The sequence below is a fragment of the Syntrophotaleaceae bacterium genome (assembly GCA_041390365.1).
In the GTDB taxonomy this organism is placed as follows: domain Bacteria; phylum Desulfobacterota; class Desulfuromonadia; order Desulfuromonadales; family Syntrophotaleaceae; genus JAWKQB01.
On sequence record JAWKQB010000001.1, the window covers coordinates 745,738 to 976,423 of the forward strand.

The following is a 230,686-nucleotide window of genomic DNA, read 5'->3' on the forward strand; positions in this document are numbered from 1 at the left end:
AGCCCTGTTGGGGCAGAGCCGGGTTTTTCTGAAAATTCACACCAGTACGGAAGTGCTGGCGGGCGCTCTACTGGGGATCGCGGTCACGGCCCTGCTTTATTTCCTTTTTGGTTGAAATCAGAGGGTAAAGATAAAACGCTCGATCCAAAATTAAACAAGGAGAACCTTTTTGGACGCAGACAGTCCCAGCGATAAAAACATTTTCAAATCAAGCTTTTTTCGGCGTCTTCTATTCGGCAAACTTCGTGTGACCAGCGAGAAGGAATTGCAGGAGGTGATCAATGCCTCCGAAGAGGAAGGGATCATCAACGAAGAAGAAGGAGAGATGCTGCACTCCATCTTCGAGTTTGGTGACACGATCGTCAGGGAAATCATGGTGCCCCGTACCGATATGATCTCCTGCAGTACTCAGGCGACGGTGACCGATCTGCTGAAGGCGATCATCACCTCCGGGCATTCCCGGATTCCTATCTACGAAGGGAGCAACGACCGCATCGTCGGTCTCGTTTACGCCAAGGACCTTTTGAAATACTGGGGCTGCAGCGATGACGAGCTGAAGGTCAGCCAGGTGATGCGAGCTCCGTTTTTCGTTCCTGAAACCAAAAAAATCGAGGAACTGCTCAAAGAGTTCCGCACCCGCCGCATGCACATGGCCATCGCCATCGACGAATATGGAGGCACCAGTGGACTGGTGACCTTCGAGGACCTGCTGGAGGAGATCGTCGGGGACATTCAGGACGAGTACGACCTGGAGGAAGACTGGCTCAGTGAGGAAGAGGACGGTTCAGTGCTGGTCGATTGCCGTCTGAACATCGACGAATTCGCCGAATATTTCGATGTCCGGATTCCCCGGGACAAGTTCGATACGGTCGGCGGCTGGCTCTTCGACCTGCTGGGGCATGTCCCACTGCAGGGAGAGGAGACCGTCTACGGCAACCTGAGCATTCAGGTGACGGAGGCCGATGAGCGAAAAATCCGCCTGGTTCGGGTTCGCCGACTTGAACCTGTGAAACAGGTGGAGGAAAACGGCTGATGCAGTTGAAACGCTTTCTTCCGGATCCGGTTTCAAGCCTGGCCCTCGGCTCGGGGCTGCTGCTGGCTCTGTCCTTCCCTCGCCCGGATGTGGCGTCGCTTGCCTGGTTCGCACTGGTGCCGCTGTTCATGGTGATGAACGAGCGGCCCTTCCATACCGGCTTTCTTGCAGGGACCGGGTTTTTTGGGCTGGTGCTTTACTGGCTCAATATCGTCATGACCACCTACGGCCGGCTTCATCCCGTCCTCTCGGTGGTGGTCTATCTGCTGCTGGTTGCCTACCTTTCCCTTTTTTTCGGCGCCGCCACCTGGGCGGCCTGTTACTGCCGGGAAAAATTGGGGTTTTCCACCATCATTACCCTGCCTGTTTTCTGGGTGGCACTGGAGTTTGTGCGCTCCTTTCTTCTGACCGGGTTCCCCTGGGCCACCCTCGGATACTCCCAGCAGTCGCACCTGGCCCTGATTCAGAGCGCTGACCTGGTCGGTCCCTACGGATTGAGCTTTCTGCTGATCCTCTCCAATGCGAGTCTTGCCCGGGCCGGGTGTGAAATCCTGCAAAAGCGTTTTTCCAATCTGCCCTGGACGGCTCTGCTGGTCACGGCCTCGATGTTTGCCGCCAATCTTGAATACGGGTTCTTCCGGCTGGACCATCAAGTTGATGAAAGAAGCAAATCGGCGGAGACCCTGCTCGTTCAGGGATCCATCGATCAGTCTGTTAAATGGAACCCGGCCTATCAGGCCCGGACCATCGCTATCTATCGCGACCTCTCCATGCCGGAATCGGAGAGCCCTGCAACGGATCTCATTATCTGGCCGGAGAGCGCGGTTCCTTTCTTCTTCCAGGAGGGGGGTGCACTGGCCGAAGCCGTTCTCCAGGTCCCGGTACAGACCGGTGCCTATCTCCTTATGGGCAGCCCTGCCTACGAGGCGGGCAGCGAGGGGGAGCAATATCTGAACAGCGCCTTCCTGCTGTCTCCCGAGGGCAGGATTCTCGGTCGCAGCGACAAGGTCCATCTGGTTCCTTTCGGGGAGTATGTTCCACTCGGCCGTTTGCTGCCTTTCGTGGACAAACTGGTGGTCGGGATCGGCGATTTTTCTCCTGGCAAGGTCAGTCCCTTGCAGATGAACGGAGGCCGCATCGGGGTTCTGGTCTGTTTCGAAAGCATTTTTCCCGAATTGGCCCGCGATTATGTACGGCAGGGCAGCGACCTGCTCGTCAATATCACCAACGATGCCTGGTTCGGCCGATCCTCTGCGCCTTACCAGCATCTGGCCATGAGCCGCTTCAGGGCCGTGGAAAACCGGGTCTGGGTGGCCCGTGCGGCCAATACCGGCATTTCCGCCTTCATCTCGCCCTCCGGCGAAATCGTCGCCAAGTCCCCCCTGTTCGAACGCCTGGCCCTGAAAGGGCAGGTGGGCCTCGGCGCCCAGCCGACCATCTATACCCGTTTCGGCGATATCCTGCCGATCCTGTGCCTGATTCTTTCCGCCGGGTGGCTGGTGTACGCCCGCCTGTTCTCAGGCAAGCGGAAGTTGTAAAGTCACTCCCTGCGGTCATCGTTTTGCGGGATGACTCGGCTATATTATTGACAATCTTCCGTTTGACGCCAAAATTTAATCAAGCTGTTGCTTCTGCTCTTCTGCCGTGATGACTCTTTTCAGATGAATCGAGGTGTTATGGAAAACCTGTTTTCTCTGGCTGACGAATGGGGACCCGCGAAAATCATCCATGTCTACGAACCGGTTATCGGTCTTAAAGGCATTCTGGTGGTTGACAATGTGGCCGTCGGGCCGGCCATCGGAGGATTGCGCATCGCTCCGGATGTCAGCGTCGAGGAGTGTTTTCGGCTGGCGCGAGCCATGAGTCTGAAAAATGTCGCCGCCGGGCTGCCCCACGGCGGAGGCAAGTCGGTTCTGTTCGGCGACCCCAAAATGCCCCTGGAGCGAAAAGAGCAGCTGGTACGAGCCATGGCCTGCGCCCTGCGCGATTGCCGCGATTATATTTTCGGGCCGGACATGGGCACCAATGAGACCTGCATGGCCTGGATCCGCGACGAGATCGGGCGGGCCGTCGGACTGCCGGAGGAGTTGGGCGGAATCCCCCTCGACAAGTTCGGCGCCACCGCCTGGGGACTGGTTCATTCCATCGAAACGGCCCAGGAATACTGCGATTTCCAGTTAAAGGGTGCGCGGGTGGTCGTGCAGGGATTCGGTGCCGTAGGCCAGCATGCGGCCCGCTTTCTTGCCGAACGGGGGGCCCTGCTGGTAGCGGCCGCCGATTCCCAGGGGGCGGTTTACCATCCGGACGGTCTCGATGTTCCGGTTCTGCTGGCCTTGAAGGAGAAGGGGGGCAGTGTCCTCGATTATGAACAGGGAGAGAAGCTCGACCGGGATGCGGTGATCGATATCGAATGCGACATCTGGATCCCAGCCGCCCGGCCGGATGTCATAGACAAGGGGAACGTCCATCGTCTGAAAACCCGCCTTGTCGCCCAGGGGGCCAACATTCCCCTGACCCTTGAAGCCGAGGAGTCTCTGCACCAGCGGGGGGTGATCTGTCTGCCCGATTTCATCGCCAACGCCGGCGGGGTCATCTGCGCCGCCATGGAGTATCATGGCGCAGGCAAAATTTTTGCCTTCCAGATGATCGAGGAACGGATCCGGGCCAACACCCGGGAGATGCTGGAGCGGGCCGAAAAGAAAAAGCTCCCGCCCCGGCGGGTGGCTGAGGAGTTGGCCTTCGAACGTTTGAAAAAAGCCATGGAGACCAGACGCTGGACCTTGTTCTGATTGTTTGAGTTTAATTCTGTTCCAGGTGGGGTATGACCCAGTAGTGGGGCGTTGTGAAGCGAGGCATGCCACAGAAATTCAGGGTAAGACCTCGGCTGATGGAGTCGGATCAAACGAAACCTCTTGTTTCATGCCAAAGTCTTGATCGCCCTGCGAGCAAGACCTCTGAACGCCCCCTCTTCCTTCCTTTTTCGATTCAGGCATTTCCATTTTCCTCTTGGCAAATTCCCATCTCGCTTTCCAGCAGAAGCCGTAGATAAACAGCCTTTAAAAGGGTTGTTTACAAAGGCACCCTTTTTGCAAAATTAAAGTCGGCTTGCTCTTGGCTTGCTCCTTTCGCAAGATTATTTCGACCGGATTTTGGTAAAAAGATTTATTGAACTTCTGGGAAAAAATCATCAAGTAAGAATGTTGTAGAAAGAATTCGGCACCGCCATTGTTATGCGAATTAAGCGCCGATTTGTCGAGAATCGTCGCATGGATAGGGGAGGGGGACGTTTTGAGCTGGAAACCGGTTATTCCAGTCTTGCTGCTAGTGGGATGGCTGATGTTGGCGCCGGCGTGCGGCTGGGCGATTTCCGATGCGGATCTTCTGAAACTGAGCCTCGAGGAATTGACCAGCCTGGAGGTGACTTCGAGCGGCAGGAAGCTGCAGAAAGTCAGCGAGGCGCCGATGGCGGTTTACGTCATCCATCAGGAGGACATCCGCCGTTCGGGTGCCACCAGCATTCCGGAAGCCCTGCGCCTGGTGCCGGGTGTCAGCGTGGCCCGCATCGACGGCAGCACCTGGGCGATCGCCATTCGCGGCTTCAACGGCCGTTTCCTCAACAAGCTGCAGGTGCTGATTGACGGCCGCAGCGTCTATTCGCCCCCTTTTTCGACAGTACATTGGGATATGCAGGACACCCTCCTCGATGACATTGAGCGCATCGAGGTGGTGCGCGGCCCGGGCGGCACCCTCTGGGGAGCCAACGCGGTCAACGGCGTGATCAACATCATCACCAAAAAGGCGGGGGATACCCAGGGAACCCTGGTCAAGGCCGGTTACGGAACCGAGGAAGAGGGCTTTGCCGCCGTGCGCTACGGCGGCACGGCCGGCGAGCGGGCCGATTACCGCGCCTTCGTCAAGTATTTCAATCGAGATTCGCTAAATCCGAACGAGTATGGCTACCTCGGTCAGGGGGAAGCCCATGACGATTGGAATGCCTTTAGAGGAGGTTTTCGGCTGGATGTCACTGGGGGCAGCCGGGACGATTTTACCCTGCAGGGGGAGGCTTACAGCGGTACCGAAGGCCAGCAGGACCAGCTTTGGCCCCTTGACCCGACCCTTGCATTCAACCAGCGGGTGGTGTCTGATACCCAATTCGCCGGCGGATTTCTGCTGGGCAGCTGGCAGCATCAATTGGCCGACGGAGGGGATTTGACCCTGAAAGGCTACTACGATCGCAGCTATCGCGATGAGCAGGTATTGGGGAAGGCCGTATGGGACGTGTTCGATGTCGATTTTCAGCACCGCTTTTTCCTTGGCCAACGGCAGGAAATGCTTTGGGGCCTGGGCTACCGCCTGACCCGGGATGACGTCGAAGACGGCGACCTGGTCACCTTCGAGGACGGCTCAGCCAGCGACCAGCTCTTCAGTCTGTTCCTGCAGGACGAAATCACCCTGATACCTCAACGGCTGCGGTTGCTTCTCGGTTCCAAATTCGAACACAACGACTATACCGGCTTCGAATACCAGCCCAATGCCCGCCTGGTCTGGACCCCGAACCAACACCATACCCTCTGGGCAGCTGTTTCCAGAGCAGTACGCACTCCATCGCGCCTCGAAGACAACGGTAATATCTTCTATACCGCATTGCCGGCCGGTGCCTTTTTCCCCGGCCCTTTTCCAGTCAGAATCGACGTATATGGCAATAAAGATTTCGACTCGGAAAAAATACTCTCCTATGAATTGGGTTACCGCTTCCTGCCCCAACGCGGATTCAGTATCGACACAGCACTTTTCTACACCCGCTACAGGGATCATCGCTCGGCAGAGCCTCTTCCCCCGTCCTTCGAGACCGAGCCCATCGATCACATTCTGCTCGCATTCAATGAAGACAATAAGCTGGAGGCCGAGGCTTGGGGACTGGAGATAGCCGTGGATTGGCATGTATTCCACTGGTGGCGTCTGCAGGGCAATTACAGCCTGTTGAAGCTGAACCTGACCCAGGAAAAGGGAAGCGGCGATTTTTTCAGCCCCCTGCTCTATGAAGATTCCAGCCCCCAGCAGCAATGCTCGCTTCGCTCCTCCTTCGATCTCGGGCGCAACTGGGATCTTGACCTCTGGCTGCGCTATGTGGACTCGGTTTCGGTCTATTTTACGGATGTGAACGATTATTTTTCTCTTGATGTTCGCCTGGCGTGGCGGCCGGTTAAGGGGCTGGAACTGGCCCTGGTCGGACAGAACCTGATTGAGAACGAGCACACTGAGTTCCAGGTGGAGTTCGGGCGGGCGGCAACCGTCGTACCCCGGGGCATTTACGGCCAGGTAAAGTGGCAGTTTTGAGTAGCAGAGACCGATGAAAAAAATCAGTTTTCTACATAAAGGTTTTATTCTGCTCTGCCTGGCGCTGCTGCTGGCATTCGTTAACGTCGGCCGTGCAGGAGCCCGGGAACCGGCTTCGGAAGAGAGTGTCAAAGCGGCCATTCTCTTCAATCTGATCCGGTTCGTCGAATGGCCGGTTTCAGCGGGGGCGGACTCGTCGTCACCGCGGATCGTGGCCACTTTCGGTCAGGACGCCCTGCAGCAGCGGATGGTAGCAATGGCCTCCTCGGCGGAACTGGTTTCGCGGGTCTCCGCTCTGGAAGTCGCAGACCTTGACCAGTTGAAGGATTGCAGGGACCGCATTCAGGTTCTTTATATCGCCCGTTCGGCTCATAAATTTATCCCGCAGATTCTCGACCTTCTCGAGGGCCGGCCGGTGTTGCTTGTCGGCGATCAGGAAGGGTTCGTGATGAGGGGCGGGATGATGAATTATGTGCGGGAGAATAATCGGATCCGTTTTGACATTAATTTGGACAAGGCCGAAAAGAGCCGGTTGAAGATGAGTGCCAAACTGTTCAATTTGGCCAGGGTGATTGTCAGTGATGGAGTTGCGAGGGAAAGGCGATGATCCGTGTCCACCAGTTCATAGACAGGCTGTCCATCCGGACCAAGCTGAAGATCATTATCACCGGCATCAGCCTGATCGTACTGCTGGCCCTCTTTTCCACCTTTGTGTTGACCCAGCGCACCCTCCTGCGGGATGCCCTGAGACAGGAACTGCAGGTTCTTGCCCGAAATCTCTCCCAGAACTGTTCCGCAGCGCTGATTTTCAAGGATGTGCCTGCAGCCGAGGGAATACTGTCTTCCCTCGAAAGCAAGCCTCAGGTCCAGGCTGGGGTGATTTTCGATAAAGACGGCCGTCCATTTTCCATTTACAGGAAAAAAAACCTTGGCGGGGAACTGCATCGGCCTGACCCCTTGTTACTGGAAAAAGGATTTCTGTTCCGGGAGGGTGAACTGGAAATTGCCCAAGCGATCGTTGAGGGGGATGAGTATTTCGGAACCCTCCTGATCTGCGCCGGCCTGGCGGATATTCAACAGGTGCTGTCGCAATATATATTTTTCGGCGCCGTGGGCCTTGCCGTGGCCTTGCTCTTCGCCTGGTTTCTGGCGGCCAAACTGCAGCGGGTTATTTCCCTTCCCATCGAGCACCTCGCCGCGGTGATGCGGGCCGTTTCCGATAACAGGGATTATTCGAGGCGGGTGCGTATGGAGCGCAGTGACGAGCTCGGCATTCTGGTGGAAAATTTCAATGACATGCTCGACCAGATTCAGGCTCGCGACCTGGAACTGCAGAAAAAGCAGCAGCGGCTCAACTACCTGGCCCACCACGACCCTCTGACCGACCTGCCCAACCGGCTGCTGTTCAATGGCCGTCTGAAAAACGCCCTGGACCATGCCAGGCGCAGCAATTCCAGGTTGGCTCTGCTCTTTCTCGACCTGGACCGCTTTAAGAACATCAACGATTCCCTCGGCCACAAGGCCGGCGACGAGGTCTTACGGGCCGTGGCCGGTCGACTGACCGGAGCCGTCCTTTCCGATAAAACTCTGGCCAGGTTGGGAGGGGACGAATTTGTTGTTATTCTCGACGGGATCAGGGACTACCAGGCCGTATCGGCGGCGGCCGAAAACATTCTCAAGGTGCTGGTGCATCCTGTGAAGGTGGGGAAACAGGATCTGTTCATTTCCGGCAGCATCGGCATCAGTGTCTTTCCCGAGGACGGAGATTCCGTCGAAAGCCTGATGCAGTGCGCCGACGTGGCCATGTACCAGGCCAAGGAACTCGGCCGGAACAACTTCCAGTTTTTCACACAGGGAATGACCGAACGGGCCCAGGAAGTGCTGACCATGGAAGGCAAGCTGCGCCAGGCCGTTTCCCGGGGGGAACTGGTGATCCACTACCAGCCCCAGGTCGATCTCAGGACGGGATGCACCCTCGGCATGGAGGCCCTGCTGCGATGGCAGCATCCGGTGATGGGACTTGTGCCTCCGGGCAAGTTCATTCCCCTGGCCGAAGAAACCGGGCTGATCATTCCCATCGGCAGGTGGGTGCTGGAAACCGCCTGCAGGCAGGCGATGATTTGGCAACATGCTGGTTATCCACACTGGAAAGTGGCCGTCAATATCTCACCAAAGCAATTCTGGCAGGCGGATCTGAATGAAACTATTGCCCAGGTCCTTGGCGATTCAGGCCTCGAGCCGGAACGGCTGGAACTGGAAATCACCGAAAGTACCATCATGCTGGATGCGGAACGAGCCATCGATACCATGATGCGCCTCAGGGAGATGGGAATCAGCCTGGCCATCGACGATTTCGGCACCGGCTATTCCTCCCTGAGCTGCCTGCAGAGATTCCCTCTTTCCAAGCTGAAGATCGACAGGTCCTTTGTCAGGGACATTCTGGAGGGCGAAAAAAGGGGGGCAATAGCGCAGGGGATCATCGGCCTTGCCCACACCCTGAACCTCGAAGTCATTGCCGAGGGAATCGAGCAGAAAAGCCAGGCGGAATTTCTGCTCGATAGAGGCTGCCGTCTCGGCCAAGGCTTTTATCTCGGCCATCCAATGGAGGCCGAAGACTTCACGATTGCGGAGAGGAAATCCGGTTCGGCCGGGAAGTAGAGAGGCTCATTTCTGATTAAGTCATCCATCCGAAGCTTCAGGTGAACACCTGCTCAACAAATATTTCAAGATCATCCCGATGTGATCGATTATTTTATCTTTTCCCTTTCCCGTATTTCAACCCGCCTGATCTTGCCGCTGATGGTCTTCGGCAATTCCTTCACGAACTCGATAATGCGCGGATACTTGTAGGGCGCCGTCACCCGCTTGACGTGATCCTGCAGTTCGGTTTTGAGCTCCTCGCCCGGTTCGTATCCTTTCGCCAGTACGATGGTCGCCTTGACCACTTGCCCCCGGTCGGGGTCGGGGACGCCGGTGATGGCGCATTCCAGAACGGCAGGATGCTCGATGAGGGCGCTTTCCACCTCGAAGGGGCCGATGCGGTAACCGGAACTTTTGATCAGGTCGTCGGCCCGGCCGACGAACCAGAAATACCCGTCCTCATCGCACCAGGCCATGTCTCCGGTGCGGTAGTAGCCATCGTGCCAGACCTCGGCGGTCTTGGCATCATCGCCGAAATAGCCGGGGAACAGACCCGGCGGCCGCCCATCGGAGGTGGAGATGGCGATTTCACCTTCCTCGCCGATCTCGCAGAGACGGTCATCCCCGTTCAGAAGAACGATGTCGTAGATCGGTGCCGGCTTGCCCATGGAGCCCGGTTTCGGCTCCATCCAGGGCCAGGTGGCGATGGACACCACGGTTTCCGTCTGACCATAGCCTTCCATCAGGCGGATCCCGGTAAATTCCAGAAAGCGTTCGTAGACCTCGGGGTTGAGAGGTTCGCCTGCCACCACGCAGTATTTCAATCCTGAGAAGTCGTACCGGGAAAGGTCCTCCTTGATCAGGAAACGATAGACCGTCGGCGGCGCGCAGAAGGTTGTCACCCCGTACCGCGCGGCCATGGCGGCCATTTCGGCGGCATTGAACTTGTCGTAGTCATAGACGAAAACGGCACTGCCGCAAATCCACTGGCCGTAGATCTTGCCCCATACCACCTTGGCCCAACCGGTGTCGGCCACGGTGTAGTGCAGGCCGCCGTCGGTGTTGCCCTGCCAGTAGCGGGCGGTCAGAATGTGGGCCAGGGGGTAGGCCATGTCGTGATGAATCAGCTTGGGATAACCGGTCGTGCCGGAGGAAAAATAGGCCAGGCAGATATCGTCGTTGGCGGTCGCTTCACTGCCCGTCGGGCGGGAAAAAACGGCCGAGGCCATTTCCAGTTCCGCTTCCAGGTTCCCCCAGCCTTCGCGGATTCCGCCGAGCAGCAGCTTGTGGCGGATCATGTCGCCTGTCTGCCTCTGCCCTTCCTCGATATGGGTCAGCAGGTCGTCGCCGGCAACGCTGACGATCATCGGAATGGAGGCGGTGCGAACCCGGTAGGCGATATCCCTGGAGGTTAGCATGTGCGTGGCGGGCGTGGCGATGGCTCCGAGCTTGTGCAGGCCCAGCAGGCAGAACCAGAATTCGTACCTCCCTTTGAGAATCAGCATGACGTGATCGCCCTTGCTGATCCTGTAGCTGCGGAACAGGTTGGCGGCCTTGTCACTGAAATGCTTCATTTCAGCAAAGGTGAAGCGGCGTTCGTTGCCGTGATCATCGCACCAGACCAGAGCCTCTTTGTCCGGCTGTTCGGCGGCATAGACATCGACCACATCGTAGGCGAAATTGAAGTTTTCGGGAATCTGCAAGGAAAAATTTCCCTGAAAGTCTTCCAGAGAATCGAATTCGGTCCGGGTCAGAAAACGGTCGAGCAGGCTGGCCATTTTTATCCTCCTGTTTTTCACTTAACGGCAGCAATGCAAACGGTCAATGATCCATCTGGAAAATAATGGCCAGGAATCGTGCCGGCCGTCCGTCCAGGGCTTCCATGGCATGTTCGTGGTTGGAATCGTAGAAAATTGAATCTCCCGGTTCCAGTACGATGTCGTGGTCATGAAGGTGGATGCGCAGCCGCCCTTCCAGGACGTAATTGAACTCCTGTCCGGGATGGCTCGCTTTTATCGGCCCGTTTTCCCGGGTGTTCGGTTCCACCGTCACCAGCAGAGGTTCGATCTTCTTGTTGATGAAGTTGGCGGCCAGGCTCTGGTAGGTATACTGTTTGCGCCGCTCGACGCTGATCCCCTTGCCCTGGCGGGTCACGGTGAACACCTGCAGCCGGGGCGATTCGCCACTCAGAAGCAGGGTCGGATCCGCTTTGAGCTCACTGGCGATACGGAACAGCAGCCCTACGGGAATGTCCTCGATGCCGCTTTCGATGTTTTGATAGGCTTCCGTGGAGATGTCGAGTTTGCGGGCCATCTGGGATGCTTCAATGCCCGACAACTCGCGCAGTTCCTGGATGCGGGTCGCTATTTCTCGAATTTTCTGCTGCATGGCCGGCCTCCTTGAATCGGATTCTGCAGGGGAGTTTAGGGGCATCATAATCGCAGACGAGCGAAATGAAAAGGAGGATTGTTGGATGGACCGTGGAGCCGTGATTCGACTTGCGTGGTATGATTAATCTGAAGTCCAAGTTGAATTTCAGGATCAGGTGAACCATGGACCCGGAAACAATCCTTCAATTCTGGTTCGGAGGGGCACTCGAAAATCGGGAGGCGATGGACGAGCGCTGCAAATTGTGGTTCGGCAGCAATCCCTACTTCGACGAACAGATTCGGCAAAGATTTGGCCACTTGCCGTATCTTGCCGCAGAAGCACGCTGTCCGGCGTGGATCTCCTCGCCCCGCTCCTGTCTCGCCCTCGCTCTGATCCTGGATCAGTTTCCGCGCAATCTCTATCGTGGCCAGGGCCGGGCCTTCGCTTTCGACCGACGGGCGGTAGAGTGTGCCAGAACGGCCATCGGTTTCGGTTTCGACAGAAAAGTGCATCCTGTGGAGGCCGCCTTTTTCTACCTGCCGCTCGAGCATGCTGAAAATTCTTCCCTGCAGGATCTGTCTGTTGAAAAGTTTCGCCTTTTGCGAAAGAGGGCGCCTCGGCATCTTCTGACCATATTCAACGGATTTTACGCCTACGCCCTCGCTCATCGTGCGGTCATCCGTCGATTCGGTCGTTTTCCCCACCGCAATGCAATGCTCGGGCGAACATCCGGCCCCGAGGAAATGGAATACCTGGCCCAAGGCGGGGAGACCTTTGGTAGCGGACGCAGCGCCGGGGCCAAAGGGAAGCGGTCGGCCACGATCAATTATTGACGAAAGGTGCACGAAAATTCCAACTCTGCATCTTGCCTGCTACAACATACGACAGGGACACGGTTTGGACGGCCGTCGCGATCTCCGACGTATTGCGAGGATCATTTCGGAGATGAAAGCCGATTTTATCGGCCTTCAGGAGGTCACCAGCCGGCATTCCGGCAACGGCTCCCCGTCTCAACTGGAGATTCTGGCCGAAGAGACCGGCCTGCAAGGCGTCGGCGGGCCGACCATGATCCATCTGTTCGGGGAGTACGGCAACGGTCTTTTGACTTCATGCCCTATTCTGAATGTTCGTCGCATAGACCTCAGTTTTCGCCGGCGGGAACCCCGCGGCGCTCTGGATGTCGATCTCCGGGTGGCCGGCAGGTCGGTGCGCGTGGTGGTCACCCATCTGGGGCTCATGCCGGGCGAGCGTCGTTTTCAGGTCAAGAAATTGATAGATGCACTGGGCGTCCTGACCACCGACCTCGTCATCCTGATGGGCGATCTGAATGAATGGTTTTTCTACGGGCGACCTTTGCGCTGGCTGCATCGGCACTTCGGTCATGTTGTCACTCCTGCCACATTTCCGGCCTTTCGGCCGTTGTTGGCCCTGGACCGTATCCTGGTCAGCCCGCAACATCAGATGCTCACGCTGAAAAGGCTGGAGACGCCGGAAACCAGGGTGGCTTCCGATCATCTTCCACTGCAGGCGCTGGTCCAGATCGATTGACATTTTTTTCGGGGTCGCGGCGATCACTATTGGAGGACAGCCATGGAACAGAAGGCCTTTCAGGACATGATTCCCGACAATTACTGTTACGGCTGCGGCCCGGAAAACCCCCGCGGCCTGCATCTCAAGAGCACCTGGGACGGAGAGCAATCCGTAGCCAGTTTCTCGCCGCAAAGTCATCATGCTGCCGGGCCGCGGCATGTTTTGAACGGCGGGGTCATCGCGACCATCATCGATTGCCACTGCATCTGCACGGCGATCGCCGACGCCTATCGCCGGGAAGGGCGGGCGGTCGGAGGCGACCCGCCGATCTGGTATGCGACAGGCAGCCTGCGGGTCGATTACCTGCGTCCGACGCCGATCGACGAGGCGGTGACCCTGCGGGCGGAAGTTCTGGAAGCAGGTCCGAAAAAGACCGTGCTGGCCTGCACCCTCACGGCTGCCGGCAAGGAATGCGCCCGCGGGGAAGTGGTGGCGGTACGGGTGCCGGAAACCTGGAAAAGCGGACGGTGAAGCCCCGAAGTCCCTGAGGTCCGTGAAGTCTCTGCAGTCCTTTGCCTTTTGCAGGAGTTTCCATGCCGGAAAGAGTTGTTCTGCTCAGCGCGGTTCGCACCGCCATCGGCAGATATGGCGGAAGCCTCAGGGAGATCTCCGCGCCCCGTCTGGGAGCGCAGGTGGTGAAAGAGGCCGTCAGACGGAGCGGAATCGGCATGGAGGAAGTTGACGAGGTGATCATGGGCAACGTGTTGTCGGCGGGGCTGGGACAGAACCCCGCCCGGCAGGCGGCCCTGATGGCCGGAATGCCGGTTGGAGTCGGTGCCTTGACGGTCAATCAGGTCTGTGGCTCCGGACTGCAGGCCGTCATTCTCGCGACGCGGGCGATCAGGGCCGGCGAGGCCCGATTCGTTGTGGCCGGCGGCATGGAGAGCATGAGTGGAGCTCCTCACCTGCTCCATGGCCTGCGCTGGGGTATTCGTGCCGGAGATGCTGATCTGGTCGACGGAATGCTGCACGATGGTCTGACGGATGCCTTTCACGGCATCAAAATGGGCGAAACCGGGGAAAGGATTGCACGAAAGTACGGCGTGACCCGGCAGGAGGCGGATGCATTTGCAGTCAGAAGTCATCATTTGGCGGCCGAGGCGCAGAAATCGGGCAAATTCGATCGGGAGATCGTTGCGGTGCCTCTCGAAACGGTTTTTTTTGCAAGGGATGAGTGCCTTCGGGGCGAGACCACCATGGAGAAGTTGTGCTCTCTGCCTCCGGCTTTTCTGCCGAAGGGGATCCTGACGGCCGGTAACAGTTCCCAGATCAGCGACGGTGCCGCAGCCCTGCTGCTGACGTCCGCCTCCCTGGCCAGGGACCGCAATCTGATGCCCCTGGCGGAAATTACCCACTATGCCTCCTCCGGAACGGCGCCGGAGGATGTCATGGAATCGCCGATATTCGCCGTGCGCAGGCTGCTGGAGCGATCAGGCCTGACCCTGAAGGATATGGACCTGGTGGAGCATAACGAGGCTTTTTCCGTAGCTTCCCTGGCCGTCGCCCGCGAACTTGGAATCGATCTGGAAAAACTCAACGTTCATGGCGGAGCGGTCGCTCTGGGGCATCCCATCGGCGCCAGCGGGGCGAGAATTCTGGTGACCCTGCTGCACGCTCTGCAGGACAGGAAGCTGACAAGGGGACTGGCCACGCTGTGCATGGGCGGCGGCAACGGGCTGGCCATGACCATCGAGCGGACGGGGTGAGGGTTATGACGATCAGAAAGGTTGTGGTTGTCGGCGCAGGGGCCATGGGCACCGGTATTGCCCGGGCAGCTGCCGCAGGTGGATTCGAGGTGCTGCTGCAGGATCGCGATCAGGCCAAGGCCGAAACCGGTCGGCAGTCCATTCGAGTGAGCCTGGAGAAGCAGGTCGCCAAAGGGAGGATGGAGGAGGCCGGGAAGGAAGCCCTGCTCTCCCGTATCAGGCTCTGCAGCAGCCTCGATGAATGCGCCGGGTCCGATCTGGTGATCGAGGCTGTGGTGGAAAACGAGGATGTCAAACAGGGGATCTTTCGGTCCCTGGATGCCGTTTGCCCGCCCCACACGCTGTTCGCCAGCAACACCTCCTCCATTTCGATAACCCGCCTGGCCTCGGTCACGACCCGTCCTGAGCAGGTGATCGGCATGCATTTCATGAATCCCGCCCACGTTATGAAGCTGGTCGAAGTGATCACCGGATTGGTCACGTCTCCGGCAACCACCGAAAAGGTGTGTCAGGTGGCGGAACAGATGGGTAAAACCCCGGTCTTGGTCAACGATTGTCCCGGTTTCGTCGCCAATCGGGTGCTGATGCCGATGATCAATGATGCGATTTTTTGCCTGCAGGAGGGGGTGGCGGATAGGGACGCCATCGACGAAATCACCCGGCTGGGGGCCAACCACCCCATGGGGCCGCTGGAACTGGCCGACTTCATCGGTCTCGATGTCTGCCTGGAGATCCTCAAGGTGCTTCACCGGGAACTCGGCGAAAAATACCGCCCCTGCACGCTGCTGAGAAATATGGTCGCCGCCGGCCGGCTGGGGCGTAAATCCGGGTGCGGTTTTTACGATTATCGGGAAAGCCGAAAAAGCTGATCCAGTCCGCCATAAAACGGCTTTTTAGACATTGCTAAAGGTCTTTTAAAGTGCTATCTTTCCGAGTTCCAAGGTGACGCCCTTGGCGGTCATAGCGTGAAGGCCAGATGTTTTGAGGTTTGACGCCGACAATGCCGGCCACGATCAGTTCCATCACCGACCAGGGCCGCCACAGAACCGTGTTGGGGGAGTTTTCGGCATAGCCGTACTCTCTGGCTATCCTCGCAAAGGAATAACCCGCCTTCGCCAAGGCCGCCTTGATATCGGCCGGGTGCCAGTTCCTCGGCGCTTCATCCTGGTTTGCGGTCATATATCCTCTTTTTTTTTGGACGGAATTTTTCGAGTTCTGAAATTTTTCGGTAGAAAAATAGAATAAAATCTATTCCATAAATTTGTCAATGGAAATATGGAAGAAAGTCGCCTGAAAATTGCCAGAACAGTTTTAGGAGGCATCAGCCAGGCCAAGTTCGCCAAATCCCTCGGCGTTCCCTCCTATAAGATCCGGGACATGGAATCCGGAAAGGTCCGGACGTCCCCCGACATTGCAAGAAAAATGGAAGAACTGTTCGATTTTTCCTTCAGGTGGGTCATGACGGGAAGGGGACCGATGTTTGCGGACAGCCCCCGCACCGGTCATGAAAAGATGGAAAGTGAATGTCTGGAGGCGGAGGTCGAACCCGGCTCCGGCTGCAGACTGACGGTTCGGGAAGGGGAAACCTTCTGGCATTCGGATAACCCCGACTTGCTTGAAATCCTCAATCTGCTGCGTGAATACGGATCTCCTAAACTTCTCCGGGAGATCAAGGAGAAGTTGCTTCGAGTCAAACGCGCCGTGGAGGAGGATTGAGCTCTTCCTGCCGTCGTCACCCCTTCTTTCCTGCACAGTCTCCGTCCTTTCTGCTGTTTTCCCCTCCCAAGGCAACCTCCGATTCCCAAATCCGGCCTTTTTGACAGGGTCCTAAAGCTCTATATACTTGGTGATGCAAGTTCCGGTCTTCTCTTAATCCTGGATTATTCGGCGCAATAGTATGGATAACAGGGGGGTGACATGGATTTCGGCCTAAGCGGCGAGCAGTTGGCCTTGCAGAAAAATGTCAGGGAGTTTGCCGTCGAAGAGCTTCTGCCAGGTGTCGAACGGCGTGACAAAGAGGGGGATTTTCCCGTCAGTGCCATCCGCAAGATGGGCGAGATGGGCTTGATGGGCCTGATTTTCCCCAAAGATCTCGGCGGCGGCGGTCAAGATTTTACCAGCTATACCATTGCGGTCGAAGAGCTGGCGAGGGTGGATGCGGCGGCGGCCATTACCCTGCTGGCCCATACCCTCTGTGCGTCCCATATCTTTGTTTTTGGCAGCGAAGAGCAAAAACGGGAGTTTTTGCCTCCTCTTGCACAGGGCGAGGTTCTCGGTGCCTGGGCCCTGACAGAGCCGGGCAGCGGCAGCGATGCGGCCGCTCTCCGGACAAGGGCGGAAGCGACGGCGGACGGCTGGCGGCTCAGCGGTCACAAATACTTTATAACCAACGGGTCCCGTGCCGGGACCATGGTGGTGATGGCCAACTCCGATATGGCCCTGGGGGCCAGGGGCATATCGGCATTCATCGTCAAGGGCAATCCCGAGGGCCTGCAGCGGGGCCGGAATCTGCCCAAACTCGGTTTCCAGTCCAGCGACACGACAGCTGTCATTCTCAAGGATGTTGCGGTTCCGGCGGGCCGGCGCCTGGGGCAGGAGGGGGAAGGTTTCAGACAGGCCATGGCCATGCTCGACTCCGGCAGGATCGGACTGGCGGCGATGGCGGTCGGCATTGCCCGCGGTTGTTTCGAGGAAAGCATCCGTTATGCCCGCAAGCGCCAGACCTTCGGCAGACCGATTGCCGATTATCAGGCCATCCAGTGGATGCTCGCCGACATGGATGTGGAGATAGAGGCAGCGCGGCTGCTTCTGCAAAAGGCAGCCGCGCTCAAGGAAGCGGGCCGGCCTCATACGCGGGAAGCCGCGATAGCCAAGCTTTTCGCCTCGGAAACGGTCATGCATGCAGGCATCAAGGCGGTGCAGATACACGGCGGCCACGGCTATACCAGGGTGTACCCAGTGGAGCGCTACTTCCGCGAAGCCAAGCTCTGCGAAATCGGCGAGGGAACATCCGAAATTCAGCGGATGGTCATCGCCCGGGAATTGCTGAAAAGTCAGGTTGAGGGGTGAAAGCCGGCGCCAAGCCGTCGGATGGGACTGATCAGCCTGATCGGTCGGATCCGACGGAAAATGGCCGCCGGCAGAAAACAGAAAGGGAAAAACGATGCGGCCAGTCTACATGATTGCAGGGGGGATCACCCGCTTCGCCAAGGCGCGGCCGGAAAAGGATTTCCGGGTGATGGTCAAGGAAGCCTTCGACTATGCCATGGGGGATGTTCCCGACCTTTCCAGAGACGCCATCGACGGCAGCGTCTGTTCCTATTTTTCCGATCACTTTACCCGCCAGCTCAAGGCGGGGGCGATGGTCCAGGATTATCTCGGACTCTGCCCGAAACCTTCCCGCCGCATCGAGGGTGGTGGCGCCACCGGCGGGCTGGCTTTCCAGTCCGCCTGGGAAGCTGTGGCTTCCGGCCGGATGGAGGTCTGTCTGGCCATGGGTTTCGAGACCATGAGCCGGGTCAACACCTGGAAAGGCAACGAGTTTATTGCCCTCGCCTCCGACACCAATTTCGACTTTCCGGTAGGCGGATTCTACACCGGCTACTACGCTATGATGGTGCGGCGCCACATGCACGAATTCGGCACCAGCGTCGAGCAGATGGCGCGGGTTGCAGTGAAGAACCATGCCAACGCCCGCCATAATCCCTATGCCCAGAGCCCGGGGCTGCTGACCGTGGAACAGGTCCGTTCTTCGCCCCTGGTCGCCAGTCCGCTGACGGTTCTCGACTGCTGCCAGATGTCCGACGGTGCAGCCGTCGTGCTGCTTGCTTCGGAGGCCATGGCGCAGCGGCTGGACTGCCGGCCGGTGAGGATCACCGGCATCGGCAGCGGCACAGACGCCATGCGCATGGCCGATCGGCCCCGCGGACCGGTTCCGCTGCTGCCCCACGAAAAGGCCGGGGACTACGCCGATCTCGGATATCCGGGCGTCCACTCTTTTCGCGGCGGACGAACGGCGGCAGCACTGGCCTACAGGATGGCCAGCATCACCGATCCCGGCAAGGAGCTGAATTTCATCGAACTCCACGATGCCTATACCTCCTCGGAGATTCAGACCTATGAAGACCTCGGCCTCTGCCGTTATGGCGAGGGGGGACGTTACGTGGATTCCGGGGCGCCTTTCATGCCCCATATCGATTACGGTTTGAAATTTAACGATGAAAAGCCCTGGCCGAATCTTCCGGTCAATCCTTCCGGCGGTCTTCTGGCCTGCGGTCACCCTGTCGGCGCAACCGGTTTGATGCAGGCGGTGATGGCTTTCTGGCAGTTGCAGGAAACCGTGGGAAAACATCTGGGGGACGACACCCTGCAGCTGGACCATCCGAAACGGGGCCTGATTCACAGCCACGCCGGGACCGGAACCTATATCACCGTGTCTATCCTGGAACGGGTGTGATGTCGAAATCGTACTCGTACTCCCTCCCAAAGGGACGGTACTCGTACGAAAAACAGACCTGGATGAGAGAGTGTGCAAATGAATAAAAAAATCAAATTACCCGAGAACGAAGAAGGGACTATTCTCTTCAACCTCGACCCGATCATCGTCAAGGACCACTACGAGATCGATTATCTTCATTCCTATGCCCAGGACTCCCCCTTTTTCGCCGGTCTTGCCGCCGGGAAGCTTCTTGGGAGCCGCTGCAACGCCTGCAGCACCACTTATGCGACACCCCGCAGCCACTGCATGGAATGCGGAAAACCGACCGAGTGGGTCGAGCTTCCGCTCGAGGGAAAGGTTCACACCTTCACGACCTGTTATTTCGGGGGGGAGGCCTTTCTGAAAGAAACGCCCTTCACGTTGATTCTGGTCGAATTCGAGAGTGTCGATACCCTGTTTCTTTCGCGCCTGATCGGGGTCGAGCCGGATGAGGTGGAGATCGGGCTGCCGGTCAGGGCCCGCTTCGTGCGCAACAGCAAGTTCAAGGCGACGGATGTGTATTTTGTACCAGGTTAATCAAAACCAGCGGGCTTGTGCTGCACCATGAAAATCGCGGGTTTGCGTCCCCGCACCATCAAAACCGCGGGGTTTCGTCCCCGCACGACGACTTACTCTTTTGATGCGCGTCAAAAGAGTAAGCAGAAAAACGCGCCCCGGCTCCTTGCCCGCCTGTGGCGGGTCCCCTGCGCGGAGCAGACGTCGGGCGGGCGGAAAAAAACTCGCTCGCTTTGCTCCCTCAGACAGTTTTTCCGCCTTTTCCGCCCGCCGTCCACTCCGCTCCGGCTGCGTCACAGGGGAAAGAAAGTCAAAATCTTTTTGGACCTTGGACCTTGGACCTTGGACCTTGGACCTTGGACTTCAGCTTTTCAACTCCTCCAGATCCCGGTACAGATCCAGCGCTTCGGGATTGGCCAGGGCTTCCCGGTTTTTGACCTCTTCTCCGTGAATGACCTTTCGGACCGCCAGTTCCACCTTTTTCATATTGATGGTATACGGGATATCGGCCACGGCGATGATTTTTGCCGGGACGTGTCGAGGGGTGAGGTTTTCGCGGATGGCTGCCCGTATTTTTTCCCGCAGTTCTTCGGTCAGCGAGTTCCCTGCGGCAAGGCGGATAAAGAGGATCACCCGCTCGTCTCCTTGCCACCGCTGCCCGACGGCCAGACTGTCGGAAATCTCCGCGAGGGAATCCACCAGCCGGTAGAGTTCGGCCGTGCCGATGCGCACTCCTCCCGGATTCAGGGTGGCATCCGAACGGCCGTATATGATCATTCCGCCCGTGTCCGTCAACCGGCACCAGTCCCCGTGTGCCCATACACCGGGGAACCTCTCGAAATAGGCTTTTTCATATTTTGTACCGTCGGGGTCGTTCCAGAAATACAGCGGCATGGAAGGGAAGGCCGCGGTGCAGACCAGTTCTCCGGGCTCCTGGTTCGTGGGTCGCCCTTTTTCATCAAAGACCTCGACCCGCATTCCCAGCCCGCGGCACTGGAGTTCACCCCGATATACGGGCCCCAGGGGATTGCCCAGGGCGAAACAGCCGTTGAGGTCGGTTCCGCCGGAGATGGAGGCCAGCTGCAGATCGGGTTTGATGTTCCGGTAGACGAAATCGAATCCTTCGGGGGGCAGAGGGGATCCGGTGGACAGAAGGGTTCGCAGAGAATCCAGGCGGTATTCCCACCCGGGCCGAAAACCGCTCTGTTCCAGAGCGGTCAGGTAGCGCGCGCTGGTCCCGAAAATGGAAATCCTTTCCTCTTCGGCCAGCTCCCAGAGAGCCCGCGGATTCGGATAAAAAGGATCGCCGTCGTAAAGGACCACCGTAGCCCCGACGGCCAGGGAGCTGATCAGCCAGTTCCACATCATCCACCCGCAGGTGGTGAAATAGAAAATGCGGTCGTCCCGCTTCAGGTCGGTGTGGAGGATCAGTTCCTTGAGGTGATTGACCAGAATCCCTGCAGCGCCCTGGACCAGACATTTCGGGGGGCCGGTCGTGCCGGAGGAATACATGATGTACAGGGGATGGTCCGCGGGCAGCTGGGCAAAGCAGAGGGCGGGAGAACCCGTACGGATGAAGTCGCCGTAAAGCATTGCGTTGGGGATGTCGCTGATGCGCGGCGCCTTGTGCAGATAGGGAACCACGACAACTCTATCGATGGAGGGGATGCCGTTCGCAATTCGCCGCACCCGGTCCAGTGAGTCGTGGGTGATGCCCCGGTAGCGATAGCCGTCGGCAGTGAAAAGTATTTTCGGTGCAATCTGGCCGAAACGGTCGAGCACCCCTTGAAGACCGAAATCCGGCGAGCAGGACGACCAGGTGGCGCCCAGACTGGTTGCCGCCAGCATGGCGATGATCGTTTCCGGCAGATTGGGCATGAAACCGGCAACCCGGTCTCCCGGTGCCACCCCTGTTTCGCACAAAGCTCCTGCCACCGAGGCCACCCGATCCGCCAGTTCGGAATAGCTCATCCGCAATGCCGCATGATTCTCATCACGGAAGATGATGGCGGTCTTTTGGTCGCGAAACCGCAGCAGATTTTCGGCGAAATTGAGCCGGGCTCCTGCAAACCATCGGGGCCCCGGCAGCCGGTACGGATCATCCACCACCTGCTGATATTCTCGCGAAGCGGTGATTTCGCAAAACCTCCAGATGGCATCCCAGAAGCTGGAAATTTCGGTGACGGACCAGGTGTACAATGGTTCATAAGCGTGGAATGAGGTGCCGTGCCGTTCATTGACAAAGTCGAGAAAACGGGTCATGGAAGATCCGCAGATCCTTTTTTCGCTCGGAATCCAGATCGGTTTTTTCATGGGGGATATTCCTGGCTTTGGACATCGGGTTTTTCTTTTATTAGATTTTACCTCCTCTGGCACAAGCCGCCACCGGATCGGTTCAGGAAGATGGTACCCTGGCTCACTGTTCAAATGCACAGCCGGGTTATGATCGTATGGCGCATGTTTTTTACGGAAAGCCACGTGGCGGGAAAGGACTGCCGGGACTATATTTACAAACACAAGGACCAATCGTTACGGGTTGACGAAAAGGTCCAAACCTCCATCTTTTGGCGCGTTGCCTTTCCCTCCTGAGCAGCGCGTCTTTTTTTTGTGCATTTTCCGGTTTTTTCAGAAATACAGACAGGTCAGGCGGAACTGTCCGCACCCCCGGTTTTCACCAGGCTGATGATCGACCAGCCCACCGCCGGGGCAATTTGCCGCTCGACGGTAAACACCTGTGCCCGCCCCTTGGGATCCAGGGCGAACAGCAGCAGGGCTTTCTGCCCGGTTTTCTCCAGGAAATCGTTGAAAGTAAAGGTTTCCGTCAGTTTGGTAGTGCGGATTTCCGCTCCCTGGGCAAGCATCTCCGACAGCGCGGCATAGGTGACCTCCTTCCCGAACAGGGTAAGCCCCCGTCTCCTGGAAGTCACCTTGTATTTTTCCGATACCTTTTCATCTTCCTTTGACTGCAATACGAAGACGTTCGCCGGTCCGAATTCCATGCGAAAGTGCATCACGGCCGCGACATTGAAATTCTCTCTCGAAGTGAGGGCGAGCATGCGCCCGATGCCGACCAGATCCAGGTGCCGTTCGGCGTGCTCGGAGATCGGATTGCCGAAATAGGCGGGTAGTCCGTCCAGCTTCGCCTTGGCGATTTTGTCCCAGTCCGTATCGGTAAGAACGACGGGAAAATCATTTTGACGCAGGGCTTTTGCAATAGTCCGGGCCACCTCGTTGGCACCGATGACGAGAAAGCCTTTCGGCTCCGGTTCTGCCACGCCCAGCCATAAAGCCAGTGGACGGGCGGTGAGGCTCTGAAGCAGAACGGTGCCGATGATGACCATGAAGGTCAGGGGAATCAGCAGGGAGACTCCGGCCATTCCCATCTGCTCCAGACGCAGGGCAAACAGGGCCGAGATGGCGGCGGCGACGATGCCGCGGGGAGCGATCCATGAAAGCAGATGCCGTTCCGGCCAGGAAAGTTTCGATCCGACCGTAGAGAGCATGACGCAGGCGGGGCGGGACACGAACTGGATGGCCAGGAAAACCCAGACGGCTGCCCAGCCCAGATCCTGAAAGGCGGCGAATTCCATGCGGGCGGCGAGAACGACGAACAGCACGGAGATGAGCAGGATGCTCAGGGTATTCTTGAAATTGAGAATGCCTTCCACCTCGACCCCTTCCATGTTCGCCAGCCAGATGCCCATGACCGTGACCGTGATCAATCCCGATTCATGCTGAATCCAGTTGGACAGGGCGAAGGCACCGAAGACCAGAGACAGGACGGTGACGTTGTGAAGAAATTCCGGCAGCCAGTGATTTCTGAGAGTCAAACCGAAAAAATAGCCGCCCAGGACACCGAGGAGTGAACCGGTCAGGACGATCTGCCCGAAGACCTGAAATGTATGTCCCAGAGCCTGCTGCCCCCCTCCGGAGATGATGAATTCGTAAACCAGAACCGCCAGCGCTGCGCCGATGGGGTCGTTAAGGATCCCTTCCCACCGCAGGACTTTGGCAACCGCCGGGGTCGGCCGTACGGTCTGCAGCATGGGCATGATGACGGTGGGACCCGTGACCACCATGATCGCGCCAAAAAGAAAGGATGTGCCCCAGGGGAAGTTCAGGACATACCGCGTGGCCAGGGCGGTGGTCAGACCGGTGACCAGGATGCCCAGTGACACCAGATTTCTCACCACCGCCTCGATGCCGACGATATCCCGGAAGCGGAGGGTCAGGCCCCCTTCGAACAGGATGACGGCAACGGACAGGGAGACAAAGGGGAAGAGAAGGTTCCCCAGCAGCTGGTCTGGATTCAGCAGGCGAAAAACAGGCCCGAGCAAAATCCCCGCGGTCAGAAGAAAAATGATGGCCGGCAGCCTCGATCGCCACGCGAGCCACTGGCAAAGACTGCAAAGAACAAAAATGCCGGCCAGAAGGTAGAGGATGTTTTCGACCAAGGTCTTGCTCCGAATTTCAGGGGGCGATGATCGTCGATCGGTGTGAATAGTCAAAACCCGGGATGGGAATTACCTGCATTTATAACACTGAGTGGACTGCTTGACAGGCAAGACGGTTCTCCGAGTATGAAACTGTGGTTATGAACAGTCAAGAAATTCGTAAGTTACGCTTGCCGAATCCGTAGCAACCCGCTATACTCGCCGACCTGAAAATCGATCAAGGAGACGGGATATGTTTCGTGAAGAAAGTGAAACTCTTGAACAACTGAAGATCAAGCTCGAAGAGCTGAGGGGGTATCTTTGACGTACCAGGCAGGAAGGAGCGGATCGCCGAACTTGAGGCGGAGATCGCCCGACCCGGCTTCTGGGATCAGGGGGACAAGGCCCAGGAGTTGCTGAAGGAGCGGACCGGGGCGGAAAAAATCGTGGAAAATTGGGAGAAGGCGACCCGGGAACTCGACGACCTGCTGGTGCTGGTGGAACTGGGAGAGGAGAGTGAGGACGAGGAGACCCTTGCCGAAGTGAGGGAACTTCTGCCGGCGCTCGAACAGAAAGTGGGCAAGATGGAGTTTGCCCGCATGCTGTCCGGGGAACATGATCCGAACAATGCCATCTTCAGCATCAATGCCGGCGCGGGAGGCACCGAGGCCCAGGACTGGGCCGAAATGCTGCTCCGCATGTACCTGCGTTTCTTTGAGAAAAAAGGCTTCAAAGCGGAAATCACCGACTATCAGCCCGGCGAGGAAGCGGGCATGAAGAGCGCCACGGTGACGGTGGAGGGGGACTACGCCTACGGCTGGCTGCGTTCGGAGATCGGTATCCATCGTCTGGTACGCATCTCCCCCTTTGATTCCAATGCCAGGCGCCACACCTCCTTCTGTTCGGTTTTTGTTTTTCCCGAACTCTCAGACGAGGTCGAGGTCGAGATCAACGAAAAGGATCTCAAGGTCGATACCTACCGGTCCAGCGGCGCCGGCGGCCAGCATGTCAACAAAACCGATTCGGCGATCCGTATCACCCATATTCCCAGCGGGATTGTGGTTGCCTGCCAGAATGAACGGTCCCAGCACAAGAACCGGGCCACCGCCATGAAACAGCTCAAAGCGAGGCTCTACGAGGAGGAGCGGCTGAAGAAGGATCAGGAGGCTGCAGCCATCGCCGGCGACAAGAAGGAGATCGGTTGGGGCAGTCAGATCCGCTCCTATGTGCTCCACCCCTATCGAATGGTCAAGGACCATCGGACCGCCTTCGAGACGGGCAATACCGATGCCGTTCTCGACGGCGAGCTGGAAGGTTTCATCGAGGCCTTTCTGCTCAAGGGATCATGAGCCTGCAGGTGATGGAGAAGGACCGTCAACAAGGGGTTTGAAGGGGGCCTTTCCCCTTGACTTGCCCGGTCCCTTTGTTTAAGGTGCCTTGTTTAAAACCCAAAAGCGGATCCGGTTGCACGGGGCAAAGAAAGGCGATCAAGACATGGAAGAATTGAGTGAAATTTTGTTGCAGCGTCGGGCAAAGCTCGACGAGTTGCGTTCTCTGGGCGCCAACCCCTATGCCAACGATTTCCCCGTCACTCACAATACGGCCGATGTCAAGCAGGCTCACGGCGATCAGGACGCGGCGGAAATGGAGCATTGCGGCGAAAATTACTGCCTGGCCGGGCGCATCATGGCCCGTCGCGATTTCGGCAAGGCCGCCTTCATCCAACTGTCCGACCGCAAGGGACAGCTCCAGGTGTTCGTCAGCCGCGATGTCGTCGGCGAGGAAGGTTTCGTCCGGTTCCGCAAGCTGGACATCGGCGATATTGTAGGCATCACCGGCAGACCTTTCCGCACCAAAACCGGCGAGCTTTCGATCCGGGCCGACTCCATCCGTCTGCTGACCAAATCGCTGCAGGTTATGCCGGAAAAGTGGCACGGTCTCACCGACGTCGAAACCCGCTACCGGCAGCGTTACCTCGACCTGATCGCCAATCCCGAAGTGCGGGAGGTTTTCCAGAAACGCAGCCGTATCGTCAGTCTGATCCGTGATTTCATGGTCGCCCATGATTTCCTGGAAGTGGAAACGCCGATGATGCAGCCCGTGGCCGGGGGAGCCACCGCCAAGCCTTTCGTGACCCATCACAACACCCTGAAGATGGATCTGTTCCTGCGCATCGCCCCGGAACTCTATCTGAAGCGGCTGGTCGTGGGCGGCTTCGAGCGGGTCTTCGAAATCAACCGCAATTTTCGCAATGAAGGGATCTCCATTCAGCACAACCCCGAATTCACCATGATGGAGTTCTATCAGGCCTACGCCACTTATGAAACACTGATGGATTTCACCGAGAAGCTGATCTGTCATGTGGCTGAAAAGGTCTGCGGGGGGCTGGTGATAACCTATGGCGGGCGCGAAGTCGACCTTACTCCGCCCTGGGACAGGCTGACCCTGAAGGAATCCATCGTCAAATACGGCCGGATTCAGCCGGAGGTTCTGGATAACAGGGCACGGGCGCTGGATTACGCCCGGGATCTTGGTCTGGATCTCGACGACGGCATCGGCCACGGCAAACTGCTGACGGAAATATTCGACGAAGTGGTCGAACCGCAGCTGTGGAATCCGACCTTCATCACCCAGTACCCCACGGAAGTCAGCCCCCTTTCCAGACGGAACGAGGCGGATCCCGAGGTGGTTGACCGGTTCGAACTGTTCATCGTCGGCCGGGAACTGGCCAACGCCTTTTCGGAACTCAACGATCCCATCGACCAGAAAGAGCGTTTTTTGCAGCAGTTGGCGGAAAAAGAGGCAGGAGACGAAGAAGCCCACGCCATGGACGAAGACTATATCCGGGCGCTGGAATACGGTTTGCCTCCGACGGCGGGCGAGGGGATCGGCATCGATCGCCTGGTCATGCTGCTGACCGACTCGGCCTCGATCCGCGACGTGATCCTCTTCCCGCAATTGAGACCGGAAAGTAAGTAGAGAATTTGCTGGGGCCAGGTTCACCCCCTCACCCCTCACTCCTCACACCTTACGGGTTTATATGGGCTACGAGTGGTTCATAAGTCTGCGCTATCTGCGGGCCAAGAGGAAACAGACCTTCATTTCGGTCATCTCCTTCATCTCCATCGCCGGTGTGACCCTCGGGGTGGCCGCCCTGATTGTGGTCCTCGCGATCATGACCGGGTTTCACGACGGCGTCCGGCAGCAGATTCTGGGCAATGTCCCCCATGTGCTGGTGCAGCGCCAGGGGGGGAACATCGCCGATTATCCCGCTCTGGTGGATGACATCCGCGAAGCCTCCCCGCATGTTGTCGCCGTGACCCCCTTCGTGGCCAAGGAAGCCATGCTGCTGGCCCGAAACAACGTGGCGGCGGTCAACGTCAAGGGGGTGGAGAAGGGCAACAAGATATTCCGGCAGTCCTTCCTCACCGAAGATGGCGCCGACGTGCAGCAGGCCCTGTTCGGTGGCGGGAGCGGTCTGCCCGGTATCGTCATCGGGCTGGACACGGCCGCCACCCTGGGCGTTTCCGTCGGCGACAAGGTTAACGTCATCCCCCCCATGTTCACCATCACCCCCTTCGGGCTCATCCCCAAGATGAAACCCTTCAGGGTGGCCGGCATTCTGAATAGGCAGGGCGGGTTCCTCGATACCTTCTATGCCTATATCCCCCTTCGCTCGGCGCAGGAGTTCTTCGATGCCTCCGGTGAGGTCAGCGGCATCGAAATCGAGGTGTCCTCCTTCGATCAGGCCACAGTAGTGACCGGACAATTGCGGGAGATCCTGGGTTTTCCTCTTGTCGTGCGCTCCTGGCAGGACCTGTTCGGGTCCTTTCTGTCCGCGCTCAAACTGGAAAAACTGGGACTGTTCATCGTCCTGGGCATCATCGTGCTGGTTGCCGCCTTCAACATCGCCACCACCCTGATCATGGTGGTTATGGAAAAGCACAAGGATATAGCGATTCTCCGGTCCATGGGCGCCAAGGCCCGTAGCATCATGAAAATATTCGTTTTCGAGGGACTCGTCATCGGCACCCTCGGTACCGGGCTCGGAGCCCTGCTCGGCGTGGTGCTGGCAAAGCAGGCGGATCCCATCATCAAGGGGCTGGAGCGGATGCTGTCGATAAGGATTTTCGACCAGGCGGTCTACGGCATGGACAAATTTCCTTCCGTGGTCAACCCGGAGGACGTGATAGCCGTCGTCATTGTCGCCATGGTCATCTGCCTGTTGGCGACGATCTATCCCGCCTGGCGTGCCTCCCGCATGGACCCGGGAGAAGCATTGAGGTATGAGTGAGAAAACCTGTGCTTGTTGCTGGTCGCTCGTTGCTCGTAAAAACAGAGAGATAAACCAGTTTCTGACAGGAGTTGCTGGTTTTGCCAGCCACCAGCCACTCGCCACGATTCAGGATTTTCTATGATCGAAGTCGTCGATTTGAATAAAAGTTTCGTCAGCGGCCAGCGCCGGGTTGATGTGCTGAAGGACGTCAACCTGCAGATTGCTGCGGGAGAGCGCGTCGCCGTGGTCGGTGCTTCAGGAGCGGGCAAGACGACACTCATGCATATTCTGGGAGGTCTGGACCGGCCCGGGACCGGCAGCGTCCGTTACGATGGGCGGGATATTTTTTCACTGAAGGGCGAGGTTCTCGACAACTTCCGGAACCAGACCATCGGATTCGTCTTTCAGTTTCATCAGCTGCTGCCGGAATTCACCGCTCTGGAAAACACCATGCTGCCTGCCCTGATTGCCGGGAAATCCCAGCGGCAGGCAGCAGAGCCGGCTCGGCGGCTGCTGCAAGAAGTGGGACTGGGAGCGCGGCTTTCCCACAAGCCCGGGGAGCTGTCCGGAGGAGAACAGCAGCGGGTGGCCATCGCCCGGGCTCTGGTCATGGAGCCACAGGTTCTGCTGGCCGACGAACCCACGGGAAATCTGGACAGCGGCACTTCCGACGAAATCTACAATCTGCTGCGGGAGGTGCATGGGGCCCGCAGGCTGACCATGGTCATCGTCACCCACAGCACCACCCTGGCCGAACGCCTTGATCGCATCATTCCCATGGAGGACGGCCGGGTGGTCGAGTTCCAATCCCGAAAGGGCCTGCGGTAAAGCCGGAGCCCTGGATCACCCGTAGAATTGAGTTTACAGTACCGAAGGCTTTCCTTATAATTTCGTTTTTTCGTGCGATTGTTCTGACGGAGTGGAACAACTTATGCCCAGGTTGTTGGTGTTATTGTTTTTGCTGGTGATGCTTGTGCCGCAATCCCTTGCGGCCCGTTTCTATCAGGTGGAAAATCTCGACATCGAGGGAAACAAGCGGGTCGAAGAGGGGTATATCAAGTCCCTGTTGTCGGTTAAACCGGGGGGAGCCGTTTCCACCGAAGAGATCGACCAGGACATACGGACCCTTTTTGCCACTGGCCGGTTCGAGGATGTGGCCGCGGAAATCGTCGAACGGAACGGGCAGAACATACTGGTCTACAGGGTGGAGGAGAGACCTCTGCTGCGGGAGGTGGTATTTTCCGGCAACAGTGAAATCAAGACCGACAAGCTCGGCGAACTGATCAATGCCAAGGGCGTCAATTTTTTTCGTCCGCAGCTGCTCGACGTCTGGATCAACACCATCAAACGGGCCTATGTCGAGGAAGGCTATTATGCCACCCAGGTAGAGCCCCAGGTCGACGTCAACCAGAGAAACGAGGCCACCGTGACTCTGGCCATCGACGAAGGGGAGCAGGTCTTCGTCGAGGAGATCCGTTTCGAGGGAAATACGGTTTTTTCCGACAAGGAGATCAAGAAGGCACTTCTCACCAAGGAAAAGTGGTTCCTTTCCTTCATCACCGGCCGGGGTGCCTACAAGGAGGACATGCTGGCCGTCGATCAGGATATCATCGCCGACCTCTACTACAATCAGGGGTATATCCAGGTCAAGGTCAAAAAGCCTCTGGTCACGCTGCAGGACGATCAGGAATCGATGGATATTCTGTTCGAGATCGAGGAAGGCCGGCAGTTCCGTATCGGCGATGTCGGAATCCAGGGAGATCTGCTGCTTCCCAGGGAGGAGCTGATGACCCGCCTGACCCTGCAACCGGGAGAAGTGTTCAGTCGCAAAGAACTGCGGGAAAACATCGCCAAACTCACCGATCTCTACGCTGATGAGGGATACGCCTTCGTCAACGTGACCCCACAAACTGAAGTTCAGGAGGAAGCCCAGAGGATCGATGTCACCTTTGAGGTCGAGCAGGGCTTGCGCGTGATTATCGGGAATATCAGCATTTCGGGGAATACTCGCACCCGCGACAAGGTGCTTCGCCGGGAGATGCTGTTGGCGGAAGGCGATTTCTACAGCGCCGGAAAAATGAAGTCCAGCCGGCGCCGGATCAATAACCTCGGTTTTTTCGAGGAGGTCAATCTGACCACCAGCCGCGGGGCCAATGAACGGTTTATGGATATCGAAATCGACGTCAAGGAAAAGCCGACCGGCAGCTTCAGTGTGGGCGCCGGCTTCTCCTCCGTCGACGGCTTGATGATGCAGGGTTCCCTGTCCCAGGACAATTTCCTCGGTCGTGCCCTGCGTTTCGATCTGGCCGCCTCCCTCGGTGGCCGCAGCACCACCTATCGCCTTGGCCTGCTCGATCCCTATTTTCTTGACAAAAACCTCGGTCTGGGGGGCGATATCTACAAAACCGAACGGGAGTGGACCGATTTCGAGCGTAAAGCTACCGGTGGAGACATCAAGCTCCAGATTCCGCTCACTGAAAACCTCAAGAGCTTTTTCGTCTATCGGTACGAGGACAAGGAAATCAAGGATGTCGACGAGGATGCCTCCGAACTGATCAAAAGTGAGGAAGGAAAGAGTAGCCTGTCCTCCATCAGCGCGTCCCTGACCCGCAATACAACCGATTATCGACCGGACCCCACAACCGGGAACATTACCGAACTGTCCATCGAGTTCGCCGGGCTGGGCGGATCGGAGCGTTTCGTCAAATACATCGCCGACCACCGGTATTTCTATCCCCTGCCTTTCTGGAGTCTGGTTTTTTCCGCGCGCGGGCAGATCGGTTATATCCAGGAAATGGGCGGCAGGGACATTCCCCTCGACGAGCGGTTCTTCCTTGGTGGGCTCAGCTCTCTGCGCGGTTTCGAGTCTCGTGAAGTCGGTCCTCGTGACGATGAGACGGGTGACTTCTATGGCGGCAACAAGGAAGCTTTTCTCAATCTGGAACTGATCTTCCCCCTGGTGAAGGAGATGAATATGAAGGGGGTGGTCTTTTTCGACGCCGGCAATGCCTGGGGGACCGAGGAAGATTTTTTTGACGAATTACGTTACAGTGTCGGCGCCGGAGTTCGGTGGAACAGTCCGATGGGTCCATTGCGCTTCGAATGGGGATACAATCTCGATCCCAAGGACTACGAAGAGTCTTCCGTTTTCGATTTTTCCGTCGGAAGAATGTTCTGATCCCGGCTTTCAGCAAGCTTTGTTTCCTCGCTCTGGCGGCCCCCTGGCGGCCGAGCCCCGAAAAAACCTGATTTGAAACACCGAACAATAACATTCAAGGAGTGTGTCATGCGAAAAGTGCTTGGTTCCATCGTCGCCCTTCTGCTTCTGGTCGCGGCTCCGGTTTCCGCCGCCGAGTTGAAGATCGGTTATATCGATCTGCAAAAGGCTCTCAACCTTTCCGAGGCGGGAAAAGTTGCAAAAAGTCAGATAGCCGAAAAGGTCAAGAAATTTCAGGGGACCATCGAAAGCAGACAAAATGAGCTGAAAAAGCTCAACCAGGAGATGGAAAAACAGAAAATGGTTCTTTCGGCCGAAGCCAAGGCTGAGAAGGAGCGCGATTACCAGCAGAAGATCAAGGACTATCAGCGCTTCGCCAAGGACGCCCAGGAAGAGCTGCAGCAGGAAGATGCCCAGGCCACTCGCAGCATTCTGGAAGATCTGTTCAAGGTGGTCAAGGATATCGGCAACAAGGGGAAATACACCATGATCCTGGAAAAGACCGAAAGCTCGGTTCTGTATGCGGATGATGCCATCAACCTGACCGACGAAGTCATTGCCGCATACAACAAGGTCTACAAAAAAGGCAAATAAAGATCGGCTGGCCATCATTTTTTGGCTTCCCTTCAATAGGATCAAGAAAGGAGCGATCGTGAAAACCCTTAAGGAACTTGCCGATCTGGTCGGCGGTTCGGTGAGCGGGGACGAGAGTCTCGAGATTCACCGGGTTGCGGCCATCGACAGCGCGCAGCCCGGGGAGATCACCTTTCTCGCCAACCCCAAGTATCTGCCGCTGCTGCAGACCACCCGGGCCTCCGCCATCATCGTTCGGCCCGAGGTGGATGCATCCGGGCGAAACCTGCTGAAATGCGACAACCCCTATCTGGCTTTCGCCAAGGTTCTGACGACGCTCCACGTCCGGCCTCCCGAGGTCAGGGGGATCATGCCCGGAGCCTGTGTGGATGCCGATGCGCGGATCGCCGAGGGGGCCACTGTCTACCCAGGTTGCGTAGTCGGCAAGAATGCGGTGGTGGGAACAGGAACGACCCTGTTCCCCGGTGTCATCCTCTACGATGATGTTTCCGTGGGAGAAAACTGCCTCATTCATGCCGGAGTCGTGATCAGGGAACGGTGCCGGGTCGGCAATCGCGTCATCATTCAGCCCGGTGCCGTGATCGGTTCCGATGGATTCGGATATGCTCCCGACGGAGAAGGTTACTTCAAGATCCCCCAGGTCGGCATCGTGGTCCTGGAGGACGATGTCGAAATCGGAGCCAATACCTGTCTGGACCGTGCGGCCATGGGGGAAACCCGCATCGGTCGCGGGACCAAGGTCGATAATCTGGTCCAGCTGGCCCATGGGGTCAAAGTCGGAGAACATTCGATCCTTGTCGCCCAGGTCGGCATTGCCGGAAGCACCACTATCGGCAATCGTTGTACCCTGGGAGGGCAGGTCGGTGTTGCCGGTCACATCAAGATTGGCGATCGAACCATGATCGGCGCCCAGTCCGGGGTGGCCAACAACATCGAGGGGGGCCAGATCTATTCCGGTTCCCCCGTCATTCCTCACAAGGACTGGCTGCGGGCATCCATGACATTTGCAAAACTTCCTGAAATGCGCCGGGAGCTGACCCGTTTGCGCCGTCAGATTGAAGAATTGGAAGCGTTGGTCAAGGAGGGTTAGAGGACAATGGAGCTTTCGACGCTGGATATCATGAAAATTCTGCCCCATCGTTATCCTTTCCTGCTCGTCGACAAAATCGTGGAGCTGGAGGTGGGGACCAGGGCGGTCGGGATCAAGAACGTCACCATCAATGAGCCGTTTTTCCAGGGTCATTTCCCCGGGCATCCCATCATGCCGGGGGTGTTGATTATCGAGGCACTTGCCCAGGTCGGAGGTGTGACGGCCTCCCTGAATGAAAAGGACGCCGACGACAAAGTGACCTATTTCGTCGGTATTGACAAGGCCCGGTTCCGAAAACCTGTGGTGCCGGGCGATGTGTTGCGTCTGGAAATGAACATCATCAACTGTCGTCGGGGCATCTATTGCTTTGATGGCAAGGCCTTCGTCGGACAGAAACTGGTTGCCGAAGCCGAACTGAAGGCGACTTTTGCGCCGCGGGAACAAGCCTGATGCTTTCGCAAGAGAGAAAAAAATAGCGATGGCCGAGCAAAAAATGCCACATGCAAGGCACGCATTGCCGAGGACTGAGGCGTACTCGGGTTCGCCTTAAAGACGAGAGCACTTGCAGCAACGAAGCAGTTGGTAAGATTTTGCGAAGCCGGACAATCCTGAGGAAATATGATACATAACACAGCCATAGTTCATGAAAACGCCCGGATCGGCAAGAATGTCGAGATCGGCCCCTATGCCGTCATCGGCGAGCATGTCGTGATCGGCGATGGAACCCGCATCGGAGCCCATACGGTGATCGAGGGCTGGACCGAAATCGGACGGGACAACCGCATCTACCAGTTCGCATCGATCGGCGCCGATCCCCAGGATCTGAAGTTCAGCGGGGAAAAGTCCCACCTTAAGATCGGGGACCGCAACATGATCCGGGAATTCGTCACCCTGCATCGCGGGACCACCGAGGGCGGTGGCATGACGGTCATCGGCAGCGACAGCCTGCTCATGGCTTACTCGCATGTCGCTCACGACTGCATCCTCGGAGATCGGGTGATTCTGGCCAATGCAGCGACCCTGGCCGGTCATGTCCGCATCGATGAGTATGCCATCCTCGGTGGACTCTGCGCGGTGCACCAGTTCACCCGGGTCGGCTGTCACGTCATGGTCAGTGGCGGAGCCATGGTGACCCAGGACATCCCCCCCTACACCATCGCCCAGGGGGACCGGGCGAAGACCGTGGGAATCAACCAGGTCGGACTGAAGCGGCGAAATTTTTCAGAGGAGGCGATTCGGGACATCAAACAGGCCTATAAGCTGGTCTTCCGGTCGGGCCTGCGCATGGAAGATGCATTGGCCCAGATCGATGCGGAGATGGAGAACAGCAAGGAGGTGGCCGTTTTCACTGCATTCATTCGAGAAAGCGTGCGGGGGGTGGCGCGCTGACCGGGATGTGATTTTTTTTAAGTATGGGGTGGCTGGATGAACAAGTTTCGGGCGGCCGTCATAGGCACGGGATACCTTGGCCGGTTTCATGCTCAGAAATATGCGGCACTGGATGAGGTCGAACTCGTCGGAGCCGTCGATATCGACAGGGAGAAAGCCGCTGCAGTGGCTGCCGAAACCGGGACAACGGCCTACCGGGATTACCGCGACCTGCTCCACAGCGTGGATATGGTCTCCATCGCGGTGCCTACATCCGCCCATTTTCAAGTGGCCAGCGATTTTCTCGATGCCGGATGTCATGTGCTCCTTGAGAAGCCCATCACACCGACTTTGGATGATGCGGACAAGCTGATCGCTCTGGCCAAAAATCGGGGTCTGGTGTTGCAGGTCGGCCATCTGGAACGCTTTAATCCCGCTGTCCTCGCCCTGCAGGACGAACTGACCCGCCCGATGTTCGTGGAATCCCACCGGCTTGCGGCCTTCCGGCCCCGGGGAACGGATGTCAATGTGGTATTCGACCTGATGATTCACGACATCGACATCATTCTCACCATGGTTCACTCCCCGGTCAAACAGATCAGCGCCGTCGGGGTGCCGATTCTGTCGGATGAAGTCGATATCGCCAATGCCCGGATCGAATTCGAAAACGGCTGCGTGGCGAACGTGACGGCGAGCCGGGTCAGTCGGCAGGCGATGAGGAAGATCCGGATTTTTCAGTCCGATGCCTATTTCTCCATCGATTACGAAAAGCGGAAAATCTCCGTTTGCCGAAAGGGCGGGGCCGGGATCCCGGTTCCCGGACTGCCCGGCATTATCATCCGGGAAAAGGAATTCGGTGATGGCGACAGTCTGATGGCCGAGATTCGCTCCTTTCTTAATGCCGTCAAGAGCGGAAGCCCGCCCGTCGTCAGCGGTGAAGACGGCAAAAGGGCGCTTGAACTTGTGCTGGAAATCAGCCGAAAGCTGGGAGCCAGCCGGACTTGACCCGGAAGGCCAAGGCAATATCGGATTTCAACCTGTCCCAGGCGAGGCCATAGCCGCGCCTGTTTTTTTGAACTCAACGGGCCTGTCGCGGCTCCAAACCGGCGAGGTTTTTCATGCAGATCCCCATGGTTGACCTCAGGGAACAGTTCCTTCAGCTCCAAGATGAGATCGAATACGGTTTCAGGGACGTTTTCGATTCGATGCAATGTATTCTTGGGCCGAATGTAACAGCCCTGGAAAAGGAGATTGCCGCATTCTGCGGACGTCGCCATGCCATCGGCGTCGCCTCCGGGACCGATGCCCTGCATCTGGCTCTGCTGGCCGCTGGAATCAAGGCCGGGGATGAGGTCATCACCTCGCCCTTTTCTTTCATTGCCACTGCGGAAGCGATCTGCTATACCGGTGCGCGGCCGGTTTTCGTCGATATCGACCCGCAGACTTTCAATCTCGACCCCGATCTGGTGGAAGCGGCTGTGACCGACAGGACGAGGGCGGTGGTGCCGGTCCATCTTTTCGGACAACCGGCGGCCCTGGGGCCTCTGCTGGATATCTGCCGACGGCACGGATTGCGCATGGTGGAAGATTGCGCCCAGTCCTTCGGGGCTGAATACCGGGGCAAAAAGACCGGTGCCTGGGGAGATGCGGGGTGCTTTTCCTTTTTTCCCAGCAAGAACCTCGGCTGCTACGGGGACGGGGGAATGATCGTCACCGACGACGACGCTCTGGCGGCAAGCGTGCGCATGCTCCACAACCATGGCAGTCGCGAACGATATCATCACAGTGTGATCGGTTTCAACAGTCGGCTGGACGAGGTTCAGGCGGTTGTGCTGCGTGCCAAGCTCAAGCGGGTTGAACAGTACAATGCGGCCCGGCGCCGTCACGCCGCTTACTACACCGAGCGGCTGCAACAGGAAGGAGTCCGGACCCCGGTCGAAAAAACCGAAGGACGGCACGTCTATCATCAATACACGATACTCTGCGATCGGAGGGGAGATCTGGCCCGGGCGCTGGCGGATCAGGGCATTGCCTCGGCGGTCTATTACCCCGTGCCCCTGCACCGTCAGGAGGCTTTGAGAGAATACTGCGGATCCCAGTCCCTGCCGATAGCGGAATTGTGTGCTGACCGGGTCTTGTCCCTGCCCATGTATCCGGAATTAAAGGAAGAACAACTCGAGCGGGTCTGTCAGGCGGTTTGCAGATTTATACGGGGAGCATCGGCAGAAGCTGCGATCAATGCCGGAAAATCATTCTGCCGGGAAGAATGACGGCTCAAATGTCCGGTTGCATTCCATCCCGTCAACCGGTGGTTTCAGTATGGTGAAAAGCGGTACAGGAAAACGGACGGCCATGATCGTGACCGGGGAAGCATCCGGCGATCTGCATGGCGGAAAACTGATTGAAGCGGCCGGCAGGATCGATCCCGACCTGACATTTTTCGGGGTTGGAGGGCCGTGCATGCGACAGGCAGGATGCGAAATCGTCCTGCCGGCGGAAGACCTCGCCGTCATGGGGTTTGTCGAAGTCCTCGGCCATCTCCCGACCCTGTGGCGGGCTTTCCGAAAACTCAGAGGGTTGCTCTACGGAGACAGGCGCCCGGATGTCCTGGTCCTGGTCGACTTTCAGGAATTCAACCTGCTGCTGGCCCGGGCGGGGCGCAAAGCCGGGATACCGGTTCTGTTCTTTGTCGGCCCGACGGTCTGGGCCTGGCGAAGGGGGAGGGTGAAGCATTTCGCCCGGGCGGTGGACCGCCTGGCGGTCATCTTCCCCTTCGAGCCCGACTACTATGCCGGGGAAGACATCGAGGTCCGGTATGTCGGGCATCCCTTGCTGGACGAAGTTCAGGTAACCTGCGATAGAAACCGGTTCCTGGAGCGGATCGGCCTTGACCCGGCGCTGCCGGTGGTGGGGCTGTTCCCCGGCAGCAGAAAAAGCGAACTCAGATACAATCTGCCGACCATCCTGGAGACGGCAGCAGCGCTTCGAAACAGGTTTCCCGAAGTTCAGTTCGTGATGCCGGTGGCATCCTCTTTCAATCCCGAGGAGATCGACCACTATCTGGGGGACAACCCCCTGGCCATCCGGAACCTGCGGGAGAATGTCTACGACGTGGCCAACGCCTGCGACGCCGTCCTGACCGTTTCGGGGACGGTGACGCTCCAGGTCGCCCTGGTCGGGACCCCCATGGTCATCCTGTACCGGATGGCGCCTCTGACCTATGCTGTCGGCAGACGGGTGGTCAAGGTGCCCCACATCGGTCTGGTGAACATTGTTGCCGGCCGGGAGATCGTGCGGGAATTCGTGCAGCAGCACGCTATTGCGGCAAACCTGGCGCAGGAAATCGAAACAATTCTTCGTGACCGTCAATACAACAGTGCCATGCGCCGCAATTTGGAGCAGGTGCGGGCACTCATGGGCGAACCGGGCTGTTCCGAACGGGTAGCAAAAATGGTCATCGAACTCAGCCTGTGTCACGCAAACAAGGAGCAGCAGATTTGACCAGCAGCGTCAAGGGCCTTTATCGGCGACTCTATGATTACTCCCGCCCCTACATCTGGCGGGTGCTTCTGGCTTTGGGTGGCGCGATCATGGTGTCGGGGTCCGATGTTGCCCTGGCCAAGCTGGTCAAACCCTTCGTCGACAGGATTCTGATCGGAAACAACTGGTCCCTGGTCAACCTCGTTCCCGTTCTGGTCATCGGCCTTGCGGTGATCAAGGGCAGCGGTCGCTATATTCAGGAATATTTCATCAAGACCGCCGGGCAACTGGTCGTTCAGGATATCCGCAACGATCTTTATCGCCACTCCCTGTCCCTGTCCATGGGCTACTACTCGCGCAGTTCCACCGGCAACGTCATGTCCCGGATTCTCAACGATGTCGGGGCTTTGCAGCGGTCCGCCGCCGACGTCCTGGTCGACGGCACCCGGGAAGGCCTGACCATGGTCGGGCTGACCGTCGTCGCCTTCATGAATGACTGGCGATTGGCGCTGGTGGCGTTCGTCGTGCTTCCGGCGGCCGTACTCCCCGCCTCCATCCTCGGCCGGCGGATCAAGGTCAACACCCGCCGCAGCCAGAGCGCCATGGGGGACCTGACCCGGGCGCTGCAGGAGGCTTTGGCCGGAATCAAGGTGATCAAAGCTTTTGGCACAGAAAAGCATGAGGAAAAGCGGTTTTTCGGGGAGAACGACCGTTTTTACCATTTTCTCCGAAAAGTTCTCAAATACGATTCGGCGGCCGCCCCGGCGGTGGAGATTCTCGCTTCCCTCGGCGTTGCCGCCGTTCTCTGGTACGGCGCCCATCGAGTCCTCTCCGGCGCCATGACCGAGGGCGACCTGACCTCCTTCCTGGCGGCTGTCGTGATGATGTACACCCCGGTCAAGCGGCTGACCCGGGTCAGCAACACCATTCAACGTTCCATCGGCGCCGCCGAGAGGGTTTTTGAGTTGATGGACGAGAAACCCGAAATCGTCGATTCACCCACGGCCAGGGAACTGCCGAGATCCTCCGGCCGGATCACCTTCGACCGTGTCGAGTTCGCTTATGAAACGGATCCGGTGCTGAAGGAGTTTTCCCTCGACATCCAGCCGGGAGAAGTCGTCGCCCTGGTCGGTCCCAGCGGGGGTGGCAAGTCGACGGTCATCGGCCTTCTGAACCGTTTTTACGATCCCCAGAGAGGACGAATTCTGATTGACGGCCAGGATTTGCGCAGCCTGACCCTGGACAGTCTGAAGAACAACATCGCCCTGGTGGACCAGGAGACGTTCCTGTTCAACGACACCATCCGCAACAACATCCGCTATGGGCGCCCCGACGCGGAGGACCGGGAGGTCCTCGAAGCCGCCCGGCAAGCCTTTGCCGATGAATTTATCCGGGCGTTGCCCGGGGGGTATGATAACGTTATCGGTGATCGCGGACTGCGCCTTTCCGGTGGCCAGCGGCAGCGGATCTGCATCGCCCGGGCGATTCTTCGCGACTCTCCGGTTCTGCTGCTGGACGAAGCCACCAGTGCTTTGGATACGGAGAGTGAAGCGATGGTGCAGAAGGCGCTTGCCAATCTGATGAAAAACCGGACCACCATCGTCGTGGCCCATCGTCTGTCCACCGTCATGCATGCCGACAAAATTGTGGTCCTCGATGATGGACAGATTCGCGAAGTTGGCCGGCACGCCGAATTGCTGCGGCGTGACGGTCTGTACCGGCGACTTTACGAGATGCAGTTCAAGGACGAATCGGACGTGGCTGACCGGTCGCTTTGACCATAGGTCGGGCCGGCCGAAGGTCTGGAGGAACCAGGGTGTACCTGCTTTATAATATCCTGCTGTATCTGGTGGCATTGCCCCTTCTCCCGCTCCACATGCTCATTCTGCTCCTCAGGGGCAAGCCCCGCCAAGGGATCGGGGAAAGGTTCGGGTTTCTGCCGAAAGAGCGTTTTGCTGCACTGCAGGGAAAAAAGATTATCTGGATCCATGCCGTTTCCGTTGGCGAAACCCGGGCGGTGGTCCCTTTGCTCAAGGCCCTGAAAAAGCGCTTTCCCGACTATGCCCTGATTCTTTCCAATGTCACCGAAACCGGCAGCAGGGTTGCTGCCAGCCTGGCGGAGATCGATCTCTGCTTCTTTTTCCCCTATGATTTTCCCTTTTCGGTAAAACAGGTTCTGCGCCGGATCAAGCCGGCAATGGTCGTGGTCGTGGAGACGGAAATCTGGCCCAATTTTCTGCGTGCCGCCGGTCGTCAGGGGGTCCCGGTGGCGCTCGTCAACGGCCGGATCTCCGACCGTTCCTTTCCCCGCTATCGGAAATTGCAGTTTTTTCTCGAGCCGATTCTGCAGCAGTTCTCCCTGCTGGGCATGCAGTCCCCGCTCGATGCGGAAAGGGTTGTGGCGATGGGGGCTCCGCCGGAACGGGTGACAGTGACCCGGAACCTCAAGTTCGATATGCAGACCGGTGGTCTGGAGGAAATCCAGCCGGATGCCATCAGGGAGGAATTTCGACTTGCCCGGGACTGTCGACTCTGGGTGGCCGCCAGTACCCATGCCGGTGAGGAGGAGCAGGTCCTCGATGTTTTTCGCCGGCTTCTCGACGGCGGGTTCGATCTGCTGCTGGTCCTTGTGCCCCGTCACCCCGAACGGTGTCGGGCTGTGGCGGAACTGCTCTCCGCCCGCAGGATTCCCTTTGTCCGGCGCAGCGAGATCGAACAGACGGTCGAACCCCTCAGCGGCGGCATGGTGCTGCTGGTGGACAGCATCGGCGAGGTTCTGAAATTCTATGCGGTGGCCGACCTGGTCTTTGTCGGCGGCAGCCTGGTTCCCGTGGGTGGGCATAACGTGCTGGAAGCGTCCCTGCTGCGGAAGCCGGTTCTGTTCGGGCCGCACATGCACAATTTCAAGGAGATTTCCCGCCTTCTCATCGAGGCCGGTGGAGGGATTTCCGTGGTTGATGCTGACGAACTGCATGACCGGGCCGCCGAACTGCTTGCCGATCCTGAAGCAGGCCGAGCCTTGGGACTCAGGGGCTATAAACTGCTGGAAGAGAACCGGGGCGCGACCGATCACGCCCTGAAGGCGATGGAAGGACTTTTGGAGCAGCGATGAACCGGCTGGAGGGTTTCTATCGGCGGATGGCCGTCCGGGGACCGAAAAGCGCCCTGGAATGGGCCCTTTTTCTGCCGCTGGTGCCCTGCGGAGTCCTGTATGGCGGGCTCGTCCGGCTCCGTAACGCCCTCTACCTGCGGGGTATTCGTGCCAGGGAAAGAGCAGCCGTTCCCGTCGTCTCCGTCGGCAACCTGACCGTGGGCGGCACCGGCAAGACCCCCATGGTCGATTGGCTCATCCGCTACTTTCTCGCGAACGACCATCGGGTGGCGGTGATCAGCCGGGGGTACGGGGGGAAAAGGCGGACCGGGGTGCAGGTGGTCTGTTCGGGACAGGGTCCGGTGCTGTCTGCGGAAGACTGCGGGGATGAACCCTTTCTGCTTGCCCGCCGCAATCCCCGGGCCCTGGTCCTGGTCAGCCCCCGAAGGAAAGAAGCAGTCCGCACTGCGGTCGACACGTTGGGCGCCCAGGTGATTCTGCTGGACGACGGCTTTCAGCATCTGGCGGTCGCAAGAGATTTCGACATTGTTCTGCTGGATGCCCGCCGGCCCTTCGGCAACGGGCATGTTCTGCCCGCGGGTCTGCTGCGCGAGCCGAAAACGGGTCTCGCCAGAGGCCATCTGTTTGTCCTGACCCGCTGCCCGGAACACCTGTTTCCAAGCCTCCCCGTCGCCGGCACGGTCGTACGTTGCCGGCACAGACTGGAGCAGGAGGCGCAACGCATCGACGGCGGAACAGAAACGCTTGCTTCCCTTGCCGGCCGAAAAGGCGTCGCTTTTGCCGGGATTGCCGAACCCGAAGGGTTTTTCCGCTCTCTCCGTGAAGCGGGATTGAATCTTGCCGGGGAGATCGCTTTCGGAGATCACTGTTCCTATGGACCCGGGGAACTGAATCGGCTGCAGGCCGCCTGCGTGGGAGCCGATTTTTTGGTTACCACCGAAAAGGACGGTGTGAAGCTCACCGCTTCCCAATTGCCGCTGCCCTGTTTTCAGGTGCCTATGGCTCTGGAATTTTACGAGGAAGGCGTCCTGCAATCCCTTCTTCGGCCGCTGCTAGCTAAGGAGAAGCCATTATGACCCTTTCCCCTGAACTTCTGGCGATACTGGTCTGTCCCAAGTGCAAAGGTCCCCTTCTTTACCGGGAGGTGCAGGAACTGCTAATATGTGAAACCTGCCGACTGGCCTATCCGATCCGGGACGGTATTCCGGTGATGTTGATTGAAGAGGCTGTTGAAATCCCTCGGGAGGAGTGAGGTGTGAGGTGTGAGGTGGGGGGGTACCAATTCCGCATTACGTCTTACGGATTACGTTTTTTTCGGAGTTTTCGTCTTTTGAAAAAGCTCGATAAGGGAAAAATTAAAAAGATTCTAGTGCGTTCGACCAACTGGGTCGGGGATGCGGTCATGACGACTCCGGCCATGGGGGCGTTGCGCGCCACCTTTTCGGAAGCGGAAATCGTGGTGGTGGCCAATCCTCTGGTTGCCGAACTGTTTCGTCATCACCCCTACTGTGATCGGGTGATCGTTTATGATGCCAAGGGTCTGCATCAGGGGTTTGGCGGTTTATGGCGCTTTTCCAAAATACTGCGCCGTGAAAGATTCGATCTGGCCGTTCTTCTGCAGAACGCCATCGAGGCGGCCCTGATGGCTTTTCTTGCCGGAATCTCACGCCGTGCCGGTTACCGGACCGACGCCCGGGGCCCGTTGCTGACCCACTCCGTGCCGATTGGACAAGCCGAGCGGCAGCTGCATCACACCGACTATTACCGCCTGATGCTGGATCGGATCGGGGTCCAGGGCGGTGACGGACGGTTGCGTCTTGAATGTACCGCAGAAGAAATGGCCTGGGCCGATAAAACGCTTGGCGCCGGACAGTGGATTGCAGTCAATCCCGGTGCCGCCTACGGTTCCGCCAAGCGCTGGTTTCCGGAACGGTTCGCCGAAACAGCCGATCGGCTGGTCGAGGAGTACGGGGTGAACATCGTTCTTACCGGCGGACCGGGAGAGAAGGAAATCGGCCGCGACATTGCCGCAGCCATGTCCGCCCGGCCCCTCAACCTCATCGGCGAAACCACAATGCGGCAGTTGATGGCGGTGCTGGCGTCGGTCCGGCTGCTGGTGACCAATGACTCCGGTCCCATGCATGTCGGGGCCGCCTTCGGCGTACCCATCGTCGCCGTATTCGGTCCCACCGATCACACCACCACAAGTCCACTGGCGGACAATTGCCGCATCGTGCGCAAGGAAACGGATTGCGCCCCCTGCCTGCTCCGGCAATGTCCGACCGATCATCGCTGCATGAAGGCGATTGCCGCCGGGGATGTCCTGGAGGCGGCGCGGGAACTGCTTGGAGAAAAACCGTGAAAGCCCTTGTTGTCAAAACGAGCGCCCTGGGCGACGTGGTCCACGCTCTCCCTGTTCTGGCCTGGCTGAAAAGCGCCGATCCTGGTATTGAGATCGACTGGCTGGTGGAGGAAGGTTTTGCATCGCTTCTCGAAGGACATCCCCTGTTGCGGAAGGTTCACCGGCTCGGTCTGAAGCGCTGGCGGCGTCAGGGTTGGAGGGCCACGTTGGGCGGAGTTCGCGAGGTCATCGGCAACCTCCGGCGGGAGAAGTACGACCTGGTGCTTGATCTGCAGGGGAACAGCAAGAGCGCACTTTTCACGCTATTTTCCGGGGCAGCCCGGCGTTACGGCTTTGACCGGACCGGGGTGCGGGAATGGCCCAACCTGCTGGCCACCAACCATAAGGTGAAGCTGGGACCGGACGATCATCATATCAGCGAGCGATCTCTTGCGGTGGCGAGGGCGGCTTTGCCTGAAGGGAAGGGCGCTCCTCCTGCTGGGCCCATGCATGTCTCGGAAGAAGCCGGCGCTGCAGTTTCCCGTCACCTGGCGGCATTGGGTCTCGAAAACCGGCCCTTGGTCGTGCTGCAGTACGGCACCACCTGGGTCACGAAACTCTGGCCCCTGGAGTGCTGGCAGGAACTTGTCGGCAGGTTGTGTCGTGAAGGCGATCTGAGGCCGGTGCTGATATGGGGCAACGATGATGAACATGAGGCCTGCAGGGAAATCTCGAAAGCCGCACAGGGCATGGCTGTTATCTGGCCGCGGGGCAGCTTGCCCGAATTGGTGGCCCTGTTGAAAAAAGCAGATCTTGTGGTGGGCGGGGATACCGGTCCGATTCATATTGCCGCTGCCGTAGGAACCCCGACGGTTTCCCTTTTCCGGGTGACCGACGCAACCCGCAACGGTCCCCGCGGGGAGGCGCATATCCGTCTTCAGGCGCCCATGGACTGTTCTCCCTGTCTCCGCAAGCATTGCGAGCGGGATGATGAGTGCGGGCGGAGCATTGATGTGGATGCGGTCGCGGAAGGGATCTTCCGCCTTCTCAAGGGAAAGCCCAATGAGCCAGTTTGTTGAAATGGGCGATATCCTGGTCGCTTCTGAGTTTTGGCCTGTGCTGCAGAAAGCGGGGCTGACAAGCTTCGAGGCGTTTATGGATTTTTCCGGGGGGCAACGTATCGTTCATAAACGGGGACGCTCGGTTTTTCGCTTTGAGATCGGGGAAAGGGCTTTTTACCTCAAACGGAATTTTGTTCATCCCGTCGAGTTGTGGAAGAAGCTCTCACGAGGCAAGCTCCCTCCTCGCGGTGCTCTTGAGGAGTGGAAGAACATCCTTGCCGTAGCAAGCGCCGGAGTCCCCACCGTTCGTCCGGTCGTCTTTGGCGAGCGCACCTTCCTGGGAATGGAACGGATCTCTTTTACGGTCACGGAAGAACTCTATGGTGCCCGTCCGCTGGATGAAATTGTCCGCGACAGATTCCGCAATTCCGGCCAATTTATGGAAAAGCGGACTCTCATTGCAAAGATGGCCGAACTTGCCCGATGTCTCCACCATGCAGGAATGAATCACCAGGATTTTTACCTGAATCATTTCTTTCTTGGACAGGGAGGTGAACTCTACCTGCTCGACCTGCAAAGGGTACAGCGGCGTTCCAGGGTGCCGGGTCGCTATAAGGTCAAAGACCTGGGGCAGCTTAACTATTCCGCTCTATACTATGGCGGCTTTACCCGAACCGATCGTCTGCGTTTTCTGCTGAGGTATCTGGATCGAAAATTCCTGTCTCGCGAGGATAAACGCCTTGCTCGGCAGATTATCGACAAAACGGCCCGGATTGCCCGCCACGATGTCAAACTGACCGCACGTCGGCGAAAGAGGGGGGAATTGCCCCCGGCCGCACAATGACGAGATAATAAGGAATCCTGCCATGCAGTGGTCTGTCGTTATTCCCACCTACAATTACGGTCGGTTTATTGAACGGTGTCTGAATTCGGTTCTTTCCCAGCCCGGCGACAGTTATGAAATCATCGTCGTCGACGATGGTTCCAAGGACGATACCGGAGAGCGCATTGCAGCTCTCGCAAAGGCTGTTCCTGCAGGGCGATTGCGTTACTTCTATCAGGCAAACCAGGGTCCTTCCGCAGCCCGGAACATGGGGATAAGCCAGGCCGCAGGCGAGTTTATCTGGTTTCTGGATTCCGATGATCGTCTCACCGCCGACGCCTTCGGTCATATGCAGCGAGCGGTAGAGTTGAACGTGCGGGGAGAACTGTTTTTCGGCGGATATCGGTCGGTTGCCGAAGACGGCACGGGAACCGACAAGTTGCCGGGGGATTTGGGATCAAACCGGACCGAGAATTTTCGAAGATATCTCCTCAAAAGCCTTAAAACCGTAACGACCGGAGCCGTGGCGGTTCGAAAAAAGGCTCTCGGAGACTTGAGGTTCCCACAGGGGATCCATTCCAACGAGGATATTGTTTTGTTCGGCCACCTGGTGGCCAGGTGTGAAGCCGTGGCCGTGCCCAAGGTGGTGGTGGAAAAAATTCGTCATCCCGCCAGCCTGCGCGGAAATCTGACCCGAATCGAAGAAACAGGCTTGCGTTCTGTCGATTGTTTGTTTGATGTCAACGTTTTAACTGAAGAACAGATGCAGTTCCGTTCACTGTACTTCGGCAACCGTTGCCTGGAACTGTTTCGTGCCCACTATCTGCATGAAAATTATTCACAGGCTCGCAGTTATTATCGAGAGGCTCTGAAATGCTGTCCTAAATATCTTTTCAAATCATCATATTTGCTAAAATTTTTATGTTCTTTCCTCAAATGATTTACCAGTTTTAAAGGAAGATGCAGGAAATGAAACTAAATCGAAAAATTGCCAAGGCATTTGGATATGAGTTGATAAATCTTCAAAAAAATCCCACCTCCTGCTCTCATGTCATGAATTTAATAAAGCATTATGGAATAGATCTAGTCCTCGACGTAGGTGCAAATAAAGGTCAATTTGGCAAAATGCTAAGAAGTGAGGGTTATATAGGGAAAATTTATTCTTTCGAGCCAGTATCAAAAACTTTCGAAGAATTGTCCATGGCTTCTAAAGACGATGAAAACTGGGCTGTATATAAAATGGCTCTTGGTGATTCACCTGGAGAGTTGACAATAAATATAGCAGAATCATCGGATTTATCTTCATTTCTAAACCCAAATGATTTTGGAAAAGAAAAGTTCAAAAATTTCGAAATAAAAAATCAAGAAAAGGTGATTGTTGAGACAATAGATAATTTTATAAAAAAATATTTAACCGAAGAAGATGGCAAAAGAATATTTTTAAAAATGGACACACAAGGATACGATCTCAATGTTTTTAATGGAGCATTAAACTCCTTGGATCATATAATTTGCATTCTTTCGGAACTCGCCTTAATACCTATCTATTCCGGCATGCCGCATTATCTTGATGTTTTGAAAAAGTATGAGGAGGAAGGATTTGTTATCACAGGTCTATATCCAATCAGCCGTAAAGAAGATTTTTCGGTAATTGAAGTCGATTGCATGTTGCTGAATATAAAAAGGATTTGTTCATAGAGGAGAATTTGATGGAGCAGAATGGCAAAGGTGAATGCCTGAAAACCGATTGGTCCCACATCAGACTGGCCTACGTGATCTATTACTATCTGGACCAGGAGAATTCTTCCTCCCTGCTCGACCTGCTGCGGGAATATGCGGCTTATCCCAAGGAAATCATCGATTACATCCATTTTGTGGTGGTCGATGATGGCTCCCCCGTTAAGGTTTCGATTCCTGACGGCATCAATCTCAACCTGACCTTCCTGCGCATCGACCGGGACATAGCATGGAATCAGGGGGGGGCCCGCAATCTCGGCATCGTCATGGCAAAGTGCGACAAGATCTTTACGACCGACCTTGATCACAAGCTGCCCGAACCCACTCTTCGCGAACTGGTGAAGAGGAAGAATCCCGGACGGACATTTTTCAAGTTCCAGCGTCTGGACGAGGAGGGAAAGGACATCGGCTACCATTTGAACACGCTATTCTTTTCCCGGGCCCGGTACCTCCGGTTTTACGGGATAGATGAGCAGTTTTGCGGGCATTACGGTTATGAGGACGCCCTTTTCTGGCGCTGGCAGCGCTATCACGGAACCCGTTTCCTCTATCTGCCAAATCGATTCTACTGCATCAACCGGAGCAAGATCGACCTCGGCAAGGCTTACCACTCCCTGCATCGGGACTTGAACCATAATCGGCCTCTGGCCGAAAAGGCCAAAAGCGACTGGAAGACGTTCGGCGCTCAAGCCGGTCACAGCCGTCAGTTCCTCTGTTTCCCCTGGCAGTTTGTCGAGGAACGGCGAAGAGATACGGAGTTGCCGCCTCTGCAGCCTGACCGCATGTGGGCTAGAACCTGGTGGTGGCGATGGCTGGTGGGATGATGCCTGATGCCGGAGGTCGGGCAAAATTGAAGATCGCCCTCGTCAACAAGGTATTTTCCCTTTCTCATGGAGGATTGGAACGCTTTTCCGTCAATCTGGCGGTGACCTTGCAGGGAGCCGGGCATGAAGTTCATGTTTTCGGCCAGAGTTTCTCCGGGCTGCCGGAAGGCATTGTTCTCCACCTGTTGCCGGACACGGGCAAGTCTTTTTTGGGAGGATTGCTGAAATTTCACCGCCTGGCGAGCCGCGCAATAGGCAAGGGTCGATTCGATATCGTCCTTGGTCTGACCCGGTTTTATCCAATGGATGTATACCGGATGGGGGATGGGCTCCAGCGTCACTGGATGAGAATCTGTTATCCTTTTCTTCCATGGCGCTGGTTCAATTACCTGGTCAATACCGCGCATGCGGCAAATCTCTATCTGGAAAGAAAAATATTGAGTGGCGGGGTCCGGCGCATCATCACCAATTCCCGTCTGTGCAAAGAGCAGGTCTGCAAATATTACAAATTTCCTGAAGAGAATGTGGAAGTCGTCTACAACGGAGTGGATCACAGTTTGTTCCATTCGGACGCCCGCCCCGCCTGGCGCTCCACCATTCGAAAAGAGCTTGGGCTTGGAGCCGAAGATATCGCTCTGCTGCATGTTTCCAACAATTGGCAGCGGAAAGGGCTGGAAACGACTCTGAAGGCGATGGCTGCGATGGGGCAATCCGGCGAAAGAATGCACCTGATTGTCGCAGGTCGTGGAAAGGTCGAAATTTTTCGCCGCCTGGCCGGGCATCTGGGCCTGGAGAAACGGATCCATTTCATCGGTTCTTGCACGCAGATGGAGCGATACTATGCGGCAGGAGATCTGCTGGTTCTGCCGACTTTATACGATCCCTTTTCGAATGTGTGCCTTGAAGCCATGGCCTGCGGCCTGCCGGTGGTGACCACAGCCGCTAATGGTGCCTCGGAGATTTTGGTTGAGGGGGAGACCGGCTATGTTCAGAAGGATCCGAAAGATATGCAGGAACTCGCTCAAATTCTGGAAAAATGCCTGGATTCCACCGCTCTGCTGAGAATGGGAGAGGCTGCCCGCCGGGATTCAGAAGCTTTTACCCTCGGCAGAAACATGCAACAAATTCTTGAGGTTTTTGAAAAGGTTGTCGCGGAAAAGACGAGATTCTCGAGGTGAACAGGGCATGAAGACCGAAGAGGTTTCCCTGCATGGGATCAAGTGGCATTTTCTGGACCCTGCAGGAAGTCCCTTATTGGCGGTTTTGAACGAGTCTCGCCTCGACGGTGAGGTCGTCAAGAAGAATGTCAAGCGCCGGGTGTTGCGGCAGCCAGGCATCTTTGTCAAAGAGGTGCGCTATCGGGGGCTGCCGATAGTTTTCAAAACGCTATTGGGCGGAACTGCCTGTCAGGAAGGCAGGATAAATCTGGAACTGGCCAAAACAGGCATTCCCGTTCCCGAAGTTCTGGCTTTCGGAACAGAGAAGAAATTCGGATTTATCCGCAGGGATCTGCTTTTGACCCGGGAGGAATTGAGCTGCAAAACCCTGCATGCGTTCCTGTTTGGCGATTTCCCCGGAATGACGGCTAGTGAAAAGCATCGATTTGTCCAAAGTTTCGCCGGATTCATGAGAATGCTCCATGACAATGGAGTTTTCCATAATGATCTGCATATCGGCAACATTCTCAAGGTGCCGGGCGGAAGTAACGGACACGGCTTCGTCCTGCTGGATAACGATCGGATCTCCTTCAAGAAACGACCGCTTACAACAGCCGAAAAGTCAGATAATCTGGCCCAGCTTTTGAGCAACCTGTGGACATTGGCCGACAGAAGCCAGCGGTTTCGCTTTCTAAAGGCCTATGGTGTGAAGCTCGACCGGGAAGGCCGGCATTTTGTCGATGAGCTGGAGACGAAAGCTTTAAGACATTTACGGAAAATCAGTCGTAAAAAAGCCAGGCAGAGTCTGGAGAACAACCGCCGGTTCGCCAAGGAAAAACGCAAGGGATTTACCGTTTTTTACAGGAAAAAACGGGGTATGGAGGAGATCCTCGATGGGTTCCTGGACGATCCGGACCGTTTTCTGGAAAAGGGAGAGATATTCAAGGCGGGCAATACGGTGCGGGCCGCCAAGGTCGAACTGAACGGAAAATACTATTTTCTCAAGCGTTTTAACTGTAAAGGGTGGCGCTATCAGCTGAAAAATGCTTTCCGTCGATCCAGGGCGTTGAGATCATGGCTGGTTTGCTGGGGATTCCGGCTCAGGGGCATTCCTCTCCCTCAACCTCTGATGTGTCTGGAAGAGCGCCGGATGAGGTTGTTGAAACGGTCCTACATTCTGTTTGAATTCATTGACGACGGAGAGCGATTGAACGGTGTCTGGCCGGAGCTGGGTGCAGACAGAAGAAAAGGGATACTGGCCCGTCTGGGCCTTATGCTTGGTCGTTTGCACTTTTTTGGAGGGATCCATGGTGATTTGAAATGGAACAATATTCTGGTGAACAGGCGGGGTGATCTCTTCCTGACGGATTTTGACGGCAGCCGAATCGTCGCTTCTCGGAACAAACGTAGAAAAAAGAAAGATTTGGAACGTTTTCTGGTGGACCTGGAGTCAGCCCCGTCAACAAAGACGGAGCGGGAATTTTTCCTCAAATGCTGGCAGCGATGGAGTTCCTGATCCTTTTACAATAGGCGCAGAATGGCACGCTTGATGGACATGGCTGACACTGACCGAAACTGGCGAAATGTCGATTTTTCCTTGTCCTTTTTGCTGGTGCTCAGCCTGGCGCTCAAGCTTGCGCTGCTTGCAGCCGGGCATGTCGTAAATCCCGATGGAGTTCGGTATATCGATGCAGCTCGCTTGATTACCGAGGGGGATTTCATTGCAGCGGTGGGCAGAGAGAAAATGCTTTTATACCCGTTTCTCCTGGCCACCTTCAACCTTCTGATACGGGACTGGGTACTGGCTGGTCAGATCATTTCCCTTGTTTCCCTCGTGGTCACGCTGTTTCCTCTGTTCTGGTTAACGACCGGAATTTTCAACCAGAGGGTTGCCTTCTGGGCCGGCTTTGCTTTTGTCCTTTCCCCCACCTTGAACGGCCTTTCAATTGACCTGATCCGCGATCCTCTTTTTCTCTGTTTTGCGACCTGGTCTATTTATTATTTCTGGCGATCCCTGACCGGCTCCCGAATCCGCTTTTACGGCCTGACTTCCCTTTTCGCCATCCTGGCTCTGATGTGTCGCATCGAAGGACTGGGCCTGTTTGTCCTCTATCCCGCGATTTGTCTCGTTTTGGCGGCAAGGCACCCGTCGGAAAGGTCGTCCTTGTTTAAAGGAACGGCTGTTATGGCGGGCATTCCCCTGTTGCTGCTGTTTACGACGGGCGGAATGCTGCAGGGAATTGCCGGGGTGGAGATCGACTTTCTCAACCGATGGGCGGAAGTTTGGGGTCGGCTTCAGGCCATCGCGAACGGCGAATTTCTTTTCATGTACCGTTATCTTTACGACCATCTGGGCTCTCTGGATAATCCCCATGCCTACTGGTCTTCCGGTTCTTTTTATGAGACCGCCAGGCATTATCTGCCGATTATCTATCTGTTTGGTCTCGTGGAGGCACTGTTTGAAAACCTTTTCCTGTTGTTTGTCGTCCCCCTGATCGTCGGATTTGGCAAACGGCCGGTTTTCAACCGGGCACACTGGTTGCTCCTGTCAGTGGCCGGTTTTTATTTCCTGGTGGCCTATTATTGGCTTTTTATTCAAGATTTCACCAGCAAGCGTTACCTGCTTTTGCCGACTCTGATGCTTTATCCCTGGGTGGGCAGGGGGCTGGACAGGATTTGGATACGGCTTTCCGAAGTCCGACGCCCGCGAATCGCGATGCTGCTGTTCCTGTTTATTTTCTGCGGAATTCCCGCTTTTAAAACTCTGGGAGTCGTGGTCGGTCCAGACAAAAGCAGCATCTTCAAGGAGGCAGGAATCTGGCTGGCGGAGCAGAACGATCTGCGGGGTTACCTGCTGGCCGGTAACGACCCAAGGTTCCGTTTGTATTCGGCGCCGGATCTTCGTTTTGTAGAGCCTGCAGAGGAATTTTCAATTTTCCAGGATTATAATGCTTCAGAAAGAATTGCTCTGGAAAGGGAAGTCGATTTTCTGATACTCGAAATCTCCCAGAAACGGCGGGATGAATTACCCCCTTTCCAGCACTACACCATGTTAAAAGAGTTGACGGACGGGAAAAAAGTTGTGCTGGTTTTCAGAAGAATAGTTCCATAAAAAAGGGTCTCCTATGACACATGAAGATATCAAATCTCATTTCGAAAATCTCAGCAGTGTCCTGCTGACCGTTGCCGAAAAGAAGTCGGACCTCATTCTTTCAGCTTGTCGTACCATTGCCGCAGCGCTCAGTGCCGGGCACAAAGTGCTGATCATGGGTAATGGTGGCTCCGCGGCCGATGCCCAGCATTTTGCCGCTGAACTTGTGGGCCGGTTTCTGCTGGAACGGAGGCCGCTGCCGGCGATCGCTCTGACCACCGACAGCTCCATTCTGACCGCTGTCGGCAACGACTACGGCTTCGACGAAATTTTCAAGCGCCAGGTCGAAGCCATTGCTCAGCCCGGCGATGTGGTGATCGGCATCTCCACCAGCGGCAAGTCGAACAATGTGTTCCATGCCCTGACTGCGGCCAACAAGATCGGCTGCAAAACCATCGGGTTGTTGGGGCGGGATGGCGGTAACATTTCCGGCCTGGTCGACCTCGATTTGACGATTCCGGAGCAGTACACCCCCTACATCCAGGGTGCTCATGGTGCAGTCATTCATATCATCTGCGACCTTGTGGAGAAGGAGTTGTTTGGATAGCTCCGGATCTTGTGTCCTCTTCGGATTTTGATTCTCGCATGGCATTGCTGAACAGAATGGTTCCGGCAATGCTCAGTCCCGGCAAGTCCCAAGCTGCTCCCTTTTGAAACGACAGGCTGGCGAATGGTCGAGTTAAACGACATTTTGCGGAGATATTTTCCCGGGCCTGAAGCTTTTGACAGAATTCTGGGACTTCAGGGTGATATTTACCGGGAAATGGATGGGCGCCGAACCCTGAGGTTTGATCTCGGAGGTCGCAGTTACTTCGCCAAATTGCATTTCGGCGTAGGCTGGAGGGAAATTTTCAAAAATCTGTTGCAGGGTAAAAGACCCGTACTTGGAGCCAGAAACGAGAGAGAGGCCCTGCGCTGCCTGCAGCAGCTCCATTTGCCGACAATGAAGGTCGCGGGATTTGGAATACGGGGTTGCAATCCTGCCCGGCGTCAATCTTTTCTCATCACTGAAGAACTGACCGGCGCCATCAGTCTTGAGAGCCTCTGCAGGGGATGGGCAGCCGCTCCGCCACCCCCGGCCTGTAAAAGGGCTCTATTGGAAAAGGTCGCCTTCATCACCCGCAAGCTGCACGAAAACGGCATCAATCACCGCGATCTGTATATATGCCATTTTTTACTCGAACAGGCTGACTCTTTCCAGTATTCCGACTGGCCCCGCCTGCATCTGGTCGACCTTCACCGGGCCCAACTCCGGAATAAAACTCCCCGGCGATGGGCGGTCAAGGATGTCGCCGGCCTTTACTTTTCCAGTCTGGATATCGGCCTGACCCGTCGCGACCTTCTTCGTTTCATTGCCATCTATCGTGGTCGTCCTCTGCGGGAGATTCTGAAAACGGAAAAAAAATTCTGGCGCGCCGTGTCCAAACGGGCCTTCAGACTCTATCGAAAGATGTTCGGACGCAACCCGGGTCAGTCCGATTAAACGATTTCAGCCGTCGGCGCTGCTTGCGGCGACCTGCGAAAAACCTTCCCCACTCCGCCCGGTACCGGGCCGGTATTTTTACCAGCGCAAATCAAAACTATCCCTTCACTACCGCAAACCCATGGAAGCCGGCTGGAAGACTGCGCCGGAAGGGAACAGCGGGAAAATTTTTCCTGTTCGACATCGACTTGAGCGAATCGTGCAGTATACTCTTTCAATTAAATGATAAACATTAGCAAATATCCATGTCATTGTGCACCAGGGAAAAATCGCTGTTTGGAGGTTTTCTCCGAGTTTCTCCTTCCTGCGTATTCCCGGATGGCCGAATCGGGTGAGACATGAAGCTGGCTTTCTGCCTTTTCAAATATTTCCCCTTCGGCGGTCTGCAAAGGGATTTTCTGCGGATCGCGTTGGCTTGCCGTGACCGAGGGCATGAGATCGGGGTTTTTGTCATGAAATGGGAAGGTGATATCCCTGATGCCTTCAAAATCGACCTCGTACCGGTACAGAAGTTGACCAATCATGGCAATTGTGCCGCCTTTGCCCGCTCACTGAAGCAAAAGGATCTGGATAAATATGACGTGGTTGTCGGTTTCAACAAAATGCCGGGACTCGATATCTACTTTGCGGCGGACAGCTGCTATCAGACACGTTTCCAAGAGGCCCGGACCATGTTTCCGAGATTCGGTTTTCGGTTCCGGACCTATGTTTCCCTGGAAAAGGCGGTCTTTTCCCCCGTCAGTAAAACCCACATCCTGATCCTGTCCCAAAAAGTTAAAAGGAACTATGTCGATGCCTACGGCACCCCCGAGGAAAGGTTTTCTCTTCTACCTCCAGGCATCGATCTCACCGCCTTCGATTGGAGAGAGAGAATCTCCGTTCGCAAACAGGTCCGGGAGGAATTCGGACTCGGCGAGACCTTTCTGTTACTGATGGTCGGATCGGCCTTCCGGACCAAGGGAGTCGATCGTTCTATCGCGGCTGTCGCTTCCCTCCCCGCTGGGCTGCGAGGGAAAACCCGTCTTTTCGTCATTGGGCAAGGGAACCAGCGGCCGTTGATCAGAATGGCCGCAAAACTCGGCATCGAAAGCCGGATCCGATTTCTCGGCGGAAGAGAGGACGTTCCACGATTTCTGTTGGCCGCGGACCTGCTCTTGCACCCCTCCAGAAACGAAACTTACGGAATGACCCTGCTGGAAGCCATGGCGGCAGGGCTTCCGGTATTGGCAACGGACAACTGCGGCTTCGCCGGTCATGTCGAAAAAGCCGGTGCAGGTCTCCTTATACCGTCACCATTCGTTCAGAAGACAATGAACCAGATGCTGGCAGAGGCCTTGTTTTCCTCCGAGAAGAATCGGTGGCGCGAGAATGGATTGGCGTTTATCGCAAAAAGCGATATCTCCAGCCTGCCGCAAAAAGCCGCGGATATCATCGAAAATTTCACCCCCCTCGGGAGGGCAGGTATGAAACTGTTATCGAGGAATACAGCGAGGAGGATAATAGGGCTTCCTGCTTAAATTCAGCATATTTTGTAACTGCAATGCTAAAAATCAGGTAAGGCAGACTGGATTTGTTAAAAAGAGCTGGTAAAATTCCCAGTCGAAATAGGTTTTTATTTATTAATATAATGGTTAAAAAAATCAGGATCTATTTAAATTCTTATTATTTTAGTCATATAAACGGTTTTGAAGCTAAATAGTTCGATTTCTTCTCAATGAAGTCTGGTGGCAAAGGCGATGCGAATAGCTTTCATTCATGACTGGCTGGTGACCTATGGGGGCGCGGAGAGGGTGCTTGAGCAGATGCTGCATTGTTACCCCGATGCGGATCTTTTCAGCCTTGTGGATTTTTTGCCTGCCGATCAAAGAGGATTCCTTCAGAACAAGCAGGTCACAACGTCTTTTATCCAACACCTGCCCCTGGCGCGAACGAAATATCGCAGCTATCTGCCGCTGATGCCTCTGGCCGTGGAGCAGTTGGATCTGTCCGGGTATGACATTGTCATCTCCGGTTCCCACGCGGTGGCCAAAGGAGTCATCACCGGACCGGATCAGCTACATATCTGCCTGTGCTACACACCGATGCGGTATGCCTGGGATCTGCAGCATCAGTATCTCCGGGAAAGCGGCCTGGACAGCGGAATGAAGAGTTGGATGGTCCGGTGGATGCTTCATCGGATGCGTCTGTGGGATCAGCGAACGGCCGACGGGGTGGACCAATTCATCGCGATTTCAAACTTTATCGCCCGGCGGATCTGGAAAGTTTACCGGCGGGATTCGACCGTGCTCTATCCTCCTGTGAATGTCGAAGGCTACTCTTTGGGCAGTCAAAAGGAAGAGTTCTATCTGACCGCCTCCCGCCTGGTCCCCTATAAGCGGGTTGATCTGATCGTGCAGGCTTTTGCCAGGATGCCCGATAAAAAACTGATCGTCATCGGGGATGGACCCGAACTGCAACGGCTCAAGGGCCTGGCCGGTTCGAATGTCGATCTGCTTGGATACCAGCCGCAGGAGATTCTCAGGGACTACCTGCAGAAAGCCAGAGCCTTTGTTTTCGCGGCCGAGGAGGATTTCGGCATCGCTCCCTTGGAAGCACAGGCCTGCGGAACTCCCGTCATCGCTTTTGGCAAGGGCGGGGCTCTGGAAACGATTCGCGGTCTTGGAGAAAAGAACCCGACGGGGGTCTTCTTTTATCAACAAACCATTGAAGAACTGGTGGCGGGGGTTTTGGAGTTTGAGGAAAAAAAGGGAGCCATCTCCGCGAAAAGTTGCCGGCAGAATGCCCTGCGTTTTTCCGAAGAGAATTTCTGCCAGAAATTCTGCTCTCTGGTTGAAGAGCATATGGAATCCTATTTCAATATCAACGTCCGATTCAATCGAAGATTATGCAGATGATGAAAGCCCTGTGGGCCTACCGCGGGTTTATAACTGGCAGCGTCAAGCGTGAATTTCAGTTGAAGTATCGCAACTCTCTCCTTGGCGCAGCCTGGACCTTTCTGAACCCCCTGGCGATGATTTTCGTCTACACCATCATTTTTTCCCAGGTCATGAGGGCAAAGCTGCCCGGGGTCGATACGAGTTTTGCCTACAGTATCTATCTCTGTGCCGGAATCCTGACCTGGGGATTGTTTGCGGAAATTCTGGGCCGGGGCCAGAACGTTTTTCTGGAGCATGCCAATCTGATCAAAAAAATCAGTTTTCCCCGAATGTCCCTGCCGGTCATCGTCATTCTTAATGCGAGTCTCAATTTCGCCATCATCTTCGCCTTGTTCACCCTGTTTCTGCTCGCCAGCGGTAATTTCCCCGGGTGGGTCTATTTCGCTGTCTTCCCGGTACTTCTTCTTCAGATCCTGTTCGCCATCGGGCTGGGAATCATTCTGGGTGTTCTGAACGTCTTTTTTCGCGATGTAGGGCATTTTTTCAATATTCTGATCCAGTTCTGGTTCTGGCTGACCCCTATCGTCTACCCGCCGACGGTTCTGCCGGAACCGGTCAAACCGCTTCTTTTCCTCAACCCCATGGCCTCATTCATGTCCGCCTACCAGGGGATATTGGTCCGGGGAGAGGTCCCCGATTGGCCGAACTTTGTCTGGATAGGGTTGTTCAGTCTTCTGCTCTGCACGTTCGGTATGCGTCTTTTTCGCAAACGTTGCGGTGAAATGGTGGATGAGCTCTGATGGGCCGCATTTGTGTCAGCAATCTTGGTAAAGCCTATAAGCTGTATTCCAGTCACTGGTCCCGACTTCTGGAATGGGTGGTCCCTTTTCTGGGCCCAAGACATGAACAGAAGTGGGTTCTGCAAGGAATCAATTTCCTTATCAAGCCCGGGGAAGCGGTCGGCATTGTCGGCATCAACGGGGCCGGGAAGAGCACGCTCCTCAAGCTCATTACCGGGACGACCCAACCGACGACCGGGAATGTCGAAACATCCGGCAGCGTGGCCGCCATGCTCGAACTGGGCATGGGGTTCCATCCCGAATTCACGGGGCGCCAGAATGTGTTCATGGCAGCGCAGCTGCTTGGCATGCAGGTGGACGAAATATCGAAACGGCTGCCCGAGATCGAGGCCTTTGCCGAGATAGGTGACTATATCGATCGGCAGGTGCGGGTCTATTCCAGCGGTATGCAGATGCGATTGGCATTCAGTGTCGCCACGGCGAAACGGCCTGATGTTCTGATCGTGGATGAAGCCCTGTCCGTGGGAGATGCCTATTTTCAGCATAAGAGTTTCAACCGTATCCGGGAATTTCGCAAGGCGGGGACGACCCTGCTCATCGTTTCCCATGACAAGCAGGCTATCCAGAGCATTTGTGACCGGGCGATATTGCTGGATGGAGGTCAACTGGCCATGGAAGGGGAACCTGAAGCGGTTATGGACTATTACAATGCCATGCTGGCTGAGCGCGGAAGTCAGACTGTGCGACAGGAAAAGATGACGGATGGCAAGACCAAGACTGTTTCCGGCTCAGGTGGTGCGACTGTTATGGATGTCGGCCTGCTCGATGAGAAGGGAGACAAAGTCGAGGTTATAAATGTCGGACAGAGGGTCACCCTTCGCGTCATCGTGGATATTCATTCCGATCTGCCGGATCTGGTGGTCGGATATATGATCAAGGACCGCCTGGGCCAGCCCGCTTTCGGAACGAATACCTATCATCTGCGGAAAGGCCTGCAGCACCTGGGCAAGGGCGAACGGGTTGAATATGCTTTTACCTTTCTCGCCAATATCGGGGAAGGCTCCTATTCGATTTCGATCGCGCTGCACACCCAGGATACTCATCTTGCTGCGAATTACGAATGGCGAGACCTGGCGCTGGTTTTCGACGTGGTGAATCTCAATCAGGATCGTTTTGTCGGGACGGCGTGGCTGCCGCCGGATGTTCGATGCTTTCGATGATCTGCGAAGACCGGAAAGGAGAGAGCAAAAGTTTTGCGAAAAGAGAATGTCCGCTGCTCCGGATCGGGACTCATGCATGGATGATGTTTGTTTAGGTTCAGAAGAATCAGGCACAGAGAAAGAATTTTTGATGGACGAGAATTTCTATTTGCGTTTAGAGGACAGGTTTCGAGGTGATCGTTCAACGATAAAGGAGCGAATCAGGGCAGCTTATCTGCCGGTTGTCCAGCCGCTGATGGCTGTTTATCCCCAGGGGCGCATGATCGATCTCGGCTGCGGCCGGGGTGAATGGCTTGAAATCATGGCAGAAAACGGTTGGCTGGTCCAGGGGATCGATATCAGCCGGATAATGGTTGACCAGTGCCGGAAACTCGGGTTGCCGGCCGTGGAAGGAGATGCCATAGGCTATCTGCGGACTCTGGAAGAGAATTCGGTCGCTGTCGTCTCCGGTTTTCATATCGCGGAACATCTTCCGCATGAGGTCCTGTTGACACTTTTCGAAGAGGCCCAAAGGGTTCTGTTGCCGGGCGGAGTTCTCATTCTGGAGACGCCGAACCCTGAAAACATACTCGTGAAGTCCTGTACTTTTTATTTGGACCCTTCACATCGGAAGCCGCTGCCGCCCGAGCTCCTGCAATTCATGGCGGAAGACGTCGGTTTTCTATCGGTTGCGATTATGCGGCTCAATGGGCCTGACCCTCCTGAAGATGATGCCTCGCTGGCATGGCAAGCTCACTGGGCCCTGAACGCGCACCCCGACTATTCTCTGCTGGCACAAAAGTCGTCTGTCCCCGGTGTTTGTCCGGTAAACGACTGTATCGACAGATTGAAACACACCAAAGTAGACAGCCTGACCAGCTTGAACAAAATTCTGGACCGTTTCGAAGGAAAATACCGGACGTTGGAAGAGCGGCACCTTCACCTCGTCATGGAGTACAACGCGATGATGGCGAGTCTCTCCTGGCGAATAACGGCACCCTTACGTTGGGTCAACCTGTGCTTGAGAAGGATTGGGGAACGCCTAAGTCTGAAAAAACTCGAGAAAAAACTCATTCTACATCTGTCCCGTTTCCTGGAGAAACATCCGGGATTGACGCGCACTTTATTGAAACTGATCGATTCTTCACCATTGGCGAAGAAGAGTCTGAAACGGATTGTCCTGAAAGTCGATCGGATGGTGTCCGGTTCTCCTTCCCGCCAGAGTTTTCATGAATTGTCTCCCCATGCCGCGCAAATCTACAGCGACCTCAAGCGGGCCTTAAACAGGGATTAATTCAACAAATGCGAATTGTTCTGGATCTTCAGGCCTGCCAGACATCCAGCCGATTCAGGGGAATCGGGCGCTATTCCCTGTCTCTTGCCAAAGCAGTTGCAAGAAACCCGGGGCCCCATGAGGTCTGGTTGGCGTTGAACGGCTTCCTGGGCGATACGGTCATGCCTCTTAGGCAGGCCTTTGACGGCCTGGTACCGCCTGAAAGGATCCTCGTCTATTCCGTTCCCGGACCGATGGCGGAAAATGAGCCCGCCAACAGGTGGCGGGCGCGTGCGTCCGAACTGGTTCGTGAACAGGCCCTGGCCGATATCGCTCCGGATTTTGTCCATATCGCCAGCCATTTTGAAGGGTGGATTGATGACGCTGTCACTTCCATAGGCGCTCTAGATGCCGGGATGGCAACGGCAGCAACCTTTTATGACCTGATCCCGCTGAAGCACGCGGAGACCCATTTGGGGTCAGCCCCTCATAAGGAGTGGTACTTACGCAAGCTGGACTCGCTGAAAAAGGCCGAGCTTTTCCTCGCCATCTCCGATTATTCGCGTTTCGAGGCGATTTCTACCCTTGAAATACCATCGGACCGGGTCGTCAACATTTCTGCCGGCGTGGACGAAAAATTCAGAAAACTGCAGATCCCGGAAACCGAAAGGAATGAGCTGTTCAGGCGCTACGGCATTTTTCGTCCTTTTCTGCTGTATACCGGGAATCTGGATCCTCATAAAAACCTGCAAGGGGCAATCAAGGCTTTTGCGGCACTGAGCCGGGAGGTAAGGCGAGCTCACCAATTGGTCATTGTCAGCCAGATGGATGGGCGGAATCGGGGGAAACTGCAGAAGCTGGTGAAGTCACTCGGGATGGGCGAATCAGAGGTGATCCTGACCGGATTCGTTCCTGAGTCCGATCTTGTTCGGCTTTACAATCTGTGCAAGGTTTTCGTGTTTCCCTCTCTGTATGAAGGGTTCGGTTTGCCGGCTCTTGAAGCTATGGCTTGTGGAGCCCCCACCATCGGCTCGAACGCAACAAGCATCCCCGAGGTTATCGGGAGAAATGATGCCCTGTTCGATCCGACTTCTACAAAGTCTATGGCCGATGCGATGCAGCAGGTTCTTATGGATGAAGGGTTCAGGGAGTCACTGCGCGTTCATGCCTGTTCGCGAAGCTCCAGATTTTCCTGGGATGCCGTCGCTCAACGTGCCGTCGAGGCGATGGAGGATAAGGCGAAAACCGGTCTTTCATCAAAAAGATACAGTCTGCAGGTAACAGCCGATGCCCGCTATGCGGCCCTGCTGCAAAAAATCCCGCTCTTTTCGAGTGCCCTGCACCCTGCAGATTTTGATTTGAGGTCACTGGCCGCCTCGATCAGTTTGAATGACTGCAGCCAGTCGAAGAGGCAAATTCTGGTCGATGTTTCGGCATTGGCTGTCCGTGATGCCAAAACCGGCATTCAGCGGGTCGTTCGGAGTATTCTGGGGCATCTCCTTGCCGATCCCCCTCCAGGATTCATCATTGAGCCGGTTTATGGCGCTGATTGCGGATTTTACCGCTATGCTCACCGTTTCCTGCGGGGATTTCAGGGGCTTGACCACGATCTCGGCGAAGACTTTCCCGTTGATGCGAGACGCGGAGACATCTTTCTGGGACTTGATCTTTCAGCCCATCTTTTTCCCGTCTTTCGGCCGGTTCTGGAAAATTTCCAACGAGTCGGCGTCAAATCCTGTTTCCTTGTATACGACCTGATTCCGGTTTTGTATCCCCACTGGTTCCCGAAAGGAATGTCGGCAGTTTTCTCCAACTGGTTGGAGGCGGTCAGCGCCCATGCGGATAGTCTGCTCTGCATTTCCGCATCTGTGGCTGACGAGGTTCGCCAGTGGCTCCAACGGAAGCGGGTCGACCGAACTGATCTGAATATCGGCTATTTCCATCTTGGTGCCGATATTGACAACAGTGTCCCTACACGAGGTGTGCCTGACAATGCCGAGAAGGAACTCAAACGGTTAAGCGACTCTCCGACATTTCTTATGGTGGGAACAATCGAACCGCGAAAGAGTCATGCTCAGGTGGTCGCCGCCTTTGAAAAACTCTGGGCTTCGGGTGTGGAGGCCAATCTCGTCATCGTCGGTAAGGCGGGGTGGAATATGGAACCCTTTACCGAAAGTCTGCACGGCCATCCAGAGCGTGGGAAAAGACTGCATTGGATGGAAGGGATAAGTGATGAATACCTGGAAAGGGTCTATCGAATTTCTTCGGCCTTGATCGCCGCTTCGGAGGCGGAGGGTTTTGGTTTGCCCCTTATCGAGGCCGCCCAGCACAAGCTTCCCGTTATTGCCCGTGACATCCCTGTGTTTCGCGAGGTTGCCGGTGAACATGCCTTCTATTTCAATGGACGGTCTCCAGAGGAACTTGCACGAGCACTTAGAGATTGGATGGCATTGGATCAGGTCGATTCGATCCCCCGTTCGGACAGCCTGCCCTGGATGACATGGCGGCAAAGCACTCAGCAGTTGTTGGCATTTCTGTTAGATCCGATAGGGCGTCAGGATAACAAGCAGACGGATCAGGAAGATTATTGTCACCCCGGTGTTTCGAAGGTTGTTTCGTAAAGCGTTTCTGATTGGAAGGGTTTTCCATTGAAGCTGATCATTCAGATACCTTGCTATAACGAGGCCGAAACACTTGCAGTGACCCTTGCTGAGCTTCCGCGCTACGTGCCTGGGTTTGATGCTGTCGAATGGTTGATCATCGACGACGGCAGTCTCGATAATACGGTAGCGGTGGCAAGAGCCAATGGGGTCAATCATGTCATTCGTCATACCCGTAACCAGGGCCTGGCCCGTGCTTTTATGACGGGACTGGATGCCTGCATCCAGTTGGGGGCCGATGTTATCGTCAATACCGATGCCGATAATCAGTACAAAGCCGATGACATTCCCGCTCTTACCCGGCCAATTCTTCAGCAGCGCGCAGAGATTGTAGTGGGCAGCCGCCCGATCCAGGCCATCGATCATTTTTCGCCTGTCAAGAAACTGCTGCAAAAACTGGGTAGCAGGGTGGTCCGTTTCGCCAGCAAAACCGATATTCCTGACGCTCCCAGCGGCTTTCGTGCCATCAGCCGCTCAGCGGCACAACGTCTCATGGTTTTCAACGATTACACCTATACCCTGGAAACAATCATCCAGGCTGGCCAGAAAAATATGGCGATTCTGTCCGTCCCTGTGAGAGTCAATGAGGATTTAAGACCTTCACGCCTGGTCAAAAGCATCCCGTCCTATGTCAAACGCAGTATCGTCACTATTGTTCGCATTTTTGTCGTTTACCGTCCCTTTCGGTTTTTTGGAACGATCGGGTCTGTTCTGTTTTCCTTGGGCTTTGTAATCGGTCTTCGGTTTCTTTGGTACTACTTCAAAGGTGCGGGTAATGGACATGTCCAGTCGCTCATTCTTGCTGCCCTGCTCATGGGTATGGGATTCCAGACCGTTCTGATCGCTTTCATCGCTGACCTGTTGGCGGCAAACCGAAAACTGATAGAAGATATTCGTTTTCGGGTGCGTGCTGAAGAAGATGTCTGTGCAAATGAAAATCCAATGCAGGATCTGCCTGTAAGGGAAAATGCATGAAGGCGGCCAATGGTTTGAAAGAGGATGGTATCGTTGCAGGCAATAACTACAATAAATATGGATCCAGGAATCCTGTTGTAAAAACAATTATGGCAGGATTTTCACATGCCCTTATGCAGTTGGTGGACAAGTCATCACCCAAATCAATTCATGATGTGGGGTGCGGGGAAGGGTTTTGGGTTTTGGAATGGGCCAGGCAGGGGAGAAATGTCCGTGGAACCGATTTTTCCTCGGCTGTCATTGATCTGGCAAAGAAAAATGCAATTGAACATGGATTAGAAGAAATTTTATTTGAAACTCGGAGTATCTATGATCTGGATCCATCCAGGGACAGTGCTGATCTGATTGTATGCATTGAGGTGCTCGAACATTTGCATGATCCGGAAACCGCATTGGAAAGGCTTCAATCTGTTGTCGACAGGCATTTGATTGTCAGTGTGCCTCACGAGCCTGTCTGGCGTCTGTTGAATATTGTCAGAGGAAAATATCTCGACAGCATGGGCAACACGCCCGGACATGTTCAGCATTGGTCCAGAGGCGGTTTCGTGCAGATGATCTCAAAATATTTCGAGGTGGTTGAAGTTAAAAAGCCACTGCCATGGACCATGTTGTTATGCCAATCGCGGGTTTGAAACAGTGATGATAAGCCCTTCCTTCAAAAAAGGCTTCAGTTGGTTGGGCACGGCTCTGGCTTTTACCGGAGTTTTTTTCGTCGGCATCCGTTTGCAGGAATACGGGACGCAAATCGATGTTGCACATTTCAATTCTGCAAAGTGGTTGGTCATTGCTGCCTTCTGCGTGATCTACGGGTTTGCCAATCTTCTGCTCGCCTTGGCCTGGTGGAGTTTGCTGGATTGGTTTGGCCTTAGCGTTTCTCGGGGGTGGGCGATTAAAACCTACGGCATTACGCAGTTGGCAAAATACACCCCCGGCAACATTTTTCACCTGGCCGGCCGGCAAGCCATGGGGATGGCCGCCAATCTGCCCGGATGGCCCTTGGCCAAATCTGCCCTGTGGGAATTGGGTTTGATTGCCTTAGCCGCCGGACTCTTCGGCTTTCTGGCTTTGCCCGGCTTGATTCCTGTTGTGCCCGCAAACTGGGCTCCGCTTGTTTTTACCTGTGCCGTTGGAAGCGTCGCCCTTGCGGTGTGGCGATTTTGGGGTGAACAGGTCGTCAAGGCTTTTGGCCGCTATTGCGGGTTTCTCGCTGTTTCGGGTCTCTTATTCGCGGCTCTGATTGATCTGGTCAATGACAATCCGGACAATCTGCCATTGATCCATATAGCTGGAGCCTATGTCCTGGCCTGGCTGGCCGGTCTGATAACCCCGGGAGCACCTGCCGGTGCCGGGGTGCGGGAATTGGCGTTATTGTTTCTGCTGGATGGAGTTGTCAGCCAGGCGGACCTTCTGCTGGCGGTGCTGTTGAGCCGGGCGATTACTGTAACGGGTGATCTTGGATTTTTCGGTTTGGCGTCCTTGTGGAAACGGAAGGTTTCCGGTGAACTGTCTTGAAAACATGAAAAAGTCCTGGAGACTCGCGCTGACTTTTACGTCTGTGCTGGCCTTTGTGACGGTGCTGCATGGTGCGGTGCCCTTTCTTTCCGTCCCCGCTTTGGGCCAGGCTGTTTGGACCACAGGTTTTTCCCAGTCTTTCATAAATCAATCCCTGTTCAGTATCCATGCAACCAATTTTGGAGCACCTCAACCGGCCCCTATTGCTTTCGGGCTGGCCGGAGCTTATCCGGCCGGGTTGTTTATTGCTGCCGGCATGCACCCCGTGGACGCTTACTCGACCACCTTTTTTCTTTGGCTCGCTTTGGCCTTCTGGGGAGCCTGGCGTCTCGGAATTTTTATGGGACTACGCCCGGCTTTTTCGCTGTTGCCCGCGGCATTATGGATGAGCATGCCCGTGTTTTGGGCTCATTCAAGGTACTCGATGTTATCCCTGGGAATTGGCCTTCTTCCTTTTTATTTTTTGTCCTTCGCTTATGTTCTGTATGGCAAGGCCAGGACTATTAGGGCCAGAGTTTTCATAGCTGCGCTCTTTGTTGCCGCATGCCAGATAGCCGTTTTCATGGATGGTTATTCCTTCATGATGTTTTTGAGCGCGTCCTTCATTCTGGCTTGCTGGGTCTTCTGGCGTTGTCCGGACTTGCGCCGTCGAATGCTTTTCTATTCTCTCCCGGTGCTTTTGCTTGGTTTCGGGCTGGCGTACCAGATGTATACGGCCTACATCGGAACATCTCAATTCGAGCCTGTTCCATTGGATTTTTTTCGAGGATATGGAGTCGATGTTACCTTTTGGGCCATTCCAACCCGCGGTGTGCATTGGCTTTGGGATACCTTGGGTCTGAGTCTGAAACGCTCTCCCGCAGATTATTTTGGTGATGCCTCTGTCTGGATGACCACTTTCTCGCTTCCGCTAATTGTTGTCGGCTTGGCTGGATGGTTGTTTATCAGAAAAAAAAATGCTTTGGCTACCGGCTTTCTGATAGTTGCACTGGCAGGATTTTACCTGGCCCTGGGCCCCTCCCTGAAAATTAACTCCACAAGACCGTCCGAAGTGGTTTTAGCTGGGCATCTGACGCCACTCATGTCCTCCGAATATGCCCTTGGCCCCACGGGGAACGGCTGGATATCCGAAACCCTCCCTGGCTTCAAAAACATGCGCGCCGCCTATCGATGGAGCGCTTTGGGGGTATTCGGTCTCTGGGCACTTGTTGTTCTGATGCTGACGGGTTTGCAGGGGCGAGCCATTGTGTGGATGGGTTCACTTCTCCTCGTCCTGATTCTCTCCAATCTGCCGAATATGATCAAGAAATTTCAGCAGGATATGTCTTATCGATACCAGTTTATTCAACTCGATAAAAATCTGGTTGCCGATTTCCAAAATTTGATCAAAGAAAATGAAATGGTTGCTTTTCTGCCTTATAGAAATGACTTTTTAGTAAACTATTTAGCATCAAAAGCGAAAATCAGGACATATAATATTGGTGGAGATAAGAATATTTCTGCAGCCAGGAAAAACTGGCCATACACCATGCGGTCTTTTCGCGAAAATTATATAGATAACAAATTTGTCGAAAACATTCTATTTCTTCTTGCAAGACAGGAAGCAGAAATAGTAGTCATTCCATATATAAATACAATTATTTATGAAAAAGCCTGGCCGGTGTCATTGATTCACATGGAAAAAATCGAAAATGTCATTGATGAACTGAAAAAGACAGGATTAGTCGAAGTAAGAAAATCAAAATTTTTTGCCTCAGTAAAAGTAAAAAAGGATTTTCTAGGTCTCGTTGCAGCACGACAAATGGAACAACATTTAATTAATGAGGGATTCTCGGACGCATATTTTCTCAGCGTCAACAATTTTTCCCCTGACAAAATCTTCAACCAGGTTGGGGAAGTTAAAAACGGCAGGCTGTATTCCGACGGTCGCCAGGGATTTTTACACTTTGGTCCCTACAAAACCATGCCCGCCGGAAAATATCACTTTGTGGTCAGGGGTGAGGCGACCCAGGCCGACCACGCTTGGGCTGATGTCGTATCCGGCCGGGGGTCCGTGATTCATGGCAAATATAAACTGCTGAAGGTCGGTACGACGGAAAGAAATGTCCTTGTAGAAGAAACTCTGTCTCTCTCCCAGTCTGTCGAAGATCTTGAGGTACGGGTCTACGTTGCGCCTGAAGACCGAATTCGGATCGACAGTTTTGATCTGAAGCCTGTTTTTGGAAAAACAGAAATCAAGGAGGATGTTCCCTGATGTCCAAAAAAGCGTTCATTACCGGCATCACCGGTCAGGACGGTGCCTATCTGGCCGAACTGCTGTTGGAAAAGGGCTATGAAGTCTACGGCACCTACCGTCGCACCAGTTCCGTCAACTTCTGGCGTATCGAGGAACTGGGCATTTCAGGTCATCCCGACCTGCATTTGCTCGAGTTCGACATAACGGACAAATCCACCAGCACCCGTCTGATTGAAAAAGTGCATCCTGCCGAGGTCTACAATCTGGCCGCCCAAAGCTTTGTCGGTGTTTCCTTTGAGCAACCTCTGGCTACGGCCAAGATTACCGGCCTGGGAGCCGTCCATCTGCTCGAGGCGATCCGTATTGTCGATACGAAAATCCGGTTTTACCAGGCATCGACTTCGGAACTTTACGGCAAGGTGCAGGAGATTCCCCAGACAGAAAAAACCCCCTTTTATCCCCGCAGCCCTTACGGTGTGGCCAAGCTTTACGCCCACTGGATGACCATCAACTATCGCGAAGCCTACGACATCTTCGGTTGTTGCGGTATCCTTTTCAATCACGAGTCACCCTTGCGCGGCCGGGAATTCGTGACGCGCAAAATCACGGACAGTATCGCCAAAATCAAACTGGGCAAACTTGACATTCTCGAACTGGGCAATTTAAATGCGAAGCGGGACTGGGGTTACGCCAAGGACTATGTCGAAGGCATGTGGCGCATGCTCCAGGCTGAAAAACCGGATACCTACGTTCTGGCGACCAGCCGCTCCGAAACGGTCCGCGATTTTGTCGCCATGACCTGCAAGGCCGCCGGGATACGGGTGAGGTTCGAAGGGGAAGGGGAGAAGGAAAAGGGTATCGATGAGGCCACCGGCAAAACCATCGTGGCCGTCAATCCCAAATTTTATCGACCCGCCGAGGTCGACCTGTTAATGGGGAACCCGGCCAAAGCCAAGGCCGAACTTGGCTGGGAGGCGAAAACCACCCTGGAAGAGCTCTGCCTGATGATGGTTGAGGCCGATCTGCGACGCAACCGGGCCGGGTTTTCCTTTTAGGACAGAAAATGAAAACAGTATTGGTGACAGGGGCTGCCGGTTTTACCGGCCGCTTTATGACAGCGGCACTTGAGCAGAAAAATTACCATGTGATCGGGCTGGTACACAGTACGAAAGGACCGGGACAAGGCTTACCCTGCGATCTGACGGATGCGGTGGCGGTCGCCGAGGCGATGCGCGAAATAAAGCCTGACTATGTTGTCCATCTGGCGGCGCTGTCCTTTGTGGGACACCGCGACAGCGAGGCGTTCTACCGTGTCAATCTGTTCGGGACGCTGCATCTGCTCGAGGCCCTGGCGGCGCTGCCGGTCCCGCCGCGCAAGGTGCTGGTGGCCAGCAGTGCGAACGTCTACGGCACGCCGGCCGTGGAGGTGATCGATGAGTCGGTCTGTCCCGCCCCGGTCAATCATTACGCCAACAGTAAACTGGCCATGGAGCACATGGTCAGGACCTGGTTCGACAGGCTCCCCATCCTGATCACCCGTCCCTTCAATTATACCGGTCCCGGCCAGGCGCCCGTCTTTCTGGTGCCGAAGATTGTCGAACACTTCCGGCGCCGATCTCCGACAATCGAATTGGGGAACCTTGACGTAAGCCGCGATTTCTCCGACGTGCGAGATGTCGTGGCCGCCTATGCCGCCCTGCTCGAAACCGATGCGGTTTCCGAAACTGTCAACATATGCCGAGGTGAGGCAACGCCTCTGCGGGGGATCATAGACATCATGAACCGTCTGGCGGGGTATGAAATCGAGGTCAAAGTCAATCCGGCTTTTGTTCGCTCCAAGGAAATATCGAGATTGCAGGGAGACAATACCAGGCTGAAGCGTCTGGTCGGTACTGTTCCCTCCATACCTATCCAGGAGACACTGCAATGGATGCTGGACGCATCCTGAAAGGTATTCTCAGGCATCACCATGCGTATCGGATTGTCAACAACTACAATTGAGCCGGCAGTCAACGGAGGTCACCTTGACGGCATCGGAGTCTATACCACTCGCCTCGGTGAAGGTTTCTCGGGCCGCGGACATCTGGTGGAAGGGAGATCCTTTCCCAGCCTGTTGCAACCGGCTCTCAAAAACCATTTTGTCAAGGGACGGCCGTTCCCATACCCCTTTCAGGTCATGTCCGCGGTCGCTCTGCTGAGCGGTGGATGTTTCCGTTCGGCCCCTGATGTGGACGTTTTTCACGTGACCGATTACCGGGTTTTGCCGATGCGGTGCCCCCTTGTGGCCACCCTGCACGATGCCATTCCCCTGCGGCACCCGGAAATGGCCAATGCCCGGTTGCGAGGGCTCAAGAATTTCGTCCAGAAGTCGATGGCCCGATTCGCGGACCATGTGATCACGCTTTCCCAGTACACCGTTCCGGATCTCATGGAGTTTTACCGCATTCCCGAATCGCGGATTTCCGTGGTTCCCTGCGGGGTCGACAGCAAGTGGCTGGAACCTGTCGATGCCGAGGCAAAAAAAACGGTTCTGAAAAGGCGTCAACTGGAACCCGGCTATTTCCTGTTCGTCGGAACTTTTCAACCGAGAAAAAATATCGAGCGGATTCTCGCAGCCTATGGCCGTTTGCCGGCAAACCTCCGCAAGCACCGCAAACTCGTGCTGGTCGGCAGGGGAGGATGGGGGTGCGAGGCGCTGATTGAAAGCATCCGGGGATCAGCCCGAAATGGGCAGGTGGTCTGGCTGAATGACGTCAACAGTATGGAGGAACTCAGATTTTTATACAGCGGGGCAGGAATCTTCCTGTTCCCCTCTCTGTATGAAGGTTACGGCATCCCGGTGCTCGAGGCCTTCGCGAGCGCGGTTCCCGTGATAACCTCCAATACGACCTCGCTTCCGGAGGTTTCGGGAGGCGCGGCGGTGGAAATCAACCCGGAATCCCTTGACGATCTCGTTTCGGCCATGGCCTGGCTGGCCACGGATGAGGCCGAGCGGTCAAGACGCATTGCCGCCGGGGTCCGCCGAGCCAGGGGGCTGACCTGGAACCATACGGTGGAGGGCACGCTGAAGGTCTATCAAAAGCTTCTTTAAGTCAGCGAGGCCAGTCCCGGAAAACTGATCCGGTCCGAGCGGTTTGGGAATTAGAGTCAAGTCCTGCAGATGTTCTGGCATACCCGTTGTCGCGTCAAAAGGATTTGTGCCGAATGAAGAAGCCCCGACCATGGAAATGTTCCTTGACCTTCGCAGTATGGGCCGCTCTGGCAGCCAGCGTTGCCATGCTGGCTTTTGCCAAAGCGAAGGCTCCGCAGGAGAGGGTGATCTTTTCGGATCTGGCCACGCATGTCATGATCGCGTCCAGCATCTGGAACGATTTCGATCTGGACTATACCCTGCAGGATCTGGCCCGTTTCCGCTCCGATTTCCCTGCCGAGTCCGGCCCCCGGGGCTTATTCCTGAAAAAACAGGCTTCCGGGGAACTGGTTCTCGCAAAGCCCTATCTCTACGGTGCCGCCGCCTCCGTTTTTTATGGGGTCTTTGGTGTCAATGGTTTCATCGTACTGAATGCGGTCTGCCTGTTTCTGATCGGTTCGATATCCGCCCTTACCCTGTCCGGTATACTGGACGAGAGATGGGCCCTTGTTGTTTCGCTGGGCTTCGTACTGCCGGGTCCATTCACCGCATGGGTGTCGATCCCCCATCCCGATCTTTTTATCGCTGCGTTGCTGGCCGTTTCGGTCATCCTGTTGCTGAGGGAAACAGGATCTTTTGGGATGAGCCTGCTGGCTGCGCTGATGTTTGCGGCAGCCGTGCACGAGAAGCCGAGCTTCCTAGTTTTGCTGCCGTTCATTCTGCTTGCAGTCCCTGCTCGCCGGGGCCTCCGCGAAAGGGCGATCATCCTTGGCGTCGGCGTGATTGCCCTGATGGCCTTCAGTGCTCCGAATCTTGTCGGTGACGGATCCCTCTTTGCCTATCAAGGGGCCCGGTTCAACGTAAGGGGTGCCCCTTTTCCCCTTGAGAAGGGCTGGGCTCTGCCGGATACGGTCGGCTTTTCGGGTCATGTCTTCGACCCTCTGTCGGTCGGCAGGTCCCTGCTGGCCAATCTCGCACTCCTTCCAGGCAAATTCTTCGATTTCCTGTTTGGCCGTCAAACCGGGATATTGGTCTATTTTCCGGTGGCCCTCGCCCTGCTGGCGATGCGCCTTTTCTCCGGGCGTGGCGCCGGGTTTTGGCTGATAGCGGGCTTTTTCACCTACCTTGGCATCAATTGGCTTGTTTTCCCCATCAATGGGTACGGCGGGTCCGGCAGCTATGGGCCGCGTTACATGATGCAGGCTTTGCCTCTGGTTCCGCTGGCGTTCTACGGACACCGGCGGCCTGTGCAATTCATCTCCGGTCTTGCCGGCAAATGTCTCTTTTCAGGGGCAATCATTCTGGCGCTGGCATTACATGGGCGGGTCCCCTTTGCCGGAGAGGATATGGTCCGCCTTCACACCCGCTGGTTCCTGGAGCCTCCTCTGCGTGTCTTCCCCATCGAGACGTGGCTTTTGCCCTATACAGCCAGCCCATATCCGCCTCCGATCACGGAAAAATCGGATTCCTCCGACGACATTCTGTTCCATCTGGCTCAACTTGAATCCGGCTCGGGTTTCGGCCTGTTTCGGAAGGCCGGGGTGCCCAGAAAGATCCTTTTTCAATCCGGAGCGGTTCGTCCGGTCCAGGATCTGGAACTGATCAGCAGCAGCGACGCAACCGTGCTTGTCAAGCACGGGAAAACCGTTCTTTGGCAAGGTTCTCTGTTGGGCTGGCAGCCGACCCGCCTGTCTCTCGAAGCCTTGCCGGCGGATGGGGAAGCCTACGATCTGTTGAGCGGACAACCGTGGAGATGGGCCTCAATCGAACTGCATGCCACGGAAAAAGACACAGGCTTGCCGGCCCAGCCAGGCCGACAGACGCTGCGATTCGCCCGCGAGTATGCGCGTTTCGAGCATTATGACCGTCTTATCCCGACGGCTGAGCTGCCCCAGGCGGGGGTACTGCTTCATGCAGGCTGGAGCCGCATGGAACCCTGGGGGGTATGGAGTGCCGACAAAAATGCAGATCTGTTGCTGTATTTTGGAGAGGACGCAAAAACCTACGAACTCACCCTTCGCATGCATGGCTATTGCCCACCCGAAGACCCGATTCGAAAGTTACGAATCACTGCAAATGGGCGTTTTCTCGCCAGGATGGATCTTGAAGCCAGCAACGGACCATGTAACCACCCGTTTCGGTTCGACACCCGCCCGGGTGAAAAGTTTCTTCAGATCGGATTTGAAATCGACAACCCGGTTTCACCCGCCGAACTGGGACACAGTGCTGATGCGCGCCATCTGGGGGTTGGATTATCCGGATTGTCCATCAGAAGAATCGAGGAGCCGATGCGATGAATACCCTTTTGAGTTTCATCATTCCGGTCAAGGACGAAGAAGACAGCCTGGCCGAACTGGCGGACAGGATCGTGCAGACTGTTTTGACCTCCTGTCCGGATCACGGGTTCGAACTCGTCTTCGTGGACGATGGCAGTACAGATCGAAGCTGGGCGGTCATTCGAACGATTTCCCAAAGCTATCCAGGATGCGTGCAAGCCTTCCGGTTTCGAAGAAATCTCGGCAAGGCGCTTGCCTTACAGGCCGGGTTCCAATGCTGCCGCGGTGACATCGTTTTCACCATGGATGCCGACCTGCAGGATGATCCTAAAGAAATCCCGCGATTCATGGCCAAGCTGAACGATGGCTACGATCTGGTTTCTGGATGGAAGAAGACCCGCAACGATCCGCTGTCCAAAACTCTTCCGTCCCGATTGTTCAACAGTGTAACGGCAAAAGTCACCGGAGTGCGTCTCAAGGACTTCAATTGCGGATTCAAATGCTACCGCAGGGAGGTGGTCGAGAACCTCTTTCTGTACGGCGAACTGCACCGGTATATTCCGGTACTGGCCGCCGATCTTGGCTACAGGGTCGGCGAGATCTCTGTGGAACATCATCCTCGCTTATACGGCCGTTCCAAGTATGGCTGGGAGCGCTATGCGCGCGGGTTTATCGATCTGGTCACCGTTATGGCGACGACCCGCTGGGTCAATAAGCCCGGGCATCTGTTCGGTGGGGCCGGGCTGGTGCTGGGCGTAGTCGGAGGTGTGTCGCTCAGTTATCTTCTGGTGCTTTGGCTGCTGGGAGAGAGACCGATCGGAAGCAGACCCCTGCTCACCTTCGGAGTGCTCACCACGATCGCTTCGCTGCAGATGATTTCGCTGGGAATCGTGACCGAGTTCTTTATCAAACAGCAAGGCAGGGATTGCCTGGAAAAGTATGTTTCCGAGCAGCTGTCGTCAGACCAGGACGAGGCGGCCTGAATCGAAAAGAACATTTTGGGGGCGCGGTGGAAGGATGAACCGTGAATCGTACCTTCTGTATGCCGATGAGATCTCGTCCTGGCTTCATGCCGGGCGCAGGAAGTTGATCTCCCGGGTCTTGTCCTGGCATCTTCCGGCCGGTCCTGCTTCTGAACGGGAAATTCTCGAGGTAGGAGCCGGTGCCGGACAGAATGTCGACGTCCTGCGTAATTTCGGAACGGTCGACGTGATGGAAATCAACCCCGCCGGCCTCGAACGACTGCGTGCGGCGGAAGGGATCCGAACGGTCTTCGATTCCGGTATTCCAGAGGATTTGCCGGGCAGGTGGGATGTGATATGCGCCTGCGACGTTATCGAACATATAGAGGACGACGCGGCAGCCGTTCGCTGGATCTTTGATAGACTGAAGCCCGGAGGACTTTTTTTCGCAACAGTGCCCGCCTTTCCATGGCTGATGTCAGACCATGATCGCGCCCTGGGCCATTTCCGGCGTTACGATGCGGCCACCTTCGATCTTCTGCTGCCAAGGCACGCAATTCGTCTCTCCGGGAGTTACTTCAACAGCTATCTGTTTCCTTTGGGGGTCCTGTCCAGAGCCATCTGGCAGTTTTCCAATCACTGGAGAAACGCCTCCGCTCACCAGAAGCAGAGGATTCCGACGGGCGCTTTGACTGAACCCCTGTTCCGGTCGATCCTTCTGCGCGACGTGCAGGCGTTGACTCCCTCGAGTCGAAGAAAATGGGGCATGTCCTATTACCTATGCGCTGTTAATGGCTGCGCGGCGCCGGATGCGAACAGAATCTGGAACAGTTTTCCATGCTGAAACAACAGGCAAGTCTCTTCAACAAGCTCTCGATGTGGACCGATGCTTGTGTCATCTGTGTTTCACTGGTGCTGGCCTATGAAATCAGGAAACTGTTTCAGGGACAGCTTCTGCCGCTTTATTATTATCTCTGGATCCTGGTGGCCGTCCTCCCCCTTTGGCTTCATCTGTTCAAACGCAAGGGGTTCTATGCATCGATCCGGCGCTGGTCGGTTTTCGATATTTTCACCCGGCTGGTGAATGTCCATCTTTTCGGCAGCCTGCTGACCTCGTCCCTCATCTATTTCGTGGATCGTCTTCGATACAGCCGCGGCCTCCATCTGTCTTTTCTGGCGGTCTCCTTCCTGCTGCTTTTTCTGGAGAAGGTTGGCATTCGCCTGGCTCTGGGGTATTACAGGAAAAAAGGGTTCAATACCCGCAATATTCTGATCGTAGGTACTCAGGAGAAGGCCCGCAAGTTTCATAATGTCATCCAGGACCATGCGGACTGGGGGCTGGCCGTCATCGGATTTGTACAGGCGGATGAAACCGTTGCCCTTGAAATCGAGGGCCATAAGGTTTTGGGCAAACTTCCCGAACTGCTGGAGATCTGTAAAGCCCATTCCGTCGACGAGGTGGTGTTCTGCATCCCCAAAGTGCTGATCGTCGGTGTGGAGGATTTCTTGCTCGATCTCCAGGCCATGGGGATGACCGTGCGGATGGCGCTGGACTTTTACGATTCGCCCAAGTGCAAGACCGGTATCGATTTTTTCAACGGTTCATTTCCGGTGCTGACCTTTCACACCAAATCCCTGGATGCCCAGCAACTGCTGATCAAGAGAATCATCGATATCATGGGCTCTCTGTGCGGATTGACGGTCCTGGCCGTTCTTTTCCCTTTCGTCGCTCTGGCGATCAAGCTCGACTCGGCAGGGCCGATCTTTTTCGGGCAGGAGAGAGTTGGCGAGAGCGGTCGCATATTCAAGTGCTGGAAGCTTCGTTCCATGTATGCAGACGCCGAGGAGCGAAAAAAGGAACTGATGGGACAAAATGAAATGAACGGGGCCATCTTCAAGATCAGGAACGATCCGCGCGTGACCAGGGTCGGCAGGTTCCTGAGAAAAACCAGCATCGACGAACTGCCCCAATTCTGGAACGTGTTGAAAGGGGACATGAGCCTGGTCGGCACACGGCCGCCCACACCCGAGGAGGTGTCCCACTATGAAAACTGGCACCGCAGGAGGATCAGCATCAAGCCGGGGATCACCGGCATGTGGCAGGTCAGCGGCCGCAACCGGATCGAGGATTTCGACGAAATTGTTCGGCTGGATCTCTGCTATATCGACAAATGGACGATCTGGCTGGATATTCGTATTCTGATCAAAACGGCCAGGGCGGTGCTGGCCGGGTCCTGAAGTTATGGAATTGCCCCCTTCTGAAAAAACCCAACATCAGTCCAAGGCCCCTCCTTCAGCGGAATTTCTTGCATAAATTCGCTATTTATGGTACCGGAATGACGCGTTTGTTGATTCTTGTCAGTGTCCGGCTTCCCGTTTGAATCCCGTGAGGAGATTTCATCGAGGAAGTCGTCAATTTATTGGATCAGGGCGATCATGACTCGTTCAGAAGTGGAAAACTTTCTAAGTCATCTGGGGTCGATTCGGGCGCTGGTGATCGGCGATCTGATGCTTGATGAATACCTGTGGGGCAAGACCGAGCGGATCAGCCCCGAAGCACCGGTCCAGGTAGTGGACATTACCCGGGAAGACCTGCGCCTGGGAGGTGCGGGCAACGTCATCAACAATCTCGTCGCTCTTGGCTGCCAGGTTCATGTCGCCAGCGTGCTGGGCGAAGGCCGGGACGGTGAGCTGCTGCGGGAGATGCTGAACGGCATAGGGGTCGATACGACCGGGCTGCTTTGGGATGCGGGGCGTGTCACCAGCCGCAAAACCCGCATCCTGGCCAGTCATCAGCAGATGATGCGCATCGACCGGGAGAGCCGGGTTCCTATCAACACCGATCAGGAAGCGGAGTTGACAAACTGGATCCGCGAGCATGCTGGAGAGTTCGACGTCATCCTGATCTCCGACTACCTGAAGGGGGTGCTGACCGAGGGGCTGCTGCAGTCCGTCATCGCCATCGGCAAAAAGAGGAGCATCCCAGTCGTCATCGATCCCAAGGGTACAGATTACAACAAATATCGGGGAGCGACACTCCTGACCCCCAACCGCAAGGAAACGGAAGTGGCTTCCAGGGTGGCGATAACCGACGAGGAAAGCCTGCGGTTGGCCGGCCGCACGCTGCTTCATAGCCTGGATCTGGAAACACTGGTCGTGACCCGCAGCGAGGAGGGGATCAGCATCTTTTTCAGGGACGGCAAGGAGATGCATCTGCCCACCGAGGCGCGGGAGGTCTTCGATGTGACCGGCGCGGGCGATACGGTGCTTTCCCTGATCGGGGTTGGTCTGGCCAGCGGTTTGTCCATCGAAAATGCGGCCCGCATGGCGAACCTGGCTGCCGGCATTGCGGTCAGCAAGCTCGGCACTTCGACCGTAACGGTCGAGGAGATCCGCGAGGTTTTTGCCCATCAGTATTCCGACGGGGACGCCAAGATCAAGCGGCGGGATGCCCTGGCACGCATCCTCGAAACCGAGCGCCAGCGCGGCAAAACCATCGTTTTTACCAATGGCTGCTTCGATCTGCTGCATGTCGGACATGTCAAGTATCTGCAGAAGGCCCGCCTCCTGGGCGATCTGCTGGTGCTGGGACTGAATTCGGACGATTCCATCCGGCGGCTCAAGGGGCCCAATCGCCCTCTGATCAGCGAGGACGAAAGGGCGCATATTCTCAGCGCCCTGACCTGCGTCGACTACCTGGTGGTTTTCGACGAGGACACGCCTCTGGACCTGATCCGCCTGCTGCAGCCGCATATCCTGGTCAAGGGAGGGGACTACACCCCCGACACGGTGGTGGGCAGGGATCTGGTGGAAAGCTACGGCGGACGGGTGGCCCTGATCGATCTGGTGGATGGCCGCTCCACCACCAACATCATCGAGCGGATTCTTGACCGATATGAGCAAGGGTGAAACGGGCGAACCCGAAAGCGGAAAAAAGGCACGTGCGGTTTTTCTGGACCGGGACGGAACCCTCAACGTCGAGAAACATTATCTGCACCGGTTGGAGGATTTCGAATTCATCCCGGGGGCGGTCGAGGGGGTCAGTCGCCTCAAGCAGAAGGGCTTCCTGGTGTTTGTCGTCACCAACCAGTCAGGAGTCGCCCGGGGCTATTTCGGGCTCGACGACGTCGAACGGCTGCATCGCCATGTCGCTGCCCGTTTTGAAGAAAGCGGAATCCTGATAGACGGCTTCTACGTCTGTCCTCACCATCCAACAGAAGGGGATGGGGACTACGGAGTCGAATGCAACTGCCGCAAGGGTCAACCAGGTCTGTTGTTGAAGGCTGCCGAAGAGCATTCGGTCGATCTGAGCCGGTCCTTCATGATTGGCGACAAGGAAGCCGACATCGAGGCTGGGGAACGGGCGGGATGTACTTCCCTGCTGGTGTTGACCGGCTATGGCAGGGCCACCGCCGCAAAGATATCTCCCGGCCGGGCCCGGCAGTTTTCCGACCTGGCGGCAGCGGCGGATTGGATTCTTGAAACCGGTTGCTCGTAGCTGGTTGCTGCTGGCTCGTTGAAAGGCGATTTTTTTGAATCGGGACCAGCGGCTGCTGCCGGATGGGAATTACCATAACCACGAGCCACCAGCAACGAGCAACCAGCAACGACACAAAGGTTTAAATCAATGATCAAAAGCATGACTGGGTTCGGCAAAGGGCAGGCTTCGGCCGGCAATGTCAACCTCACAGTGGAAGTGAAATCGGTCAATCACCGTTACGGGGATATCACCATCAAATTGCCCCGTTCTCTGATGGCGGCAGAAGGGGAGATCCGCAAGCGGGTGGGCGAGAGACTCAAGCGCGGGCGCATCGACGTCTATGTCAATTTGGACCAGGGCGCATCCGGCGGGAAAGTTCCCGTTCTCGACGGTACCCTGGCCGAAAATTATCTGCGTCTTTTTTCCCGTATGCAGGAGGAATATGGTCTTCAGGGCGGCATCACGCTTGCTTTGCTGGCCTCCCAAAAGGATGTGATCAGCCTGCAGGAGCTGGATCCCGACACGGAGGAGGTATGGGCAAGCCTCGACACGGCGCTCGACCTGGCTGTTGATGCCGTGGAAAAAATGCGTCGAACCGAGGGGGAAGCCACCGGTCGCGACATCGTTGCCCGGCTGGAGCTGCTGGAGGACCTGCTGAACGGTATCGAACAGCGGGCGCCCCTCATCCCCAGGGAATGGCAGGGGAAACTCAAGGAGCGGTTGCAGAAGCTGGAAAACGGATTTGAAATCGATCCCCAGCGTATTGCCCAGGAGATTGCCCTGTTTGCCGATCGATGCGACATCAGCGAAGAAATTTCCCGATTCAAAAGCCATATGGAGCAGTTTCGGGCACTGCTGACCGCTCTTGAACCGGTCGGCCGGCAGCTGGATTTTCTCGTGCAGGAACTGAACCGGGAAGCCAACACCATGGGCTCCAAATCGAATGACGTGGAATTGACCCGCCATGTGGTCGCCGTCAAGGCCGAACTGGAAAAGATCCGCGAGCAGGTGCAGAATGTTGAGTGATGATGGCGAGGGCGGAAGGCAAGAGGGGTGAGGGGTGAGAGTGGAGTGAATTCTTCAGCTCGACCCTTGACCTGTTACGATTGACGTATTACGGATTACGGACTTCAGATGGACGAAAAATGGCGAGAGATCGAGCGCCGTCGGACCGGCATTTTGTTTGTCATTTCCGCGCCCTCAGGGGCCGGAAAGACATCTCTATGTCATGAAATAATTGACATTTTCCCGCGGATTCGGCACTCTGTTTCCTACACCACCCGGCCGCCAAGAGCCGGGGAGCGAAACGGGGTCGATTATCATTTTGTCGCCCCCGATATTTTTGCCCGGATGATTACCGAAGGCGCCTTTGTCGAATGGGCCGAAGTGCACGGCAATCGCTACGGTACGGCACGGGAAACCCTGGACCGGTCCCGGGAAGCCGGGTACGACGTGCTGCTGGATATCGACTGTCAGGGGGCGGCGCAGCTCAAGAAAACCTGCCCCGAGGGAGTGTTCATTTTTATCCTGCCTCCCGATTTTGCAGAGCTCGAACGGCGTCTGCGCGGGCGCAACACCGATGCCTCCGAGGCGATCGAAAAGCGGCTGCAGAACGCCAGGCGGGAAATCAGGGAAATGGTATGGTACGATTACCTGGTGATCAATGATGACTTCGACAGGGCCAGCCGGGAACTGCAGGCCATTCTCACCGCCGAGGGGTGCCGTACCGGGTTGCTGAAGGATAAGATGCTGAAGATTTTCGGCATGTAAGGTGCAGCGAATAAACGTCAACTACTGACTCAAAAGTTTTGACCACGAAGGTCACGAAGGCCACGAAGTTGTTCTTCTTGGTAAAAAAAACAGATGACGCATAATCGGATCATTCTTAACACCCGAAAAAGGAATAATTCATGGCACGTATTACCGTAGAAGATTGTCTGCAGCAGATTCCCAATCGTTTTCTTCTGGTCATGGTCGCCTCCAAAAGGACCAAGCAGCTTTACAAGGGCGCCCAGCCGCTCATCGAAAACAGGTCCAACAACAAGAAGATCGTACATTGCCTGCGGGAAATCGCGGCAGGCAAGGTCGACTACGAAATACCGGTTCGCAAAAAGTGATGAGACAGCCGGCCGCAGGAACATCTTGCCGTCCGGATGTTTAACACCTGCCTGCAGTAGAAGTTTCTCCTGAATCAATTCCGGGAGGTTGTCTCTTCGGCAACCTCCCGGTCCGGATTGTTCATGAAGACTTCCGACCCTGCGACGCGAATACTCATGAATAAACCGGATGAAAGCTCCGGGTTTTTTGACCCTTTTCCCACCATGCATTCTTCAGTACGCATAGACGATATCATTCAGCAGGTGCTCGCCTACAATCCCGGTGCGGATGTGGATGCCCTGCGCAAGGCCTATGTCTTCTGCGCCAAGGTTCATGGCGCCCGAACCCGCCGCCCCGGCGAGCCCTATCTTGCCGATGCCCTGGAAATTGCCCGGATCCTTGCCCGTTTGAAAACAGACGTGGCCACCATCATCAGCGGCATGCTGTACGATATCCTGGAACAGGAGCTCGCCCCGCCGGAGGAGTTGAAAAACCGTTTCGGTGAGGACATCGGACAGTTGATCGAGATCCTGACCAAGCTGGGCAAGATTACCTTTATCACCAGCGAGGAACAGCAGGCCGAGAATTTCCGCAAGATGCTCCTGTCCATGGCCAGGGATATCCGGGTCGTGCTGGTGTTGCTGGCGGTGCGGCTCTACAACATGCGGGTTCTCGAGTATTTTCCGGTAGGCGACCAGCGCCGTTTCGCTCAGGAAACCCTGGAAATATATGCTCCACTCGCCAATCGCCTCGGTATCAGCTGGATCAAGTGCGAACTGGAGGATCTGGCCTTCCGCTACGTTCTGCCCGAAATTTTCTTCGAGCTGAAAGAGAAGGTTGCGCAGAATGAACAGGAACGGGCCGGATACGTCGAGGAGGTCAGGGAACTCATCGGTGAAAAGCTGCGCAGGCATCAGATTCGGGGGCAATGCTACGGGCGCTACAAGCATCTCTATTCCATCTATGGAAAGATGGAGCGCCAGGGCATCGAATTCGAACAGGTCTACGATATTATCGCTTTTCGTGTGATCGTCGAGACGATTCAGGACTGCTACGCGGTGCTGGGGATCATCCATGAAGCCTGGAAACCGATTCCGGGGCGTTTCAAGGATTACATCGCCATGCCCAAGGCCAATATGTACCAGTCGCTGCACACGACCGTGGTCGGACCTTACGGCGAGCGTATGGAAGTCCAGATCCGCACCGAGGAGATGCATCGGGTGGCGGAAGAAGGGATTGCCGCACACTGGAAGTACAAGGAGGGCAAGGCGGCCGCGGCCGTCGGCAGCGAGGGGGAACGGCAGCTCGGGTGGCTGCGCCAGATGCTCGAAGCCCAGCAGGACATGTCGGATTCAAAGGATTTTTCCGGACCGCTGGAGGTGGATCTCTTTTCCGACGAGGTCTACGTCTTCACCCCCAAGGGAGAGGTCAAGGCCTTCCCCCGCGGCGCGACCACCATCGATTTTGCCTACAGCGTGCACAGCCAGGTCGGCAACCGGTGCGTCGGAGCCCGGATCAACGGCAAGCTGGTGCCGCTGAAGACCGAAATGAAAAATGGGGATATCATTGAAGTCATCACCAGCCCCCATCAGACGCCGAGCAAGGATTGGCTGAAGTTTGTCAAAACCTCACGAGCGGCGGGGCGGATCCGGCAGTGGATCAAGACGGAACAGCGGGAAAGGAATATCGAACTCGGCCGGGAACTGCTGGAAAAGCGTCTGCGCAAATACGGGTGCAGTCTGAAAAAAGTGCAGACCGGCAAGGAGATGGCCGCCGCCATGGCCGAATTGGGATACCATACCGCCGACGACCTGCTGGCGGCCATCGGGTATGGCAAACTGTCCCTGGGGCAGGTGGTGAGCAGGGTGGTTCCCGCGGAAAAGCTCAAACCCGCGCAGGAGGAAAAGGCACCCGCTGCCCAGGTTTCCGAGAAAACCGCCAAAAAGCCCTCCAGCACCATCAAGATCCAGGGGATCGATGACGTTCTGGTGCGTTTCGGCAAATGCTGCAACCCCCTGCCCGGAGACCCGATCGTCGGTTTCATTACCCGTGGACGGGGCATTACCGTGCATAACGCCGATTGCCCAGCAGTGGCGAAGACCGATCCGGACCGGCAGGTCGAAGTGGAATGGGACCTGAAGAAGAAAACTTCCCATCCAGCCAAAATCCGGGTCTCTTCAAAAGACCAGAAGGGTATACTGGCCAATATCAGCAGCGCGGTATCCAACTGCGAGGCGAATATCGTCAGCGCCCAGGTCAGCACCTCGGGGGACGGGCGAGCCGTCATCATTTTTTCCGTCGATGTGGCCGACCTCGAGCAGTTGAATCGCGTCATCAACTCGGTGCATCAGGTCAAGGGGGTTTTCAAGGTCGAGCGGATGAGGCATTAGGGGGTTCTTTGCAAGGCGTGAGGGGCGAGGTGTTAGGAGTGAGGGGTAACATCTTTGCAAGGCAAAAGCCGTTCGATACAGATACCGATTCCGATTCCGATATGGCGACTCTGAGGCACTCACTGGAGGTAGGGATATGGAGAAAATCGAAACTGATCTGGCGCCTGCCGCGATAGGGCCCTATTCGCAGGCAGTCAGGGCTGGTGATCTGGTGTTTTTTTCCGGGCAGATTCCCCTCGATCCCCAAAGCGGGGAACTGGTGGGAGACAGGATCGAGGAACAGACCGAACGGGTGATGCAGAACATTCGCGCCGTTCTGGAAGAGGCCGGCCTCGATTTTTCGGCGGTGGTCAAAACGACCATCTACCTGACCGATCTGAGACATTTTGCCGTAGTCAATGCCGTATACGGCCGGTATTTCGAAGCTATCCCTCCGGCAAGGGCGACGGTCCAGGTCGCGGCACTGCCCAGAGGCGCACTGGTGGAGATCGAAGGAATTGCCTGGACAGGCAGGGGACAGGAGTAAGGCCAATGGGGACAACCAGCCCCTGAAGTAGAAAAAGCAGGAAGCCTCCAGGCCTCCTGCTTTTTTGCAGCAGCTATCGCGAATCTGTTGTGGGAATCAAACCGCTTTGGTGACCGCTCCCGAGCGCAGGCAGCGGGTGCAGACCTTGATGGACTGAACCTTGCCCTTGTAATGGGCTCTCACTTTCTGGAGGTTCGGGTACCATACTTTTCTGGTCTTGTTCTGTGCATGGCTGACGTTGTTGCCGGCCGACGGTCTTTTCCCACATACTTCACAAACTCTGGCCATTACGAATTACCTCCTGGAAATTTAGAGCTCCTAAAACTAGCATGCTTTCAATGCGGTTGCAAACCTTTTTTCCTTTTCACCTCTTTTTTCCCATATCCCCTGTCGTGCTGCCGTTGCTCAGAGTGCCTGTTTGAGGACCGCCCGGCATGTCAGCCAGGTGGTCAGGGGAAAGTGGATGTCGAACAGGCCTTCGCCGGCAATGGAATTTGCTCCCAACAGGATGCCCGGTACCACCCGGCTCGGACCAAACCTCACAGGTGCTGCCTCTGCCCGGGAAGCGGCGGCCGGTCGCCGGCGCTTTTCCAGGCGATATTCCGAAAAGGGAAGCAGCGGTTCGAGCCGAAGACGGAGTTCATGCTCCGAGATCAGGGGCCGGGACAGACTCCCGGCCTGTTCCACAACGATTTCCCGATTCTCAACCGGACTTGGAAAAAAGTTCAGCAGCAGAGCGGGGTCACCGGCCAGCATCACATTCCGGGCCAGGAGTGAGGAAGGAACTGGCTGGATTCCCGAAAGATGCCAATATTCCCGGGTCGCGGAGAAACCCTGTATCGCCGGTTTCAGTTTATCTGCCAGGAAAACAGGATCGATGAAACGGTCGATAATGAAACGATCGGCTCCCAGCCGGGTTCCGTCCCTGAGGGAGACTTCCCAGGGGCGTTTCCCTCCACCGTGGAGGGAGGCCAATTCGCCGAACGGTCGAACCTGAATTCCTGAATCTCTCAAGCGCCGCTCTGTTGCTGCTGCCAGTGCGGGGCCGTCGAAAACCTGGGTCCGTGATGCGGCATGCCAGAAAAGGGCGGCCTCCCCTATGGTAAGGCGTTGCGGATCTGCCAGAGTCAAGCCGCAGAAGAGGGTCGACAGAAATTGTCGTGCGGACTCATCGCTTATCCCCTTCAGAACTGAGGAAAATTGATGGCCCAGCCCCTTTCCGGCCAGGCCCTTCAAAAACAGGCTGCGGGAGTAGGCCAGACGGCCCTTCAAACCGAGGGAGGGGGGCGTGCGCAGGTTCAGCAGGAGCTCTTCCAGACGGCGGCCAGTGTGTTCCAATTCCCCAAGACGGTTGAGAACTGTCCGGCCCGGATTCGGCAGTTCCCGGAGCATTTCCTCTTCAAGAGAACGGGGACCGTGGACCTCGAGACGGACATCGGGAGTGATGACCTGAAAGCTGCGAGCCGAACGCAGGCTGCTGCCCGAGGGATCGACGACGGTCGCGATCCGAGCCATTACAGGTGTAGCGGGCAGAGCGGCGGGGACCGGGGAAGCGGGGGAATCAAGGATGAGGACACGCCGATTCCCGGCTGAAAGAGCCAGTGCCAGCATCCGGCCCGCGAGCCCTGTGCCGATGATGATCAGGTCGTAGAAATGGGAACTTGTCATGGCTGCCGTCGAGATTGCAGATCCTCTTCACTGAGGATTCTTACTCCATGACGGAGGAGCAGGGCGGTGGTCACCCCCTGTCCGGACACGATCCGCTCCCCCAGATAGACCTGACGAACGCCGCAGGACGGGCTGCGTTCCTTGAACAAAGCTTCCCGGCATCCCGTCAGGCGGCAGACCTTCAAGGTCTCCTCGGCGCCTCTGACGAAAGGCACCGTGACCTCCCTGCCGTCGGCAAGGAGCAGGGAGCCCGTGCCGTCAAGGACATCCGAACCAGTTCCCGTGCAGAAAGAGCTTTGCAGTCGGGGAGTCGGCAATCCAGCCAGTTGCTCAGGACAAACGGGAATGGGGATCAGATCGTTGCTGCGGAGAAACTCCAAGCATCGGCTATTGCTTTTCGTCCCTCCGTCGTAACGTGTCGCCAGACCGAGCAGGCAGGCGCTGACCAGGATGGGACGGGGCATATCACGCTCCCGGCCGGGAATGGTTCTCGGCGGCAAGCGGTGGGGCGATGCGCACACGACGCCCCTCGATATGGAGCCGGCCCTCGGCATAAAGCTGAATGGCCTGCGGGTAGATGCGGTGCTCCTCTCGCAGAATGCGTTGGGACAAGGATTCTTCGGAGTCGCCCTCAAGAACCGGGACTGCGGCCTGCAGGACTATCGGGCCCGTATCGACGCCGGAATCGAGGAAGTGAACGGTGCAGCCGGCGACGCGCACCCCGTACTCCAGGGCCTGTCGCTGGGCTCGAATACCGGGAAATGCCGGCAGGAGGGCAGGGTGGATATTCAGAATCCGGTTGGGAAACGCCTGAAGGAACTCCTCGGACAGAAGTCTCATGTAGCCTGCCAGCACCACCAGTTCAGCCTCTGCCTGACGCAGGGAGGCGATCAGGGCCCGGTCGTAGGCAAGGCGGTCGGAGAATAGGCGATGATCGAGGCAGACCTCCGGCAGGCCGGCCTTGCGGGCCCGTTCAAGCGCCCCGGCATCAGGCTTGTTGCTGATAACCAGCACGATTTCCGCGTCCAGTTCTCCTTCCCGGCAACGATCGATTATGGCCTGAAGGTTGGTGCCTCCACCCGAGGCCAGGACCGCCAGACGCAGTTTCTTGTTCATCACTTACCTCAAAGCAGAGTCTGATCTGCCCTTGATAGTATGCTCAACCTATAAATGGAAGTTTCCGCTTTTCCAAGAAGGGTTGCGGTCCATCCCCCGTGCTTTCAGGGATGACCGGGGGTCGGGGGCGTCTGCTTAAACCAGGACGACCCCGGCTTCCCCCTCGCTCTTGGCGATGTGGCCGATCAGGAACGCCTGCTCCTTGAGGCCGCCGAGGCGCATCATGATCTCGTCCACCTCCCGTTCGGCCACGATAAGCACCATGCCGATGCCGTAGTTCATGGTGCGGTACATTTCCATTTCGTCGATATTGCCGCCCTGGCGCAACAATTCAAAGACGGCCGGCTTGGGCCAGCTGTTCTTTTCAATGATGGCCCGGCAGTTCTTCGGGAGCACCCGGGGAACGTTTTCGATGATGCCGCCTCCGGTAATGTGGGCCATTCCCTTGATCTGAAAATCGCGGACCAGATTGAGGATCGTTTTGACATAGATGCGGGTCGGGGTGAGAAGCTCCTCGCCGAGGGGTTTTTGCAGCTCCTCGGGTTGTGCGCCTACAGTGAGCCCCATCCTCTCGAAAAAGACCTTCCGGGCCAGGGAATAGCCGTTGGAGTGCAGGCCGCTGGAAGCCAGGCCGATGAGGCGGTCGCCGACGGTCACGGTAGAGCCGTCGATGATCTTGCTGTTGTCGACGATGCCGACTGTAAAACCGGCCAGATCGTATTCCCCTTCGGCATAGAAACCGGGCATCTCGGCGGTTTCTCCTCCGATGAGGGCGCAGCCCGCCTCGATACAGCCGTCAGCGATGCCCTTGACGATCTGCACTGCTTTTTCAGGGGCCAGTTTGCCGGTGGCCAGATAGTCGAGAAAAAACAGTGGCTCGGCTCCCTGAACAGCGATGTCGTTGACGCACATGGCGACAAGATCGATGCCGACGGTATCGTGTTTGTCGGCCATGAAGGCAAGTTTCAGCTTGGTTCCGACGCCGTCGGTGCTGGTGACCAGGGTCGGTTTCTGGTATTTGTCGGCATTGAGGGAGAAAAGCCCCCCAAAGCCCCCGATATCGGTCAGGACCTCAGGACGGGAGGTGGCTTTAACCAGGGGTTTGATCATCTTCACAAACTGATTCCCGGCATCGATATCGACGCCGGCATCCTTGTATGTCATTTGCTCTTTTTCGCTCACTTCCACGGTCTCCTTGTTTTTACCCGGGCGCGAGGGCAAGGGCCGGGCGGCAGGGCCACAACTTCCCCTATTTGCCGTCCAATACTCACGGATCCAGGTATAAATCCGGCCATTATTAAAACAACAGCACTAAATTTGTCAACGGCAAACTCCTGTCGGGGAAGCCAATGAGATTGGATCTTTACACACACGGGGGGCTGAATTATGATAATCCGGTTGCCTGATTTCAACCTTGATCATTTTTCCCCTGATTTTACCCTTTTTTCATCATCTGTCATAATAAATCTTCACCTTCTTTCTGTTCAACCGTCTCCTTTTGCAGGTTGGATTCAGAAATGCAAGACCGCAGGGGGAAACTGCACGTTGCCAAGCATTTGACTGGAAATAAGGCTTCGCGATGGCCTTGGAAACGGTCTCTCCATGATCGACAGAAACATCCAACCAATGAAACCCTGCGATCTGGAACAGGTGCTCGACCTCGAAAAGGTTTGCCATCGAAATCCCTGGTCGCGGCAGATCTTCGAGGAAGAACTGGCCAACGAGCTTTCCTCTATCGACCTGCTGTGGGTGGGGGGCCTGCTGGCGGGTCTGCACTGCTACTGGAGCTTCAGCGGCGAGATGCATATTCTCAACCTCGCTACGGCGCCGGTTTTCCGGCGTCAGGGTCTGGGCAGATTGCTTCTGGCAGAAGGTATCAAAAGAGAGATCGCAAAAGGGCTTGATCGCGCTTTTCTCGAAGTGCGCAAAGGTAACGAGCCGGCCATCGCCCTTTATAGATCTTTCGGCTTTGCCGTCATCGGTCACCGCAGAAAATATTACCCGGATAAAGAGGACGCTCTGGTCATGGCGCTGGAGGAGAAACGACTCGAGGAGTTCGTTCGGAGAGTTTGTCCTGAAGCATAGAAGAGAGAGACTCTTTATCCGTCCCATTGTCCATTCATTGAAAGCGAAAAGCGTCAGGGAAACCTCATGCAGAATTACAAAACAACGATTTTGTCCAACCAGGAAATCTCACCCGGCTATTACCGGATGAAGATACTCGCACCCGGCATCTCCACGCAGGCGAACCCTGGCCAGTTTGTCATGTTCCGGATCCAGGTCGGTCTCGAACCGCTCCTGCGCAGGCCTTTCGGGGTTTTCCAGACGGGGTTTCTGCCCGCCGATTGTCAAGGATTTCCGGACAAGGAATATGTGGAAATCCTTTATAAGGTGGTCGGTCACGGTACCACCCTCATGCGGGACCTGCATGAAGGGGACAGGGTCGAGCTGCTGGGACCCCTCGGGCGGGGATTCGACCTGGGAGAGCCGGGGCGTAACAAGATCCTGGTGGGGGGCGGTATAGGTCTGGTACCCTTGTACATGCTGGCAGGGAAACTGGTGGATACCGCGCCGGTGAGACTGCTGATCGGAGGCCGTTCCCGTCAGGATATCCTGGCGGTGACCGAATTCGAGCGTCTCGGCGTACAGACCTATGTTTCCACCGACGACGGAACCCTGGGGGAGGAAGGACCAGTCACCCGGGTTCTGGAGCGCAAGTTGACCCGCTTCCCCGATGCCGAAGTTTTTGCCTGCGGACCGATGGGCATGCTGCAGGCGGTCCGGGACATCTGCGCCCTGCGGAAGGTGTCTCTGCAGGTATCCCTGGAGGCTTTCATGGCCTGCGGGGTGGGCGCCTGTCTCGGCTGCGTGGTGAAAGGTGTCGGCCATTCCGAAAAGGATCCCCACTATCTGTGCAGTTGCAAGGAGGGGCCGGTTTTCCATGCCGAGGAGCTGGATTGGGGAAAAATAGAAGCCGGAGAAGGAACCAGGTCATGAGCGAGGTCAGTGAAAAAAAGAATCTTCTTTCAGCCAGGCCGGATCTTTCCGTGAAACTTTCCGGGCTTCATCTGCAGAATCCGGTCATGCCCGCCTCCGGCACTTTCGGGTACGGCGAGGAATATGCCCCCTTTATCGATCTGCAGGCGCTGGGAGCGATCGTTACCAAGGGGTTGTCCCTGATGCCGAAGGCCGGTAACCCTACGCCCCGGATCTCGGAGACCAAGGGGGGTATGCTTAACGCCATCGGTCTGCAGAATGTGGGCCTGGAAACATTCGTCCGGGACAAATTGCCCTTTCTGCGGAACCTGGCGACTCCTGTCATCGTCAATTTTTTCGGCAATACGCTGGAGGAATACGGTGAGATGGCCAGCCGTCTGGAGGAGACCGAGGGCCTGGCCGCAATCGAGATGAATATCTCCTGCCCAAACGTGAAGCAGGGAGGAATAGTCTTCGGAACCGATCCGCAAGCCGCGGCGGAGGTGGTCGGGCTGGTGCGCCGACGCTACAGCGGCCGCCTCATCGTGAAGCTGAGCCCCAACGTGACCGACATCACGGTGATCGCCAGGGCCGTCGAGGAGGCCGGTGCCGACGTCATCAGCTGCATCAATACCCTCACGGGGATGGCAGTGGATATCCGCACCCGCCGGCCCCGCCTGGCCAATGCCACCGGGGGCCTGTCCGGTCCGGCCGTGCGGCCGGTGGCGGTGAGAATGGTGCATCAGGTGGTGCGGGCGGTAAAGATCCCGGTCATCGGCATCGGCGGCATCATGCGGGCCGAGGATGCCCTGGAGTTTCTGATCGTCGGAGCCACCGCCGTGCAGGTTGGAACCGCCAATTTCGTCGATCCCGATGCCATGATCCAGATCATTGCCGGCCTGGAACGGTTCTGCCGGGAGGAAGGGATATCTCGGATACAGGATTTAATAGGCACCCTGCAAGGCTGTTAAAAAATCGAAATCGAAATCGAAATCGGAATCGAAAACTTCAGTATGAGCCAATCGTTGCCGTTGTCGTAATCGTCATCGTAATCGTTTTGAAGAGGGTATCGACTACGATTACGACAACGACAACCGTTCCGCTAAAGCTTCACTGACAACGATGAAACCAAAGGCGAACCATGGACGTCATCACCACCCACATCAACGCCGACTTCGATTGTCTTGGGTCGATGATCGCCGCCAAGAAGCTCTATCCGCAGGCGGAAATGGTCTTCGCCGGGGCCCAGGAGCGGAACCTGCGGGAGTTTTTTCTGCAGAGCGCCGATTACGCCTTTCGTTTCAAGCGGATCCGGGACATCGACCTGGAGGCGATCACCCGCCTGATTCTGGTCGACGTCTGCCAACTGGACCGGATCGGCCCCTTTGCCGACGTGGCACGCCGCAAAGGGGTCGAGGTTCACGTCTACGATCATCATCCTGTCTGCATCGGCAGCGAAAACTATTCCCTGGTGAAGATCGAACCGGTCGGTTCGACCGTCACCATCCTGACCCACCTCTTCATGGAAAAGAGCATCCGGCCTTCGCCCGAAGAAGCCACCATGATGCTGCTCGGCCTCTATGAGGATACCGGCAAGCTGCTGTTCAATTCCACCACCGTCCGCGATTACCAGGCGGCCGCCTTCCTGCTCGAGCAGGGGGCCAATCTCAATACGGTTGCCGATTTTCTCACCCAGGAGCTGACGGCCGACCAGGTTTCGCTGCTGCACGAGCTGATCGAATCCCGCGCTATTCTCAACGCCAACGGTATCGATATCGCCGTCGCCCATGCGTCTATCGATCATTTCGTAGGCGACCTGGCGGTGCTTGCCCACAAACTGAAGGATATGGAAAACCTCAACGCCCTGATCGTAGCCGTGCGGATGGGCGACCGGGTTTTCCTGGTTGGCAGATCCCGCATACCGGAGGTCCATGTCGGCGAGATTCTGGCCGAATTCGGAGGGGGCGGACACAGTTTCGCCGCCTCGGGGACCCTGCGGAACATGACCCTGGTGCAGTTCCTGGATAAGCTGCCCCAGGTCCTGAGTGACCACGTGCAGCCGCGTTGGGAGGCCCGGCATCTCATGTTCACGGCGGTGAAAACCGTGCCCGTGAATGCGACCGTCAATGAAGCCCGGGAAGTCCTCACCCGCTACAACATCAACGCTCTGCCGATCATGGACGGCAGCCGGGTTGCGGGGGTCATCACCCGGCAGGTCTTGGAAAAGGCGGCTCACCACGATCTGGCGAACGTACCGGTCAGCGAATACATGAGCTTCGATTTCGTCAGTGTCTCACCCTCAACCCCGGTTTCCGAACTCCAGGCCTTGATTGTCGATCGCGACCAGCGTTTCGTGCCGGTGGTGGAGCAGGGGAAACTGATAGGCGCCATCACCCGCACCGACCTGCTGCGTCACCTGATCTCCGGCGCCACCTCCCGGCGGATGAAGGACGCTCCGGCGCTCGCCTCCAGGGATCTGTCCCTGAAGCGGCGTTATGTGGTGCGGCTGATGAAGGATCGCCTCAGCCCCCGCATTCAGGAGATGCTTGAAGGCATGGGGCGGGTCGGCGATGACCTGCAGGTCGACGTCTTTGCCGTTGGAGGTTTTGTCCGCGATCTCCTGCTGCGGGAGGAAAACTTCGATGTCGATATCGTCGTCGAAGGGGACGGGATCGCCTTCGCCGCGGAATTCGCCAGACGTTTCGACTGCCGGATCCGCACCCATCGCAAATTCGGTACGGCGGTCGTCATCTTTCCCGACGGTTTCAAGGTCGACATCGCCTCGGCCCGCACTGAATACTATGTGGCGCCAGGGGCCCTGCCGACAGTGGAACACGCACCGATCAAACTCGATCTCTACCGGCGGGATTTCACCATCAATACCCTGGCCATCGCTCTGAACCAGCAGCAATACGGGGAGCTGTACGATTTTTTCGGAGCGCAGCGGGACCTGCAGGAAAAAGCCATCCGGGTGCTACACAATCTGAGTTTCGTCGAGGATCCGACCCGGGTTTTCCGGGCGATCCGCTTCGAGCAGCGCCTCAATTTCGAAATGGGCGGGCATACCGAACATCTGTTGCGCAGTGCCGTCAGGATGGGTTTTTTGGAAAAGGTTGGGGGACCCCGGGTTCTCAACGAACTGATCCTGATCATGAAGGAATCCGATCCGCTGCCCGCCATACTGCGCATGGCAGAATTCAAACTGCTGCAGTACATCCATCCCGATCTCAACCACACGGATCGGCTCCGCTCCCTCTTCGCCAATGCCCGCAGAGCCATCAACTGGTATGACCTGCTTTTTACCGGCGAACCCTGCCGTCGCTGGACGGTCTATTTTCTCTGCCTGCTGTCCAATCTGGACCGGGAGGGGGTGTGCGGAGTCTGCAGGCGTCTGAGTGTAACGCCTCGCCTGATCGAGCTGTTTACCGATCAACGGGAGGAGATCCATCGCCTCACCAATCAGCTTTTCCTCAGGGAAACGCGAAGGAATCCGGCGACTCCCAGCGAAGTCTCCGCCTGGTTTCAAGGGCTTGCCACCGAAGTCCTTCTGTACGGAATGGCAAGGGCCGAGAACGAACAGGTTCAGAAAACGATATCCCACTATTTCACCCATCTCCGGTCGATGGCCCCTGCTCTGTCCGGAGAGGACCTCAAACAGATGGGAATTCCTCCGGGGCCCCTCTACAAGGTCATACTTCAGGAACTGCTGGACGGACGTCTGGACGGACGGCTTCTGACCAGAAAGGATGAGAAGGAGTTTGTTCGCCGCCGTTATCCCGAAGCCTTTCGCTCCGCTGCCAAGGGAAAGGCTGAATCCTGACCGATTCATCCAATAAGGTCGGGTTTCATTGACTTATCCCGGCTCTTCTGCTATAGAACCCCGATAATGCCTGTCTGATCACCTCCTCTCTTTTTTGCCGGGCGGCCCTGGATCGGGGGCCGGCTGCGAACCGGACCGGTTTTGATCCCGACCGCAAATGCCCTCCGGGAGTCTGTCGGACTTGGGGATCCTCACGTCGAGGCAGGGTTTAATGACCTACGAAATCGAGCTAGAGAGTTTCAAGGGACCTCTGGATCTGTTGCTCCATCTCATCAAAAAGAATGAGATGGACATCTACGATATTCCCATCGCCGAAATAACCAGCCAGTATCTGGCTGCGGTCGATGCCATGCAAAGCCTGAATCTCGAGGTGGCCGGGGAATTTCTGGTCATGGCGGCGACCCTGCTGCACATCAAATCCCGTATGCTGTTGCCCAAAAACCCCGTCGAGGAGCCGGAAGAGGAGGAGGTCGACCCCCGAACCGAGCTGGTGCAACGGCTTCTGGAATACCAGAAATACAGAGATGCCGCCGAAAGTCTGGACAGACTGCCCCTGCTGGAGCGGGACGTCTTCGTCCGCAAGGGCGAGGAACTGCCCGAGGCCGCCGGGGAAGAAGAAACCGAAAACCTCGGCGCGATCGGCCTGTTTGAGCTGATGGAGGCTTTTCAGCAACTCCTGCGGGAGAAGGGTGAGCCGGCCTGCCATGAGGTGGAAATGGAATCTGTGTCCCTGGCCGACCGCATTCAGGTCATTCTCGATAGCCTGGCCCGCCGCCGGCAACTCTCTTTTCGGGAGCTTTTAACCGGAACCTTCGGCCGTGGAGAGATCGTGGTCACCTTTCTGGCCATGCTGGAACTGGTGAAATTGCGTATGCTCCGCTTGATGCAGAACAATCGCTGCGGTACCATATGGCTCTATGCCGCAGGCGCTGGTGATTCAGAAGACGTCGTGTTAAAGGACGAGGCCCTTGGATACAAGTGACAGGCGGACGATCATCGAGGGACTGGTGTTCGCCGCCGAGGGTCCGGTCCGAGCCGAACTCGTCGCCGATGTTCTGGAAATGGAAAAAGAGGAGGTTCAGGCCATCCTGTTGGAGCTGCAGGAGGAATATGCGCGGGCCGGACGCGGCTTTATCCTGCATCAGGTTGCAGGGGGCTTTCAGTTTCGCACCAGGGTCGAACTTGCACCCTGGCTGCGTCGTTTGCGGAGCAGCCGCCCATCGCGATTTTCCAGAGCCGCCCTGGAAACCCTGTCTATCATCGCCTACCGCCAGCCGGTCACCCGGGCCGACATCGATTTTCTCCGCGGTGTCGATTCCGGCGGGGTGCTGAAAACCCTTCTGGAAAAGCGGCTGGTCAAAATTCTCGGGAAGAAGGATGTCCCGGGCAAGCCCCTGATTTACGGAACCAGTCGGGAATTTCTGGAACTCTTCGGTCTCAATGACCTCGGCGGGCTGCCTTCCCTGAAGGAATTCAGCGATCTCTCGCCCGATCTGACCAAGGAACTGGACAGCAAGTTCTAAAACCGGTTGCAGGGGCTTTCTCGAAATCGAAATCGGGATCGGCCTGAAGTTTCGATTTTGGATAGATGTATGAAGGAACGCCTGCAGAAACTGATCGCAGCGGCCGGGCTGGCTTCCCGCCGGGAGGCTGAACGATGGATCGAAGCCGGCCGGGTTACCGTCAACGGCAGGCGGGCCACCCTGGGCGAAAGCGCCGAATTCGGGCAGGACCGGATTGAAGTGGACGGGCGGCCCCTGCGCTCCAAAGAAAAAAGAGCCGTTGTCCTGCTCAACAAGCCGCTCGGTTATGTGACCACCGCTCGCGACCCGGAAGGGCGCAAGGTGGTTAGCGACCTGGTTCGGGATGTTCCCGGCAGACTCTTTCCGGTTGGCCGCCTCGACATGAACACCGAGGGGCTGCTGCTGATGACCGACGACGGGGAACTGGCCGCACTGCTCAGTCATCCCCGGCATCAGGTGAGCAAAACCTATCTGGTCCGCATTCGCGGCCGCCTGAGTGAAGAGGAGCGTCGCAAGCTCGAGGAAGGTGTTCTGCTGGACGACGGACCAACGGCCCCGGCCCGGATCGATAAAGTCAGATTCTCCGGCAGCCACACCTGGTTCGAGATAACCATTCACGAGGGGCGCAACCGGCAGGTACGGCGGATGTGCGAAGTCGTCGGACACCCTGTGAGCCGGCTCAAACGGATCCGGCTGGCATTTTTGGAACTGGGAGATCTGCGGCCCGGGCAATATCGGATGCTGACTCCGGCAGAAGTCAAAGAGTTGAAAAGTAAAACCTGAATCCCCGTTTCGGCCGGGGTTCCTGCAAGCTGAACCATACCTTGACAGGCCGTGGAATCATAGTTTAGATTAAATCGCAAATCCAACATCTTACCGGATGGGTGAAGGCATTGTCGAAAAAGGAAAAATTACTCGCGGCTGCCCAGAAGAATCTGCTCAAGGGTCAGGTCGCCAAGGCCATCAAAGATTACGAAAAGGTAATCGAAAGCAACCCCAACGATGTGCGCAACCGGCAGAAACTGGGAGAGCTTTACAATCGCGTCGGCATGACTGCGGAAGCCCTGGAAGCCTACGATTGGGTGGCACGGCATTACGCCAAAAACGGCTTTTACCTGAAGGCGATCGCCGTTTACAAGCAGATGCAGAAGATCGACGGGTCCCAGGGGCAGATCTATTTCAAACTCGCAGAGCTGAATGAGAAACAGGGACTGCTGGGTAATGCCCTCGGCGAGTATCGGCAATTGATCAAGCTGCTGGCGAAGCAGGACAAACCCAAGGATCTGATCAAGGTCCAGGAGAAGATGAAGGACCTTGATCCGGACAACATTCAGCTGCGGGTCGAACTGGCTGCGGCTTATGCGGCCCAGGAGGACGGCGGCCAGCCGGCTGAGGTTCTGGGGCAGGCCCTCGAGCATCTGGCCGGGAAGAAGGATCTTGCTTGTCCGGCGGCCTTGCGGCAGGCACTGGAAAAATACTGCCCGGACAAGATCGAACTGAAGGTCGATCTGGCCCGGGTTCTGCTTGAGCGCGGCGACAACGGCGGGTGCATCGATCTGCTTCAGGAGGTTCTTGCCGTAGACCCGCAAAACAGGGATGCGGTTCTGTTGCTGGCTGACGGCTATCATGCGTGCGGAGAGTTCCCGAGGGAACAGGAAGTGTGTAGCCGGTTCCTGGAAAACAGTGCTCACGATCTCGACATCCGGGAAAAATCGGTTCGGGCCCATCTCGCCTGTGGTGACCAAGGCAGGGCCTTCGACGAACTGGAGGAATGGAAAGGCGCCTTTTTCGACGATCAGCGGCTTGCGGTGCTGAAGGATTTCTATGAGCGGTTCAGGGAATTTTTTCCGGAAAACGAGGCCGTTCATAAGACACTGCAGGCTGTCTATGAAAAAACCGGCGAAGGGAGCAAGCTGTTCGACCTGATGTCCTCGGATCGGAAGGAGGCAGAAACGGGTTCCGAGGCAGACCCTGGCCTACAGGAGGATGCCGGGCAGGAAGAGATCCTCGCCTATGGAGAATTGCCCGACGAAGAACCGGCGGTTGCGGATAAGTCCCCGGTGGAAGAACCAGAGCAGGCAGACCTGCCGGACCCTGAACCGGAATCGTTCCGAATGGACGACGATGGCGACAATCTGGAGTTTGAGATCGAACTGGAGATCAATGAGCCCGAAGTTTCTCCCGAAACCTTTGAGGCCAGCCATCTCGATTTCGGCAGTCTCGATCTGGAGGCTTCCGTGGCCGAAGAAAATGGCCTTGATCTGGATGAAATCATCGGGGGACTCGGTGAACTCGAACAGGGCAAGAAGGAGGATGCTTCTCCCTTGGATGTCAAAGGGGATCTGGAGGAAGCGGAGTTCTATCTGGAACAGGGGTTGCTCGAGGAAGCCGAAAAGAAATGTCGAAATCTTCTGGCCGCAGTTCCCGGGTGTGAGGAAGCCCGGCAACTGCTGGAGCGCATTTTACCCGCAGCCCCTGTATCCGAATCCGGGGCCCAGGGTGGAGAGGTGGCAGGCTCCGGGAACCGGTCGAAACAGGCGCCGGAAACCAGGCAGGATCGGGAAAAATCGCGCCTGGACGGCAGCCTCTCGGAGTTCAAGAAGGGCCTCGAAAATCAGATCAGCGCCGAAGATACCGAAACCCACTACAACCTGGGCATCGCCTATAAAGAGATGGGGCTGCTGGATGACGCCATCGAGCAGTTCGAAAAGGCGATGCTGGACCCGGGGAGGAGGGTCGATTGCCTGACCCTGAAAGGCGTATGCCTGGTGCAGAAAGGCGAGTTCGAAAAAGCGGTCGAGGCTTTTAAGGCGGGTCTCGCTCTGGACGATCTCAAGAATGAAGAAAGGACCTGCTTTCACTACGAACTGGGTATTCTCTATCAGTCGTGGCAGAGGCCGCTGGAGGCTCTCGAAAGTTTCCAGTGCGTAGCGGAGGCAGAACCTTTTTTCCGTGATGTGGAATCGAGAATCAAGGACCTGCGCAAGGAGCTGGGGCTGGCGGAGGATGAAGGGGCCGAAGGCTCGGGAGGAAAATCTTCCAAAAATCGCATTTCCTACATCTGATCGCATGCCTGCAAATTGCGGTGCAGAGAATGAAGGAATGATAGATGAGCTACGCCGTACATTTCGGATTTGAGAGGGAGCCGTTCTCCAACGCGCCTGATGCCCGCTTCTATTTCGACAGCGAACAGCACAGGCAGGCGCTGCTGCGCCTCATGTATGCCGTCGATTCCAATAAGGGGCTGGCGGTTCTGGTGGGCGCCATCGGCACCGGCAAGACCACCCTGGCGCGCCGGATGCTCGATTGTCTGCCCGACGACCGCTACGAATCATCGCTTCTGGTCATGGTGCACTCGGGGATCACCCCCGAATGGATTCTGACCAGAATCGCCATGCAGCTCGGGGTTCAAAGTCCGGCTGCCGACCGCCTCTCACTGCTGAAGCAACTCTACTCGCGACTGCTCGAGATCGAGGAATCGGGCAGGAAGGCTGTCGTGCTGATCGACGAAGCCCAGATGCTGCAAACCCGGGAGCTGATGGAAGAATTCCGCGGTTTGCTCAATCTTGAGATCCCCGGCAAAAAGCTGCTCAATATCGTATTCTTCGGGCTGCCCGAGGTGGAGGATTGCCTGCGGCTGGACGAACCTCTGGCCCAGCGGGTGGCTGTGAAATACCACCTGCATTCTTTTCCCGTCGAGGCCACCCAGGGATATATCCGCCATCGACTTCAGGTCGCAGGCGCGACCCGGCAGATTTTTCGGGATGAAGCCATTTCAGCCATTCATCGCTACTCGGGCGGAGTGCCAAGATTGATCAATACCCTCTGTGACAACAGCCTTTTCGAGGCCTACGTGCGTAAGCTCGACGAGGTAAGTTCGAATATTGTCCACAGCGTCGCCGGAGACTTCGGCCTGCTGGAAGAGCCCCTGAAGGATATAGCTCAGTCTGAAAAGAAAGGCGAACTGGAGGAGATCGAAAGCCTCCTCGCTTCCCTTGAACAGAAATTCTGAACCATTCGAGGATTAAGGGATTGCATCAGCGGCCGGCCTTGCCGGCCGTTGCCGTTTTCATCGGGAGGGGGGCTCCTTGGCGCAAATCATCCATATTCTGCCGGAAAGGCTGTGCAACCAGATCGCAGCAGGGGAAGTTGTCGAGCGTCCTGCTTCAGTAGTCAAGGAACTGATCGAGAATTCCCTCGATGCCGGCGCCACCAGTATCCTTGTCGAAGTGGAGCAGGGTGGCAAGCGGCTGGTTCGGGTGACGGACAACGGGGTCGGCATGAGCCGGGACGATGCCTTTCTCTGTCTGGAACGCCATGCGACCAGTAAGCTGAAAAGTGAGGATGATCTCGGTCGCCTGCTGACCCTCGGATTCCGTGGAGAAGCTCTGCCTTCCATCGCCGCCGTTTCCCGGATGCTGCTTCGTACGCGGGCCCAGGATTCCCTCGAGGCCTGGGAAATCTATCTGGAAGGCGGTCAGGTCAAACGGGCGGATGCCGCCGGAGCACCGGTCGGAACCACGATTGAGGTGCGCAATCTCTTTTACAACCTGCCCGCCCGCCGCAAATTTTTGAGAACGGATGAGACCGAGTTCGGCCATATCGCCGATATGGTGGGGCGGCTTGCGCTGGCAAGACCGCCAATCCAGTTTCAGCTGATTCACAATGGTCGCTCGGTGATCGATGTCAACCGTCAGAGCCGATTGGCGGAAAGATTTGCCGAACTGCTCGGCCCCGCCTTGCTCAGGGACATGGTTCCGGTGGACAGGGATCGCAACGGCCTCAGGCTGCACGGACTCGTCTCCGAACCGACCCTGAGCCGGCCTTCGGCCAATGCCATGTATACCTACATAAATGGCCGCCATATCAGGGATCGGGTGGTTCATCATGCGGTCCGCGAAGGATATCGCAATCTGATCATGAAGGGGCGTCACCCTGTACTGGCCCTCTTCCTCGATATGGATCCGTCCCTGGTGGATGTCAATGTCCATCCGACCAAACACGAAGTGCGTTTTCGCGATCAGGCTGCCATTCACGATTTCATTGCAGAAAGCGTCCGGGATTCCCTGGCATCCTCGAGCCGGGGGGGGCGCGAATCCATCAGGAACCAGTTAACGGTTTCGACCCGGCCGACGTCGGATGCAGCTTCTCCGGCAGCTTTTCCCGTCAATCATTCTCCTGCTGCTCCGGCACGGCAGGAACCGCTGGTCAGGGAAATCGATGCGGCGTATCGTCCCGCCCGATCCACCGCGGAACAACATGGAAATGCCCCTGTCGGGCGGAACCTGGAGCGGTTGGAAGAAGAGGGAAACAAAGGCTTTTTCGGATCATTGGAGGTGATCGGTCAGTTCCACAGCAGCTACATTCTTTGTCAGGACGGTAGCGATCTGGTCCTTGTCGACCAGCATGCGGCGCACGAACGCATCGCTTTCGAGAAGCTGAAGGAACAGTATCGGGAAGCTGGAGTCCAAGGGCAGCAACTGCTTTTTCCCCTGGTCCTCGACTTCGATCACCGGGAGGCGGCCGTCCTCGAGCAAAACATGCCCTTGCTGGAGCAGCTCGGCTTCGATCTCGAACCTTTTGGCGGACCATCCTACGCACTGAAAGGGGCGCCGGGGATCCTGGCGGACAGGGAGGGGGAGGAACTGCTGCGCAAAGTCGTCGGGGAACTGGCAGCTTACGGACGAAGCGCCCTGATGGAAGAGGTTGTCGACGGCTTGTTGATTCTGATGGCCTGCCATCGGGTGGTGCGAGCCAATCAGCTTCTGTGTCAGAGGGAGATCGAAGCTCTGTTGAACGACCTCGACCGGACCGAATTCAATGCCCAATGTCCCCACGGGCGCCCCGTCTTCAAGAGGATCACCCTCGCCGAAGTGGAGCGGATGTTCAGGAGGACCTGAGAGAGGTTGTGCCCATAAACTCGCAGAAAACATTCATGATCGTCATCTGCGGTCCCACCGCCTCCGGGAAGACCGGACTGGGGTTGCAGCTTGCCGACTATTTCGATGTCGAGATCATTTCGGCCGACTCCCGCCAGGTTTACCGGGGGATGGATATCGGAACGGCGAAACCGGAACCCGGGGAACTGAAAAAGGTAGCGCATCACCTGATCGATGTGGTCGATCCCGACGAACAGTTTACGGCCGCCGACTTCGAAAGGAGGGGGCGGGCTGCGGCGATCGGAATTACCGCACGCAACCGGCTTCCGGTGCTCCTGGGGGGAACCGGACTCTATATTCAGACACTGCTGCATGGCCTTGTCGATGCTCCCGGCGGCGATGAATCAGTGCGCTGCAGGTGGCGACAGATCGCAGATCGGGAAGGACCGGAGAGCCTTTTCCTCCGCTTGCGGGAGATCGATCCCCCTATGGCTTCGAGGCTGTCGCCGACCGATCTGACGCGCATCATTCGTGCCCTGGAAGTCCATGAACTGACGGGAAAACGCCTGTCAGACCTCCAGTCCGACCATGCCGGCGGGGTTTCCCGCTTCAGGACATTGAAAATCGGACTGGCGCCGGAGCGGCAAATCCTTTATGATCGCATCGATAAACGGGTGGAAGAGATGGTCGATCGCGGTCTCCTTGAGGAAACGCGAAGTCTGCTGGACCAGGGCTTCCATCCCGGCTTGAAGGCGATGCGGACCATCGGATATCGTGAAATGACCGAGGTGCTGCTGGGCTCCCTGACCCTGGATGAGGCTGTTTGCCTGATCCAGAGGAATACCCGACGTTACGCCAAGCGGCAAATCACCTGGTTCGGGCGGGATGAAGAAATTATTTGGCTTGATTCCTTTGCAGAGTTTGCTAAGGTATTGCAGTTGATTGAAAGATTTATAATGTCACGTTAAAGGAGTGGCCATGTCCAAGACCCCATTTAATATCCAGGATCAATACCTCAATCAGGCTCGCAAAGAGCGGGTCCGTGTAATCGTCATGATGATGTCCGGGGACAAATTGGAGGGTTTCATCAAGTCTTTCGACAGTTTCTGCGTTCTGGTCGAAAGCAACGGAGACCTTCTCCTCTACAAACATGCCATCTCCTCCATCACGTCGGCTGATGGCTCCTTCCGTCTGCATGGCAGCAGGGAATAGGATCCGCCCGTCATCCGGTCGTCAAGGAGAAAAAATATGATTCGCCCGGGCGTGCGACGATTTCTTCTTTCTGCTGACCGGACCACGAGGGAGCAGAAAGGGTATGCAGCGTCGTCGCGGGTTCGCCGTCCAGTTTCGTGAATTGCCGGGACCGCATCGGCCACGCCCTGAATCTGCCCTTTCGTGTCGACCGGCGGGACCGGCGATAACCACTCTCTGGAGCCAACAGGCTTCGGGGACGGTTATTCGCCGGACGTGGATAAAACCGGATATTGTTCGCCCATAACGAGTGCGTCCCGGTCTGAAGAAGGGGCAGGGCTTGAGATGGCATGTATTGCCGGCGGCAGCAGAAGCCGGGAGGGACTCCAGGTTCCACCCAGAACCGTGATTTATGAACATTCCCAACACGTTAACCCTCCTGCGGATCTTTCTGGTACCCCTGTTTCTCATAGCAGTGATTTACCGGGAGTTTCCTCTTGCGTTCGGGGTTTTCCTGTTCGCTTCAGCAACCGACCTTCTGGACGGCTTTCTCGCCCGTCGCCTGAATCAGGAGACCATGCTCGGGCTGTACCTCGATCCTGTTGCCGATAAACTGCTGATTATCATCGGCTACATCGTTCTGGGTTTCAACGGCCTGCTTCCATCCTGGCTTGCCGTTATTGTCTTCTTCAAAGATCTTTTCATGGTTATCGGAGTGGTGCTGCTGGCTCTGCTCGGCGCGCCGCTGAAGATATTCCCCACCGTATGGGGAAAGGTGACCACCAGTCTTCAACTTCTGACGCTGGCTGTCGTGCTTTATCACCAGGTATTTCAGCAGGCCGGCGTCCTGCTTGTGCCGCTTTTCAGCCTGACCGGTATATCGACCGCCTTTTCCGGCGGACACTACATCATCAAGCGGATGGGTCTGTTGCCCTGCCAGAATTCCGGCTGAGGCCGGGTGCAGGCTGTTATGGGAAAAGGTCGGGAAACAATGGAAAAAGAAAATTCCTTCTTGGGGCGGGGGCAAGAGGCCTTGAGGCGTAAAGATCGGCAGGCTGCGATCGGTTTCTTCCGTGAGGAGCTGAAAGTGTGCCCCGGGAACGTCGAGGCCTGCCTTCTGCTGAGCGAAACCCTTGTGGAAAATGGCCAGACCAGGGATGCTGTGGATGTTCTGCGCCAGGGAGCGGCTGCTGCGGAAGGTCATCCCGAACTTCTGTTTGCTTTAGGCGATCTCTATTTTGAAAACGGACAGCTGGAGCAGGCAATCAGCTGCTATCAAGCCGTACTGGACCGGGATCCGGAGGAAGTGGACGCTTTGGTCAGTATCGGGCTGGTCCATTTCAACCTGGGAAATCTGGATAAATCTGCCGCCTGCTATCAGCAGGCGCTGGAAAAGGATCCGGAGTACGCTTTCGCCCTGAGCTGCCTGGGTGAGGTCATGCAGGCAAGAGGAGATAAAGATCAGGCCCGGAAGTGTTACCTTGAGGCTCTGGAACTGGATCCCGAGGACGCCGGCGTTCACCTGAATCTGGCCGAAAACTACTATGAAGCCGGCGACCTCAGGGAAGCGGCCCGGGAGTGCCGCGAGGCGATCCTGCTCGATCCCGAGTTGGGCGAGGCATACCTGACCCTCGGCAACATCGCTCTCGATCTGGATGAGACGCGCGAGGCTCTGCGCCACTATGAAAAGTTCCTGGCCTGCGAACATTCCTCTGCGGCCAGGGAAATACGCGAGGAAGTGGCGGCGCTTATTCAGGGTCTGAAGGAAGAACTTTAGCCGAAAGAGCGGGCACGAAAAAGAGGGGCTGCGCCATTGGCGGCAGCCCCTTCGCAATTCCCGCAAATTGTTGATTTTTACTTCTTCTTGCCGCCCGAGGCCTTCTTGGAAGCCTTGAGGGGGTTGACCTTCGCTTCGACGCTGACGATTTCAACTTTCCGATGGGTGGCGAAGTTGCAAAGACCGGCAGCCCACTTCTTGGCGGGGGAAGGGTAAGCCGAGCAAACCTGGCCGATCGCGCTGTCGACGATGCGGGCGCAACCCTGGCATTCATCGACGACCTTCTGACAGGAGTTGCCTTCGAAAACGCAACCCTGCTTCGACCAGAAGGAACACTCGGTGCCGGGAAGAACTGTTTCACACTTCATGGGGTGATACCTCCTTAACGTTCAGATTCCCTTGCTGCTTAAAGCACGGTATTATTGTGCACGTACCGCGCGGTTGTCAATTAAATTTTGGCCTGCTTCTCATGATTTTGAAACGGATGGCAGGAGGCTGGACGGGGCAGTGAGCAGGCTGGCAAAACCGGGAAACCCGGATGCCCGAGGGTGGGAAAGATGAGAGATCTGAGGAATTGGGAAAGCATCTGCCGTCGATGCGGACGCTGCTGCTATGAAAAAATCGAATTCGAAGGAGAGATTTACTATACGGATATTCCCTGCGAAAAGCTCGATCTGGAAACCCGCATGTGCACGGTTTATCCTGAACGGGAAAAGGCTCGTCCGGGGTGTGTGGCTCTGAGCTCGGAGAATGTGCGCAGCGGCTTTCTGCCGGCCGATTGCCCTTATGTCGCCGGGCTTGAAGATTACGTGCCGCCCCATCTTTTTGATGACGACGGCGAGTAGGTGTCTAATAACGATTTCTCGATCCCGACCGGTGGCGGGAAACATGGGCGATCGAGCATGATATGATTGAGTCATATGTCCTCCGGCATCGGGAAAAAAGGAACAGTATGAAAAGACTGAACCGGCGTTTCTGGTTGATGAAGACGGAACCGGACTGTTTTTCACTGAACGATCTGAAAAGTTCCCCGGCTGGAACTGCTCCCTGGGACGGGGTACGCAATTATCAGGCCCGCAACCTGCTGCGGGATGAAATCCAGGTCGGAGATGGTGTTCTTTTCTATCACAGCAATATTCCCAGCCCGGCCATTGTCGGCCTGGCCTGCATCGTTCGCCGGGGTTATCCGGATCACACCGCCCTCGATCCCAATTCCCGACACTTCGATCCGAGGGCGACGGAGGATAATCCCATCTGGTATATGGTGGATGTGAAGTTCCTCGCGGAACTGCCTGTACCATTGACCAGGGACCTGCTCCGAGTGCATCCCTCCCTTTCGGGCATGGGAGTCCTGAAAAAAGGCAATCGCCTGTCGGTTCAACCCGTTACCGGGGAGGAATGGCAGGCGGTTCTGGACTGCGGGGGGTTGGAAGACCCCCTCTCTGATCAGTAGAGGAAAAAATGAAGCAGAAAACCAGGAAATACCTCATTATCGCTCTGGGTGTTGTCGTGCTTGCCGTTGTAGCCCTCGGGGTTCTCGCCAGAATGCTGATTACACCGGAAAGGATCAAAACGGCCCTGATCCCCAGGGTCGAAAAAGCATTGAACCGACCCGTTGAAATCGGAGAGGTGGACTTCAGCTTTTTCAGCGGCATCACCCTAAGGGATCTGACCATACGGGAGAGGGCGACAGAAGACGTATTTCTGTCCGCCGGACAGGTTTCCCTTGACTACCAGTTCTGGCCCCTGCTCAAGAAACGGATCATCGTCGACGAAGTTCTTCTCAGGCAGCCGCATATTCGCGTCGAGCGCATGGCTGACGGGACCTTTAACTTCAGTGATCTGCGGCCCGCCGCAGAAGGTTCCGAAATCGAGCCTCCGCCCGTTGAAACCGATCAGGAACAGCAGGACATCGATCTGGTCATCTCGACCGTTCTGCTCCGTGACGGCGTCGTTGAATGGGTGGATCACGCGGCCGGGGAAGACGAGTTCCGGTATCAGTTACAGGAGTTGGATCTGCAGATCTCGGACCTGTCCCTCGTGGAGGAATTCCCCTGGAGGGTGGAGGCTTTGCTTGGGGACGCTCCCCTGGCTCTTTCCGGCAATGCCAATCTTCAGGATAAATCGGTTCGTGCCCAGGTAGCCCTGGCCGGATTCGACGTTCTCCCCTTCAAGCCCTATTTCGGAGAAAAATTCCCCGGACAGCTTCAATCCCTGCTGTTGGACCTGAAGCTGACCTTGGCCGGAACCCCTGAAATCATCACCAGTGAAGGGACCATTCAACTGAAAAATATCGGCATGCAGCTTCAGGCCATGCCGGAGGCGCCGATAAAAAATGCCGAGCTGGTCCTTGGTTATGACCTCAGGCTCAACCTGCCGCAATCGATGGTCGAAATTCCTCAGGGCCGTATCTCCTTCAACGGCCTCCCGCTGACCCTGGCGGGGAGCATCACCGACCTCAAGTCCGCGGCGAAAGTGGATCTGGACCTGACCCTCCCCGATGTGGAGATTCAACAGGCGGTTGCAGCGCTTCCAGCCGGACTGGTCAAGCCCCTGGCAGGGCTCGATCCGGCAGGCACCCTGGGCGCTTCCTTTGAACTCGCCGGACCTCTTGCTGAAGGGATCTGGGAAACGCTGAAGAACGGTGAAATCCGCCTGAAAGATGTCCGGGCCGATCTTGCCGGTCAGCGTGCCGCTTTGAGCGGCTTGCTCCGACTGCAGGGAGATGATCTGACCGGCGAGAATCTGGCTGTCGCCATCGGACCGAACAGGGCAAGATTCGATCTGCAGGCCAGGGATTTTACGCAGAAGCCGATCAATATGACCACTGCACTCACCGCCGAACGGTTCAATATCGATGCCTTGCTGGCGCAGAAGGAGCCCGACGGCTCGAAAAGCGAGACAAAGGGACCGGCCAAAGCGGACACCGGGCCGGGAAAAAAACAGGAAATCGGGCCTTTCGATCTTCCGATCCGGTTGTCCGGAACGGCTGTCATCGATCAGGCCTTGTATAAAGGATTGACCATCCAGCAGCTGCGAAGCCGGTACTACCTTAGGGACAACATCCTGGTGGTGGAGGAACTAACCGGCAAAGTCGCCGGAGGGACCTTCGGTGAAACCGCCCGGATCGATCTCGGCAAGAAAGGGCTGGAATATACCGCCCGGCTGAATACGAAAAATATTCAGCTCGATCCTCTGGTTTCCGCCTTCTTTCCCAAGGGTGCCGGAACCCTGTTCGGAGGATTGAACCTGAATCTCGATCTGGCAGGCCGGGGGACAACCAAGGAAGTGATTCAACAGGCCCTAACGGCAAAAGGGGATATTTTGCTGCAGAACGGAAAACTGACCGGCACCGGCCTGGCTTCGGGACTGGCTACCTTTCTCGATCTGAGTGAGCTCCGGGAGATCAATTTTCAGCAAGCCAAGGGGCAAATAGCCTTGAATAACGGCAACATGGCCGTGGACAGCACCTTTGCCGGAAAGCAGGTGGAAATGTTCCCCAAGGGCTCCGTCGGTCTGGATGGAAACCTGGATCTTGATCTTGGTCTCCGACTTTCCCCCGAGATGTACCGGAAGGTCAGTGGAGGAGGAAAATTGCCTTCTCTGCTGAAGGATGAAAAGGGCTGGGGACGGATTCCGTTGAGTGTGGCGGGTACGCTGACCAGTCCAAAATTCGCCCTGGATAGCAGTGCCTTACAGGCGGAAGCTGAAGAAAAGGCCAAGCAAAAGCTGCAAAAAACCCTTCAGGAGAAACTTTTCGACAGGAAGAAGGGTGCCGAAAGCGAAACCGGTCAGCCGGCTGAACAGAAACCCGCTGAACCAGCCGAAGAACTTTTGGAAGGGGTGTTCAAGGGGCTGTTCGGTAACTGACCGATACGGGCTTGAAAAGTTTGCAGGAAAAATATTCGACAACAGTCCGGAACGCCATCTCCGGCACAACCAAGAGGAGGATCGGATTATGGCAATGTTCGTGATGCTGACCCGTCTGTCTCCCGATGCGTTGTCTTCCCCCGGATCATTGAAAAGCCTGGAACGCCAGACCGTCGACCAGGTGCGGAGCAAGTGCCCGAAGGTCGACTGGGTGGAAAATTTTGCCGTTCTCGGCGGCTGTGACTACCTCGATATTTTCCAGGCTCCCGACATCGAAACAGCGATGCAGGTCTCGGCCATAGTCCGCTCTTTCGGACACGCTACCACCGAGATCTGGCCGGTGACCCAATGGAGCCGCTTCAAGGAACTGATCAGGGGGCTGGAAGAGGGCTGAACCAAGTCTCATTCCCTGAAAATCGAAAACCCGGCTTCCCTATCGGGATAGCCGGGTTCTGTCTTTTCTGGTGCCGAAGGCGAGACTCGAACTCGCACGACCTGTCGGTCACCACCCCCTCAAGATGGCGTGTCTACCAGTTCCACCACTTCGGCGTCTAACGGATTGCCTTTATACTGTTTTGTGCTGCTGCTGTCAATACGAAATATTGTCCTTCTATTCTGCCTTCTCTTCAGTGGCCGGTTCGGCGGCTGCCGGTTGTTCAGCGGCGGGAACTTCGGCGGCGGGGGCAGCCTGCTTCACTTCCCGGGGCATGATGCTTTCGAAACCGGGCGTGGCATAAAAATAGGCCAGAGTGAGGCTGGTCAGCATGAAGATGATGGCGGCGCCGGCGGTGAGTTTGCCGAGGAAACTCTGCCCTCCGGTAGCGCCGAAAACGGTCTGGCTGGCTCCTGCGCCGAAGGTGGCACCGATGTCGGCGCCCTTTCCGCCCTGAAGGAGAACGATGGCGATGAGCGCCAGACAGACGATAACGTGCAGAATGATCAGCAGGGTGGTCATGATTGAAGGAACTCCTTGAATTCGTATCCGTAATTTACAACGAGGCAGGTTACCATAGAAAAAGACCTGAGAAAAGGGGGAAATCTTTGCGACTCATACCTTTTCAAACCGAACTATGCGGCTGAAGTCGCCCGCTTTGAGACTGGCGCCCCCCACCAGGGCTCCGTCGATGTTGGGCATGGCCATCAGGCCGTCGACGTTGTCGGGCTTGACGCTGCCCCCATACAGAATTCGAACTGCCTGAGCCTGATCCTGCCCGTACTGTTCAGCCAGGAACTGCCGGATGAAGCGATGAGCCTCCTCCGCCTGGTCTCCGGTCGCCGTTTTGCCGGTGCCGATCGCCCAGACCGGTTCATAGGCAAGGATCAGTCGTGGCAAGACAGAAGGGTCAATGCCCTGCAGACATCCTTTAAGCTGGGTTTCGAGCACCAGGAAGGTACGGTTCGCCTCCCGCTCTTCCAGCGTTTCACCGATGCAGAGAACAGGGTGGAGATTCGCGGTCAGTACAGCCTTGACCTTTTTGCCGATGAAGGCATCATCCTCGCCGAAAATCAGGCGCCGTTCGGAATGGCCGACAATGATATAGCGGCAGCCGACGTCTTGCAGCAGGGCAGGGGAAACCTCCCCGGTAAAGGCGCCGCCGGCTTCCGGGTAGCAGTTCTGGGCGCAAAGGTCGATGTTGCTGCCCTTCAGGGCTTCACCCACCGGAGCGAGGGCGGTGAAGACTGGAGCAAGAACGATATCCCGGTCTTCAATGCCACCCAGATCGGATTTCAGTGCATTGACCAGTTCGAGGGCTTCGCCGATCGTTTTGTGCAATTTCCAGTTGCCGGCGATCATCGGTCTGCGCATCTTTACCTCCAGAAATAACAGGTTCTCCAGGTGCCTTTATATGCCTAAGTCCTCAGTCTTAGGTCAGGACTTGTCGTCAAGGATCTCGATTCCCGGAAGTTTTTTCCCTTCCAGGAATTCCAGCGAGGCCCCACCGCCAGTGGAAATATGGGTCATGCGGTCGGCCATGCCGGATTTTTTGGCTGCCGCCGCCGAATCACCGCCGCCGATGATCGAAACGGCCTCCGATTCCGCCAGGGCTTTGGAAATGGCAAAGGTGCCGGTGGCGAAGGCGTCGAACTCGAAAACTCCCATCGGTCCGTTCCAGACCACCGTTCCCGCCTGCCGCAGCACTTCGCTGAAAATGGAAACAGTTTCCGGGCCGATATCGAGACCCATCCAGCCTTCCGGGAAATCGGTGTTGCCGCAGACCCGATGCTCTGCCTCGGCCTTGAACTCGGCAGCGGCCACATGATCCGTCGGCAACAGCATCCGGATCCCCTTGTCTTCCGCTTTCCGCAGCAATTCTCCGGCCAGCGTAACGAAGTCCTCTTCAACCAGTGAATGGCCAAGGCTGATGCCCTTCGCCTTGAGAAAGGTGTAAGCCATGCCGCCGCCAACGAGCAAACTGTCGACCTTGTCGAGGAGATGTTCGATGGCCGGGAGTTTGTCGCTGACCTTGGCGCCTCCGAGGACGGCCACGAGAGGGCGGGCCGGATTGCTGATGGCCTGGTCGAGATAGCGGAGCTCCTTTTCGATCAGGAAACCTGCCACGGCAGGGGAAAGCCTTTTGGCGACCCCTTCTGTAGAAGCGTGAGCGCGGTGCGCAGTGCCGAAGGCATCATTGACATAGATGTCGGCCAGAGAGGCCAGTTGGTCGCTGAACTGATCGTCGTTTGCCGTTTCTCCGGCATGGAAACGGACATTCTCAAGCATGAGAATCTCCCCCTCTCCAAGACGCAGGGCAAGGGACTCCGCTTCGGGACCGATACAATCCGGCGCCATGGTAACCCGTTTGTCGAGCAGCTGCGAGAGCCGTTCAGCGGCGGGGGCGAGGCTGAATTCCGGCTTGGGGGTACCTTTGGGTCTGCCCAGATGCGAAGCCAGGATCAGTTTTCCGCCCTGATCCAGGATGTAACGGATCGTCGGCAGGGCGGCGACGATACGGGTGTCGTCGGTCACCCGGCCTTCCTGGTCCAGCGGTACATTGAAATCGACCCGGCAGAACACCCGTTTGCCCTTGAGAACGACATCCTCGACGGTCATTTTATTCATGTGGAACCTCCCCGAAAAGATTCAATCGAAACAGGTATCGAAATCGTAAAAGTTTCTCTCCTGTGACCACCCGATCCGCAACAATCGTTGAGGTCATCGTAAACGCCGCAAGGGTCGACTGTAATTACGGCAAACGTTCCGCTGCAGCGTGTCTGTTATCCAACCGGCTTATAAGTCTCCGCAAGCAGTGACTTGACTAATCATACCAGAGGACGGGCTTATTTCAGTGGTCTGGAGACATGCAAGGCAAGGTCTACCACCCGGTTCGAATAACCCCACTCGTTGTCGTACCAGGCCAGTACCTTGACCATGTTTCCGCCCAAAACGTTGGTGGAGAGAGCATCCACAATGGAGGAGGCAGGATTGCCATTAAAATCAACGGAAACAAGAGGTTCCGTACAATATTCGAGAATTCCCTTGAGATATGTTTCGGCTGCTTTCCGCAGGTTGTCGTTGACTTCCGCCACGCTGGTCGGGCGCTCCGTCTCGGCGATCAGAGAAATCAGGGAGACGTTGGGGGTGGGCACCCGGACGGCGATGCCGTCGAGTTTGCCCTGCAGTTCGGGCAATACCAGACCCACGGCGCGGGCGGCGCCGGTGGTGGTGGGAATCAGGGACAGGGCGGCAGCCCGGGCGCGGCGAAGGTCGACATCCGGATAGTCGAGGATGTGCTGACCGTTGGTATAGGAGTGAACGGTGGTCATCATCCCTTTAACGATGCCGAATTTGTCCAGCAGGACCTTGGCCACGGGGGCCAGGCAGTTGGTGGTGCAGGAGGCATTGGAAACAATCCGGTGGTGCCGGGGATCGAAAGCGGCCTCGTTGATTCCCATGCAGAGAGTGATGTCTGCATCCTGTCCGGGAGCCGTAACGATCACTCTTTCGGCGCCGGCGCGGAGATGTTTTGCCGCATCCGGGCGGGCAGTGAACTTGCCGGTCGCTTCGAGAACAAGGTCGATGCCGAGTTTCCGCCAGGGGAGTTTTTCAGGGTCTGCTTCACTGAAAACGGCAATTTTCCGGTCTCCTACCATAAGTTGTCCATTGTCGACCGTAACCCGTGCATCGAAGGTGCCTCGAACGGAATCGTATTTCAACAGATGGGCGAGGGTGGAGGCCGTATTGAGATCATTGATGGCGACGATTTCAAAGCCTTCGGTATTCCATCCCGCGCGGAAAATGCTGCGCCCGATGCGTCCGAAGCCGTTGATGGCCGCTTTAACTTTCATGAAATAGGTGCTCCCTGAAAAATCCGGATGCCAAGAGAAGAGTGAAAAGTTTGTTAAATCAGATATTTATAAAATTTGAAGGCGTTTATTGCCAAGGACGGATCATAGCCAATCAATAGGAGACCGTCAACAGGTTTTCGGTTTTTCCGCCAACCCTTTCGGGGAGGAGGTGATGAAGATGCAGAGGGGGACCGGTCACCGGGAATAAGCCGGTTGTGCTTTAATGCTTGTTGTGATATGTAAGGACCGCCTTGATGAACCCGGGGCGGCAGTTGGAACAGCCTTTGTCTCGCCTGCCCGGGGGCGATGGGGATTGCGGTACGAATCAGAGCTTCAGGAGGGATCTGTTGCGGGTTTGCCTGTTGGCCAGCGGCAGCAAGGGAAATGCCATATACGTGGAAAGCGCTGAAAGCCGGGTGCTTGTCGATGCCGGCCTGTCCGCCCGGGAATTGAACCGCCGTTTGTCCTCCATTGGAGTGGATGGAGATTCCCTTCACGCCCTGCTAGTCACTCACGAGCATGCCGACCATTGCCGGGGACTTGGACCGATGGCCCGGCGTCACAAGTTGCCTGTATATATTCATCATCAGTCGAGGGACGTCCTTTCCGGTGTGGGCCGGATCGATGACTGCCGGGAATTTGCCGGAGGCGACCGCCTTTCGGTGCGCGATCTGCGCATTCAAACCGTGCCTTTGACTCATGATGCCGCTGCAACCGTGGGTTACATCATCGAATCACATGAGGGGAAAATCGGTATCGTGACCGACCTGGGGGTCGCCACCCGTCTGGTGGTGGAGCGCTTTCGGGGATGCCGGGCTCTGGTCCTGGAGTCAAATCATGATGAGGACATGTTGTGGGAGGGTCCTTACCCCTGGCCGTTAAAGCAGCGGATTCGCGGGAACCATGGCCACCTGTCGAACCGGGCCGCGGCCAGCCTGCTCCAGGACCTGCTGTGGGAAGGGATGGAGGCTGTTTTTCTGGCCCATCTCAGCGAAACCAACAACCTGCCCTGCCTCGCTGAACGCCAGGCCCTGGAGGTGCTCGAGGGACAAAACCTTTGCTGTCCCCGATTGCTGATCGGAAATCAGAGTCAGGTCAGCGCCTGTTTCATCGCCTGAGAAAGCTGGCGGGGATTCCATTCGACAACCTGATTCATCTATAATGATCGATACAAAAATTTGATCGGCATGTTTTTTCGCCGCCTCTCTTGTTGATGAGATGGGGAAGTCAGGGAGAGTCCGGGTTGTGGAATTTCCCGTTTTCCCCAGTCCTTTCCGGTGATAACATGCTGCTTAATAGAGATATTTCAGATATACCTGAGAAACAGGTTTAACTTTTACAAGAGCGCCCTGCCTGCCTGGACGCCCGGCGGTTGCCTACTGCCGGTCTCCAATCAGATTGCCGAGGAGTCAACATGACCTGGAGAATTGAAGTTGGATTGAAAGAAGGCGTCAGGGACGCCCGTGGGGAAAGGATCCGCCGCGAAATCGAGGACCATCTCGGAATCGAACTGGAGCGGGTCAGAACCATCGACGTCTACACGGTGGATGCCGATCTTTCCGCGGACCAGATCGCGAAGGCCGCCGCCGGGCCCTTCAGTGACCCGGTCATTCAGGAAACCGCCGTCAACGCCCCGCTGGCGGACGAATTCGATATGCTGATCGAGGTGGGATTCCGCCCCGGGGTTACCGACAACGTGGGGCGAACCTCCCGTGAGGCCATTCAGTATCTGATCGGACGCCCTTTGCAGGGGGGGGAAGGGGTCTACACTTCGGTGCAGTACCTGCTCAGCGGCAAGCTCGACTTGGCCGCGGCCGAGCGGATAGCCGCCGGCTGCCTCGCCAACAGTCTCATCCAGCGTTGGACCATCATTCCTGCCGCCGAATTCGGCCGCAAGCGGGGAGTTCCGGTGACGGTGCCGAAGGTGGTCAGCACCGCCGAACCTCAGGTCCTGCAGATCGACCTGGACGTGTCCGACGAGGAACTGATGCGAATCAGCCGGGAAGGGGTGCTGGCCCTCAACCTCGAGGAGATGAAGGTGATCCAGGCTTTTGCCGCCGATGCGCGAAACCGGTCGGCGCGGGCCGAAGTCGGGTTGGGAGAGCGGCTGACCGACGTGGAGCTGGAAGCCCTGGCCCAGACCTGGAGCGAACACTGCAAACACAAGATCTTCGCCGCCCGCATCGAGTACGAGGATGGCGAAGGGAGCAGGGAGGTGATCGATTCCCTGTTCAAGACCTGCATTGTCGGCGCCACCCGCACCATCAGGGACCAGATGGGTGAAAAGGACATCTGCCTGTCGGTGTTCAAGGACAATGCCGGGGTCATCCGTTTCAACAACGAATGGAGCCTGGTATTCAAGGTCGAAACCCACAATTCGCCCAGCGCTCTCGATCCCTACGGCGGCGCCCTGACCGGCATCGTCGGCGTCAATCGGGATCCTTTCGGCACCGGACTGGGAGCGCGGCTGATTTTCAATACCGATGTCTTCTGCTTCGCCTCGCCCTTCTACGACAAGCCCCTGCCGCCCCGGCTGCTTCATCCCCGCCGGATTTTCGAGGGGGTCGTGGAAGGGGTCGAGCACGGCGGCAACAAGAGCGGCATCCCCACCGTCAACGGGTCGCTCGTCTTCGACGAGCGCTTTGCCGGTAAACCCCTGGTCTACTGCGGTACGGCGGCCCTCATGCCGACGGAGGTGACCGGCCGCCCCGGACATGTGAAGAAAGCCGAAATCGGCGACCGCATCGTCATGGTCGGCGGGCGGATCGGCAAGGACGGCATCCACGGTGCAACCTTCTCCTCTGAGGAGTTGCATGAAGGTTCTCCCGTGACCGCGGTCCAGATCGGCGACCCCATCACTCAGAAAAGGATGTTCGACTTCCTGATGATCGCCCGGGACCGGGGGCTGTACAATTCCATCACCGACAACGGCGCCGGCGGCCTTTCATCCTCCGTCGGGGAGATGGCCGAAGACACGGGCGGTTTCGAGATGCATCTCGACCGGGCCCCTCTCAAGTATTCCGGCCTGCAGCCCTGGGAGATTCTCATCTCCGAGGCCCAGGAACGGATGACCGTTGCGGTTCCGCCGGAAAAAATCGAAGAATTCACCACCCTGGCCAGGCAGATGGACGTTGAAGCCACCGATCTGGGCGAGTTCACGGACTCCGGCTACTATCACTGTCTGTATCGGGGGAAGACGGTCTGCTATCTGCCGATGGAATTCGTTCATGAAGGGGTGCCGCAGCTGAAACTGAAGGCCCGTTGGGAGGATCGCGGACACCGGGAGCCCGAGTTTCCCCAGCCGGCCGACCTGACGGAGGTGTTGCGGAACCTGCTCTCCCGGCTCAACATCTGCTCGAAGGAGAGCGTGGTCCGGCGCTATGATCACGAGGTGCAGGCCGGAACGGTTCTCAAGCCCCTGGTCGGCGTGGCCAATGACGGGCCCGCCGATGCTGCCATGATCCGGCCCCTGCCCGATTCCTTCGAGGGCATCGTGGTGGCCCACGGCATCTGCCCCCGCTACAGCGACATCGACACCTTCCATATGATGGCCTGTGCCATCGACGAGGGACTGCGCAACTACGTCTCCGTAGGCGGCAGCATCGACCATGTCGCCGGTCTGGACAACTTCTGCTGGTGCGATCCGGTGCAGAGCGACAGGACGCCGGACGGTGAGTTCAAGGCGGCGCAACTGGTGCGGGCCAACAAGGCGCTGTATGACTATTGCGTGGCCTTCGGCGTCCCCCTGATCTCTGGCAAGGACTCGATGAAGAACGACTACCAGATCGGCGATACGAAGATCTCGATTCCGCCGACGGTGCTCTTCTCGGTCATCGGCAAGGTCGATGATGTGCGCAAGGGCGTGACCATGGACGTCAAGCGACCCGGCGACCTGGTTTATCTGCTCGGCAGGACCCGCGACGAGCTGGGGGCCTCCGAATACTATGACATGTTGGGCCATCTCGGGGCCAATGTGCCCCGGGTCGATGCCGCCGAAGCCCTGGCTCTGTACCGAACCGTCAACAGGGCCCAGGAGCAGGGGCTGCTCGCATCCTGCCACGACCTTTCGGATGGCGGGCTGGCAGTGGCCCTGGCCGAAAAGGCTTTCGCCGGCGGTTACGGGATGCGTATCGAGTTGAACCGGGTGCTCCGGGATGAGGGGCTACGGGAAGACGCCATCCTCTTTTCCGAATCCCAGAGCCGGCTGCTGGTTACCGTCAAGCCGGAAAACCAAAAGACCTTCGAAGAGATGTTTGCCGGCCATGCCCTCTCCCTGCTGGGGGAGGTTACCGGCGATCAGGAACTGCAGATTCTCGGTCCCGGCGGCCAGGTCCTGGTCCAGGCCGGGATCAACGATCTCAAGGAAGCCTGGCAGGCGCCTTTAAGGGAGATGTAAAGGAATGTCCAAGCAAGTGAGAGCTATTGTCATATCCGGAAACGGAACCAACTGCGAACGGGAAACCGCCCAGGCCTGCCGTTTGGCGGGCGCCGATACGGTGGACATTGTTCACCTCTCGGAACTTCTGCAGGGCAGGGTGCTGCTCGAAGACTACCACCTTCTGGTTCTGGCCGGAGGTTTTCTCGACGGGGACGACCTCGGCAGCGCCAAGGCGGGCGCCAACCGGCTGCTGCATGCACCTGTCAAGGGGGCTGGAGAGCACGTGAGCGACCACCTGCGGCGCTTCATTGATGACGGCAAACTGATCCTCGGGATCTGCAACGGGTTTCAGCTGATGGTGAAGATGGGCCTGCTGCCCGCCCTTGATGAAGACTACCGGCAGAGCGTCACCCTGACCTTCAACGACAACGGCCGTTTTCAGGACCGCTGGGTCTACCTCAAGGCCGACCCCGAATCCCCCTGTATTTTCACCCGGGGTCTCGAGGGGATCTATCTGCCGGTTCGGCACGGTGAAGGCAAGCTGGTGCCCGAATCGCAGGAGGTTCTCGAGCGGATCGAAAACGGCCATCTCGGCGCTCTCAAGTACAGCACCGCCGATTTTCAGCCGACCATGGACTTTCCGCTTAATCCCAATGGCTCCGCCGCCGCCATCGCCGGTCTGTGTAACGAAACGGGTCGCCTCTTCGGGCTCATGCCCCATCCCGAGGCCTACGTTCATCGGACCCATCATCCCCGCTGGACGCGCGAGGATGATCTGCCGGAAGAGGGCATGGGGCTGTGGCTGTTCCAGAACGCAATGAAGTTCATTCGCGAAGAGCTGCTGCCCTGAGTGCTGCCTGCCCAAGCGGAGCCTGGAGTATCTTTGCCGGAGTCCGCTGTGCTACAATGCTATTTTTAAACGGACGATTAATCGGTAAGCCAAATAAATAGATGGCATTTGAAAATGCCGGGAAAAGAGATTTATGTTTGACAAATTTCACGAGGAATGTGGCGTATTCGGAATTTTCGGTCATCCCGAAGCTGCAAACATGACCTATCTCGGACTCTATGCCTTGCAGCATCGCGGCCAGGAAGCCTGCGGTATTTCCGCCGCCGACGGCAGGAAAATCCGGACGCACGTGGGCATGGGACTGGTCGCCGATGTTTTCAAGGATAACAGTATTTTCAAAAGCCTCCCCGGAAACAGCGCTATTGGACATGTGCGGTATTCCACTGCCGGGGGGAGCGACATCAAGAACTGCCAGCCGATCGCCGTCAACTATTCCAGGGGCAGTGTTGCCGTAGCCCACAACGGCAATCTGGTCAATTCCCAGGAAGTGCGCAACCAGCTGGAGCAGAGCGGTTCCATCTTTTCCACCACCTCTGATACCGAAGTCATCATCCATCTGCTGGCGCGCTCCCAGGCAGACTCCATCGCCGATCGTATCGCCGAAGCCCTGAGTGCGGTGCGCGGGGCCTACAGCCTGGTCTTCCTGACCGAAACCCGCATGGTGGCGGTCCGCGATCCCCGGGGGTTCCGGCCCCTGGTGCTGGGCAAGGTGGACGGTGCCTATGTGGTCGCCTCGGAAACCTGTGCTCTCGATCTGATCGAGGCGGAGTTCGTGCGGGAAGTCGAACCGGGGGAGATGATCGTCATCGACAAGGAGGGACTTCAATCCTTCAAGCCCTTCGAGAGCCGGCCGCCGGCCTTCTGCATCTTTGAATTCATCTATTTCGCCCGGCCGGACAGCACCATCTACGGACATCAGGTTTACGCCATGCGCAAGGCCTTTGGCCAGCAGTTGGCCAGGGAGCACGGCGTCGAAGCCGATATCGTCATCCCTGTCCCCGATTCGGGTGTGCCGGCAGCCATCGGTTATGCCGAGGAGTCGGGGATCCCCTTCCAGATGGGATTGATCCGCAACCACTATGTCGGAAGAACCTTCATCGAACCGCAGCAGTCGATCCGCCATTTCGGCGTCAAGATCAAGCTCAACGCCATACGAGAGGTGCTGAAGGACAAACGGGTGGTGGTCGTCGACGATTCCGTGGTGCGCGGCACCACCTCCCGCAAGATCATCAAGATGATCCGCAGTGCCGGCGCCAAGGAAATTCATATGCGGGTGTCGTCCCCGCCGACCAGCTTCCCCTGTTTTTACGGTATCGACACGCCGACCCGCAATGAGCTGATTTCCTCATCCCATACCATCGACGAAATTTGTCGCTATATTACAGCCGATTCACTTGGTTATCTCTCCATTGAGGGAATGCTGAAGGTTGTCGGGATAACGGATGGAAGTTCCGGACCATTCTGCGATGCCTGCTTCAGCGGCAAATATCCCGTCAAGTTCCCCCGCCTGAAATCCGATGCCCAGCTCGGGTTGTTCTAGAGCCCGTCATCACCGGCTCTTCGCGGAAAGATCATATCTTTGCAATAGCGGCCACCCCAGGTGTCTGCCGGAAGGGGGATCTCCGGCAAGTCAGGGGGTGGCACAAACAGGGAGGCCGAGCTTTGGACAGCAATGAACTTGAAGAATTAAAACAGATTATCCGCCAGGTTTCCTACGAAGAGAGGGAAGTCACCCTGGCATCGGGACGGAAAAGCAACTTTTACTTCGACGGCAAGCAGACTGCTTTGCACCCCCGGGGAGCGGTGCTGGTGGGCAGGGCCTTTTATGCTCAGCTGCAGCACTTTCCCGGCCCCGTGCAGGGGGTGGGGGGGCTGACTCTCGGCGCCGATCCCATCGCTACTGCCATCGCCATCACCAGTTCCCTGGCCGGCAACCCCGTACCGGCCTTCATCATCCGCAAGGAGCCCAAGGGGCATGGAACCGGACAGTGGCTGGAAGGCCGCAAGAATCTTCCGGCCGGCGCCCGCGTGGTGATCGTTGAGGATGTCCTGACGACCGGCGGATCGGCTTTGAAGGCTGTCGAGCGAGCCCGGGAGGAGGGCCTGAAGGTCCTCGGGGTCATTTCCCTGGTCGATCGGGAAGAAGGGGGCCGCGAGGCGGTCGAAGCGGCCGGAATCCCCCTCCGGGCCATATTCACGAAAACGGAAGTGGCCGGAAAATAAGAAAAAAAGCCAAAAGGCATCCGTCAGGATGCCTTTTGGCTTGAAATCTCTATCATCCTCCCCGAAAAATTCTGAAACTCCCCCTAATCTTGGCCTATTTCTTGCCAATAATACAGTTCAACATCCTTCCCCGGCTATCTCCTTATCTCTCTTGACTTTAATCGGGATCGGGATCGGTATCGGTATCGGAACGAAAAGCCCTTTCGAAATAGAGCTTTTTGATATCTCGCAATCGCCATTCTAAAAACGTTTGCGTATATCCGTCCCCCGTTTCCAGTGCAGATCGTCGGTTTCCGGGTGGTCGATGTTGTAATGCAGTCCGCGGCTCTCCTTGCGCTGCTGGGCGCAGCGGACGATCAAACTGGCGACGGTGGTGATGTTGCGCAACTCGATGAGATCGGAAGTGGGATAGAAATCCCAGTAATACTCGGCGATTTCCTCCTGGATCATACGGATGCGGCGCAGCGCCCGGGCCAGCCGGCGGTCGGAGCGGACGATACCGACATAGTTCCACATGCAGGTGCGGATTTCGTCCCAGTTGTGGGTGACCACGACTTCCTCGTCGCTGTCCGTGGCGGTGCCATAATCCCAGGCGGGGACGGTGGGGAAGGGCGGGTTCTTGTCCTTCAGACGCCCAACTGAGCGGGTCGCCACCCGATCGGCGAAGACCACCCCTTCCAGCAGGCTGTTGCTGGCCAGACGGTTGGCCCCATGCAGCCCGGTGCAGGCGACCTCGCCAATGGCGAAGAGGTTTTCCAGGTCCGATTCGCCCCAGAGATCGACCTTGACCCCGCCGCATAGATAGTGGGCCGCCGGAACCACCGGAATCGGTTCCCGGGTCATGTCGATACCGTAGGACAGGCAGGTTTCGTGGATGTTGGGAAAACGGTTGCGGATGTAATCGGCATCCCGGTGGGTGATGTCGAGGAAAGCACTGTCCTCGCCGTGCACCTTCATCTCGTTGTCGATGGCCCGGGCGACCACATCGCGGGGGGCGAGGTCCTTCAGGGGGTGGTACTGGCTCATGAAGGCCGTGCCGTCCCCCCGGCGCAGGATAGCCCCTTCGCCCCTGACGGCCTCGGAAATCAGAAAGGATTTCGCCTTCGGATGGAACAGGGTGGTGGGATGGAACTGCATGAACTCCATATCGGAGATGGTGGCGCCGGCCCGGTAGGCCATGGCAACCCCGTCGCCGGTGGCAACGTCCGGATTGGTCGTGTACCGAAAGACCTTGCCGGCGCCGCCGGTGGCCAGAACGGTCATGCGGGCGCCGAAGGGGATCACCTCCCGGCCGCGAATGTCCAGAACGAAGGCCCCCAGGCAACGGCGGGGTCTTTTCAGCCGGCGGTCGACTTTCGCATCGGTGATCAGGTCGACCCCGATATGGTTTTCATACACGGTGATGTTGGGATGACTGGTGACCGCTTCCACCAGGGCTCTTTCGATTTCCCTGCCGGTAATGTCCTTGGCATGCAGAATGCGGCGGTGACTGTGCCCTCCTTCCCGCCCGAGGTCGTAGGTGTCCGCATCCTTTTTGGTGAAGCAGACCCCCCAGTTGATCAGGTCCTCGATGGCGGACGGTCCGCTCTCAACCACCAGTTTGACCACGTCCTCCCGGCAAAGCCAGGCGCCCGCGACCATGGTGTCCTTGAAATGGGAGGCGAAGGAATCCTCGGAACTCAAGACCGAGGCGATGCCCCCCTGGGCAAGGTTGGTGGCCGTTTCAGAGATTTCGCGCTTGGTGACGACGGAAACGGTGCCGTGATCGGCAACTTTCAAGGCATAGGAAAGACCGGCGATGCCGCTGCCGATAACCAGGAAATCAGAAGTGATTTTCACCCAACTGCCTCATCAATCCGGCTTTCCCCGGCAGCATCGGGGGAGAGCCTGGGATTTTCTGTGCCGAAATGCTTCGTCGGCCAGAAAAAAATTAAAGAAATAGCAGATCGGGAACGATAAATAGAAAAGAGTGTTTCCAGATCGCCGATCGATATAAAACGGCATTATCCTGCCACAGATAGCTCTTGTCAAGAATTTTGGGCCAGGGCAAATCTGTTGAAATATTGGGACTTTCAGGATATGATCAGGTTTCTCGGATATGAGTCGGGAATGTTCATGGCGCAGAAGAGATTATTTGATATGCATTGGATGGCGGTTCTCCTTTTCGGTCTAACAGCGTTTTCCTGTTGGGGGACGGTAGCCTGGGGTGACATCTACAAGTATGTGGATGCCAATGGAGTGATTCATTTCACCAACACGCCGACGGGAAACGAGTTTCGTTTTTATCTCAAGGAATCTCCCAAAGGTGGGTTGGTAAAGGAAGATGTTTCCGCGGTAATCGCCCGTTATGCCCAGACCTTCAATCTTGAAGAGGCGCTGATCAAGGCGGTCATCAAGGCGGAGAGCAATTACGATCCCAAGGCGGTCTCCCGCAAAGGGGCCCAGGGGATGATGCAGTTGATTCCGGAAACAGCCCGGCTCATGAATGTGTCCGATCCCTTCAATCCGGAAGAGAACATCCGGGGCGGAAGCCGCTATCTGCGGAAAATGCTTGACGAGTTCGACGGCAACCTGGAACTGGCCCTGGCCGCCTACAATGCCGGGCCCGGATCGGTTCGCCGACATAAAGGCATCCCTCCCTTTCAAGAGACACGGCAGTACATCGAGCGGGTGAAGAAATATCTCCATCAGTACCGTTGAAGGACAGGCAGGATCGTCTAAAGTAAAGCATAACATCCTGCCCCCTTTATCGTCCCGGACCTTTAAAACCGGTTCATTTCATTATGGTTATGCCTTTTCAGCGATCCGGGACGGAAGAATTTTTTCTGCGAATTTTTTGTTGACTTGAAAAAGGCCTTTTGCTATTAATAGGCCCGCTCGCGATGGCGAGCCCGAAATATGAGCGGGAATAACTCAGTGGTAGAGTGCAACCTTGCCAAGGTTGAAGTCGCGGGTTCGAATCCCGTTTCCCGCTCCAGAAGAAAACAAGGCCTCAGGATCAGATCCTGGGGCCTTTTTGTATTGTGCTTCGGATTGTCAAACCCTGAATTCACTGTTCCATGGACTCGATCAGAGATAGGGGGCCTGGCTGACCCGCACGAAACCGCTCTGACAGTATGCCAATCGATCACCTCGTTAATTGCCACCACCAGCTGAACTCCCTCAGGCCGATGTCACCTGACATGGTCTCCCTCACAGCGGACCAGATCCGGGCATGAAGTTCTTCCGACTTGGATATGAGTGCGCCAACTTCCTCGAGTGATCCGGCCGATTCTCCAACGATTGAATTATTTCGCCTTCAGGACCAGGAATGTATTCGGCCCGCAGATAGGCGGTCCCTATGGCATTGGCCTCGTCGATGACGGCGAGTTTGCGCATGTCCATCCGGTCGGTCTTCTGAATAAATTAGAAACAATTGACATTGGAGGTGTCTATTTTAGTGTTTGCTGTATCCCCAATGAAAACATTCCTCCTTTCTTTCTTGCGCCCCATCGCTAGAAAGAAAGACCAGGAGGAGGAGCGATGAAAAAAATCGTACTTCCGGCCTTATCCGTTGGGTCCCCTCTATTTTCGATTTGGCGTCTGAGACATGTAAATGGCTGGAAATGGCGGTTGTGAAGTGAGATTACCGGGCAGGATTGGAATATAACCTTTTCAAGCATATGGGTTTCGGTCTGGCCTATGAAAATTTCAATGTCATTGTCAATACGGACGAGGATGCCGAATTTCTTGAAATCGACGTCCCGGGGGATCTCGATTTCACCCGCCATGGGATCAAGGTTACCATCCAAAATCATTATTAAATCTTATGGCGGAATTGATGGCACGCGAGGTTAATGCCGGGCCTCGAGAAGTCATGGCCAACAACAATAGAGGAGGTTTTAAATTGACCACTCGTTCGAGTCTTGGAATCGGGACGATCGATAGCCGGCTGGGACAGCTCGGGTTCGAAGCCGGGTATCCCACGCAAGCTACCATCGAAAAGCTTTACGACGAGCTGGACTTTCAGCGGGCCGTTCAGGCCTACCTTTGGGCTCTGCCGATGGCGTCGTACGGCGCCATGGCTGACGCCCACAAGGCGCTGGGCGCAGACAGCCACACGGTGGTTATCGCCGACAAACTGGCTGAGCCACGGCAGCTGGCCCTGACCGCAAACCGCGATACGGTCTATATGTCCGGCGTGCTGGACCTGCGCGAAGGGCCGATGGTGATGGAGCTGCCGCCGGGTCTGCTGGGCACGATGAACAACATCTGGCAGCAGCCGTTGATCGACCTCGGCGGACCCTTCTCGCCGGAGCAGAACCGGGGCGGCAGGTTTCTGATCCTACCGCCCGAACATGACGGCCCGCTGCCCGCGATCCATCACCATATCGTCCGATCGGACACCAGCATCGTCGTTTTCTATCTCAGAGGCATCCCGCGGACGCAAGAGGATATCCCCGAGGTTATCGAACAGATCAAGACGTATCGGCAATACAAGCTGGAAGAGTCCGTCAATCCGCCAGAGACCCGTTTCGTTTCGCTGTCCGGTAAAGACGCCGACCTGATAACCAACGAGGGCTTCGCGTACTTCGAGAGCCTGGCCCGCTACCTCAATGAGAATCCACCCCGCGAACAGGACATGGCCATGCTCGGCGTGCTCGAGTCGCTCGGCATAGTTCACGGAAGGCCCTTCGAGCCGAACGAGCGCATGAAAAAGATCCTGACCGAAGGGGCTACCGTGGGTCGGGCGATGGCGACGACGCTCGCCTATGCGCCGCGAGTACCGAACGCCGTTGTGTATGCGTATCCCGCAGAGCGCCACTGGAAGAAGATTTTTTTTTCTGATCCCACCTTCCATGAACCGGAGTACATGGCCATCGATCTTCGCACCAAGTACACCTTCGAGGCGATCGGTACGGCGAAATCCATGGTCATGTCAGTGCCCGGCCAGGGCTCGCAATATATCGGTCTGTATCAGGATGGCGGCGGCAACTGGTTGACCGGGGATCACACCTACCGAATCCGCCTGCCCAAGGGGGTGCCGGCGAACATGTTCTGGTCGCTGACCGTCTACGACAACGAGACCCGCTCAATGATCCAGAACGAGCATGGAAGGCCGTTGGTCGGTTCGGTACACGGTGCGGTGGCAGAAGAGGACGGCTCGTTCGGTCTCTACTTCGCTCCGGAACTGCCGGCCGACGTTCCGGAAGTGAACTGGGTGCAGACGACGCCGGGCAAGGGATGGTTCGTCTACTTGCGTCTGTATGGGCCCGAACAACCCTACTTCGACAAAACATGGGTGCCCGGAGATGCGGAAAAAGTGAAATAAGCGAGCAACCAAACAGGAAGTGCGCAAGTTGAAGGCCAAAAATTCCCGCCAGGAGATCTTCATGTCTGGCGACACGCATGAACCGCGATTCTCACAACAGAGAGGGGGTCATTATGCCGCTCAAGGAATATAAGCCCGGACAAGCCTTTTCCGGAGTCGTCGGCCGTACCTTCGATGTGTCCGAGCCAGCGTGGCCGGCGCCCAATCGGGCCCGGGAGGATGCGCCCAATGTCCTGTTCATCGTTCTTGACGATACCGGCTTCGGCCAGCTGGGCTGCTACGGCAGTCCGATCAGCACTCCCAACCTGGATGCACTGGCTGCCGACGGTTTGCGTTACAACAACATGCATACCACGGCTCTCTGCTCACCGTCACGCTCATGCATCCTCACCGGCCGCAATCACCATTCAAACGGCTTGGCCTGCATCACCGAGGGATCGACCGGCTATCCCGGCGGGAACGGCTACATTCCCTTCGAAAACGGCATGCTCTCGGAAATCCTGCTGCAGCAGGGGTACAACACCTACGCTGTCGGTAAATGGCACCTCACGCCGTCCGAGGCGACGTCGGCGGCAGGGCCCTACGACCGCTGGCCCTTGGGCCGGGGCTTCGAGCGTTACTACGGATTTCTCGGCGGCGATACGAATCAGTATTACCCGGAACTGGTGCGGGACAACACCCAGATCGAGCCGGAAAATACGCCCGAGGAAGGGTATCACCTGACCCCCGACCTGGTCACGAGGGCCAAGGCGATGATCGCCGACGCCAAGCAGGTCGCTCCCGACAAGCCGTTCTTCCTCTACTTCTGCACCGGGGCCATGCATGCCCCGCATCACGTTCCAAAGGAATGGTCGGATAAATACAAGGGCAAATTCGACGGTGGATGGGAGGTGTATCGCCGGCAGGTGTTCGAAAAGCAGAAGACGATGGGCATCGTACCGCAGGACGCGAACCTGTCCCGGCCCGATCCCGACGTGCAGGACTGGGACACCCTGCCGGACGACGAGCGGCGCCTGTATGCGCGGATGATGGAGGTCTACGCCGGTTTTCTGGAGCACACCGATCATTACATCGGGGAGTTGATCGCTTTCCTCAAGGAGCTGGACGAGTACGAAAACACCCTGATCATGGTGATTTCGGACAACGGCGCCAGTGCCGAAGGCGGACCGCATGGCTCAGTCAACGAAAGCAAGTTCTTCAACAACGTGCCGGACGATCTCCAGCAGAACCTGGCAGCGATCGACGATCTCGGCGGTCCGAAATATTTCAACCACTACCCCTGGGGCTGGACTCATGCGGGCAACACGCCGTTTCGCCGTTGGAAGCGCGAGACCTACCGCGGCGGCGTCTCCGATCCCTTTATCGTCTGCTGGCCCAGGGGAATTAAGGCCCGAGGGGAGATCCGCAGTCAGTATTGCCATGCCATCGACATGGTGCCGACCGTGCTCGACGCCTTTGGCATCGAGCCCCCCGGGCAGATTCGCGGCGTGACCCAATCGCCGCTGCAGGGGCACAGTCTCAAATCCTCCTTCGATGACGCCCGGGCGCCGGCCCTGCATGTCACCCAATATTTCGAGATGTTCGGCCACCGCTCCCTCTATCATGACGGGTGGCGTGCCGTATGCCCCTGGCCCGGAACCTCCTTCACCGAGTCCGGTCTGCCTTTCGGCGCCCCGATCGACTACGACAAACTCATCGAACTCGATGCAAGAGGCTGGGAACTTTACAACATGGACGAGGATTTCACCGAAACCGTCAATCTTGCCGAAAAGGAACGGGCCAGACTGATCGCCATGATTGGCATGTGGTATGTCGAGGCCGGCAAATACGATGTGCTGCCCATCGACAGCCGGGGAACTCTGCGTTTCGCCGACCCCCGGCCGCAAATCGCGGTCGATCGGAAGCATTACGTGTATTATCCCGGAACCCAGATGGTGCCCCCCAATGCCGCCCCCCGTCTGGTGAATGTGCCTCATTCGGTGTCGGTGCATGCCGGCGTGCCCGAAGGCGGCGCGGAGGGGGTGCTGTTTTCCATGGGGGGCATTGACGGCGGGTTCTCCTTCTACGTGCAAAACGGCAAGCTCACCTACGGCTACAACTACGTCGCCGAACGGTATTTCAAGGTTCAGTCGGACGACTCTATCCCCGCGGGCGACCACATCTTCAGTTTCGAATTCATCCCGACGGGAGATCCCGACATCGCCAGGGGGAAGGGCGTCCCGGCGCAAATCAAGTTGTTCGTCGATGGCCGGCAGGTAGGGGGCGGAGAACTGCCGGTGACCATTCCATTAAATTTGGGGTTATCGGCGGGTGTCGTCATTGGTGCCGATACAGGGGCCCCGGTCATGACCGACTATCAACCGCCCTTCGCCTTTACCGGAACGGTAAAAAAGGCCCTGGTGGATGTGTCGGGTGAGCCGATCGAGGACAAGGAGGCGCAAATGAGAATGTATTTGGCCCGGCAGTAATCTCCGGTTTTGGCAACCCCGATACCTTTGGCCGCCCGGTGCATAGACCGACCATGACCCGATTGGCAGCGGGGGGATTGCCTGCAATCGTTTTCATACCGCCGCCATGTGCTCCCCGCCCCGGGCATCCCTGCTGACGGGGGGGGGGGGGGAATCATAACCATGTCGGCGCAGGTCAAATGCTCCGGCTAGGGATTTTTTGGGTCGGTCCTTAATGCGCGAACCCTCTCGATCAGCGGGGGATGAGAATAATAGAACCAGGCGTAGAAGGGATGCGGGCAGAGGTTGGCCAGATTGTTTCGGGCGAGTCGGATCAGGGCCGAAGCGAGCCTGCGGGGTTGTCCGGTCAGATCCGAAGCGAAGCGATCCGCCTGCCATTCATGTCGGCGCGACAGCCAACTGCTCAGGGGTGTGAGGAAAAACCCGACGATCGAGGCCAGAAGAGACAGGATCAGAACCTGGGCCGGAAATGAAGCCGTTTCCAGACCGACCAGACCCGGAAGTCCACCCCGGTTGAGCAGGTAGAAGGCCAGGCCGGAAGCGCCCAGGGTGAAAGCGGCGGTGCTCAGCAGATGCTTCACCAGGTGGTTATGCCGCCAATGACCCAGTTCATGCGCAAGCACGGCAACGATTTCCTCCGCATCCATCTGCTCGAGAAGGGTATCGAAGAGGACCACTCGCTTCTGACGTCCCAGTCCCGTAAAATAGGCATTGGCATGGCCACTGCGTCGCGAGGCGTCGACCTGGAAGATCCTTTCAGTCCTGACCCCGACCTTGGCGGCCATGGTTTCGATGGCCTGTTCAAGCTCAGGCCGTTCCAGGGGATTGAAGCGGTTGAAGAGCGGTTCGATAAGATGGGGGGACAGGACCAGAACGAAAAGGGAGAAAAAAACCGCAAACAGCCAGACCCACAACCACCAGCCTTCTGGGCTGGCCTGAACCAGCCAGAAACAGCCGGCAGCCAGCAGGCCGGTGAGCAGCAGGGAAAGAAGAATGGTTTTCAGGCGGTCCATCCACCACAGGGCCGGGGTCGATCTGTTGAATCCGTACCGGGTTTCCAGAATGAAGGTACGATACAAACCGAAGGGGATGGCCAGAAGCTGGTCGACGAACAGCAAGCCCAGAAAAAAGAGGGTTCCGTGGATCACGAAGGAATCCGCCGCCTGCAGGGTCAGCCGATCGTAGAGGGGCAGCCAGGGGCCGAAGACAAACAGGACCAGCAGCGCCGTTTCCGTCAGCGACTGGATCGTTGCCAGTCGAGTCTTGGCCGAAGAATAGGCCAGCGACCGTTTCAGAAGGTCTTCGTCGAATCGGCCAACGAGCTCCGGAGGAACGCTGCGGGAACAACGCTTCTGATGAGCCAGGTTGATCCAGGCGAGAGCCGAGCCGGCCAGGAAGACCAGCAGGTAACCGCTGAGAAAGATCCATTCCATCATTGTGGGTCCTCACTATCCATCCCGTTTATTCCGGTGTCGGTATATTCGCTTGCATTTTGCAAGTTGAGATGATTATACAAGGAGTGGCGGGACCGGGAAACTATGGTGAATTGTAGAGCGGGACAGAAAAGCCCATTCGAAGGAGGACCGCATGGGACATCTGGTTGGCAAGGATCTTTATCGACGGCTCGGAGAAAAAGTCGACAATCTCAGCGTGCGCGCCCCCTGGAACGATACCCTTTACGCCATCCTCAAAGAACTCTACTCGGCCGAAGAGGCCGAACTCGTGGTCAAGATGCCCTATTCGCTGACGCCGCTGGACCGCCTCGGCCGGCTCACCCGCTTGCCCGAGGATCGGCTGAGGACGCTCCTTGATGGACTGGCCGATAAAGGGCTGGTTCTCGATCTCTGGGTGGAAGACGGCTATCGCTACGTGCCCTCGCCGATGGTCGTCGGTCTTTTCGAATTCTCCATGATGCGCATCGGTCCTGACGTCGACAGCAAAAAGCTGGCCGGACTCTTCCAGCAGTATCTTTCCGAAGAGCGGGGATTCGCCAGGGACAACTTTGCCGAGGACAAGCAGGTTTCGATCCTGCGCTCCCTGCCCCACGAAGAGGCCTTTCGCGAGGGGGAATACCTGGAGGTTCTCGATTACGAAAAGGTTGATGCTCTTCTGGCGGCGGCCGAGAGATTCGCCATCGGCATCTGCAGCTGTCGTCACACCCACCTGCACACCGGCACCAAGGAATGCGACGTGCCGCTGGAAAGCTGCACAAGCTTCGATTCGGCTGCCGATTATCTCATCCGGCACAACCTGGCCAAAGAGATTTCCCGTTCGGAAATGCGCGACCATTTCGCCCGGTCCCGCGACCTGGGCCTGGTGCTTAATGCCGACAACGTGCAACGCAACATCACCTTCGTTTGCCATTGCTGTAAATGCTGCTGTCACCCCCTCAACGGCATCCGTCTCCTTGGCTATCCCCACTGCGTGATCACCTCCAACTACATCGCCGCCGTCGATGCCGACCTCTGCGTCGGCTGCGGTCTCTGCGCGGAGGCCTGCCCCATCGACGCTATCTCCATGGTTCCGGCATCCGCCGGACAACAGCAGGGCAAAACACGTCAGATCGCGCATGTCGACACCGGCATATGCCTCGGCTGCGGGGTCTGTGCCCTCAAGTGCAATCCGGGCGCCTGCCGTTTGGATAAGCGCCAGCAGCGGGTCATCCATCCCGAAACCACCTTCGAGCGCATCCTGCTGCAATGCCTCGAGAGGGGTACCCTGCAGAACCAGCTTTTCGACAACCCGGAAAGCCTCACCCATAAATTCCTGCGCGGCCTGGTCGGCGGTTTTCTGCGACTGCCAAGTGTGAAAAGGGCCTTGATGAGGGACGCCCTGCGGTCGCGTTTTCTCGACGCCATGAAGAAGGGCGCGGTTAGGCAGGGCAAGGGATGGTTGACAGAGCTGTAGTACGATTCATCGCATCCTGCGGGTAATTTCTCCGATGCTTTCCTTGGAAAAGGGCGGATCCGCTATTTTTGCGATAAGTTTTTCACCCAAACTGCCGCAGGGACGAAAGTGTTTTTTGCGGAGACCATGAGATTCAAGGGGAAAAAATGAGTCTTTTTGAAAATATACAACCTCCAGGCATTCCACCGGACTGTTTTCCCTGCGTGCTGAATCAGGCCTTGTCGGCTTGCCGATTCGCCGGGTTGAATGATGAACAGACAAGGAGAATCATCGAGGTGGCCGAGGCAGGGCTCGAGGAGTCGAGAACCACAGCCATCCTTGTCCAGCACGTAGTGCGTCGAGTGGCAGATGCTATTCTAGCGGAAAAGGGTGAGTCTTCACTTTTTGATATCTATGCCAAAGTGAAGGAAATTTCCAACCACCTGGCCCTCGATTATGTCGACACCATCCAGCAAAAAATGGAGGCCAGTCTTTCGCCTCTTGAAACCGGGCTGCAGATTGCGGCAGCCGGGAACATCATTGATTTCGGAGCCAAAGACCATGGTTCCCTGGATGTGGACAAAGAGCTTCGGTCTCTTGGTAAAGCTTCTTTTAAACGCTACGATTTTGAACCGTTCCAACAGTCCTTGAAAACGGCCTTGACGCTTCTGTATCTCTGCGATAACTGCGGCGAGATTGTTTTTGACATGCTGTTCATAAAGCAGCTGCAGCGCGATTACCCCGGCCTTCGTGTCGTGGCTGCGCTTCGCGACAAGCCCATTATCAACGACGCCACCTTGGCCGACGCCGAGGCGGTGGGACTTGATCGGATCGTCACAACCATTTCCAGCGGCAGCGTCTATCCCGGAACGATCCTTTCCGAAACCACGGAAGAATTCCAACAAATCTATGCCGATGCCGATGTGATCCTTTCAAAAGGTCAGGGTAACTTCGAGACCTTGTTGCCGCTGGCCGATGACAGGGTCTTTTTCCTGTTGCGGGTCAAGTGTGACTACATTTCTGCTTTGTCCCGGGTGGACCGAGGCAGTTTGGTGCTTATGCAGGCAGATAACAAAAACCCTGCCGTGTTATGAAGGCAAACAGGAGGAGTCAATGATATCGACCGTTCATCTTGTCTATTTTTCACCCACGGGCACGACCAGGAAAATATCCGAAGCGATTGTTCAAGGGCTGGGAGCTGAAACGATTGTCCGTTGCGATTTGACCCGGTCTGCATGCGAAAGCGTCCTGAAGGACGGCGTGGCGGTTATCGGCATACCGGTCTATGTCGGCAGGGTCCCGGAACTCTGCCTGAACCGCCTGCAGGCGATCACCGCAAAACGGATACCCGCCGTGCTTGTCGCTGTTTATGGGAACCGGGAATTCGAGGATGCCCTCGTCGAGCTGCAGGATCTAACCGTCGACAAGGGCTTCAATGTGATAGCTGCCGGGGCTTTTATCGGTGAACATTCCTTCTCCACCCCGGCCCACCCCATAGCGGCCGGCAGGCCTCATGCCGAGGATCTGAAGGGGGCGGTAGAGTTTGGAAAGCAGGTTGCGGCGAAGATCGAAAGGGGGGATTTTCGCCCCCCGGAGATCACGGGCAACCGACCTTATAAGGAGCGCCGGCATTTCGAAGTGATGACCCCGCAGACAGATAGTGAACGATGCACTCTCTGCGAGAGGTGTGCGGCAGCTTGTCCTGCAGGCGCCATTGCCGTGACCGAGTCGGTTGCGACGAAAGCCGATCATTGCATCCTGTGCTGTGCTTGCGTCAAAGCATGTGAGGCAAAGGCTCGCTTTTTCACCCATCCCTGGGTCGAGAAAGTGCGCCTGATGCTGCAGGAAAACTGCAGCACGCCGAAAACACCGGAGATCTTTATTTGATGAACCGGAATCACCCCTCCAACGAATCCGGCGGTTTGTGCCGGACGTTCATGCCCTGCGAGGGGGCGGAAGATCCCCGGGCGCAAGGAAGGCAGCGCGGAGGTGCCCGTTGCTGACCTGGGAAAGCCGGGCTTTGGTCCTAAGCGGAGGGAGCATCCGATTGTGCCCGGTACGACGATTAATCACCGCAGGCAAAAAAGGTGATGTAGGACCCGACTCGTGAAATCCCGGCCCAACCGATCCCGCCGTTCAGCATATTGGCATTGTGGCCGGAAGAACCGCGCCAGCCTTCGAACATGGCTTGCGGAGTCGAATAGCCCCAGCCGACGTTTTCGACACAGGTCCGGTAACCGGACCGGTTGTATCGGTCGTTGAATCCGTCGTGACTCATAACTCCGCTCGCCTGCATGTTTTCGCTGTGCTCCCGGGCGAGGTCGTTGAGAAGATTGTCGACCGCCAGGCGCCCGCGGCTGTTCTGCTCCCGGTAATCGTTGATCAGCGCCCGCAGACTGCTTTCGAATTCGCCTTCGCCCTCCGCGCAGATGGCGTCGGCGCCGCTGCAATCCTGGTCGGCCCCGTCGCCGCAGACATCCGCAATTTGCGGATTCACCCCATCATCATTGTCGTTGCAGTCCCCCTGATCGGGGGAAAAACCGTCCCCATCCCGATCGAGATCGGCCAGGCTGGCCCGAAAATGGGACCGCGCCTGCTCGACAGTGCACAACTCCCGGCTGTTGCCATCGGTAAAAGCACCGCTGGCGTTCAGTTCCTGCAGCAGGCCAAGCAACGCCGGGTCGGCGATAAACTCGGCGGTCGGCTGATTGAAGTCGATCGTACGGCCCTCGACGGCGAAATGAACCATCTCGGACAGGACGATGCCGTTATCCGGATTGCCGTCCTCATCCAGGGATTGCAGCAGGATGCACAGATTCGTCACCTTCGGATGGGTCTCGTCCTTGGCCCCCGGCACGATATCGAGGGGCGTCAAAACGGCATCGGCCATGGCCTCTCCCAACAGCAGGTTGTGTAAGTAAAAGGCGACTGTCTCCCCGTCGCGGTAACGAAATACCCCATTTGTTCCGGTATATCCGTCGAGGCTTTCCGTCTGGTAATAGAGCCCGGCCACCGGTGCGTCGAGGAAAACACCTTCACTGACCCCGGCCGCCGGAGCCTCTCCGGTTGATGAGGACGAACCGCCGCTTCCGCAACCAGCCAGAAGCAACAGGCAAATCACGGTAACCAGGCACCCTAAATCGTCTCTAAAAACAGACAGTCTCCGTTTCCGAATTCGCATTTCTTTCTTTCCCCCTGTGCCAAAGCGGCCATACGACCGGGATTGCCGACCCAAATGCCGAAACGAGAAAAACCCTCACGCAAACTCCCCGTTCTTAGAGCAAGATATCTGCCAGGTCATCGTAAACAGCTTATGGAATCCTTTCATGGAGAATTTTCTTCTGTTCGGGGGGTATTCGGGGGACTTCTTACTAAATGGAAATAGGCTCGGAACGAGGCCGTGGCACTCTCCCGGATCGTTTCCATGCAAGTGGCCGTCAGCGGTCGGTCGCCCATGCAGGACAAACCGGCGTTGATCCAAGTTGGATAAAAAAGAACGGCTCAAGTAAAGGTCTTATTGAGCCGCTTATCCCATTGTTCAAATTTCTCCGGAAAAATACCCCTGCCATCGGTGGGGTATTTTTGTCTGGGTATCAATCTGCCGGCTCCAGCGGCTTGTGCCAGACGTTCATGCTCTCCAGTCCGCCGAAAATGTTGGTGTTGTTGGTCAGGGTGCCGCTGTACTCATAGTCGAGCTTGGCGAAGGTGATGTTCATGCCGTAGGAGTAGGCGCGGGCGATGGTGTAGGCGGTCTTGACCCCTTTTTCGCCCAGGAAATCCTCCATTTCGGCCAGCAGGTAATTGGCCAGGCCCTGGCCCCGGTACTCGGGCAGGGTGGCGAAGTCGGTCATTTCGGCGTTCTGTCCGGCAAGGTCCATTTCGGCGGAGGAGAGGGCCACCAGCTTCCCGCCCTCCCAGATGCCAAAATAGGCGACGTTCTCCTCCATTGTCTTCTTCAGGTAGGACGGATCCCAGATGGGGAAGGGGTAGGTGGCGAAAACCTGGCGATAGACTTCGGCCATTGCCTCGACATCTTTGCTGCGGGTGGCGCGGGCCCTGAAAGAGCCCGGAAGTTGGAGGCCTTTGGATTTCCCCGCCTTGGCTTTGGCCGTGGCCAGAACCTTTTTCACCAGATCCTTCTTTTTTTCCCTGCGCCTGTCCTCCTGCAGATACTTGCCGAAAAACACCACGGCTTCCCGGCCCTGGTAAAAATTCGGAATGGAGGCCTCGGCAACATAGCCCTCGCGAGCGAAGCGCATTTTGGACGATTCCGGGACCTTGGCGAAAATCTTGCTATAGTTGCGGTTCCGCGCCAGTCTTTCCAGCCTTGGCAGCAGTTCTGGGAGATCCTTCCTGGAGAGCTTCATCAGATAGATCCGGTCATTATAGATGCCGTGCTGAATGCGGGACTGGCCGAGGGTTTCGATCACATCAGGCATTGTTGCGGCGCTCCAGTCTGTAATTGTCCTCGGGGGTCAGGGAGATGGTGTCGCAGGAATCGGACAGCAGCTTTTCTATACCGGTCGTATTCACTTCCTCGGCATCCTCCAGGTTAAGCTGGAGTTTGCAGTCTGCACATTTGCGGTTGCAGAAGATCGGCTCGTAGCTGTCCGGTTCCTTGTAGGTGGTGATGACCCCCTCGTAGTTGCGCAGAACCACCTTGTTGGTGGAGAGGGAAATCAGATAGTTCGGGTTCAAAGGTATTTTGCCGCCGCCGCCGGGTGCATCGATGACATAGGTGGGAACCGCAAATCCGCTCGTGTGGCCGATGAGGCTTTCCATGATTTCGACACCTTTGCCGACCGGGGTGCGGAAGTGGGAGAGGCCCTCGGAAAGGTCGCACTGATAGAGATAATAGGGCCGCACCCGGTTTTCCACCAGCTTGTGAACCAGGGCCCTGATGATCCGCGGACAGTCGTTGACCCCGGCCAACAGCACCGTCTGGTTGCCCAGGGGGATGCCTGCATCCGCCAGTTTGGCCAGGGCCTCCCGGGAAGAGGAGGTGATTTCCCGGGGATGGTTGAAGTGGGTGTTGAGCCACAGGGGGTGGTGCTTTTTCAGAACTTTAACCAGACTGTCGGTGATCCTGTAGGGCAGGACTACGGGCATGCGGCTGCCGATGCGGATGATCTGCAGGTGGGGGATCTTGCGCAACTCGGTCAGGATCCAGTCGATATAGTCGTCCGACAGCATCAACGGGTCGCCGCCGGATAGCAGAACGTCGCGGATCTGAGGGGTTTTCCGCAGGTAGGCGAGCCCCTGTTCGATTTCCTCCGGCCCCGGGATCGAATCCCTGTCCCCCACCTTGCGCTTGCGTGTGCAGTGGCGGCAGTACATGGAGCAGACATTGCTGATATGGAAGAGAACCCGGTCGGGGTAGCGATGGGTGATGCCGGGCACAGGACTGTCCATCTCCTCAGCGAGGGGATCGCTCATGTCCCGCCGGTCGATATGAAGTTCTGCTGGACAGGGGAAGGCCTGTTTGAAAATGGGGTCGTGGCGGAAATCGGCGGTATCGATCAGGGAAAGGTAGTAGGGTGTTATCGAAAGAGGGAACTTTTCCAGGGTGCTGCTCAAGGATTTGCGCTCTGAACCCTCGAAACGGCATCCTAAAAGCTGCTCAAAGCAATCTATAGTCTCAATAGAGTGCTGGAGTTGCCAGGACCAGTTTTTCCAGTCGTTCAGGCCGACCTTCTCAGAGGCAATTTTCTCGGCGATATTCTGCTGCTTTTGGTTGTAAATAGACATCTTTTCTCCGGGTTATGGAATTGTAGTTCAGTAGGGCGGGTACGTCCTTCCCGCCTGGGGATCCCGGGTTAAAGGGAAACGTCGTCGGAAATCCCGTTGTTGCTCGCTTTTAAAGGGGGGGGATCCCCTTTGCAATCGAAAGACTCCATCAGGTCGACCACTTTTTCGAGGGCGATGGTAATAGCCACCATTTCTTCTTCCGGCAAGCCCTTGATTGCATGGGTCAAAGATTCCTGGATCGGGGAGGGTGCCGCTGCCAGCAGCCGATGCCCCGCCTCGGTGACGGTAATGAATACCGAGCGCCGGTCGTTGCAGCTTCTGCATCGTTTTACCAGGCCCTTTTCTTCAAGTCGATCAACAATACCGACTACCGTACTCGGGCTCAGGAATGCCTGCTGTGCAAGCTTTTTAACCGTCAATGGCTCTTCGGCCTGCAATGCAAGAAGACAGGCGAGCTGGGGGCCGGTAATCTGGTGATCGATGACCAGTTTTCGGGAATGGAGTTCAATACCGCGAACGATGCGGCGGAGGGATCGAACAATCCGGGATTCGCAAACGCCGGCTGATTTGTTCTGGGCCCCTGAAGTTGGAGCTACATAATAATGAGTGTGATTTCCGGACATCTTCCTGAACCTGAACCTGTTGGAGTATTTAGTTTCTGTCAGAATCATTCGAATACAAATTAATTTCAGTGGGGACCTTATCGCAATACCGAAAGGATGTCAAGTTCCCTTCCCGACCGGCGGAAAAAAGAGGTTGCCTTTTTGGTTGGTGCATGTTAAAAGGGCCCTCTTCGGGGCGTAGCGCAGCCTGGTAGCGCACCTGTCTTGGGCACAGGGGGTCGGAGGTTCGAATCCTCTCGCCCCGACCAGTCAATCATGTCCGTTCCCGCAATTTAGCGGGAACGGAAAAGTGGTTCGGCGCCAGTAGCTCAGCTGGATAGAGCATCGGCCTTCTAAGCCGAGAGTCCCAGGTTCGAGTCCTGGCTGGCGCGCCAACATGCCGTTGTAGCGACGTTTTTTGAGGTTCTGGGAAACAGGTTGCAAGGGGTAATTTGATGTTGACAAAAGATCGGGCGGTTTTGTAAACTGCTGCAGTTTTCATGGTGGGTGTAGCTCAGTTGGCAGAGCACTGGATTGTGGCTCCAGTTGTCGAGGGTTCGATCCCCTTCACTCACCCCATTTCAACTCTACTGCCCGTCTTCCGGAATGCCGCGGGTCGCGATCTCAGGATCGGCGGCCGGGTCAGTGCGGACGGGCTTTTTGTTTATTCTGAGCTCGGAAGGTTTGCCCGATCTCTTTCACCGATTAGCGGTATGGGCACTTTTTGACACTCCTGAATCTTCAATCCGACGAAAGGCTCCGGAATCGTTTCCACAGGCATCGGAGGAGGTTCCCGGGCCTGCTTAAATCTGATGCGAGAGTGGCGGAACTGGCAGACGCACTGGACTTAGGATCCAGCGGGTAACCGTGGGGGTTCGACTCCCCCCTCTCGCACCAACTCTTCCCTTTTTCCGGTCCTATCAGTGATACCAGTAAAGTTTGGAAATCCAGGGTGCCCGCTGTCAAAAAAGATAGCGCAGGCAGCGACAACTTTTGTAAAGTGATTCGTAAAAGATTTTAAATCCATGTGTGAGGTAGAAGCGATGAATGTCAAGGTAGAAGATATCAGCAGTGTCAAGAAGCAGCTCTCCTTCGATGTGCCTGCCGCCCGGGTCGGTGAGGAAATCGAAAAGGCCTATCAGCAGATCGCGAAAACAGCCAAGGTGAAAGGTTTCCGCCCCGGCAAAGTACCACGGCAGATCCTTGAACGGCAGTATGCTTCACAGATGGAATCCCAGGTTTTTGAAAAACTGATCCGGGAAAGCTTCTATCAGGCGCTGGCCGATCATAAGATCGCCGCGGTTTCCGGTCCTGAAATAACCGATGCCGGAAGCCTTGAAAAGGGCAAAGATTTTACCTTTCAGGCTCAGGTTGAGGTGCGGCCCGAGGTGGAGCCGAAGGATTATATCGGTCTGAACCTAAAGAAAGAAACCCTTAAGGTCGATGAAAAGGTGATCGATGACCGCCTCGAGGAGATGCGGGCCGGCAGCGCCACCATGGTGGATGCCGATAGGGATGAAGCCAGGCAAGGGGATATTGTCGTCCTCGACTTCGAAGGTTTCATCAATGGTGTGCCTTTCGAGAACGGAAAGGCAGAGAATCATCAGTTGGAACTCGGGTCGAAGACGTTCATTGCCGGCTTCGAGGAACAGCTGACAGGGATGAAAAAGGGTCAGGAAGGCGAGATCGAGGTCACCTTTCCCCTCGACTACGGCAAAAAGGAACTGGCCGGCCAGGATGCCGTCTTCAAGGTCAGGATCAAGGAAATCCGGGAAAAAGTTCTGCCCGAACTCAACGACGAATTCGCGGCCCAGTTCGGTCTTGCCTCGCTGGCCGATCTGAGGGAGAAAATCGCCGAGTCCTTTCAGGTTCAGCAAGCCGAGCGGATCGAACGGGATTTCAAGGACCATCTCATCGATGCCCTGGTGGAGCGCAACCCCTTCGAACTTCCCGAGTCCATGATCGAGCAGCAGCTGGAATACATGTTCGAGAACCTGCAGAATCGCATGCAGTCCCAGGGCATGAGCATGCAGGCCCTTGGCTTGACTCCGGAGTCGTTCAGAAATATCTATCGCCAAATCGCCATCAAGCAGGTCAAGGGCAGCCTGATTCTCGAGGGGATCGCCCTGAAAGAAAAGATTCAGGTTGAAGAATCTGAAATTGAGGAGAAACTTGAAGAAATAGCTGAAAAGAACAACGCCAGCAAGGAAATGGTATTGAACTTCTATGCCGACGAATCCCGCCGGCGCGGTCTCGTGTCTCAGCTGGGCGAGGAGAAGGTCATTCATTTCCTCACCGGTAATGCCAGCATCGAAATGGTGGAAGGACCGGTCAAGAGCGAAGAATCGGAAGGCTAAACATTAATCAGGTTCTTGATGACGACAAGGAGATTCTATGAGCCTCATTCCCATTGTAGTGGAACAGACAGGTCGCGGCGAAAGAGCCTATGATATCTATTCCCGCTTGCTGAAAGACCGCATCATTTTCCTTGGGGGGCCCATCGAGGACCATCTGGCGAATCTGATCATCGCTCAACTGCTTTTTCTGGAATCTGAAGATCCGGAAAAGGATATTCATCTCTATATCAACTCTCCGGGCGGTGTGGTGACCTCGGGCATGGCCATCTACGATACCATGCAGTATCTGAAGGCTCCCGTATCCACCATATGTGTCGGACAGGCCGCCAGCATGGCCGCTGTACTCCTTGCGGCAGGAGCAAAGGGCAAGCGCTATGCCCTGTCCCATGCCCGGATCATGATACATCAACCCCTGGGTGGCTTTCAGGGACAGGCTTCGGATATCAGTATCCATGCACAGGAAATTTTGCGGCTGCGGGAAACCCTGAACCAGATCCTGGCCAAGCATACAGGCCAGAGTATCGAGCAGATCTCGGCCGATACCGAGAGGGACTACTTCATGGGTAGCGACGCCGCGGAAAAGTATGGTATCGTAGATGGAACGGTAGAGAGAAAAGCCTGACTTTTAAACGCGGAGGCAAGCCAGTGAGTCAACATGATGAGAAATCAGGTTATCTGACCTGCTCGTTTTGCGGCAAAGGACAGGATGATGTAAAGAAACTCATTGCCGGTCCAGCTGTTTATATCTGTGACGAGTGCATCGAGTTGTGCAAGGACATCATCGCGGAAGAGGCCAAGCTCGAGGACGCAGCAGCCAGCCATACCTCAAGGCTTCCCCGGCCATCCGAGATCAAGGACATTCTCGATGACTACGTCATTGGCCAGGAAACGGCCAAGAAAGTCCTTTCCGTCGCTGTCTACAACCACTACAAGCGGGTGGAATATTCCGCCGGTGCCAATACCAGCGACATCGAGGTGCAGAAGAGCAACATTCTTCTGCTCGGCCCGACCGGAAGCGGCAAAACCCTTCTCGCCCAGACCCTGGCAAAACTCCTGAATGTGCCTTTTGCCATTGCTGACGCCACTAACCTTACCGAAGCAGGCTATGTGGGCGAGGATGTCGAAAATATTATCCTTAATCTGCTTCAGGCGGCCGATTATGACCTGGAAAAGGCGCAGAAAGGGATTATCTACATCGACGAGGTCGACAAGGTCGCCCGCAAATCCGAATCCCCCTCAATCACCCGCGATGTTTCCGGCGAAGGGGTTCAGCAGGCTCTTCTGAAGATCATAGAAGGGACTATGGCCAGCGTTCCTCCCAAGGGAGGCCGTAAGCATCCGCAGCAGGAGTTTCTTAAGGTCGACACCTCCAACATCCTCTTTATCTGCGGAGGGGCTTTTTCCGGTCTCGAAGGGATCATCTCCCAGCGATGCGGAAAGAAGACTCTGGGGTTTGGTGCCGAGGTCCAGGGGAAGAAGGACATCAACCTGGGCGAGATTCTCAACAAGGTCGAACCGGTGGATCTGATCAAGTTCGGGCTGATTCCGGAGTTCGTCGGTCGTCTGCCTGTCGTGGCCACTCTCGAGGAGCTTGATGAGGACGCTCTGGTGCAGATTCTGACCGAGCCCAAAAACGCGCTGATCAAGCAGTATCAGAAGCTCTTCGAAATGGAGAAGGTGAAGCTGAAGTTCACCGATGGAGCTTTGGAGGCCGTTGCCAAGGAAGCCCTGAAAAGAAAGACCGGGGCCCGCGGTTTGCGGTCCATCCTGGAAAACTCCATGCTGGATGTCATGTACGACATCCCTTCCCAGGACCGGGTCAAGGAGGTTGTGATCAACGAAGATGTCATCCTGAAGAAAGCCAAGCCGATCGTCCTCTACGATTGCGCGGAATCCGCCTGAAAGGAGATTCCGCGTAAGTAAGCTGTTTCCTTTTCAAGGATGAAAACAAAATCGATGAATATACTAGAAAGTGAAGGAGGCAGAAGCGTAGTTCCGCTTCTGCCTCTGCGCGATATAGTCATTTTCCCTCATATGGTTACCCCCCTGTTCGTTGCCAGGGCCAAGTCGATCCGCGCCTTGGAAATGGCGATGGATGGCGACAAAAAGATATTCCTGGCGACCCAGAAGGACCCGCAGGTTGACGAACCGACCGGGGAAGATCTCTACGATGTCGGGACCCTGGGCCAGATTCTGCAGCTGCTGAAATTGCCGGATGGGACCATCAAGGTTCTGGTCGAAGGGAAAGGTCGGGCCCGCATCGAAAATCTGATCAGCGAAGACGATTCCTTTCTTGCCGAAGTCGCTCTGCTGGTGGATCTGTCGGTTGAGCCCAATGCAGAGATCGAAGCCTTGAGCCGCAGCATGGCCGATCTCTTCGAGACTTATGTCAATCTGAGCAAGAAGGTCCCGGCAGAGGTCGCCTCCTCTGTGACCGCCGCCGTCGAGCCCTCCAGGCTGAGCGACACGGTGATCGCCCATCTGAACATCAGGGTCGGGGAAAAACATGTCATTCTGGCCGAGGCCGATCCGGTCAAACGGCTGGAGGACATCATCGGCCTGCTGGCGCGAGAGGTCGAGATTCTGCAGATTGAAAAAAAGATCCGCAACCGGGTCAAAGGGCAGATGGAGCGCAGCCAGAAGGAGTATTATCTCAACGAGCAGATGCGCGCCATCCAGAAGGAACTCGGCGAGCACGATGAATTCAGCACCGAACTGCAGCAGCTCGAGGAGGCCATCGCTGAAAAAAAGATGCCAACTCTGGTTGCCCAGAAGGCCCTCGGGGAGTTGCGCAAGCTGAAGATGATGTCGCCCTCCTCGGCAGAGGCCACGGTAGTGCGCAACTATATCGACTGGCTGGTTGAACTTCCCTGGAATAAAGGCACCAAGGATCGTCGGGATCTTTCCCGCGCCGAGAGAATACTGGAAGAGGATCATTATGGCCTGGAAAGAGTCAAGGAGCGTATCCTCGAGTATCTGGCTGTCCAGGCTCTGGTCAAGAAGATAAAGGGTCCCATTCTCTGCCTGGTCGGGCCGCCAGGGGTGGGGAAAACCTCCCTGGGGCGGTCCATTGCCCGTGCCCTGGGCAGGAAATTTGCCCGCATCTCCCTTGGAGGATTGCGCGACGAAGCCGAAATCAGAGGTCACCGCAGGACCTATATCGGGGCCATGCCCGGCAAGATCATTCAGGGGATGCGCAAGGTCGAGGTGCGCAATCCGGTTATTCTTCTCGATGAGATCGACAAAATCAGCAGCGATTTCCGGGGCGATCCCTCCTCGGCCCTGCTCGAAGTGCTCGATTCCGAACAGAACGCCACCTTCGTCGACCATTATCTCGAGGTCGACTATGATCTGTCCCATGTGTTGTTTGTCGCTACCGCCAACAGTCTGTACTCCATTTCCCGGCCTCTGCTCGATCGTATGGAAGTCATCCGCATCGAGGGGTACACGGAGGATGAGAAGCTGAATATCGTCCGGAAATATCTGGTTCCCAAACAACTGTCGGCTCACGGGTTTGCGGCCGATCAGGTTGAATTTTCCGATGAAGCCATTCTGGAGATCATCCGCTGCTACACGCGGGAGGCGGGTGTCAGGAACCTGGAGCGGGAGATAGCCAATATCTGCCGCAAGCTGGCCCGGATTCTGGTCAAATCGCCGGACAAGCAGATGCGTTTCCACATCGACAAACCGAACATCAAGGAGCACCTGGGCGTGCCCCGGTACGAGTATGGCACCAAGGAAGACGAAAGCGGGGTGGGACTTGCAACCGGACTGGCCTGGACCGAGGTCGGCGGGGAGCTTCTCACCATCGAAGTGTCTGTACTGCCGGGGAACGGGAAATTGACGGTGACCGGCAAACTCGGTGATGTCATGCAGGAATCCGCCAAAGCGGCCCTGAGCTATGTTCGTTCGCGATGGCGGGAACTGGGTCTCGATAAGGAGTTTTATCACAAAGTCGACATCCATATTCATGTCCCCGAAGGGGCCATCCCCAAAGACGGCCCTTCCGCCGGCATTACCATGGCGACGGCACTGGCATCTGCCCTGACCGGGCAATCCATCGACAGGGATCTGGCCATGACCGGAGAAATTACCCTTCGGGGACGGGTGCTGGGCATCGGCGGCCTCAAGGAGAAGTTGCTGGCGGCCCGGCGGGCCGGAATCCGGCGGGTTCTGATTCCCAAGGACAACCAAAAGCACCTGGAGGAGGTTCCGCCGGCGATTCGTGATGCTCTGGAAATCGTACCGGTTTATCACATGGATCAGGTCATGGAAGAAGCGCTCAAGATTCCAGCGCCTTTGCCCCCGATGCGGGGAAAGGATGATCTGGGTATCGCCGCGGATGATCCTCTTCGCCACTGAGAGGTGGGCACGGGCCGCAAAGGCCGTAAAAACCCGGCTCTGCGGGAAAATAATTGCTTGACACTCTTTTTGTAACTCTGATATAAGTATCGCGTTTTCCGCAGAGCTTGTTAATTCCCATTTTATGGAGGTATATTGTGACTAAAGCCGATCTTGTAAATGCAATGGCAGAAAAAGCAGGTTTGAGCAAAGCTGACTCCGAGAAGGCTCTGAAATCCTTCATCGATGTGGTGACCGAGGCTCTGCAGGCCGGAGACAAAGTGGCCCTGGTGGGTTTTGGCACTTTCAGCGTCGGAGAACGCGCCGCTCGTACCGGCCAGAATCCGCAGACCGGCAAGAAAATTGAAATTCCTGCTTCCAAGACTCCTAAGTTCAAGGCGGGAAAAGCTCTCAAAGATTCTATCAACTGATTCTTCCGTTTCGAAGGCAACAGAATCGGTCAGAACAAATAGGAAACTGCAAATAGTCTACCCTGGCAAGCTTTTCACTTGACTATGGACGGTTTCCTATTCGTTTCTTTATGGGGCTGTAGTAGAGTCGGTTACAACGCCGGCCTGTCACGCCGGAGGTCGCGGGTTCGAGTCCCGTCAGCCCCGCCATTCAAACGCAAGGCGATCCTTTTCCAGGGTCGCCTTTTTGTCTTTGGAGAGAAGCGGATTTTTGAACCTCTTAATAAAACGCCAAGTCTATGGTATTATTGATCCATCATGCCCAGTTTCCAATGTAAAATCGGTCTCCCCGACGGAAGGGTTGTCGAGAAGGAAATAGACGCCTTCAGCAGGGATGCTCTTCGGGATAGCCTCGAAGCCCAGGGAATGCATGTCTTCAGCATTCGCAAGAGGCTTTCTGCGTCCTGGTTGGGCTTGGGCAGTGGGGGGCGCTGGTCCGGAAGACAGTTTCTCGCCTTCAACCAGGAATTCCTGGTGCTTCTGAGTTCCGGCCTGCCGATCCTCGATGTGCTTGATACGGTTTCCGAGCAGATGGAGTCAAGAGCCGTCCGCGGAGTCCTTCAGGAAATCAGGCAGGAGGTCAAAGGGGGGGCGACCCTTTCGGAAGCTTTCGGAAAATTCCCCCGCTATTTCCCCGCCCTTTTTGTGGCGTCTCTGCGATCCGGTGAGAGGTCAGGCGATCTACCGGTCACGATCGGTCGATACATCGCCTACCAGCAAAGAACCGAAAGGATCAAGAGCAAGGTTCGGAATGCGTCCTTTTATCCCATGTTTTTGCTGTTTGCGGCGACTCTGGTGCTGTTTTTCCTGCTGCTGTATGTGATTCCCACCTTCAGCCAGATTTATGCCGACGCCCGGGTCGAACTTCCTTTTCTGACCCGTGTCCTGATCGGGTTTGCCAATCTGCTCAAAGACCATTTTGTTTTATTGCTGGTCGCTCTGGTCATTGTCGTTTTCGGAGTACGCAAGGCTCTCGGTACACCCAGGGGGCGAGAATGGTTCGACAGGGGAAAACTGGAGATTCCTTTCCTGAAACACCTTTTTCGCGATTATGCCCTGACAGGTTTCTGTCGAACCCTGGCTACAACCCTTTCCAGTGGTATCCCTGTTATTCCGGCCCTGGGCATGGCCGGCGGCGTTATCAACAACCAGATTCTCAGGCGGCGGACTTCCCTTTCCATCAAGCGGGTAGAGGAGGGCATGAGGTTGTCTCAGGCTTTGGACGAAGCCGGTTTTTTCCCGCCGGTCGCTTTACGTATGATCGGCGTAGGGGAAAAATCGGGTGCCCTCAGTGAGATGCTCGAGGATGTGGCCGTCTATTACGAACAGGAGCTTGAAAGACGCCTGGATCGCCTGACCACCCTGGTCGAACCCCTGATGATGGCATTCATCGGGCTGGTCATCGGGGTGCTGGTGGTTGCCATGTATGTCCCCATTTTTCAGCTTGCCGGTACGGTACGTTAAGCAGTTCGGAGATTAAGGAATGGTCAAAAAGTGGAAGAAGATCGGTGAGCTGCTGCTGGAAGAGGGGGCGATCGCTCCCGCTCAAGTCAACTATCTGCTGCAGAGGATGACCCTGACCGGCGAGAGGTTCGGCGAAACCGGAGTCGGCGAGGGGTTGTTCGATGAGGATGTCCTGGCACGCATGCTGGCCCGTCAATTTGATCTCGAATACATGGATATCACCGGCTATTCGCCCGATCCCGAGCTGAAAAGCCTGCTGCCGGCGAACCTGCCCGATCGCTGGGGGGTTGTCCCCCTGATGAGGATCCCGGAGGGCGTCGTGTTCGCCATTGCCGATCCCACCGACGCCGCAACGCTCGACCGACTCGAACTTCTGGTGCAGGAGCCGCTTGTTCTGAGGGTCGCCGCCCGCGGCAAGATCCGTAAACTGGTGGAGGGCAGTGAGGTGACATCCAACACGGTCCTCAAGGAGGTTTCCGAAGATCTCAAACTGCAACTGGTCAAGGAGACCGACCGGGGCGAGGAAATCCTGTCCCTGGAGAAGCTCACAGCGGATACCAGCCCCATCATCCGCCTGATCGACAGCACCCTGTTCGATGCCATCAACAAGCGGGCGAGCGATATCCATATCGAAAACAGCCAGGAGGGAGTGCTGATCAAATATCGTGTGGACGGCGTTCTCTACCGTGCCACCGAACCCCTGCCAGGACACTTCCAGAGCCCTGTCATAAGCCGTATCAAGGTCATGAGCGAACTGGATATCTCTGAACGCCGCATTCCTCAGGACGGGCGGTTCAAGGTTCTGGTCGGAGGCCGATCGATCGATTTCCGCGTCTCGATCCTCCCCAGCAGTTTCGGCGAGGACGCGGTCATCCGAATTCTCGACAAAGAGAGCATTGCCGCCGATCTTAAGGGGCTGAGCCTGGAAGCTCTCGGCTACAACGAGAGAGAATTGCGCCGTTTCCGCAGGATCATTCGCGAACCCTATGGTATGGTGCTGGTTACGGGCCCGACCGGCAGCGGCAAAACCACTACGCTTTACGCGGCATTGTCTGAAATCTACAACGAGCAGGAAAAGATCATTACGATTGAAGATCCAGTGGAATACCAGGTCAAAGGGGTGGTGCAGGTGCCCGTTAACGAAAAGAAAGGGTTGACCTTTGCCCGCGGGCTTCGCTCGATACTGCGGCACGATCCTGACAAGATCATGGTCGGGGAGATCCGGGATCCGGAAACCGCTCAGATATCCGTTCAGTCCGCTCTGACCGGCCATCTGGTGTTTACCACCGTGCATGCCAACAACGTATTTGATGTCCTTGGACGATTTCTGCATATGGGGCTTGATCCCTACAACTTCGTCTCCTGTCTCAACTGTGTCGCCGCCCAGCGTCTGGTGCGCAAGTTGTGCCCGGCCTGCAAGGTTCCGATCAGATACGATGACCAGGCTCTGAAGGATTCCGGACTGGACCCGAAGCATTTCCGGGAAAAAACATTCTATGGGGGGAAAGGGTGCCCTCAATGTCATGGTCTGGGATATTTCGGCCGGTCGGCCATCATCGAACTGCTCGACCTTAACGACGAGATCCGGGAGCTGATCATCAACAAGGCTCCTATTGGGCGCCTGCGGGACGCGGCCGCTCGTGGCGGAACGGTATTTTTGCGGGAGGCGGCTCTGGAAAAGGTTTTTGCCGGAGTAACCACCCTGGAGGAAATCAACCGGGTGACCTTTGTCGAACAGACGGAGGATTTGTGAAAGGGAGATTGTATCTCGGTCTGGATATCGGTCCCGAGCGGCTGCGCGCGGTCGCTCTGCGCCGGACCATGAAAAAGCAGTCCCTTCTTGTCGCTGCCAGAAGCGTTCCTCTTGAACAGGGAGTGCTGCGGATCGAGTTGAGGGAACCCAACGTTCTTCGGCCGGAAGTCTTCGTTCCTGTGGTGCACGAGATGGTGACTTCCCTTGGTGGTCAGGAAGAGCGGATCGCCGTGACACTGGGGGCCGGGGCCGGAATGCTTCTGCCGGTTGAAGTGGAGGGGGCCCTCGGCAACAGGGGGGAAGGGGAAGAGCTTCTCAAGTGGCAACTGAAAAGTCGTGTGCCGGTGGATCCTGCCGGGATCCGGCTCGATTATCAGATCCTGGAAAGAACCGATTCCGGGCGTTCCCGGATACTGGCCGGGATAATGGACGTTAAGGTTCTCGATCAGTATGAAGGGCTGTTGACAGAAGCAGGTTTCAATCCTGTTGCGGTTCAGTTCCATATCCTGAGCCTATTCAATTTTTACAGGTCCCGTTTCGATTTCGGCAACGATTTCCTGCTTTTGTCCATCGAAAGCGGCGAGATCGGCATGCTCTATTTTCAGGGCGGGAGTCTGCGCTTTTGTCGCAGTCGTCAGCAGAGGCCGGGTTCCGATCGCCTGATACAGGAACTGCATCGCAGCATGGTCACCTGCCATGACCAGTTTCCGGGCTCCGCCAGGGCAGCGGTTTTTCTGCACGGGTCCGACCCCCGCATACAATCTCTGACACCGACCATTTCCGAAATATTCGGGCGGGAGGCGGTGGTCTTGAAACCGCACCAGGAAGTGGCAGCAGAAGTCAAACTGGAACACTGTCATCATCTGGCGGCTGCCATCGGGGCAGCAGAGAGCATGATGTAGGAGGCCTATGAAGTTCACCCTGAACATGGCCAGTCGCCGCTACATCAACCGGCGCTTACTTTACCGGTTTTATCTGGCGGTGATCCTGGTCCTTTCCGTCCTGCTCATCATTCTCTTCTTCAACGGATTGCGGCTCGCCGGCTATGCAAGCCAGTTCCGGGAGCACCTGGAGAATCTGCAACACCAGGGATCCGGTAATGGCGAGGCGGGAAAGGAGCCACCGTCCGCCGCCGAGCTGATACGACTTCGCACAGAGCTCGACTTTGCCCGAACGGTTCTGCGACAGGACAATTTCCGCTGGACCAGCCTATTAAATCGGCTTGAGGATATTGCCGTCGAAGGGATCCGGGTGCAGACCATCGAACCGGATTATCGCAGCGGGGCCCTGACCTTGTCCGCTCTTGCCCGTGACCATCAGATATTTCAGGATTTTTTGAATAACCTGCTGACTGCGGGACAATTTACCGACGTTTATCTGCTGGAGCAGGATCGGATCCAGATCAGGGATGCAGACAACCAGACCCGCACGGCAGTTAGTTTTCGCGTGGAACTGAAGGGAGCTTTCTAGCATGCCCAGGGAAAACTTTTTTCGCGCGCTGTGGCGGCTGAACAGGACATGGCCGGTGGTGGCGGCAGCCCTGTTGCTGCTCAATATCCTGGGCTGGCTGGTTGTCGGCTGGGTGATCGCACCCGAGGTGGAACAGGCGCGACAGGCCCTGGCCCGGCAGCAGGAGCTGCAGCGGCAGCGGCGGGCCGGAAGCCTGCCCGGCGAAAGCGGTGTCTCCTATCAGGCCGGCCGGCAGGAAATAGAGCGGTTCAGCCGGCTGTTGCTGACAAAAGAGGAGCTGACCCTTTTTTTGCAGGAGATCTACAATCTGGCACAGGAAGCCGGTCTGGATATCGAACGGATCAGCTTCCAGCCGGAGTTTCTCGAGGAGCAGGAAATGCTTCGATATACGCTCGATTTTTCCGTGACCGGCAGCTATGCCCAGATCAAGGAATTCGTTCACGGGTTCGAGACTTCGGACCGCATCATGGTTCTGGAGAAGATGAGTCTCAGCGGGGAGGAGGCGGGAGAAGATCGGGTTTCTTTGGGTTTGCAGCTGTCCACCTATTTCCGGTCGAATAAACGATGAACAGACAGAAGAAGCTTCTCTACGTTTTGCTGGGAATGTTCGTTCTGGCCCTGATCTACGCCATCAGCAGCTACCCCAGGAGGGAGCGCGTGGTGGGGGAGCCTGCTGCCGCTGTGCCAAGTCAGCAGCAGGTCCAGGCACCGGCCCCGCGGACGGGCGGACAGCAGAAACGCCTTCCGCAGGTCGAGCAGGAAGCTGAGGTTGCCGGTACTGCAGAGGTCAAACGGAACATCTTCGAACCGCTTTTCCCGCCGGCACCCCCCCCACCTCCTCCGCCGGTACCCGGTACCGGTGCAGGGGAGGGAGGTGAACCGGCCCCGCAAGATCTTCCTCCTCCTGCGCCTCCTTTTGAGCTTTTGGGTTATGTGCAGAAAAACCAGGATCAGATAGTCTTTCTCAGCAGGGCCAACGAGGTGTTCATCGTCCGCCCCGAGGAGCGGTTCGGGGAAAACAATCAGTACCGTATCATGCAAGCCGGGCCGGATCGTGTCATTATCCGGGAGCAGGGGGGGCAGGAAACCACTCTGTTCTTTTCTGAGCAGGAATCGGGTGTGCAACAGGGGGGGCAGCCTTTTTCCGGTTTTCAGGCCCCTCAGCAAGGAGAAGATCTGCCGATGCCCGAACCCCCCGCCGAACCGGAAATGTCCCCTGAAGAGCCTCAGGAGGCATTCCCCGAAGAATTCCAGGAACCACCCGAGCAGCCTGTAGATGCAGAAACCGGTCCAGCCGATGAGGAAGCAGCCACATCTCCCCTGGCACCCGGCTTGATCGATCCCGAGGATGAGTTGGACAATGGCAATGAAAACATAATCGAGGAGGAGACGGCTCCTTCCGGGAATGAGGTTCCCAATGAATAAATTGCTGAAATTTTCCTGGGTGATTATTCTGGGCAGTCTGATGCTGTCTGGTTGTGCCATCCATCAGCCCCTGGCTAAAGGGGAAGAGTTGATGGCCCAGGGGCTCTACGGGGAGGCTGTCGAAGTCTTTTCCAGAGCTCTTGATGAAAACCCGAAAAATCATGAGCTGCGGATGAAGCTTCACCAGGCCAAGTCGCAGGCTGCTCTTTCTCATCTCGAAGCGGGTAAGAAGCTTCTGGCTGAAGGGAACCTGACCGCTGCCGCTAATGAGTTCCGACAGGCTCTTTTTTTTGATCCGAGCCTGGTCGCGGGAGCCCAGGAGGTGAAGAGGGTTCAGGAACTGCTCAAGGCCGAAGAACTGATCGGGGAAGCCGAAACTTTATATCAACAGCGCCGGTTTTTTCAGGCGAAGAATCTTCTCGAAAGGGCCCTGGAACTTGCACCGGGAAACGATCAGGCCGCTAAGCTGCTGAAAACCATCCGGCAGGAGCAGTTGAACCATCTCGACGGCTATGAACTGGAGTTGGCCTCGAAGCAGCCGATTACCCTCAAGCTTCAGGGGGTTGCTGTTCGGGAAGCCTTCTCGATACTATCCCGGCTCTCCGGCATCAATTTCATATTCGACGAAACCGTTCCCTCCGACCAGGTGACCCTTTTCCTGGAAAAGGCGAGCTTTGCCCAGGCCCTCGACATTCTGCTGAAAATGAACGACCTTGGCAAACGGGTGCTGAACAGCAAGACCATCATTCTTTATCCCCGCACGGAAGAAAAAGTCAGACAGTACGAAGACCAGATCATACAGGTTTTTTACCTGTCGAATATCGACGCCAAAAAGGCGATCAACATGCTGCGGACCATGCTTCAATTGCGCAAGATCTATGTTCACGAAGAGCTTAACGCCATTGTCATGCGCGACAAACCCGACGTGATCAAGCTGGCCCAGCAGATTCTCGAAGCTGCTGATCGGACCGATTCGGAAGTTGTTTTCGCCCTTGAACTGGTGGAGGTCAGCCATAGTGATGCCCTCGACCTGGGACCGCGGCTGAGCACCTACTCCATCAGTGCAGGTTTGGCGAATGAAGCAGGAATTGTCCAGGACTTTCTTCCCGCGACCGGCAGCACGACCAGACTGGTCGACAGCTTCGGCAGCCTGGAATCTTTTTATACCCTGCCTTCGGCCACCTTCGAGTTTGCCAAAACCCTGACCGACAGCGAGATTCTTGCAAATCCCAAAATCCGGGTAAAAAACAAACAAAAAGCCAAAATTCACATCGGCACCCGCGAGCCGATCGCCACCACCAGTACCAGCGGCGACATCGTTTCAACCAATGTGCAGTATGTGGATGTCGGGGTGAAACTGGACATCGAACCGGTTGTCCAGCTCAATGGTTCCGTTGTCACCAACCTGACCCTCGAGGTCAGCAACGTCATAGACGAACGAATTATTCAGGAAAGCGGAACGACCCTGCTGACCATCTCCACCACCAATGCGGCCTCCTCCTTGATCCTGAAGGACGGGGAACGAACCATCATCGGCGGGCTTATCCGGGATGACAGGAATACGACCAAAACGACCATCCCTTTCATCGGCAGGATTCCGCTCATCGGAGAGCTGATCTCCCACCGTTCGAAGGACGAGACCAAGCGGGAAATTCTGCTGTCCATCACGCCGCACATCGTGCGCAAGGTCGACATGCCGGGACCTGACGTGGCGACCATCTGGTCCGGTGGCGAAAATGAACTGGTCGCCGGACAACGCTTCGAATCCTTTGCAAGAGGCTTTGAGCCGCAGTATGAGCAGATGGCTCCGCCCGTAGTACCGGCCGCAGTCGAGAACGGAATGCCGCTGCCGCTCCGGCCCGGTATGCAGGATGTTGCGGGACAGGTTGAGCTCGAAGCTCCGGACCATGTGACTGTCGGAGATTCCTTCAGCCTCTCGGTCAAAATCGATCAGCAGGAAAATCTTGTCGGCGCCCCTCTCACCCTGAGTTTCTCCCCCGGGCACCTTGAGGTGGTAGGAATCGATGAGGGGGATCTGCTGCGTCGGGATGGCGTCAATACGCTTTTTTCCAGTACAATCGATCGACACCAGGGGCAGATCATGATCGAACACCAGAGGCAGCCCGGCGCTCCCGGTATTTCCGGAGGCGGTACACTGGCCCGGGTCATTTTCCGGGCCAAGGCTCCGGGGATCATTTCAGTGGAACTCGATTCAGGAAGTTTCATCGATCCGGCAGGAGGCCTCTCCGCCATGGGCTCGGCCCGTACCAACATCGAGGTGAGAGCTGTTGAAACGAACGGGAACACTGTTCAATAAAAACGCTGAAGGAATCACTCTAGTCGAGCTTATTGTCGCGGTCAGCATCATGAGCATCCTGGCCGCGGCTGTTCTTCCCATGGCCGAGGTGACGGTGCAGAGGACCAAGGAGCTGGAACTGCGCCGGGCTTTGCGAATCATGCGGACGGCGATCGACGACTACAAGAAGGATTACGACAAGGCGGTGCAGGAAAAAACCATTATCCCCACGGTCAATGAAACAGGCTACCCGGAAGAGTTGGAGGATCTGGTCGAGGGGAGCGACTGGGGCGGTCTTTTTCCCTTCAAAAAGCGCTACCTTCGCCGCATTCCGCAAGACCCCTTCGATGAATATGAACAGGGGTGGGGGTTGCGGGCCTACAAGGACGAACCCGATGCCTACAGCTGGGGGGGCGGCGATATCTACGACGTTTACTCCCAGAGCGATCGCACCGCGCTTGACGGTACTCCCTATCGAAGCTGGTAAAGGAACGTGATGCGGAAAAGAACCGGCGGATTCACCCTTATCGAATTGCTGATTGTGATGACGATCATCGGCATCCTGGCCAGTATCGCCGTACCCAGCTACCAGCGCAGCGTCATAAGGTCGCGCGAGGCCGTGCTGGCGGAGGATCTGTACCAGATGCGGCAGGCCATTGACAGCTTCTATGCCGACAACGCCCGCTATCCGGAATCCCTGGAAGAGCTTCAGGAAAAGAAATATTTGCGGGGTATTCCCCGTGACCCCTTTACCAACAGCGGCGAAACGTGGTACATCATTGCACCAGAACCTACCGAAGAAGGAACACCCATTCCGGGTAGGGTGTTCGACGTGCGCAGCGGTAGCGACCTTGTCGGTCTGAACGGAGTTCCCTACAAGGAATGGTAAAGGGTCATGATACAGCTCTTCAACGTCTGCAAGTCCTACCAGAAAGATTCCTCTGCCCTGAACGACCTCAATCTTAAGATCCCCAAGGGGGATTTCGTCTACATAACCGGCCCTTCCGGAGCCGGCAAATCGACCCTGCTGAAACTTCTCTATTGCGCGGAAAAACCGAACCGGGGGCAGATTCTGATTAACGGCCAGAACATCACCCGGATGGGCTTCTCCAAAATACCCTATTTGCGCCGGCGTCTGGGCGTGGTGTTCCAGGATTTCAAGCTTTTGACCAGCCGTACCCTGTTTGAAAACGTGGCGTTTCCTCTGGAGGTGCAGGGGAAGAAACGGTTCGAAATCAGCAACAAGGTTTATCAGACCTTGAAACATGTCGGCCTGCAGAAGAAAATACATCATTACCCCCTGCAACTCTCCGGCGGTGAGCAGCAAAGGGTTGCCATCGCCCGCGCCCTGGTGGTCGATCCCCTGGTACTGCTGGCCGATGAACCGACCGGCAATCTCGATTTCGGGGTCACCATGGAAATCATGGACCTCTTCAAGGGGGCGAATGCCAGGGGCACGACTGTTCTTCTGGCTACCCACAATCGGGAAATGATTCGGCAGTTTCCAAGAAGGGTTCTGGTGCTGGAAGACGGACGACTGGTGGACGATTATACGCCTTAAAGGCCGGGGTTGGTTGCCAGTATTGCGTTCCGCAAAATTCATATGACTTGTGAGAGCGGCGTCAGCCGCGATGGCTTGCCGGTAAAATCGCTCCTAAAGGCCGCCCCTACAAAGGGGGTTGACAAGATTTTCATCCAAATCGAAATCGAAATCGGGATCGAAATCGGCCTTTGGCTTTTGACTTAGGTTTGGATACCAAAACCTAGCCAAAACGAAATGCCTAACACCCGATTTCGATTTCGATAGCAATTTCGATTTGGAAAAACCTAAAGTTTATACCCTGGCCATGGAGGAAGAAGCTTCCCAACTCGCAGAGGCGAAAACATAATTATTTATCCAACGGAATTTACGGACAGGTTTCCAAATGTTCGAACACATTCTCTATTTCAGCCGACGAGTTGCACGGAACATCCGGCAGAGTCCGGTGCTGTGTTCCGCCGCCATTGGCACGGTGGCCGTTTCCCTCACCATCGTAGCCTTTTTCGGTATTGTTGTGATCAATGTCCAGAAACTGGCCCATTTCTGGAGTGACGAAATTCAAGTGGTGGCCTATATCGACAAAGAGCCCGAAAACGATCGGCTTGCCGAATGGCGATCCATGATCGGGCGAATGCCGGAGGTCAAGGCAGTCATATTCGTTGACCGAAACGAAGCTTTTGCCCGCTTCAAGCAAAGACTGGCCCGCGATGCCGATCTTCTTGACGGTTTTGATGCCTCCATCCTGCCGGCCTCGCTGGAGATCTCCTTAAAAGACGGCTACCGGACCCGTCAGGGGGTGGAGGCCGTGGTGCAGCGTCTGCGCCAGAACCCCGATTTCAGTGATTTCAGTTACGGTCAGGACTGGCTCGAACGCTTTGAAGCTTTTCTCGGCCTTTTACGACTCGCGGGATTAGCCCTCGGAGGTTTTTTGCTGTTTGCCGCCCTGTTCATCGTTGCCAACACCATCAAGCTCACTCTTTATGCCCGGCGCGATGAGCTGGAAATCATGGCCCTCGTCGGTGCCACCCCTATTTTTATCAAGACCCCCTTCCTGCTGGAAGGGGCGGTCCAGGGAGTTCTCGGCGGCGTAATCGCCCTGGGTGGATCCTTTCTGCTCTATCAGGCATTTCTGCAGAAGGGGCTGGGTGCTTTTCTGCTCTTTTCCGGCGGCGGCGAAATTCAGTTCCTTGCCCCCCCGCACCAGGGACTGCTGGTGCTGGTAGGCATGCTGCTCGGCCTTTTCGGCAGTATGCTGTCTCTGAGAAAATTCGTTCGGATATGATGTACTGGCGGAATTTTTTCCTTCCTTTCCGATGCTCCTGGCTGGGACTGGCCCTGCCTGGCATCATCCTGCTGGCCGTTCTGGTGCCCGGTTACGGCATCGCGGACAGCAAAGGGGATCTCGAGGAGATTCAGCAGAAAATCAAAAAAATTGCCGAGGGCCTGGAGAATAAAAAGGTCGAGGAAAAGAGCCTGAAAAAGGTTATGGCCTCACTTGAACAGGAGATGGACGGACTCAGGGATCAAGAAAAAGTCGGAAAGGACGCCATCTCCAGACTGAGGCAAGAGACCGAGAAACAGCAGAAACTGATCGCCGGGATCCGGGAAAACAGCCTGCGACGGCGCGAAATGGTGAAAAACCGCCTTTCCGCCATGTACCGGGAGGGGCAGACCCCGCTTCTGCGTCTGCTCTTCTCCGGAAACTCCCCCTCTTTTATTGCAGAAGAGTACTACCTTCTGAAGCGGGTCGTTCATCAGGACCGGGAGTTGCTGGAGCAGTTCCGCAGAGATCAGGCTGAACTGCAGACACGCCTGACAGAACTTGCCGATTTGCAGGAAAAAGCTCGAACGGCTCTGGACAATCTCGAAAAGGGCCGCGAAGCCCTTGATTTCGCTTTTAAAACAAAAACCAAAATCCTCGCGCGGCTTCAAAACCAGCAGGCCGAAATGAGCGGCGAGCTTGCCCGGCTCAAGGAAAAGGCCGCCCGCCTGCAGTCCCTGGTTAAAAAGCTTGAAAGCCGAAAGGTCCCCGAGTATACTGAAAAATCTGGAGTTTTTGCCAGACAGAAGGGGCATTTGCCCTGGCCGATCAATGGAGCTGTGAAAGTGGGTTTCGGGACCTGCCGCCTGCCTTCGTCGGGAACCCTGTACGACTGCCAGGGCATTGAAATTGCTGCTTCCAAGAACCGGCCTATTCTGGCCTCCTGGCATGGAACAGTTATTTTTGCCAAACCCTTCAAAGGATACGGCAACCTGATCATTATCGATCACGGCGACAAATTCTACACCCTCTATGCCCAGGCCAGCCGCCTGCTGAAAAATGTCGGGGAAAAAGTCAAAGCGGGAGAAGCGATCGCCTACTCAGGCTTCGAGGACGCCGACAGCGTTTATTTCGAAATCCGACATCGGGGAACTCCCCTGGATCCTCTTGCCTGGCTGAAGCCGCCTTCCTGACGTTCGTTGTTTTCCGGAGAAATCTTTATGTCGAGAATCAAGCGCCCCGCTTTCCTCTTGCTGGTGCCGATCCTGTTAATGTCCTGCTGGCTGGCCCTGAGCCAGGCAGATCAAAACCCGTTGGAAAACGAGTACGAGGAACTGCGTCTCTTCACCGATGTCCTTTCCATCGTACGGCGCAGCTATGTGGAAGATGTTCCGATGAAGGAGCTCATTCATGGTGCCGTCAACGGCATGCTTGCCTCCCTGGATCCCCATTCTTCCTTTCTTCCGCCCGATATGTACAAGGAACTGGAAATAGACACCAGCGGCGAGTTCGGGGGGCTCGGCATCGAAATTACACTGCGCAACAATGTTTTGACCATCGTATCGCCGATTGAGGATACTCCTGCCGATCTGGCCGGGCTGGAAGCCGGAGATATGATTATCAAGATCGAGGGCCGCTTTACCAAGGACTTGAGCATCATGGAGGCGGTCAAGCTCATGCGTGGACCGGCCGGGAGCAGCGTTACGATCACTATCATGAGGGACGCCTTCGACAAACCGAAGGAGTTCACCCTGGTACGCGAGGTGATCAAGGTTGAGAGCATCAAGTCCCGGACCCTTGAACCCGGCATCGGCTATATCCGGGTGGTGCAGTTTCAGGAAAGGACCGACCAGGACCTGCGCAAGGCCCTTGCCCAGATAAAAAAAGCAAACAACGGCAGTCTCTCCGGCCTGGTGCTCGATCTCAGGAACAATCCAGGGGGGCTGCTCGAACAGGCGGTCAAGGTTGCGGACCATTTTCTGAGCGGTGGTCTGATCGTCTATACCGAAGGGCGGGAAGAGGGCAGTCAGATGCGGTTCACTGCGCAAAAAGAGGACAGTGAGACGGGCTATCCCCTCGTGGTTCTGATCAACGGCGGCAGTGCCAGCGCTTCCGAGATTGTCGCCGGAGCCCTGCAGGACAACGGGCGGGCAGTGATCATGGGCACCCAGAGCTTTGGCAAAGGTTCGGTGCAGACGATCATTCCGCTGAGCGACGACTCCGGTCTGCGTCTGACCACGGCCCGCTATTTTACCCCCGATGGAACCTCGATACAGGCCAAGGGGATCGTTCCCGATATTACCGTCAAGCCGCTGGAGTTCAGGGAACTCGACGAGGTGGAAGCTTTTCGGGAAAAAGATCTGCTGAATCATTTCGAGAGCGAAAGCGAGGTTGAAAAGCAGGTGCCGGCCGAAGCGGAGCCTCAAGAAATCGCTCCCGACGGATCTATCGAAGAGGATTACCAGTTGCTCCGGGCCGTCGATCTGTTGAAAGGCTGGCGGATCATGAGGAACCTCAAGGGAAAAGCCGCTTGATCTGATTTTTCTCTTTTGATGGAGCGGGGGGACGAGATTTCCCCCCGTTTTTTTGGGCGCGAGAATGTCGGGGAAAAAAAACAGCCGCAGCAGATCCGCTGCCAGACGCAAAACAAGTCGGCCCGGGGACCGCCAGAGAATCAAGCTGCTGCTGGCGGCTTTGTTCGTAGTCGGTTTTCTGATCTTATGCCTGGTGGTGCTCGGGCACCTGCGGCAGACCTATCATAGCGTGCCGCCCCCGCCGATCGTACCGGAAGTCGTTGAAAGTCCCGATCGTTCTTCTCTCATATTGGATATCCAGCTTGAGCTCGACAGTACCCTATGGCGGGCCGGTGTGCCTTTCGACCGGCTGCGGATAGTGGCCGATGCCGAAAAGGTGAGTTATGAAGTCCGGGCCGGGATGCCTGCGGAAAAGGTTCTGACGGAACTCGCCGAACGACTGATCGCCCTTTCGCCTGATGCACGGCTCGATCTGTCTACCCCGCAAAAGACCATGACCATTCGCCATGGTGGAGAGGTCCTTTTCCGGATCAGGTTTTTGGAGGACGAAAAAAAGGTTCTGCCGCCTGCTCCGAAACCGAAACTTGCGATTATCGTTGACGACCTCGGAGCGGATCTGGGAACGGCCAAGGCCCTTTTGAAGATCGATCTGCCGCTCACGTTTGCCGTCATGCCGCATGTGGGCAAGTCCCGGGAGGTGGCCCAACTGGCCCATTCCCGCAAACGGGAAGTCATGCTGCATATTCCGATGGAGCCTCAAAGTTACCCTGCGGCCGATCCCGGCAGGGGGGCCCTGTTCAACCGTCTGTCGAGAAGGGAGCTGGAAGAGCGAATGGCCGGTTACCTAAAGGAAATCCCTCATGTCGTCGGCGGGAACAACCATATGGGTTCCAGTTTCACCGAAAACCAGGACGGTATGGCCGTGGTATTTGAATCCCTTGGAAAAAGAAAGCTCTTTTTCATCGACAGCCGCACCACCCCCCGGTCGGTGGCTCCAGGGGTTGCCCGGCAGGCCGGAATCCCCTTCGCCGCTCGGGATGTTTTCCTGGACAATGTGCGGGATGTCGAAGCGATCAGCCGCGAAATTCGCAAGTTGGCCGGGCTGGCCCGACGGAACGGACAGGCCATCGGGATCTGCCATCCCTATCCACAGACCATCGAGGCTTTGTCCAGGGAGGCGGAAACCCTGCGGATGCAAGGGATCGAGGTGGTTCCGGCCTCGAGCCTGGTCAGGCCGCCTTCCTCATGATTCCGCGAAATCCGGCCGGAGTGACTCGGATCTCTCGATAACGGGAATGGCGGGATGGCCGGACAGTCGTCCAATGACGGCTGCCATGACCCGTTCGAAGTGGCTGCGCAGTTCGCCGCCCAGGATCTCTTCAGGTTCCCTTCGCTCGACCCGTCTGACCAGCAGCAACCGTCCGGAAGGAGTCCCCTTGTCATCCAGGAGGGTTTCCGCCGCCAACTGGAAAAGTCTGGTCCTTTCCCTGGAAAGAAAGCGGGTCTGGAACTCCTTCAGCTCGAGAACCTTTTTCGATACGTCCTGGCCCTGATCGTCCAATCGGCAGAAAACTGCCCTGGCGGGATCATACCCCTGGCCGGTATCAAAAGGGGCAATGGCAAAATAGGAGCGCCGGGAGGATTCCCTGAACAGTTCACGCAGAGGACTTGCAGGAGGAATCTCCTTGTCCGAATTGTAGAAATGGCGAAAAACCAGATCGGCGAAACAGTCTTCCTCAATAAAGCCGGCCTTGCGGCTGTCGGAGGTTTCCGCGTAATAGAGGGGCCCGGTTTCGGCTGACAAGTCCGGCAGCGGGTTGCCACAGATGAGACATCTGTCGTGCAGGCTGGAGCGGAGGGAACAGAAGATCTCCTGCCGTGATTCCGCCCGTTCCTGAAGGGCCTGGCTGTACCTGGCGATCCTGGGTTTCTGGCAGGCCCTGAAGTCGAGGATCACCTGACGGGCGAGATGGCTGAACTGGAGATGGACATTGGTGCCACGGCCATGAGTCAGAATCGGATAGATTTTCCCTTCCGGGTTGGTATTCAGCGATTCCACCTTGGGGCTTTTTGCGATATACCCCTCCAGGCATCGATAGCCCCGATTGATGGCATAGGCTTTGAGCAACTGGTAGGCATCCTTGAAGGGCCCGGAGTAGCGGATTCTTGAGTCGATCAGACAGGGGATCAGCCGCAGAATGCTTTTGGAAAGGCCTTGCTTCTCGCAGAATTGCTGCAGGTGCCTGCAGTTCTCCAGCGAGGGGGCATCCTTGACCGGCACAATAACCCGGTCCGCCGCGAAGACGGCGTTGCGGGTAAAAATGTCCATGGCAGGCCGCGTATCGATGATGACGATACCGGGAAGGTCGGCGGACGCCAGGGTCCTGGCCAGACAGGAGACATCATCCAGGTTTCTGCTGATGGTTTCGAGTTCCTGGCTGGAGGAGAGGAACTGGACCCCGTATTGCCCGGTTTCGACGAGATCTTCGATGCGGGCTGAGGAAAACAGGTCCTTCACGCTGCCGCGGGGCTGGCCTCGGCCGATGCGGAACATCCGGTCCACGGAAAAATGGTTGTCGAAGCTGAACAGTGTGACCGGGAGATCCTCATGGAGAGCCTTGAGGTAGATCGCCAGATTGGTGGCCAGGGTGGTTTTGCCGACCCCGCCCTTTTCACTGGAAACGGTAATCACATAGGGATGCTGCATGCTTTTCTCCTTCCTGCGGTACCTGTTGTATAGAAGGATTTGAGGTCTTATGTCAATAAAAACCCCCGACGTGTCCGGTACCGAGGTGCTGAGTGTTTCGCGCCTGGTTTTTCTGCTGCGGGATGTGGTCGAGGAAAACTTTCTCGAGGTGGTGGTCTGCGGGGAAGTGGCCAATTTCGCCACCCCCTCCTCCGGCCACTACTATTTTTCTCTGAAGGATGAACGTGCCCAGTTGCGGGCCGTCATGTTCCGTATGCAGAACCGTCTGCTCGGATTTCGACCGGAAAACGGCATGTGCGTCATCTGCCGGGGGCGCCTTTCTGTCTACTCGCAGCGGGGGGAAATCCAGTTGCTGGTCGATCATCTGGAACCCGTGGGGGCGGGGAGTCTCCAGGTCGCCCTGGAGCAGCTGAAAAAGCGGCTGGCCGCCGAGGGCCTTTTCGATACGGCTCGAAAACGTCCTCTGCCGGATTTTCCCAGGACCATCGGGATCGTCACCTCGCCTACCGGAGCGGCTATTCACGATATCCTCAATGTGCTGCGACGGCGCGGCGCCGGCCTGAGGATCCTGCTGCGTCCGGTGAAGGTGCAGGGGGAGGGCGCCGCTATCGAAATTGCTGAAGGGATCGGCGATCTCAATCGTCATGGGCAGGCCGACGTGCTGATTGTTGGACGGGGTGGTGGCTCCATGGAGGATTTGTGGGCTTTCAACGAGGAGCCTGTCGCCCGGGCCATTTTCGCCTCGGCCATCCCGGTGATTTCCGCGGTCGGTCACGAAGTCGACGTTACCATTGCAGATCTGGTGGCCGACCTGCGCGCCCCCACCCCGAGTGCGGCGGCCGAGCTGGTGGTCAAGGAGCGGCGCGCACTTGAAAGTCATCTGGATCATCTCGTCCTGCGTCTTTCCGGACAGATGCGGTCCCGTCTGCAACTGTTGCAGGAAAGGATGAAAGGGCTGGTCTATCGGCTCCGTGCCCCGATACGAGACCTCGAGCTGCAAGGCCGCAGGGTCGAGGATCTGCAGAGAAGAGCCAGCATGGCCATGCGGGGTCGCCTGGATACGGCGGCGTCGCGCCTTCGTTTCTGCTGCGGGCGGTTGGAATCCCTGTCACCCCTGCGGACCCTTGCCCGGGGGTACGCTATTGTCAGACCGGAAACGGGAGGGTTGCCGGTGAGTGACGCCGACCGGCTGAAAAAAGGGGACCGCCTCGCCATCAGCTTCGCCCGGGGCCGGGCCCTTGCAGTGGTCGAGGAGGTCAACAGGACAGGTTTTCCGGGAAAAGGGTTGACGGATGCCGGCCCGGATGCCGATAATTCATAAAAACCATTTTGCCGGTATCGGTCGAAGAACGCCCGGTTTTGTGATAAGGATAATGAAATGAACAAAGATTCAACTTTTGAAAAAGATCTGCGATCCCTGGAAACTGTGGTTGAGCAACTGGAAAGCGGAGAACTTTCGCTGGAAGAGGCTTTGAGCTGTTTTGAGGAGGGGGTGCGCTGTGCAGCCCGCTGTCAGGAACAGCTGAAAGCCGTCGAGACCAAGATCGAAGTGCTGCTCAAGCAGCACAACGGTTCATTGGTCGTGGAAAATTTTCGGGAATAATGTTTAAATTCCTCTTCCTCCGGTTCCGGGTCGGGGGAGGGTTTTTCGACGCCCGGATTTTTCATCGGTAGACGCCCCTTAGCGGCTGCATATATATTTTAAGGACTGGAGACGCAATGGAACTCAAAACCTACCTCGACGAGTGCCGCCAGAAGGTCGATGCGGCGCTGGACCGATTTCTTCCGGCGGAAGATACCCTGCCTCAGAAACTGCACCAGGCCATTCGCTATTCGGTTTTTGCCGGCGGCAAGCGCATCCGTCCGATTCTCATGATGTCGGCCTGCCAGGCCGTCGGCGGTGATGCGGGGCGGGTTCTGCCGGCGGCCTGTGCCATGGAGATGATCCACACCTATTCCCTGATTCACGATGACCTGCCGGCCATGGATGACGATGATTTTCGCCGCGGACGTCCCACCTGTCACAAGGTGTATGGGGAGGCCCTTGCCATTCTGGCCGGGGACGCACTCCTGACGGAAGCCTTCCGGCTTCTGTCCTCGCCCCCCGAGCAGGACAAGGTGCCTGGCGCTACGGTGTGCCGTGTCCTCAATATCATCGCCCTCGCCGCCGGGTCGAAAGGCATGGTTGGGGGACAGGTGGTCGATATGGAATCGGAGGGGCGTGACATAGATCTGCCGACATTGGAGTATATTCATACCCGCAAGACCGGGGCCCTCATCCTGGCTTCGGTGCAGGCAGGGGCTCTGCTGGGGGGGGCCGGCTCCGAATCGTTCGAGGCCCTGTCCGACTATGCCGAAGCCGCAGGACTGGCCTTTCAGGTGGCCGACGACATTCTGGACATCGTCGGCGACCAGGCCGTGCTGGGCAAGGATGTCGGCAGCGACGCAGCTCGCGGCAAGGCGACCTATCCGGCACTTCTCGGTCTTGAAACCGCCAGGGAACGGGCCCGGGAACTTCGGGACCTGGCCATCGAAGCTCTCTGCGGTTTCGATCATCGGGCCGATCCCCTGCGGGAAATCGCCCATTATATTGTCAACCGGTCTTTCTGATCCGGCACTGCGCCGGGCTGGACCGAAACCGTGGAGGGATGATTTTTTTCGCCTCCATCCCTAAGCAAAAAGCAGCATTTCCTGATAGTACAACGATTCCTCCATCCGGATCTTCCGGATAGAACCTTCCGTTCACGGAGTTTTCCTGATGAGTATTCTGCAGACCCTGCAATCCCCGAGGCAGCTCAAGGAACTGAGCGTGGCCGATCTGGAGATCCTTGCAGAGGAGATTCGTGCCAGGATCATTGAAACCGTCTCCCGAACCGGGGGCCACCTGGCCAGCTCCCTTGGTGTCGTCGAGCTGACCATCGCCCTGCATCGCGTTCTGGATGCCCCTGAGGACAAGATCGTCTGGGACGTCGGTCATCAGGCCTATGCCCACAAGTTGCTGACCGGTCGTCTGGACCGTTTTCATACACTCAGGCAGCTGGGTGGAATCAGCGGATTTCCCAAACGGGCGGAAAGCCCTTATGATGCTTTCGACGTGGGGCATTCCAGTACTTCCATTTCCGCGGCCCTCGGGATGGCGGCCGCGCGGGACTGCAAAGGCGGGACCGAAAAGGTGGTGGCCGTTATCGGCGATGGTTCCCTGACCGGAGGGCTGGCTTTCGAGGGACTCAACCAGGCCGGTGACCTGAAGAAGAACCTCATTGTCATTCTTAATGACAACGAGATGTCCATATCCCCGAATGTCGGAGCTATCAGTTCGCTCATCAACCGGAAATTGACCTCCGAGCTGGCGGTTCGGTTGAAAAAGGAGGCGGAAAATTTTCTCAATCATGTGCCCCGGGTCGGCAAGGATCTGCTCAAGGTAGCCCGCAGGGCCGAAGAGGCCTTGAAGGGCTTTTTCACCCCCGGCATGCTGTTCGAGGCTTTGGGTTTCGATTATGTCGGCCCTCTCGGAGGGCACCGGATCGGCCGCCTCATCGAATCCCTGGAAAACGTGGTCCATCTCGAAGGCCCCGTTCTGGTCCATGTCGTCACCCGAAAGGGGAAGGGCTATCAGCCGGCCGAAAAGCAGCCCTCCCTGTTCCATGGCGTCGGACCCTTTGACGGGCAGACCGGTGAAGTGAAGGGAGACAAAGGGGGGATCGCCACCTATACCGGTGTGTTCGGCAGGACGCTGACGGAGCTCGCCGAAAGGGACGAACGGATCATCGCCATTACCGCTGCCATGGAAGAAGGCACCGGGCTGGGTGAATTCTCCCGGCGTTTTCCTGAACGCTTTTTCGATGTCGGCATCGCCGAACAGCATGCGGTCACCTTTGCTGCGGGGCTTGCCAGTCAGGGTTTGAAACCGGTTGTCGCTCTCTACTCCACGTTTTTGCAGCGGGCTTACGACAATATCCTGCACGACGTGGCCCTGCAGAACCTGCCTGTCACATTTGCCATCGATCGCGGGGGTCTTGTGGGCGCCGACGGCCCCACGCACCACGGGACCTTCGACTTCTCGTTTCTGCGTCACATACCGAACATGACCATTATGGCGCCCCGGGATGAAGCCGAGCTGCGGCGTGCCGTGGTGACCGCTCCGCTGGTCGAAGGGCCTTTCGCTTACCGTTATCCTCGGGGCAGGGGGATAGGAACGACTCTCGAGGATGCTCCCGAACCCTTGCCCATCGGCCGGGGAGAGAAACTGCGCGACGGTCGGGAGGGGGTTATTTTCACCCTCGGCACCACCTGCCATGATGCCCTTAAAGCCGCTGAACTCCTCGCTGCGGAAGGCCTTTCCCTGTCGGTGGTCGATGCCCGTTTCCTGAAGCCGCTCGACGAGGATCTGCTGGTGAACGAAGCCCGCTGCCACGGCGCGGTCATTACAGTGGAAGAAAATGTACTGCAGGGAGGTTTCGGTTCCGCGGTTCTCGAGCTTTTCAATATCCACGGCCTGTCGCCCAGACTTCTGAGGATCGGATTGCCGGATGGTTTCGTCGAACAGGGCACCCAGCAGGAACTGCGTGTCCGATGCGGTCTGGATGCAGCGGGAATCGCTGCTCGGATTCGCCCCTTTCTGCTCTCGGCAGCGAAGGTCGTCAGTACTTTTTCTTCTTGATCCTTTTCTCTGTTCCGCAGAGGGTCTGCTCTTTCACAGCCGCCCGCAGAGGGCGGTTTTTTTTCGGCAGATTTGTTAACCAGAAAATTGTGGAAAGTTGACAACTATCGAACCTCATGCTAGTTTTGCTGGCCATGGATAAATCCCTGTACAGTCTGCGCATGCGTGCCTCTCGCAGCGGAGGGCATCTCAGCGGCGCCGAACGACTGGCGCCGACTTGTGATCTCGAGCGCCTGGCAGCTGCCATGGTCAACCGGGCCCTGAATCATTCCCGAGGCCGTGCGGAAAACATTCATTTGACCATAGAAAGTCTCGATGCCGCCACTGTCCGGTACGCGCAGCTCCCTGATCTGCTGACCTTCTCCGTCGATGACTGGCGGCAAGGCCGAACCGCAGCCGGGAAACTGCTGGTTGAAGCAGGCGTTTCCCTAATGGCTGCAGAAAGGGCCATGGCCTGGATGGCCGAGGGGTGTGCTCCCGACGGCCGGAGCATGCGGGGAGCGATGCTGATCGATGCCCTGACCGGTCAGCGTCTCGAGGAAGACCCTTTCCGGGGCGTCCGGGTCGGCCGTATGGATTTGACCGCCGAGGCCGAAGAATCGCTCCGCGCCGGCCTTCGCCGACTGGAACTGGATAATTTGCACGTGCGGGAAGCCCTGGTCCTGGCTGGAAAGGTCGCTCTTGCACCCGAGGTGATGGCAGAACTCTGCTGGTCGGATGACCCCGACTATAACGCCGGCTATGTGGCTGCCGCCAGTCTTGGCTATGTCCGCTTTCCTCATCTCAAGCCGATGGGCGAGGAGCGGGGAGGGCGGGCCTTTTTTATCGCCCCGGGAGCGGATATCCCCTCTTTGCTGACTTTTTTGGAAAAGGCCCCGGTGCTTTTTGAACAGGTCGGAGTATTACGGGACCCCGTCCCCTGGAAAGGGTAAGCATGGAAAAATGGCGCAGCAACCTCCAGGAACTCTCCGATCGAGGCATGCTTCGTTCCCTCCGCCTGGTGGAAGGATCCCAGGGACCGCGCATCCGGGTGGACGGGCAGGACGTGCTCCTGCTGTGCAGCAATAACTATCTCGGACTGGCGGGGCATCCTGCAGTCATCGCGGCGGCCCGGCGAGGAATGGAGCGCCTCGGCGCCGGCAGCGGCGGAAGCAGGCTCATTTCCGGATCCATGGAGAGTCACCGGCGCCTGGAGGAACGGCTGGCCGCCTTCAAGGGCACCAGCCGGGCCCTGCTGTTCAACTCCGGATATGCCGCAAATATCGGAGTTCTACAGGGTCTTTTCGGCCCGGATGATACCATTTTTTCCGATCAGCTGAATCACGCCTCGATTATCGACGGTTGCCGCCTCAGCCGGGCCAGGACTTTGGTCTATCCCCATGGCAATCTCTCGAGTCTCGAGGAGCTTATGAGAAGGGAACAGGCTTTGCGCAGCAAAGGGCGCTGGCTGATCGTGACCGATGGCGTTTTCAGCATGGACGGGGATCTGGCGCCGCTCCACGGATTGGTTGAGCTCAAAAGGCGATTCGATGCCCTGCTGATGGTGGACGACGCCCACGGAACAGGCGTGCTGGGCTCCGCCGGAAGAGGAACCGCCGAATTCTTGGGCTGTGCCGGGGACGTCGATCTCCACATGGGAACCCTTGGAAAGGCTTTGGGCGGCTTCGGTGCCTTTCTCGCAGGCCCTGATCCGGCCATCGATACCCTGATCAACCATGCCCGATCCTTCATCTTCTCCACCAGCCTGCCACCGGCGGTCCCGGAAGCGGCCCTGGCCGCCCTGGATATCGTCGAATCGGACGAAGGAGCGGCATTGAGAAAATCGCTGAAACAGAACCGGCAGCATTTCGTCGCCCGCCTCCTTGAGGGCGGCCTGGCTGTGCCGGACAATCCCGCTCCCATCGTCCCGATCGTCATTGGAGATCCGGAGCCGACCATGGCGGCCAGTGCCCGGCTGTTTCAGCAGGGTATTTTCGTTCAGGGCATTCGCCCGCCCACGGTTCCTGGCGGCAGCAGCAGGTTGCGGGCCACTTTGATGGCCAACCATGCCATTGAGGATCTCGACCGGGCCGCCGGGCTGATCGTGCAGGAGCTCAGGGGATGAAAGTCGTGCAACTGAAGGATGGCCGCCGTCTGGCTTACCGTGAGGCCGGCCGGGGGAGGCCGCTCGTGCTGCTTCACGGCTGGTCTCTGTCTGCGGCGGTTTTCACCGAGGTCCTGCCGGCCATGGCGGACAATTTTCGGGTTATGGCCCCCGACCTTCGCGGGCATGGGGGTACTGAAAACGGTTCCGGATACCTGCTGGACGATTTCGTCGACGATCTGCGGCAATGGCTCGACGCTCTCGGCATTACTGAATGCGATCTGCTGGGATGGTCCCTTGGAGGCCAGGTGGCGATGCGCCTCTGTACTCTTTTACCTGCCCGGGTCGGACGCCTGCTGCTGGTCAGCACGACTCCGCGGTTCCTGGCCGAGGAGGAGGCAGGCTGGATCTACGGGCTGCCAAAGGGTCAGGTCAAAGCTATGGAGCGGGGGCTGCGCCGCCGTTACCGGGAGACTCTGGAAGACTTTTTCAATCGGCAGTTCGGGTCCGACGAACTGTCCGCGAAGAGGCGGGAACAGGTCCTGGCGTTCAGCTTCAATGGCGATGAGGGCGGGATACCCGAAGTGGAGGTCGCACAGGCAGCCCTGCATACCCTCTGTTCGGGGGATCTCCGAGCAGAACTGATCGGATTGAAAATGCCTGCTCTGGTTTTGCATGGGGAGCGGGATGAAATCATACCGGTTGCGGCCGGCCGGTACCTGGCGGATCATCTGCCGAACGCAATCTTTGCCGGTCTGAACAGTGCCGGCCACGCTCCTTTTTTGACCAGGCTCGACAGGTGTTGCGACATTTTCAGGGAATTTCTGCAGGCATGATCGGCAATCAGGTGGATTTTCGCAGAGTTCGCCGGCAGTTTTCCGGCAGTGCCGGCAGTTACGACCATCACGCCGAGGTGCAGAAGGCGGTTGTTGAAAGATTGGCATCCATGATCGCGGCACAGGGACCACCGGCCGGACCGGTCGTCGATATCGGCACCGGCACGGGTCTGCTGGCGGCTCGCCTCAATAACACATGGCCCCAGGTTTCCCTGATACTGTCCGACCTGTCTCACGACATGACCCGATCAGCCTGTGAACGAGTGGGATGCGGCAACGGGACGGATGCCGATTGCCAGACCCTGCCGTTCGCCACGGCGAGTATCGGTCTGGTCGCCTCCTCTTCGGTCTTTCAATGGCTCGAGGACCTTCGGCCGGCTTTCATTGAAATTGCCCGAGTTCTCAAGCCAGGCGGCAGGTTCGCCTTTGCCCTGTTCGGTTCAGGGACTTTGTGCGAATTGCAGTATTCCTACCGTGTCGCAGCAAGTGAAGCGGGTCGGCAGGTTTGTCATTTGCATACCTTCCCCGATGCTGAAATTGTCCTATCGGCGATGCGGGAGGCCGGATTCGAACATCCTGAACTGCACCAGGAGACGCTGGTGGAGTATCATGGAGAGGTGACCGAACTGCTCAGAAGTCTGAAGAACATCGGTGCTGCAAATGCCAGCCCCTTACGGCCGCGGGGACTGGCATCACGAAGGATCATGCACAGGATGATGGCCCGCTATCGACAGCAATATGCAGGCGAACGAGGCATCCCGGCGACGTACGAGGTTATTTACGGGTTCGGGGTAAAATCGGTGAGGAGTGAGGAGTGAGGAGTGAGGAGTGAGGAGTGAGGATTAGATTAGGCTAAGTGCCCTGAGCCCTTAGCCATGAGCCATGAGCCATGAGCTAGCGAGTTTTGCGAGCTAAACTGCCTGCAGAACGATGCACTTGAGATATTCGGTTTCCGGGCAGTTGAGCAGGACCGGGTGATCGTAGGCCTGGCCACGGGTCTCCATAAGCCGGAACGGGCGGCCGGCCTGGCGCGCAGCGGTTGTCAGGGTGTGGAGGAAGGTTTCCCGATCGAGATGATGCGAGCAGGAGCAGGTGAAGAGATAGCCGCCCGGTTCCAGAAGTTCCATGGCACGGCGATTGATGGTCAGATAGCCTCGAATCGCTTCCTGAATGCGCTTCTTGTTCTTGACGAAAGCGGGCGGATCGAGGATGACCGTTCCATAGCGTTCACCGGAATGCTGCAGCTCCTTCAGCAGTTCAAAGACGTCGGCCTGGAGAAAGGAGCATACGGTTTCCTGGAAATTCAGGCGGGCGTTCATCCCGGCCAGATCGACAGCCCCCCGGGAAATATCGACACCGGTGACCTCACGAGCACCGAACCGGGCGGCGTGAATCGACCAGCTGCCCGAATAGCAGAAAAGGTCGAGAACCCTGCGATTTTCCACCCGCCCCTTGAGCGCCTGGTGATTTTCCTTCTGATCGAGGAAATGGCCGGTTTTCTGTCCATGAAGGACGTCCACATGAAAACGCAGTCCGTGTTCGGTGATGATCAGGGGGTCGGGCAGTTCGCCCTGAAGGACTTCCACTTCTTGGGGAAGTCCTTCCAGTTCCCGCACCGCGACGTTATTGCGGGCGACAATGGCCTCCGGCTGGAAGACTTCGTTAAGGCCGGCCAGGATGGCTTCCCTGCGTTGTTCCATGCCGAGGGTCAAAAACTGGACGACCAGCACCTGATTGTAGCGATCGACGACCAGGCCGGGCAGTCCGTCCGCTTCGCCGTAGACCAGGCGCACTGCGGCCCGGTTGCCGTAGAGGCTGTTCCGATAGTCGGCGGCTTTCTGCAGGCGTGTCCGGAAAAATTCCGGGCTGTCGATCGTTTCGCCGGGTTCGCCCAGGAGTCGGGCGGCGATCAGGGACCGGGGATTGTAATAGCCGACGCCGAAGACCTCCCCCGAGGCACTGCGGATCTGCACGGCATCCCCCGGTTCGACCTGCCCATCGATCCTGTCGATTTCGTTGCTGAAAATCCAGGGATGGCCGCTGCGGATCCGTCGATCGTGGCCCTGTCGAAGAAAAAGCTGCTTCATGACCGGGTCAGGTTCACGAACAGGGCCTCGATAATCCGGCGGGCTCGGACGGAGACAACTGAATAGTAAACCTCTACCCCGTTGCGTCGTCCTTCAATTATGCCTTTGTTTTTCAGGAGGGCCAGGTGTTGAGAGACCGTAGCCTGCGGCAGATCAAGACATTCCCAGATTTTTTTGACATTGCAGGATTCGGAGAGGAGACCGGCCACGATTTTGAGCCGGACCGGATGACCCAGAACTTTCAGGATATCGGCTTCCCGTTCGTAGCTTTTACTTTTGTCGAAGGTCGAGTTTTCCATTTTCGTCCCTTGTTGGGGCGCTTGTTGTTGAATAGGGAATCTTATGGTTCAGCGTTGTTGTTGTCAAGAGAATTGGTTTAATAATGCGGATCTGTCCATAATTCTGGTTTTTTCAAGGATAGGAAGGTGCCGATGAGAGCGCTCTTTTCGAATCGTTGGTTTCAGCGCAGGTCGCTGATTGTCCTTGCCCTGGTCTGCAGCTGTTATGCTGTCGGATGGAGAGGGGCAAGAGCTGAGTCGCCCACGACAATAGCTCGGGTGCCGGTGCCGATGGAGGAGAATCTTTCCTACGACATCTCCTTCCTCTGGTTTGACAGGCTGGCCGAAGCCAACCTCTCCTTTACCGCCGGACCGAAACCGGGACTCTGGCAATCCGAGCTGGAAGCCAAGACCCTTGGAGTCGCGGCCTGGCTGACCCGGGACCGCATCCAGCGGTACGGCTCCGTGATGGATTTCGACCCGCAGGGCCGGCTGAGGTCGCTGCGCTATGATGCCGATATCATCAAAACCAAGGAGGGGAGGCGCCACAGCCGCCTGAAAAGCTATCTGTTCGATCATCAGAAGGGTCGCATTCTGCAGCAGGTCACCAGAAACGGCAAAACCAAACCTCCGGAAAGTATGACCATGCCCAAAGAGATTCCCAATGATATTTTGACCGCCTTCTACAATTTCCGGCGGGGGGTTTATGGTGAATTGAAAGCGGGCGGACACTATCGGATCCCCACTCTGGGCAAGGGAGAACGATCGGACATTTTTGTCGATATTTATGAGGATGACCAGCGCCCCGCCGGCCGCGGTTTTCCAAAAGGGGGACTGCTGGCAAAGGTCAGGCTCGATCCGGAGGTCTTCGATACGGGTCAGGGGGTGCTGTATATCTGGTTTGACAATCAGCGTCGACCGGCCCTGGTCCTCGTCGAGGACGTGGTCGGGCTGGGGAATGTGCGCTGCATTCTGCGGGAAGGGGAGAGGCCGTCTTGAACAGAGAAACCGTTTACGTCATTGGACACCGGAATCCGGACACCGATTCCATCTGCAGCGCCATCGCCTACGCCGAACTGCTGCGTCATCAGGGCCGTTCGGGCGTCTGCGCAGCCCGGGCCGGGACTCTCAACCGTCAGACGGAGTTCGTGCTGGACCGGCTCGGCGTGTCGGCGCCTGTTTTGCTGACCGATGTGTCTCCCCGGGTCAGAGACGTGGTCCGGATGCCCGCCGTCACCATCGACGGGGAAGCGCCGCTGGCCCATGCCCTGGAGCTTCTGCACCAGCACGACATCCGCATGCTGCCGGTGGTGGATCCGGAGGGGTTGCCCCAGGGCCTGCTGTTTCTGAAACGGGCGGCTGAAAAATTCCTGATCCCCGGACAGACGGAGAATCTGCGCAGGGTGCTGACGTCACCTGAAGCTCTGACCCGCTGCCTGCGGGCAGATGTGCTGCATCAGATTGATGCCGGCGAACCCGAAGAACTGGAACTCTACGTCGGAGCCATGGCTTTCGAAACCTTCCAGGACAAACTCACCGGCCTCGATCCGCGCCGTCTCCTCGTGGTGACGGGAGATCGTGACGATGTGCTGCGCCACGCCGTTACCCTTGGAGTCCGGATTCTGGTGATTACCGGCAATCCGGTTATCCACGACGATCTGCTGGCCGAAGCCAGACGCCATCGGGTCACCCTTCTGCGCACCGCATTCGATACCGCCAACAGCGCCTGGCTGATTCGATTGTCGACGCCGGTTCACTGCCTGATGGAACAGGATGCGCCCACCGTCGGTATGAACGACTCTCTGGATCATCTGCGCCTGAAGCTTCTTCATGGGAATGTTCCGGGCATGATGGTCCTCAACGGCAGCGGCAAGGTGGCCGCAGTCGCCACCAAGAGCAGCCTGCTGGTCGAATCGCCGGTCAAGCTGGTGCTTGTCGACCATAACGAACTGTCGCAGGCCGTGGCGGGCGCCGACCGGGTAGAGATACTGGAAGTGGTCGATCACCACCGGCTGGGTAATTTTCACACCGATGCACCGATCCGTTTCGTCAACCAGCCGGTCGGCAGTACCTGCTCCGTGGTTGCAGGCCTCTATCGCCAGGCAGGTCTCGACCCCGATCCGGTTGGGGCCGGCTTGCTGCTGGCCGGGCTGCTGTCGGATACGGTCATCCTGAAATCCCCGACCACCACCGATATCGATCGTGAACTGGCCGGATGGCTCGGCCGCCTGGCGAACCTCGATATCCAGGAATTCGGCCGCAGCATGTTTGCGGCCGGCAGCGCCCTGAGCGCCTATTCCACAGTCAAGGATCTGCTCCTGGCCGATTTCAAGGAATATCAGGCCGGCAACCGGCTATTCGGCGTCGGCCAGGTCGAAGTGGTCGGTTTCGAGGAATTCTACCGGGTCAAGGAGAAAATTGCCGAAGAGCTGTCCGCCCTGCGCAGCAGCCGGAAAATGACCGCAGCAGGCCTGCTGGTGACGGACATCGTTCACGAAACCAGTCTGCTGCTGGCGGACGGCGAGGCGGAACTGCCGTATCTGATCGGCTATCCCGAATGCGAGCCCGGGCTTTACGAGCTGAAGGGGGTTCTGTCTCGGAAAAAACAGCTTGTCCCCCATCTGTTGAAGGTATTGAAAGGATAAATCGATAAAATCTTTCAATCGAAATCGAAATCGAAATCGAAATCGAAATCGGAAGTTTGCCTGTCTTCAGGTTTTTGCCTTTCAAACAGCAGCCTCTTAACGTCCGGTTGGAAAGAGGCTCATCCGGCCGTGCACAACGACTCTCTCGCAGGAGCGAAAAAGCGGGCAGAAACATCCGCAGATGGCCCTTTCCAGTTCCGCTAGTTGCCAGCAGCCCGCTGCTGCCCACTGCAAGTGCAAGGCCGTTTCTTTGGTGACTTTCTTTTCGGCCTTGAAAAGAAAGTCACCCGGCTGCCGGCCGGGACCGGCGAAGTTGATTTCGTTTTTCGGATTGAGTCAACACCAAAGTCGCCGGGACTCGCCCCGGCAGGCGACCTCCTTTTTGTAGGAACTCTTCCTTATCCCTCACTCCCGCCGTTCCAGCAGCTCCACCAGTTCCTCAACGCTCTGCACCGGCGGCAGGCAGGTCTGCCCGCGGCAGATATAAGCTGCGGTGCGGCCGTTTATAGCCCCCTTGCCCTCTACCAGAGGCGCATATTTTGCCAGGTCCTCCGCACCGGGACCGTTTTTCAAAACCAGGGTTCGCGGCAGAAAACGGGACCGCAGGGCTCTCAGCATATCTTCGACGATTTCCGGATTTTCACCGGGAGCCAGCACCACCACCTGGCGGGGGCCGAGGGCATAATCGAGAGCTGTGCGCAGCAGGGAGGTCCTGGTCGGGTAGCGTGCGGCATGGGGGAGGCTCGCCTTGACGACCTCTTCGCCGCGCTTTTCCATGGCCCGGTCGCCGGTCAGTCGTCCCAGGCGCAGCAGGTTGTAGGCTGCAGCCGAATTGCCGGCCGGAACAGCGCCGTCCAAGATGGTGCGATGCCGGACCAGAACCTGTTCGGCGTCTTCCGCAGTGTCGTAGTAATGGCCTTTACCGTCGCTGAAAACCGCTTCCATATCCCTGGTCAACTCCAGGGCGGCCTTGAGATAGCGGGTTTCGAATCCGGCCTGGTAAATTTCGCATAATCCCCAACAGAAAAAGGCGTAATCTTCGAGGAAGGCGGGCACGGCCGCTTCTCCCTCGCGATAGCGGCGCAGCAGTCGGCCATTGGGATCGCGCATCCGGTCGAGAATGAAATCGGCCGCTTTCGTGGCCTGCTGCAAATGCCCGGGATCGTCAAGAACGGCTGATCCCCTCGCCAGAGCGGCGATAGTCAATCCGTTCCAGGCAGTCAGGACCTTGTCATCCCGATGGGGCCGTATCCGCTGCTGCCTGGCGGCAAACAATTTTTGCCGGCCAAGGGCCAAAACATCCCCCAGTCTTTGCGGTTCGATGCCGAAGTAGGCTGCCCACTGGTTGACATCCATCTCCAGACGAAGAATATTCTTTCCGTCGAAGTTCCCTTCCCAGGAAACCTCGTAACAGTGGCCGAAAACCGTGCCGTGCTCGACCCCCAGAACCTCCTGCAGCTGATCGAGTGTCCAGAGGTAGAAGGCACCTTCCTCCCCTTCCGTATCGGCATCTTCCCCACTGCAGAAGGCTCCGTCTTCCCGCAGCAGATCCCGCGTAACGTATTCGAGGACCTCCTCGGCCATGGTGCGGAAAAAACGGTCTCCACTGGCCTGCAGGGCTTCCAGGGAGGCCAGGATCAGCAGGGCCTGATCGTAGAGCATCTTTTCGAAATGCGGCACCCGCCAGAAGCGGTCCACCGAATAGCGATGGACGCCGAAGCCGATCTGGTCGTAAATTCCTCCAAGGCGGATATGTTGCAGTGTGCGCAGGGCCATGGCATGGGCGTTTTCGAGGTTCAATCGATCCCACAGGCGCAGCAGCAGGGAGACATTGTGGGGCAGGGGGAACTTGGGGGCTTCACCGAATCCGCCCCGGTCCTTGTCGAAGGTTTCAAAAAAGCTGTTGTAGGAGATGATCAGGGGTTCGTCCACCAGGGCAGCCTGGGCCTCAACGGCTGTTTCGGAAAGTTGGGTGAGGGAGGAGGTCACCTGTTCGCTGGTTTGGAGAAGGTCCTCCCGATTGTCCTTCCACAGGCCGCTGATGCGTTCAATGACCTCGATGATGCCCGCCTTTCCGTCCTGGTTTTCCCTGGGAAGGTAGGTGGCTGCAAAAAAAGGCTTTTTGTCGGGAGTCAAAAAGATATTCAGGGGCCAGCCGGCGGTGCCGGTCAGCACCTGGGTCGCTGCCATGTAAATGTTGTCCAGGTCGGGCCGCTCTTCACGATCGACCTTGATGGAGACGATATGACGATTGAGGGTTTTTCCGACTTCAGGATCCTGAAAGGATTCCTCTTCCATGACGTGGCACCAGTGGCAGGTGGAATAGCCGATGGAGACCAGAACCGGTTTGTCTTCCCGGCGGGCCTTTTCGAAGGCCTCCTCGCCCCAGGGAAACCAGTCGACGGGATTGGTGGCATGCTGCAGCAGGTAGGGGCTCTTTTCAAATATCAGCCGATTGTATTCATCCCCTCCGTCCGGGGGCAGTTTGCTCGTGTCGATGGCGGAGAGGCGATTCACGATTTCCTGGCGTTCCAGATGATTCATGAAGCCTCCTTTTAGCTGAAAACCCTAAAAATCCGGGATAATTAATGATTCGATGGTTTTATGATATCAGATGCCACCCACTGCGGCAAACGGCCCCAAAAAATCGGTCCCTGGTCCAGGATCTAAAGACCAAGGACCAGAGACCAGAGGCTGTTTATGGACCGCCTTTACAGAACGTTTTTTACCATCCCCACACTTGCCTCTCGCCTTCCTCCTCCTTGGGCATGGCGTTGGCGTAGCTGAAATTGCGGCCCTGGTAGTTTTTCAGCAGCACCTCGCTGCCGAGCGACTGCAGATATTCGGGCAAAAGGGGTATCTTGCCCCCTCCACCAGGGGCGTCGATAACGTAGGCCGGCACCGCCATGCCCGAGGTATGGCCGCGCAGGGCGCGGATCATGTCCAGCCCCTCCTCGACAGTGGTGCGGAAGTGTTCCGTACCCAGCACAAGGTCCGCCTGATAGAGGTAATAGGGTTTCACCCGGATGGCGAGCAGCTTCTGCATCAACCGGCGCATGACCAGCGGGTCGTCATTGACCCCCCGCAGCAGCACCGTCTGGTTGCCAAGCGGGATCCCCGCGTCGGCCAATCTGGAGATCGCCCTGGATGAAGCGGGCGTGATTTCATCCGGATGGTTGAAGTGGGTGTTGAGATACAAAGGATGGTAACGATGCAGCATTCTCACCAGGGCCGGCGTAATCCTCTGCGGGAGCACCACCGGGATGCGGGATCCGATGCGGATGATCTCCACCGAGGGTATGGAACGCAGTTCCTTGAGAATGGCCTCCAGTCGGTCGTTGTCGAGCAGCAGGGGATCTCCGCCGGAAAGGATCACGTCGCGGATTTCCGGATGCCGGCGGATGTAGTCAAGACCTCCGGCGATGGTGTCGCGGGTAATCTGCATCTGCTCCTTGCCCACCTTGCGCTTGCGCGTGCAGAACCGGCAATACATGGCGCACTCGGAACAGACCATGAAGAGCGCACGGTCCGGGTAACGGTGCACCAGGTTCGGCACGGGGCTCTGGTTCTCCTCGTCAAGAGGATCGGCACAGCAGGAACCTTGCTGAAGTTCTTCAGTTGAAGGAACAGCCTGGCGCCAGATGGGGTCGCCCACTGAGCCGATCAGGCTCAGGTAATACGGGGTCACCCGCATGGGATAGCGCTGCACGACCTCTTGCAGAGGTCTTGGATCGATGCCGAAACGGCGGGTCAGTTTGGACGGAGAGGTGATACTTTCCTGCAGCATTTTTTGCCAGGTTTCCATGGTCCTGTTCAGTCCTCCACGGTTGTGAAGCGTTTGACATAGGTGAGCCGGTCATCTCCCGAGTGGTCGAAGTCCCTGATGCGGGATTCTTGCCGGAAGCCGGCCTGGCGGTACGAGGGCGCAGGCACTTTCAGATCGAAAAAGGCGCCGTGGTTTTCCACAATTCCGGTCAGTGCCGGAAGATCTTCTTTGGTCAATTCACGCATAAGCCGGTTTCCTTTTCATTGCGAAATCAACAAGTTTCCCGATAAACACCGGGTAGGTCATGCCGGCGGAAAGGGCAGATCGGGCCAGGCTGGCTTCGGGGGTGATGTCCGGTTTGGCGTTGACCTCGAGGATGTAGGGCACGCCGTTGCGAAGCCGGATGTCGACTCGGGCATAATCCCGGCAATCAAGCAATTTGAATGCCCGCAGGGCGACGTCCTTGATCAGGAATTCCTCCCTCATTCTTAGGGGCGCGGGGCATATCGGCCGGGTGCCGTCGTACTCACGGGAGTCTTCCACCCACTTGCCGCTGTAACTGACGATGGGAAAGGGGAGGGATGAATCGAAACGGATTTCAGAAATGGGCAGCACCTCCGGATGGCCGTTGCCGAAAATGGAGACGTTGAGCTCCCGTCCCTCGATGAATTCCTCGACCAGGGCGTCCTGACGGTACTTCTCATGAACGTAGCGGACCCGCTTCAAAAGGGCTTTTTCATTGTAGACGATGCTGTCCTCGGTGATGCCGAGGGATGCGTCTTCAAAGCGCGGTTTGACGATGAGCGGAAAGCCGAGGTTTTTCGCTTGCGGACTATGGCCCCCCATGCGCACAAGAGCGTAGGGAGGGGTGGGCAGACGGTGGGCGCTGAAGAGGTCCTTGGTACGGGCCTTGTCCTGGCTGAGGCCGAGGCAATAGGGGGTGGCTCCGGTATAGGTGAGCCCCAACAGATCCAGCAGAGCGGCCAGATGCATTTCCCTGCGGCGGTCGCCCCAGAAACCCTTGCAGATATTGAATACCAAATCGGCCCCGGAGTTCTTCAGATGGGCGATAAAATCGTTGATATCCTCTTGCAACGGCACGAGTTCGATGCTGTGTTTCAAGGTTTTAAGAGCGTCAAGGACTGCCTCGGCCTCGTGCCGCGCACCCTGCTCGGACAGCAGGTCGATGACCTCTCCCTTGGCCACCGTGGTGGGAGCTTCATTGAAACAGACGGCGATTTTCATCCCTTTTCCCCAGTTCATTATTCGACCCTGCGGTTCATCGCGTCAGGCTTAGAGTACGAAAAAGCGCAGGTACAGATCCGAAATCAAATGACGGGATTTATCGCACGGGGTTGCATCAGTTCGCACCGTGCAATCGCAGCTTCCGCCACTGACAGTATCAACTTGTCGCGGTATCGTCCCGCGGCACGGGCCGCTCGGGGAAAATGGCTGCTCTGGTCAGGGCGCGGCACGCTGCCGGGCAGGGGATAGGAAAAAAAGGACAGGGGAGTGTCGATGCCGTCCCACTCGGGGTATAGATCGCTCTCCGAAGAAACGGGCAAGGAGGGCAATGCGCCCTCGACCGCAACGGCGGACTGCCGGCGCAGGTTGAAGCAAAGCGCGATACTCATGGTGAACCCCTTTTAAAAGCCTGTTTACGAAATCCTCCTGTCAGGGAGGAATCGGAGCATTCATCGGACCCGGGACGCCTGGCGGCGGAAGGCTATAAAAAGGGGTTGCTTTTTATGCTGGTCGTCGTGCATCTTCCCGGGCCGGAATGAACCGATGGTTCGTCATATACTCCTCTCCAAAAACGCTGTCAACAGAAAAAAAATTGCTAAAAAAATGACATTAAAACGGGTAGTTGTAGCGAGGCCATGAAGGTTTGTCGACGGCCTTTTTAAGCGAGACGGAAACAGCAGAAAATTGATTCCGATCAATCGTTTTGTATCGCAGATGAGATAGGGTGCAACCACGAACGGAAAAAAAGTTTTGCTGGTACGACATCCGGCGTTTCCGCAGATCATCAACCCAGAAATGGAGGAGGATTCATGTTTTGCAATCAATGTGAACAGGCAGCCAAAGGAATCGGATGCAGCATCGCCGGTGTTTGCGGCAAGCAACCGGACGTGGCGGCTCTGCAGGACAACCTGCTGTACGGCCTCAAAGGTCTGGCATTTTTCGGCCATAAGGCCCGCAAACTCGGAGCTTCCGATGAGGCTGTCGACCGGTTTTTCAGCGAGGCTCTTTTCGCAACCGTGACCAATGTCGACTTCGATTCTGCCCGGCTTACCCAGCTTGTCAATCAGTGTCACGAAATGAAGGAAAAGGCCCGCCGCCTCTATGAAGACTCATTTCGTGCCAAGCACGGTATCGTTCCTCCCCAGTTCGATCAAGGCGCTCCCGGCTGGAAACCTGAAGCCGACCTGGTCCAGCAGGGGGAGCAGCACGGAATCGACACACATCACGAGGATGCCGACATCCGCTCGGTCATTGAAATTTTAATTTACGGCCTCAAGGGGATGGCCGCCTACGCCGATCATGCCCGAATTCTCGGCAAGGTGGATGAGGATGTGACGGCTTTCTTTTACCGTGCTCTGGCGGCGACAGCAGACAAGAGTCTCGGGCTGATGGATTACGTGAACCTGGCCATGGAGTGCGGCAAGCACAACCTCACCGTCATGGGTCTGCTCAACGCGGGCCACGTGGAGAACTACGGTCATCCTGTCCCGACCCCGGTCAACACCGGCACCAAGGCCGGCAAGGGGATTCTGGTCTCGGGCCACGATCTGAAGATGCTCGAGGAACTGCTCAAGCAGACCGAGGGCAAGGGGATCAACATCTACACCCACAGCGAAATGCTGCCGGCCCACGGCTATCCCGGACTGAAAAAATACCAGCACCTGGCCGGCAACTACGGCGGCGCCTGGCAGGATCAGGCCAGGGAATTGCCCACCTTCCCCGGCGCCATCATCTTCAACACCAACTGCATCCAGAAACCGGCCGATAGCTACAAGGACCGCCTGTTCACCTGGGGCTGCACCGCCTGGCCCGGCGTCAAGCACATCGACGGCTGGGATTTTTCGGCGGTCATCGACAAGGCCCTGGCCTCTCCCGACCTGCCTGAAGCGCCCGGCAAGGAGATCCTGGTCGGCTTCGGTCACAATGCGGTGCTCGGCGTAGCCGACAAGGTGATCGAAGCGGTCAAGGGCGGCGCGGTGAAGCACTTCTTCCTCATCGGCGGCTGCGACGGCGCCAAGCCGGGGCGCAACTACTACACCGAATTCGCCGAAAAAGTGCCCAAGGACTGCGTGATCCTGACCCTGGCCTGCGGCAAGTACCGCTTCAACAAGCTCGACTTCGGCGACATCGGCGGCATTCCGCGCCTGCTCGACGTCGGCCAGTGCAACGACGCCTACAGCGCGATCCAGATCGCGGTGGCTCTGGCCAACGCCTTCGAGTGCGGGGTCAATGATCTACCGTTGAGCCTGATTTTGAGCTGGTATGAGCAGAAGGCGGTGGTGATCCTGCTGACCCTGCTGCATCTGGGCATCCAGAACATCAAGATCGGCCCGAGCCTGCCGGCCTTCGTCACCCCCAACGTGCTGAACTTCCTGGTCGAGAATTTCAACCTCGCCCCCATCAGCACTCCCGAAGAGGATCTCAGGCAGATCCTCGGCTGAACCAGGTAGCAACAGACAAGCCTCCATGGGGCGGCGAAGCTTCCTCCCTTCGCCGCCCGCTTTTTTAGAGGTCCATGATGTCCATTAAGTCCATCATGTCCATCATGTCCAGCCACGAAAGCGAGCCATAATATGAAACTCACCCATCTGAAAGACGGCCAGCAGATCCCGATCAATATTGCCGCTCACAAGCTCTTTGGTGCTGATAGGGCCGAGGTTATTCATCTTTGCTTCAAGCCGGGCGAAACCCTGGCCAAACACACCAACCCTTTCGATGTTGTCTTCTACGTCCTGGAAGGAACCGGTAACCTCGAGGTTGACGACCAGACCTTAACCGCCGGCTCCGACACCCTGATCGAAGTCTCGGCCCCGGAACAGCGCGGCTGGACCAACACCGGCAGCGGCGATCTGCGGGTGCTGGTGATCAAGTTGCTGTAGGAAAGAAAAGGGACGCGCCGTTTGCAGGAGCGTCCCTTTTCTTTTGAAAAGCAACACCGCGGGGTTTCGCCCCCGCACGACGACCTACTTTTTTACTGCGCGGTAAAAAAGTAGGCAAAAAAGCGCGCCCCGGCTCCTTGCCCGCCTGCGGCGGGTTCCCGGAGCGGAGCAAACGTCGGGCGGGCGGAAAAAAACTCGCTCGCTTCGCTCCATCAGACAGTTTTTCCGCCTGTTTCGCCCGCCGTCCACTCCGCTCCGGCAGCGTCACAGGGGAAGGAAGGTCAAAATCTTTTTGAACCTTGGACCCTGGACCCTGGACTCGGGACTCGGGACTCGGGACTCCCGCCTCACCCCTCACGCATCCGCCTCACCTTGACATTTCCCCCATCAATGCCTACATTCCTCACTGTTTTTGCACGCCATTTTAAAAACAAGGAGGATCAACCGACCATGGCCGAACACAGCCAGCCGGAAAAGGGCAACATTTCCATTCATACAGAGAATATTTTCCCCATTATCAAGAAGTGGCTCTACAGCGAAAAGGAGATCTTCCTGCGGGAGCTGATTTCCAATGCCGTCGATGCCATCACCAAACTGCAGCACGTCAATGTCATCGAGGGGCTGCAGTTGTCCGAGGATTATTTTGTCGACATCACCGTCGACAAGGATGCCGGCACCATTAGCGTCAAGGACAACGGCATCGGCATGACCGCCGACGAAATCCGCCGTTATATCAACCAGGTGGCGTTTTCTTCCGCCGAGGAATTCGTCGAGAAGTTCAAGGACCTCAAGGACAAGAACCAGATCATCGGCCATTTCGGTCTCGGCTTCTACTCCTCCTTTATGGTCGCCGACCGGGTGGAGATCCGCTCCCTGTCTTATCAGGAAGGGGCCGTCGGTGCCCACTGGACCTGCGAAGGGACCACCACCTACGAACTGGAGGAGATCGACAGGAAGGATCGCGGCACCGAGGTGACCCTCCATCTGGAAGCCGATGAAAAGGAGTTCCTCGATCCGGTGCGGGTGCGGGAGGTCATCAAGCGTTACTGCAACTTCCTGCCGGTAAAGATCCGCCTGGCGGGCGACGTGGTCAACGACAGCAATCCTCTCTGGACCCAAAGCGCGACCGAGGTCACCGAGGAGCAGTACAAGGAGTTCTACAAGAAGCTCTATCCCTTTGCCGACGATCCTCTGTTCTGGATTCATCTCAACGTCGATTTTCCCTTTAATCTCAAGGGGATTGTCTACTTCCCGAAACTGACCACCGAATTCGACGTGGCCAAGAGCCACATCAAGCTGTACTGCAACCAGGTGTTCGTCTCCGACAACTGCCCGGAGCTGATCCCCGAATTCCTCACCCCCCTGCAGGGGTGCCTCGACGCTCCCGATCTGCCCCTTAACGTCTCCCGCAGCTACCTGCAGAACGAGCCTCAGGTGCGCAAGATCCGCGAGGTCATCACCAGCCGGGTGGCGGGCAAAATCACCGACCTGGCGCGGCAGGACCGGGAGGCCTTCGGCAAGATCTGGGAAAACATTCATACCTTCGTCAAATTCGGCATGATGCGGGACGACAAGTTCTTCGACAAGGTCAAGGACCAGGTCATCTACCGCTCCACGGCAGAAGCGAAATACACCACCTTGCCCGAGTACCTGGAGCGGGCCAGGGAAAAGCACGACAAGAAGGTCTACTACGCCAATGACGAGGCCGCTCAGGCGACCTATCTCAAGCTGTTCAAGAGCCAGGGCATCGAGGTGATCTTCCTCGACACCATGATCGACAGCCACTTCATCCAGTTTCTGGAGATGAAGAACAGCGATGTGAAATTCGAGCGCGTCGACTCCGACGTCACCGAGAACCTGATCGAGGAGAAGCGGAAGATCGAGCTGGCCGGTCCCGACGAGCAGAAACAGCAGTCCGAGCAGGCGAAGAGCCTGTTCGAAAAGACGCTCAAGGCCACCGGTCTGACCATCCGGGTGGAAAACCTGAAGGACGCCTCTGTGCCCGGCATGATCCTGCTCTCCGAGCAGACCCGGCGCTTCAAGGAGATGACCCGGATGATGAGCAAGGAAGGGGAGCTGGGGGACATGTTCGCCGAGCATACCCTGATGGTCAACCTCAAGAGCCCGGTGGTGCAGAATATCCTCAACCTCGACAAGGCCGGACGCTGCGATGACGCCGCCATGCTCATCGAACAGATCTACGACCTGTCCATGCTCACTCACAAGGCCTTCGACAAGGAGCACATGGAGGCGTTTCTGGAGCGGAGCAACAAGATTCTGGAGAAACTGGGCGGGATGGGCTGATTTTTCAGGATTGAAAAAAAGAAGAGGGAAGGGGGGCGGGCTGCGGTTCGCTCCTTTTTCCGTTTGAGCCACTGAACCCTTTTTTCTTCAGGTTGTTCAGCTCGATGCCCTATCAATCCGGAAGCGTTTTATTATAAAATGTGGCTGTTTGGTTCCAACAGAATTCCTTTTGCGCAGGCTGGCCATGACCAGCCAGATATCCATACGTGAACACGCTTGATTCTCAGTCCACTTCTGCTCCGACAACGGAATCGGAAGAGGCGCATTTTCACCAGAATATCGACCGGGAACCGGCCCTCAGATACTCTACTGACCGGCAGCCGGGAGATGTCGCCGTAAAAATCAACCTGCTGGGGCTTGCCACGACGAAACTGAAACGGCGCCGGCGTATCCTGCTGCCATCGCTGCTCGCCATCATCGCCGCCGGAGCAATCTTTTACTTTGAAACGCAGACCTCCATCCTGCAGGCGATGCTTTTGAGCCGCTACGCAGCCGGTTTGCAATCCCATGTCGAGGAAGGAGAAAGCGATAGCATCGTCTTCCCGCAGAACGGCCCCTTCGATAGCAGACTCGGCTATGCCCGGATGCCGGAAATGCTGGCAACCCTCAAGGAAAACGGCCTGATCATCAGCCGGCAGGCCCGCTTCAGCAACAGTCTCAGAAATTACGCCCAGTCCGGTTTCTATTTACCGTACCGGGAGAAGAGCCAGGCAGGTCTGCAGATCCTCGACGCGGCACAACGCCCGATGTATCGGATGACCAATCCGCGTCATGTCTATGCCGACTTTGACGAGATCCCCACAGTGATCGTCGAGTCTCTTCTCTTCATCGAGAACCGCGATCTCCTCTCGAACCGCCATCCCAAAGTCAATCCAGCAGTCGACTGGGGGCGGTTTTTCAAGGCCGTGGCCGCACAAGCTGGGGAACAGGTCCACATCGACCTGCCATCCATGGGGGGCAGCACCCTGGCAACCCAGATCGAGAAGTATCGCCATTCTGCCTACGGCATTACAGCCTCACCAGTCGAAAAGCTGGTGCAGATGGCATCCGCCAGCGTCCGGGCTTACCGGAACGGCCCGGATACTTCCGCCTACAGGAAACAGTTGGTGCTCGACTATCTCAACACCGTGCCCCTCTCGGCGGCACCGGGAGCGGGGGAGGTCAATGGGTTGGGAGACGGCCTGTATGTCTGGTTCGGTAGCGATTTTCAGGAAATGAATCGCCTGCTGCACCATGGCCGCGACGGGAAGGGAGACCCCATCAGCCGCAAGGCTGCTCTGCTCAAGCAGGTAATCAGCCTCATGATCGCCCACCGTCGGCCGTCTTACTATCTCGTCAACGGCCGCACCGAACTGGATATGCTGACCAACAAGCATCTCCGTGTGCTGACCCAGAACGGTATCATCCTGACGGGGATGAGCGAAGCGGCCCAGGCTCAGCCCCTGATTTTCAGGAATTTCAAGGAAAATGCCGCCATCCCCAAGGTCACGAGCGACAAGGGAGTGGATGTGGTGCGCAACCGTTTGGCGCCCCTTCTGGGGATTTCTCTCTACGACCTGGACCGGATGGATCTGACCGTAACCTCCACTTTGAACAGCGAGCTCCAGACCCGGGTCGGCCAATTCCTGAAAAGCCTGCGAGATCCTGAGGTTGCCGCCGAAAAAGGGATTGTCGGCCAATATCTGCTGAGCGTCGACCAGGCCGATGATATCAGCTACAGCTTTACCCTCTATGAACGGACGCCTTCCGGCAACAAGGTCCGCGTCCAGACCGACACCACCGGCCTGCCCTTCAACATCAATGAAGGCAGCAAGCTCGAGCTCGGCTCGACGGCCAAGCTGCGGACCCTGGCCACTTACCTGGAGATCATCGCCGAACTTCACCGAAAGCTCTCCAACCAGCCGGCCACCGTACTGCACCAGTTGCAGCAGCAACAGCCGGACTCCCTGACCTTCTGGGTCTGTTCCCAACTGCTGAAGAACAGTAACATCCCGCTGCGGGAGCTGCTCGACGCCGCCATGCAGCGTCCATATTCCGCCAACCCCGGCCAACGCTATTTCACCGGGGGGGGTATCCACACCTTCGGCAATTTCAAAAAAGAGGACAACCAGCGGATCGTGACCGTTGCCGAGGCACTGCAGTCCTCCATCAACCTGCCCTTTGTCCGCGTCATGCAGGATATCGTCAACTATACGCGGGCCACCCAGTGGGAAAATCCCCAGCAGGTCCTGTTCGATGACAGGGATTCCCGCCGCGAGGCGGTTCTGGCCAAATTCATCGACAAGGAGAGCAAGGTTTTCCTGTCCCGCTTCTGGAACAAGTACAAAGACAAGACGGCTGAGGAGCGACTGGAGACCCTGCTGGCCGGCATGAGGCTGACTCCATTGCGGCTGACCATCGTCCACCGGCACCTGCTGCCGCAGGCGGATGAGGCCGCCTTTATCGGCTTTATCCGCAGCAGAATTCCGACCACCGGGCTGAGCGACAAAAAGCTTTCGGCCATGTATGAGAAATATCGGCCCGGTGCCTACAACCTGCAGGATATGGGCTACCTGGCGTCCCTGCATCCGGTGGAGTTGTGGCTGCTCGACTATCTGCAGCAACCCGGTGAAAAATCTCTCGACGATGCCATCCACCAGAGCGAAGGGGTCCGCCGCGAGGTCTACGGCTGGCTGATGCGCACCAGGGCGAAAAACGCCAGAGATTCGCGAGTCAGAACCGTGTTGGAGATCGATGCTTTTTCCGATATCCACCGCCGCTGGAAGGCCCTGGGATATCCCTTCGATCACCTCGTCCCCTCACTCGCCACGGCCCTCGGCAGCTCCGGCGACCGGCCGGCCGCGCTCGCCGAACTGATCGCCATCATCCTCAATGACGGACAACGATACCCGACCCACCGTGTCACCCGGTTGGAGTTCGCCGGGAATACCCCTTATGAGACCATTGTCCAACACCCTCCGGCCCGACCGGGCCAGGTGATGGAGCCGGAGGTCGCCCGTGTGCTGAAGGAGGTGCTGGGACAGGTGGTGAGCAAGGGCACTGCTCAGCGACTCGGCAACACCTTTCTGCTGGAGGAGGGGCTTCCCCTGCCGATCGGCGGCAAAACGGGAACCGGCGACAACCGCATCGTGGCCTCGACCTCCGGCGGATACAGGATATCCTCGCGAGCCCTCAACCGCACCGCCACCTTTGTCTTCTATCTGGGAGACCATCATTTCGGCACGCTGACCGCTTTTGTGACCGGCACTTCTTCCGACGACTTCTCCTTCACCTCGGCCCTGCCGCTCCAGGTATTGAAAGGTATGGCGCCGATCCTGCTGCCGGAAGTCGGTCGGGCGGCTCAAAAGGCGACGGCTCGGGCAGAGGGCGTAGCGGACGGGGAAGGAGAAGGGTAGAAGGGTCGAAAAATGCTGCCATGGTTATAGAAAAGAGGTGATTCCACTCAACCGAAGCATGGCTCAAAACGCAAAAGCCGTGACGGGATCCAGGTCCCGCACGGCTTTTTTGCATCTTATCGGGGGTTTACAGTCCTTCTCAAATGGTATCAGTGACGAGTGCTCGGTCCTTCGACCATCAGCCTCAGTTTACTCACATCATACTGGGCAAGCTGTTTTCGATCGTCCTCGGAAAGCCCTAATTTATCCGCCATTCCATGGGGATCGGCAAGGAATTCTTCTCGAAATGCCGGGTCCATTATGGCTTTGGTAATCATTTTCCCAAAACCGGAATTGCTGTTCAGCATGATATCCTCCTTTTTCGTTAACTTGCATAGTCATTTACAGTTGAAGTATAACACTTTTGGTTATCTTTTGTGTGCGCATTTTTCCAAGGAACGGCAATTCACTAAAAAGCAGCTGAAAAAACAGATTGACTCGGAGAAATTAAAAAAGTTAAAAGTAACAACATAAAATGTTGTTCAAAAAAAAGGGGGGAGTAATGGTCGTCCGGGTATCGGAGCGTTTTGCCGACTTCGTTTGCGGGGAATCCGTGGACTCGGACATCGATCAGACCTCCAAAAGTGCCAGACCAGCCAGCCCAAGCGACAAAAACCAGCCTCCAAAACTGCTCGATCTCCTGAAGCAAGCCCTCCGGGTCCGTCACTACAGCCCCAGAACCGAAAAAACTTACTGTGAGTGGGTGAAACGATATATTTTCTTCCACAACGTCCGCCATCCTGCAGAAATGGCTGAGCCGGAAATCAACGCTTTCCTCACTCATCTGGCGGTAAAGACAAAGGTCAGCGCTTCGACCCAGAATCAGGCCCTTTCCGCCTTGCTGTTTCTCTATCGGCATGTCCTTGGGAAGGAAATCGGCGAGTTGGGAGAAATCATACGAGCAAAAAAACCTAAACGGTTGCCCGTGGTCATGACACGCGAGGAAGTAAGGGAGGTCCTCAACTGTTTAGAAGGGGATAGAAAGTTGATGGCCGGTTTGCTGTATGGTGCAGGACTTCGTTTAATGGAATGCCTTCGGTTGCGGGTGCAGGATATTGATTTTGGCCGTGGTGAAATAGTGGTTCGCGATGGCAAGGGAGGAAAAGACCGACGGACGATGTTTCCAAAAGCGCTGATCGGGCCAATGAAGGAACATCTTGCAAGAGTCAAACTACTGCATGAAAAGGACCTGACAGAGGAATGGGGGAAGGTTCAGCTGCCGGATGCTCTGGCGCGAAAATTCCCCAATGCACCCTATCAGTGGCGATGGCAGTGGGTCTTTCCGCAAGAAAATCGATGGAAAAACACCAGAACCGGTGAGGAGGGACGGCACCACATCCATGAAACCCTTCTTCAGCGGGCCATCAAGGAGGCGGTTTCCAAAGCGGGCATCGTAAAACGCATCGGTTGCCACACTTTCCGCCACTCTTTTGCCACCCATCTGTTGGAAGACGGCTACGATATCCGAACCATCCAGGAATTGCTGGGGCATAAAGACGTCAGCACGACGATGATTTACACCCACGTTCTCAACAAGGGCGGCCAAGGAGTACGCAGCCCAATTGACGCTCTTTAAATGGGCTTATACAGTCTGTATAAGACGGCCAGTAAAAAATTCGCAAAGAAGTTAAGTGGCTGATTTATATATCTATTTTATGATTGAAGTTTTTTTGGATAATTGTCTTATACAGACAGGATCTGTCTGTGTTCACAGTCTTATACAGACTGTATATTTCTAGTTCGCCACGATGCGGTCGCGACAAGCACCGGAAGGAGGGCTAAGCACCATGGAACCAGAAGTCGTTATGAACCTATGGATTTTCACTGAGCAGTTCGGACAATCGCGTCTGATATACGAGGTGGCGGTGCGGCCGTATATGATGACCGGAAGCGACGAAGAAAAACTAAAGTGGCTGAGGGAATTGGCCATCAGCGATTTTCATTTCGCGCGCCGATTTGCACTGCCGTCTGACCGCTTCTATGTTGAACTCATGAAACAGGACGGGAGAATCATGGGCGTGCGTTCGTATGCCGAGATGAAAGATGGGCCGGATATTCTGAAGGGGCTTGCTCTCTGGCTTCCTGACGCATCACACGAGGAGAACATGGACTACTTCACGCATGCCCTTGACGAAATCCAGACAACCTTGCCAACGCGACGCCTTGGGTGCGATGGGCCTGAGGCCCCGAGGCCAAGCGTCAACAGGAAGAACCTCCTGAATGTCCTCACTCATGTGTTCGTAGATAGTGAGGGGAACCAGGTTGCCCAAGTGGACGATGCGCGACGCAACTCCCCCGCCTCGCCCGTTGCGAACCTGTGGTTGTTCCATGACCCCAAGGCGAAGGCAATCCATGCTTTGTCTGGCAGGGCATACATGCTTCACGGTTCTGAGCCCGAAAATGTGACCGTCGCAAAAGCGCTCGCTCCATACGATTTCTCGATGGCGAAAGGGTTCCCTGTTCCTGACGAGTTCTCTGCCACAGTTAACGGGAAGACGAGAAATGGACTTGTGCCACTCTCCTCTGACGGCAAGTACAGCAGACAAATCTTTAATAGCGTGTTCGAGTCCTTCGAGTGTGATATTCCGCAAACTATCGGTATTGGCGGTAAGATCAGAAACCCTACCACAGTATCGGCGGATGGTATAAGGGCAGTCTCAACCCTCATCACAGAGCGTTCAAGCAATGTTGGTGAAGCAACCCCTGTCCGACTGTGTGATGGCTCGAAGAAATGGTGGGCATTTTGGAAATAAGAATCTGCGAACAAGGCACTGGAGGCGACGCGGTACCCGCGCGCCTCAGTGCCGCCGTTAGGAGAAAAACATGTCAGCTTTTCCTTTAAATGAAGTCCTTTTGTTATTGGCATTAATGATGCCAAATTGGAATCATGACAGTTTATACATGTTCGAACCCAAAGATATTGGTTTGCCAACAGTTACTGTCTTTACCAAGGTTGTGGATGACGAGTGGCTTATTGAAACCGCATATGCGAAACGAACGTTTCAAAAGAAATCTGTAGAACAGATGCTCGATAAAACCTATTCGAAAATTAGCGAAGAGTTTTTGATGCATCAATTTACTGAAATTGAATCGGAAGGCGAGAAATATCAGTTCTCACGATTGCCAGGTGGTGACGGCGGTATTCATATAAAAGTTAATGGCAATAGGACTTTTGATATATATCCAAAATACAGCAAATATCCTCTCAAAATGGCAATGCTAAAAAAGGATATTCCAAAAGTAGAAAACCATATGAAGTTGTACCGATTAGACAACGGAAATTATCCTTCTAAAGTTAAGGGCAATGAGCTATTGATGAGCTATTATCCTGAACTAAAGGACCCATGGGGTCGTCCATACCTATATATTTGTGACGATTCATGTAGAATTATATCAACGGGCGAAGATGGTAAAATTGGTGGTGATGGTGTTGACAGGGATATTGTTATCTTTTCAACAAAGCAATGACTAAAAACTCCTAACAAAACAAATGCACTCGGACAGCCAAAAGCTGCGCCGCTCGTACCTCGCTCTGCACCTTTTGGCAGCCGGTGATTTGCGGCGTTAAGTGAAAAATGGGAATTGCAGTAGCCATAATTTATTTGCCGATATTTCTTGTTTGCACCATTGTCTCAATAGTTATGGGCATAAAAATATTTGATTTCAAAAGCCCTTTTGCAAAAACAAGCATTTTAGCATTATTTCAACTTTTTCTTGTGTTGCTTGGCATGATCATCCCTGTGATAATTTGCATTTTTGCCATGCGTATTATCCAAGTTAGTAGCAATCAAGGTGGGTATAAATTGATTGAGAATTTGGCGATTTCACTATTTGGACCACTTTCAATTGGGGTCTCCTTTTTTCTTTTTTCCTTTATGTTTAACGATAAAGTTAAAGCAATTCTTCGTTATTTTTCAACTGGGGCAATGTTTTCTGTGCCATTGCTTCCACTTGTCGCTTTTATGTATTTTCTGGTTTAGCGAAGAGCACTTAACAACAGCATGCACACGGATCGCCTACAGCGCTGCGCGCTTTCAGCGACCGGTGATGCAGGCGTTGGGCAGGAGACCAAATGAAATACCACTTCAAGATTGCTATATTAATACTGTTTATTTTTGTTCAGTTTTCCTTAGAATCGGCTTAAGGCGCTTCTGTTTTAGATGGTATTCCGCCTGGTGTTACAATGCACCGAATTCAAAGTGGGGAAATTGATCAATCAGGTTGGTCTACCGCAGAATCTACGAGGGGTGGATTTTCTGTCCAACTACCTGGGAAATTCAATGATTTTACAATTGAAATGCTTGCGAACGACGGGACACCAATATTTAACCATACGGTTGGCGCGATAACCGCCGAAGGTGTCAAGTTTGGGGCGTCTTGCATAATAAGCGATAAATATAAATCCCAAAAAGACTCAGTTAATCTCTTTACCGATAGTATTAAGGAGACTAGTCGTTTTTTTGAAAAAAGTCTAGTACGATATCAAGGTCTGGAAGGTGCTGAAGTTCACTGTGGAAATGGTGTTACCAATGCTTATTTTAGGGTCTTTCAAGATGAACATAAGCTATATTTTCTCATTGTCGATTATCCACCCGTCTTTGAAAAGGAAATGCTTGCTCATGCAATGAAATTTCTACATTCTTTCAAGATAAATAAACAAACAAATTAGCCCAACCGAAATTTTAAGCGGATAGTTCAACAGAAGTGCGTCTCGAATGATTTAGTGGACCGCCTAGGTCTCTAAGCTGCCGCTTAAATTACCGTTGGGCGGTACGAGGGCGGGGTTTGCGAAAATGATCATTGGCATTAACCACATCACCTTGTCAGTCAGCGATCTTGAACGATCATTTTCGTTCTACACCGAAGTGGTCGGGCTAAAGCCCGTTGCACAGTGGGCGCGTGGCGCGTATTTGGTGGCTGGAGAGCACTGGATCTGCCTGTCCCTTGACCATGAGACGCGTTGTGGCCAAAGGCCCGAGTATACACACGTCGCCTTCTCTGTGCCGGCCGCGGCCTTCTCAGAATGTGCGAATGCTATACGATCACAAGGCGTATCAGTCTGGAAAGAGAATAAGAGCGAGGGTGCCTCATTGTACTTCCTCGACCCTGACGGACATAAGCTGGAACTCCATGCAGGAGATCTCAAGAGTCGCTTAGCCGCCCTCAAAGAGCAGCCGTATGAGGGGCTCAGGCTGTATTTGTGAACATTGCCCAACAAACGCATTCACACGGATCGCCTACACGCTTCGCGCTTCGGCGCCCGGTGATGCGTGGCGTTAGGGGAACGAGATCGGCGGGGAGGGAAACCCCAGCAGGGGCCACCCCACAGGCAAACGCAGGCCCAAAAGCCAGCCAGTTTCGGACGACGAGCGCTTCCGCTGGACGCTCGTCCTCAACTGGCCGGCCCTGCTATTCGCTTCGCTCACTTGCCTGTGGATTGACCCAGGGAGACCGGAAATAAAGGGGATGGGATGAAAATAAATTCATCCCTTTTGTGCCACGCGAACGATATGTACCTTGGAAGAGAAGTGAGTAAAAACGGGAACTTGCGGGTAAGGGGTGGAACAGTGCGTATTTCGGGGGTCGGACCAAGCTAAGAGTCTGAAATAATGCAAAAATTTCTAAAAATACCCCTTCAAAACCCACCTATAGGCCGATTTTGGGGGGCAAAATCAGGGATATAGTTTTTCCAGCGGAAATTATTCATGGTATGGCAAATGGGAGGGCGCCATGGCAAGAGCCAATCGGCATCGCATTCCGGGCTGCATCTGGCACATTACCCACCGCTGCCATAAGAAAGAATTTTTACTGAAATTTGCCCATGACCGACATCGTTTTGTCGCCTGGTTGCGCGAAGCTCGCAACCGCTTCTCCCTGCAAATTTTGAACTACACCGTTACCTCCAATCATGTTCATCTGCTGGTGAAAGACAATGTCGAGGCCAGTTCCATACCGCCAGCCATTCAACTGGTAGCGGGCCGGGTCGGCCAGGAATACAACCAGCGAAAGCGTCGCAAAGGAGCTTTCTGGGAAGATCGCTACCATGCCACCGCCATAGAATCCGGCGAACATCTGCGCCGCTGCCTTGTCTATATCGATTTGAACATGGTACGGGCAGGAGTCGTGAATCATCCAACAGAATGGGCTTATGGCGGATATCACGAGATCCAGGGAAATCGCCGTCGCAACACCCTGCTTGCTTTGGACGCTCTTGCGGAAGCTACCGAGACCGATGGTCCATGTGCGTTGGCAAAAGCTCACCGGGAATGGGTCGAGGAAATATTGGCCTCGGACAAAGGCAGACGGGAAGAGATTTGGACAAAGAGTGTCGCGGTCGGCAGCAAGCAGTTCGTTCAAAAGATCCAGGAAAACCTCGGAGCGAGAGGGGCAGGGAGAAGTGTGATGGCAAACGGCGATGCCTATATGCTTCGGGAATCGACGGAAACCTATAAGGCTGATTTTGACCCCGAAAATCGAGTTATAGCACCAAATAATTACTATTTTTGGAATGATTTCTTTTGAATATCAGAGGGTTGGCTTGGTCCGACCCCCAGGCCTTAAAGGGATCATCGAACCGGTCTTCGGCCACCTGCGGGAGACGCTCGGCTTGAGACGATTTTCCCTGCGCGGCAAGGTCAAGGTCGATGCCCAATGGAAGCTGATGACCATGCTGCACAACATGACCAAGATTCACCGTTATGGCTGGTCTTTGAAAAAGGAAGGGGCGAAAGGCGAGAAAAAGGCGGTAATTGGGGGCCAATCCGAACGAAGAAGAGGGAAAAAACAACTAACTACGGGGCCTCGGCACTTTTGAAGTCCTCCAAAGGAAAAAGAGTTAAAAGAAAACAACTGATGGAGATTGGTTTTCGTCAGGTGGGTATTTCTACAGCCTCGTTGTGCTACACTTCCGTTACTCTACACATTACGTTATTAAAAGGAGGCCACAATGAAGGTAAATAAAGCACGGTCATGGGTATTTTTTATTATTTTGTTCCTTAATATTTTAAATTTATATGGTTGTGCAACAGTACCAAAAGGAGATGCCTTTAGACCAATGAATGATGTCGGAGATGAAGAGTCTATTATCTATATATACTGGCCTGGTAAATCTAACGGGACAGATTTTACAATTATTGCTGACAAAGCACCGATTGGGAAATTAGTAGCTGGAAGCTATATACCGTTCAGATCGTCAAAGCAGAGTATTCTTCTAGAAGCAAAGCTAAACTTTGGTTTTATGAAAGCAGGCCTGCTAGATGTTGCACAAGCAAAGACCACGCAATTGAGCATTAACTTGACTCACGATGCAAAGCCAATCTATGTACGATGTTCGCCATATAGCGATACCAGTGGTTGGAATTTTTCTATGCCAGGTCTTATTAACCAACTGCGACTTATTGAAATCAATTCGTATAGTGGGGAATCAGAAATTCAGAATTGCCGTTTGCTCCAATAATAGCCATACTGCTCGTAATGTTATTATAACAGGGCTCCGGGGGGGCTCCGGGTGTCGGACCAAATGAACTCATTGGAATTACGCAACTTTTTGTAAAAATAGCCCCTCAAAAACCACCTATGGGCCGATTTTGGGGGACAAAATCAGGGTTATAGTTTTTTTCGGGTGAGATTTCCCCTGCTTGGCACAGGGAGGGAACCATGGCAAGAGCCAATCGGCATCGCATTCCGGGCTGTATCTGGCACATTACCCACCGCTGCCACAAAAAAGAATTTTTACTGAAATTCGCTCATGACCGGCATCGTTTTGTAGCCTGGTTGCGCGAAGCTCGCAACCGGTTTTCCTTGCAAATCTTGAACTACACGGTTACCTCCAATCATGTCCATCTGCTGGTGAAAGACAATGACGAGGCCAATTCCATACCACCAGCCATTCAACTGGTAGCGGGCCGGGTCGGCTAGGAATACAACCAGCGAAAGCGTCGCAAAGGAGCTTTCTGGGAAGATCGATACCATGCGTCGCACCACCCTGCTTGCTTTGGACGCTCTTGCGGAAGCCATCGAGACCGATGGTCCATGTGCGTTGGCAAAAGCTCACCGGGAATGGGTCGAGGAAATATTGGCCTCGGACAAAAGCAGACGAGAAGAGATTTGGACAAAGAGTGTCGCGGTCGGTAGCAAGCGGTTCGTTCAAAAGATTCAGGAAAACCTCGGAGCGCGAGGGATAGGGAGAAGTGTGGGGGCAAGCGGCGTGCCTCTATGCTTCGGGAATCGCCGGAAACCTAAAAGGGCGGTTTTAACCCCGAAAATCGAGCTATAGCACCAAATAACTGCTTTTTTTGAAGAGATTTCTATTAAATATCGAATAGTTAGGTTTGTCCGACCCCAGGACTGGGCTTAGGCTTGTTCGGCAGCAGGCAAAAATGGGACACAGCAAATGAAATTAATCAACACACAATCTGTCAGCATTCCAATTACACAATTATCTCAGTATAGCAGGTCTACCAATGGCAACCTTTATGGTTCAGGCCACATGGCAATTATCCTTTCCAACATGGATACCAATGATAAAAGTGAATGGGATGCCATTATTAGTGACCTAATTTCGGACGAATATATGATCCTTACATATGATTATTTTCAGCATATGGACGATCAATCGAGAACTCTTGAAGATGCTGTTTCATTTATTTGTGATGCAGGTGCGAAGAAAATTATCCTTATTGGAGCAAGCAGGGGTGGGGTCGCATCCATAAAAGTCGCAGCTCGACATATGAACAACAGTTGTATTGTTGGCGTCGTGGCTTTTTCAGCTCCTATCGAATATGAAGGAACTGTCTTTTTCAACAAGGATGAATTGAGCAGGATTAAAATTCCTAAGCTCTTGATAAATTCGGAAAATGATGATGGAGCAAACGATACTCGTAAGATGTTCGAACTATTTGAAAATCCAAAAGAATTGCTAATCTACCCAGGGGATGCCCACGGGACAGAGCTATTTGACAAGGAACGAGAATCGATAGTCAAAAAGCTACTGGATTTCACAGGGGCAGCATTTGGAGTATGCGATTAAATCAATGATTGCCGAAATATCGTGCCAGGGGACGGCGAAGAGCGTGCCGCCACCCCTGACACGTGGCGTTACACGCATCGGGGGCGCTATGTTGAAACGACTACTGCTACTTTGTCTTATTTGTAGTCCTGCCGCTGCCTGGTCGCTCTACAAACCAATGCGCGTCATCGCACCGCAGTGGGTGGAGGGTATCTCTTGTGTCGATGCTTTCATCTGCATCGACGATGTGTCGCGCTACCCAGAGGCATTGGAGTTGTACAAAAGCGCCCTTCACTTCGTTTCGACGACAGTTGGCTCATTCCACGAAAACCCGCGCGTTACCTTCTGTACTACAGAGGTTTGTTTTCAGTCATTTGGGTTCACCAAGGCATCCGCAAGCACCGTTGGTAAATCTGGAATAGTCGTCAGCCCGAGGGGATGGACACTTTATTACCTCCGCCACGAAATGATTCACCACCTACAGGCAGAGCGGCTTGGTGTTCTCACACAATTGCTTGGTCCGGTGTGGTTCATCGAAGGCATGGCATACTCCCTCAGCGACGACCCACGCCAGCCAATGGCAGAACCGTGGCGGCAACATCGGGCCGATTTTGAGGCTTGGTACGAGAAAGTGGGGAAAGAAGGTTTGTGGGATGAGGCACGGAAGCTGTGAACGCGCATAACACATCGCTCCAGCCGACCTCGGCGCTGACGCGCCTCCTCGGCTGAGCTTGGCGTTAGAGCCTACGCGGAAGGGGTTATAACGGTTTGGCGGTGGTGGGAAAGTCTTTGAGGATTTGCTTGTCCATGGTGATCAACGGCACGTTCAGGCTTTGTGCCAAGGCCACGAATTCGCAGTCGTAAGCCGATCACTTGCTTTGCTGCACCAGTTGCAAGATGTCAAGAGAATTGACCATATACTCGCTTTCGTGAAGCAGCGATTCTGCTTCGGCCTGAATGGCCACGGCCTGGTTCAATGTCAACAGCTTCTTGCGTAGATACAACGCCAAGACATTGCGAAACTCACTGCGCCAAAGAGTTGGAACCATCCATTCCGGGTCGTTTTGCAAAAGATCTTCGGCCTTTGCAGTGTAGTCCGTAGGCAGATACAGGTAGGCCAGGACATTGGTATCAACGACAATCATGGCCGCCCCTGATCGATGGCATCTTCGATGTCGGCCGGCGTCACTTTTCCGGCGGGGACCTGCTGTCGCAAACTCCGTGCTCGCTGCAGCCGCTCCGCTGGGGTAACCCTGAGCGGGTTCAGCACCGTCTCAAGACAATGAATAAGTTCGCTATTGAGACTTCGGCGGTGAGCGTGGGCGGCGTCTTTCAGTTTTTGGTAGAGTTCGTCCGGCATATTTTTTATGGTCAGCGCGGGCATGGGCACCTCCTTTTTTGGTTTCATTATGGTTTCTCTTTGGTGCCAAGTCAAGCATAGGCTCTAACCAAGCTCTTCCAATGGATCGCAAAAACCGCGTCGGCGGAAAGGCTCTTAATGACCCTTCCAATTACTGTTTGGCGGGGCGTGAATGGAGGTTAAATCATGGAAACAAACATAGCGATTGCAACGATCAACATTTTTTGTGGCATTCTATTCATTGCTATAAGCGTCCCGTTAATGAATAGAAAAATCAAAATGAATAACCTATATGGATTTCGGATATCGAAAGCATTTGAGTCAGAAAAAAATTGGTTTGATATTAACGAATACGGAGCAAAACAGCTTATAATTTGGTCTCTCCCTATTATTGTGATCGGTATTATTTGTTTTTTTATACCCACCGACGAACATCCGGCTTTTCCTGCTGTTTTGGGGGCAGGCCCCGCCACTGTTTTCTCATTCATTGCAATTGTAAAAACAGCAAGATATGCGAAAAATTTATAAAACAAATTGGAAATACCGAACATGGAGAAACGTAAGAAGGAATGGTTTGACGATGACTCGTTCTGGCAGGACGTTCACAGCGTTTTGCGTTCACGCCCGACTCGAAAAGATCCTGGCGCTAGAGAAGCCTGCCGGCAAAGCCGCCCTCGATCTCTGTTCCCCACTACTGACAATCCATAGGAGATTCGTTGAATGTTGAACCTTGAATTTCTCATCACCTCATTTGTAGTGGTCCTTATCCCTGGCACTGGGGTAATTTTCACCATATCCACTGGCCTTACCCAGGGTCGAAAGGCTGCCGTGTTCGCGGCTATTGGTTGCACGTCGGGCATTCTCCCCCACCTAATGGCTACAGTGCTGGGTCTGGCTGCTCTCATGCACACCAGCGCACTCGCTTTTCAGACCCTGAAGTACGCAGGCATTGCCTATTTGTTCTATATTGCATTCGCCACCTGGCGAGACAAATCAACTTTGGCCATTGAAGAAAAGCCCTTTGCAAGCACGGCTACTGGTCTTATCTTGAAGGCTTTTTTGCTAAACATTCTCAACCCGAAACTGACTATCTTCTTTTTAGCTTTTCTCCCACAATTTGTTCAAACCCAGGGATCGATGAAACCGATCTTCCAGCTTATCCTGATGAGCACGGTTTTTATGGCCATGACGTTTGTTGTGTTCGTGAGCTATGGTTTTCTTGCACATGCTTTCCGTAAAAGAGTCATAGATTCGCCGCGAATCCAAACCTGGCTTCGCCGCAGCTTCGCAGCGGCCTTTGTTGGCCTAGCGGCAGAACTCTCATTCGCCGATAAATGAAGCCCAACCCTCTGATTAACCTGTTTGGTGGCATAGGGAGGATTTTCGTAACTGATTGTGCCAAATCGTAACAGGAAAGCAATCTAAAAATAGGAATAACAATTATGAAAAAACTATTTTATCTATTTCTTATCGGAATATGCGTCGCTTATTATTATCCGGCAAAGCCGAACTCCACTCTTTATAAGCTGCAAACTCGTATTAAATCAGCAGGTAGAAGTGAGGCTGATTATCGTGAAGAGCTTAGCTACAAGAGGGCGGAGTTGGCTGCTTATGAAAAGGCAATCGCAGATATCACGGCCAAGATTGAAGGTGTTGTTGCCAATGGCCCTATCTGCCCTATATCCGGTGAGAGGGCCATTACGACAGTGACTGATGATCCAAGAGACGATTTGCGGGCCAAATGCGAAGCGTTAAGAGAAGAGATCCGTGAATTGGAAGACAACATTGAGGAGTAAGAGGCTTTACGGGTGCTAACAAAAGTGTTGACGGGAGCGACTAGCGCCTGGCGGTTCCCTTAGAAATCACTGTTGGGCGAGCCATTTCGTCGCGTCCGTTTACCCAAAAAGTTATATCTTTCCAAAAGAGGGCAAGTTTTTGAAACAGCATATCGAGTACAGCCTACGAGAGGCAGTGATGGCTCTCGACGATCTACTTGCAAATGAGAGTGCATTAGAAGCAGTCGAGTCCGCAGGCCGTTTGCTCATCGAAACATTCGAGCGCCGAGGGAGAGTTTTCTCATGTGGCAATGGTGGATCCATGTGCGATGCCATGCACTTTGCAGAAGAGCTCACTGGCCGCTATCGCAAGGATCGAGCACCTCTATCGGCCTCAGCCATAAGCGATCCAGGGCATTTGAGCTGTGTGGGCAATGATCTTGGGTATGAGCAGGTTTTCTCCCGCTATTTGGAGGCGCACGGTCGTCCGGGGGATTGCCTGGTGGCTCTGAGCACGAGCGGGTCGAGCAAGAACGTACTACAGGCAGCGGAGGTGGCGCGGTCCATAGGAGTGCAGGTCATCGGTCTTACAGGCTGTCGAGAAGCGGCGCTTGCACCGTTCTGTAAAGTTCACATTTGCACCCCGGCGGGGCAGTTTGCCGACCGTGTTCAAGAACTGCACATCAAGGTTTTACACATCCTTATCGAGATTGTGGAACGTTCTCTCTTTCCTGAAAACTACGGCGAATAACACGGCAGAGAGCAGGAGCGCCTAAAGCCGCGCGACTTTCATGCCTGACGTTGGCAGGTACGCAATGATCAAATGGGTTGTATTCGATGCAATGGGAGTTGTCTTCACAGTGGGAGACGACACCAACGATCTGCTTGTCCCATTCGTACAAGAGCGTAATCGGGATATTTCAAGAGATGTTATCAATTCAGCATACCATCGGGCGAGCCTGGGGAATATCAGTTCTTGCCAGTTTTGGGACGAGATTGGGCTCGGCGACCAATACCCCGCAGTGGAGTCCGAATACCTGGATAGCATGTTGACGCTGGACGATGCATTCATTCCTGTAGCGAAGGCCTTGTCCGCCCGTTACAGGCTGGGTCTTCTGTCCAACGACGTGAGCGAGTGGTCGAAATGGTTAAGGCTTAAATTTGCGTTGGATTTTTTTGATTGCGTGATCATAAGTGGAGATGTCCGGGTGCGGAAGCCAGATACAGCCATATACGAACTATTCCTCCAAAAATCCCAGGCGAGCGCGGATACCTGCGTGTTCATTGATGACAGACATAAGAATCTTTCAGCAGCCCAGACCGTTGGAATGAAGACGATACACTTTGCCAGAGAGGACGGGGCGGGGACGTCTGCAGCTGACGCACGTATAGAGCGGTTTGCAGAGCTGGAAACGGCCATCAATAACATCCATGTTGGAAAAAAATAACAGGTCAAATATTATAATAATTGTAGCAGTGCGCTTCTTATTGAAGCAGAGGCACGCTGCAGGCCACAGCGCCCCTGGCCTGCGGTGACCTGGGACCTGGCAGCAGCGATAGCCGCAGGATAAGAGTTTCTATAGTATAGGCCCGGGTCGGATATGGACGGCAGCTAAAACGATTTTTGCGGAAGAAATATAAGACCGGGTTCATCGGGGGCCGGATCAAGTGCATTGTTGAAGGAGAAGAATAGTGACACGAAAAACGAAAAATGACGAGGAAATCGCCGACCACGGAAAGCAGGTCGTTCAGGGGCACCACCATAGGGGGAAATCTTCGGAAAGCCTGCTGAACAAGGAGGCGATTCTTGCGGCGTTGCGGCTTGAGCCGGGGCAAACAGTGCTCGACGCCGGTTGCGGGAACGGCTATATGTCGAAGGAATTTTCCATACGGGTGGGAAGCAGCGGGAAGGTTTTTGCTCTGGACCCCGATGTCATCGGCATTGCAGCCCTTCAAAAAGAGACCTCGGGAACCAATATCTTTGCGATGGTAGGGGATATCACGGCCCCGACCGATTTTCCCCCTTTCAGCTTTGATCTGATCTATCTTTCAACGGTCGTTCATGGTTTCTCCCCGATTCAGTTCAAAGGGTTCGCCACGGAGGTCGAACGCCTGCTGGCGCCTGGCGGCAGACTGGCCATCGTCGAGATCGTAAAGAGCGATACCCCATTCGGTCCGCCACAGAGCCTCCGGTTTTCCCCGGAGGATCTGAAAAAAGCCCTGGCATTTCCCGCGCAGGAAACCGTGGAAGTCGGAGAATACTTCTATTTGCAGATTTTCGGGAATCCTGTCGAAAAGTGACCGAAAATTTTTCGCCGGTTCTCCGGTTGAGGATATGCACTGCCGATGAATAAAATTGCTGCAAAATCAGTGAAACAGCAGTGGGCGGGTCTTTTGGGCTGGATTCTCCTGGCATTTGCTGCCGCCGCCATCGGCGGTGCAGCATCGGTTGGCGCGGAGGGCTTCTACCAGCAGCTCAACCGACCATCCTGGGCGCCGCCGGGATGGCTGTTCGGCCCGGTCTGGACCCTGCTTTACCTGCTCATCGGCATTTCCGGCTGGCTTCTCTGGCGCAGGCACGGGGTCCGGCGCGCGAAGTTTGCCTTCACCCTCTATTTCCTTCAGCTCGCTGCCAATGCCTTGTGGACATGGCTCTTCTTTGCCTGGCGGCAGGGAGGGCTGGCTTTCGCGGAGATTCTGCTGCTCTGGTCCCTTATTGTTGCAACCATCTTCGCTTTCTGGCGTTTGCAAGCCAAAATCGCAGCGATTCTGCTCCTGCCCTATCTGGCCTGGGTCACCTTCGCCAGCGTTCTAGCCTTTTCGATGTGGCAACACAACCCGGGTTTGCTCGGGTGAATTTGTTTGCCGGCATGTGAGTGCTCGCAAAGGCCACCTAAACCTAACACTTCATTGCTTTTTTCTATCCCTCGGGAGGAGTCAATGGTACCTGCCGTATTACTTGGAATGTATGTGGTCATGTTTGTCCTGCTCGGAATCGCTCCTTACGACAGGGCCGTGTGGGTGACGGAAAATCTTCCGATCGTTGGTATCGTTCTGATGCTGGTTCTGACCTGGCGGCATTTCCGGTTTTCCAACGGCGCTTACCTGCTGATGGCGTTTCTGGTTTTTCTGCATACGATCGGAGGTCACTACACGTTCGAACGGGTTCCTTTCGATTGGGTGACCGAACTGTTCCATTTCCAGCGGAATCACTACGACCGGATGGCCCACTTTACCGTCGGATTTTATGCCTTCCCTTGCGCAGAGTTTCTGTTGCGACGCAGGCTGGTTTCCTCGAGGCTGGTTTTGCTCCTGTTCCCGATCTTTTTCATCATGTCGGTTGCGGCCGGTTATGAGTTGTTCGAGTGGCAGTATGCGGTGCTTGCCGATAGTGAAGCAGGGATAGCGGTGCTCGGTTCCCAGGGAGATATCTGGGATGCTCAAAAGGATATGTTGGCCGATACCCTTGGAGCAATTTTCGCAACCGGGTTTTTTGCTATGATTCACTGGCGGGAACTTCCGGTGGGCATCGAGGCGAAGCCGGCCTGATGCCGAACCTTTGATACTCCCAATGCAAACAGTCATTGTACTTAAAGCGGTGGCGGTCTGGGCCGGGATTCTGGTATTGGCCGTTCTGAACGGCCTTCTGCGGGAGGCGCTTCTCCTCCGGATTTTCGGCCCGCCAGCCGCCCTGATCGTGAGCGGTGGGCTTTTGTCGGCTCTTATCCTCCTTGCTGCCTTTCTTGCACTGCCGTGGCTCGGTACGCGCCGTCGATCCGAACTCCTGGCCGTTGGCATCGGCTGGCTCCTGATGACTCTCGTTTTCGAATTTGCCTTCGGTCTCTGGCAAGGCAAATCCCTGCAGACCCTGCTGACGGCCTACACCTTCAAGGATGGCAACCTCTGGCCCGCCGTTCTTCTGGTCACGGCTCTGTCGCCCTGTCTTGCCGCCAAGCTTCGAGGGTGGGCGTAGCAATAAACAACCCCGCAGCCTGTGGGCTCCGGGGTTGTTTTTCAATGGTCATTGCTCACATCGCAACGGAAACCGAACGATCAGCCTTCCGCAGCGTCCGCAAAAACCCTCTTTTGAATGCCGAGTTTTTCGCAGGCGATTTCCCGCAAGCGGTACTTCTGGATCTTGCCGCTGGCGGTCATCGGATAGCTGTCGACGAAGAAGACGTGCTTCGGCTTTTTGTAGGGCGCGATGCGGCTGCGGGTGAAGTCGATGACGTCTTCTTCGGTGATGTCGGTGCCCTGCTTGCGAATGATGAAGGCTCCGACCACCTCACCGTATTTTTCATCGGGAATTCCCACCACCTGAACGTCGAGTACGCCGTCCATGGTGTAGAGAAACTCCTCGATTTCCCGCGGGTAGATATTTTCGCCGCCTCGTATGATCATGTCCTTGATGCGGCCGGTGATCCGGTAGTAGCCGTCGCTGTCGACCACGGCCTGGTCGCCGGAATGCAGCCAGCCGTCGGCGTCGATCGCTTCGGCGGTCTGCTCCGGCATGTTGTAGTAGCCCTTCATGACGTTGTAGCCGCGGCAGCACAACTCACCCCTTTCGCCGATACCGACCTCGCCGCCGGTTTCCGGATCGATGATTTTGACCTCGATCTCCGGCAGAACGGCGCCGACGGAGCCTGTGCGCTGGGCCACCGAATCGTCGGTGCGGGTCTGAGTGATGACCGGTGAGGCCTCCGTCAGGCCGTAGGCAATGGTGATTTCGGAGCAGTGCATCTTTTCCATCACCTGACGCATGGTTTCTTCCGGGCAGGGCGATCCGGCCATGATGCCGGTGCGCAGGGAGCTGAGATCGAACATGTCGAACATGGGATGAGCCAGTTCGGCGATAAACATGGTCGGCACCCCATAGACCGCAGTGCACCGTTCCTTCTGGATGGCGGCCAGCACCAGCAGGGGATCGAACAACTCGAGCGGGACCAGGGTGGTGCCGTGGGTCAGGGCGGCCATGATGCCGAGAACACAGCCGAAGCAGTGGAACATGGGCACCGGCAGGCAGAGCCGGTCCTTTTCGGTGAACTTCTGCCGATCCCCGATAAAGTAGCCGTTGTTGAGGATGTTGTAGTGGCTGAGCATGACCCCTTTGGGAAAGCCGGTCGTCCCCGAGGTGTACTGCATGTTGATGACATCGTGAGCATCCAGAGAGTTCTTGATCCGGTCCAGCTCGGTGTCGTCGTAGTGGTCGCCAAGCATCATCAGTTCGCGGCTGTTGTACATGCCGCGATGTTTTTCCTGGCCGATGAAGATGACGTTGCGCAACCGGGGAAACCTGGCGCTCTTCAGCTGTCCGCGCTGGCAGCTTTCCAACTCCGGAATCAGCTGTTTGACCGTCAGCAGATAATCGTGGTCACGGAAACTGCCAATCAGGGCCAGGGCTTTGAGATCGGACTGCCTGACCAGGTACTCCAGTTCGAAACTGCGATAGTGCGTGTTGATGGTGACAAGCACGGCGCCGATTTTGGCGGTGGCGAACATGAAGGTGGTCCAGTCCGGCACGTTGGTGGCCCAGATGCCGACATGGTCACCCCTGCCGATGCCTATGGCGAGCAGCCCTTTGGCCAGCTGGTTGACCCGTTCATTGAACTGGCGGAAAGTGAAGCGTAGATTGCGGTCCGGGTAAACGATGAATTCATGATCCGGCAGGCGTTCGACCTGGTCCTCGAAGAAGGCGCCGATGGTTTTATTCGTATAGGGCATGAGCGACGCCTCCTAACCGGGCACGTAGACGACGGCCAGAATTTTGGCGACGCCGCCGACAGCATGGACATCGTGAGGGACCACCGAATCGTAGTAGATGCTCTGGCCTGCTTGCAGGGTGTAGGAGGTTTTGCCGTAGTTGATCCGGATCGAGCCCGCAACGACATAGATAAACTCTTCCCCTTCGTGCCCTGACAGGGGTGGAGACTGGCCGGTAAGGGGCTTGACATCGATCAGGAAGGGCTCCATGTGACGGCCTTTTTTGCCCGCGGCCATGGAGTAGAAATCGAGATTGCTGCCGATCGCTGCGGGATCCTTGCCGGAAAAGCGGATCACATTGGTCGCCTGCTCGGGGCTGAAGATCGCCGGTTCGTCCATCGGTTCGTCATCGAGCAGGGTTCCGAGCCGCACGCCCAGAGCGCGGGAAATTTCCATCAGCGGGGTGAGAGAGGGAATCAATGCGCCTTCCTCAATTCGCCTGATTTGGTCAGGGTGGCAGCAGCTCTTTTCAGCCAGTTCCTCAATGTTCATTTCTCTGGCTTCGCGAAGTTGACGCAGTTTGGCTCCAAGGTTGGTTTCGGCAGGCATTGTTGCTCCTTTTTTTAATGGCATTCCATGCGGAATCCAGCCGTTTCAAATTGAGTCGCTGTTGAAGCGGGTTTCGGCTGATGTTTGTATCACTGACCTCAGAATCTGTAGGAGTTGCTACGGTCTGATAAATTGCATTATTCGTTGAAAATGGTCAAGACCCAAGACTGGTTTCGGTAACAAAGTTCGCCATTTTTCCTGGGTGCACCCCGATTAAATAAAACGATTCAAAAATAGACCGTCAAAGAGCCTTATTTATAGAAAATTATAAAGATAAAAAAGTTTCAAGATTGGATCGTGAAACGATGAGGGATAACTTGGGAGTCGGAACAGAGATGGGAAGTTTCAGTTGGTCTGAAAATGATGCTTCGAGAAAACTGGAGTTGTATCCAAATTGTGAAATTGCACAATCCTTAACAACTCACCTTCCGGAGTTTTCTCCTCGACAGTAACCGGCAGCCAGAGGGCGGGATCGATGACATAGCGGTAACGGGTAACGATCCCGGATCTGAAATGGTCCTGGGCCAGGACTTCCCATACGACCCGATCCTTGGTTTCCAGAACATGCAACTCCCCCTTTTTCCCGGCGCCGATACTGCGGCCGATGTTGGCGATCAGAAGGCCCAGGTCCGTTTGGTCAAAACGCTGCCCCATCCCGGCCACGATCCGCTTGTTATCCGGCGTCAATCGGAAAGTCAGGAAGTCCTTCCATCCGCCGAATCGGATAAACACGCGTCCCCCCTGGTCGGGGTAGATCATCTGCATGCCGGGATTGGGCATTTTCATGTCGATCCGAATCCGCCCGGGTTTTTGAAATGAATAGCGAAAACGGTGAACATCAACCCGGCGGCCGTTTCGGTAAGTAGCACTTTCTACATCGGCGTGGTAGGCCTCCAGCCTGTCAAAAGCGGCCGTCATGCGGGAAAGGATGGCGGCCGCTTCCATGGATTTCACCGGGCCTCCAGTCTCGGCAAAGGCCAAGGCGGGAGCTGACAGGATCAGCAACGGGAAGGCCCAGATGGTGAGTTTGCGCGCAATCGGCAGCCGCATGTAGCTTTACCTTTGATAGGTTTCGATACGTCCGGTCATGCCCAGTGACGGGTGAAACGGTTTGTCGCAGTAGAATTCCCAGGTACCCGCCTCAACCAGCTGCAGGGGTATTTCAACCGTTTCCTTCGCTGGCAAATCTATTGTCAGAACCTTTTGTCCAACAGGGTTGTTGACCGTCACATTGTGCTCCATGGCAGTCGTGTTGGTCATCCGCAGCATCACAAAATCCCCTTTGCCGGCTTTTATGATTGCAGGATTAAAGGAAAAGTTGTCGGCCTGAACGGCGACTACAACTTTTCCGGTTTCGGCGGGAACGACATGAACGGTTTTCTTGTCAGCGCAACCCCAAATTGCCGGGATCAAAATCAAAGCCGGCAGGAGAAAGAATCTTTTCATAGAAACCTCCATTTTAATCAGACCTTATACAACTATATCCCAAATTTCATGAACATATAGCCGGCCCCCTGAAAATCTTCTCAGAGGCTGTAAAGCTTACCGATGAAATCGCCATGAATCGCCCCCGAACCCCGGCCCCTGGCCGCGACGCTCATGCAGAATACGTCCTCGTGAATCGTGTCGTCGAAAATCGTGTCGAAAGTCATATCGACCCCGAGAATAGTCCTCGCGATCAAAGTCGTGCCGGCGACGAAAGTCCTTATGACGATCAAGGTCTTTGCGGAAGTCGTCATGTCGTCGTAAATCACGGTCACTTCTGAAGTTGTTGAAGCGGTGGAGATTACGGTTCCCATGAAAGTCGCCCCGCCGCCGAAAGTCATCATACCGACGATAATCCCGATGATCCCGGAAGCCTTTATGTGGGTGTCCGTACCAGGGGTGGCGATCATGGAAATAGGGCCCGATGATAACCCTCTTGTGCACAGTCAACGGGTGACGATGACCAAAGCTTCTGCCATCCACATAGCGGATACCGTAATGATGGTGTCCGTCTGCATATTGGAAAGTATCGTTTATGGCCTGCTGTTCGCTGGGGACGAGATACGTCGTTTCCTGTCCGAGACCGCCAGCCGGCAAAGCCATTACCGCCGCGGCGACAGCCGTCAGAATGCTGGTTGTTCTCATGATTGCTCTCCGTCGTAAACAGCCCCTCTCCAGGGACGCCAGGCCTGTCTGGGAACCCCGGTTATGAAAAGGGCTTTTTTTTATTATAGACGGATTAGCGGGTGGAAGGTGTACTTGAAGGAAGCGGGAGGGACTTGTCAATCAAAGGCGCACCCATTGAATCCTGTTCAGATGGTGGAGCGATTGGTTGAAAAGAAAGGTCTCTGTCTCAGAGGATCACAGGGGTTTGCCAGGCAGTGCAGCGTCTGCAAAATCTTCTCCGCCGGCTCCGGCCGGCCGAAGAGGTAGCCCTGACCCTCGTCGCAACCGTGGCTCAGCAGCATGTGGTACTGCTCTTCGGTTTCCACCCCTTCGGCCACCACCTTCAGATTCAGGGTGTGGGCCATGGTCGTGATGGCTTTGGCGATGGCCGCCATGTCGGGGTCGCTGGTCATTTGACTGACGAAGCTGCGGTCTATTTTAAGGAAATCTACCGGGAAACGCTTGAGATGGCTGAGGCACGAAAAGCCTGTGCCGAAATCGTCGACGGAGAGGATGATGCCCCTCTCCCTGAATGCCCGGAAGGTGGACAGGTTGCGTTCGCTGTGTTCCAGCAACATGCTCTCGGTGAGCTCCAGTTCAAGCTGCCGGGGATCTATTCCGCTTTCAGCCAGGGCCCGGTCAACCGTTTCAACAAGATTGCTTTCCATAAGCTGACGGGCAGAGAGGTTGATCGCCAGGCGCAGTGCCGGTTCCCCCGCTTCCTTCCAGAGCTTTAATTGCCGACAGGCCGTTCGCAATACCCATTCGCCGATGGGCACGATCAGCCCTGACTCCTCGGCCAGCGGGATGAATCGGTCGGGCGATACCAATCCCCATTCGGCATGGTGCCAGCGCAGCAACGCCTCGATGCCGCTGGGACTGCCGCTGGTCAAGTCGACTTTCGGCTGGAAGTAGAGCTCCAGCTCCTCCCGGTCGATGGCCCCACGCAACTGCCCTTCAAGGAGAATCCTGTCCCTTACCTGTCGATCGATTTCACTGGAAAAGAAGCGGCTGGTGTTGCGCCCCTGGTCCTTGGCGTGATACATCGCGGCGTCGGCGTTACGCAGCAGCTGGTTTCCATTGGTCCCGTCGTCGGGAGATAATGCAATGCCGACGCTGGCGGTGATAAAAAGGTTTTGCCCCTCCAGTACGATCGGTTCCTGCAGGGATGCGAGCAGTTTCGCGGCAATGCCGGAGGCGTCTTCGCTGCTGCCGACCAGGGCCAGCAGAACGAACTCGTCGCCGCCAAGACGGGCCAAGGTGTCCTCCCGGCGCGAGACGCGGAGAAATCTTTCCGTCACTTCCGTCAGAAGTTGATCGCCGATGGTGTGGCCGAGGGAGTCGTTGATGGTCTTGAAGCGGTCGAGGTCGATGAAAAAGACCGCGACCCGCTTCTGCAGTCTCAGACTCCTGGCCAGCGTCTGGTTCAGGCGATCGTGAAGCAGGCGACGGTTGGGCAGGTCGGTTAATGAATCGTAGTAGGCCAGCTTCTGAATTTCCTGTTCAGCAGCTTTACGTTCCGAAATATCCCGGGCGAGGGCAAGGATTGCTCTGCCGTCGTCCAGCTCCACCAGCCTGGCGTTTATCTCGACCGGGACCATATGGCCGTTGCGGGTCAAGTGGACGCTTTCAAAAAGCAGGTGACGGTTTATGAGAAGACTTTGCCGCTGTTTGGCCAGATCCCAGCGTACTTCGGGAGCGAACAGTGCCGTGAAGTTCATTTTTAACAGCTCCTCCCGATCGTAGCCCAGGCGATGGCAGGCGATATCGTTGACCTCGCTCAGAGTGCCGAAACTGTCGTCTGCCTCAAGCCGGCACACGCATACCGCATCGTTGCAGTTGTTGAACAGGATGCGATAGCGCTGATGGCTTTGAGCCAGGGACTGTTCGCGTTCCTGAAGTGCGACAGCCATTGCCTTGAAGGCGTCCGTTAGTTCGGCCAGTTCGGTGTAGCTGCCGCCGGCCAACTCGATGTCATACCGGCCGCGGCTAAGGTCACGGGTGCCAGCGGCCATGGCCGCAAGGGGGCGCAGCAGACGTCCGGCCAGGAGCAGGGCAATGACGGTGGCAAAGATGATGGCCAGGAAGGTGAAGGCCAGGGTTAGGCTGCTTACCCGCGAAACCGGCTGCAAGGCCGTTTCGAACGGCAGGCTGACCATGACCATCCAGCCCGTTTGCGGCAGGATAACCAATCCGTGCAGGTTTTCTCCTGATTCCTGGCAATAGACGGCCCCCTCCTTGCCCTCAATGCCGTCCCGAACGATCATGTGGTTGCGTAGATTCAGACGTTGACGGGCCAACTGCTGATCGCTGTGGGCGATGACCGTACCCGCCTGGTCGAGCACCACGATTTCCATTAACGGATTGCCGTTCTGATAGGTGGCGATCAGCTTCGTCAGCTGCGCCAGGCGAATATTTCCTATCAGGTAGCCTTCTCGAAGCGGAATACCGAAGCCTACCGTCGGCTCGGTATTAATGGGCGAGGTGAAAGTGTGCGACCACAGGGGACGCTGCATCTGCCGGAGCCGAACGAAAAAAGGATGCCCGGAAAGATCCAGGTCGAGCAGTTCGTCCCGGGCAATATGGGCATTATCAGCCAAACCCATATGCGTGATCCGGCCGTCGGGGGAAAGCACCAGGATCGACTCGAACACCTGGCGGTTGCCGACGGTTATTCCCAGATAGTGGTCGATTTCCTCTTCAGCCAGCAGGTTGTGATCGTCAATCAAGCGGCCTACGAGTTGCAGGGTGGCCTGAGGGGCCTGCAGGAACCTGGTGATCTCCTCCCGCAGGGCCCGGGCCTGAGACAGGGTGTCGGCGGTGATCCGTTGAGTAAGAGAGGCGGTCAACTGGCGGTTGAAATAGAGGCCGAGAAGCAGCACCGGGAAGGCTGCCGCCAAAATAAACAGGAGGGTCAGCGAGCGGCGTAAACTGCGCGGTTTTTTCATGGCGAATACAAGGCGCGGAAATGTCCGTCGCGAAAGATGGCTGGAAAAAGATTCCTTTGCACGTCGCCCTGGGCATCGAGCTTTAGAGTGCCCTGCAGAACGTGGAACGTTTTCCGGCTTTTCAGGAAATGCAGCATCTTTTGAGGACTTTCCCCAACCTGCAGACTCTGCAGGAGAATATTGGCGGCATCGAACCCGTTCACCGCAGCAAAGCCCGGGTCGTAGCCGAAGCGCCGGCGAAATGCTTCGCAAAAGGCGAGGAATCGCTCCGAACGGTCGTTCCGATTGAGAGTTCCCAGACAGACAATTCCATCGACGGCACGGCCGCCAAAAGCGGCCAGGTCGGCAGTGGAAGACCATTCGCTGATCAGTACCGTCAACTTTACCCCGGATTTGGCCAGGCTCTGGCAAAACAATCCGGTGTCCACAGCGTTGGCAAGCAGAAAAAGACCTTCTGCCCCGCTGGCGCCGACCTGCTGCACCAGGGGGGCAAAAGTTGTGTGTCCCGATTCGAAGGCCAAGGTGGCAACCATCTGCCCGCCAAGGCGGGAAAACGCCTCGCTGAAGCTGGTCAGCCAGGTGGCGGTAAAGGCCCGGTTGCCTTCGTCCCAGACAACGGCGATGCGGCGCAGCTGAAGTTTATTGTAGGCAAGTTCGGCCAGTTGGCGGGCAGCCTCCCGGCCGCTGGGATAGAGGCGGAAGAAGGTATCGTCCAGCCCTGAAAGCTGGTCGGTGCTTACGGTCGGACTAAGCAGGGCAATGCCTGCCTCTTTGCTGATGGGGAGGGCGGTAACGGCCATTTGGCTGGTCATGGGACCGATGACCGCCACGCAGCGGGCGTCGAGAAGCGACTGCAGCGCTTTGCGAGCTGTGTCGGGATCCTGCCGATCGTCGGCTGTTTCCAGGATCACCGGTCGGCCATTCAGCCCGCCTGCCAGGTTAAACTGTTCGATCGCGAGCATCGCGCCGTCGCGGCCGGCTATGCCAAGGTCGGCGGAGCGGCCGGTGAGGCCGCCGATAAACCCGAGTTTGAGAGGCTCCTCACGGCGACAGCCGATAGAGAAAAAAGTGATGGCGATCAGCAGAAAAAGACCTGGCAACCATCGCATAAAGTGGGAGGTACCGTGAGGGAAAGGAAAAAAATTCATCAGCAAGTTCATTGTCGAATGGCGGTCGCGAAGGAGGGTAAGGAAAGAGCGGCCGACATAGGATAACGATATGTTACTATAGGCAAGCGCCTGTAAAGTTAAACAGAGCCGTATGGATTTTGCAATATAAAACTTGATCCTCCCAGGAATCTGGGAGGCCTTTGAAATTATAAACAATTTGGTCAGGTATGCCCATTGATCCTTTTCGTTGATACCGGTTTTTCCCAAAAGGCATCCATCATGACCGGCTGCAGGAACAGCGGCCGGTTGGGTGCTGAAATCGCAGATCATTCCAAGGAGCTTCTATGACAGTCCAAATCGTTCCGATCATCAAGGCAGTCGCTCCGTATCTCGCCCAGATAGCAAGCGCCGCCATACCCGCCTTTACATCGAAGCCCGAAACCGCCAGGACGGACCCTGTTCTGAGCAGGCAGATCGAAGAACTTCAGGCTGCTGCCACAGAGAATGCCAAATCCATTCACCTGCTGGCCGAAAAGATGCAGCAGACCATACAGGGACTTGAAAGCGCAGCACAGGAGGCAAGAAATCAGGTCGCCACTTACAAAGCTCTGCTGTTTCTCACCCTGGGGATATCTGCGGGATCCTTACTGACCTGCATCTATCTGCTTTTCAGGTATTCCTGATCGGACGGCAAGTTCCTGGGGCATCGTGGCGATAAAAAATGAAATTTTTAACGAAAAGAAGATAGTTGGCACATTTCCTGAATCCTTTTTTCGCTATTACCTCGCGCCTGTTAAATCGAGCCGGTTTTGTTCGGTTTATGCATTGTTAAGGTCGGGAATTTGACTATCTGCCCAGCGCTTTGACCAAAAGGGTTCTTCCGGTTCGCTCCATCCCGCTTCAGATGAGGAAACATGACGCAAACCGCCTTTGAAGGGTTGATTCATAGTGCCGCCCTGCTTATCGCCGCTGCTTTCGTCTTCGATCTGATCACGATTCGTTATCAGAACCGGAAAAATATTCCTCAGAGACTGCTCATCGGTTTTCTGCTTGGCATGCTTGGAATCATCCTGATGCTTTCATCCTGGAATTATGTTCCGGGCATCATTTTCGATACCCGCTCGGTGGTCATAAGTATAGCCGGTCTCTATTTCGGCCTGATCCCAACTGCGGTTGCCATGACCATGACCTGCCTTCTGCGCTTGTTCCAGGGCGGTGCGGCGATGGTAACCGGCATTTCAGTGATTCTTGCTTCCGGGTTCCTGGGGATTGCCTGGCGGCACCTTCGGGGGAGCAACAGGAAATTTTATTCCGGACTTGAGCTGTACGGCTTCGGTCTTCTTGTTCACGGGGTCATGCTGGGGCTGATGTTCACTCTGCCGCTGGCAACAGCCACTCAGGTGTTGAGGGTCATCGGTTTGCCGGTGCTCGTCATCTATCCCCTGGCGACGACAGTTCTGGGCCTCCTGATCAATATTCGCCGGCGCCGGGAGCAGATTTCCCGTGAACTGGCGGAAAGCGAAGAGCGGCTTCGACTGGCGCTTGAGGCCTCCAGTCAGGGAATTTACGATTTCAATATCAGGACCGGCATGGTCACCGTCAGCGACGAATATGCCCGAATGCTGGGGTACGATCCTGCCGAATATCGCATTACTTTTACCGACTGGGTGACCCAACTGCATCCCGATGACCGCGACCATGCCCTTACGGTCTATCAGGAATATATTTCCGGACACCGGGCCGTTTATGCCCATGAGTTCCGGATGAAAACCAGGAGCGGACAATGGAAATGGATCCATTCGGCGGGCAAGGTGCTGGAACGGGACAAGCTGGGCCAGCCCCTGCGCATGCTGGGGATTCATAAGGATATCAGTGAAGAGAAGGAGAGCGCTGCCCGGTATGAATACCTGGCGACACACGATGTGCTGACCGGTCTTGCCAACAGGGTTCTGCTCCGGGACCGGATCGAGCAGTCGATCCATTATGCCCATCGGACCCGGCGACTGGTCGCGGTGCTGCTGATCGACCTGGATCGATTCAAGTTCGTCAACGAAAGCCTCGGCCATGACTCGGGGGATGAACTGTTGAAGGTAGTGGCCGGGCGGTTACGCGAATCGGTGCGCGAGGCGGATACGGTGGCCCGTTTCGGCGGCGATGAATTCGTGATTCTTCTGGCCGAGGTGGCCGATGAGATTGATGTGGAGCCTGTTGCAGAAAAGATTCTCCACCGATTGTGCCAACCCTGCCGCATCAACGGCCGGGAAATCACCATCACCGGCAGCCTAGGCATCAGCATCTATCCGAGTGACGGCGCCAACAGCGAAAACCTCATCCGCTATGCCGACATCGCCATGTACCGGGCCAAGGAGGAAGGCAACTGCTGCCGTTTCTATTCGCCGGCCATGGGGTTGCGCAGTCGTGAAACCCTGGAGCTCGATGCCGATCTTCGCCGGGCCCTGGAGCGTCAGGAACTGCTGCTTCACTATCAACCGAAAGTTGAATTGGCCACGGGTCGCATCATCGGCGCCGAAGCGCTGCTGCGCTGGCAACATCCGCAAAGGGGCATGATTCCCCCCGGCCGATTCATCCCCCTGGCTGAAGAAACCGGACTGATTCTGCCTATCGGCGAATGGGTTCTGACGGAGGCCTGCCGACAGATATCAGCCTGGAAGGGGGAGAATTTTGCCCAACTGCCCGTTGCGGTCAACCTCTCGGCGCGACAGTTCCGCAAGATCGATCTGGCCGATTCGGTTCGGCGTATTTTAGAAAAAACCGGTGTCGACCGGGGACTTCTGGAACTGGAATTGACGGAGAGCATGATCATGCATGATCCGCTGGCCGCCGTCACCACCATGCAGGAGCTAAAAGCACTTGGTGTCCGACTGGCCCTCGATGATTTCGGCACCGGCTATTCATCCCTGAACTACCTGCGGCGGTTTCCCGTCGATTGTCTGAAGATCGACGGATCCTTCATTCACGATGTGCCCGACGATCCGAGTGCCGCCGCCGTCGCCGCCAGTATCGTCGCGATCGCCCGAAGTCTCGGTCTGAATTCCGTTGCCGAAAAGGTGGAGACCAGGGAGCAGCTTGACTTCCTGATTGCCTGCGGCTGCGAGGGGTACCAGGGGTTCCTGTTCAGCCCTGCGGTGCCAGCCGACGAGTTGACCGCCATGCTTCGCAACGGTCACAAAGTTCAGGCACCCTTGGTATAGACATTTCACTCGACGGACAACCGCCAGATTTCCCCCCCATCTATCGAAACGTAGAGTGCGCCATCCGGACCCTGAACCATGGACCGTATCCGTTCATCGGGGAGGTCGAGAGCTGTCGTGGTTCCTGTAATCATGTTGTTCTGATTCAACTCGAGAAGTTCGATACGACGGCCGCGAAGGAAACCGACGGCCAACTGTCCTTCCCATGCACCCCAATTTTCCCCGGTCAGGAAGACGCAGGGGCACATGCCTTCCGAGTCTCCTCCATTTGCCCAGGAAGGACGCATCGCATTCGGAAATTTTTCCAGATCGGTCATCGACGTGGGAAGACCCTCCGGGTTGTTGGAGGTATACCCGCAGTAGTTGTCCGGACAGGAAACGCCTGATTCCGGGGCCGGATCCCAGCCGCCATTGCCCCCGGCTCGCAGGGGGGTCACCTCGTCATTGTGGCCGGGACCGTGCTCACAGGAAAAAGGCTGACCGGTTATCGGTCGAAAAGCAATCCCCTGCACATTGCGATGACCATATGTGAAGATCCGCGGATCCCTGTCTGGCGACAAGCCGTTGTCGGGTGCAGGTTTTCCGTTGCGATCGATCCGCAGAACCTTTCCTCCCAGGCGGTTCGGATCTTGCGGCAGAGTCCCGTTATGGTTGTCGCCGGTACCAACATACAGAAAACCATCCAGGGGGCTGAACCGGATACGCCCACCGCTATGGGCGCCCGGGCCGCCCCAGCGGTTACCCCTGTTTTTAAAGGGAATCCCGGTAACGATATCGGTGCGATTTCCGACGGCCTTGGAACCTTCATCAAGGGTCAGGCGGACGACGTGATTGGTGGCCGGTTCACTGCGCTTGGACGGCATGAAAACATAGATGAACCGGTTCCGTTCGAACTCCGGATCGACGGCTATACCGTTCATGCCGCTCTGTCCCTGGCAGAAAAAGTCGTCAGCCACCACCCCGTAGCCGGATGCGCCGAACAGGCGGCGGACGGATCCGTCCGTCAGCCGAACGGAGAGTCCCCTGCATTTCTCCGTGAAAAGCATGGCACCATCGGGAGTAAAGGCGAGGTCCCAGGGGGTCTCCAACCCCGACAGCACCACGGTCCGTTTCAATTCCGGTCCGCCTGCAGCTCCAGCGGGGCTGCCTGTCGAGGCGTCACTGTGATTGCGCTTGCACCCTGCGGCTGTTATCAGTAATCCCGCGGAGAAGAGAATCATCAGGCCCATGGCATTTGCACTTTTCATGATGAATGCTCCTGGTCAAAAGTTGCTGCAATGGAAGAGATGCAGGTTCCGCCCCTGCCACCTTTCATACTACCTGCAAAATGACTTTTTTCACCTGCCTGTCCCCGTGCTTCTACCAACATCCAGCCGTGACTGACAAGATCGTGTATCCTGTGCGGCAGAGCTACGACCGATGGATGGAGGGATGAGCCAGTGGGGTGCGGGGTTTCGGAGGCGAAGAATTTGGACGGGTGGGAGATTTGATGCCTGCCTGATATTCGGTTACAGTTCAACGGTAAAGCCCTGTCGAAACGGACCTGAAAGACGGACGGAAGGATTATCCCATGAAGAAACGGATCATCTTTTTTCTGTTGGCCGTTGTCCTGTCGGCCTGCTCCGGCAAGAGTCACCGGCCTATGGTGGATTTTGCAGCCTCCCCGGGAAAAACCACGACGACCTATGAACAGGATCTGGCGGATTGCCAGCAATATGCCGAAAGCGTCAGCAGCGGTCGCAGCACGGCCCAAGGCGCCGCTGGGGGGGCTGCTCTGAGCGGCATCATTAGCGGCGTGTTCGGGGCCATTATCGGCAGCGATGTCGGCACCAGCGCGGCTGCAGGGGCCGCCGCCGGTGCGATCGGCGGTGGCGCCGGCGGGGCGGCTTCGGCGGCCAACACCCAGCAGGAGATCATCAACAACTGCATGCGGGGCAGGGGATACAGCGTGTTGCACTAAGAGAACATGCGGAATGGTAATGAGTTGCCGGGGGCGATCGATCGCCCCTGTTTTTTTGGGCAAAACGGCATGACCTGATAAAATGAACGAAACCTTTTTACCCGAGACCCTCGCATGTACAAAAATATCGGTGACTACGGCATAATCGGCAATCTCCTATCCGTAGCGCTGGTCGGGCTCGATGGTTCGATCGATTGGTGCTGTCTGCCATATCTCGACTCCCCCAGCGTCTTCGCAGCCCTTCTCGACGAGGGGAAAGGCGGCCACTTCTCGATCCGGCCAACCGGGGAATGGGATTCGGTCGCCAGTTACCTGCCGAAAACGAATATTCTCGTGACCTCCTTTCGCACCCGAACCGGGGTCATGGTCCTGACCGATTTCATGCCGATTGTCACCGGCATGCCTGCCACCGCACAGGCGAAACATCCCGAGATATACCGCATGATCCAGGTCACCGAAGGGGAGGTTGAATGTACGGCGGAATTCTTCCCCTGTTTCGACTACGCCCGTGCCTCCACCCGCTTGCAGCAACACGGGTACGGGGTTGTGGCCGAAGGGGGAGGCCATGCCCTGTCCCTTTGCTGCAGCCGGACCGGTATGCGTGTCGAAGGGGACCGGGCGATAGGCTCCTGGCAACTGTCGAGAGGGGATTTCGTCTGGTTCTACCTGCACTTCGACCAGAAGGAATGCCTCCGGTTGGAGGCCGAAATGTGCGGCCTTGCTCTGCGCAACACCGAATCCTTCTGGAGCAGATGGCTGGAGACGGCAACAACCGGATATGGCCTCGATCTCGGACCTTTTCGAAAAATGGTGGAACGTTCCGCCCTGGTCCTCAAGCTGCTGCAGTTCCGCCCGACCGGCGCCATCGCGGCCGCCGCGACGACCTCCCTGCCCGAGCAGATCGGCGGTGTCCGCAACTGGGATTACCGGTTTTCCTGGGTGCGGGATACCTCCTTGACCCTGGACGCCCTGTTCACTCTTGGCCACCTGAGGGAAACGGAGCAGTACCTGCACTGGATCGAAAAGTTGATCAGGGAGAAGGGCGCCAGCCTGCAGGTGCTTTACGATCTGCAGGGAGAGGATCCGCAGGCAGAAACGGAACTGATGCACCTCGAAGGGTACAAGGGCTCCCGCCCGGTGCGGATCGGCAATGCCGCTGCGGTGCAGCGGCAGCTCGATATCTATGGCGAGATCATGGATGCGGCCCTGAAACTCTCCCGCTATGCCGGAAAGATAAGTTTCGAGCAATGGCCGTTTTTGCGGGATATCTGCCGGACGGTCCTGAAAAGCTGGCGGGAAAAGGATTTCGGGATATGGGAAGTGCGATGCGAGCCGCAGCATTTCGTTTTTTCCAAGGTGATGTGCTGGGTGGCTCTTGATCGCGGTATCGCCATTGCCCGTCGCTTCGGTTTTCCAGCTGACCTTGATCAATGGGAGGCCGTCAGGGAGGAAATCCGTCAGGAAGTTTTGAAGAAGGGGTGGAACGAGGAGAAAAAATCCTTCGTTCAGCATTATGCCACAGATGCCCTGGATGCGAGCTGCCTGCTGCTGCCCGTTTTCGGTTTCCTGCCCTATGACGATCCCCGCATGGTGGGGACTACGAAAGCTATCGCCCGAGAACTCAGCCAGGATGGATTCATTCACCGCTACCGGGTCCATCAGACCAACGACGGGCTTCCGGGAGAGGAAGGGGTCTTTTTGATCTGCAGTTTCTGGCGGATTCAGAATCTCGTCGGCCAGGGAAAACTCCAGGAGGCCGAGCGTGAGCTGCTCAAAATGGAAGGCGTGGCCAACCACCTCGGCCTGTTCGCGGAAGAATACGACCTGCGCTGGAAGGCATTACTGGGTAATTTCCCCCAGGCCTTCACCCATATCGGCTATATCAACGGGGCAGTGGCCCTTTGCCGGGCCCTTGCGAAAAAGGAACAAGCCGATCCATCACGGGCCGGGCCAGCTCGGCAGTTCAAAAAGAAACTGCTCATCACGAGCGACTTCATACTTAATTCAGGGGAACCGCCCGAGTCGGCGCAGGGGATGAATATTGCCGGCCGGTTACGCAGCCTCATGACCTTGCTGCAGGGAACCTTCTATCAGGGGGACCGGGGCCGCATCGCATATGAGGACATGGCGCGTTCTTCCCTGTTTCGTGAATACGAATGTTGCAGCCGGGCCCTGCAGCATATGGATCTTTCCGTACTGGAAGACCGGAGCCAGCAGCTGGCTTTCTGGATCAATCTGTATAACGTCATTGTCGTACACGGGGTGGTCGATCTCGGTATCCGGCGTTCCGTAAAAGAGGTGCCCCGGTTTTTCCGGCGCATTTTCTATCAGATCGGCGACCAGGTTTTCTCCCCGGATGAGATGGAGCACGGCATTCTGCGAGGCAACCGCCGTTTCCCCCACTCGCTGTTCCGTCCCTTCGGTCGGGATGATCCCCGCCGACGCTGGATGATCGACAATCCTGATCCCCGCATCCATTTCGCCCTGGTCTGCGCTTCCCGTTCCTGCCCACCCATTGAAGTTTACAAGGCGGAACATCTGGACGAACAACTCGATGTTTCAGCCCGAACCTTCATCAACCGCGGTGCCGTGCGAATCGACCAGAGTCGTCAAGTGGTACGTCTTTCCCGGGTTTTCCAATGGTATCGTGAGGATTTCGGGAAAAGCAGGTCGGAGCGGCTGCGTTTTATTGCCCGATATCTCTATGATGAAAAGGAGAGATCATTCCTGCGCGAACACCCCGAAATCAAAATCGATTACCTCGATTACGATTGGCGACTGAACAGGGTTTAGGACCCAGAAGCAGGAATCTGCTGTAACGAATCTCTCAGGTCAGACAGACTCCAATACCCATCACAGTTCATCATCCCCTCGACATTCCTGTCCCCCGGAAAAGGAAAGCCTGCCCAGGGAACAGCCGATGCCCACTACGGAAAGGCCGCTGAAAAACAGCATATCGGTTTGCATGCTGGCCATGAATTCAGGAATGGTCGCCGGCGAAATGGTTCGGCCCTCCATGAAGAAGGAGAAACTGAGGGTGACGACGACCATACTGAAGGTCATCCCCAGAGAACGCATGGTCCCGGTCAAACCGGAGGCTACACCAAGATACCGTCGGGGCAGGCATCCCATGATGACGCTGGTGTTGGGTGTGGAGAAGAAAGCGTAGCCCAGGCCCAGCAGCAGCAGGGCTCCGACCACGACGGCAACCGGCGTGCCGGGAGCGATGGTGGCCGCGAGCAGCAGACCAAAACAGCACAGGGTCATACCGATCGTTGCGACCCGGGCGGGAGGGAAACGATCGGACAATCGTCCCCCTACGGGGGCCAGCAGCATCTGCACCAGCGGTTGCAGCATCAGCACCAGCCCGGCATCTGCGGGCCTGAATCCCTTGACGTACTGGAGATAGAGGCTCATGAAGAAAACCACGCCGAAGGTCGAACCGTAGTTGATGAATGCCGCCACATTGCTCAGGGCAAAAACCCGGTTGCCTGTCAGCAGGCGGATATCCAGCACGGGGTATCGACTGCGACGCTCGACCAGGACGAACAGTCCCAAACCAACCAGACCTGCCGTCAGCACCGCTGTTGCCCAGCCCCCCGAACTCAGGCGGGCGCCGCCAAGGGTGATGCAGGCAACGGCCAGGGCATAAATCAGGCTGCCCCGCCAGTCGAAGGGCTCGCCTGCCGCCTCGTGCCATTCGGTGCGCATGCGGGTTAAGGTCAGCAGCCAGGACAGCAGCCCCAGCAGCACGCCCGGCAGGAATACCGCCCGCCAGCCGAAACTGCCGGTCAGAAAACCGCCGACGGGCGGGCCGCAGGAGATGCCCGCGTAGACGGTGCCGATGGCGATGCCGAGCACCCGTCCCCGCTTTTCGGCGGGAAAGACAGAAACCACGATGGCCAGGCTGCTGGCGTTGACCATGGCGGCGCCGATGCCCTGGAGGATGCGCCAGCCGATCAGCATTTCGATGGAGGTCGAGAGGGCGATGAGGGCGGTGGCAAGGGTAAAGAAGAAGATTCCCTGAAGAAAGACCCGGCGACGGCCGAAAACATCGCCGAATCGCCCCATCGGCAACAGAAAGACAGCCACCGAGAGAATGTAGACCGTCTCCACCAGGCCCACCTGCAGGGCGCTGGCCTGCAGATCCCGCCCGATAGTCGGCAGCGCCACCGCTACCGCCGAGAGCATGAAAGGCATCAGGAAAAGGGCCGAGCAGACCACGAAGAGTACGGCTCCAGGTGAAACCCCGGATACTCCCTTCACTCCTGTAATCGATTGACGCTTCTTTTCCATAGATCCCAACTCTCCTGCAACCCAAGAAATCACACACTACTCTCGGGCCGGTGGGCTGTCAATTGCCATGCGGTTCCAGCGGTTCAGAGAAAGAGATTGACTGTATTAAATGAAGGGTCTACAAAGAGCGAGGGAGCTGGTTTGCAGCCATGCCGAAGGAAGGTGCGGTTGATAATGCGGGTTAAGCCTGATCCGTCGCAATCGACAAATATGCTGTTTCGGTCGAGCCTTTTCCTCTGTTTTTCGCTGTTGCTTCTAGGTGGTTGCAGCTACCAGAGAGAACATTTTCGAGCGGAACGGGGTTTTCTGGACCTTTCCGGCTGGAATCAAAGAAGCCTTGTTTATCTCGATGGTCAGTGGGAGTTCTATTGGCAGCATCTTCTTGATCCGGGCGGTTTCAAGGATGAAGAGTTGTCCCCGAGACCCGTCTACTTTCCTGTTCCCGGCTATTGGAACGGTCATGATGGAGGCAACGGTCCCCTTTCCGGCGCAGGTTACGCCACTTTCCGGCTCAGAGTCAGACTTCCTGCTGAGACTTCCCCCCTGTCCATTCGCATCGAAGACCAGTCCACCGCTTACCGGCTCTGGGTAAACGGTATCGAGGTGATGTCCGACGGCGTCGTCTCCATGGCCGCGGATACCGGAAAACCTTCCTACCGGATCGGCACCGCAGCTCTTCCAGCCGCCGGCGAGGTTCTCGATTTCGTCCTTCAGGTCTCCAACTTTCACCTGGCAAAAGGCGGCCCCTATCGGCCGATCGTCCTGGGAACAGCGGCTGACATCGAAAAACGGCAGCATCTGCTTTTCGCCGCCGATCTTCTTCTCTTCAGCATGCTGGTGGTCATCGGCATCTACCATCTGGTTTTCTACCTGTTGCGAAGGGAAGATCCTTCACTTCTCTACTTCGGACTCTTCTGCCTGTGCTGGAGTGCAGGAATCCCTTTCGGTTCCCTGGGCGGGCGCTTCATGACCCTGGTCTTCCCCGATTTCCCATGGTACTGGCAGTGCCGCATGGAACTGCTGACCTGGTTTCCGACCGTCCCCCTGTTCCTGATGTTTTTCGGCTCTCTTTTCCCCCAGGAGTTTTCCTCCAGGGTCGCACGTCTTTCCCAGTTAGTCGCCGCCCTCTTTTTTTCCTATGCCGCACTCGTGCCTTCGCGGCTGGTGAGTCTCACGGAAGTTCCCTATCAGATTTTCTCTCTCGGCATAGGCGGGTATATCTGCCTGAGCCTGAATCGCGCAGTGAAAAACAGAAGGAGCGAAGCGGCCCTGATGTTGGCAGGGTTTCTCGTCTTCCTGGCGGCGGTGATCAATGACATCCTCTACATGAACCTGCTCATCCGCAGCGTCTATCTGATTTCGGTCGGTATAGCGATCATGATCCTTTTTCAGGCCTTCGCCCTCGCCATCCGCATTGCCCGGTCCTTTTCGGCTGTGGAAGCCCGTAAGCAGAGCGAGCGGAAACTGCGCGTTCTGCAGCGCCAGCTCAGTTCCATGCTCGACAATATCGACGAGGCCATACTGGCCGTCAACGAAAGCGAGGAGATTACCTTCTGCAACCATGCCGGGGAAATACTGCTGGGGCACTCGGCGGAAAAGCTGCTCGGTCGGCCTTTTCGGGAGGTCATGGGGCTTTTTCCCGACGGTCCTTGCCCCGTTGCGGCAGAAGAGGCGATACGGGGGCTGTTCAGAAGCGGCGGCAATTGCCTCCTGGGCATGGCCGCTCTTCCCGATTCTGGGGGAGGATGTGGACGGGCGGGAGTCTATCTTTCTTTTCTGGATGTTGAGGAGGACCCGGTTTGTCTGATCATTCTGCGCAAAATCGCGAGTGTTTCAGATTTGGATGCGAAGGATATCCCGCAGACTCTCGCCGTGGTCGAAGCCCTCAACCAGAACAGGGCGCGGCTCCAGTCGATTCAATCATCCCTGCATTGCCTCTGGCCCCTCTCTATGGAGCTTCGGCCGGAATTCATGCAGGAACTCAGCGTTATCGATGAAGCTCTCGACAATGTTTCCAAAACCTTGATGAATCTGGAAAAGTTCGAGTCGAAAAGGCATCTTGCCGTCGAAGTGATGAACTGTTCCCTGAATTACTGGACCCGTTGCACCGGCCTGACCAAGGTGGATCTTGCCCGTCAGTCCGGCCTCTGGAGTATCTACACCAATCAGGACGGTTGGGAGCGGACCCAGACCCTCGACAGGTATCTGCATATCGAAACCTTTCCCCGGCGGCCCCTCTGGAACAAGGTGCTGAAAACCGCCGGATTCGTTCTCGCCACCGGCACCAACCCCTCACCCCTCAGAACCCGGCTGGAAGTCCTGCTGACCCAATTGCGGTTGCGCAAATGATTCTACTCTACCCCCAGTGTTTCCCTCGGCTTTGCCGTCCATTTCCTTCAATCTTCCCTTTTTTCAAATAGTTATCCTTTTCTTTCACAGGTATTTAACAAGACTGGGTTCTTGACGCTCAGGCCGCGGATCACATAATTAGACTAAAGGGATTAACGTGCATATTTAATCACCATTCGGTGCAGAGCGGGGGGGCCATGAAAGGGAGTCATTCGTGCGCTGATCTTGGGAAGTCGCTTCAGGATGTCCGCAAAAGTTTCAACAGTCCGTTCTGTTTATGCTCCAGATCAAAATACCCCGCGCTTATGGCCTTTTTCCTCGCAAGCCTTTTTATAGGCGCCTTTGCCTCCCAGGCCAGAGGCGCCTGTGATGCGAACGAATATGGTGAGATCCTCTGCACCGAGACGGACCTTGACGGGGTCGAAACCGGCGATGGGGACGACGCGATCACCGTCCAAACCGGCGCCGTTGTCAGCACGACGGCACAGCAGACGGCAGCCGCGCTGGCGACGGCGCAGACCGCTACCGTCGACTCCGGCGACGGAAACAACCTGGTGACCAACGGCGGCGGCATCGGCGCGACGGCCACCGCCACCGCCCAGGCGCAGGAGGATGTCGCCTCGCAGGCCACGGCGGCGGCCACCGGCATCCACACCGGCGTGGGGGAGGATACGGTGGTCAACGCCGGATCCCTGCAGGCGGCGGCGACGGCGACGGCGGTTTCGGGCGACATCCTGTTCCATGCGGCGGGCAGCACCAGCGTGGCGGCGGGCACCGAAGCCACCGCCACGGCCCAGGGCATCCGCGACGACGGCGGCCGCTACAGCCTGCTCAACAGCCAGCAGCTGAGTGTGACGGCTGAAGCCACGGCGGCCGGCGGCGACGTGGAATTCCAGCTCATCGACAAGGCCAGCGCCGACGCGGGCGTCACAGCCAGCGCCAGCGCCCTGGGCTTTCTCGGGCAGGATGCCAACGGTGCGGTGCCGGCCTGGCTCAACAGCTTCACCAACACGGGCACCTTCTCGGTGACGGCCACCGCACGGGCCGGCAATGACGAACTCCGGTTCAATCTGATGGACTGGGCGGTGGCCGACACCAGCGCCAGCGCCGAAGCCACCGCGGTCGGCTTCAAAGCCGGCGCCGGGGGCAACAGCATCCTGAATGAAGGCAGCCTGGCGGCCGCCGCTATCGCCGGCAGCGAGGTGTGGAAGGCCGAAATCAACATTTCCGATTGGGGGCTTGGCGCTTCCGGACTGACGGTCGAGGCTAGCGCCACCGCCCTCGAGGGAAACAGCGGCGCGGACACCGTCGTCAACACCGGCACCCTCAGCGCCACCGCCACCGCCGACGCGCTGAAGGTGGATATCAACGGTACGCTGGTTGATCTCACCATCGGTCCCGGCTTCTGGGAAACCCTGCTGTTCACCAGCGCCGGCAGCGCAGATACCCTCGCCACCGCCGGCACCACCGGCGTCAACCTCCTGGACGGGGACGACAGCTTCGCCAACAGCGGCAGCATTCTGGTGCAGGCCACCGCCGAGCTGGACAAGACGGCGGTGGCGGTGGGTGCGGAGGGGATCCCAAAGTCGATCATCGACGTGCTGCAGGGCAAGGCCCTCTCCAGCGCCGATCCCATTGCCGCGGCGAGCGCCACCGGCATCCTCGCCGGGGCAGGGGGTGACCAGATCACCAACACCGGCCTGCTCCGCGTAGAAGGCACCGCCGGCGCCGGGGACGTCAGCGTCAACCTGAGCCTGCCGATCCTGGAACCGATCATGCCCTTTCCGTCGCCCTCCTTCGCCCTGGGCGGCTCGGGGGTGACGGCTGAGGCCGAGGCCATGGGGATCGACGGGGAGGCGGGGGACGACGTTATCCGGCTGACCGGCGGGCAGGTGGACGTGGATGCCACGGCGACCACCACAGGGGTCATCGTTTCCGGCGCGCTGCAAGGGGTGTTCAGCTCCGTCAGCCTGTTCGATCTGCAGGCGTCGGTGGCAGATATGGCCACCACGTCCGAGGCGACGGCTAATGGTCTCGTCGGCGGGGCCGGCGATGACACCGTCCATGTGGCGGCGCCGGCCAGACTAGCCGTCGACGGTACGGCGTCGGCCGCCAGCGTCGATGTCGCCATAGCCGTCCAGGGGAAGGTCGACGGCGCTCTCAACGCCAGCGCGGTGCTGGCGAGGGCGGATACCCAGGCCGAGGCCGAGGCCATAGGCATCGACGGTGGCGCCGGGGATGACAGCGTCAACCATTTCGGCATCGCCACGGTGGCGGCGACGGCCGACGCTACAAGCGTCACGGTGGGGGCCGACGTGCAGTTGGCGGTGAAGCATGCCCTCAGCGCCGGCGCGGCCATCGCCAGCGTGCGTACGGAGGCCACAGCCACTGCTGCGGGCATGGAGGGCGGCAGCGGCGACGACGTTCTGGCCAACGTCTCGAGCTTCGGAACCACGGCAAGCGCCGATGCGGATTCGGTCAGCGTCGAGGTGGTGGTGCAGAAGGTGGAGGAGTCGCTGGCGGTGGGGCTGTCCTATGTGGACGCGGAGACTCAGGCGACGGCTACGGCGGCGGGGCTGGACGGCGGGGAAGGGGAAGACACCCTCATTAATGCCACCAGCGGAACCCTGACGACCTCTGCCTCCTCCGACAGCACCACCGTGGGGGTGGCGCTGACGGTTTCCGGCAGCTTCTCCCAGGAGTGGTCCCTGGTCGCCGGCGGCGCGGTCACCGACGGGACCACCGGCGCCACCGCCGGCGCCACCGGCATGGGCGGCGACGCGGGGGACGACACTCTGTTCAATGCCGGCGCGGTCACCACCAGCGCGCTGGCCAACGCCGATTCCACCAGTGTGTCGGTGGATGTGACCGGTGTCAGTGACGGTCTCACCCTCGGCGTCACCTACGCCGACAACGCCACCACCGCCACCGCCACTGCCAGCGGGCTGGACGGCGGGGATGGCGACGATTATCTCACCAACACTGCCACCGGCGTCATCAATGTGGCGGGCACCCCGGAAGCCACCAGTGCGAGCGTCAGCGCCACCATCACCGGCGCCACCAAGGGCACCGGCATCACCGGCGGGGCGGCGCTGACGGACGGCGCCACTGCCGCCACCGCCACCTCCACCGGGATGGCCGGGGGCGCGGGCGCCGACCACATCCACAACTTCGGCCGCATCAACGTGGGTGCAACCCCCGATGCCGACGCCGCCAGTGTGGCGGTGACCCTGGGCGGTGCCGGCGGCGAGCTCGGCCTGGTGGGCGGCTTCAGCTACGCCGACTCCGCCAACACCGCCACCGCCACGGCGGTGGGTATCGACGGCGGCAGCGGCGACGATGACATCACCAGTGCCGGAGAGGTGACGGTCGCCGCCCTGCCAACCGCCAGCAGCGCCAGTGTCGGAGTGACGGCGGAAGGGGTCAAAGGGATGGGTGCCGCCGTCGGTGTGGCGCTGGCGGACGGCACCACCCGCACCGTTGGCTCTGCCACCGGCATCGCGGCCGGCGCCGGCGACGACAGTGTGGTCAATCTGGCGCGTCTTTCGGTGGAGGCCCGGCCCGACACCAGCTCCGCCAGCGTTACGGTTGGCATCGCCGCCGCCAAGGAAGGGGTCGCGGTGGCCGGCAGCTTCGCCGACGCCACCACCTCGTCTCAGGCCACGGGCACCGGCATCGATGGCGGCATCGGTGACGACAGCCTGACCAACGCTGCAACCATCGAGGTCACCGCCGAGGCGCAGAGCAGCAGCGCCAGCGTCGGCGTGACCGCCGCCGGCACCATGACCGGCGTCGCCGCCGGAGTGTCCCTGTCCGACGCCACCACCAGCGCCACCGCTACCACCGCCGGCATCACCGGCGGCGCGGGGGCCGACAGCCTGAACAACAGCGCCAGCGTCACCACCACCGCCCTCGCCGACATCGCCGGCGCCAGCGTCACGGTCAATCTGGGTGCCGCGGAAACGGGGCTGGTGGCGGGGGTGGCGGCGGCGGACGCCAGCATCACCGCCAGCGCCACGACCACCGGCATGGACGGCGGCGCTGACGCCGACAGTCTGGACAATTTCGGTAGCTTGACCACCACCGCGACGGCGGAACTGGCTGCCGCCACCGTCTCGGTCAACGCCGGCTTCGCCGTCAGCGGCCTGGCCGCGGGCGCGGCGCTGGCGGACGGCGAAACGGTCGCCACCGCCGCTGCCGCCGGGATAGCGGGAGCTGACGGGGACGATGTCCTGACCAACAGGGGCAGCAATTCGGTGACGGCCAACGCCACCGTCACCGCGGCCAGTGTCGGCGTCAACCTGGAGGGTACCACCGCCGGGCTGGCGGCGGGGGCCTCGCTGGTGGATGGGGAAAACCGTGCCAGCGCCACGGCGGTCGGCCTCGATGGCGGTGCCGGTGACGACATCCTGAGCAACCATCAGCTGACCCACGCCAGCGCTGTCACCGACAGCACCCGCGCCAGCATGTCGGTGTCGGGCACCTTCGCCTTGGAAGGGGTTGCGGCGGGAGCCTCTTTCGCCGACGCCTCCAACACCGCCGGCGCCATTGCCACCGGCCAGGCGGGCGGCGCGGGGGCTGATCGGCTGTACAACAACGCCGGGCTGCGGGCCGATGCCACCACCACGGCCACCACTACCAGCGTCTCCGTCGGCGTCAACATCTCCGGCAGCGGTGTCAGCGCCGGCGCGTCCTTCGCTTCAGCCGACACCACCGGCACCGCCAGCGCCTTGGGGATGGCTGGCGACGTCGGCGACGACTGGCTGGAAAACCAGAGTTCCGGGCTGATTTCGGGCAAGGCGGAGACGACGGCAAAGGGAACGGTCGTGGCGGTCAACATCTCCGCCGCCAGCTTCTCCTCCGCCGATCTCGCCACCACCGCCCGCGCCGACCATGCCGGTCTGGCCGGCGGCGCCGGCGCCGATACGCTGATCAACCGCGGCGGCATCGACATCGACGCCCTGTCCCACGGCCTGGGCCAGTCGGCGGCCGCCAACCTTGAAGGATACGGCGGCGCCGACGTCAGCATCACCTCCACCGCCGTCGCCACCGGCCTGGACGGCGGCGCGGACGCCGACCTGCTCTATAACTTCGCCAGCATCGCCCCCACCGCCACCGCGACTGCCACAGGCCGTTCGGTTTCCGCCAACCTGCTCGGCGCCGTGTTCGCCGATGCCGGCATCACTGCCCGGGCCACCGCCACCGGCATGAGCGGCGGCGCGGGGGACGACCAGGCGAGCAACAGCGGCACCATCACCCTGACGGGTTTGGCGGATGTGGACATGACCAGCGTGTCGGTCACCCTCGGCGGCTACTCGGATGCCGACGGCAGCGTCCGTTCCGAGCTGCTGCTCACCGGCATGGACGGCGGCGCCGGGGACGATCTGCTCATCAACGAGGTTGCCGGCCGCATCGTCACCCCCCGGCCCTCCCTGAGCACACCGGCGGCGCTCGTGCCCACCGCCATGGCGGAAACGGTGACCGTGGGCGTCAATCTGCTTGGCGCGGTTAACGCCGACGGCAGCTCCACTACCACCGCCAATGTCTTCGGCCTGGCCGGCGGCGGTGGGGCGGACAGCCTGATCAACCGGGGCACGGTGGATATCGGCGCGGCGTCGGTCAATCTCGGCCAGAGCGGCAGCGGCACTTTGGCCGGCTACGGCGAGGCCGACGTCAGCGTGACGGCAACGGCGGACGCCACCGGCCTTTCCGGCGGCGATGGCGCCGACGACCTGTTCAACGACGGCACCATCGAGGCGGGCGCCACGGCCACCGCCAAGGGGGTGTCGGTGACCGCCAATCTGGCCGGAGCCGGCTTTGCCGCCGCCAATACCACCGCCGTCGCCGTCGCCACCGGCCTCGCCGGCGGCGCTGGGGGGGACCGGCTGGAGAACCGGGGTTCAATTCAGCTGAGCACCCAGACCAAGGTGGATCAGCAGAGCGTGTCGGTGTCGCTGCTGGGCTATGCCGACGGGGCAGGGGAGAGCCGGGCAACGGCAACGCTGACCGGCCTGGACGGCGGCGACGGCGATGACCTGCTGCTCAACGGCGCCGACGGCCGCATCATCATCGCCGATGTCGGCAGCGGTACGGCCTCGCGCATCGCCAGCGCCCGCGGCGTCGCGGGGGCGGTCGCGGTCAACCTGGTCGGCGCCACCAGCGCCAGCGGCGAAACCGCCGCCACGGCCAATGCCTTCGGCCTGGCAGGGGACGCCGGCAACGATACGGTACAGAACGCCGGCGTCATCGCCATCGACATCAGCACCGACATCGACGCCTCCAGCACCTCTGTGCAGCTGGCCGGCTCGGGCAACTCCCGCGCCGGCGGCGCCTCCGCGGCGCTGGCCGTGGGCCTGGACGGCGGCGCGGGGAACGACAGCGTCACCAACCTCGCCGGCGCCACCCTGATGGTGTCCGCGGCGGCGACGGGCAGGGCGGTGGGCTACGACATCCAACTCGCCGGGGGTGGCAGCGCCACCGCCGGCAGCGAGGCCTCGGCCACCGCCATCGGCCTGCGGGGGGGAGATGGTGCCGATAGCCTGGGCAACAGCGGCACTGTCACCCTGACTGCCGCCTCCACCCTCAACGCATCCAGCAGTTCGAAAAAGTTCGCCGGGGCGGGATCGGCCAACACCAGCAGCACCGCCTTGGCCGCTATCGTCGGGCTGGAGGGCGGCGAGGAGGACAACCTCCTGGTCAACACCGGCGCCATCAACGGCACCGCCACTGCCACCGCCTATGCCAGCAGCTACTCGGTGGAACTGGCCGGGGGCGTCAGCGCCTCGTCCGGCACGGTGGCCACCGCCGAGGCCGCCGGCTTGCGCTCCGGCAGCGGCGCGGACAGCCTCTACAATAGTGGTAGCATCGACCTCACCGCCGCCGCCGTGCTCGATTCCTCCAGCCAGTCCTACACCGTCTTCGGCTCCTCCGGCGGCCAGACGGAGAGCACCGCCAGCGCCACCATTCTCGGCCTCGATGCCGGCGCCGGCGCCAACCTCATCACCAATGACACCAGCGCGCTGCTGAAGGTGAAGGCGACGGCCACGCCGAAATCGGTCGATGGCGTGGGCGTGTTCGGCGGGGTGGCGCGGGCGAACAGCGATGTCACCGCTGTCGTCTCCGCCACCGGCATCGCCAGCGGCAACGATGGCGATGTCATTGCCAATGCCGGAATTGTCGATGTCGCCGCCCAAGCCTCCGGACAGGTACGTTCAACGGCGATGGTCAACATCGGCAACCCTTCGGCCAACGCTTCCGAGACGGCCACCGCCGCTGCCTTGGGCATCCATTCCGGATCGGGCGACGACGTAGTTGTCAATAGCCACAGCATTATAGTCGATGCGGTCGCCGAGTCCTGCCCAGCCTCCTTTGCGGACTCGGATATCGCCGAAACCTATGCCACGACGACAGCCTCCTCGACGGCAACGGCGTCCGGTATCCGGACAGGGGATGGCCATGCCAGGGTGAACAACTCCGCCGCCGGCACGATCGCGGTGGCGGCCAAGGCCCGGAGCGTCGACGGGCTCAACAATATCGCGACCGCGAGCTCGGACGAAAACGCGACGGTAACGGCATTGCTGGAGGCGACGGCCAGCGGCATCCTCACCGGGCAGGGCGATCATTCGATCTTCACGGAGGGCCAGATCACGGTAGCTTCCGAGGTCGATGCCCGAACACGCGCGATCGCCTCTTCCTTGCAGCTGGACCTTTCGGCCACGGCCACGACAAACTCGGCCGGGGCGGCGAGCGCCACCGGCATCGAGGCCGGAGACGGAAACCTGACGATACGCAATGGCGGATCCATTTCAATAGCCGCCGCGGTTGCCGCAGAAGCCCTGTCGGACTACGGCAACTCCCCCCACCTGGACAGGGCCTATGCCTATGCCGGGCTGGGGGACGCCACTCACACCTCCACGCTGGCCGCCACGGCCGCCGGCATCAAGGCCGGGCACGGTCGAAACGCCATCGAAAACGATGCTGCCATCACTGTCGACGCCACGGTCAATGCCGTTGCCCTGGCCAAGAGCAACACCGCCACCACCACCACGTACTCCTATGCCTACGCGGGCGGAGAGGCGACGGCCACGGGCATCGAGGTGGGGGATGACCAGAATGCCGTGAACAACGCGGCTGGGGGCACGATCACCGTAACGGTTCAGGCCAGCAGCGGCAGTGCCGACGGCACGGTCATCTCCGGGGCGTACGCGGACGAAAACGCGACTACCACCGCCGACTTGACGGCGACGGCCACGGGCATCCGGGCCGGACAGGGGGACGACGCCATCATCAATAACGGTGATCTGTCGGTGACGTCGGAGGTTGATGCGCGGGCCTATGCGGTCGCCTCTACCGCGACGACCAGGATTGCCACCGCAACGACCAATGCGGGCGGCTCCTCGCGCGGTACCGGAATTGAAGGGGGGGATGGGAGCAATGCCATCCACAGCAACGGCAACCTCACTGTAACGGCAACCACCACCGGCAAAGCCTGGTCGAACTATCCCCCCAGTGTAGATCACCTGGATCAGGCCGTCGCCTATGCCGGCATGGGGGATGGTTCTCAGCCCTCCACCCTGACGGCCACCGCAACGGGC

At 56.8% G+C, this 230,686-nt stretch carries 199 protein-coding genes, 7 tRNA genes and 1 pseudogene (2 of these 207 running past the window's edge); 165 read left to right on the plus strand and 42 right to left on the minus strand.

Features of this window, described 5'->3' with window-relative positions:
* From R2940_03560 to R2940_03590, 7 genes are all read left to right on the plus strand, one after another.
* On the plus strand, nt 1–115 hold the end of the coding sequence (locus tag R2940_03560) for a diacylglycerol kinase (GenBank protein MEZ4598851.1). 590 nt of this gene lie to the left of the window's left edge; the window shows 115 of its 705 coding nt (coding positions 591–705); its start codon lies off the left edge, out of view; the stop codon is at nt 113–115.
* Nucleotides 116–169: 54 nt separating this feature from the next.
* On the plus strand, nt 170–1,033 hold the full coding sequence (locus tag R2940_03565) for a hemolysin family protein (protein ID MEZ4598852.1): 864 nt from the start codon (nt 170–172) through the stop codon (nt 1,031–1,033).
* The gene (gene lnt, locus R2940_03570) at nt 1,033–2,571 is read left to right on the plus strand and encodes an apolipoprotein N-acyltransferase (protein ID MEZ4598853.1); all 1,539 of its coding nucleotides are present in this window, start codon (nt 1,033–1,035) and stop codon (nt 2,569–2,571) included. The genes R2940_03565 and lnt overlap by 1 nt, the downstream gene beginning before the upstream one ends.
* A 138-nt stretch (nt 2,572–2,709) precedes the next feature.
* The gene (locus R2940_03575; protein MEZ4598854.1) at nt 2,710–3,822 is read left to right on the plus strand and encodes a Glu/Leu/Phe/Val dehydrogenase; all 1,113 of its coding nucleotides are present in this window, start codon (nt 2,710–2,712) and stop codon (nt 3,820–3,822) included.
* Nucleotides 3,823–4,369: 547 nt separating this feature from the next.
* Nucleotides 4,370–6,370 carry a TonB-dependent receptor gene (locus R2940_03580; GenBank protein MEZ4598855.1) on the plus strand — a complete coding sequence of 667 codons (2,001 nt, stop codon included), beginning with the start codon at nt 4,370–4,372 and terminating at the stop codon, nt 6,368–6,370.
* A 13-nt stretch (nt 6,371–6,383) separates the two neighbouring features.
* Complete coding sequence (locus R2940_03585; protein MEZ4598856.1) at nt 6,384–6,977, plus strand: YfiR family protein; 594 nt, start codon at nt 6,384–6,386, stop codon at nt 6,975–6,977.
* Complete coding sequence (locus R2940_03590) at nt 6,974–9,028, plus strand: EAL domain-containing protein (GenBank protein ID MEZ4598857.1); 2,055 nt, start codon at nt 6,974–6,976, stop codon at nt 9,026–9,028. The genes R2940_03585 and R2940_03590 overlap by 4 nt, the downstream gene beginning before the upstream one ends.
* A gap of 89 nt (nt 9,029–9,117) precedes the next feature.
* On the opposite strand, the gene R2940_03595 is transcribed toward R2940_03590, so the two are convergent.
* Together R2940_03595 and R2940_03600 are read right to left on the minus strand one after the other, a co-directional pair.
* On the minus strand, nt 9,118–10,788 hold the full coding sequence (locus tag R2940_03595) for an AMP-binding protein (protein MEZ4598858.1): 1,671 nt from the start codon (nt 10,786–10,788) through the stop codon (nt 9,118–9,120).
* A 43-nt stretch (nt 10,789–10,831) separates the two neighbouring features.
* Nucleotides 10,832–11,398 (minus strand): XRE family transcriptional regulator, encoded by a 567-nt coding sequence (locus R2940_03600; GenBank protein MEZ4598859.1) that lies wholly within the window; start codon nt 11,396–11,398, stop codon nt 10,832–10,834.
* 164 nt (nt 11,399–11,562) lie between these two features.
* Here R2940_03600 and R2940_03605 point away from each other — a divergent pair, with 164 nt between their 5' ends.
* The 5 genes from R2940_03605 (at nt 11,563) to R2940_03625 (ending at nt 15,545) form a co-directional block, all read left to right on the plus strand.
* Nucleotides 11,563–12,213 carry a DUF924 family protein gene (locus R2940_03605; GenBank protein MEZ4598860.1) on the plus strand — a complete coding sequence of 217 codons (651 nt, stop codon included), beginning with the start codon at nt 11,563–11,565 and terminating at the stop codon, nt 12,211–12,213.
* On the plus strand, nt 12,155–12,928 hold the full coding sequence (locus R2940_03610; protein ID MEZ4598861.1) for an endonuclease/exonuclease/phosphatase family protein: 774 nt from the start codon (nt 12,155–12,157) through the stop codon (nt 12,926–12,928). The genes R2940_03605 and R2940_03610 overlap by 59 nt, the downstream gene beginning before the upstream one ends.
* Nucleotides 12,929–12,970: 42 nt before the next feature.
* Nucleotides 12,971–13,441: a PaaI family thioesterase gene (locus R2940_03615; protein ID MEZ4598862.1), complete on the plus strand. Its 471-nt coding sequence runs from the start codon at nt 12,971–12,973 to the stop codon at nt 13,439–13,441.
* A gap of 62 nt (nt 13,442–13,503) precedes the next feature.
* Nucleotides 13,504–14,676: an acetyl-CoA C-acetyltransferase gene (locus R2940_03620; GenBank protein MEZ4598863.1), complete on the plus strand. Its 1,173-nt coding sequence runs from the start codon at nt 13,504–13,506 to the stop codon at nt 14,674–14,676.
* A 5-nt stretch (nt 14,677–14,681) separates the two neighbouring features.
* Nucleotides 14,682–15,545 carry a 3-hydroxyacyl-CoA dehydrogenase NAD-binding domain-containing protein gene (locus R2940_03625; protein ID MEZ4598864.1) on the plus strand — a complete coding sequence of 288 codons (864 nt, stop codon included), beginning with the start codon at nt 14,682–14,684 and terminating at the stop codon, nt 15,543–15,545.
* Between the two features lie 34 nt (nt 15,546–15,579).
* On the opposite strand, the gene R2940_03630 is transcribed toward R2940_03625, so the two are convergent.
* The gene (locus R2940_03630; GenBank protein MEZ4598865.1) at nt 15,580–15,855 is read right to left on the minus strand and encodes a helix-turn-helix domain-containing protein; all 276 of its coding nucleotides are present in this window, start codon (nt 15,853–15,855) and stop codon (nt 15,580–15,582) included.
* A 96-nt stretch (nt 15,856–15,951) separates the two neighbouring features.
* On the opposite strand from R2940_03630, the gene R2940_03635 reads away from it, so the two are divergent.
* The 4 genes from R2940_03635 to R2940_03650 all read left to right on the plus strand — a co-directional run bounded on the left by R2940_03635 (nt 15,952) and on the right by R2940_03650 (nt 19,690).
* Nucleotides 15,952–16,392 carry a helix-turn-helix transcriptional regulator gene (locus R2940_03635; protein MEZ4598866.1) on the plus strand — a complete coding sequence of 147 codons (441 nt, stop codon included), beginning with the start codon at nt 15,952–15,954 and terminating at the stop codon, nt 16,390–16,392.
* Nucleotides 16,393–16,593: 201 nt separating this feature from the next.
* Nucleotides 16,594–17,745 (plus strand): acyl-CoA dehydrogenase family protein, encoded by a 1,152-nt coding sequence (locus R2940_03640; protein MEZ4598867.1) that lies wholly within the window; start codon nt 16,594–16,596, stop codon nt 17,743–17,745.
* A 94-nt stretch (nt 17,746–17,839) separates the two neighbouring features.
* Nucleotides 17,840–19,132, plus strand: a complete 1,293-nt coding sequence (locus tag R2940_03645) for a hypothetical protein (GenBank protein MEZ4598868.1) — start codon at nt 17,840–17,842, stop codon at nt 19,130–19,132.
* Between the two features lie 78 nt (nt 19,133–19,210).
* A complete protein-coding gene (locus R2940_03650; protein MEZ4598869.1) occupies nt 19,211–19,690 on the plus strand; it encodes a Zn-ribbon domain-containing OB-fold protein in 480 nt (159 codons plus the stop codon).
* Nucleotides 19,691–20,032: 342 nt separating this feature from the next.
* Here R2940_03650 and R2940_03655 read toward each other — a convergent pair whose 3' ends face one another.
* On the minus strand, nt 20,033–21,982 hold the full coding sequence (locus R2940_03655) for an acetoacetate--CoA ligase (GenBank protein MEZ4598870.1): 1,950 nt from the start codon (nt 21,980–21,982) through the stop codon (nt 20,033–20,035).
* Between the two features lie 329 nt (nt 21,983–22,311).
* Complete coding sequence (locus R2940_03660; GenBank protein ID MEZ4598871.1) at nt 22,312–24,123, minus strand: sodium:proton antiporter; 1,812 nt, start codon at nt 24,121–24,123, stop codon at nt 22,312–22,314.
* 232 nt (nt 24,124–24,355) lie between these two features.
* On the opposite strand from R2940_03660, the gene prfB reads away from it, so the two are divergent.
* The 51 genes from prfB to R2940_03915 all read left to right on the plus strand — a co-directional run bounded on the left by prfB (nt 24,356) and on the right by R2940_03915 (nt 83,208).
* Nucleotides 24,356–25,451 (plus strand): peptide chain release factor 2 gene (prfB, locus tag R2940_03665; protein ID MEZ4598872.1). Its coding sequence is split into 2 segments (ribosomal slippage): nt 24,356–24,424 and nt 24,426–25,451, totalling 1,095 coding nucleotides; the frame shifts between segments, so codons are not numbered across the junction.
* A gap of 145 nt (nt 25,452–25,596) precedes the next feature.
* Nucleotides 25,597–27,081 (plus strand): lysine--tRNA ligase, encoded by a 1,485-nt coding sequence (lysS, locus tag R2940_03670; GenBank protein ID MEZ4598873.1) that lies wholly within the window; start codon nt 25,597–25,599, stop codon nt 27,079–27,081.
* Nucleotides 27,082–27,142: 61 nt separating this feature from the next.
* The gene (locus R2940_03675) at nt 27,143–28,396 is read left to right on the plus strand and encodes a lipoprotein-releasing ABC transporter permease subunit (protein ID MEZ4598874.1); all 1,254 of its coding nucleotides are present in this window, start codon (nt 27,143–27,145) and stop codon (nt 28,394–28,396) included.
* A gap of 120 nt (nt 28,397–28,516) precedes the next feature.
* Nucleotides 28,517–29,206, plus strand: a complete 690-nt coding sequence (locus tag R2940_03680; protein ID MEZ4598875.1) for an ABC transporter ATP-binding protein — start codon at nt 28,517–28,519, stop codon at nt 29,204–29,206.
* Nucleotides 29,207–29,309: 103 nt separating this feature from the next.
* The gene (gene bamA, locus R2940_03685) at nt 29,310–31,556 is read left to right on the plus strand and encodes an outer membrane protein assembly factor BamA (protein MEZ4598876.1); all 2,247 of its coding nucleotides are present in this window, start codon (nt 29,310–29,312) and stop codon (nt 31,554–31,556) included.
* A 108-nt stretch (nt 31,557–31,664) separates the two neighbouring features.
* Nucleotides 31,665–32,189: an OmpH family outer membrane protein gene (locus R2940_03690; protein ID MEZ4598877.1), complete on the plus strand. Its 525-nt coding sequence runs from the start codon at nt 31,665–31,667 to the stop codon at nt 32,187–32,189.
* Nucleotides 32,190–32,247: 58 nt separating this feature from the next.
* Nucleotides 32,248–33,279, plus strand: coding sequence for a UDP-3-O-(3-hydroxymyristoyl)glucosamine N-acyltransferase (gene lpxD / locus R2940_03695; protein MEZ4598878.1), 1,032 nt, complete (start codon nt 32,248–32,250; stop codon nt 33,277–33,279).
* 6 nt (nt 33,280–33,285) lie between these two features.
* Nucleotides 33,286–33,729, plus strand: a complete 444-nt coding sequence (gene fabZ / locus R2940_03700) for a 3-hydroxyacyl-ACP dehydratase FabZ (GenBank protein MEZ4598879.1) — start codon at nt 33,286–33,288, stop codon at nt 33,727–33,729.
* A 168-nt stretch (nt 33,730–33,897) separates the two neighbouring features.
* Complete coding sequence (gene lpxA / locus R2940_03705) at nt 33,898–34,668, plus strand: acyl-ACP--UDP-N-acetylglucosamine O-acyltransferase (GenBank protein ID MEZ4598880.1); 771 nt, start codon at nt 33,898–33,900, stop codon at nt 34,666–34,668.
* Nucleotides 34,669–34,704: 36 nt separating this feature from the next.
* Nucleotides 34,705–35,652, plus strand: coding sequence for a Gfo/Idh/MocA family oxidoreductase (locus R2940_03710; GenBank protein ID MEZ4598881.1), 948 nt, complete (start codon nt 34,705–34,707; stop codon nt 35,650–35,652).
* Between the two features lie 113 nt (nt 35,653–35,765).
* The gene (locus R2940_03715) at nt 35,766–36,917 is read left to right on the plus strand and encodes a DegT/DnrJ/EryC1/StrS family aminotransferase (GenBank protein MEZ4598882.1); all 1,152 of its coding nucleotides are present in this window, start codon (nt 35,766–35,768) and stop codon (nt 36,915–36,917) included.
* A gap of 49 nt (nt 36,918–36,966) precedes the next feature.
* Complete coding sequence (lpxB, locus tag R2940_03720) at nt 36,967–38,148, plus strand: lipid-A-disaccharide synthase (protein MEZ4598883.1); 1,182 nt, start codon at nt 36,967–36,969, stop codon at nt 38,146–38,148.
* On the plus strand, nt 38,145–39,905 hold the full coding sequence (msbA, locus tag R2940_03725; GenBank protein MEZ4598884.1) for a lipid A export permease/ATP-binding protein MsbA: 1,761 nt from the start codon (nt 38,145–38,147) through the stop codon (nt 39,903–39,905). Before lpxB ends, msbA begins: the two co-directional genes overlap by 4 nt.
* Before the next feature lie 38 nt (nt 39,906–39,943).
* The gene (locus R2940_03730) at nt 39,944–41,239 is read left to right on the plus strand and encodes a 3-deoxy-D-manno-octulosonic acid transferase (protein ID MEZ4598885.1); all 1,296 of its coding nucleotides are present in this window, start codon (nt 39,944–39,946) and stop codon (nt 41,237–41,239) included.
* Nucleotides 41,236–42,315, plus strand: a complete 1,080-nt coding sequence (gene lpxK / locus R2940_03735; protein ID MEZ4598886.1) for a tetraacyldisaccharide 4'-kinase — start codon at nt 41,236–41,238, stop codon at nt 42,313–42,315. The genes R2940_03730 and lpxK overlap by 4 nt, the downstream gene beginning before the upstream one ends.
* Nucleotides 42,312–42,491, plus strand: a complete 180-nt coding sequence (locus R2940_03740) for a Trm112 family protein (protein MEZ4598887.1) — start codon at nt 42,312–42,314, stop codon at nt 42,489–42,491. The genes lpxK and R2940_03740 overlap by 4 nt, the downstream gene beginning before the upstream one ends.
* A 78-nt stretch (nt 42,492–42,569) precedes the next feature.
* Nucleotides 42,570–43,601 (plus strand): lipopolysaccharide heptosyltransferase II, encoded by a 1,032-nt coding sequence (gene waaF, locus R2940_03745; GenBank protein MEZ4598888.1) that lies wholly within the window; start codon nt 42,570–42,572, stop codon nt 43,599–43,601.
* Nucleotides 43,598–44,659: a lipopolysaccharide heptosyltransferase I gene (gene waaC, locus R2940_03750; protein MEZ4598889.1), complete on the plus strand. Its 1,062-nt coding sequence runs from the start codon at nt 43,598–43,600 to the stop codon at nt 44,657–44,659. Before waaF ends, waaC begins: the two co-directional genes overlap by 4 nt.
* A complete protein-coding gene (locus R2940_03755; GenBank protein MEZ4598890.1) occupies nt 44,643–45,485 on the plus strand; it encodes a lipopolysaccharide kinase InaA family protein in 843 nt (280 codons plus the stop codon). Before waaC ends, R2940_03755 begins: the two co-directional genes overlap by 17 nt.
* Before the next feature lie 22 nt (nt 45,486–45,507).
* Nucleotides 45,508–46,404, plus strand: coding sequence for a glycosyltransferase family 2 protein (locus tag R2940_03760; protein MEZ4598891.1), 897 nt, complete (start codon nt 45,508–45,510; stop codon nt 46,402–46,404).
* 29 nt (nt 46,405–46,433) lie between these two features.
* Nucleotides 46,434–47,162: an FkbM family methyltransferase gene (locus tag R2940_03765; GenBank protein MEZ4598892.1), complete on the plus strand. Its 729-nt coding sequence runs from the start codon at nt 46,434–46,436 to the stop codon at nt 47,160–47,162.
* 11 nt (nt 47,163–47,173) lie between these two features.
* A complete protein-coding gene (locus R2940_03770) occupies nt 47,174–48,025 on the plus strand; it encodes a glycosyltransferase family A protein (protein ID MEZ4598893.1) in 852 nt (283 codons plus the stop codon).
* A 26-nt stretch (nt 48,026–48,051) separates the two neighbouring features.
* Entirely contained in the window at nt 48,052–49,203 is a 1,152-nt protein-coding gene (locus tag R2940_03775) for a glycosyltransferase family 4 protein (GenBank protein MEZ4598894.1), read from the plus strand.
* A gap of 7 nt (nt 49,204–49,210) precedes the next feature.
* Complete coding sequence (locus tag R2940_03780; GenBank protein MEZ4598895.1) at nt 49,211–50,698, plus strand: lipopolysaccharide kinase InaA family protein; 1,488 nt, start codon at nt 49,211–49,213, stop codon at nt 50,696–50,698.
* 33 nt (nt 50,699–50,731) lie between these two features.
* Entirely contained in the window at nt 50,732–52,294 is a 1,563-nt protein-coding gene (locus tag R2940_03785; GenBank protein ID MEZ4598896.1) for a glycosyltransferase family 39 protein, read from the plus strand.
* Nucleotides 52,295–52,307: 13 nt separating this feature from the next.
* Entirely contained in the window at nt 52,308–52,880 is a 573-nt protein-coding gene (locus R2940_03790) for a D-sedoheptulose 7-phosphate isomerase (GenBank protein ID MEZ4598897.1), read from the plus strand.
* A gap of 123 nt (nt 52,881–53,003) precedes the next feature.
* Nucleotides 53,004–53,816 carry a lipopolysaccharide core heptose(I) kinase RfaP gene (gene rfaP, locus R2940_03795; GenBank protein ID MEZ4598898.1) on the plus strand — a complete coding sequence of 271 codons (813 nt, stop codon included), beginning with the start codon at nt 53,004–53,006 and terminating at the stop codon, nt 53,814–53,816.
* A 338-nt stretch (nt 53,817–54,154) separates the two neighbouring features.
* Nucleotides 54,155–55,333: a glycosyltransferase family 4 protein gene (locus R2940_03800; protein ID MEZ4598899.1), complete on the plus strand. Its 1,179-nt coding sequence runs from the start codon at nt 54,155–54,157 to the stop codon at nt 55,331–55,333.
* A 219-nt stretch (nt 55,334–55,552) separates the two neighbouring features.
* Nucleotides 55,553–56,710 (plus strand): glycosyltransferase family 4 protein, encoded by a 1,158-nt coding sequence (locus R2940_03805; protein MEZ4598900.1) that lies wholly within the window; start codon nt 55,553–55,555, stop codon nt 56,708–56,710.
* A complete protein-coding gene (locus R2940_03810; protein MEZ4598901.1) occupies nt 56,707–57,492 on the plus strand; it encodes an ABC transporter permease in 786 nt (261 codons plus the stop codon). Before R2940_03805 ends, R2940_03810 begins: the two co-directional genes overlap by 4 nt.
* Nucleotides 57,492–58,712, plus strand: coding sequence for an ABC transporter ATP-binding protein (locus tag R2940_03815; protein MEZ4598902.1), 1,221 nt, complete (start codon nt 57,492–57,494; stop codon nt 58,710–58,712). Before R2940_03810 ends, R2940_03815 begins: the two co-directional genes overlap by 1 nt.
* 301 nt (nt 58,713–59,013) lie before the next feature.
* Entirely contained in the window at nt 59,014–59,985 is a 972-nt protein-coding gene (locus R2940_03820) for a class I SAM-dependent methyltransferase (protein ID MEZ4598903.1), read from the plus strand.
* Nucleotides 59,986–59,993: 8 nt separating this feature from the next.
* Nucleotides 59,994–62,585, plus strand: coding sequence for a glycosyltransferase family 1 protein (locus R2940_03825; protein MEZ4598904.1), 2,592 nt, complete (start codon nt 59,994–59,996; stop codon nt 62,583–62,585).
* 27 nt (nt 62,586–62,612) lie between these two features.
* Nucleotides 62,613–63,599 carry a glycosyltransferase family 2 protein gene (locus R2940_03830; protein MEZ4598905.1) on the plus strand — a complete coding sequence of 329 codons (987 nt, stop codon included), beginning with the start codon at nt 62,613–62,615 and terminating at the stop codon, nt 63,597–63,599.
* Nucleotides 63,596–64,231 (plus strand): class I SAM-dependent methyltransferase, encoded by a 636-nt coding sequence (locus R2940_03835; protein MEZ4598906.1) that lies wholly within the window; start codon nt 63,596–63,598, stop codon nt 64,229–64,231. The genes R2940_03830 and R2940_03835 overlap by 4 nt, the downstream gene beginning before the upstream one ends.
* 7 nt (nt 64,232–64,238) lie before the next feature.
* Nucleotides 64,239–65,111: a hypothetical protein gene (locus R2940_03840; GenBank protein ID MEZ4598907.1), complete on the plus strand. Its 873-nt coding sequence runs from the start codon at nt 64,239–64,241 to the stop codon at nt 65,109–65,111.
* On the plus strand, nt 65,098–67,365 hold the full coding sequence (locus R2940_03845; protein ID MEZ4598908.1) for a hypothetical protein: 2,268 nt from the start codon (nt 65,098–65,100) through the stop codon (nt 67,363–67,365). Before R2940_03840 ends, R2940_03845 begins: the two co-directional genes overlap by 14 nt.
* Complete coding sequence (gene gmd, locus R2940_03850; protein MEZ4598909.1) at nt 67,365–68,402, plus strand: GDP-mannose 4,6-dehydratase; 1,038 nt, start codon at nt 67,365–67,367, stop codon at nt 68,400–68,402. The genes R2940_03845 and gmd overlap by 1 nt, the downstream gene beginning before the upstream one ends.
* 8 nt (nt 68,403–68,410) lie before the next feature.
* Entirely contained in the window at nt 68,411–69,295 is an 885-nt protein-coding gene (locus R2940_03855; protein ID MEZ4598910.1) for a GDP-mannose 4,6-dehydratase, read from the plus strand.
* A 21-nt stretch (nt 69,296–69,316) separates the two neighbouring features.
* Complete coding sequence (locus R2940_03860; protein MEZ4598911.1) at nt 69,317–70,438, plus strand: glycosyltransferase family 1 protein; 1,122 nt, start codon at nt 69,317–69,319, stop codon at nt 70,436–70,438.
* Nucleotides 70,439–70,581: 143 nt separating this feature from the next.
* A complete protein-coding gene (locus R2940_03865) occupies nt 70,582–72,774 on the plus strand; it encodes a hypothetical protein (GenBank protein ID MEZ4598912.1) in 2,193 nt (730 codons plus the stop codon).
* Nucleotides 72,771–73,736 (plus strand): glycosyltransferase family 2 protein, encoded by a 966-nt coding sequence (locus tag R2940_03870; GenBank protein MEZ4598913.1) that lies wholly within the window; start codon nt 72,771–72,773, stop codon nt 73,734–73,736. The genes R2940_03865 and R2940_03870 overlap by 4 nt, the downstream gene beginning before the upstream one ends.
* 34 nt (nt 73,737–73,770) lie before the next feature.
* Nucleotides 73,771–74,559 carry a class I SAM-dependent methyltransferase gene (locus R2940_03875; GenBank protein MEZ4598914.1) on the plus strand — a complete coding sequence of 263 codons (789 nt, stop codon included), beginning with the start codon at nt 73,771–73,773 and terminating at the stop codon, nt 74,557–74,559.
* Nucleotides 74,553–75,953, plus strand: coding sequence for a sugar transferase (locus R2940_03880; protein MEZ4598915.1), 1,401 nt, complete (start codon nt 74,553–74,555; stop codon nt 75,951–75,953). The genes R2940_03875 and R2940_03880 overlap by 7 nt, the downstream gene beginning before the upstream one ends.
* Before the next feature lie 198 nt (nt 75,954–76,151).
* Complete coding sequence (gene rfaE1 / locus R2940_03885) at nt 76,152–77,624, plus strand: D-glycero-beta-D-manno-heptose-7-phosphate kinase (GenBank protein ID MEZ4598916.1); 1,473 nt, start codon at nt 76,152–76,154, stop codon at nt 77,622–77,624.
* Nucleotides 77,611–78,213 carry a D-glycero-beta-D-manno-heptose 1,7-bisphosphate 7-phosphatase gene (gmhB, locus tag R2940_03890; GenBank protein ID MEZ4598917.1) on the plus strand — a complete coding sequence of 201 codons (603 nt, stop codon included), beginning with the start codon at nt 77,611–77,613 and terminating at the stop codon, nt 78,211–78,213. Before rfaE1 ends, gmhB begins: the two co-directional genes overlap by 14 nt.
* Nucleotides 78,214–78,342: 129 nt before the next feature.
* A complete protein-coding gene (locus R2940_03895) occupies nt 78,343–79,221 on the plus strand; it encodes a YicC/YloC family endoribonuclease (protein MEZ4598918.1) in 879 nt (292 codons plus the stop codon).
* Nucleotides 79,222–79,329: 108 nt separating this feature from the next.
* Nucleotides 79,330–79,965: a guanylate kinase gene (gene gmk / locus R2940_03900; protein MEZ4598919.1), complete on the plus strand. Its 636-nt coding sequence runs from the start codon at nt 79,330–79,332 to the stop codon at nt 79,963–79,965.
* A gap of 140 nt (nt 79,966–80,105) precedes the next feature.
* Nucleotides 80,106–80,312, plus strand: a complete 207-nt coding sequence (gene rpoZ, locus R2940_03905; protein MEZ4598920.1) for a DNA-directed RNA polymerase subunit omega — start codon at nt 80,106–80,108, stop codon at nt 80,310–80,312.
* A gap of 156 nt (nt 80,313–80,468) precedes the next feature.
* Nucleotides 80,469–82,682 carry a bifunctional (p)ppGpp synthetase/guanosine-3',5'-bis(diphosphate) 3'-pyrophosphohydrolase gene (locus R2940_03910; GenBank protein ID MEZ4598921.1) on the plus strand — a complete coding sequence of 738 codons (2,214 nt, stop codon included), beginning with the start codon at nt 80,469–80,471 and terminating at the stop codon, nt 82,680–82,682.
* A 136-nt stretch (nt 82,683–82,818) separates the two neighbouring features.
* On the plus strand, nt 82,819–83,208 hold the full coding sequence (locus tag R2940_03915; protein ID MEZ4598922.1) for a RidA family protein: 390 nt from the start codon (nt 82,819–82,821) through the stop codon (nt 83,206–83,208).
* 96 nt (nt 83,209–83,304) lie between these two features.
* On the opposite strand, the gene rpmB is transcribed toward R2940_03915, so the two are convergent.
* The 5 genes from rpmB to purM all read right to left on the minus strand — a co-directional run bounded on the left by rpmB (nt 83,305) and on the right by purM (nt 87,174).
* A complete protein-coding gene (rpmB, locus tag R2940_03920) occupies nt 83,305–83,496 on the minus strand; it encodes a 50S ribosomal protein L28 (protein ID MEZ4598923.1) in 192 nt (63 codons plus the stop codon).
* A gap of 117 nt (nt 83,497–83,613) precedes the next feature.
* Nucleotides 83,614–84,876, minus strand: a complete 1,263-nt coding sequence (locus tag R2940_03925) for a hypothetical protein (protein MEZ4598924.1) — start codon at nt 84,874–84,876, stop codon at nt 83,614–83,616.
* Nucleotides 84,873–85,340 carry a DUF523 domain-containing protein gene (locus tag R2940_03930; protein ID MEZ4598925.1) on the minus strand — a complete coding sequence of 156 codons (468 nt, stop codon included), beginning with the start codon at nt 85,338–85,340 and terminating at the stop codon, nt 84,873–84,875. Before R2940_03930 ends, R2940_03925 begins: the two co-directional genes overlap by 4 nt.
* A 1-nt stretch (nt 85,341) precedes the next feature.
* Nucleotides 85,342–85,992, minus strand: a complete 651-nt coding sequence (gene purN / locus R2940_03935; protein ID MEZ4598926.1) for a phosphoribosylglycinamide formyltransferase — start codon at nt 85,990–85,992, stop codon at nt 85,342–85,344.
* 135 nt (nt 85,993–86,127) lie between these two features.
* The gene (gene purM, locus R2940_03940) at nt 86,128–87,174 is read right to left on the minus strand and encodes a phosphoribosylformylglycinamidine cyclo-ligase (GenBank protein ID MEZ4598927.1); all 1,047 of its coding nucleotides are present in this window, start codon (nt 87,172–87,174) and stop codon (nt 86,128–86,130) included.
* A gap of 420 nt (nt 87,175–87,594) precedes the next feature.
* Between purM and rimI the strand changes: the two genes are divergently transcribed.
* The 14 genes from rimI to R2940_04010 all read left to right on the plus strand — a co-directional run bounded on the left by rimI (nt 87,595) and on the right by R2940_04010 (nt 103,158).
* Nucleotides 87,595–88,077: a ribosomal protein S18-alanine N-acetyltransferase gene (rimI, locus tag R2940_03945; GenBank protein ID MEZ4598928.1), complete on the plus strand. Its 483-nt coding sequence runs from the start codon at nt 87,595–87,597 to the stop codon at nt 88,075–88,077.
* 66 nt (nt 88,078–88,143) lie between these two features.
* On the plus strand, nt 88,144–88,989 hold the full coding sequence (locus tag R2940_03950) for a dihydroorotate dehydrogenase electron transfer subunit (protein ID MEZ4598929.1): 846 nt from the start codon (nt 88,144–88,146) through the stop codon (nt 88,987–88,989).
* The gene (locus tag R2940_03955; protein MEZ4598930.1) at nt 88,986–89,939 is read left to right on the plus strand and encodes a dihydroorotate dehydrogenase; all 954 of its coding nucleotides are present in this window, start codon (nt 88,986–88,988) and stop codon (nt 89,937–89,939) included. The genes R2940_03950 and R2940_03955 overlap by 4 nt, the downstream gene beginning before the upstream one ends.
* Before the next feature lie 170 nt (nt 89,940–90,109).
* Nucleotides 90,110–92,788: a CBS domain-containing protein gene (locus tag R2940_03960; GenBank protein MEZ4598931.1), complete on the plus strand. Its 2,679-nt coding sequence runs from the start codon at nt 90,110–90,112 to the stop codon at nt 92,786–92,788.
* 211 nt (nt 92,789–92,999) lie between these two features.
* Nucleotides 93,000–93,770, plus strand: a complete 771-nt coding sequence (locus R2940_03965) for a segregation/condensation protein A (GenBank protein MEZ4598932.1) — start codon at nt 93,000–93,002, stop codon at nt 93,768–93,770.
* Complete coding sequence (gene scpB / locus R2940_03970; GenBank protein MEZ4598933.1) at nt 93,757–94,311, plus strand: SMC-Scp complex subunit ScpB; 555 nt, start codon at nt 93,757–93,759, stop codon at nt 94,309–94,311. The genes R2940_03965 and scpB overlap by 14 nt, the downstream gene beginning before the upstream one ends.
* Nucleotides 94,312–94,380: 69 nt before the next feature.
* The gene (locus tag R2940_03975; protein ID MEZ4598934.1) at nt 94,381–95,094 is read left to right on the plus strand and encodes a pseudouridine synthase; all 714 of its coding nucleotides are present in this window, start codon (nt 94,381–94,383) and stop codon (nt 95,092–95,094) included.
* A gap of 110 nt (nt 95,095–95,204) precedes the next feature.
* Entirely contained in the window at nt 95,205–97,376 is a 2,172-nt protein-coding gene (locus tag R2940_03980) for a tetratricopeptide repeat protein (GenBank protein ID MEZ4598935.1), read from the plus strand.
* 44 nt (nt 97,377–97,420) lie between these two features.
* On the plus strand, nt 97,421–98,323 hold the full coding sequence (locus tag R2940_03985) for an AAA family ATPase (protein MEZ4598936.1): 903 nt from the start codon (nt 97,421–97,423) through the stop codon (nt 98,321–98,323).
* 76 nt (nt 98,324–98,399) lie between these two features.
* A complete protein-coding gene (gene mutL, locus R2940_03990) occupies nt 98,400–100,211 on the plus strand; it encodes a DNA mismatch repair endonuclease MutL (GenBank protein ID MEZ4598937.1) in 1,812 nt (603 codons plus the stop codon).
* Between the two features lie 35 nt (nt 100,212–100,246).
* Entirely contained in the window at nt 100,247–101,158 is a 912-nt protein-coding gene (miaA, locus tag R2940_03995; protein ID MEZ4598938.1) for a tRNA (adenosine(37)-N6)-dimethylallyltransferase MiaA, read from the plus strand.
* A gap of 10 nt (nt 101,159–101,168) precedes the next feature.
* The gene (hfq, locus tag R2940_04000) at nt 101,169–101,402 is read left to right on the plus strand and encodes an RNA chaperone Hfq (GenBank protein ID MEZ4598939.1); all 234 of its coding nucleotides are present in this window, start codon (nt 101,169–101,171) and stop codon (nt 101,400–101,402) included.
* Between the two features lie 391 nt (nt 101,403–101,793).
* On the plus strand, nt 101,794–102,333 hold the full coding sequence (locus R2940_04005; GenBank protein ID MEZ4598940.1) for a CDP-alcohol phosphatidyltransferase family protein: 540 nt from the start codon (nt 101,794–101,796) through the stop codon (nt 102,331–102,333).
* A gap of 81 nt (nt 102,334–102,414) precedes the next feature.
* Nucleotides 102,415–103,158, plus strand: coding sequence for a tetratricopeptide repeat protein (locus R2940_04010; GenBank protein MEZ4598941.1), 744 nt, complete (start codon nt 102,415–102,417; stop codon nt 103,156–103,158).
* A gap of 77 nt (nt 103,159–103,235) precedes the next feature.
* Here the strand turns inward: R2940_04010 and R2940_04015 are convergent, their stop codons facing one another.
* Complete coding sequence (locus R2940_04015; GenBank protein ID MEZ4598942.1) at nt 103,236–103,526, minus strand: PxxKW family cysteine-rich protein; 291 nt, start codon at nt 103,524–103,526, stop codon at nt 103,236–103,238.
* 189 nt (nt 103,527–103,715) lie between these two features.
* Between R2940_04015 and R2940_04020 the strand changes: the two genes are divergently transcribed.
* The 4 genes from R2940_04020 (at nt 103,716) to R2940_04035 (ending at nt 107,422) form a co-directional block, all read left to right on the plus strand.
* Entirely contained in the window at nt 103,716–104,003 is a 288-nt protein-coding gene (locus R2940_04020) for a hypothetical protein (GenBank protein ID MEZ4598943.1), read from the plus strand.
* Between the two features lie 107 nt (nt 104,004–104,110).
* Nucleotides 104,111–104,611 carry an EVE domain-containing protein gene (locus R2940_04025; GenBank protein MEZ4598944.1) on the plus strand — a complete coding sequence of 167 codons (501 nt, stop codon included), beginning with the start codon at nt 104,111–104,113 and terminating at the stop codon, nt 104,609–104,611.
* Nucleotides 104,612–104,619: 8 nt separating this feature from the next.
* Nucleotides 104,620–107,028: an AsmA family protein gene (locus R2940_04030; protein MEZ4598945.1), complete on the plus strand. Its 2,409-nt coding sequence runs from the start codon at nt 104,620–104,622 to the stop codon at nt 107,026–107,028.
* Nucleotides 107,029–107,116: 88 nt separating this feature from the next.
* Entirely contained in the window at nt 107,117–107,422 is a 306-nt protein-coding gene (locus tag R2940_04035) for a GYD domain-containing protein (GenBank protein ID MEZ4598946.1), read from the plus strand.
* 68 nt (nt 107,423–107,490) lie between these two features.
* Here the strand turns inward: R2940_04035 and R2940_04040 are convergent.
* From R2940_04040 to gap, 5 genes are all read right to left on the minus strand, one after another.
* Nucleotides 107,491–107,577, minus strand: a tRNA-Leu gene (locus R2940_04040).
* A gap of 61 nt (nt 107,578–107,638) precedes the next feature.
* Nucleotides 107,639–107,983, minus strand: coding sequence for a preprotein translocase subunit SecG (secG, locus tag R2940_04045; protein MEZ4598947.1), 345 nt, complete (start codon nt 107,981–107,983; stop codon nt 107,639–107,641).
* A gap of 93 nt (nt 107,984–108,076) precedes the next feature.
* Nucleotides 108,077–108,835: a triose-phosphate isomerase gene (gene tpiA / locus R2940_04050; GenBank protein MEZ4598948.1), complete on the minus strand. Its 759-nt coding sequence runs from the start codon at nt 108,833–108,835 to the stop codon at nt 108,077–108,079.
* Nucleotides 108,836–108,898: 63 nt separating this feature from the next.
* On the minus strand, nt 108,899–110,089 hold the full coding sequence (locus R2940_04055; protein MEZ4598949.1) for a phosphoglycerate kinase: 1,191 nt from the start codon (nt 110,087–110,089) through the stop codon (nt 108,899–108,901).
* Nucleotides 110,090–110,307: 218 nt separating this feature from the next.
* Nucleotides 110,308–111,315, minus strand: a complete 1,008-nt coding sequence (gene gap / locus R2940_04060) for a type I glyceraldehyde-3-phosphate dehydrogenase (GenBank protein ID MEZ4598950.1) — start codon at nt 111,313–111,315, stop codon at nt 110,308–110,310.
* 254 nt (nt 111,316–111,569) lie between these two features.
* On the opposite strand from gap, the gene R2940_04065 reads away from it, so the two are divergent.
* The 5 genes from R2940_04065 (at nt 111,570) to pyrE (ending at nt 118,766) form a co-directional block, all read left to right on the plus strand.
* A complete protein-coding gene (locus R2940_04065; protein MEZ4598951.1) occupies nt 111,570–112,433 on the plus strand; it encodes an MBL fold metallo-hydrolase in 864 nt (287 codons plus the stop codon).
* Between the two features lie 296 nt (nt 112,434–112,729).
* Entirely contained in the window at nt 112,730–115,711 is a 2,982-nt protein-coding gene (locus tag R2940_04070) for a phosphoribosylformylglycinamidine synthase subunit PurS (GenBank protein ID MEZ4598952.1), read from the plus strand.
* A gap of 4 nt (nt 115,712–115,715) precedes the next feature.
* The gene (locus R2940_04075; protein ID MEZ4598953.1) at nt 115,716–116,543 is read left to right on the plus strand and encodes a phosphoribosylformylglycinamidine synthase subunit PurQ; all 828 of its coding nucleotides are present in this window, start codon (nt 115,716–115,718) and stop codon (nt 116,541–116,543) included.
* 133 nt (nt 116,544–116,676) lie between these two features.
* Nucleotides 116,677–118,083 carry an amidophosphoribosyltransferase gene (gene purF, locus R2940_04080; protein MEZ4598954.1) on the plus strand — a complete coding sequence of 469 codons (1,407 nt, stop codon included), beginning with the start codon at nt 116,677–116,679 and terminating at the stop codon, nt 118,081–118,083.
* Nucleotides 118,084–118,205: 122 nt separating this feature from the next.
* On the plus strand, nt 118,206–118,766 hold the full coding sequence (pyrE, locus tag R2940_04085) for an orotate phosphoribosyltransferase (protein MEZ4598955.1): 561 nt from the start codon (nt 118,206–118,208) through the stop codon (nt 118,764–118,766).
* 240 nt (nt 118,767–119,006) lie between these two features.
* Here pyrE and nadB read toward each other — a convergent pair whose 3' ends face one another.
* The gene (gene nadB, locus R2940_04090; GenBank protein ID MEZ4598956.1) at nt 119,007–120,605 is read right to left on the minus strand and encodes an L-aspartate oxidase; all 1,599 of its coding nucleotides are present in this window, start codon (nt 120,603–120,605) and stop codon (nt 119,007–119,009) included.
* 300 nt (nt 120,606–120,905) lie between these two features.
* Here nadB and R2940_04095 point away from each other — a divergent pair, with 300 nt between their 5' ends.
* The 5 genes from R2940_04095 (at nt 120,906) to R2940_04115 (ending at nt 126,545) form a co-directional block, all read left to right on the plus strand.
* Nucleotides 120,906–121,466: a lytic transglycosylase domain-containing protein gene (locus R2940_04095; GenBank protein MEZ4598957.1), complete on the plus strand. Its 561-nt coding sequence runs from the start codon at nt 120,906–120,908 to the stop codon at nt 121,464–121,466.
* A gap of 202 nt (nt 121,467–121,668) precedes the next feature.
* A tRNA-Gly gene (locus tag R2940_04100) sits at nt 121,669–121,743 on the plus strand.
* Between the two features lie 661 nt (nt 121,744–122,404).
* Nucleotides 122,405–122,569: a hypothetical protein gene (locus tag R2940_04105; protein ID MEZ4598958.1), complete on the plus strand. Its 165-nt coding sequence runs from the start codon at nt 122,405–122,407 to the stop codon at nt 122,567–122,569.
* Between the two features lie 83 nt (nt 122,570–122,652).
* The gene (locus R2940_04110) at nt 122,653–124,077 is read left to right on the plus strand and encodes a DUF1254 domain-containing protein (protein ID MEZ4598959.1); all 1,425 of its coding nucleotides are present in this window, start codon (nt 122,653–122,655) and stop codon (nt 124,075–124,077) included.
* Nucleotides 124,078–124,154: 77 nt separating this feature from the next.
* On the plus strand, nt 124,155–126,545 hold the full coding sequence (locus R2940_04115; GenBank protein MEZ4598960.1) for an arylsulfatase: 2,391 nt from the start codon (nt 124,155–124,157) through the stop codon (nt 126,543–126,545).
* A gap of 188 nt (nt 126,546–126,733) precedes the next feature.
* Here R2940_04115 and R2940_04120 read toward each other — a convergent pair whose 3' ends face one another.
* Nucleotides 126,734–127,981: a M48 family metallopeptidase gene (locus R2940_04120; protein ID MEZ4598961.1), complete on the minus strand. Its 1,248-nt coding sequence runs from the start codon at nt 127,979–127,981 to the stop codon at nt 126,734–126,736.
* A 151-nt stretch (nt 127,982–128,132) separates the two neighbouring features.
* Here R2940_04120 and R2940_04125 point away from each other — a divergent pair, with 151 nt between their 5' ends.
* The 3 genes from R2940_04125 (at nt 128,133) to R2940_04135 (ending at nt 131,318) form a co-directional block, all read left to right on the plus strand.
* The gene (locus R2940_04125) at nt 128,133–129,452 is read left to right on the plus strand and encodes a 4Fe-4S binding protein (protein MEZ4598962.1); all 1,320 of its coding nucleotides are present in this window, start codon (nt 128,133–128,135) and stop codon (nt 129,450–129,452) included.
* Nucleotides 129,453–129,598: 146 nt separating this feature from the next.
* Nucleotides 129,599–130,525 (plus strand): ARMT1-like domain-containing protein, encoded by a 927-nt coding sequence (locus R2940_04130; GenBank protein MEZ4598963.1) that lies wholly within the window; start codon nt 129,599–129,601, stop codon nt 130,523–130,525.
* 19 nt (nt 130,526–130,544) lie between these two features.
* Nucleotides 130,545–131,318 carry a 4Fe-4S binding protein gene (locus R2940_04135; GenBank protein MEZ4598964.1) on the plus strand — a complete coding sequence of 258 codons (774 nt, stop codon included), beginning with the start codon at nt 130,545–130,547 and terminating at the stop codon, nt 131,316–131,318.
* A 178-nt stretch (nt 131,319–131,496) separates the two neighbouring features.
* Here the strand turns inward: R2940_04135 and R2940_04140 are convergent, their stop codons facing one another.
* The 4 genes from R2940_04140 to R2940_04155 form a co-directional block, all read right to left on the minus strand.
* The gene (locus tag R2940_04140) at nt 131,497–132,552 is read right to left on the minus strand and encodes a CAP domain-containing protein (GenBank protein ID MEZ4598965.1); all 1,056 of its coding nucleotides are present in this window, start codon (nt 132,550–132,552) and stop codon (nt 131,497–131,499) included.
* A 472-nt stretch (nt 132,553–133,024) separates the two neighbouring features.
* Nucleotides 133,025–133,870: a putative beta-lysine N-acetyltransferase gene (gene ablB, locus R2940_04145; protein MEZ4598966.1), complete on the minus strand. Its 846-nt coding sequence runs from the start codon at nt 133,868–133,870 to the stop codon at nt 133,025–133,027.
* Nucleotides 133,863–135,179 carry a lysine 2,3-aminomutase gene (gene ablA / locus R2940_04150; GenBank protein MEZ4598967.1) on the minus strand — a complete coding sequence of 439 codons (1,317 nt, stop codon included), beginning with the start codon at nt 135,177–135,179 and terminating at the stop codon, nt 133,863–133,865. Before ablA ends, ablB begins: the two co-directional genes overlap by 8 nt.
* Nucleotides 135,180–135,247: 68 nt before the next feature.
* Nucleotides 135,248–135,802 carry a MarR family transcriptional regulator gene (locus R2940_04155; GenBank protein MEZ4598968.1) on the minus strand — a complete coding sequence of 185 codons (555 nt, stop codon included), beginning with the start codon at nt 135,800–135,802 and terminating at the stop codon, nt 135,248–135,250.
* Between the two features lie 171 nt (nt 135,803–135,973).
* Here R2940_04155 and R2940_04160 point away from each other — a divergent pair.
* From R2940_04160 to R2940_04275, 24 genes are all read left to right on the plus strand, one after another.
* Nucleotides 135,974–136,050: transfer RNA gene (locus R2940_04160), tRNA-Pro, on the plus strand.
* A 49-nt stretch (nt 136,051–136,099) separates the two neighbouring features.
* Nucleotides 136,100–136,176, plus strand: a tRNA-Arg gene (locus R2940_04165).
* A gap of 108 nt (nt 136,177–136,284) precedes the next feature.
* Nucleotides 136,285–136,360, plus strand: a tRNA-His gene (locus R2940_04170).
* A gap of 235 nt (nt 136,361–136,595) precedes the next feature.
* Nucleotides 136,596–136,678: transfer RNA gene (locus R2940_04175), tRNA-Leu, on the plus strand.
* Nucleotides 136,679–136,824: 146 nt separating this feature from the next.
* Nucleotides 136,825–138,138 carry a trigger factor gene (gene tig / locus R2940_04180; protein ID MEZ4598969.1) on the plus strand — a complete coding sequence of 438 codons (1,314 nt, stop codon included), beginning with the start codon at nt 136,825–136,827 and terminating at the stop codon, nt 138,136–138,138.
* A 37-nt stretch (nt 138,139–138,175) separates the two neighbouring features.
* The gene (gene clpP, locus R2940_04185) at nt 138,176–138,760 is read left to right on the plus strand and encodes an ATP-dependent Clp endopeptidase proteolytic subunit ClpP (GenBank protein ID MEZ4598970.1); all 585 of its coding nucleotides are present in this window, start codon (nt 138,176–138,178) and stop codon (nt 138,758–138,760) included.
* Between the two features lie 23 nt (nt 138,761–138,783).
* On the plus strand, nt 138,784–140,040 hold the full coding sequence (gene clpX, locus R2940_04190) for an ATP-dependent Clp protease ATP-binding subunit ClpX (GenBank protein ID MEZ4598971.1): 1,257 nt from the start codon (nt 138,784–138,786) through the stop codon (nt 140,038–140,040).
* A 54-nt stretch (nt 140,041–140,094) separates the two neighbouring features.
* Complete coding sequence (lon, locus tag R2940_04195; GenBank protein ID MEZ4598972.1) at nt 140,095–142,500, plus strand: endopeptidase La; 2,406 nt, start codon at nt 140,095–140,097, stop codon at nt 142,498–142,500.
* A gap of 137 nt (nt 142,501–142,637) precedes the next feature.
* Nucleotides 142,638–142,910, plus strand: coding sequence for an HU family DNA-binding protein (locus R2940_04200; GenBank protein ID MEZ4598973.1), 273 nt, complete (start codon nt 142,638–142,640; stop codon nt 142,908–142,910).
* Between the two features lie 112 nt (nt 142,911–143,022).
* Nucleotides 143,023–143,099 (plus strand) — tRNA-Asp (locus R2940_04205).
* Between the two features lie 108 nt (nt 143,100–143,207).
* Nucleotides 143,208–144,413 (plus strand): type II secretion system F family protein, encoded by a 1,206-nt coding sequence (locus R2940_04210; protein MEZ4598974.1) that lies wholly within the window; start codon nt 143,208–143,210, stop codon nt 144,411–144,413.
* A 19-nt stretch (nt 144,414–144,432) separates the two neighbouring features.
* A complete protein-coding gene (locus R2940_04215) occupies nt 144,433–146,166 on the plus strand; it encodes an ATPase, T2SS/T4P/T4SS family (GenBank protein MEZ4598975.1) in 1,734 nt (577 codons plus the stop codon).
* Complete coding sequence (locus tag R2940_04220) at nt 146,163–147,068, plus strand: hypothetical protein (protein MEZ4598976.1); 906 nt, start codon at nt 146,163–146,165, stop codon at nt 147,066–147,068. Before R2940_04215 ends, R2940_04220 begins: the two co-directional genes overlap by 4 nt.
* A 7-nt stretch (nt 147,069–147,075) precedes the next feature.
* Nucleotides 147,076–147,636, plus strand: coding sequence for a hypothetical protein (locus tag R2940_04225; protein MEZ4598977.1), 561 nt, complete (start codon nt 147,076–147,078; stop codon nt 147,634–147,636).
* 1 nt (nt 147,637) lies between these two features.
* Entirely contained in the window at nt 147,638–148,204 is a 567-nt protein-coding gene (pilO, locus tag R2940_04230; GenBank protein MEZ4598978.1) for a type 4a pilus biogenesis protein PilO, read from the plus strand.
* Complete coding sequence (locus tag R2940_04235; protein ID MEZ4598979.1) at nt 148,201–149,061, plus strand: hypothetical protein; 861 nt, start codon at nt 148,201–148,203, stop codon at nt 149,059–149,061. Before pilO ends, R2940_04235 begins: the two co-directional genes overlap by 4 nt.
* Nucleotides 149,054–151,378: a cohesin domain-containing protein gene (locus tag R2940_04240; protein MEZ4598980.1), complete on the plus strand. Its 2,325-nt coding sequence runs from the start codon at nt 149,054–149,056 to the stop codon at nt 151,376–151,378. Before R2940_04235 ends, R2940_04240 begins: the two co-directional genes overlap by 8 nt.
* Nucleotides 151,350–151,844: a type II secretion system protein gene (locus R2940_04245; GenBank protein ID MEZ4598981.1), complete on the plus strand. Its 495-nt coding sequence runs from the start codon at nt 151,350–151,352 to the stop codon at nt 151,842–151,844. The genes R2940_04240 and R2940_04245 overlap by 29 nt, the downstream gene beginning before the upstream one ends.
* Nucleotides 151,845–151,853: 9 nt before the next feature.
* Complete coding sequence (locus tag R2940_04250; protein MEZ4598982.1) at nt 151,854–152,246, plus strand: prepilin-type N-terminal cleavage/methylation domain-containing protein; 393 nt, start codon at nt 151,854–151,856, stop codon at nt 152,244–152,246.
* Between the two features lie 6 nt (nt 152,247–152,252).
* Nucleotides 152,253–152,918 carry a cell division ATP-binding protein FtsE gene (ftsE, locus tag R2940_04255; GenBank protein ID MEZ4598983.1) on the plus strand — a complete coding sequence of 222 codons (666 nt, stop codon included), beginning with the start codon at nt 152,253–152,255 and terminating at the stop codon, nt 152,916–152,918.
* A 364-nt stretch (nt 152,919–153,282) separates the two neighbouring features.
* On the plus strand, nt 153,283–154,179 hold the full coding sequence (ftsX, locus tag R2940_04260; protein ID MEZ4598984.1) for a permease-like cell division protein FtsX: 897 nt from the start codon (nt 153,283–153,285) through the stop codon (nt 154,177–154,179).
* Nucleotides 154,176–155,351, plus strand: a complete 1,176-nt coding sequence (locus R2940_04265) for a peptidoglycan DD-metalloendopeptidase family protein (GenBank protein MEZ4598985.1) — start codon at nt 154,176–154,178, stop codon at nt 155,349–155,351. The genes ftsX and R2940_04265 overlap by 4 nt, the downstream gene beginning before the upstream one ends.
* Before the next feature lie 27 nt (nt 155,352–155,378).
* Nucleotides 155,379–156,692, plus strand: coding sequence for a S41 family peptidase (locus R2940_04270; GenBank protein ID MEZ4598986.1), 1,314 nt, complete (start codon nt 155,379–155,381; stop codon nt 156,690–156,692).
* Nucleotides 156,693–156,756: 64 nt separating this feature from the next.
* Complete coding sequence (locus tag R2940_04275; GenBank protein ID MEZ4598987.1) at nt 156,757–157,941, plus strand: divergent polysaccharide deacetylase family protein; 1,185 nt, start codon at nt 156,757–156,759, stop codon at nt 157,939–157,941.
* Here the strand turns inward: R2940_04275 and R2940_04280 are convergent.
* Entirely contained in the window at nt 157,936–159,399 is a 1,464-nt protein-coding gene (locus tag R2940_04280; GenBank protein MEZ4598988.1) for a ParA family protein, read from the minus strand. The two genes, R2940_04275 and R2940_04280, sit on opposite strands and share 6 nt — an antisense overlap.
* A 49-nt stretch (nt 159,400–159,448) precedes the next feature.
* Here R2940_04280 and xseA point away from each other — a divergent pair, with 49 nt between their 5' ends.
* The 8 genes from xseA (at nt 159,449) to R2940_04320 (ending at nt 167,796) form a co-directional block, all read left to right on the plus strand.
* Complete coding sequence (gene xseA, locus R2940_04285) at nt 159,449–160,720, plus strand: exodeoxyribonuclease VII large subunit (protein MEZ4598989.1); 1,272 nt, start codon at nt 159,449–159,451, stop codon at nt 160,718–160,720.
* A gap of 57 nt (nt 160,721–160,777) precedes the next feature.
* Nucleotides 160,778–161,002, plus strand: coding sequence for an exodeoxyribonuclease VII small subunit (gene xseB / locus R2940_04290; protein ID MEZ4598990.1), 225 nt, complete (start codon nt 160,778–160,780; stop codon nt 161,000–161,002).
* A gap of 116 nt (nt 161,003–161,118) precedes the next feature.
* Nucleotides 161,119–162,009 carry a polyprenyl synthetase family protein gene (locus R2940_04295; GenBank protein ID MEZ4598991.1) on the plus strand — a complete coding sequence of 297 codons (891 nt, stop codon included), beginning with the start codon at nt 161,119–161,121 and terminating at the stop codon, nt 162,007–162,009.
* 148 nt (nt 162,010–162,157) lie between these two features.
* Entirely contained in the window at nt 162,158–164,059 is a 1,902-nt protein-coding gene (dxs, locus tag R2940_04300) for a 1-deoxy-D-xylulose-5-phosphate synthase (GenBank protein ID MEZ4598992.1), read from the plus strand.
* A gap of 116 nt (nt 164,060–164,175) precedes the next feature.
* The gene (locus tag R2940_04305) at nt 164,176–164,991 is read left to right on the plus strand and encodes a 6-carboxyhexanoate--CoA ligase (GenBank protein MEZ4598993.1); all 816 of its coding nucleotides are present in this window, start codon (nt 164,176–164,178) and stop codon (nt 164,989–164,991) included.
* Nucleotides 164,992–164,993: 2 nt separating this feature from the next.
* Nucleotides 164,994–166,163 (plus strand): 8-amino-7-oxononanoate synthase, encoded by a 1,170-nt coding sequence (gene bioF, locus R2940_04310; protein MEZ4598994.1) that lies wholly within the window; start codon nt 164,994–164,996, stop codon nt 166,161–166,163.
* On the plus strand, nt 166,160–166,978 hold the full coding sequence (locus tag R2940_04315) for an alpha/beta fold hydrolase (protein MEZ4598995.1): 819 nt from the start codon (nt 166,160–166,162) through the stop codon (nt 166,976–166,978). The genes bioF and R2940_04315 overlap by 4 nt, the downstream gene beginning before the upstream one ends.
* The gene (locus tag R2940_04320; GenBank protein MEZ4598996.1) at nt 166,975–167,796 is read left to right on the plus strand and encodes a methyltransferase domain-containing protein; all 822 of its coding nucleotides are present in this window, start codon (nt 166,975–166,977) and stop codon (nt 167,794–167,796) included. The genes R2940_04315 and R2940_04320 overlap by 4 nt, the downstream gene beginning before the upstream one ends.
* 93 nt (nt 167,797–167,889) lie before the next feature.
* On the opposite strand, the gene R2940_04325 is transcribed toward R2940_04320, so the two are convergent.
* Complete coding sequence (locus R2940_04325) at nt 167,890–169,065, minus strand: class I SAM-dependent rRNA methyltransferase (protein ID MEZ4598997.1); 1,176 nt, start codon at nt 169,063–169,065, stop codon at nt 167,890–167,892.
* Nucleotides 169,062–169,364: a metalloregulator ArsR/SmtB family transcription factor gene (locus R2940_04330; protein MEZ4598998.1), complete on the minus strand. Its 303-nt coding sequence runs from the start codon at nt 169,362–169,364 to the stop codon at nt 169,062–169,064. The genes R2940_04325 and R2940_04330 overlap by 4 nt, the downstream gene beginning before the upstream one ends.
* 132 nt (nt 169,365–169,496) lie before the next feature.
* Here R2940_04330 and R2940_04335 point away from each other — a divergent pair, with 132 nt between their 5' ends.
* Together R2940_04335 and R2940_04340 are read left to right on the plus strand one after the other, a co-directional pair.
* The gene (locus R2940_04335) at nt 169,497–170,342 is read left to right on the plus strand and encodes a DUF3108 domain-containing protein (GenBank protein MEZ4598999.1); all 846 of its coding nucleotides are present in this window, start codon (nt 169,497–169,499) and stop codon (nt 170,340–170,342) included.
* Nucleotides 170,339–171,988: a putative manganese-dependent inorganic diphosphatase gene (locus tag R2940_04340; GenBank protein MEZ4599000.1), complete on the plus strand. Its 1,650-nt coding sequence runs from the start codon at nt 170,339–170,341 to the stop codon at nt 171,986–171,988. Before R2940_04335 ends, R2940_04340 begins: the two co-directional genes overlap by 4 nt.
* Before the next feature lie 405 nt (nt 171,989–172,393).
* Here the strand turns inward: R2940_04340 and R2940_04345 are convergent, their stop codons facing one another.
* The 5 genes from R2940_04345 to R2940_04365 form a co-directional block, all read right to left on the minus strand.
* A complete protein-coding gene (locus tag R2940_04345) occupies nt 172,394–174,532 on the minus strand; it encodes a thioredoxin domain-containing protein (GenBank protein MEZ4599001.1) in 2,139 nt (712 codons plus the stop codon).
* Nucleotides 174,533–174,713: 181 nt separating this feature from the next.
* Complete coding sequence (locus tag R2940_04350; GenBank protein MEZ4599002.1) at nt 174,714–175,793, minus strand: KamA family radical SAM protein; 1,080 nt, start codon at nt 175,791–175,793, stop codon at nt 174,714–174,716.
* Between the two features lie 8 nt (nt 175,794–175,801).
* Nucleotides 175,802–175,999, minus strand: a complete 198-nt coding sequence (locus tag R2940_04355; protein MEZ4599003.1) for a hypothetical protein — start codon at nt 175,997–175,999, stop codon at nt 175,802–175,804.
* Nucleotides 175,992–176,999, minus strand: a complete 1,008-nt coding sequence (locus R2940_04360; GenBank protein MEZ4599004.1) for an ATP-grasp domain-containing protein — start codon at nt 176,997–176,999, stop codon at nt 175,992–175,994. The genes R2940_04355 and R2940_04360 overlap by 8 nt, the downstream gene beginning before the upstream one ends.
* Nucleotides 177,000–177,082: 83 nt before the next feature.
* A complete protein-coding gene (locus tag R2940_04365) occupies nt 177,083–177,388 on the minus strand; it encodes a hypothetical protein (protein ID MEZ4599005.1) in 306 nt (101 codons plus the stop codon).
* 420 nt (nt 177,389–177,808) lie between these two features.
* Here R2940_04365 and hcp point away from each other — a divergent pair, with 420 nt between their 5' ends.
* The 4 genes from hcp to R2940_04385 all read left to right on the plus strand — a co-directional run bounded on the left by hcp (nt 177,809) and on the right by R2940_04385 (nt 185,577).
* Nucleotides 177,809–179,440, plus strand: a complete 1,632-nt coding sequence (gene hcp / locus R2940_04370; GenBank protein ID MEZ4599006.1) for a hydroxylamine reductase — start codon at nt 177,809–177,811, stop codon at nt 179,438–179,440.
* A gap of 132 nt (nt 179,441–179,572) precedes the next feature.
* The gene (locus R2940_04375; GenBank protein ID MEZ4599007.1) at nt 179,573–179,878 is read left to right on the plus strand and encodes a cupin domain-containing protein; all 306 of its coding nucleotides are present in this window, start codon (nt 179,573–179,575) and stop codon (nt 179,876–179,878) included.
* Between the two features lie 450 nt (nt 179,879–180,328).
* A complete protein-coding gene (htpG, locus tag R2940_04380; protein MEZ4599008.1) occupies nt 180,329–182,182 on the plus strand; it encodes a molecular chaperone HtpG in 1,854 nt (617 codons plus the stop codon).
* Nucleotides 182,183–182,388: 206 nt separating this feature from the next.
* The gene (locus tag R2940_04385) at nt 182,389–185,577 is read left to right on the plus strand and encodes a transglycosylase domain-containing protein (GenBank protein MEZ4599009.1); all 3,189 of its coding nucleotides are present in this window, start codon (nt 182,389–182,391) and stop codon (nt 185,575–185,577) included.
* A 149-nt stretch (nt 185,578–185,726) separates the two neighbouring features.
* On the opposite strand, the gene R2940_04390 is transcribed toward R2940_04385, so the two are convergent.
* Complete coding sequence (locus R2940_04390; protein ID MEZ4599010.1) at nt 185,727–185,924, minus strand: hypothetical protein; 198 nt, start codon at nt 185,922–185,924, stop codon at nt 185,727–185,729.
* A gap of 194 nt (nt 185,925–186,118) precedes the next feature.
* Here R2940_04390 and R2940_04395 point away from each other — a divergent pair, with 194 nt between their 5' ends.
* The 13 genes and pseudogenes from R2940_04395 to R2940_04455 all read left to right on the plus strand — a co-directional run bounded on the left by R2940_04395 (nt 186,119) and on the right by R2940_04455 (nt 195,296).
* Nucleotides 186,119–187,192: an integron integrase gene (locus tag R2940_04395; protein MEZ4599011.1), complete on the plus strand. Its 1,074-nt coding sequence runs from the start codon at nt 186,119–186,121 to the stop codon at nt 187,190–187,192.
* A gap of 211 nt (nt 187,193–187,403) precedes the next feature.
* Nucleotides 187,404–188,369: a hypothetical protein gene (locus R2940_04400; GenBank protein MEZ4599012.1), complete on the plus strand. Its 966-nt coding sequence runs from the start codon at nt 187,404–187,406 to the stop codon at nt 188,367–188,369.
* Nucleotides 188,370–188,439: 70 nt separating this feature from the next.
* Nucleotides 188,440–189,084, plus strand: coding sequence for a type II secretion system protein GspG (locus R2940_04405; GenBank protein ID MEZ4599013.1), 645 nt, complete (start codon nt 188,440–188,442; stop codon nt 189,082–189,084).
* 107 nt (nt 189,085–189,191) lie between these two features.
* Nucleotides 189,192–189,596: a hypothetical protein gene (locus tag R2940_04410; GenBank protein MEZ4599014.1), complete on the plus strand. Its 405-nt coding sequence runs from the start codon at nt 189,192–189,194 to the stop codon at nt 189,594–189,596.
* 203 nt (nt 189,597–189,799) lie between these two features.
* Nucleotides 189,800–190,285, plus strand: coding sequence for a hypothetical protein (locus R2940_04415; protein MEZ4599015.1), 486 nt, complete (start codon nt 189,800–189,802; stop codon nt 190,283–190,285).
* 124 nt (nt 190,286–190,409) lie between these two features.
* Complete coding sequence (locus R2940_04420) at nt 190,410–190,820, plus strand: fosfomycin resistance glutathione transferase (GenBank protein MEZ4599016.1); 411 nt, start codon at nt 190,410–190,412, stop codon at nt 190,818–190,820.
* Between the two features lie 526 nt (nt 190,821–191,346).
* Nucleotides 191,347–192,138 carry a transposase gene (locus R2940_04425; protein MEZ4599017.1) on the plus strand — a complete coding sequence of 264 codons (792 nt, stop codon included), beginning with the start codon at nt 191,347–191,349 and terminating at the stop codon, nt 192,136–192,138.
* A pseudogene (locus R2940_04430) lies at nt 192,125–192,250 on the plus strand (hypothetical protein). Before R2940_04425 ends, R2940_04430 begins: the two are co-directional and overlap by 14 nt.
* Before the next feature lie 17 nt (nt 192,251–192,267).
* Entirely contained in the window at nt 192,268–192,576 is a 309-nt protein-coding gene (locus R2940_04435) for a hypothetical protein (protein ID MEZ4599018.1), read from the plus strand.
* Nucleotides 192,563–193,072 (plus strand): hypothetical protein, encoded by a 510-nt coding sequence (locus R2940_04440; protein MEZ4599019.1) that lies wholly within the window; start codon nt 192,563–192,565, stop codon nt 193,070–193,072. Before R2940_04435 ends, R2940_04440 begins: the two co-directional genes overlap by 14 nt.
* 200 nt (nt 193,073–193,272) lie before the next feature.
* Nucleotides 193,273–193,533 carry a transposase gene (locus tag R2940_04445; GenBank protein ID MEZ4599020.1) on the plus strand — a complete coding sequence of 87 codons (261 nt, stop codon included), beginning with the start codon at nt 193,273–193,275 and terminating at the stop codon, nt 193,531–193,533.
* A 475-nt stretch (nt 193,534–194,008) separates the two neighbouring features.
* A complete protein-coding gene (locus R2940_04450) occupies nt 194,009–194,644 on the plus strand; it encodes an alpha/beta hydrolase (GenBank protein MEZ4599021.1) in 636 nt (211 codons plus the stop codon).
* Nucleotides 194,645–194,732: 88 nt separating this feature from the next.
* Nucleotides 194,733–195,296: a hypothetical protein gene (locus tag R2940_04455; GenBank protein ID MEZ4599022.1), complete on the plus strand. Its 564-nt coding sequence runs from the start codon at nt 194,733–194,735 to the stop codon at nt 195,294–195,296.
* A 196-nt stretch (nt 195,297–195,492) separates the two neighbouring features.
* Here the strand turns inward: R2940_04455 and R2940_04460 are convergent, their stop codons facing one another.
* Together R2940_04460 and R2940_04465 are read right to left on the minus strand one after the other, a co-directional pair.
* Nucleotides 195,493–195,768 (minus strand): type II toxin-antitoxin system VapC family toxin, encoded by a 276-nt coding sequence (locus tag R2940_04460; GenBank protein ID MEZ4599023.1) that lies wholly within the window; start codon nt 195,766–195,768, stop codon nt 195,493–195,495.
* Nucleotides 195,765–196,031: an Arc family DNA-binding protein gene (locus R2940_04465; protein MEZ4599024.1), complete on the minus strand. Its 267-nt coding sequence runs from the start codon at nt 196,029–196,031 to the stop codon at nt 195,765–195,767. Before R2940_04465 ends, R2940_04460 begins: the two co-directional genes overlap by 4 nt.
* Nucleotides 196,032–196,169: 138 nt before the next feature.
* On the opposite strand from R2940_04465, the gene R2940_04470 reads away from it, so the two are divergent.
* The 9 genes from R2940_04470 to R2940_04510 all read left to right on the plus strand — a co-directional run bounded on the left by R2940_04470 (nt 196,170) and on the right by R2940_04510 (nt 201,731).
* Nucleotides 196,170–196,511: an SdpI family protein gene (locus tag R2940_04470; protein MEZ4599025.1), complete on the plus strand. Its 342-nt coding sequence runs from the start codon at nt 196,170–196,172 to the stop codon at nt 196,509–196,511.
* Nucleotides 196,512–196,703: 192 nt separating this feature from the next.
* A complete protein-coding gene (locus R2940_04475; GenBank protein MEZ4599026.1) occupies nt 196,704–197,321 on the plus strand; it encodes a LysE family translocator in 618 nt (205 codons plus the stop codon).
* A 104-nt stretch (nt 197,322–197,425) separates the two neighbouring features.
* Entirely contained in the window at nt 197,426–197,779 is a 354-nt protein-coding gene (locus R2940_04480; protein MEZ4599027.1) for a hypothetical protein, read from the plus strand.
* 139 nt (nt 197,780–197,918) lie between these two features.
* Nucleotides 197,919–198,509 carry an SIS domain-containing protein gene (locus R2940_04485; GenBank protein ID MEZ4599028.1) on the plus strand — a complete coding sequence of 197 codons (591 nt, stop codon included), beginning with the start codon at nt 197,919–197,921 and terminating at the stop codon, nt 198,507–198,509.
* Between the two features lie 64 nt (nt 198,510–198,573).
* Nucleotides 198,574–199,206, plus strand: a complete 633-nt coding sequence (locus R2940_04490) for an HAD-IA family hydrolase (protein MEZ4599029.1) — start codon at nt 198,574–198,576, stop codon at nt 199,204–199,206.
* Between the two features lie 244 nt (nt 199,207–199,450).
* On the plus strand, nt 199,451–200,059 hold the full coding sequence (locus R2940_04495) for a class I SAM-dependent methyltransferase (GenBank protein MEZ4599030.1): 609 nt from the start codon (nt 199,451–199,453) through the stop codon (nt 200,057–200,059).
* A 45-nt stretch (nt 200,060–200,104) separates the two neighbouring features.
* Nucleotides 200,105–200,614 (plus strand): TspO/MBR family protein, encoded by a 510-nt coding sequence (locus tag R2940_04500; GenBank protein MEZ4599031.1) that lies wholly within the window; start codon nt 200,105–200,107, stop codon nt 200,612–200,614.
* A gap of 84 nt (nt 200,615–200,698) precedes the next feature.
* On the plus strand, nt 200,699–201,307 hold the full coding sequence (locus tag R2940_04505; GenBank protein MEZ4599032.1) for a DUF2238 domain-containing protein: 609 nt from the start codon (nt 200,699–200,701) through the stop codon (nt 201,305–201,307).
* A 22-nt stretch (nt 201,308–201,329) separates the two neighbouring features.
* Nucleotides 201,330–201,731, plus strand: coding sequence for a hypothetical protein (locus R2940_04510; GenBank protein ID MEZ4599033.1), 402 nt, complete (start codon nt 201,330–201,332; stop codon nt 201,729–201,731).
* 80 nt (nt 201,732–201,811) lie between these two features.
* On the opposite strand, the gene R2940_04515 is transcribed toward R2940_04510, so the two are convergent.
* From R2940_04515 to R2940_04535, 5 genes are all read right to left on the minus strand, one after another.
* Nucleotides 201,812–203,479 carry an AMP-binding protein gene (locus R2940_04515; protein MEZ4599034.1) on the minus strand — a complete coding sequence of 556 codons (1,668 nt, stop codon included), beginning with the start codon at nt 203,477–203,479 and terminating at the stop codon, nt 201,812–201,814.
* 12 nt (nt 203,480–203,491) lie between these two features.
* On the minus strand, nt 203,492–204,067 hold the full coding sequence (locus tag R2940_04520; protein MEZ4599035.1) for an XRE family transcriptional regulator: 576 nt from the start codon (nt 204,065–204,067) through the stop codon (nt 203,492–203,494).
* 345 nt (nt 204,068–204,412) lie between these two features.
* A complete protein-coding gene (locus tag R2940_04525; GenBank protein ID MEZ4599036.1) occupies nt 204,413–205,117 on the minus strand; it encodes a hypothetical protein in 705 nt (234 codons plus the stop codon).
* Between the two features lie 6 nt (nt 205,118–205,123).
* Nucleotides 205,124–205,513, minus strand: a complete 390-nt coding sequence (locus tag R2940_04530; GenBank protein MEZ4599037.1) for a plastocyanin/azurin family copper-binding protein — start codon at nt 205,511–205,513, stop codon at nt 205,124–205,126.
* Nucleotides 205,514–205,593: 80 nt separating this feature from the next.
* A complete protein-coding gene (locus tag R2940_04535; GenBank protein MEZ4599038.1) occupies nt 205,594–205,866 on the minus strand; it encodes a hypothetical protein in 273 nt (90 codons plus the stop codon).
* Between R2940_04535 and R2940_04540 the strand changes: the two genes are divergently transcribed.
* Complete coding sequence (locus R2940_04540; GenBank protein ID MEZ4599039.1) at nt 205,865–206,215, plus strand: hypothetical protein; 351 nt, start codon at nt 205,865–205,867, stop codon at nt 206,213–206,215. The genes R2940_04535 and R2940_04540 overlap by 2 nt on opposite strands.
* A 149-nt stretch (nt 206,216–206,364) precedes the next feature.
* On the opposite strand, the gene R2940_04545 is transcribed toward R2940_04540, so the two are convergent.
* Nucleotides 206,365–209,166: an EAL domain-containing protein gene (locus R2940_04545; GenBank protein ID MEZ4599040.1), complete on the minus strand. Its 2,802-nt coding sequence runs from the start codon at nt 209,164–209,166 to the stop codon at nt 206,365–206,367.
* Nucleotides 209,163–210,275, minus strand: a complete 1,113-nt coding sequence (locus R2940_04550) for an ABC transporter substrate-binding protein (GenBank protein MEZ4599041.1) — start codon at nt 210,273–210,275, stop codon at nt 209,163–209,165. Before R2940_04550 ends, R2940_04545 begins: the two co-directional genes overlap by 4 nt.
* 344 nt (nt 210,276–210,619) lie before the next feature.
* On the opposite strand from R2940_04550, the gene R2940_04555 reads away from it, so the two are divergent.
* Both R2940_04555 and R2940_04560 read left to right on the plus strand, forming a co-directional pair.
* A complete protein-coding gene (locus R2940_04555) occupies nt 210,620–210,958 on the plus strand; it encodes a hypothetical protein (protein ID MEZ4599042.1) in 339 nt (112 codons plus the stop codon).
* Nucleotides 210,959–211,189: 231 nt separating this feature from the next.
* Nucleotides 211,190–213,487 carry an EAL domain-containing protein gene (locus R2940_04560; protein MEZ4599043.1) on the plus strand — a complete coding sequence of 766 codons (2,298 nt, stop codon included), beginning with the start codon at nt 211,190–211,192 and terminating at the stop codon, nt 213,485–213,487.
* Nucleotides 213,488–213,492: 5 nt separating this feature from the next.
* Here the strand turns inward: R2940_04560 and R2940_04565 are convergent, their stop codons facing one another.
* Nucleotides 213,493–214,734 carry a PQQ-dependent sugar dehydrogenase gene (locus tag R2940_04565; protein MEZ4599044.1) on the minus strand — a complete coding sequence of 414 codons (1,242 nt, stop codon included), beginning with the start codon at nt 214,732–214,734 and terminating at the stop codon, nt 213,493–213,495.
* 323 nt (nt 214,735–215,057) lie between these two features.
* Here R2940_04565 and R2940_04570 point away from each other — a divergent pair, with 323 nt between their 5' ends.
* Complete coding sequence (locus R2940_04570; GenBank protein ID MEZ4599045.1) at nt 215,058–215,447, plus strand: hypothetical protein; 390 nt, start codon at nt 215,058–215,060, stop codon at nt 215,445–215,447.
* A 114-nt stretch (nt 215,448–215,561) separates the two neighbouring features.
* Nucleotides 215,562–218,240, plus strand: coding sequence for a glycoside hydrolase family 15 protein (locus tag R2940_04575; GenBank protein ID MEZ4599046.1), 2,679 nt, complete (start codon nt 215,562–215,564; stop codon nt 218,238–218,240).
* Between the two features lie 60 nt (nt 218,241–218,300).
* On the opposite strand, the gene R2940_04580 is transcribed toward R2940_04575, so the two are convergent.
* Nucleotides 218,301–219,743: an MFS transporter gene (locus R2940_04580; GenBank protein MEZ4599047.1), complete on the minus strand. Its 1,443-nt coding sequence runs from the start codon at nt 219,741–219,743 to the stop codon at nt 218,301–218,303.
* A gap of 411 nt (nt 219,744–220,154) precedes the next feature.
* Between R2940_04580 and R2940_04585 the strand changes: the two genes are divergently transcribed.
* The gene (locus R2940_04585) at nt 220,155–222,092 is read left to right on the plus strand and encodes a 7TM diverse intracellular signaling domain-containing protein (GenBank protein ID MEZ4599048.1); all 1,938 of its coding nucleotides are present in this window, start codon (nt 220,155–220,157) and stop codon (nt 222,090–222,092) included.
* 197 nt (nt 222,093–222,289) lie between these two features.
* Nucleotides 222,290–230,686: the 5' portion of a hypothetical protein gene (locus R2940_04590; GenBank protein MEZ4599049.1), read on the plus strand. Its footprint extends 2,376 nt past the window's final position; the window shows 8,397 of its 10,773 coding nt (coding positions 1–8,397); its start codon is at nt 222,290–222,292; its stop codon lies beyond the right edge, outside the window.

Excerpts from the sequence above, each read along its gene's own strand:
- R2940_03645 (MEZ4598868.1), top strand. The coding sequence starts at position 17,840 with ATGCGGCCAGTCTACATGATTGCAGGGGGGATCACCCGCTTCGCCAAG.
- gmk (MEZ4598919.1), top strand. The coding sequence starts at position 79,330 with ATGGACGAAAAATGGCGAGAGATCGAGCGCCGTCGGACCGGCATTTTG.
- R2940_03715 (MEZ4598882.1), top strand. The coding sequence starts at position 35,766 with ATGCAGATCCCCATGGTTGACCTCAGGGAACAGTTCCTTCAGCTCCAA.
- R2940_03690 (MEZ4598877.1), top strand. The coding sequence starts at position 31,665 with ATGCGAAAAGTGCTTGGTTCCATCGTCGCCCTTCTGCTTCTGGTCGCG.
- R2940_03840 (MEZ4598907.1), top strand. The coding sequence starts at position 64,239 with ATGATAAGCCCTTCCTTCAAAAAAGGCTTCAGTTGGTTGGGCACGGCT.
- gmd (MEZ4598909.1), top strand. The coding sequence starts at position 67,365 with ATGTCCAAAAAAGCGTTCATTACCGGCATCACCGGTCAGGACGGTGCC.
- R2940_03925 (MEZ4598924.1), bottom strand. The coding sequence starts at position 84,876 with ATGACAAGTTCCCATTTCTACGACCTGATCATCATCGGCACAGGGCTC.
- R2940_04490 (MEZ4599029.1), top strand. The coding sequence starts at position 198,574 with ATGATCAAATGGGTTGTATTCGATGCAATGGGAGTTGTCTTCACAGTG.
- R2940_04270 (MEZ4598986.1), top strand. The coding sequence starts at position 155,379 with ATGTCGAGAATCAAGCGCCCCGCTTTCCTCTTGCTGGTGCCGATCCTG.
- R2940_04065 (MEZ4598951.1), top strand. The coding sequence starts at position 111,570 with ATGAACCCGGGGCGGCAGTTGGAACAGCCTTTGTCTCGCCTGCCCGGG.
- rpmB (MEZ4598923.1), bottom strand. The coding sequence starts at position 83,496 with ATGGCCAGAGTTTGTGAAGTATGTGGGAAAAGACCGTCGGCCGGCAAC.
- R2940_03640 (MEZ4598867.1), top strand. The coding sequence starts at position 16,594 with ATGGATTTCGGCCTAAGCGGCGAGCAGTTGGCCTTGCAGAAAAATGTC.
- lysS (MEZ4598873.1), top strand. The coding sequence starts at position 25,597 with ATGGAAGAATTGAGTGAAATTTTGTTGCAGCGTCGGGCAAAGCTCGAC.
- hfq (MEZ4598939.1), top strand. The coding sequence starts at position 101,169 with ATGTCCAAGACCCCATTTAATATCCAGGATCAATACCTCAATCAGGCT.
- R2940_04210 (MEZ4598974.1), top strand. The coding sequence starts at position 143,208 with ATGCCCAGTTTCCAATGTAAAATCGGTCTCCCCGACGGAAGGGTTGTC.
- R2940_04415 (MEZ4599015.1), top strand. The coding sequence starts at position 189,800 with ATGCACCGAATTCAAAGTGGGGAAATTGATCAATCAGGTTGGTCTACC.
- R2940_04525 (MEZ4599036.1), bottom strand. The coding sequence starts at position 205,117 with ATGCGGCTGCCGATTGCGCGCAAACTCACCATCTGGGCCTTCCCGTTG.
- R2940_04395 (MEZ4599011.1), top strand. The coding sequence starts at position 186,119 with ATGGTCGTCCGGGTATCGGAGCGTTTTGCCGACTTCGTTTGCGGGGAA.
- R2940_04505 (MEZ4599032.1), top strand. The coding sequence starts at position 200,699 with ATGGTACCTGCCGTATTACTTGGAATGTATGTGGTCATGTTTGTCCTG.
- R2940_03985 (MEZ4598936.1), top strand. The coding sequence starts at position 97,421 with ATGAGCTACGCCGTACATTTCGGATTTGAGAGGGAGCCGTTCTCCAAC.
- R2940_03810 (MEZ4598901.1), top strand. The coding sequence starts at position 56,707 with ATGATGAAAGCCCTGTGGGCCTACCGCGGGTTTATAACTGGCAGCGTC.
- R2940_04545 (MEZ4599040.1), bottom strand. The coding sequence starts at position 209,166 with ATGAAAAAACCGCGCAGTTTACGCCGCTCGCTGACCCTCCTGTTTATT.
- R2940_03875 (MEZ4598914.1), top strand. The coding sequence starts at position 73,771 with ATGAACCGTGAATCGTACCTTCTGTATGCCGATGAGATCTCGTCCTGG.
- R2940_03710 (MEZ4598881.1), top strand. The coding sequence starts at position 34,705 with ATGAACAAGTTTCGGGCGGCCGTCATAGGCACGGGATACCTTGGCCGG.
- R2940_04360 (MEZ4599004.1), bottom strand. The coding sequence starts at position 176,999 with ATGAAAATCGCCGTCTGTTTCAATGAAGCTCCCACCACGGTGGCCAAG.
- R2940_04075 (MEZ4598953.1), top strand. The coding sequence starts at position 115,716 with ATGTCCAAGCAAGTGAGAGCTATTGTCATATCCGGAAACGGAACCAAC.
- R2940_03910 (MEZ4598921.1), top strand. The coding sequence starts at position 80,469 with ATGAATAAACCGGATGAAAGCTCCGGGTTTTTTGACCCTTTTCCCACC.
- tpiA (MEZ4598948.1), bottom strand. The coding sequence starts at position 108,835 with ATGCGCAGACCGATGATCGCCGGCAACTGGAAATTGCACAAAACGATC.
- R2940_03805 (MEZ4598900.1), top strand. The coding sequence starts at position 55,553 with ATGCGAATAGCTTTCATTCATGACTGGCTGGTGACCTATGGGGGCGCG.
- R2940_03765 (MEZ4598892.1), top strand. The coding sequence starts at position 46,434 with ATGAAACTAAATCGAAAAATTGCCAAGGCATTTGGATATGAGTTGATA.
- R2940_04325 (MEZ4598997.1), bottom strand. The coding sequence starts at position 169,065 with ATGAAGCAGCTTTTTCTTCGACAGGGCCACGATCGACGGATCCGCAGC.
- R2940_04005 (MEZ4598940.1), top strand. The coding sequence starts at position 101,794 with ATGAACATTCCCAACACGTTAACCCTCCTGCGGATCTTTCTGGTACCC.
- R2940_04410 (MEZ4599014.1), top strand. The coding sequence starts at position 189,192 with ATGGGAATTGCAGTAGCCATAATTTATTTGCCGATATTTCTTGTTTGC.
- fabZ (MEZ4598879.1), top strand. The coding sequence starts at position 33,286 with ATGGAGCTTTCGACGCTGGATATCATGAAAATTCTGCCCCATCGTTAT.
- R2940_03655 (MEZ4598870.1), bottom strand. The coding sequence starts at position 21,982 with ATGAAAAAACCGATCTGGATTCCGAGCGAAAAAAGGATCTGCGGATCT.
- R2940_04570 (MEZ4599045.1), top strand. The coding sequence starts at position 215,058 with ATGAAGAAACGGATCATCTTTTTTCTGTTGGCCGTTGTCCTGTCGGCC.
- clpP (MEZ4598970.1), top strand. The coding sequence starts at position 138,176 with ATGAGCCTCATTCCCATTGTAGTGGAACAGACAGGTCGCGGCGAAAGA.
- R2940_04345 (MEZ4599001.1), bottom strand. The coding sequence starts at position 174,532 with ATGAATCATCTGGAACGCCAGGAAATCGTGAATCGCCTCTCCGCCATC.
- R2940_03580 (MEZ4598855.1), top strand. The coding sequence starts at position 4,370 with ATGTTGGCGCCGGCGTGCGGCTGGGCGATTTCCGATGCGGATCTTCTG.
- R2940_04365 (MEZ4599005.1), bottom strand. The coding sequence starts at position 177,388 with ATGAGTATCGCGCTTTGCTTCAACCTGCGCCGGCAGTCCGCCGTTGCG.
- R2940_04240 (MEZ4598980.1), top strand. The coding sequence starts at position 149,054 with ATGAATAAATTGCTGAAATTTTCCTGGGTGATTATTCTGGGCAGTCTG.
- R2940_03755 (MEZ4598890.1), top strand. The coding sequence starts at position 44,643 with ATGAGCCAGTTTGTTGAAATGGGCGATATCCTGGTCGCTTCTGAGTTT.
- R2940_04250 (MEZ4598982.1), top strand. The coding sequence starts at position 151,854 with ATGCGGAAAAGAACCGGCGGATTCACCCTTATCGAATTGCTGATTGTG.
- R2940_04320 (MEZ4598996.1), top strand. The coding sequence starts at position 166,975 with ATGATCGGCAATCAGGTGGATTTTCGCAGAGTTCGCCGGCAGTTTTCC.
- R2940_04435 (MEZ4599018.1), top strand. The coding sequence starts at position 192,268 with ATGGAAGCTGATGACCATGCTGCACAACATGACCAAGATTCACCGTTA.
- rimI (MEZ4598928.1), top strand. The coding sequence starts at position 87,595 with ATGATCGACAGAAACATCCAACCAATGAAACCCTGCGATCTGGAACAG.
- hcp (MEZ4599006.1), top strand. The coding sequence starts at position 177,809 with ATGTTTTGCAATCAATGTGAACAGGCAGCCAAAGGAATCGGATGCAGC.
- tig (MEZ4598969.1), top strand. The coding sequence starts at position 136,825 with ATGAATGTCAAGGTAGAAGATATCAGCAGTGTCAAGAAGCAGCTCTCC.
- R2940_04500 (MEZ4599031.1), top strand. The coding sequence starts at position 200,105 with ATGAATAAAATTGCTGCAAAATCAGTGAAACAGCAGTGGGCGGGTCTT.
- R2940_04030 (MEZ4598945.1), top strand. The coding sequence starts at position 104,620 with ATGAAGCAGAAAACCAGGAAATACCTCATTATCGCTCTGGGTGTTGTC.
- R2940_03815 (MEZ4598902.1), top strand. The coding sequence starts at position 57,492 with ATGGGCCGCATTTGTGTCAGCAATCTTGGTAAAGCCTATAAGCTGTAT.
- R2940_04280 (MEZ4598988.1), bottom strand. The coding sequence starts at position 159,399 with ATGCAGCATCCCTATGTGATTACCGTTTCCAGTGAAAAGGGCGGGGTC.
- gap (MEZ4598950.1), bottom strand. The coding sequence starts at position 111,315 with ATGAAAGTTAAAGCGGCCATCAACGGCTTCGGACGCATCGGGCGCAGC.
- secG (MEZ4598947.1), bottom strand. The coding sequence starts at position 107,983 with ATGACCACCCTGCTGATCATTCTGCACGTTATCGTCTGTCTGGCGCTC.
- R2940_03880 (MEZ4598915.1), top strand. The coding sequence starts at position 74,553 with ATGCTGAAACAACAGGCAAGTCTCTTCAACAAGCTCTCGATGTGGACC.
- R2940_04520 (MEZ4599035.1), bottom strand. The coding sequence starts at position 204,067 with ATGCCTGCCGAAACCAACCTTGGAGCCAAACTGCGTCAACTTCGCGAA.
- ablB (MEZ4598966.1), bottom strand. The coding sequence starts at position 133,870 with ATGCCTGATGTGATCGAAACCCTCGGCCAGTCCCGCATTCAGCACGGC.
- R2940_03915 (MEZ4598922.1), top strand. The coding sequence starts at position 82,819 with ATGGAGAAAATCGAAACTGATCTGGCGCCTGCCGCGATAGGGCCCTAT.
- R2940_04215 (MEZ4598975.1), top strand. The coding sequence starts at position 144,433 with ATGGTCAAAAAGTGGAAGAAGATCGGTGAGCTGCTGCTGGAAGAGGGG.
- R2940_03800 (MEZ4598899.1), top strand. The coding sequence starts at position 54,155 with ATGAAGCTGGCTTTCTGCCTTTTCAAATATTTCCCCTTCGGCGGTCTG.
- lnt (MEZ4598853.1), top strand. The coding sequence starts at position 1,033 with ATGCAGTTGAAACGCTTTCTTCCGGATCCGGTTTCAAGCCTGGCCCTC.
- R2940_04565 (MEZ4599044.1), bottom strand. The coding sequence starts at position 214,734 with ATGAAAAGTGCAAATGCCATGGGCCTGATGATTCTCTTCTCCGCGGGA.
- R2940_03650 (MEZ4598869.1), top strand. The coding sequence starts at position 19,211 with ATGAATAAAAAAATCAAATTACCCGAGAACGAAGAAGGGACTATTCTC.
- R2940_04535 (MEZ4599038.1), bottom strand. The coding sequence starts at position 205,866 with ATGGGAACCGTAATCTCCACCGCTTCAACAACTTCAGAAGTGACCGTG.
- R2940_03780 (MEZ4598895.1), top strand. The coding sequence starts at position 49,211 with ATGAAGACCGAAGAGGTTTCCCTGCATGGGATCAAGTGGCATTTTCTG.
- R2940_04265 (MEZ4598985.1), top strand. The coding sequence starts at position 154,176 with ATGATGTACTGGCGGAATTTTTTCCTTCCTTTCCGATGCTCCTGGCTG.
- R2940_04315 (MEZ4598995.1), top strand. The coding sequence starts at position 166,160 with ATGAAAGTCGTGCAACTGAAGGATGGCCGCCGTCTGGCTTACCGTGAG.
- R2940_03625 (MEZ4598864.1), top strand. The coding sequence starts at position 14,682 with ATGACGATCAGAAAGGTTGTGGTTGTCGGCGCAGGGGCCATGGGCACC.
- R2940_04445 (MEZ4599020.1), top strand. The coding sequence starts at position 193,273 with ATGGCAAGAGCCAATCGGCATCGCATTCCGGGCTGTATCTGGCACATT.
- ftsX (MEZ4598984.1), top strand. The coding sequence starts at position 153,283 with ATGTTCGAACACATTCTCTATTTCAGCCGACGAGTTGCACGGAACATC.
- rfaP (MEZ4598898.1), top strand. The coding sequence starts at position 53,004 with ATGGTCGAGTTAAACGACATTTTGCGGAGATATTTTCCCGGGCCTGAA.
- rpoZ (MEZ4598920.1), top strand. The coding sequence starts at position 80,106 with ATGGCACGTATTACCGTAGAAGATTGTCTGCAGCAGATTCCCAATCGT.
- lpxA (MEZ4598880.1), top strand. The coding sequence starts at position 33,898 with ATGATACATAACACAGCCATAGTTCATGAAAACGCCCGGATCGGCAAG.
- R2940_04225 (MEZ4598977.1), top strand. The coding sequence starts at position 147,076 with ATGAAGTTCACCCTGAACATGGCCAGTCGCCGCTACATCAACCGGCGC.
- R2940_03630 (MEZ4598865.1), bottom strand. The coding sequence starts at position 15,855 with ATGACCGCAAACCAGGATGAAGCGCCGAGGAACTGGCACCCGGCCGAT.
- R2940_04295 (MEZ4598991.1), top strand. The coding sequence starts at position 161,119 with ATGGAACTCAAAACCTACCTCGACGAGTGCCGCCAGAAGGTCGATGCG.
- R2940_03590 (MEZ4598857.1), top strand. The coding sequence starts at position 6,974 with ATGATCCGTGTCCACCAGTTCATAGACAGGCTGTCCATCCGGACCAAG.
- htpG (MEZ4599008.1), top strand. The coding sequence starts at position 180,329 with ATGGCCGAACACAGCCAGCCGGAAAAGGGCAACATTTCCATTCATACA.
- R2940_04275 (MEZ4598987.1), top strand. The coding sequence starts at position 156,757 with ATGTCGGGGAAAAAAAACAGCCGCAGCAGATCCGCTGCCAGACGCAAA.
- R2940_03870 (MEZ4598913.1), top strand. The coding sequence starts at position 72,771 with ATGAATACCCTTTTGAGTTTCATCATTCCGGTCAAGGACGAAGAAGAC.
- R2940_03825 (MEZ4598904.1), top strand. The coding sequence starts at position 59,994 with ATGCGAATTGTTCTGGATCTTCAGGCCTGCCAGACATCCAGCCGATTC.
- R2940_04355 (MEZ4599003.1), bottom strand. The coding sequence starts at position 175,999 with ATGCGTGAATTGACCAAAGAAGATCTTCCGGCACTGACCGGAATTGTG.
- R2940_03600 (MEZ4598859.1), bottom strand. The coding sequence starts at position 11,398 with ATGCAGCAGAAAATTCGAGAAATAGCGACCCGCATCCAGGAACTGCGC.
- R2940_04460 (MEZ4599023.1), bottom strand. The coding sequence starts at position 195,768 with ATGATTGTCGTTGATACCAATGTCCTGGCCTACCTGTATCTGCCTACG.
- R2940_04115 (MEZ4598960.1), top strand. The coding sequence starts at position 124,155 with ATGAACCGCGATTCTCACAACAGAGAGGGGGTCATTATGCCGCTCAAG.
- R2940_04070 (MEZ4598952.1), top strand. The coding sequence starts at position 112,730 with ATGACCTGGAGAATTGAAGTTGGATTGAAAGAAGGCGTCAGGGACGCC.
- R2940_03595 (MEZ4598858.1), bottom strand. The coding sequence starts at position 10,788 with ATGGCCAGCCTGCTCGACCGTTTTCTGACCCGGACCGAATTCGATTCT.
- rfaE1 (MEZ4598916.1), top strand. The coding sequence starts at position 76,152 with ATGACTCGTTCAGAAGTGGAAAACTTTCTAAGTCATCTGGGGTCGATT.
- R2940_04350 (MEZ4599002.1), bottom strand. The coding sequence starts at position 175,793 with ATGGAAACCTGGCAAAAAATGCTGCAGGAAAGTATCACCTCTCCGTCC.
- R2940_04450 (MEZ4599021.1), top strand. The coding sequence starts at position 194,009 with ATGAAATTAATCAACACACAATCTGTCAGCATTCCAATTACACAATTA.
- R2940_04335 (MEZ4598999.1), top strand. The coding sequence starts at position 169,497 with ATGAGAGCGCTCTTTTCGAATCGTTGGTTTCAGCGCAGGTCGCTGATT.
- R2940_03575 (MEZ4598854.1), top strand. The coding sequence starts at position 2,710 with ATGGAAAACCTGTTTTCTCTGGCTGACGAATGGGGACCCGCGAAAATC.
- R2940_03965 (MEZ4598932.1), top strand. The coding sequence starts at position 93,000 with ATGACCTACGAAATCGAGCTAGAGAGTTTCAAGGGACCTCTGGATCTG.
- R2940_03615 (MEZ4598862.1), top strand. The coding sequence starts at position 12,971 with ATGGAACAGAAGGCCTTTCAGGACATGATTCCCGACAATTACTGTTAC.
- R2940_03860 (MEZ4598911.1), top strand. The coding sequence starts at position 69,317 with ATGCGTATCGGATTGTCAACAACTACAATTGAGCCGGCAGTCAACGGA.
- ablA (MEZ4598967.1), bottom strand. The coding sequence starts at position 135,179 with ATGTCTATTTACAACCAAAAGCAGCAGAATATCGCCGAGAAAATTGCC.
- purN (MEZ4598926.1), bottom strand. The coding sequence starts at position 85,992 with ATGAACAAGAAACTGCGTCTGGCGGTCCTGGCCTCGGGTGGAGGCACC.
- R2940_04055 (MEZ4598949.1), bottom strand. The coding sequence starts at position 110,089 with ATGAATAAAATGACCGTCGAGGATGTCGTTCTCAAGGGCAAACGGGTG.
- R2940_03975 (MEZ4598934.1), top strand. The coding sequence starts at position 94,381 with ATGAAGGAACGCCTGCAGAAACTGATCGCAGCGGCCGGGCTGGCTTCC.
- R2940_04390 (MEZ4599010.1), bottom strand. The coding sequence starts at position 185,924 with ATGCTGAACAGCAATTCCGGTTTTGGGAAAATGATTACCAAAGCCATA.
- R2940_04440 (MEZ4599019.1), top strand. The coding sequence starts at position 192,563 with ATGAAGGTAAATAAAGCACGGTCATGGGTATTTTTTATTATTTTGTTC.
- lpxB (MEZ4598883.1), top strand. The coding sequence starts at position 36,967 with ATGGTGAAAAGCGGTACAGGAAAACGGACGGCCATGATCGTGACCGGG.
- R2940_03930 (MEZ4598925.1), bottom strand. The coding sequence starts at position 85,340 with ATGCCCCGTCCCATCCTGGTCAGCGCCTGCCTGCTCGGTCTGGCGACA.
- R2940_03740 (MEZ4598887.1), top strand. The coding sequence starts at position 42,312 with ATGACCCTTTCCCCTGAACTTCTGGCGATACTGGTCTGTCCCAAGTGC.
- R2940_04470 (MEZ4599025.1), top strand. The coding sequence starts at position 196,170 with ATGGAAACAAACATAGCGATTGCAACGATCAACATTTTTTGTGGCATT.
- R2940_04020 (MEZ4598943.1), top strand. The coding sequence starts at position 103,716 with ATGAGAGATCTGAGGAATTGGGAAAGCATCTGCCGTCGATGCGGACGC.
- R2940_03855 (MEZ4598910.1), top strand. The coding sequence starts at position 68,411 with ATGAAAACAGTATTGGTGACAGGGGCTGCCGGTTTTACCGGCCGCTTT.
- R2940_04555 (MEZ4599042.1), top strand. The coding sequence starts at position 210,620 with ATGACAGTCCAAATCGTTCCGATCATCAAGGCAGTCGCTCCGTATCTC.
- xseA (MEZ4598989.1), top strand. The coding sequence starts at position 159,449 with ATGTCAATAAAAACCCCCGACGTGTCCGGTACCGAGGTGCTGAGTGTT.
- R2940_03895 (MEZ4598918.1), top strand. The coding sequence starts at position 78,343 with ATGATCAAAAGCATGACTGGGTTCGGCAAAGGGCAGGCTTCGGCCGGC.
- R2940_04130 (MEZ4598963.1), top strand. The coding sequence starts at position 129,599 with ATGAGTCTTTTTGAAAATATACAACCTCCAGGCATTCCACCGGACTGT.
- R2940_04015 (MEZ4598942.1), bottom strand. The coding sequence starts at position 103,526 with ATGAAGTGTGAAACAGTTCTTCCCGGCACCGAGTGTTCCTTCTGGTCG.
- R2940_03960 (MEZ4598931.1), top strand. The coding sequence starts at position 90,110 with ATGGACGTCATCACCACCCACATCAACGCCGACTTCGATTGTCTTGGG.
- gmhB (MEZ4598917.1), top strand. The coding sequence starts at position 77,611 with ATGAGCAAGGGTGAAACGGGCGAACCCGAAAGCGGAAAAAAGGCACGT.
- R2940_03770 (MEZ4598893.1), top strand. The coding sequence starts at position 47,174 with ATGGAGCAGAATGGCAAAGGTGAATGCCTGAAAACCGATTGGTCCCAC.
- R2940_04475 (MEZ4599026.1), top strand. The coding sequence starts at position 196,704 with ATGTTGAACCTTGAATTTCTCATCACCTCATTTGTAGTGGTCCTTATC.
- R2940_04515 (MEZ4599034.1), bottom strand. The coding sequence starts at position 203,479 with ATGCCCTATACGAATAAAACCATCGGCGCCTTCTTCGAGGACCAGGTC.
- R2940_03820 (MEZ4598903.1), top strand. The coding sequence starts at position 59,014 with ATGGCAGAAAACGGTTGGCTGGTCCAGGGGATCGATATCAGCCGGATA.
- R2940_04580 (MEZ4599047.1), bottom strand. The coding sequence starts at position 219,743 with ATGGAAAAGAAGCGTCAATCGATTACAGGAGTGAAGGGAGTATCCGGG.
- R2940_04375 (MEZ4599007.1), top strand. The coding sequence starts at position 179,573 with ATGAAACTCACCCATCTGAAAGACGGCCAGCAGATCCCGATCAATATT.
- R2940_04095 (MEZ4598957.1), top strand. The coding sequence starts at position 120,906 with ATGCATTGGATGGCGGTTCTCCTTTTCGGTCTAACAGCGTTTTCCTGT.
- purF (MEZ4598954.1), top strand. The coding sequence starts at position 116,677 with ATGTTTGACAAATTTCACGAGGAATGTGGCGTATTCGGAATTTTCGGT.
- miaA (MEZ4598938.1), top strand. The coding sequence starts at position 100,247 with ATGATCGTCATCTGCGGTCCCACCGCCTCCGGGAAGACCGGACTGGGG.
- R2940_04235 (MEZ4598979.1), top strand. The coding sequence starts at position 148,201 with ATGAACAGACAGAAGAAGCTTCTCTACGTTTTGCTGGGAATGTTCGTT.
- R2940_03950 (MEZ4598929.1), top strand. The coding sequence starts at position 88,144 with ATGCAGAATTACAAAACAACGATTTTGTCCAACCAGGAAATCTCACCC.
- R2940_04425 (MEZ4599017.1), top strand. The coding sequence starts at position 191,347 with ATGGCAAGAGCCAATCGGCATCGCATTCCGGGCTGCATCTGGCACATT.
- R2940_03675 (MEZ4598874.1), top strand. The coding sequence starts at position 27,143 with ATGGGCTACGAGTGGTTCATAAGTCTGCGCTATCTGCGGGCCAAGAGG.
- R2940_03790 (MEZ4598897.1), top strand. The coding sequence starts at position 52,308 with ATGACACATGAAGATATCAAATCTCATTTCGAAAATCTCAGCAGTGTC.
- ftsE (MEZ4598983.1), top strand. The coding sequence starts at position 152,253 with ATGATACAGCTCTTCAACGTCTGCAAGTCCTACCAGAAAGATTCCTCT.
- R2940_03620 (MEZ4598863.1), top strand. The coding sequence starts at position 13,504 with ATGCCGGAAAGAGTTGTTCTGCTCAGCGCGGTTCGCACCGCCATCGGC.
- R2940_04135 (MEZ4598964.1), top strand. The coding sequence starts at position 130,545 with ATGATATCGACCGTTCATCTTGTCTATTTTTCACCCACGGGCACGACC.
- dxs (MEZ4598992.1), top strand. The coding sequence starts at position 162,158 with ATGAGTATTCTGCAGACCCTGCAATCCCCGAGGCAGCTCAAGGAACTG.
- bioF (MEZ4598994.1), top strand. The coding sequence starts at position 164,994 with ATGGAAAAATGGCGCAGCAACCTCCAGGAACTCTCCGATCGAGGCATG.
- R2940_04405 (MEZ4599013.1), top strand. The coding sequence starts at position 188,440 with ATGTCAGCTTTTCCTTTAAATGAAGTCCTTTTGTTATTGGCATTAATG.
- R2940_03835 (MEZ4598906.1), top strand. The coding sequence starts at position 63,596 with ATGAAGGCGGCCAATGGTTTGAAAGAGGATGGTATCGTTGCAGGCAAT.
- R2940_04125 (MEZ4598962.1), top strand. The coding sequence starts at position 128,133 with ATGGGACATCTGGTTGGCAAGGATCTTTATCGACGGCTCGGAGAAAAA.
- R2940_03760 (MEZ4598891.1), top strand. The coding sequence starts at position 45,508 with ATGCAGTGGTCTGTCGTTATTCCCACCTACAATTACGGTCGGTTTATT.
- R2940_04400 (MEZ4599012.1), top strand. The coding sequence starts at position 187,404 with ATGGAACCAGAAGTCGTTATGAACCTATGGATTTTCACTGAGCAGTTC.
- lpxK (MEZ4598886.1), top strand. The coding sequence starts at position 41,236 with ATGAACCGGCTGGAGGGTTTCTATCGGCGGATGGCCGTCCGGGGACCG.
- R2940_04480 (MEZ4599027.1), top strand. The coding sequence starts at position 197,426 with ATGAAAAAACTATTTTATCTATTTCTTATCGGAATATGCGTCGCTTAT.
- R2940_04510 (MEZ4599033.1), top strand. The coding sequence starts at position 201,330 with ATGCAAACAGTCATTGTACTTAAAGCGGTGGCGGTCTGGGCCGGGATT.
- R2940_04540 (MEZ4599039.1), top strand. The coding sequence starts at position 205,865 with ATGAAAGTCGCCCCGCCGCCGAAAGTCATCATACCGACGATAATCCCG.
- R2940_04575 (MEZ4599046.1), top strand. The coding sequence starts at position 215,562 with ATGTACAAAAATATCGGTGACTACGGCATAATCGGCAATCTCCTATCC.
- pilO (MEZ4598978.1), top strand. The coding sequence starts at position 147,638 with ATGCCCAGGGAAAACTTTTTTCGCGCGCTGTGGCGGCTGAACAGGACA.
- R2940_03680 (MEZ4598875.1), top strand. The coding sequence starts at position 28,517 with ATGATCGAAGTCGTCGATTTGAATAAAAGTTTCGTCAGCGGCCAGCGC.
- R2940_04120 (MEZ4598961.1), bottom strand. The coding sequence starts at position 127,981 with ATGATGGAATGGATCTTTCTCAGCGGTTACCTGCTGGTCTTCCTGGCC.
- R2940_04530 (MEZ4599037.1), bottom strand. The coding sequence starts at position 205,513 with ATGAAAAGATTCTTTCTCCTGCCGGCTTTGATTTTGATCCCGGCAATT.
- R2940_04155 (MEZ4598968.1), bottom strand. The coding sequence starts at position 135,802 with ATGTCCGGAAATCACACTCATTATTATGTAGCTCCAACTTCAGGGGCC.
- xseB (MEZ4598990.1), top strand. The coding sequence starts at position 160,778 with ATGAACAAAGATTCAACTTTTGAAAAAGATCTGCGATCCCTGGAAACT.
- R2940_03635 (MEZ4598866.1), top strand. The coding sequence starts at position 15,952 with ATGGAAGAAAGTCGCCTGAAAATTGCCAGAACAGTTTTAGGAGGCATC.
- R2940_03585 (MEZ4598856.1), top strand. The coding sequence starts at position 6,384 with ATGAAAAAAATCAGTTTTCTACATAAAGGTTTTATTCTGCTCTGCCTG.
- R2940_04420 (MEZ4599016.1), top strand. The coding sequence starts at position 190,410 with ATGATCATTGGCATTAACCACATCACCTTGTCAGTCAGCGATCTTGAA.
- R2940_04025 (MEZ4598944.1), top strand. The coding sequence starts at position 104,111 with ATGAAAAGACTGAACCGGCGTTTCTGGTTGATGAAGACGGAACCGGAC.
- lon (MEZ4598972.1), top strand. The coding sequence starts at position 140,095 with ATGAATATACTAGAAAGTGAAGGAGGCAGAAGCGTAGTTCCGCTTCTG.
- R2940_03955 (MEZ4598930.1), top strand. The coding sequence starts at position 88,986 with ATGAGCGAGGTCAGTGAAAAAAAGAATCTTCTTTCAGCCAGGCCGGAT.
- R2940_04560 (MEZ4599043.1), top strand. The coding sequence starts at position 211,190 with ATGACGCAAACCGCCTTTGAAGGGTTGATTCATAGTGCCGCCCTGCTT.
- R2940_03785 (MEZ4598896.1), top strand. The coding sequence starts at position 50,732 with ATGGACATGGCTGACACTGACCGAAACTGGCGAAATGTCGATTTTTCC.
- R2940_04550 (MEZ4599041.1), bottom strand. The coding sequence starts at position 210,275 with ATGCGATGGTTGCCAGGTCTTTTTCTGCTGATCGCCATCACTTTTTTC.
- bamA (MEZ4598876.1), top strand. The coding sequence starts at position 29,310 with ATGCCCAGGTTGTTGGTGTTATTGTTTTTGCTGGTGATGCTTGTGCCG.
- R2940_04455 (MEZ4599022.1), top strand. The coding sequence starts at position 194,733 with ATGTTGAAACGACTACTGCTACTTTGTCTTATTTGTAGTCCTGCCGCT.
- R2940_04330 (MEZ4598998.1), bottom strand. The coding sequence starts at position 169,364 with ATGGAAAACTCGACCTTCGACAAAAGTAAAAGCTACGAACGGGAAGCC.
- R2940_04305 (MEZ4598993.1), top strand. The coding sequence starts at position 164,176 with ATGCTAGTTTTGCTGGCCATGGATAAATCCCTGTACAGTCTGCGCATG.
- R2940_04465 (MEZ4599024.1), bottom strand. The coding sequence starts at position 196,031 with ATGAAACCAAAAAAGGAGGTGCCCATGCCCGCGCTGACCATAAAAAAT.
- R2940_04035 (MEZ4598946.1), top strand. The coding sequence starts at position 107,117 with ATGGCAATGTTCGTGATGCTGACCCGTCTGTCTCCCGATGCGTTGTCT.
- R2940_03605 (MEZ4598860.1), top strand. The coding sequence starts at position 11,563 with ATGGACCCGGAAACAATCCTTCAATTCTGGTTCGGAGGGGCACTCGAA.